The following is a 228,842-nucleotide window of genomic DNA, read 5'->3' as shown; positions in this document are numbered from 1 at the left end:
CGCGCAGCTGGTCGAGCGTGCGGTGCACCTCGGGGGTGTCGCCGCCGGGGTCGGCGAGCTTGTTCAGCTCCGCCCAGGTGTCGGCGGTCAGGTCGTGGAGGCGCTTGGGCAGGCCGAGGTCCTCCAGCGACTGGGTGACGCGGCGCAGGGAGGGGTCCACGAAGCGGTGGCCGTCGCGGATCTGCTCGCTGCGGGCGTGCAGGACGTGCTGGAGGCCGAGGGTCTCCCCGGCATGCATGCAGGTGCGGGTCCAGTCGTCGAGGAGGTCGCCGTACCGGACGAAGACCCGCGCGCTGCCGTCGACGGGGCCGTCGGCCCCGGCCGCGCCGGCCTCGGCGGAGGCGCGGGTCGCGCGCTCGGTGTGGAGCAGCATGTTGAGCCAGGAGGCCGCGAGGTGCGCGGAGCCGAGCCGGTTCTTGTAGTAGGTCTGCTTGCTGCCGACGACCTCGGCCGGCGGGCGGAGCATCGTCGCGAAGACCGGGGTCGCGCCGGTGCGGACGGCGGCGACGCGCCACAGCGAGAGGAACCAGGCCAGGCGCGGGTCCTTGACGACCAGCTCGCTGCTGACCGCGAAGTGCGACTCCAGCCACTCGGCGGTGGTGATCCGCTCCTTCTCGCGGGTGGAGACCCGGCCGGTCTCGAACCACGCGTCGGGCCGGGAGTCGCTGACCTGCACGCCGGCCTCCTTGAGGAGGCGGTCGTGGTGCTCGACGGCCCAGGCCGGCTCGCCGAACCCCTTGGGGTTGGTCTCGTCGGCGGCGACCTCGGGCTGCGGGACGTGCAGTCCGAGGATCTGCATCAACCCGGCCATCGTGCTGGTGCCGCTGCGTCCGGCACCGGCGACGAAGAGGACCTTGCGCGGGTAGTCGGTCGGGTCCACGGCCGAGGGGTCCACGGGCGGCTGCGCTGCGGGGGCACTCACGACCGAGGAGCCTATCGCTCACTACCCTCGGGCCATGCAGCTGCAACCGTGGGCACGCCGCCGCGCCCGCGTCAGCGTGGTCGTCCCGGTCTACGACGTCGAGGCCTACCTCCCCGCCTGCCTGGACAGCGTGCTCGCCCAGGAGGCCAAGGGCCTGGACCTCGAGGTGGTCGTCGTCGACGACGGATCCCCCGACGGCTCGGGGGCGATCGCGGACTCCTACGCCGAGCGCGACCCGCGGGTCCGCGTGGTGCACACCACCAACCGCGGGCTCGGCGCGGCCCGCAACGAGGGCCTGCGCCACGTGACCGGCGACCTGGTGGCCTTCGCCGACTCCGACGACGTCGTGCCGCCCGGGGCGTACGCCGCACTGCTGCGGCAGCTGCGCCGCACCGGCAGCGACTTCGTGACCGGCTCGGTGGCCCGCTGGGAGGGCGACTCCCTCGCCCAGCTGCCGTGGATGCGCCGGCTGCACGCCACCCGCTCGGCGCTGGTGATCGACCACCAGCCGGAGATCCTCGGCGACGTCTTCGCCTGGAACAAGCTGTTCCGCCGCGACTTCTACGAGGGCGCCGGCCTCTCCTGGCCCGAGGGCGTGCGCTACGAGGACCAGCCGACGACGACCGACGCCTACCTGCGCGCCCGGCGGTTCGGCGTGATCCCCGAGGTGGTCTACCACTGGCGGATCCGCCACGACGGCAGCTCGATCACCCAGCAGCGCTCCTCCCTCGCCGACCTCCGCGACCGCTGGGCCACCAAGCAGATGGCGCTGGCCAGCGTCGAGGCGTACGGCTCAGCCAAGGTCACCCGCGTCTTCCGCGACCGCGTCCTGGCCGGCGACCTGCACCGCTACTTCGCCGAGATCCCCGGCTGCTCCGATGAGTGGTGGGAGCTGCTGCGCGCCGGCGTGCTCCAGATGTACGGCGCCCGCTCGCTCACCCACTCCGGGCTGACCCCGGCCTACCGGCTCGTGGGGTGGCTGGTCGAGCAGGGGCGGCGCGAGGACGCCGCGGCCGTCGTGGCCTACGTCCGGTCGTACGGCGGGCCGCTGCCGCGCGTCCCGACGCCCACCGGGCCGCGGATCGACGTGCCGGTCATCGACCTGCGCACCGTCGCACCCGCGGCCCTGGAGCTGCGTCCGCACGAGGCCTGAGCGTCAGAGGAGCCCCTCCTGCTCGAGGAACTCGCGGGCGACGTCCTCGGGCTTCTCCCGGTCCACGGCGATGCGGCCGTTGAGCTCGGTGAGGTTCTCGGTGGTCAGCGCAGCCATCAGCTCGTTGAGCTTCTCCGCGACGTCGGGGTGCTCCTCGAGGAACGCGCTCGAGACGGCGGGCACGAGGTTCTGGGCCGGCTGGATCGCCTTGTCGTCCTCCAGGACCACCAGGCCCTGCGACTCCAAGGTGCCGTCGGTGGTGCTGGTCAGGCCCAGCTGCGACTCGCCGTCGAGCACCGACTGGTAGGTCTGGTCGCTGGCGAAGCCGAGCGGCAGCACCTTGGTGACGTCGATGCCGTACTCGTCGACCAGGCCGCCCTCGCAGTCCAGCCGCCCCTCGCAGTCGGGGGCGGCGGCCAGCACGACCGAGGTGCCCTCGAGGTCGGAGAGCTTGGTGACGCCGTTCTCCTCGGCGTACTCCTGGGTGACGAAGAAGGCGTTGGTGTCGGTGGCCTCGGAGACGTCGAGGAGGGTGATGCCCTGCTCCTCGAGCAGGTCGGAGCCCTGCTCGGCGAGCTCCTTGCCGTCCCCGGCGGTGAACGGCTCGGCCTGGTCGCCCAGCTTGCGGGCGTTGAGCTCGTTGACGATGCCGCCGACGTACTCCGGCACGACGTCGACGTCGCCGGGGAAGGTCTCGATGTAGACGCTGCGGGAGTCGACCAGGCGCACGGTCGGGTCGTAGCCGGCGTCCTCGAGCAGCTGCTCGTACATCGAGGCGACCAGGGTGGCCTCGGGGAAGTTCTGCCCCGAGATGTTGACGGGCCCGCCGGCGCTGGCCGCGGGCGTGGAGTCGTCGTCGTTCGCAGCGTCCTCGGAGAGGTCGTCCCCGGCGCAGCCGGCGAGGAGGAGCGAGCCCGCCGCGAGCGCGGCGGCCAGTGAGCGTCGTACCTGCATGAGGTGGTCCTTCTGTGTCCCGCGGCCCCGCCGCGCGTGTCCGGATGGGCAGGCCTCACCCGGCCGGGCGCAGTCCCTGCGACACGGTACCCAGCGGGTCCCGACGCTCCCGGGCGGCGAACCGCTCGGCGGCGGCCGCGGCCAGCTCCAGCAGCAGCGCGACGGCGGCCACGACCAGCGCGCCGGCGATGCCCTGGCCGTACTGGCTGCGGTAGAAACCGTCGGTGATCACCCGGCCCAGCCCGGGCCCGGCGACCAGCGCCGCGATGGTCGCGGTCGCCCAGACCTGCACGAGCGCGAGGCGTACGCCGGAGAGCACGAGCGGCAGCGCCAGGGGCAGCTCGACCCGCCAGAATCGCTGGGCGCCGGTCATCCCCATGCCGTCGGCGGCCTCCAGGACGTCGGAGGGGACCTCCCGCACCGCGACGTAGCCGTTGGTGATGATCGGGGGCAGCGCGAAGAGGGTCAGCGCCAGCAGGGTCGCCACGCCGGCGCGGCCGTAGGGGCCGAAGGACTCATAGCCCGGCCAGTCGAGGGTGACCAGGACCGCCAGCAGCGCGAAGGTCGGCACCGCCCGGCCGATGTTGGAGATGTTGACCGCGAGGAAGCCACCGCGGCCGAGGTGGCCCAGCCCGAGCGCCACCGGGAGGCCCACGGCCAGCGCCAGCACCAGCGCGGTCACCGTGAGCAGCAGCTGCTGGAGCAGCAGCTCGAGCATGCCGCCGTCGCCGGTCCAGCTCGAGGCGGCCAGCAGGTAGTCCCAGGCGTCGGTGAGGACCCTCATCGACGCGCACCCCCGGCCGCCCGGGTCCACGGGGTCAGCGCGCGCTGGCCCAGCACGAGCAACGCGTCGAGGGCGAAGGCGATGACCACGCAGAGCACCGAGGCGACGAGCAGCTCGGCCCGGAAGTTCGTGGTCACGCCGTCGCGGATGAGGTTGCCGAGCCCGCCGTAGGAGACCAGCGAGCCGACGGTGGTCAGCGCGACGGTGGAGACCGTCGCCACGCGGAGGCCGGCGACCACCACCGGCAGGGCCAGGGGCAGCTCGACGCGCACGAGCAGCCGCCCGGCGCCGTACCCCAGGCCGCGGGCGGCCTCGCGCACGTCCTCGGGGACCGATCGCAGCCCCTCGAGGAACGCGCGGACCAGCACGGTCAGCGCGTAGAGGCCCAGGCCGATGACCACGGTGGTCATCGTCAGCCCGGTGAAGGGCACGAGCAGCGGGAAGAGCGCGATCGAGGGGATCGTGTAGAGGCCGGTGCTCAGCCCCAGCGCCGTCGACTCCAGCCGCGGCAGCCGCCGGGCCAGGAGCGCCAGCGGGACGGCGAGCGCCACCCCCAGCGCGACCGCGAGCACGGTGATCGTCAGGTGCTCGCCCGCGGCGTCGAGGATCTCCTCCCGCCGGTCGGTGACGTAGTCCAGGCAGAACCACTCGTTGCGCAGGCGGCTGTAGCAGCTCGGCTCGGCTGCCGGCGCGGCCGCCGCCAGTACTGTCACGCGCATGGACGCTACCGGCACCGCGGGCGCAACCACGATGATCCGGCTCTCGGGTGTCGGCAAGACGTACGCCGACGGGACGGTCGCCGTGCAGGCGGTCGATCTCGAGGTGGCCGCCGGGGAGCTGCTGTGCCTGGTCGGCCCGTCGGGCTGCGGCAAGTCCACGACGCTGAAGATGATCAACCGGCTGATCGAGCCCACCACGGGCCGCATCGAGATCGACGGGCGCGACGTCACCGGCGAGGACCCGGTCAAGCTGCGCCGGGGCATCGGCTACGTCATCCAGCAGGTGGGGCTCTTCCCGCACCAGAAGATCCTCACCAACGTGATGACGGTGCCGCTGCTCTCCGGCGGGTCACGGGCCGCCGCCCGGGCGCGGGCCCTGGAGCTGCTCGAGCTGGTCGGCCTCGACCCGGCGACGTACGCCGACCGCTACCCCCACCAGCTCTCCGGCGGTCAGCGCCAGCGCGTCGGCGTGGCCCGGGCGCTGGCCGCCGACCCTCCCGTGCTGCTCATGGACGAGCCGTTCGGCGCGGTCGACCCGGTGGTGCGCGTGCGGCTGCAGGACGAGTTCCGCCGGCTCCAGCGCGACCTGGGCAAGACCGTCGTGCTGGTCACCCACGACATCGACGAGGCGGTCCGGATGGGCGACCGGGTCGCGGTGTTCGCCGCGGGCGGCCGGCTCGCCCAGCACGCCACCCCCGCCGAGCTGCTCGCCCGCCCCGCCGACGACTTCGTGGCCGACTTCGTCGGCTCCGAGCGCGGCCTGCGGCGCCTCTCGGTCACCCCGGTGGACCCCGCCCTGCTCGACCCGGTCGACGGCGTGCGGATCGGCGACCTCGGCGCGGCGATCGAGGTCGGCGCGACCCTCGAGCAGGCGCTCGCCGCGATGCTGCGCAGCGACCGCGGGATGGTCGCGGTCCGTCGCGGTCCGGTCATGCTCGGCGTGCTGACCCCCGACGGCGTGCACCGGGCGCTGCGCGCCTCGCTCTCCCCCGCCGAGGACACCGGCAGCACCGCTCCTGACTGAGCCCGCGGAGGATCGGCTCAGTCGACGGGGACGTCGAGGTGCCAGGACTCGGTGACGTACTTCGTCACCCAGCCCATGGACGTGTAGAGCCCGTCGGCGCCGGTGGAGGAGTCGGCGTCCACCTCGAGGCCGACGCGGTCCCGGCCGCGGGCGGCGGCGTCCGCGATGATCGTGCGGAGCAGGCCCTTGGCGACGCCGCGGCCGCGGGCGGCCTCGAGGACGCCGAGGTACTCGACGTACGAGCCGTCCGGCGCGCCGCCGGTGCTCTCGGAGACCGCGCCGACGAGGGTGCCGACGGGGGTGCGGCCGCCGTCCTCGACGAGCTCGGCGAGCCACCAGTGGTCCCAGCGGTGGCCGGGGTCCTCGCGGAGCCGGTGGACGAACTCCTCGAAGGTCTCCTCGTGGTGGTTGAAGTGGTCGACGAAGGCGCCCTCGAGCACCTCGTGGACCTTGCGCAGGTCCTCGGCGTCGGGCATGCCGCCCTCGGACGCGCGGCGGACCCGGCGGAAGACCACGCCCTTGTCCTCGTCCTCCCAGCGCCCCGGGGCGGGCACCAGGTCGGCCTCGTCGGCGGTGACGGGGCGGCTCATCTGCCACCAGGTGCGCACCCGCTCGAAGCCGGCGGCGGCCAGCCAGGCGTGCTGGCGCTCGTCGTCGGCGAAGGCGCCGGTGTCGATCTGCTGGGTCTCCAGCCCGCGGGCCGCGCCGAGGACCTTGGCCTGGCCGACGGCCCACTCGAAGAGCACGTCGGAGCAGGCCCGGGCGACCTGCTCGGGCAGGTCGCGCTCGACGATGTGCACGAAGAGCATCCGGCCGGCGGCGCGGTCGTGGGCGCTGGCCCAGGCGCGGATCTCGCCGTCGGCGTCGCGGACGACGACGTTCTGCCGCATCCGCAGGCCGTGCTCGGAGACCTCGACGAGGACGTCGTCGACGCCGGCGCCGGCCCAGCCGCGGCCGTGCCGCTCGTGGGCCCGCAGCAGGTGGGTGAGCCGGGCGACGTCGAACCGATCACTCGGGTCGGGGCTCGCGACCTCCCATCCGCTCGGGAGTCCGGGCGCCTGCGCCACGAGCTCCTCGGGGTCGTTCTCGAACCGGGAGTCCTCTGGGATCACGAAGGACAAGTGTCCCGGAAGCCCAGGAGGGCAAACCCCCACGGGGTACGCATCACGCCCGCTGGCGGACCGCCTCGGCGCGCTGCCAGGCGGTGGTGACGACCTCGAGCTCGGCGCGCAGGACGTCGACCTCCTGCTCCAGCTCGGCCATCCGCACGATCGCCTCGGCCGCGCGCTCCTCGGCGGCCTCGAGGTCGGCGGCGAGCTCGGTGCGGGCGCGCTCCGAGGCGTCGGCGCGGCGCGCCTCGACCCCGACCTTGCGCATGGCGTCGGCGACGCGCTGCTGGGCGGCGGTCAGCCCCTGCTCGAGGTCGGCGATGCTGGCCTCGCGATCGGCGATGCGCTGCTCGACCGCGGCGACGTACGTCGCGTGCTCGGCGGCCCGCTCCTCGCTCATCCGGCGGTAGGCCTGGGCCTGCTCGGCGCGGTCCCGCGCGGCGTCGCGGCGCGACTGGGCGAGCTCGGCGTGGGTGATCCGGGTGGCGGCCGCCCCGAGGACGACGGCGGCGACGGCGGCGATCGCGGTCAGCGCCCACGACCCCGTGGCCAGCGCACCGGCCACGACGACCGCGGCGAGGACCAGGAGCGTCACGGCGACGGTCAGCCGCGTCGAGCGCTGCCGACGGCGCGAGGCGGAGGTGACCGATGTGGCCGGTGTTGCCGAAGGTGCCGAAGGGGAAGCCATGTCAGCAGGTTAGGGGGCCGGGTCGTCGGACCGGACGCGACACGCGCGCTCCAGCAGCAACGCGGCCCCCGCCACACCGGCGCCGGCGAGTGCCGCGGCGGCCGAGCGCCAGGCCCGCTGCTCGGCGAGCTCGGCGGGGATGCCCAGCCAGGACACGGCGTACCCGAGGTAGCCGCCGGCCACCAGCGCCCCGACGTAGGCGCAGGCCCGGGCCAGTACCAGGCGGTTGACCGCCTGCTGCGGGTCGAGCCGCTCGCGGCGCACGTGGACCTGCCGGTGGGTCACCCAGGCGGTCGCGGCGAGGATCGCCACCACCAGGACCAGCGCGAGCGGCTGGGCCCAGGTCACGATCGGCGCGGTGCCGTACCGGTCGGCGACCGGGTGCACGAGCCAGCCCAGCACCAGGCCGGCGACGACCCAGCCCGCCAGCGCGGCGGGCGAGGTGGGGCGCAGGTTCCCGCCCGGCTCCTCCGGCGATCCGGGAGTGCCGAGCGGGTCGCTCACTCGACCTCGAGCCGCAGGTCCTCGCGGACCGCGATCCCGTCGGTGCCGATGCCGGCCAGCAGCTCGCTGATCGGGCCGTGCCCGGGCAGCTCGGCGTCGGGCTCCAGGTCGAACCACGGCTTGAGGACGAAGGCGCGCTCGTGGGCGCGGGGGTGCGGGAGCCGGAGGCTCGGCTCGTCGCTGCGGCGGTCGCCCACGACGATCAGGTCGACGTCGAGGGTGCGCGGGGAGTTCGGGACCTCGCCGCGCTCGCGCTCGAAGGCGTCCTCGATCGCCAGCGCACGGTCCATCAGGCGCGTGGCGGCCAGCGTGGTGTCGATGAGCACCACGGCGTTGAGGTAGGGCTTGGCTCCCGCCGGGGAGTCGACCGGCTCGGTCTCGTAGACCGGCGAGACGGAGGTGACCCACACGTCGGGGGTGTCGGCGAGCGCGTGGACCGCTCCCTGCAGGGCCGCCATCCGCTCACCGAGGTTGGACCCCAGGGCCAGGACCGCACGACGGATCGGCCGCATCTCCCCGGTGAGGGTGTCCGCGTCGATGATGTGCGGGTTGGGGGTCTCAGTCACGGGGGGCCCTCCGGGTGATGGTGATTGCGACGTCGGCGAACGTCGCGTCGACGGGTGCGTCCGGTTTGTGCACCGTGACCCGCGCCCACTCGACCTTGCCGTCCGCGAGGCAGACGTCCGCGATGCGCTGGGCGAGGGTCTCGATCAGGTCGACCGGATCCTGCTGGACGGCGGTCGTGACCGCCGCGACGAGACTTCCGTAGTCCACGGTGTCGTGCAAGTCGTCACTCGCGGCCGCCGGGGCGGTGTCGACGCCGAGGGTGAGGTCGACGACGAAGGTCTGGCCGTCGCGCCGCTCGAAGTCGAGGACACCGTGGTGGGCGAAGCACTCGATGCCGGTGACGGATATCTCGTCGGTCAACGTTCCTCCTGGGCCGGGCGGGCCAGCGCGTCGACCACGGCGAGGGCGTCGTGCGCGGCCCGGACGTCGTGCACCCGGACCCCCCACACCCCCTGCCGGGCCAGGTGCATGACGACCGCCGTGTGGGCGTGCTCGCGGTCCTCGACCGGTCGCGGGGTGCCTGCCTCGTCGGCGAGCAGGTGGCCGAGGAAGGACTTGCGGCTCGCGCCGACCAGCACGGGCTGGCCCAGCGCGGTGATCGGGTCGAGGTCGCGCAGCAGCTCCCAGTTGTGCTCGCCGCGCTTGGCGAAGCCCAGCCCGGGGTCGAGCACGACGCGGGCGGGGTCGATCCCGGCGGCCAGGACCGCCTCGAGCCGCTCGGCCAGCTCCGCGGCGACCGTGCCGACGACGCCGCCCGGCCCGTCGTACGTCGCGAAGTCGGCCATCCGGGTGCTGTGCGCGCGCCAGTGCATGGCGACGTACACCGCGTCCGCCGCGGCGGTGACGGCGAGGATCCGCGGGTCGGCGAGGCCGCCGGAGACGTCGTTGACGATGGTGGCGCCGGCCTCGAGCGCGGCCTCGGCGACCTCGGCGCGCATCGTGTCGACCGAGACCACCGCGTCGCGCGCGAGCTCGCGGATGACCGGGACGACCCGGTCGAGCTCCTCGGAGACCAGCGGCCGGGTCGCGCCCGGGCGGGTGGACTCCCCGCCGATGTCGAGCACGTCGGCGCCCTCGGCGAGCAGCCGGCGGCCGTGGGCGACGGCGGCGTCGGGCTCGACGTACCGCCCGCCGTCGGAGAAGGAGTCGGGCGTGACGTTGACGATGCCCATCACGCGGGGGCGGCCGAGGGGCACGAAGAGCCCGCCGGCCGCGGACGCCGGGGGGCGCGGGGTCGGGGCGGTCACCGTTGCGCTCAGCGGGTGCCGCCGCGGATCAGCGCCATCGCCTCGGCGCGGGTCGCGGGATCGGTGAGGAAGCTGCCACGGACCGCCGAGGTGATCGTGCGGGCGCCGGCCTTGCGCACGCCGCGCATGGTCATGCACAGGTGCTCGGCCTCGATGACGACGACGACGCCGCGCGCCTCGAGGATCTCGACGAGCGCGTCGGCGACCTGGGTGGTCAGCCGCTCCTGGACCTGCGGGCGACGGGCGTAGACGTCGACGAGGCGGGCCAGCTTGGACAGCCCGGTGATCTTGCCGGTCTCCGCCGGGATGTAGCCGACGTGGGCGACCCCGGTGAACGGCACGAGGTGGTGCTCGCACATCGACCACAGCTCGATGTCGCGGACCAGCACCATCTCCTCGTGGCCGATGTCGAAGGTGGTGGACAAGACGTCCTCGGGCCGCAGCCGCAGCCCGGAGGTGACCTCGGCGTAAGCGCGGGCGACGCGGGCCGGCGTCTCGCGCAGCCCCTCGCGGTCGGGGTCCTCCCCCATCGCGATGAGCAGCTCGCGCACGGCCGCCTCGGCCCGGGTGTGGTCGAACGGTGGGACCTCGGAGGGGTCCCGCTCGACCTCGCTCACCCGGTCGATCATGCCTGCCCGTCCCGGTAGGAGCCCGGGGACGGCGGCATCGGGGGCTCCACCGGTCCGACCGGGCCGCCGCCGGGGCCGCCGTGCACGTCGCCGCCGGGGCCGGGCGGGGTCACGATCGAGCCGCCCTCCTCGGTGGCGCCGACGGTGCCGTTGGCCTTGGCACGGTCGCGGATCTCCTGCGGGATCTCGATCGGGGGGATCGCCGAGGGGTTGCGGGTCGGCGAGCCGGTCCACGCCGGGCGCGGGGCCCGGCGGCGCAGCGGCTCGAAGATCTTGGCCACCTCGGCCTTGTCCAGGGTCTCCTTGTCGAGGAGCGCGAGCACCAGCGCGTCGAGGACGTCGCGGTTCTCCTCGAGGATGTCGAAGGCCTCCTGGTGCGCCTCGGCGAGGAACTTCTTGGTCTCCTCGTCGACGATCGCGGCGACGTCCTCGGAGTAGTTGCGCGAGTGGCCCATGTCGCGGCCCAGGAACGGCTCGCCCTGGGTCTCGCCGAGCTTGATCGCGCCGAGACGCTCGGTCATGCCGTACTGGGTGACCATCGCCCGGGCGAGTCCGGTCGCCTTCTCGATGTCGTTGCCGGCGCCGGTGGTCGGGTCGTGGAAGACCATCTCCTCGGCCGCCCGGCCACCGAGCATGTAGGCGAGCTTGTCGAGCATCTCCGAGCGGGTCTGGGAGTACTTGTCCTCGTCGGGCAGCACCATCGTGTAGCCCAGCGCACGCCCGCGCGGGAGGATCGTGATCTTGTGGACCGGGTCGGTGCCCGGGAGCGCCGCCGCGACGAGGGCGTGGCCGCCCTCGTGGTAGGCGGTGATGAGCTTCTCCTTCTCGCTCATCAGCCGGGTGCGGCGCTGCGGGCCCGCGATGACGCGGTCGATCGCCTCGTCGAGCGCCTGGTCGGTGATCAGCTTCTGGCTGCTCCGGGCGGTCAGCAGAGCCGCCTCGTTGAGGACGTTGGCCAGGTCGGCGCCGGTGAAGCCCGGCGTACGACGCGCGACCGAGAGCAGGTCGATGTCGGGCGACATCGGCTTGCCGCGGCTGTGGACCTGGAGGATCTGGTGCCGGCCGGCGAGGTCGGGGGCGTCGACCTGGATCTGGCGGTCGAAGCGGCCCGGGCGCAGCAGCGCGGGGTCGAGCACGTCGGGGCGGTTGGTCGCGGCGATGAGGATGACGCCGCCGCGGACGTCGAAGCCGTCCATCTCGACCAGCAGCTGGTTCAGCGTCTGCTCGCGCTCGTCGTGACCGCCGCCCATGCCGGCGCCGCGGTGGCGGCCGACGGCGTCGATCTCGTCGATGAAGACGATCGCCGGGGCGTTCTCCTTGGCCTGCTCGAACAGGTCGCGGACGCGGCTGGCGCCCACGCCGACGAACATCTCGACGAAGTCGGAGCCGGAGATGGAGTAGAACGGCACGCCGGCCTCGCCGGCCACCGCGCGGGCGAGCAGCGTCTTGCCGGTGCCCGGGGGGCCGTAGAGCAGGACGCCCTTGGGGATCTTGGCGCCGACGGCCTGGAACTTCGCCGGCTCCTGGAGGAACTCCTTGATCTCGCCGAGCTCCTCGATGGCCTCCTCGGCGCCGGCGACGTCGCTGAACGTCGTCTTCGGCATGTCCTTGGTGATCAGCTTGGCGCGGCTCTTGGCGAACTGCATGACGCCGCGACCACCGCCGCCCTGCACCTGGTTCATCAAGAACAGGAAGAGCAGGATGATCAGCGCGAACGGCAGGAGCGTCGCGAGGATCGAGCCGAGCAGGCTGGGCTGGGGGTTCTCGGAGTTCGACTTCTCGATCGTGCCCTCGGCGAGCTGCTCGTCGACGGCGTCGATGATGTCGACCTGCTGACCCAGCACGTAGTGGGTCATCACCTTGTCGCCGTCGGAGCGGACCCCGTCGTCGAGGGTGGCCTCGATCTTCTGGTCCCCGTCGATGAACGTGATGTCCTTGACATCGCCGTTGGCGATGTACTCCTCCATCTGGGAGGTGTCGATCTCGTCGTACCCGCCGTTGGGCGCGAGGTACTGCAGGGCCAGCAGGACGCCGACCACGGCGACCACGATCCAGATCCAAGGACCCTTGAATATCCGCTTCACAGGCTTCTTCCGACGCTCGACTTGAACCTCTGACGGTACAGGTCCGCGGCAACGGGGAGCAGGGCCGGTCCGCCCTGCTCAGGCACTCTTCAGAAAGAGATCAGGAGTAGACGTGCGGGGCCAGCGTCCCGATGTCGCGGAGGTTGCGGTAGCGCTCCTTGTAGTCGAGGCCGTAGCCGACCACGAACTCGTTGGGGATGTCCCAGCCGACGTACTTGACGTCGACCGGCATCTGGAGGGCCTCCGGCTTGCGCAGCAGGGTGGCGATCTCGACGCTGGCGGGGTTGCGGCTGCTGAGGTTCGAGGTCAGCCAGGACAGCGTCAGCCCGGTGTCGATGATCTCGTCGACGATGACCACGTGGCGGCCGCTGATGTCGGTGTCGAGGTCCTTGAGGATGCGCACCACGCCGCTGGACTTCGTGCCCGAGCCGTAGGAGGAGACCGCCATCCAGTCCATCTCGATGTGGCGGTGGAAGCTGCGGGCCATGTCGGCCATCACCATCACCGCGCCGCGCAGGATGCCGACGATCAGCAGCTCCTTGCCCTCGTAGTCGCGCTCGATGTCGGCGGCCATCTCCTTGATCCGGTCCTGGATCTGGGCCTCGGTGTAGAGCACGTTGAGCAGGTCGTCCGACACGTCAGCAGCGTCCATGGGTGCAGCGTATTCCGCCGGCCCCAGGGGGCTCGGGCGGGGGCGCCCGGGGTGGTGTGCAGGACGTACGAGGGGCGGGGGTGCACGCACCCCCGCCCCTCGATCACGCACCGGCCGTCAGAACATCGACGGCATCGGCCTGCTGCTCCGCTTCTGCTTCACCACCAGCCTCAGCCTCGCCGAGGAGGACGCCCTCGCCGCGGCGTTGCCGAGGTAGCGGACGCGGACGGTGTGCTTGCCCACCGCCAGCTTCGGCAGGCTCAGGGCCGCCCGGCCGCCGGCGCGCCTGGTCAGCGCGATCTCCGAGACCCGCCGGCCGTCGACCCGCACGACCAGCCGGCCCAGCGGCGGCTTGCCGTTGTCGAGCGCCACGCGGACCAGCAGCTTCGCCCGCTTGCCGGCCCGCACGACGTCCTTGGCGAGGGTCGCCGAGGTGGTCGACCCGGCCTGGGTCACCGGCGGCGGCGCGTCGTCGATCGTGACGGCCTCCGTCGTCGCCGACCCGGCGCCGTACCCGGCCTTGGTCGCGGTGACCCGGACCGAGACCTGCGTGCCCGCGTCGCCCGGCCGCACGTCGTACGACGTGCCGGTCGCGCCGCTCACGGGTGCGCCGTCCACCAGCCACTGGTAGGCGAACGCCACGCCCGGCTCGCTCCACGTGCCGCTCGAGACGCGCAGCGTCCCGCCCGGCTCCGCGTCCCCGGTGATCGCCGGCGGCGTCGTCGCCGTCGGCGCGTCGCCCTTCGCGACGGTGACCGCCGCGCTGGTCGCCGTGCCGTCGGTCAGACCGGTCTTGCTGGCCGTCACCGTCACCGTGATCGCCTGGTCGACGTCATCGGCGGTCGCGACGTACTCCGCGCCGGTGGCCCCGGCGATGAGCGTGCCGCCGCGCGACCACGCGTAGGAGTACGTCAGGTCCGTGCCGTTCCACGTGCCCGGGCTCGCCGTCAGCTTCCGGCCGACCTTGGCGGTCCCGGTGATGGTCGGGTCGGCCGTGGCCACGAGGGCGGTGCTGCCGCCACCGCCGCCACCGCCTCCGCCGCCACCCGGCGTGCCCGGCGCAGCCGGCACGTTGGTGTCGATATCGACGGTGAACGGCTCGAAGGTGACGACCTGGCCGGACCCGTTCTCCTGCACCTTGTTCGGACGTCGCGCCGTGACCCGGGCGGTGATCTTCTTGCCCTGGTCCGCCGCAGAAAGCGTGTACTCCTTCGTGGTCACCCCGGTGGGGGTGCCGTCGCGGAGCCACGCGACCGACGCCTGCGCGATGTCGTTCGACCAGGTGCCGTCGGTCAGGGTCAGCTTGCTCCCGACCTTCGTGTCACCCGTGACCTTCGGCCCGGTGAGCGGCGTCGGCGTCGACGCCGCCGCCCCGGTGCTGCAGGTCATCTTGAGCAGCAGGTCGACCCGCTCCGGCGGGACCTGCATCGCCGGGCTGGTCATCGTCGCGCACCCCGTGTTGGCAGCCTCGACCCGGTAGGTGCCGGGCGCCACGTCCCACCGGAAGTACCCGGTCGGGTCCGTCCTCGACGGGTTCTGGTCGTTGACGTCCGGGTCCATGACGGCGGCATCCTCGTCGCGCACGGCGACGAACGCTCCGTTGACGAAGCGCTCGAGGGTGACCGTTGCACCAGCGATCGGCACGCCGTACTGGTTGGTGACGAAGCCGCTCGGGTCGATGTAGATGGAGAACTCGACCTCGTCGGTCTCGCCCGAGCCGCACACGACGTTCGTCGAGAAGGTCGCCTGGCCCGAGGAGGTGAACGGCGGGATCTCCGCCGTGTAGGTCCCCACCGCACCCGCCTTGAGAACTCCGTTCATGGACGGAGAGCCGTTGGCGAACTCCACTGTCCAGCTCGGCACAGTCCCTGCATCGACGGTGCAGTCGGTCAGCACGACCGTTGCCGGCGTGCCGGCGAAACCGGTCGGGGGCTGTCCGGTCGTCTGGGTGAAGCCGGGACCCGGGTCGGCAGCCGGCGGAACCGGCTTGGGCCCGGTGAGGGTCACCAGCAGGGTCGGTCCGTCGGACTCCTCGTCGACGTCGAGACGTCGGTGGGCGGAGAACAGCGAACCGTCCGGCGGGTACGTCCAGACGTCGTACGACGCCTTGCCGGCGGGGATGCGGATCGTGGTCGTGCCGTCGGCCGAGGAGCGACCCTCGTAGCAACGGCCGCCCTGGACATCACACGCGTAGGTCCAGGCGCCCTCCACGGCCTTCTGATCGTTCCCCTGCCCGGTGACCACGGTCACCGCCAGCGGGATCTCCTTGAAGTCCTGGCCACGGATAACGTCGCCGGCCCAGGTGTAGCCGTCCCAGTAACCGTCCTTCTTCGCGACGAGGGCCACCTCGAGGTACTTCCCCTCGTCCCCGGTTGCCGGGGTGAACTCGGCCGTGTGCTCGTCCTGCTGCACACCGTCCAGATACCAGGTGTACTCGACGTCCTCCGGCACGACGGACGTCGGCTCGTCGCCCCCCTGCCCGCCTTGAGCGAACCAGGAGGCCTCCACAGACACCGGCTCCCCGGCCCGGGGCACACCACTCAGCCGGGCGCGCCCGTCGGCATACAACCAAGCCTTCGGAGCGCTCGCGGGCTCGATCGTCACTGCGACCGTTCCTCGGTCGAACCCGCCTCGGCCGTCGGCAACAACGTAGGTGAAGCTGTCCTCGGTCGCCTCGCTCCCATCGTGCTGGTACCAGCAACCCTCAGCGCCGCAGCCGGCCGTGCCGTGCTGAGGCTGGGTCACGGTGCCGAGCCGCAGCACGTCACCGTCCTCATCGGTGTCGTTCAACAGCACGTCAACCCAGCCTCCACCACCGTTGCGAACCGTCAGCGAGTCCGGTGCGGCCTGCGGCTGCGCGTTGGGCAACGGGATCGTGGCTTCACCGCTGACCGCGAAGAAGAAGGTGTCCTTCGTGCTCGCGTCACCGCTGGCCTGGCCGAGGGTCCACGCCCGCGCGCCGAGCAGTCGCAGGTCGTCGATCGCGAGCTCCTCGGTCTTCGCTGCCCCGTAGAGCGCGTAGAACGTCTTGGTCTCGCCGGCCGGCAACCGTCCGAGGTCGAAGTCGAGAAGCGCACCGTGGTCCTTCGGGCCTACGCGGTCGAACCGTCCACGGGCACCTCGATCGGTCTTGCCTGCGAATGGGTTCACCGACGCGAAACCGTCGTTCGATGCAAAGACCAGCTCGGGGGCGCGGACGTTCTCGACCGAGACCAGCTCCTTGAACTGCGTGGGAGCCACGTCCCAGTCGACCACTCGCCGGTACCGCAGGTCAGCAGGAGCGGAACCGATGTTCTTCACCCTGACGGCCACATTGAAGACGTTGGGACGGACCGACGGTGCGTAGGTGTGGGTCACCTCGAACTGACGTCCGACCCGGACGGTCGACGACGCCCCGGTCGCGACACCGGCACCACCACGGACGATCTGCAGGCTCGACCTCGTGATGTTGGTGCTTCCGGACTCACGGTGCGACCCGCCCCACGACTGCGTCTTGGCATCACCGACGCCCCATCCTTCGCACACGCAACCCGGGATCACTGCGTCGTGTCCCGTCTCGTCCAGCCGCAGGCCGACACCGTCCGATCCCAGCGAGCCGTCGCACGTCATGCCGAGACTGATCGCGCCGGTCGTCAGCACAGCGCCGTCGCACGACGGAGCCGACGTCAGGCGGATCACCTCGCCGACGTCGTACCCGTCGGAGCCGGCACGCACCGTGAAGGTGTCGGCGGCGGCCGGCTGGTCGACGCCGCCCAGGCATACCTGCGAACGGCTCGGGTCCTGCACGCACACCGTGAGCGGTTGCCCGGTCTCGAAAGCCGTCAGCTCGTAGTTCCCGGCAACCACCTCAGCGCCGTGGCGGGGGATTGCATAGCTGCTTCCATCAGTGTTCTCGCCGACGGAATAGAGCTGGACCCACCCCAGTTGGGCCGGCTCCCCGTCTAGCGTCACCTCGCCTCGCACAGGCACCCCCGGACCGAGGTCGATGTCCTTGCCCGACATCCGGGAGCCAGCGGCGGCCTCGAACGTCGCCGCTCGAGCCGGGTCTCCCGCGCCTCCGAGGCAGCGAGACATGGGCATCATGGCGCAGACCGTGTAGGTGCCGCCCCCCGCCGTCGTTGCGATGCGGTACGACCCGTCGGGACCGGCCGTGCCGTACCCCGCGTGCTCGTAGCCGCCTCCCGCCAGCTTGAAGAGAATGACCTGCGCATTCGAGAACGGGATGCCACTCGATCCCGCCACTCGGCCCGTCACGACCACCGCGCTCCGCCCGAGCACGAGGTCGGGGGCCTCGTAGCTGGTCTGGTCGACGGGGATGTCGAACGGCACCTCTGAGGCGTTCGCCTGGCCCGCGATGCACGCGTGTGGAGCGTGCCGAACCGCGCACAGCACGTACCTGCCGCGAGGCACGACCCCCTCCCACGCCATGCGGCCGTCGCCGTCGCTGAACGCGTGGTACTGCTGCCCGGGTCCCGCTACGGGGACCAAGCTGATGGTTTCGTTCGCGACCGGCGAGCCGTCCATCTCCACCACCCGCGCCGTCACCTCGACACGAGGGTCACGCACAGTTCCCGGCGCTTCGAAGGACTTGGAGCCAACCGGGATCCGGAAGTAGTCAGCGCTGACGAGATCCCGGCTCCCGAGACATGACCAATCCGATCCCCCTAGCTCGATGCAGACCGTCAGCAGGCGGTCCGTCGGGGCATCGTCGAACGAGTAAGTCCCGTCAGCCGCGGTCGTCGTAGTGTCACGGAAAAGGAAGCTGGTCCCGCTGGGATACCGCTGGAACAGCGTGAGCGGAACACCCCCACGCAACGGCTTCTCATCGGGCCCGATTGCCCGCCCGGAAAGCTCGATGCCCGTGTCCCAGGGCCGGGGGGCGACCATGGTGCCGTTGAGCTCGGTGGTTTGCCCAGCCTTCACCTCGACCACGACGTCCTTGCCTCCGCCGTACCAGACCAGCTCGTCCAGCTCTGACGTCTCGAAAGCGATGCTGTACGTCCCCTCGGGCAGATCGATCGTGTAGACCCCGGTCTCCTCATGGTTCCCGTACTGGGTGTGCCAGTTCGACTGGCCGCGTCCGACCGGGAACCTGCTTTCGTCCGACTCGTACGCCAGTGCGGTGATCCCTGAGACCGGTCGTTCTCCGGCGTCCACCACGAGCCCGCGAACCCGTCCCCAGCTCGACCCTTGGACGTCACGCATCGTCATCGGCTCCAGGACCTTCGTCGCGCCGGCGCCCACCTCCACCGGCTCGCCGCCCCGGTAGAGGGTCTCGGCGTAGGTCCCGTCGGGGTCGCTCGCCGCCACGACATACAGGCCGCCGCCCACGGCGAGCTCGAAACCGCCGTCGGCTCGGCTCTTCGCGGTCGCCGCTGGGGTCGTGGATCTCGGAGGCGCGGCCGTGACGACCATTCCCTCGACGGGTCGACCACCTTCGTCGAGCACGCGACCGGTGAGCATCGCCGAGACGTCAGCGTCTACAGCTGCGACGCCGGGCGAGAAGGCCAGGCCGGACAGGACGAGCGCCAATAAGGCGAGAAGGACGATGGCGGGCCGGCGTACCGGGTTGAAGCTCATGGCAGCCCCATGGGTGAGAAGAGACGAGTGAGCGGAACGTAGGGCCGCTCTTTACTTTCGAGGACGTCTCTCGCGCAGAACCACCCGTTCCGACCACCTGCGGCGGGAACGGAGTTCCGGATGGGCCAACCAGAGCCTGGGGTCGGGAGGCGCGGGAGGCCCGCTGCTGCCGTCAGGCGGGGGTGATGACGATCCGGCCGTCGACGCGGCGGGCGCGGAGGTGGCCGGGGAGGTCGACCCACTTCTGGCCGTGCCAGGAGGTGACGAGGGCGTCGAGGCCGAGCACGTGCTCGTGGAAGAGCTCCGAGGCGGGGGCGCCGGCGGCGAGGGCCGCGAGGCGCAGGACGCGGTGGCGGATCGCGGGGTGGTCGGCGAGGAGCGCGTCGACGGGGAGGGACCCGTCGGGCCCGGCCAGGGCGGCGTGCCGGGCCTCGGCGAGGTCGTCGAGGTGGTCGACGTCGTGGCGGACCTGGTCGGCGGTGCGGGCCAGGGTGGCGGCGACGCCGGGGCCGAGCTGGTCCTCGAGCACCGGCAGGACGGTGCGGCGGACGCGGACCCTTGCGTAGCCGGGGTCGGCGTTGTGCGGGTCGTCCCAGAAGGCGATGCCCTCGACCTGGCAGGCGGTGACGGTGTCGTCGCGGGTGACGTCTAGGAGCGGGCGGACGAACGGCCCGAAGGCGCGGCGCATCCCGGCCAGCGACCGGCCGCCCGACCCGCGCGCCAGCCCGAGGAGGACGGTCTCGGCCTGGTCGTCGCGGGTGTGGCCGAGGAGCACGCGCGCCGGGCCCTCGCCAGCGCCGACGTAGGTGCCGGCCTGGGTGGCGACGTGGGCGGCGACCTGCTCGAGGACGGCGTACCGCGCCCGCCGTGCGGCGGCCTCCATGCCGAGCCCGGCGGGGTCGACCTGGACCCGCGCCGAGAGCGTCTCGTCGGCGCCGAGGGCGGCCATCTGGTCCACGACCCGGGCGGTGTGCGCGGCCGAGTCGTCCTGGAGCCCGTGGTCGACGACCGCGCCGACCACCCGCAGGCCGGCCTTGTGCCCTTCGAAGAGGGTCGCGGCGAGCAGCGCGAGGGAGTCCGCGCCGCCGGAGCACGCCACGACGACGGGTACGCCGGGTGGCAGCGGCGCGAGGGCGGCGCGCACGCCGCGACGCACCGCCGCGACGGCGGGGTGCAGCGCCATCAGCGCGTCACAGGACCCGCGAGACCCACAGGTCGGGCTCGGCGACCTCGGCGGGGGTCGGCAGGTTCTCGGGCCGCTCCCACACCGCGTTGAAGTCGGCCATGCCGACCTTGTCCACGACGCCGCGGACGAAGCGGGCGCCGTCGCGGTACTGCGCCATCTTCGCGTCCAGGCCGAGCAGGCGGCGCAGGATGCGGTCGAGGGAGCCGACGCCCTTGCGGCGCTCATCGAAGCTGGCGCGGATCTTCGCCACGCTGGGGATGACGGCCGGCCCGACGCCGTCCATGACCACGTCGGCGTGCCCCTCGAGCAGGGACATGACCGCGGTGACCCGGTCGAGGATCTCCTTCTGCTCCGGGGAGCCGACCACGTCGAGCAGGCTGCCGGCGCCAGGGCCCTGCTTGATGGCCTCGACCACCCGCTTGAACCCGTCGTCGAGCAGGACGGTGGGCTCCATCGTCGCCGCGAGGGCCTCGACCTGGGCGAAGAGGTGGTCGCGCATCCAGGGCACCGCGGTGAACTGCACGCGGTGGGTCTCCTCGTGCAGGCACACCCACAACCGGAAGTCGGTCGGGTCGGCGGGGAGCTCCCGCTCGACGTGGACGATGTTGGGCGCGACGAGCAGCAGCCGCCCGTGCGGGGCGTGGAAGGGGTCGAACTGGCCGAGCACCTTGCCGGCCAGGAAGCCCAGCAGCCCGCCGACCTCGACGCCGGTGACCTTGGACCCGATGGCCTGCGAGAGCGCGCCGGGGGCCTTCTTGGCCGTCAGCGTCTCGATGACCGGCGCGAGCACGGTGCGGAACCCGTCGGCGTTCGCCTGGACCCAGCCGGCGCGGTCGACGACGAGCACGGGGGCGGTGCGCTCCTCGGCCACCAGGCCGGTGAACTCCCGGACCAGCCCGGTCGAGCGCTCGGCCCCGGCCCGCAGCTCGGCGACCGCGGCGGCCGCCTCGTCGCGGGTGACGGCGGGACCCTCCCCGGCGACTCGGGTGCCGAGGGAGACCGCCAGGTCCCAGTCGACCATGGACTCCACGCGGTCGTGGCCGGGCTCCGGCAGCGGCTCGCTCATGGCCTCGAAACTATCCGCACCGGCAAGCGCCGAGCGCGGCGGCCGCGGCGTCCATCGCGTCCCGGGCCCCGAGGGTGTCCTCGACCGGGACCTTGTCGGCGAACATCGCGAAGACCATCGTCCGGCCCGCGCGGTCGACCGCCAGGCCGGCCAGGGAGGTCACGCCGGTGAGGGTGCCGGTCTTGGCGCGGACCCTCCCCCGACCCTCCGGGGCGCCGGTGTCGAAGCGGTCGGTCAGCGAGCCGGTGAAACCGGCGACGGGCAGGCCGGTCAGCGCCGCGCGCAGTTCCGGGTGCTCCTCCGAGGCCGCCAGGCGCAGGACGTCGAGCAGCGCCGCGGGCTCCATCCGGTTCTGCCGGGACAGCCCGCTGCCGTCCCACAGCCGGGTGCGGCCGAGGTCGACGCCCGCCTCACCGAGCAGCCGTACGACGCCGCGCCGGCCGGCCTCGACCGAGCCCACGCCCTCGGTGGCCAGCCCCACGTGGCGCAGCAGCACCTCGGCGGCCTCGTTGTCGCTGACGGCGAGCACGTGCTCGACGATCTGCGAGAGCGGTGCGCCGGTCACCGACGCCAGCTCGGTCGCCCCGTCGGGGGCGGCCCGCTCGCGGGGGACGCCGACCACCTGGATCCCGCGGCGCGAGAGCTCGCCGGCGAAGACCGTCGCCGCGGTGAGCGCCGGGTCCGCGACCCGGCCGAACCCCTCGGCGGGCCGACCCTCGTCGACCCAGAGCGACGTGGTCGGGGAGACCACCCCGTCGGGCACGTAGTCGGCGCGCCAGCGGGGGTTGTCCGCGGGCCCGGAGAACAGCGAGGTGTCGTACCCGACCCGGACGCGGGTGCGCCCCTCGGCCTTCAGCGCGGCCGCGGTCTCCCGGGCGAGGGTGCGGACGTCGGCCCGGTCGGGCCAGACCGCGCGGTCCTCGTCGCCGCCCGCTCGGGTCGGCTCGCTCGCAAGCAGTGGATCGCCACCGCCGACGAGGACGATGCCCCGCGGGCCGTCCTCGACCACGCTCGTGCTGAACGTGGTGTCGGGGTCCATCGCGAGCAGGGCCGCGACGGCGGTGACCACCTTGGTCGTGGAGGCGGGGACGGGCAGCGGGCCCTTCGGGCCGATCCGCGCGAGCACGCCGGTGCCGTCGAGCTCGCCGACGGCGGCGACGACGTGCGGGCCGAGGTCCTCGTCGCGCAGCGCGGGGGCGATCGCCCGGCGCACGGCCTGCGCCGCGACCGGTCCACCGGCGGGCTCCTCGGCGACCGCGGACGGGTCGACGACCGGCGGGAGGCTCAGCTCCTCGGGCGGGGCGATGGCGGAGGGGTCCGTGGGCGCGGCGGGGTCCAGCCAACGGTCGAGGACGTCGTACCGCCACACCGCCGCGGCGGCCACGACGAGGCAGAGCAGGAGGACCAGCGGGAGCAGGCGCGCACGGCGACGGCCGTGGCGTACATCACGTCGCGCCACGTTTCCTCCCTCCGGATGAGCGTCCGGACCCATTCTGCGCGACACTGTGCCCCTGGCCCGTCCCGGGCCTTCCTGAACGCCCCCGGAGCCAGCGGAGGAAACACGTGCTCGAGTTCGACGTCCTGGTCGAGATCCCCAAGGGTCAGCGCAACAAGTACGAGGTCGACCACGAGTCCGGGCGGATCCGCCTGGACCGGACGCTGTTCACCTCGACTCAGTACCCGGCCGACTACGGCTACATCGAGGAGACCCTGGGCCAGGACGGCGACCCGCTCGACGCGCTCGTCATCCTCCAGGAGCCGACCTTCCCCGGCTGCCTCATCAAGTGCCGCGCGATCGGCATGTTCCGCATGACCGACGAGGCCGGCGGCGACGACAAGGTCCTGTGCGTCCCGTCGACCGACCCGCGCCTGGAGCACCTGCGCGACATCAGCCACGTCTCGAAGTTCGACCGCCTCGAGATCCAGCACTTCTTCGAGGTCTACAAGGACCTCGAGCCCGGCAAGTCGGTCGAGGGTGCGGAGTGGGTCGGCCGCGCCGAGGCCGAGGCCGAGGTGCACGCCTCCTTCGCGCGCCACCAGGAGACCGGCGGCCACTGAGCCCCGCCCGCGGGGCTGACGCCCCAGCCGTACGACGAGCGCCCGGTCCCCCGCGAGGGGGGCCGGGCGCTCGTGTCGTGTGCGGGCCGGTCAGGCCGGCGGCCACTCCAGCAGGTCGGGCGCGCGGAGCATCTCCCGCGGGACCGCGAAGGCGTCGACGAGGTCCTCGGCGATCGGGCGGAGCTTGCGGCACAGGCTGCCGATCTCGCGGCTGATCGCCTTGGAGCGGGCGACCGAGAGCCGCCCGTGCTCCATGAACCAGGCGCGGTCGGCCTCGATGACGCTCAGCGCGTGGAGGTCGCAGAGCAGGTTCAGGGCGACCTTCTGGTCGCCGTCGGGCAGCGCGGCGGTCTTGGCGACGAACGCCTCGAGCACGAGCCGCTCGACGTGCGCGCGACCGGCCGCGATGACGTGGTCCTGGACCCGGGAGAACACCTCGCCCGGGTTCATCCCGCGGTCGATGCCGCGCTTGAGGCGGCGCGCCACGCCGGCGACGATGTGCTCCTCGCGGAAGCGGAGCATCGCGAGCTGGTAGTCGGGGTCGAGCAGGCCGGCGTCCTGGTCCCACTCGTCGCCGCCGGGCAGCACGTCGCGGATCCGCTCGAGCAGCTTGTTGACCGCCGTCCGCTCGATGACGGTCTCGACGGCGAGGCCGGTGACGAACCGGACCATGCCGAGCTGGTCCATGTCGCTGAACTCGCTGGCGTAGTCGGTCAGCAAGCCCTTGGCGACCAGCTGGAGCAGGACGGTGTTGTCGCCCTCGAAGGTCGTGAAGACGTCGGTGTCGGCCTTGAGCGCGGCGAACCGGTTGACCGAGAGGTAGCCGGCGCCGCCGCAGGCCTCGCGGCACTCCTGGATGGTGCGGGTGGCGTGCCAGGTGCCGAGCGCCTTGGTGCCCGCCGCGCGGGCCTCGAGCTCGCGCTGGGTGTGCTCGTCCTGCTCGACCCCGGAGAGGACGTCGTGCAGCTGGGCGGCGAGCTCCTCCTGGGCGAAGTGCAGGGCGTAGGTGCGCGCGAGCAGCGGCAGCAGCCGGCGCTGGTGCATGCCGTAGTCGAGGAGCAGCTCCTCGGTGTCCTCGCTGGTCGCCTCGAACTGCCGGCGCTTGTTGGCGTACTTCACCGCCAGCGTGAGGGCGACCTTGGCGGCGTTGATGCCGGCGCCGCCGACGCAGACCCGGCCCTGGATGAGGGTGCCGAGCATGGTGAAGAAGCGGCGGTTGGGGTTCTCGATCGCGCTCTCGTAGACCCCGGCGGGCGTCACGTCGGCGAACCGGTTGAGCAGGTTCTCCCGCGGGATCCGCACCTGGTCGAACCAGATCCGCCCGTTGTCGACGCCGTTGAGGCCCATCTTGCGGCCGTCGTCCTCGATCCGGACGCCGTCGAGGACGTGGCCGTCCTCGTCGCGCAGCGGCACGACGAACGCGTGGACGCCGTGGGAGTCCCCCGCGACCTCGAGCTGGGCGAAGACGACCCCCAGCCGGGCGTGCTCGGCGGCGTTGCCGATGTAGTCCTTGCGGGCGGCCTCGTGGGTCGTGGTGACGACGAACTCCTGGGTCGCCACGTCGTACGTCGCCACCGTGCCGAGCGCCTGGACGTTGGAGCCGTGCCCGGACTCGGTCATCGCGAAGCAGCCCATCAGCTTCCCGGTGACCAGGTCCTCCAGGTAGGCGTCGTGGTGGTGCTTGCTGCCGAGCTGGAGGATCGCGCCGCCGAACAGGCCGAACTGCACGCCGACCTTGACCAGCACCGACAGGTCGCCGTACGCCAGGGTCTCGAAGGCCGCGATCGAGGCGCCGATGTCGCCGCCGCCGCCGTACTCCTCGGGGAAGCCCATGCCGGTCTGGCCGGTGGCGGCCATCTCCAGCACGACGTCCTTGACCCGCTCGCGGAAGTCCCCGACCGACATCGTCTCGGCGTCCTCGAGGATCGAGGAGTACTCCGCGAGGTTGGTGCGGACCAGGTTGCGGACCTCGGCGTACCTGCCGTCGAGCAGGCGGGTGAGCGCGGGTACGTCGACCTCCGGCCGGCGGTACCCGGAGCGCGACTCGACCTGGGCGTCGGTGTCGGTCTGCGGGGTGCCGCCGGGGACGGAGGGGACGTCCTCGGCTGAGGACGGGGGCACGGTGTCGGTCGCCATGTCCGCCAAGTTACCCGCGGGAAGGGTGGGTCAAGCCGGCTGCGACGAGCCTCACGGACCGGTCTGGAGCGGGCTGGGACCGGTCAGGTCCGGTCGACCGGGACGGCCGCGGTGGTGGTCGTGGGGTGCGACGCGAGCCCGTGCCGGTCGAACTTCTGCCCGGTGGCGATGCCGCCGATGTAGAAGGAGACGAGCGCGATGAGGACGCCGGCGATGTCGTCGGCGACGTAGTGCCAGCCGAAGTAGAGGGTCGCGACGACGGTGAGCCAGAAGTTCACCCAGAACAGGATCCGCAGCGGGCGGCTCTGGACGGTGTACTGCACCATCAGGGCCCACAGCAGCGAGATGCCGGTGTGCAGGCTGGCGAAGCCCGCCACGGTCTGCGCCTGGCCGTCGCTCCACAAGACGTTCTGCCTGGCGTTGACCAGGGAGTTCATCAGGTCCGTGGTGCCGGTATGGGCCAGGTCGTAGAGGTGCGGGTACTCCAGGCCCGGGCCGAGCGTCGGCAGCGCGTAGTAGGAGATGGTGCCGAGCGTCCAGGCCAGGCCCTGGGAGGTGACGAACCACCAGCCGAAGGAGAGGTTCTTCGACCACACCAGCCAGACGGTCACCAGGATCGCGACCATCGGGATGAACAGCAGGTAGAAGGTCGAGAGCACGTGGGCCACGACGGTGCGGCCCAGCACGTCGTGGATGATCCCGGCCGGCTCGTGGCCGAAGAACAGGATCCGGTCGACCAGGTGCAGCTCGCGGTCGTACATCCGGTCGCTGACCAGCGGCAGGAACGACTTGAGGTTCCGGTAGCAGACGTAGATCACGTAGAAGCAGACGATGCCGAGCATCACCAGCAGCACGCGGTCGCGGTTCCAGTGCGTTCGCAGCCGCTCCCGGACGATGCCGGGCATCTCCGTGACCCGCCCCTTGGAGACCCACAGCGCCCGGGGCACCAGGTCGAGCAGCAGCGCGCCGATGCACAGCAGCGGCAGGCGCAGCCAGGACGGCCCGAGGAAGCTGCCCTCGGGGTCGATCAGCGGCCGGTCGATGATGATCGCGGTGACCACGGCCCAGGCGCCGATCGCCAACGCGGTCGCGACGAGAAGGGCGTAGGCGCGGCGGTACACGGGGGTCAGTGTAGGTACGTCGTCACGCCCGCGGGCCAGCGGGCGCCGCGCCCACCACGGCGAGCCGCGAGGCGTCGACGCCGAGCCGCACCTGCGCGCCGAGGGCCGGGCGCCGGTCCAGGGGCGCGACGGCGTCGACCTCCCCGAGGCCCGCGACGTCGACCACGAGCCGCACCTGGGTGGGCGTGGCCCGCGCGGCGACGACGCTCCCGGCGAGCCGGCCGGCCTCGTCGAGGACGAGCGCTGAGCGTCGTACGGCGACCGCCGGGGCGGGCCGGCCGAGGACCAGCTCGGCGGCGGCGCCCTCGAGCACGCGGGCGTAGCCGAGGAACAGCGCGGTCTCCCGGTCGGCCGGCGAGCGCCAGACCTCGTCGATCGCGCCCTGCTGCACGACCCGGCCCCCGCGCATCACCGCGAGCCGGTCGGCGACGGTGAACGCCTCCTCGTGGTCGTGGGTGACCATCAGCGCGGTGGTGCCGGCCTCGCGCAGGATGCGCCGCAGGTCCACGGCCAGCCGCTCGCGCAGGCCGGCGTCGAGGGCGGAGAGCGGCTCGTCGAGCAGCAGCAGCCGCGGCTGGACCGCGAGCGAGCGGGCCAGGGCGACCCGCTGGCGCTCACCGCCGGACAGCGTGGCGGGCAGCCGGTCGGCGTACCCCTCCAGCCCGACGAGGGCGAGCAGCTCCTCGACCCGGGCGGCGGCGCCGGGGGCGCGCCGCAGCCGCAGCGCGTAGCCGACGTTGCGGGCGACGGTCAGGTGGCCGAAGAGCTGGCCGTCCTGGAACATCAGCGCGAAGCCGCGCTTGTGGGTGGGCGTGCGCGCCAGGTCGGTGCCGTCCCAGGCGATCGAGCCGGAGGCCGGCTCGAGGCCGGCGACGGCGCGCAGCAGCGTGGACTTGCCGCAGCCGGACGGGCCGAGGACGGCCAGCACCTGCCCGTCGGGGAGGTCGAGGCTGACGTCGCGGACCGCGGGCACGCCGTCGTAGGAGACCGAGACGTCGGTGAGGGAGAGCATCAGAGGACTCCGAGGGAGGGGACGCGCAGCCGTTCGACCGCGAGCATGACCAGGGCCGTGGTGGCGGCCAGGACGACGGAGGCGGCCAGCGCCATGCCGTAGTTCATCGCGCCGGGGCTGCCGATGAGGCGGAAGATCACGACCGGCACCGTCGCGCGGTCGTCGCGGGCGAGGAAGGCGGTGGCCCCGAACTCCCCCAGCGAGGCCGCGAACGCGAAGCCGGCGGCGGCGAGCAGCGGGCGCCACACCGCGGGCAGGTCGACGGTGGCCAGCGTCCGCAGCGGCCCGGCGCCGAGCGAGGCCGCCGCCTGGCGCTGCCGGTCGTCGATGCCGCCGAGGACGGGGACGATCGTGCGGACCACGAGCGGCAGCGCGACCAGCGCCTGGGCGACCGGCACCAGCAGGCCGGAGTCGCGCAGGTCCAGCGGCGGGCGGTCCAAGGTGATGAGGAAGCCGAAGCCGAGGGTGACCGCGGAGACGCCCAGCGGCAGCATGAAGAAGCCGTCGAGCACCGAGCGGACCCGGCGCTCGGCGGGGGTGCGGGAGCGGCGGGTCACCACGACGGCCACCACCAGGCCGAGCAGCAGCGACATCCAGGTCGCGTCGACGGCCGTGCGCAGCGAGGTGACCAGCGCCTCGGTGACCGGCACGAGCAGCGCGCCGTCGCCGGTCGACCGCAGGGCGCGGTAGTTGTCCAGGCTCCAGGCGTCCCCGACGCGCAGGGACCCCAGCACCAGCGTCGCGATCGGCGCGGCGACGAGCGCGAGCAGCGCGACCGTGGCGAGGACCTGCGGCCAGTCCGAGCGGCGTACGGCGCGGGGCCGGGCGACCCGCCGGGCGACGGTCGGATCGGGCACCGCCCGCAGCCGCGCGGCGAGCGCGAGCAGCGCGGTGATGGCCACGAGCTGGACGACCGAGAGGGCGGCGGCGGCCTGGAGGTCGAGCAGGTTGGTGGTCAGCAGGTAGATCTCGGTCTCGACCGAGGAGTAGCGCAGCCCGCCGAGGGTGAGCACGACGCCAAAGGAGGTCGCGCAGAAGAGGAAGACCACGCTGCCGGCCGAGACGATCGCGGGCCGCAGCGCCGGCAGGGTCACCGTGCGGAGCACCTGGAGCGGGGAGGCGCCGAGCGCCGCCGCCGCCTCGGCCGGGCGCGGGTCGAGCCCCTCCCAGGCGGCGCCGACGCTGCGGATGACCACGGCGACGTTGAAGAAGACCAGGCCGGCGACGATCGCGACCGGCGTGCCGTCGAGGCCGAGCCCGCCCAGCGGCCCGGCCTCGCCGAGCAGCTGCCGGAAGGCGACACCGACCACGACGGTCGGCAGCACGAACGGCACCAGCAGCGCGGCGCGCACCGCCCGCCGCAGCGGCAGGTCGAGCCGGTGCAGCGCGTAGGCCGCGGGCAGCCCCAGCGCCACCGACAGCACGGTCGCGGTGGCCGAGGACCAGACGGTGAACCACACCACCCGGCCGGTCCGCGGCCGGGTGAGGACCTCGAGCACCCCGCCGGGGTCGAAGGAGCCGTCGGGCCAGAACCCGCGGCCGACCATGCCCGCGACGGGGAGCACGAAGAACACCCCGAGCACCAGCACCGGCCCGAGGGCCAGGCCGAGCAGGGCGAGCGTGCGCCTCATCGCCGGGGCGGGGGCCGTCACCGGGTGGTGACGTCGCTCCACTCGCGCAGCCATGTGTCGCGGTTCGCGGCGATCTCGGCCGGGTCGACGGCGTACGCCTCGGTCGGCTGCTCGGCGAAGCGCGCCCAGTCGGCGGGCAGCTCGACGTCGTCGCGGACCGGGAAGACGTACATCGACTCCGGCAGCGCCGCCTGCACCTCGGGGCCGAGCAGGAACTCCAGGAGCGCCTCGCCGCCCTCGGGGTTCTCCGCGCCCTCGAGCAGCCCGGCGTACTCGACCTGGCGGAAGCACGTGTCGAGCAGCGCGCTGGTGGTCGTGCCGCCCTCGCCGTCGAGGGTGAAGGCGGGCGAGGAGTCGTAGGAGACGACGATCGGCCGGTCGCCCTTGCCGCCGCCCTGGGTGAAGTCGACCTGGTAGGCGTCCGACCAGCCGTCGACGAGCTTCGCGCCGTTGCCGACCAGACGCTCCCAGTAGTCGGCCCACTCCTCGCCGTGCTCCGCGATCGTCGCGAGCAGGAACGCCAGGCCGGGTGAGCTGGTGGTGGCGCCGGGGACGACGAGCAGGTCGCGGTAGGCCGGGTCGGCGAGGTCGTCGAGCGTCGTCGGCGGCTCGAGGCCCTCGCGGGCGAACCAGGTGTCGTCGATGTTGACGCACACGTTGCCGGTGTCGACCGGGACGAGGTCGTCGGACCCCTCGCCCGCCTCGAGGTCGTACGTCGCCGCGCCGGCCGGCCGCTCGACGTCGGTGTCGGCGATGACGCCCTCCTCGAGCGCCCGCGACGCGAAGGTGTTGTCGACGCCGAAGACGACGTCGCCGAGCGGGCTGGACTTGGTCAGCACCAGCCGGTTGGTCAGCGACCCGGCGTCGCCGGCGCTGCGGACCTTCAGCCGGTAGCCGCTCTCCTCCTCGAAGGCCGCCAGCACCTCCTCGGGGAGGGTGAAGGACTCGTGGGTGACCAGCACGACCTCGCTCCCGCCGGGGGGTGTGCTGCCGTCGGCGGCCCGCTCGTCGTCGTCACCCCCGCCCACGAGCGAGCAGGCGGTGAGGGCGGTGGCCGTCAGGCCGACCAGGGCGGTGGACGCGAGCGCGCGCACGGATCTCATGGTGACTCCCTTCGCCGGTGTTAACCGGAGCAGGTTCAGAGGGTCTGCAGCTGATCTGCACTCTCAGCACGCCTGCGCGCGCTCCCCTGTCGTGTGAGGCCAACCTAGCGCGCGAGCACCACCGGCCCGTCGGGGTGCCCGAGACGCGCGAGCTTCTCGGGGTTGCGCACGACGTAGATGCCGCTCACCGCGCCGTCCTCGACCAGCAGCGTGGCGACGGTGTCGAGCACCCCGTCGATGACGAAGCGCCACGCCGGGGCGCCGTTGAGGTCGACCGTGTCCATGCGCACGTCGCCCTCGGTCGGCAGCACGCCGAGCAGGAACCGCAGCACCTTGTCCCGGCCGGTGATCGGGCGCAGCGCCGCCGAGCGCAGCCCGCCGCCGTCGCTGGTGAGCACGACGTCCGGGGCGAGCGCCTCGACCAGCGAGGCCAGGTCGCCGGTCGCGGCCGCCGCGAGGAAGCGGTCGACGACCGCCTGCTGCTCCGCGCGGCTGACGCTCACCCGCGGGCGGCGCGCCGCGACGTGGCCGCGCGCCCGGTGCGCGACCTGGCGCACCGCGGCCGGCGACCTGTCCACGGCGGCCGCGATCTCGTCGTACGGCACGTCGAAGACCTCGCGCAGCACGAAGACCGCCCGCTCGGTCGGCGTCAGCGTCTCCAGCACGAGCAGCATCGCGGTCGAGACGCTGTCGGCGAGCTCGACGTCCTCGGCGACGTCGGGCACGGTCAGCAGCGGCTCGGGCAGCCACGGGCCGACGTAGGACTCCTTGCGGCGCGCGAGCGTGCGCAGCCGGTTGAGGGACTGGCGGGTGACGACCCGGACGAGGTAGGCGCGGGGGTCGCGGACCTCGGCGAGGTCGACCTCGGCCCAGCGCAGCCACGTCTCCTGGAGGACGTCCTCGGCGTCGGCGGCCGAGCCGAGGACCTCGTAGGCGACGGTGAAGAGCAGGTTGCGGTACGTCGCGTAGGTCTCGGCGTGCGCCTCGGCGTCGGTCACCTCCGGACCGTAGCCAGGGGCAGCTCGCAGACGTCGGAGAAACCCTGGCTCTCCAGCCCGGCGGCGGCGTTGAACCGCGAGCGCATGTTCTCCAGGGCGACCATCTGGGTCAGCTCGACCACCGCCGGGACGCCGAGCCGGTCGACGAGGCCCGCGACCATCGCGTCGGTGACCCGCAGGGGCGTCTCGCTCATCGCCTCGGCGTAGTCCATGACGTCGCGCTCGAGGTCGCTGAACACCTCCGACTCACGCCACCGCGGCACCTCGCGGACCTTCATCGTGTCGAGGCCCTCGTCGTGGGCGAGGAAGTAGCCGAAGTCCAGGCACCAGCTGCACCCGATCGTGCCGGCGCTCGCGAGCAGGGCGTAGGTGCGCAGGTGCGGGTCGAGCGCGTCGAACTTCGCGACCTTGGCCTCGAACGACAGCACCGCGCGCAGCGCCTTGCGGTGGTGCCACAGGACGTAGGCGTTGTCGGGGACCTGGCCGTAGGTGCGGCGGGCGTAGGCCTCCAGCGCGCGGCCGAGGAGGCCGGTGGGGGTGGCGCGGGGGATGCGGAACGTGCTGGGCATGGAAGCTCCTCGTGATCGGTGTCGCCCTCCAGACACCGGCCGGCCCGCTGGTGTGACATGTGAGAGTGGCCGGGTGCCGTCCCTGACCCACCAGGCCCTCGCCTGGAGCCTCCCCCGGCTGCGCCGCTCCCGCGAGCTCGACTCCCCCGAGACCGAGCGCGCCCGGATCGAGCAGCGGCACCGCGGCAGCGTCGGCCGGCCGCTGCCGACCAACGCGGTGATCCGGTTCGCGCGGCGGTTCTCGGTGGTGCGCGAGGAGGTCCCGGCCCCGGGCGGGTCGTTCCCGTCGTACGTCCTGACCGCGCGGGGGACCTCGCCCACGCGGACCGTGGTCTACCTGCACGGCGGCGGCTACACCGCCGGGATCGACCCCTTCCACGTGCGGTACGCCGCACGGCTGGCCTCGCGGCTCGGCCTGCGGGTCGTCGTCCCCGACTACCCGCTCGCGCCCGAGCACACCTGGCGCGACTCCCACGACGCCCTCGTCGACCTCGCCGCCTCGTGGGGCGAGCGCTCCCCCGGCGGCACCGTGCTCGCCGGCGACTCCGCCGGCGGCGGGCTGGCGCTCGCGCTGGCCCTCTCGCTGCGCGACCGGGGGCTGCCCCAGCCCGACCGGCTGCTGCTGCACTCCCCCTGGGTCGACCTGAGCACGAGCACCCCGGAGACCGAGGCGTACGACGCCGTCGACCCGTGGCTGTTCCTCGGCAAGCTGCGCGCCTACGCGCTGTGGTGGGCCGGCTCCCCCGAGGACCTGACGCGCCCCGAGGTCTCCCCGGCGCTCGGCGACCTGGCCGGGCTGCCGCCGGCCCTGGTGTTCCAGGGGACGCGCGACCTGCTCACGCCGGGCACCCGGCTGCTCGCCCGGCGGGCCCGCGAGGCCGGCTGGCGGCTGACCTACGTGGAGGAGCCGGGGCTGCTCCACGTCTACCCGCTGCTGCCGCTCGTGCCGGAGGCCCGGCGCGCGTGGCGTCGTACCGAGGAGTTCCTGCGATGACCGTCCACACCACCACCGTGCCGTTCTCGGCGCTCTCGCCCGCCGAGGTGTACGCCGTCGCGCGGCTGCGCCAGCAGGTCTTCGTCGTCGAGCAGGAGTGCCCCTACCCCGACCTCGACGGCCGCGACCTCGAGGACGGCACCCGGCACGTGCTGCTCCGCGACTCCTCCGACTCCGGTCCCGCTGCCGGGCTCCTCGGCTATGCCCGCGTGCTCGACGACGGGGAGGTGTGGCGGATCGGGCGGGTGCTGCTCGACCCGCCCGCCCGCGGCCGCGGGCTCGCCGACGTCCTCATGCACGCCGCGCTCGCCGCGTGCCCCGGGCGCGACGTCGTGCTCGACGCCCAGTCACCCCTCGCCCGCTGGTACGCCACCTTCGGCTTCGTCGTCGATGGGCCGGAGTTCGTCGAGGACGGCATCCCGCACGTCCCCATGCGCCTCGTTGTGTGACGGGTGGGGCTCGTGGGGTCGGGTGCGTACCACCTATAGGTGGTACGTATCCGCTTCTGGGCCAGAATATTGACCCGGAAGCGGTCGTATCCCACCAAAAGGTGGTACGCGACCAACCCCCTCACACGGCCGCGAACACAACCCCGTCGGAGGTCTCGGAGCGGGTGGCGAGCCCCCGGGCGACGAGCAGCTCGAGGTGGGCCTTGGTCTCCATGGCGGCCATGCCGCGGCTGAAGACGTCGAGGGTGTCGTAGGCGTGCTCGTGGCGGGTCCAGCCGAGGCGGCCGGCGACCTGGTGGGCGGTGCGCGGGCCGGCGGAGAGGGCGGCGAGCGAGTCGGTCAGGCGGGTCTCGTGGTGGGCGAGCAGCTCGTCGACCCGGACGTGCGAGGAGGGGGCGACCGGGCCGTGGGCGGGCAGGACCCGGAGGTCGGGCAGCGAGCGGACCTTGGTCAGCGAGGCCATGAAGTCGCCGAGCGGCTGGTCGACGGTGGGCATCGTGAAGCCGATGGAGGGGGTGATCGTCGGCAGGACGTGGTCGCCGGCGAAGAGCAGGCCGGCGTCGCGCTCGGCGTACACGTAGTGCCCAGGGGTGTGCCCGGGGGTGTGCACGGCGTCGAGGGTGCGCGGGCCGACCTCGATCCGCTGGTCGCCGTCGAGCCAGGTGTCGGCGAAGGCCCACTGCGCGGGGTCGGGCAGCTTGCCGGCCTCGGGGTCGCCGTCGTCGGGGGCGTTCCACTGCTCGGCGAGGTCGAGGGCGCCGGCGGTGCGCAGCGCACCGGCGAAGGGGTTCTCGGTCATCGAGGCGGCGTCCCGCATCAGCTCCAGCGCCGGCCGGTCGCCCAGGCCGAGGGCGACGTCGACGCCGAGCTCGGTGCCGAGCACCCGCGCGAGCGTGTAGTGGTCGCGGTGGACGTGGGTGACGAGGAAGCGGCGGATGTCGCCGAACCCGGCGCCGACCTGCTTCAGGCACCGCTCGAGCAGCTCGCGCGCCTGCGGGATCGCCCACCCGCCGTCGACCAGCGTCAGCCCGTCGTCGGCCACGACGACGTACACGTTGACCGCCCGCAGACCGTCCATCGGCAGCGGCAGGGGGATGCGGTGGATGCCGTCGGCCACCTCCCAGGCGCCCTCGGCGGTCCAGTGCTCGCCGGAGTCGGGGGAGACAGCGTGGGCGGTGGAGGTGCCGGGGCCGGATGAGGTCGTCACGCCCCGGACCCTACGGAGGCGGTCACCCCGACACGTCCGGCAGCCCCAGGTCGAGGTTGGGCGCCTGGATGCCGCCGTCGACCTCGAGCAGCTTCCCGGTGACGTACTGGCCGGCGCGCGAGCTGAGGTAGACGACCGCCGCCGCGATGTCCTCGGCCTCCCCGACGCGGCCGAGCGGGGTCTTGGTCTCGAGCTGGTCCATCATCTCGGGCACCCCGGCGACGAACTCCAGCGCGCTGGTCATCACCGAGCCGACGTAGATCCCGTTGACCCGGATCCGCGGCGCCAGGTCGGTGGCCGCGAGCCGCGCCCAGTGCGCGAGGGCGGCCTTCGCGGTGCCGTACGCGAGGTAGCCGCGGCCGGCCGAGCGGCCCATCATCGAGCTGATGCAGGTGATCGACTTCTGCCCCTCGGGGCCCTTCAGCATCAGCGGCACCGCGGCGACGCTCAGCGCGTGCGCGGTCGTGACGTTGAAGTGGAACGCCTCCTCCAGGTAGTCCGGCGTCGTGTCGAGGAAGGCGTTCGGGATGGTCCCGCCGACGTTGTTGACGACCGTGTCGAGCCGGCCGAAGGCGTCGTACGCCGCGTGCGCGAGGCCGGCGACCGCGTCGAGGTCGCTGAGGTCGGCCGGTACGACGACGGCCCGGCGCCCCGCGGCGCGGATCCGGTCGGCGACCTCCTCCAGCTGGCCGGCGGTGCGCGCGGAGACGACGACGTCGGAGCCGGACTCGGCCAGCGCGACGGCCGTGGCGGCGCCGATCCCGCGGCCGGCGCCGGTGACGACCGCGACCTGGTCGGTGGTGGTGAACCGGTCGAGGATCGTCATCGGCCGGCCCGCTCGCGGGTGCCGGTGACCAGGCCGCGGCCGGTGACCAGCGGCAGGTCGACCGCGCGGACGATGCCGGGCTCGGCGGCGACGACGGCGGGCAGGGCGTTCACCAGCCGCTGCGCGGTGGTGATCATGCCGCTGACGTTGTGGTCGCCGTGCTCGCCGTGGTGGAGGAAGTCGACCTGCATCATCGGCTCGCCGGTGATCCGGACCCGGTAGCAGCCGTCGGTGCCGGCCGGCGGGCGCTCCCAGTCGTCGTGCTCGCTCGCGTCGGTGCGGGTGACGTGCTCGAGCACCACCCGCGGCACGCCGTCGACCTTGCCGATCACCTGGAACCGCACCGCGCCCATCGTCCCGGCGGCGATGTCCCCGGAGACCGAGGCGGTGTCGCGGGCGGCGGGCCGGCGGTCGACCTCCTCGGTGAGCGGCTCGTCGAGGGTGACGTCGAGGGCGGCGGCGATCTGGCGCACGACGCTGCCCCAGGCCATGGTGAGGATGCCGGGGTACCAGAGCATGCCGAGCTCGTCCATCGGCTTGCCGAAGCCGAACATCTCCCCCATCACCACCGGCTGGTAGTAGGTGGAGTAGTCGCAGACCTCCATCACGCGCACCTCGTCGATGCGCCGGGAGAGGCTGGTCAGCACCAGCGGCAGCACGTCGTTGGCGAAGCCGGGATCGATCCCGTTCACGTGCAGGCTCGCGCCGCCCTTCCGGCAGGCCTCCTCGATCCGGGCGATCATCTCCGGAGGGAGGATCCCCTCGGGCCACTGGAGCAGCACCGGCCCGCTGCTGACCACGTCGATGCCGGCCTCGACGAAGCCGACGAGGTCCTCGATGCACTCGAAGACGCGGTCGTCGGCCATCGCCGTGTGCACGATCGCGTCCGGCGCCAGGGCGAGGAGCGCGTTGCGGTCGGTCGTCGCCGCGATCCCGAGCTCACGGCCGAGCTCGGCGAGCTCGCCGGCGTCCTTGCCGTCCTTGACCGGGTTGGAGACCCAGACGCCGACCAGCTCGAGGTCGGGGTGGGCGTCGATGCCGGCGATCGCGTGCCGGCCGATGGTCCCCGTCGACCAGACGACCACGCGCAGGGGCTTCTCGGGGATGACCTGTGCCATGGGGCACAACCTAGAACACGTTCTAGATTCGCGGAAGGGGCGGGCCGGCCGGGACATGTAACGCATCGTTCGCCGCTCTTCCTGCACGTTGCAGCGTGCAGGAACAGCAGCGAACTGTCCGTTACAAGCCCGGCGAGCGGCCAGGATCAGGCGGAGGCGGGCGACCCGGAGATCTCGAGGGCGACCGGGCAGCGGGTGCCGCCGGCGGCGTAGATGGTCGGCATGCAGCGGTTGCAGTGGATGCACACGCCCTCCACGGCGCGGCCGGCCTGCATCCGGGCGAGCAGGTCGGGCTCGCGGAGCAGGGCCCGGCCCATGGCGACGTACTCGAAGCCGTCGGCCATCGCCTGCTGCATCGTCTCGAGGCGGTTGACGCCGCCGAGGAACATCAGCGGCAGCGAGAGCGCCTCACGGAACTGCAGGGCCTTGTCGCGGAAGTAGCCCTCGTGGAACTCGTAGGTCTTCATGAACGACCTGCCGACGGGGGTGCGCATGCCGAGGCGGACCGGCAGCGGCATGGCGGCGGCGAACTCCGCGACCGGGGCGTCGCCGCGGAAGAGGTACATCGGGTTCATCAGCGAGCTGCCGCCGGAGAGCTGGAGCGCGTCGAGGTTGCCGTCGGCCTCGAGCAGCCGCGCGACCTCGAGGCCGGTCTCGGTGGTGACGCCACCGGGGAACCCGTCGGAGGTGGAGACCTTCGCGGTCACCGCCACCTCGCCGCCGACCTCGTCGCGGACGGCGCGGGCGACCTGCCGGGCGAGCCGGGCACGGTTCTCCAGCGAGCCACCCCAACGGTCCTTCCGGCGGTTGAGGCCGGGGGCGAGGAAGGAGGAGATCAGGTAGCTGTGCGCCATGTGCAGCTCGAGCACGTCGAAGCCGGCGCGCACGAGCAGCCGGGCGGCGGCGACGTACGCCTTGGTGACGCGGGTGAGGTCGGCCTCGGTCGCCGAGCGGATCATCTGCATCGACAGCGGGCTCGGCATGCCGCTGGCGGCGATCGCCTTGACGCCGTTGGAGCGGCCGTTGGCGACCGGGCCGGCATGGCCGACCTGCCCGGCGATCGCGGCGCCCTCGGCGTGGACGGCGTCGGCGAGCCGGGTCAGCCCGGCGAGGGTGTCCTCGCCGACCACGATCACCTCGCGGTGCGTGCGGCCCTCGGGCGCCACGGCGAGGTAGGCCACGGTGGTCAGCCCGACGCCGCCGCGGACCGGGGCGAGGTGGTAGTCGATCAGCTCGTCGGTCACCTGGCCGTGCGGCGTGCGGCCCTCGAACGTCGCGGCCTTGACGGTGCGGTTGCGCAGCCGGACGGGTCCGAGGGTGGCGGGGGCGAAGACGTCGGGAGCGCTCACGCGCGGAACAGTAACGTGTTCCAGTTCCGCGCCCGGGCAGGATCGGACCCGTGAGGGTGGTCGAGCGGCTGCGCGCGGCGGGCTGCGTGTACGCCGAGGAGGAGGCCGCGCTGCTGGTCGGGGCGGCGGCCGACGCGGCCGACCTCGAGCAGATGGTCGCCGCCCGGATCGCCGGCACCCCGGTGGAGCAGGTCGTCGGCTGGGCGGACTTCGGCGGGCTGCGCGTGGTGGTCGAGCCGGGGGTCTTCGTGCCCCGGCGGCGTACGACGCTGCTGGTGCGGCTCGCGGTCGAGCGGCTGGCCGGTCCCGGCCCCGGCGCGGTCGTCGTCGACGTGTGCTGCGGCTCGGGGGCCGTGGCGGCCGCGATCCGCGCCGCGCGCCCCGACATCGAGGTGCACGCCGCCGACCTCGACCCCGCCGCCGTCGCCTGCGCGCGGCGCAACCTGCCCGCCGAGGTCGTGCACGAGGGCGACCTGCTCGCCGCGCTGCCGCGCCACCTGCTCGGTCGCGTGGACGTGGTGGTGGCCAACGCGCCGTACGTCCCGACCGACGAGGTCGCCCTGATGCCGCCCGAGGCCCGCGACCACGAGCACCGGGTCGCGCTCGACGGCGGCGCCGACGGCCTCGACGTGCAGCGGCGGCTGGCGGCGACCGTGGGGCCGTGGCTCGCACCCGGCGCGAGCGTCGTCGTGGAGACCGGCCGGCACCAGGCCGAGCGGTCCGCGGACCTCCTGCGCGGGGCCGGCCTGGCCGCCGTCGTGGTCGAGGACGCGGAGGTCGAGGGCTGTGCCGTCCTCGCGACGGCGGGGGTTACCGTCGCGGCATGACCGGCATCCCTGCGGAGCGACCCCTCGAGGAGGGCGTGCGCACCGACTTCCACGGCGAGATGAGCTACGGCCGCTACCTCGACCTGGACCGGCTGCTGTCGGCCCAGCACCCGCGCAGCACGCCGGAGCACCACGACGAGATGCTCTTCATCGTCCAGCACCAGACCTCCGAGCTGTGGCTCAAGCTGGTCCTCCACGAGCTGCGCGAGGCGCGCGCACTGCTGGACGCCGACCGTCTCGAGCCGGCGCTGAAGTGCCTGGCCCGGGTCAAGGCGATCCAGCGCACGCTCATCCAGCAGTGGTCGGTGCTGGCGACGCTGACCCCGCGGGAGTACGCCGAGTTCCGTGGCGCGCTGGGCAGCAGCTCGGGCTTCCAGTCCCACCAGTACCGCGCCGTCGAGTTCGTCCTCGGCAACAAGTCCGCCGCCATGCTCCAGGTCTTCGAGTCCGAGCCGGAGGCGCACGCGCTGCTCGCGACCCTGCTGGAGGAGCCGACGCTCTACGACGCCTTCCTGCGCCTGCTCGCCCGCCGCGGCCTCGACGTCCCGGCCGACGTCCTCGAGCGCGACGTGCGCGAGCCGTGGTCCTACCGCGAGGACCTGGTGCCGGTCTTCCGCCGGGTCTATGAGGAGCGCGACCTGCCGTGGGGGCTCTACGAGGCCTGCGAGGACCTCGTCGACCTCGAGGACAACCTCCAGGAGTGGCGCTTCCGCCACCTGCGCACCGTGCAGCGCACCATCGGCTTCCAGCGCGGCACCGGCGGCTCCTCCGGCGTGGGCTTCCTGCGCAAGGCGCTCGACCTGACGTTCTTCCCCGAGCTGTACGCCGTGCGCGGCGAGGTGCGCGCGTGAGCGCGGGGGCCGGGCCGGCTGGGGCAGCCGCGGCGGCCCGGCCGACGTCGGCCGAGCTCGACGCGCGCGACCCGCTGGCGGCGTACCGATCCCGATTCGTCGGCGCCGACGACCCCGCCGTCGTGGCCTACCTCGACGGGAACTCCCTGGGCCGGCCGGTGGCGACCGTGCCCGCGCGGCTGGCCGGGTTCGTCGAGGGCGCCTGGGGCGACCGGCTGATCCGCAGCTGGGGTGAGTCGTGGATGGACGAGCCGACGCGGGTCGGCGACCGGCTCGGCCGGGTCGTCCTCGGCGCCGGCCCGGGCCAGGTGGTGGTCGGCGACTCCACCTCGGTGCTGCTCTACAAGCTGCTGCGCGCCGCGGCCGCCGCGCGACCGGGGCGGCGCGAGGTGGTCGTCGACCGGGACAACTTCCCCACCGACCGCTACCTCGTCGAGGGCGTCGCCGCCGAGTGCGGGCTGACCGTGCGCTGGATCGAGGCCGACCCCGACGGTGGGGTCACCGTCGAGGACCTGGCGCCGGCGCTGGGCCCGGACACGGCGTTCGTGCTGCTCAGCCATGTCGCCTTCCGCTCCGCGCACGTCGCGGACGGCGCCGCGCTGACCGCGCTCGTCCACGACGCGGGCGCGCTGGTCGTCTGGGACCTCAGCCACTCCGCCGGCTCGGTCGAGGTCGCGCTCGACGCGTGGGGCGCCGACCTCGCCGTCGGCTGCACCTACAAGTACCTCAACGGCGGGCCCGGCTCCCCCGCCTTCGCCTACGTCCGCGCCGACCTGCTGCCCGACCTGCAGCAGCCGCTGTGGGGGTGGATGGGCCACGCCGACCCGTTCGCGATGGGGCCGGGCTACGAGCCCGCGCCGGGCATCCGCCGGCTGCTCACCGGCACCCCGCCGGTGCTCGCGATGCAGCCGCTGCAGGCGATGCTCGACCTGCTCGAGGAGGCCGGCCTGCCGGCGGTCCGCGCGAAGGGGATGGCGCTGACCGAGCACGCCGTCGCGCTCGCCGACGAGCGGCTGGCGGCGTACGGCGTCCGGCTGGCCAGCCCGCGCGACCCCGCCGCGCGCGGGGCGCACGTGATGCTCGAGCACCCGGCGTTCCGCGAGGTCACCGCCCTGCTGTGGGAGCGGGGCGTCGTGCCCGACTTCCGACCGCCGGCCGGGCTGCGCGTCGGGCTCTCGCCGCTGAGCACGAGCTTCGCCGAGGTCGAGCGCGGTGTCGACGCGATCGCCGCGGCGCTCGCGGACGTCAGCTCGTCCTGACACGCCCTCAGCGCTGGACGTGCACGAGCGGGCCGCGGGTGTCGCCGTCGTCGACGCCGTCGTCGGCCTGGCTGTCCCAGCCCAGGCAGACCACGAGGACCGAGACGATCAGCGCGGTCGCCGAGAGGCCGTGCGCCACCATCGCGATGGTCGGGATGCGGTCCTCGACGGTCGGCTCGGCGTCCTTGCGGCCGCGGAGCGTGCGGGAGATCAGGACGTCCCCGATCCCGGCGCCGGCGATCAGCACGCCGAGGGTGATCCAGGCCAGCGCCTGCTTCCCGGCCGCCAGGTAGGCGATCCAGAACGCGAGCCCCGTCAGCCCGAAGAGCGGGTGCACGAACAGCACCAGCGGCGGCAGCTTGGACGTCAGCTGACCCGGCTCGGCCTCCACCCGTGAGCGCGCCGCCCCGTTCGTGAAGCTGAACATGTACGCGCCGCCGAACGCGGTCACCACCCACAGCCCGAGCACCAGGTGAGCCATCCGTGTCCTCCCGATCGATCGGTCCGCCCTCGTCCCCCTCGCGGTGCCCCGGCCGGCATCCGCACAGACGCTCCCCCGTTCGCGCTGGCCGCTGCGGCTCCGCTGGTCGGCAGGAGTGGTCGGCAGGAGGCGCCCCGGCGCCGACGTGCCGAGGCCCCTGGCGGCCGAGCTTCGGCCAGCCGGGCCCCACTGCTGGTCGAGCAGGAGGCGCTCTGGCGCCGACGTGTCGAGGCCCCTGGCAGCAGACCTCCGGCCTGCGGGCCCCGCTGCTGGTCGAGCAGGAGGCGCCCCGGCGCCGACGTGTCGAGGCCCCTGGCAGCCGACCTTCGGCCTGCGGGCCCGCCCGCTGGTCGAGCAGGAGGCGCCCCGGCGCCGACGTGTCGAGGCCCCTGGCGGCCGACCTTCGGCCTGCGGGCCGTGGGTGGTTGCGGTTCTTGGCAACTACGGGACGAGGTACGCCGTGGGCGCGGTCCGCTGCCGGGTCTCTGGCCGCCGCCATCCGCTGGTCGAGCAGGAGGCGCCCCGGCGCCGACGTGTCGAGGCCCCTGGCAGCCGACCTCCGGGCTGCGGGCCCTGGGTGGTGGCGGCTTTTGGCAGCTACGGGCCAGGTACGTCGTGGGTCGCGGTTCGCTGCCGGGTCGCGGTTCGCTGCCGGGTCGCGGTTCGCTGCCGGGTCTCTGGCCGCCGCCTCGCGCTGGCGCGTCCGACCCCGTTCTGAAGATGTGCGAACAGGCCTCTTTCATTCGAGCATGTGTTCGAGTAGAATGAGGCATGGCCTTGATCGCGACGCTCGAGCACCCGCTGGACACCCCAGCCGACGTGCTGAGCCTCGCTCGCGCCAAGCAGCGCGCGGCGAACGCGGCCGAGGCCGAGCTCCTCGAAGCCGCGGTTCACTGGTGCGTGCTCCACCCGGCCGAGTCGCTCGACGAGGCGGCCACCTGGTCGGTGTTCCGGGGGTTCGGTGACAAGCCGGTCTGCCTGGCGGGTGAGGGTGCGCCGTTCGTGACGGAGTTCGCGGTGGTCGAGTTCGCCGCCGGCCTGGGGAAGTCCGAGGACGCCGGCCGCGCCTATCTCGCCGAGGCGCTCGAGCTGCGCTACCGCCTCCCGAAGCTGTGGGCCAAGGTGACCTCGCTCGATCTGCCCGCGTGGAAGGCCCGGTCGCTCGCGCGGCGGACCCTGCACCTGCCGAAGAAGGGCGCAGCCTTCGTCGACACCCACCTCGCACCCGTGGCTTCGACGATCGGGCCGGCTGCGTTGGAGCGGTTGCTGGAGGAAGCGCTGGTCCGGTTCGACCCCGACGAAGCCCAGCGGGTCGCCACCGAACGGGCCGAGGCTCGCCACGTGACGATCCAGTCGCGGCAGGTGTCCTTCGACGGACACGTCGACGTGTGGGCCACCCTCGACCTGGCCGACGCGCTCGACCTCGACGACGCCCTGACGAAGGGCGCGGCGAGGCTGGAGGCGCTGGGGTGCACCGACACCCTGGATGCCCGCCGGTCCGTGGCGCTGGGTGACATGGCGCGGCGGCAGATGCAGCTGGAGTTCGGCACCGATCCCAAGCCGCTGGTCGTGCACGTGCACCAGCGTCCCGACGGGACTCTGGACGACATCACGCGCGTCGAGAACGTCCGCGGGTTCGTGCTCACCGCCCAGCTCGCAGACTGGTGCACCCGCGCCGCCCGAGGACAGGCCTCGATCATCGTGAAGCGGGTCATCGACCTCAACAGCCGGATCCACGTCGAGGCGTACGAGGTCCCCGACCGCCTCTCGGCCCAGACCCGGCTGAGGGACCTGCACTGCGTGTTCCCCTGGTGCACCCGCCCCGCCCACGCGACCCGCCGGATCGACGACGACCACGTCATCCCGCACGCCAGGGGCGGACCGACAGCCACCGAGAACATCGCCCCACTCTGCAGACGCCACCACCGCGCCAAGACCCACGCCGGCTGGCACCAACAATCACCATCGCCAGGCACTTTCAAGTGGCGAAGCCCCACCGGACTGATGTACCGGGTCGACCACCGCGGCACCCACGACCTCGGCCCCGAACCACCACCGGCGCTCGAGCCGCCCCCGACATAGCCCACCGCCCACGACCCCCGCCGGAGCACCCAGCCGGCGGGGCACAGGCACGTCCAGCCGCTCCGCCCGAGACACCGGCCGGCCGCGCGGGACGCCTGGCCCAGCCCCCGCCCGCACCCAGGGACGACGCGCCTAGCCTCGTGGCGTGACCGACCACGTGCCCCCGCCCGACACCGAGCAGGTCCTCGACCTCGGCAGCGACGACCTGCGCGTGCAGCTGGCGCTGCTCGGCGCCCGCCTGCACCGGCTGCGCACCCGCGACGCCGAGGGGTCGTGGCGCGACGTGGCGCTCGGGATGCCGCGGGTGGCCGACAACCTCGACGACGACGCCTACCTCGGGGCCACGGTGGGCCGGTACGCCAACCGGATCGGGCGCGGGGAGCTCGAGGTCGACGGCACGACGTACGCCTTGCCGACCAACGATCGCGGCCACACCCTGCACGGCGGGCCCGACGGCTTCGACAGGCGCACGTGGACGGTGGTGGAGGCGACCGGGTCGGCCGCCGAGCTGGAGCTGGTGAGCCCCGACGGCGACCAGGGCTTCCCGGGGACGGTGACGGCCCGGGCGAGGTTCGAGGTCGCGGGCCGCACGCTGCGGACGTCGTACGCCGCGACGACGGACGCGCCGACCGTGGTCTCCCTGACCAGCCACGCCTACTACCGCTTGGGCGGGGAGACCGTGGCCGACCACGAGCTCACGCTGCACGCCGACGCCTACCTCCCGGTGGTGGACGGCGTGCCGACGGGCGAGGTCGCGGAGGTGGCGGGCACCCGTTTCGACCTGCGCGCGGGCGGACCGCCGGGCGACCTCGACCACCCGTTCGTGGTGCGCGGGTCCGAGACGGGCTGGGCGCCGGGCGGGCCGCTGCGGGAGGTGGCGCGGCTGCGCGGCCACGGCCTGCGGCTGACGGTCCGCGCGGACCAGCCCGGGGTGCAGGTGTACACCGGCGGCGCGTTCAGCGGCCGCCACCACCCGCCGTTCGCCGGCGTCGCGATCGAGCCGCAGCTGCACCCCGACAGCCCGCACCACGAGGGCGAGCCGGGCTGGCCCTCGGCGGTGCTGCGCCCCGGCGAGACCTACCGGTGGACCCAGGAGGTGAGCGTCGAGATCGATCCCGCCGGACCCCGTTGACTTTAGTTCATGTGTCGTACTTAATAGCGGAGTGACCCTCGTCCTCGGCGTCGACACCTCGACCCAGTCCACCAAGGTGCTGCTGGTCGACGCCACCGACGGCACGGTCGTCGACAGCCGCTCGGCCCCCCACCCGCCCGGCACCGAGGTCGACCCGCGCGCCTGGCCCCGGGCCTACGACGAGGCGCTCGCCGGCCTCGGTCCCGCGGCCGAGGAGGCGCGAGCGGTCGCGATCGGCGGCCAGCAGCACGGCATGGTCGCCCTCGACGAGGGCGGCGAGCCGGTCCGCGACGCGTTGCTGTGGAACGACACCCGCTCCGCCTCGGCCGCGGCCGAGCTGATCGGCGAGCTGGGGGGCCCGCAGGCCTGCGCCGACGCGATCGGCAGCGTCCTGGTCGCGTCCTTCACCTCCACCAAGCTCCGCTGGCTGCGCGACGCCGAGCCGGAGAACGCCGCGCGCGTGGCCAGCGTCCTGCTCCCCCACGACTACCTCTCGCTGCACGTCGCCGCCCCCGGGACCGAGCCGTTCACCGACCGCGGCGACGCCTCCGGCACCGGCTACTTCGCCACCGCCGAGGGTGAGTGGCGCCCCGACCTCGCCGAGGCCGCGCTCGGCCGCCCCTTCGCGCTGCCCCGCATCGTCGAGCCCGGCACGGCAGCCGGCGAGACCGCGACCGGCGCCGTGCTGGCCGGCGGCACCGGCGACAACGCCGCCGCCGCGCTCGGCCTCGGCCTCGAGACCGGTGACGTGCTCATCTCGATCGGCACGTCCGGCGTGGCCTGCGCGGTCAGCCCGGTGCCCGTGGCCGACGGCAGTGGTGCGGTGGCCGGGTTCGCCGACGCCCACGACGGCTTCCTCCCCCTCGTCGCGACCGTCAACGCCGCGCAGATCCTGGACCTCCAGGCCCGATGGCTCGGCGTCGACCACGCCCAGCTCGCCGACCTCGCCCTCGCGGCGCCGGCCGGCGCGAACGGCGTCACGCTGCTGCCCTACTACGGCGGCGAGCGCACCCCCAACCGCCCCCACGCCACTGGCACCTGGGCCGGCCTGACGTCGCGCACCACCCGCGAGGACCTCGCCCGCGCCGCCTTCGAGGCGCTGCTGTGCTCGCTGGCCGACGCCGTCGACCACCTCGTCGCCGCCATGGGCCAGCACCCCCGCCGCATCCTCATGGTCGGCGGCGCCACCCGCTCGCCCGCCGTCCGCGCGCTCGCCCCGGCCGTCCTGGGGCAGCCGGTCGTCCTCCCCCCGCCGGGGGAGTACGTCGCCCTCGGCGCCGCCCGCCAGGCCACCTGGGCCCTCGCCGGCACCGACGCGCCGCCGACCTGGCCGCTGCCGGGCACCCGGCTGCTCGAGGCCGACCCCACCCCCCACGTCCGCGAGGCCTACGCCGCCCTGCGCGACCGCTCCTGACCCACCCACCCCCACCCACCCGCACCCACCCGCCACCCCGAACCGGAGAGCACCCATGAGCATCGAGATCCCCACTCCCACCCCGGAGGACAAGTTCTCCTTCGGCCTCTGGACCGTCGGCTGGCAGGGCGTCGACCCGTTCGGCAGCGCGACCAGGCCGCAGATGGACACCGTGCACGCCCTGGAGAAGCTCGCCGAGCTCGGCGCCTACGGCGTGAACTTCCACGACGACGACGTCATCCCCTTCGGCAGCGACGACGCGACCCGCCAGCAGATCATCGACCGGTTCAAGAAGGGCCTGGCCGACACCGGCCTGGCCGTCACGACCGCGACCACCAACCTGTTCAGCCACCCGGTCTTCAAGGCCGGCGGCTTCACCAACAACGACCGCGACATCCGCCGCTTCGCGATCCGCAAGGTCATGCGCAACGTCGACCTCGCCGCCGAGCTCGGCGCGAAGGTGTACGTCGCGTGGGGCGGCCGCGAGGGCGCGGAGTACGGCGCCTCGCAGGACACCGCCGTCGCGCTGGACCGGATGAAGGAGGCCTTCGACCTGCTCGGGCAGTACGTCGTCGACCAGGGCTACGACCTGCGCTTCGCGATCGAGCCGAAGCCCAACGAGCCGCGCGGCGACATCCTGCTCCCGACGATCGGCCACGCGCTGGCCTTCATCAACGAGCTCGAGCGCCCCGAGCTGGTCGGGGTGAACCCGGAGATCGGCCACGAGGAGATGGCCGGCATGAACGCCGCCGCGGGCTACGCCCAGGCGCTGTGGGCCGGCAAGCTCTTCCACATCGACCTCAACGGCCAGAACGGCCCGAAGTACGACCAGGACCTCCGCTTCGGCGCCGGCAACGTCCGCGGCGCGTTCTGGGTCGTCGACGCCCTGCTGGCCGGCGGCTACGACGGCCCGGTGCACTTCGACTTCAAGCCCTCGCGCATCGAGGACGAGGCCGGCGTGTGGGTCTCGGCCGCGGCCAACATGCGCAACTACCTGATCCTGCGCGAGAAGGTGAAGGCGTTCCGCGCCGACCCCGAGGTCCAGGAGGCGCTCGCGGCCGCCAAGCTGCCCGAGCTCGCCCGGCCCACCCTCGGCGAGGGCGAGGGCTGGCAGGGCCTCCTCGAGTGGGAGCTGCCCGACCCCGAGGTCCTCGCCCAGCAGGGCGCCGCGGTCGAGCACCTCGACCAGCTCGCGCTCGAGCACCTGTACGGCGTCCGCTGAGCGTGACCACCGGCCCCGGCCCCAGCAGCGGCACGGGGCAGCTGCGCCGCGCCAACACCGCGGTCGTGCTGCAGTCGCTGCGCCGGCGAGGGCCCGCCTCGCGGGCCGAGCTGGCGCAGCGCACGGGCCTGGCCAAGGCCACCGTCGGGGCGATCGTGGCCGACCTCGAGGAGGCCGGCGCGGTCGTGGAGGAGGCGCCTGCGCAGCCGGCCCGCGGCCGGCCGAGCCGACCGGTCGCGCTGCGCCCCGGCGCCCATCTCGGGCTCGGGCTGGAGCTCAACGTCGACTACGTCTCCGCGGTCGTGGTCGACCTCGCCGGCGCGGTGCTGGCGAGTGAGTCACGCGCGGCCGGGGAGGACCGGGTCGAGGTGCTGCTCGCGCTGGCCGCGGAGCTCCGCGCCACCCACCCCGGGCCGCTGCTCGGCGCGACGGTCGCCGTCCCGGCGCTTGTCCGCGACGACGACCGCACGGTCGCCTGGGCACCCAACCTGCCGCTGCACGGCGACGGGCTGGTCGCGCACCTGGCCGCGGCGCTGGGCTGCGAGGTGCGCGTGGTCAACGACGCCAACTGCGCGGCGTACGCCGAGGCGCACCACGGCGCCGCTCGCGGCGTCGACCACGCCCTCTACCTCACCGGCACGGTCGGCATCGGGGCCGGCATCGTCGTCGGCGGGCAGCTCGTGCAGGGTGCAGCCGGGTTCGCCGGCGAGGTCGGCCACATGCCGGTCGGCGACCCCACCGCCCCGTGCGGCTGCGGCCGGCGCGGCTGTTGGGAGGCCTCGATCGGCCTGCACGCCGTCCTCGAGGCGGTCGGCATGCCCGAGCTCGACACCCCGGTGACCACCGCCGAGGCGGTCGCCGCCCGCGCGGCCGACGACCCGGCCGCCCGCGCCACCGTCGAGCGGGTCGGCCGCGACCTCGGCCTCGGCCTGGCGATCCTCAGCGGCGTGCTCGACCCCGCGGTGGTCGTGCTCGGCGGCTACTTCGTCCCGCTCGGGGACCTGGTCCTCGAGCCGGCCCGGCGGGTGCTCGACGCGCGGCTCGCCTCCGAGGTGCAGGTGCGCCCCGAGCTGCGCCTGGGCACCCTCGGCCTGCGGGCCGCCGCCCTCGGCGCGGCCGAGCAGTCACTGGCGCGGGTGCTCGCCGGCGAGGCCGACCTGGCCGACCTGGGCGACCTGGGCGACCTGGCCGTCCGGGGGTAGGCGCTCAGCCGAGCCGAGCCGGGCGGCCAGCCAGTCGCCGACGACGCGGTTGAACTCCGCGGCCCGCTCGACCTGCGACCAGTGGCCACAGCTGCCGAACACGTGGGCGTCGGCGCCGGGGATCGTGCGCAACAGGTCCCAGGTGCGCGAGACCGGGATGACGACGTCGTCGGTGCCGTGCACGAGCAGGACCGGCAGGTCGAGCCGGCCGAGGGCGTCGAAGTCGAGCGGGAGCGCCTCGCGGTCGCGGTCACGGGCGGCGACCACCTCGGCGAGCCGGTCGCCCGCGGTGTCGTTGAGCGCCGACTGGTAGCGCAGCGCGACCAGATCGTCGGTGACCAGCGAGGTGTCGACGACGAACATCTCCAGCGTGCGGCGCACCCCCTCCTCGGTGAGGACGGGGTTGGCGTGGGCGGCCAGCGCCTGGGTCAGCTTCGCCCCGCCGGTGCCCATCGAGACGATCCCGTGCACCCGCTCGGGGTGGTCCAGGGCCATCTGGAAGGCGAGCCAGCCGCCGAGGGAGTTGCCGACCAGCCAGGTCTTCTCGATGCCGAGCGCGTCGAGGACGCGGACGGCGTGCTGCACCCAGGCGCGGACGCCGTACTCGGTGCCGGGCGCGACCACGGTCTGGCCGTAGCCGATCGAGTCGATCGCGATGCAGCGCATCCGCTCGGAGAGCTCGGGCAGGTTGAGCCACCAGTTCGCGGCCGCGGTCACGCCGGTGCCCGAGCCGTGCAGGAACAGCACCGGGGCGCCCTCGCCCACGTCGTGGTAGTGGGTCAGCTCGCCCGGAGCGGTCTCCAGCCAGCGGTCCTCGAGGCCGAAGAACGGGTCGGTCGTGTACGACGGCACGGCGCTCATGCGGGCTCGCTCCCGGCGGAGGTGCGGTCGAGGAAGGCGAGCAGCTGGCGCTCGAACTCCGGGCCGCGCTCGTAGGGCACCCACAAGCCGGTGCGCTTGAACAGGTGCAGCTCGGCGTCGGGGATCTGCCGCAGCAGGTAGAGGGCGTTGTCGAAGCCCTGGACCCGGTTCTCGGTGCCCCACAGGATCAGCGTCGGGACGGCGATCTCGCCCAGCTGCTGCCACAGCGGCTCGGCCGGGACCCCGGCCGACTCCGCGCCGGCGCGACGACCCTCGCCGCCGGCGACCGACTCGGCGTACCGCTCCTCGACGAGCTCGTCGGTGACCAGCGCCGGGTCGTGCATCATCAGCCGGAGGTAGTCGCGCATCTTCTCCCGCGACGGCCCGGAGCCGGCGTAGTAGGAACGGATCGCGCGCTGGCCCTCCGAGGGGGTCGGGGAGAACAGCGGCACCCCGCCGGCGCTGGAGACCAGCACCAGCCGGTCGACGACCTCCGGGTGCCGCAGCGCCATCGCCATCGCGACCGCGCCACCGGTGGCCAGGCCGACGACGGTGGCCCGCTCGATGCCGAGCTCGCCGAGCATCCGCGCGAAGACGTCGGCGTACGGCGCGTACTTGCCACCGCGCAGCTCGATCGGGTCCGAGCCGCCGTACCCCGGGAGGTCGACGACGAGGACCCGGGCGTGCTGGGACAACCCGGCGAGGTTGGTGCCGAAGTTGCCCCAGCCCGAGGCCCCGGGTGCGCCGCCGTGGATGCACAGCAGCACGTCCGGGCCGGTGCCCGCCTCGTGGTAGTGGAGGCGGGCGCCGTCGATGGTGAGCGAGCGGGAGGTGGCCTCCCGGGTGGGCGCGCCGGGCTGGCCCGCGATGGCCATCAGACCTTCACCGCCGCGGGCATCTGGCCACCGAAGTGGTCCATGCCGTAGGCCTGGAACAGCGGGCCGGCGTAGTTCTGCACGTGGTGCAGCGCGCTCTGGCAGTCGCGCCACATCCGCTGCATGGGGTTCTTCGCGTGCAGCTGCGACCCGCCGCTGACCTTGAAGATCCGGTCCGCGGCCTCCGCGGCGCGGTGCGAGGCCGCGACCTGGTTGCGGCGGATCTCGGCGCGCTCGGAGAGCGTCAGCAGCCGCCCGGAGGAGACGATGTCGAAGGCGCGGTCCATGTCGTGGAGGACGTGGCCGATGCTGGCGTCGATGTCGGCGGCCGCGGGACCGAGCTCGGAGAGCTGGAACGGGTCGGTGCTGGCCGAGCCGAAGCGGCTGCTGCGCTGCCGCGTCCACGCGACGTACGACGCGAGCGTGCCCTGGGCGAGCGCGATCGTGGCGGTCGTGATCGCGCCGGAGAACACCACGTTCCGGGGCATCCGGTACAGCGGGATGTCCCGCACCTCCGGCAGCTCGGCGCTGCCGTCGGTGACCGGGTTGGTGCGGATCAGCCGGTGCTCGGGGACGAAGGCGTCCTTGACCACGATGTCCTTGGAGCCGGTGCCCCGCAGGCCCATGACGTCCCAGGAGTCGTGGTCGATCGTGTAGTCGCTGCGCGGCAGCACGAAGTGGATCGGCTCCCGGTCGGCGACGTTGCCCTCCTGGTCGGTGATCAGGCCGCCGATCATCACCCACTGGCAGTGGTCGGTGCCGGAGGAGAAGGGCCAGCGGCCGTTGAAGATGTAGCCACCCTCGACCGGCCGCGCCCGCCCGATCGGGGCGTACGGCGAGGCGATCCAGGTGTCGGGGTCCTCGGCCCACAGCTCCTCCTGGAGCTGGCGGGTGCCCTGCGCGAGCTCGTGGGGGTGCACGCCGACGACGCCGGCGATCCAGCCCGCCGCGCCGTGGTGCTGGCCGATCTCGTAGCAGGTGCGCATGAAGTCGGTCGGGTGCGCCTCGTGGCCGCCGAAGTCCTGGGGCTGCAGCATCCGGATGACGCCCGCCTCACGCAGCGCGGCAGCCACGGGGTCGCTGACGCGCCCCAGCTCCTCGGAGACCGGGCCGTCCTGCTCCAGCAGGTCGGCCAGCTCGACGACGCGGTCCAGCACGGGGTTGCTCATGTTCTTCTCTCGTCTCTCGGTACGTCGCTCGGGTGGTTCGCTCGGTGCGGGACGGCTCAGTGGTGGTCGACCGCGTGGTGGCCCCAGAAGTGCGCGGTGTCGTAGCGCGTGGGCGTCCAGGTGGCGTCGTCGATCTTGATCCCGCCGGTGCCGAACTCCAGGCCGACGTCGGAGGGGGTGATCAGGTAGAAGCTGGTCATCCGGTCGTTGCTGTGCCGGCCGAAGGTCTTGAGCAGCCGGTGCGGCTCCTCCTCGATGTGCTCCAGCGCCCGGCCGATGACGTCGAGGTCGGTGACCTCGAGCATGAAGTGGCCGACGCCGAGCGGGCGGCCCGGCACCTGCGGGGTGAAGGCGAAGGAGTGGTGCCGCGGGTTGCAGTGCAGGAACGTCGCCGCCAGCTCCGGGGTCAGGTCGATGTGGTCGGAGAGCACGAAGCCGAGCACGTCGGTGAACAGCGTCCAGTAGCGCTCGGGGTCGGAGACCACCTGGAGGATGTGGCCCAGGCCCTCCTGCCCGGCGACGAACTCCGCGCCGATCGGCGAGGCGAACCGCACCGAGGAGGTGGCCAGGCCGTAGAAGATCTCGTGGTCGTAGCAGTCGTCGGGGTCGCGGAAGCTGATCAAGTCGGTGACGCCGCGCTCCTTGGCCACCTCGGGCCCGGGGCGGGTCACCTCGTAGCCGGCGGCGGTCAGCCGCGCCTCGAGCTCCGCCAGCTCGGCGGCGCCGCGGGTCTCCCAGCCGGCCGCGAGCACCGTGCCCTTCGCCGCACCGGCCGGAGCCGGGACGACCTCGAGGCGGTAGCGCTTCTCATCGGCCCGGAACAGCAGCCGGTCCGCGCTCTCGCGGATGGCCATCAGGCCCAGCACCCGCTGGCCGAAGTCCTCCCACACGTCGAGGTCGGTGGCGGTCAGCCGGAGGTAGCCGAGAGCGGTCACGCGGGCGGTCATGGTTCTCCTTGTGTGGTGCGGGGTGTGGTGCGAGGTGTGGTGCGGGTGCGGTGCGAGGGGGTGCGGTGCGGTGCGCGGCCCGGCTCAGCCGAGGTCGCGGTTCTCCCCGAAGCGGGCGTGGACGAGGTCGGCGACCTCGGCGGCCCGCTCGCGGACCTCCGCGCCCCAGCGGGCGACGGTGGCCGCGTCGGCCCCGGCCGGGGGGAACGTCAGCCGGACGGCCATCCGCGGGGTGCCGCCCAGCGGGACCGCGGCGGTGATCGACCGGACGTCGTACGACGCCCCGGCCTCGAGCTCGGGCTCGTAGTAGTCGAGGTGGTCCAGGTGCATGGCGAGCACCTGGCGCTGGCGGCGCGGGGTGGGGTCGCCGTGGATGTAGCGGGTGACGTCCTGCCACACGTCCTGGGCGGGGCCCTCCCCGACCAGGGAGAGGGAGTAGCCCTGCTCGGCGACGCGACGGGCCAGCTGCGCGCAGCGCTCCCGCGAGGCCTCGTCGGTCCGCGGCAGCCGGGCGAGCCAGGCCTCCATCGCCGCGTCGTCCCCGGGCTCGAGGTGCACCGAGCCGGAGGGCGGGACCGCCGGCAGGCGCAGCCCGATCTCGAGGTAGGACGGCGTGGCCGACCCGCGCTCGGTCGCGATGACGACGTCGTGGTCGCCGACCAGCGCCAGTAGCGAGACGTCGGCCTGCGCGCCGGCCGCGAGAGCGGCGAGGGGCGCGAGCGCGACCTCACTGATCCGGGCGGCGCGGATCAGGTCGTGCTCGGGCGGGGCCAGGAACGACGGCGGGGCGAACCCGCCGAAGCCGCCCTGGAAGAACAGCAGCGGCGAGGTGGGGCGCTGCACCTCGAGGGAGCGGACGTCGCCGAGCACGATGTAGTGGTCGCCGGCCTCGACGAGGTCGTGGTAGCCGCAGTCGATCCAGGTGACGGCCTCGGGCAGCACCGGGTTGCCGGCCGGCGACAGGCTCCACCCCAGGTCGGCGAAGGACTCCGTGCCCCGCCAGCGGCCGACGAGGTCGGCCTGGTCGGCCGCGAGCACGTTGACGCAGAAGGTCTCCGCGCGGCGCAGCCGGGCGAACGTGCGCGACTCACGGTCGGGCAGGAAGGCCACCAGCGGCGGGTCGAGGGAGACCGAGACGAAGCTGCCGACGACCATGCCGACCGGCTCGTCCGCACCCGAGTCCTCCGGCACCATCGCGGTGACCAGGGCGACCCCGGTCGGGTAGTGCCCGAGGGTGTCGCGGAAGCGCGCGGGGTCGATGACCGCCGCGACCGTCGCCTCAGACATGGCGGATCAGGCGGTAGACGCGGCTGCGCAGCTCGGCGAAGCCGGGCAGCGCCTTGGTGGCGACCTGCTCGCGGGGCGAGGGGAGGTCGACGGTGAGCATCTCGCGGATGCCCGCCGGCTTCCCCCCGAGGGCGAGCACGCGGTCGGAGAGGTAGACCGCCTCGTCGATGTCGTGGGTGACGAGCAGGACCGTGATGCCGAGGTGCTCGCGCACCCGCAGCAGCAGGTCCTCGAGGTCGGCCCGGGTCTGGGCGTCGACGGAGGCGAACGGCTCGTCCATGACCACGGCGGAGGGGCGGTACGCCAGCGCGCGGGCGATCGCGACGCGCTGCTGCATGCCGCCGGAGAGCTGCCAGGGGTAGGAGTCGGTCGCGTCGGCGAGGCCGACCTCGGCGAGGGCCTCGCGGCCCGCCTGCTCCCGCTCCTTCTTGCCCAGGCCCGCGGAGCGCAGCGGCAGGGTGACGTTCTCCAGGACGCTCAGCCACGGCATCAGCGAGCGGCCGTAGTCCTGGAAGACGATCGCCAGGCCGCGCGGCGGGCTGTCGATGGGCGCGCCGTCGAAGAGGACCGTGCCCTCGGAGGGGCGGCGCAGGCCGGTCAGGCACTCCAGCAGCGTGGTCTTGCCGACGCCGGAGGGCCCGACGATGCACATCAGCTCGCCGCGGGCGACCTCGAAGTCGAGGCCGGAGAGCACCTGGCGCTCGCCGTAGCGGTGCCCGAGGCCCTGGACCCGGAGGATCGGCACGGCGGCGCCGTCGGCGTCCGTGGCCGCAGGCGTGGGGTGGACGAGGGGCTGGGTCATCGCTGGTCTTCCTTCTGCTGGGTGTAACCGCGGTGCCAGGACAGGACGCCGGCCTCGACGAGGCCGAACGCCTTGTTGGCGGCGTAGCCGATGAGGCCGAGGACGAGCAGGCCGGTCCACATCGCGACGATGTCGAACGTGCGCTGGGAGTCGAGGACGAAGTAGCCGAGGCCGCCGGGGCTGCCCACCATCTCGGTGAGCACCATCGCCACGACCGACATCGACAGCGCGACCCGGGCGCCGGCGAAGACCTGCGGCATCGCCGCGGGCACCACGACGTACCGGATCTTGTGCCAGGTGCTGAGCCGGTAGCTCGCGGCGACGCTGTGCAGCAGGGGCTCGACGCCCCGCACGCCCTCGACGGTGTTGAGCAGGATCGGCCAGGTCGCCACGAAGGCGATGGTCACGACCTTCATGTCGTCCTCGGTGCCGAGGAGCAGGATCATGATCGGCAGCAGCGCCACGCTGGGCAGCGCGCGCATCAGCTCCACGAGCGGACGGGTCGCGTCCTCCAGCGCCGGCACGGAGCCGAGCAGCAGGCCGAGGCCGACCGCGACGACGAAGCCCAGGCCGAAGCCCGAGACCAGCCGCACCAGACTCGGGACGGCGTCCTCGAGCAGGTGGTCGGGCAGCCACAGGTCGCCGAACCGGGCGACGATCTCCGAGAGCGCCGGCCAGTAGAACGACGTGCTGCCGGAGCTGGCCACCCACCACAGGGCGACGAGCAGGCACGGGAGCCACAGCTCCCACCCGACGGCCTTGACGACGTTGACGGTTCGGTTCACGCGGCACCTCCGGTGCGGACCGAGGAGTGCCACCACAGGACGCGGCGCTGCAGGTGCACGAAGACGAGGTTGAGCAGGACGCCGAGGAGGGCGGCGGTGATCGAGTAGACGAACGCCCGGTCGGAGTCGTTGATCTGCATCGCCTGGAGCAGGACGTAGCCGATGCCGTCGGACCCGCCGAGGAACTCCGAGCTGATCGCCATCAGCAGCGAGAGGGTCGCTGCGATGCGCAACCCGGCGAAGACGAAGGGCAGCATCGAGGGCGCCACGACGTACCGCAGCCGGTGCCACCGGGTGAGGTGGTAGGCGCGGGCGACGACCTTCAGCTGCGGGGAGATCTGGCCGACGGCGTAGCTGGTCTGGATGACGACCGGCCACACGGCCGAGACCAGGATGAGCACCACGCCGAGCTGCCGGGTCGCCCCGAAGAGCAGCAGGAACAGCGGCAGCAGCGCGATCGCCGGGACCGTGCGGCCGAAGTCCAGCAGCAGCTGGGTGCTGCGGCGGGCCGCGGGGCTGACGCCGATGAGCAGGCCGATCACCAGGCCGCCGACGATCGCGACGGCCAGGCCGATCAGCGCCGTGGTGACCGAGTGGCCGATGTTGCTCCAGTACTCGCCGGTCGTCACCAGGTCGGCGGCCGAGCGGGCCGTCGCCGCGGGCGACGGGAAGTCCGAGCTCGCGCCCGGGCCGGCGGCGAACAGCTGCCAGACGCCGACCGCGACCAGGATCGCGGCGAGGCGGTAGACGAGCCGTCGGCCGCGCCGGCGGGCCGAGGGGGTGGACGGGGTCACGGGTGCCTCTTCTCAGGGGTGCACGGGACGGGCCGGACGGGCGCCGGTCAGGGAGCGACCAGGTCGGCCGGGTCCGGGGCGCCCTTCTCGAACATCGCGTAGGAGTCGAGGTAGTCGACCGCCTCGCCGATGGCCGCCTCGTCGAGCGGCTCGGTGGCGTACGTCGGGTAGGAAGCCTTCTCCAGCAGCGCCCGGTCGGCGCCCACGACGTCGACCGCGGTGTCGACGAGCAGGTCGCGGTCCTCGTTGAGGGTGCCGCCCGCCTCGTTGATCGCCTCGGCGAAGGCCTCGACCGTGTCGGGGTTGGCCTCGGCGAAGGCGCGCGTGGTCACCCAGAGGTAGGCGACGCCGCCTCCGCCGGAGTTGACCGGGCCGAGGGTGCGCAGCACGCCGGCGGCCTTCTCGACCGAGCCGGCGGGCTCGCTCGTGGTGACCGCGTCGACCTGGCCGGACTTCAGCGCGGCGAGGGTGTCGGGGGTCTCGACGAACTCGATCGTCGAGCTGTCGCCGCCGGCCGCGTCGACCGTGGAGCGCACGTCGACCCACGGGAGGCTCTTGATCTGCGGGATGCCGATGGTCTTGCCGGACAGGTCGCTCATGTCCTCGATGTCGGAGTCCTCGGCGACCCACACGTTGGCGAAGGAGAACTCCTCCTGGCCCTCGGGGATCCCGCCCTCGGTGCCCGCGGCGACGAAGACCAGGTCGACGCCCTGGGCCGCGGCCACCAGCGAGGTCGCCGCGTCGAGGAGCGCGAAGTCGACCTTCCCGCCGACGACCTGCGGGACCATCTCCGAGGCGGTCTTGGCCGTGCTGATCTCGACCTCGAGGTCGTGGTCGCCGAAGATGTCGGTCTCCTGCGCGGCGAAGGTCGGCAGGCCGTTGAACGACGGGAAGACGCTCACCTGGACCGAGCTTTCGGAGGAGTCCTCCCCCTCGGCGGAGGAGCAGGCCGAGGTCGAGACGAGCAGCGCGACGGCGGTCGCGGCGAGGGCGCGGAGGCGCGGCTGTGCCATGGGTGTGACGTCCTTAGGTGTGAGCTGCTGGAGAAGCCCGAGAGCGGGTCGTGCGCGGCCGGATACGGCGGCGACGAGGTGTGACCACCATCGCAAGGACCAGCAGCCCCGTGGCCCGATCCCTCACCAGCCGGAATTTGCCTTTCGCGAGGCCACGGCGGTTGCGGAGAGCCGTCGCGGGTGCTTTAGCGTGCGTCACACGCGTTCCGAAATGATGGAACGCGTTCCACTATGTTGAACGTCCGACGCGATCGGCACGGCGGGAGGGGTGACCTTGAGCGAGGTGAACGGCAAGCGCGGAGTGCTGGCACGAGCCTTCGACATCCTGGGCTGCTTCGTCGGCGACCAGCCGGAGTCCTCCGTCGCGGAGATCTGCACCGCGACCGGTCTCCCGCCCGCCACCGTCCACCGGATGCTCGCCGCCCTCGCCGAGCACGGCGCGATCGAGCGCAGCGCCCGCGGGCGCTACCGCCTGGGCCCGCGGCTGTGGCAGCTCGGGCACGGCGTCCCCGACGTCCGGTTGCTGCGCGACTGCGCGCGGCCCGCGCTCATCGACCTCCACGCGACCACCCGCCTGCCGGTCGCGCTGGCCACCCACGACGGGGAGCGCCTGCGCGTCATCGACAAGATCGCCGGCCGCGGCACCGTCGCCGTCTGGGAGCAGCTGGGCTCGCCCGCCCTGGCCACCCACCCCGGTGGCCTCGCGCTGCTCGCCTGGGGCGGCCCGCTCGAGACCCGGCTCCCCGCCCCCACCGGCCGTCCCGCCCGCCCGGAGGCCGAGTTCGCCTGGCGCCGCGAGCTCGCCCAGGTGCGCCAGCTCGGGTTCGCCCACTCCCCCGCGCCCTCCCCGTCCGCCGCCGTCTCCTCGTCCCCCGCGGCCCCCGCTCCGGGCTCGGGCTCGGCACGGGCGGAGCTCCGCGACCCGTGGGTCTGGGCAGCGGCCCCGGTCTTCGGCGAGGATCAGCAGGTGAACACCTGCGTCCTCATCGGTGGCCGTCGCGGCCAGCACCCGCCCGTGGCCCTCGGGCGACTCGCGCGCACGACCGCCCAGGAGATCTCCGCCGCGCTGCGCGCAGCCGGCGACGCCGAGGACGACGCCGTCGACGCGGTCCTCGAGGCGACCCGTGGCGGGCGCGCCACGAGCCCTCGACCTCCCGCCTGACGTGGCCGTCATCGCCAAGGCGACCCAGGCCCTCGACCTGATCGCCCGCGCGCACGGCCCCGTCCGGCTCGCCGACGTCGCGAGCGCCCTGGCCATCCCCCGCTCCTCGGCCCACCGGCTGCTCGCCGACCTCGTCGAGCTCGACATCCTGCGCCGCGACGACAACGGGCACTTCCTGCTGGGGGCCCGGCTCCTCACCTGGGGGCTGGCCGCCGAGCTCAGCTACGACATCAAGGGCGTGGCCGAGCCGCACATGCGGCGCCTGCGCGACGAGACCGGCAAGAGCGTCAACCTCCACGTCCTCCAGGGCGACCACCGGGTGTGCATCGCCGCCCACCGCGGCCCCACGACCCTGCTGCCGCCCATCCCGGTGGGCCAGGCGCTCCCCCTCGGGATCGGCGCGACCGGCAAGGTCCTGCTCGCCTTCAGCCCCGCCCCGGTGCGCGATCAGGTGCTGCAGCGGCTGGCCGAGGACGGCCGCCCGGTGCCCACCGAGGAGTACCTCTCGCGCGTGCGCGCCGAGCACTGGGCCACCTCGGCCAACGAGCAGGAGGTCGGTCTCGCGGCCGGCGCGACGATCATCACCGGGAACGGCGGTCGCGTCGTCGCCGCGCTCGCGATCGGCGCCGGTGTCGACCAGCTGCCGCCCGAGGAGCTGGAGTCCCTGCGCCCGCGCCTGCTCGACGCGGCCCGCGCGATCAGCGAGCAGACCACCGGCTCGACCTCCTAGTCTCCCCGGCCGGCGGCGAGCGGGCCGCCGGGCGACCCGCCGGGCGACCCGCACCGATCGGCATTCCGCTGGGTGCGAGGGCCCGACCACGAGGCCCGCCGGCTCCCGAGACTGGAGGCGTCCGCGGTGGCCTGCCGCTGCGCCGCACGTCGAGAGGACCGTCCGCCCGTGAGCCCCGCGAGCCCTGTGCACCCCGGCGCCACCGCCGCGCTGGTCGCGTTCGTCACCGACCGCAGCCGCCCGGCCGACCCCGCGACCCGCGCGGCGCTGCGCGACCTCGTCGTCGACACCGTCGGCGTCGCGGTCGCCGGCCGGACGACCGAGCCCGTCCGCCTCCTGGAGGACTGGCTGCGCGAGGAGGAGCCCGCCGAGCGCGGCGCGGTCCGACCCGGCACGGCCGCCGCCTGGGGATCGCCCCGCCGGCTCGGTCCCGCCGACGCCGCCCTGGTCAACGGCACCGCGGCGCACGCCCTGGACTGGGACGACGCCGCCCCCTCGATGGCCATGCACCCCGCCGCCGTCCTGCTGCCGACGCTGTTCGCCCTGGCGGCGCGCCGGCCGGTCTCCGGGCCGGAGCTCGACGCGGCGTACTGCGTGGGCTCGGCGGTCTTCCGCGCGGTCTCCGAGACGCTCCCCCACGCCCTGCACTACGGCCGCGGCTGGCACAACACCTCCACCACCGGCCGGCTGGCCGCGACGGCGGCCGGCGCGCACCTGCTCGGGACGCCGCCGGCGACCACCGCGCACGCGATCGGCATGGCCGCCTCGATGGCCGCCGGCAGCCTGGCCAACTTCGGCTCGATGACCAAGCCGATGCACGCCGGGCTGGCGGCCCGTGACGCCGTCATGGCGCTGGGCCTGGCGAGCCGCGGGTTCACCGCGAACCCCGCGCAGCTCGAGGCGCGCGGCGGGTTCCTCCACCTCTTCGGCGAGTACGACGCCGGGCTGGCCGCGCGGCTCGGTGAGCGGCTGGAGCACTGGGCCACGGCCTGGGTCCACGACTTCGCCATCAAGCCCTACCCCTCCTGCTTCGCCACCCAGCGCGCGATCGACGCCGCCCGCGAGCTGCGCGCCGAGCTGGCCGCGCAGGGCTCCGGCCCGGCCGACGTCGCCCGCGTGGAGGTCTCCCTCGAGCACGGCGGCACCCGCCCGCTGCGCGACGCCCCGCCGCGGACCGGCCTGGAGGCGAAGTTCTCCGTGGAGTACACCGTCGCCCTCGCGCTGGTCGCCGGCGACGTCGTGCTCGACGACTTCACCGACGCGGCGCTCGCCCGCCCCGACGTCGCGGCCCTCGCGCCGCGGGTCCACCTCTCCGAGCGCCCGCCCGCCGAGGGCCCGGGCCACACCGTCGTGCGCGTGCACACCGCCGCCGGCCGCGTGCTCGAGCGGACCGTCCACCACTCCCGCGGCGACGCCCACAACCCGCTGACCGCGCCGGAGCTGGCCGCGAAGTTCCGCCAGTGCGCCGGCCCCGACTCCGACGCGTGGTTCGAGCAGCTGCGCGCCGTGCCCGACGCGGCGAGCACCGCCGACCTCCAGACCGTCCTCGCCGGCCCTCCGCGGGCCTGAGCGAACCACCTGTCCCGACCCACCGAGGAGAGACGTGACCGACACCTTCAGCGAGGAAGCGACCAGCCGCTTCGTGCAGACGCCGAGCGGGCGGGTGCACTACCACGAGCACGGCGAGGGCCACCCGGTCGTGCTGCTGCACGGCTCCGGCCCGGGCGCCACCGGGTGGAGCAACTTCGCCCCCACCATCCGCGAGCTGGGCAAGGAGTTCCGCTGCCTGGCCGTCGACATGCCCGGGTGGGGCAAGTCCGACCCGGTGTCCTACGACGAGCGCGACCACGCCCGGACCGCGCTGGAGTTCCTCGACGCCCTCGGCATCGAGCAGGCCGCCTTCGTCGGCAACTCGATGGGCGGCGCCACCGCGGTGATGTTCGCCGCGACCCACCAGGACCGCACCAGCCACCTGGTGACCATGGGCGCCGGCGTGGGCGGTGCCCACCTGTTCGTCCCCGGCGGCGGGCCCAGCGAGGGCGTGCGCGTGCTGCAGCGGACCTACCAGGACCCGAGCCTGGAGAACTTCCGCGACCTGTGCCGGGTGATGACCTTCGACCCGGTGCACGCCTCGGAGGAGCTGGTCCGCCAGCGCCACCAGGCCGCGGTCGACCACCCCGAGCACATCGCGAACTTCGCCGCCGGCATCGGGCGCCCCCGCCCGCACCTGGCCAGCCACGCCCAGATCGCCGGGATCACCGCGCCCTCGCTGTTCTTCCACGGCCGCGACGACCGCGTCGTCCACTACGAGAGCACGCTGAAGCTGGTCTCGCTGGTGCCCCGCTCCCGCGCCGTCCTGCTCGCCGACTGCGGCCACTGGGTCCAGCTCGAGCACGCCGACGAGTTCAACCGCACCGTCGCCGACTTCCTGCGCCACCACTGACTCGCCACCACTGACTCCGCCACCACTGACTCGCCACCACTGAAGACCTGAGGTAGACCTGATGCACGAGGTACGCGAACGCATCCTCGCCCGCGCCGACGAGATCGCCGCCGAGGCCGAGGCCAACGACGAGCTCGGCCGGCTGACCGACACGACCGCGGAGGTGCTGCGCTCCAGCGGCGTCATCCGCATGCTGCAGCCCGTCGAGCACGGCGGGTACGAGGCCGACCCGGTGGAGTTCTTCCGGACGGTGCGCGACATCGGCGTCCGCTCGGCCTCCGCGGGCTGGGTGGCCGGCGTCGTGGGCGTGCACGCCTTCGAGATCGCCCAGATGGACGCCCTGGTCCAGAAGGAGATCTGGAGCGAGGACCCCGACACCTGGATCGCCTCGCCCTACGCGCCCATCGGCCGCGCCGTCCCCGTCGAGGGCGGCTACCAGTTCTCGGGTCGCTGGCCCTTCTCCTCCGGGACCGACCACTGCCAGTGGATCGTCCTGGGCGGGATGATCGTCGGCGATGACGGCAAGCCGCTGCCCAACGGCGTACGGCACTTCGTGCTGCCCCGCAGCGACTACGAGATCCAGCACGACTCCTGGGACGTCGTCGGCCTGCGCGGCACCGGCAGCAAGGACGTGCTCATCGAGGGCGCCTTCGTGCCGGCCCACCGGGTCCTCGACCCGGTCGCGATGGAGGACGGCGGGCTGGCCGACCAGGTCGGCCGCGGCGACTCCCCGCTGTACCGGATGCCGTTCCACCCGATGTTCACCGCCGGCATCACCACCGCCACCGTGGCGATGGCCCAGGGCGCGCTCGCGGCGTTCGTCGACGCGATGCGCGGCCGGGTGACCGCCCGCGGCGTCAAGACCGCCAACGACCCCCACCAGCTGGCCGTGCTCGGCCGGGCCATCGCCGACATCGAGGCCAGCGAGGTGCAGCTCTTCGCCGACATCGAGCGGATGTGGGAGCAGGCCCAGCGCGGCGAGCGGTTCACGCCCGAGCAGCGCCTGCTCGTGCGGCGCAACCAGGTGCGGATCACCCGCCGGGCCATCGACGCCGTCGACGAGCTCTTCCTGCACGCCGGCGGAGCGGTCCTGCGGCGCGGCAACCCGATGCAGCGCTTCTGGCGCGACATCCGGGCCGCGGCCAACCATGCCAGCAACGTGGCGGACCCGATCTACCAGGCCTACGGGCTCAACATGTTCGACAAGCCCACCCCGCCGTCGGTCCTCTACTGACCCACGGCCCCGGCACCCGGGGGGTAGTCACGGACGTTCCTGTCCGTGACTACCCCGCGAGCCGGCCGCCGACGTCGACCAGGGCCGTGCCCAGGGCGGCGACGGGGTCGGCGAAGAGCGGCTCGAGCGCGATCTCGGCCGCACCGAGGAGCACCGAGTCCGAGCCGAGGCCGGGCAGCGCGAGGGTGACCGACTCCAGCGGGGCCGGCAGCGCACGCTCGGCGAGCGCGTCGTCCACCTCGCGGCGTACCAGCGCGTAGAGCGAGCTGAGGTAGCCGCCGAGCACCACCAGCCGCGGGTTGAACGCGTTGACGATCGCGGCCAGTCCGTGGCCCAGCGCCGTGCCGGTCGCGCGCAGCGCGCTCGGCGGGCCGGCGTAGGCGTCGAGGACGTCGCCGAGGGTGACCACCTCGGACTCCGGGCAGCCGATCGCCTCGGCGATCGCGTGCGCGCCCACCTCGGTCTCCCAGCAGCCGACGTTGCCGCAGTGGCACAGCCGGCCCTCGGGCGCGAACGGCAGGTGGCCGACCTCGCCGGCGTACCCGCCCGCACCCTCGAGACGTACGCCGCCGGTGATCACGCCCGCGCCGACGCCGACGTTGCCGGAGATGTAGATCAGGTCGTCGATCCCGACGCCGGCGCCCCGGCGGTGCTCGGCCAGGGCGCCGAGGTCGGCGTCGTTGGCCAGCTGCACCGGCACGTCGACGCCGAGCGCGGCGAGGACGATCGAGCCGAAGGAGACGTCCTGCCACTCCAGGTTCGGCGCGAGCCGGACCAGGCCGTCGCTGCGGCGCACCAGGCCGGGGACGCTGATCCCGACGCCGAGCAGCGGCGCCGCGGCCGGAGCGCCCTCGACGACCCGCCGGATCAGCCCGGCGACCGTCGAGCCGACCTGCCACGCCTCTCCGCCGCCGCTGGGGATCGGCGCGGTCGCCCGCTCGACCACCTCGCCGCCGAGCGCCACCCGGGCCACGACGGCGCGGTCGACGCCGAGGTCGACCGCGATGACGTACGGCCCGACCTCGGCCAGCCGCACCCCCGCCGACGGTCGGCCCGCCCCGGAGCGGGCCGCCGTGGGGACCGTCTGCTCCACGACGCCGAGCGACACCAGCTCGAGGACGAGGTCGGCGATCGTGCTGCGGTTGAGCCCCATCAGGGCGGTGAGCTGGGCGCGGGAGACCTGGCCCGCGCCGTGGACGTGGCGGAGCATGGTGCCGAGGTTGTGTCGTCGCACGGCCTCCTGGTTGGTGCCGAGGCCGCGCCGCTGCGCTGTCACCTCGCGCTCAGACGCCGGCCGCGGAACGGCGGCGCCGCGAGATGGCGTCGACGCTGGCGGCCAGGAGCAGGACGCCGCCGGTGACGAGGAAGTTGATGTAACTGGCCTGGTTGAGCAGGCCCAGGCCGTTGGGGATGGTGGCGATCACCAGCCCGCCGACGACCGCGTCGATCGCCCGGCCCCGGCCGCCGAAGAGGCTGGTGCCGCCGATGACGGCCGCGCCGACGGCGTAGAGCAGCTCGTTGCCGCCACCGGAGCCCGGCGAGACCTTGCCGGTGTACGACGCGGCGAGCAGGCCGCTGACCGCCGCCATCGAGGAGCAGATCACGAAGGCGGTGATCCGGATCCGGGTCACGTTGATGCCGGCACGGCGGGCCGCCTCGGCGTTGCCGCCCACGGCGTACAGGTGCCGGCCGAAGCGGGTGCGGGTGAGCACGAAGGTCCAGAACAGCAGCAGCGCGATGACGACCGGCGCCACCCACGGGATGCCGCTGATGTTGAACAGGGCCGGGTTCGGCGCGCGGTTGGCGCTGAGCAGCGCGGTCAGCCCGAAGACGATGACGGCGAGCACGACGATCTGGATGACCACGAGCGGCAGCGGCTTGTGCACCAGGCCCCGCGCGGAGCGGGTGCGGTAGCGCCACAGCCAGAGCGCGGCGAAGCCGACGACGATCAGCCCCGCGGCTGTCCACCCGACGGTGACCGGGACGTTCTTGATCGACAGGCCGCGCAGGACCTCGTCGTTGAACCGCAGCGAGCCGCCGGAACCGATCAGCTTCAGCGGCACCGCCTGGAGCGCCAGGAAGAAGGCGAGCGTGACGACGAACGACGGGATGCCGAGCAACGAGACCAACGACCCGATGACCGAGCCGATGACCGCGCCGACCGCGATGCCGACGAGCGTAGCCAGCCACCAGGGCCAGTCGTAGTCGATCATCACCAGCGCGGTGATCGTCGCCGCGGCGCCGCCAGCGACGCCGGCGGACAGGTCGATCTCGCCGAGCAGCAGGACGAAGACCAGGCCCATGGCCAGCACGATGATCGAGCCGGCCTGGACGACCAGGTTCGCCATGTTGTACGTCGTCAGGAACCGGTCGTGCAACGAGGCGAAGATGACGAACAGCACGACCAGCCCGAAGATCGCCGGCAGCGAACCCATGTCGCCGCCGCGGACCCGGTTGAGGTACTCCCGTGCGGAGTCGCCGAGGGTCTCGGCCTGGTGGTTGTCACTGTCGAAGCCCCCGGCCGACTGCGGGCCGGCGGACGCGCCGCCCCGCGTGGGGCCGTTGCTTCCGCCGGCGGTGGGGCCGGAGATGTCCGGCTCGATGCTCATGGGTCTCGTCCTCAGATCGTGGCGGTCGCGACGTTGGTGATGCCGAGGTCACCGGACCGGCCGGCGGTGATGAGCTCGACGACCTGGCTGTGGGTGACGTCCTTGGTGGGGACGTCGGCGGCGACGCGGCCGAGGTAGAGCGCCGTGATCCGGTCGGCCACCTCGAAGACGTCGGTCATGTTGTGGGAGATCAGCACGACGCCGAGGCCGCGGTCGGCCAGGCGGCGTACCAGGTCCAGGACCTGGCGGGTCTGCGCGACGCCGAGGGCCGCGGTGGGCTCGTCGAGCAGGACGATCTTGGAGTTCCACAGCACGGCCTTGGCGATCGCGACCGTCTGCCGCTGGCCGCCGGAGAGGCTGGCCACGCTCTGGCGCACCGACTTCACGGTGCGCACCGAGAGCGAGGCGAGCGTCTCGCGCGCCCGGGCCTCCATGGTGACCTCGTCGAGGCCGATGCCCTTGGTCTCCTCGCGGCCGAGGAACATGTTCTCGACGATGTCGAGGTTGTCGCACAGCGCGAGGTCCTGGTAGACGACCTCCACCCCGAGGGCGGCGACGTCGCGGGGCCCGTGCACGGCGACCGGCTCGCCCTCGAAGACGTACTCGCCGCTGTCGCGGCCGTAGATGCCCGCGATGATCTTGACCAGCGTGGACTTGCCGGCGCCGTTGTCCCCGACGAGCGCGGTGACCTGCCCGGGGTGGACGGCGAAGTCCACGTCGTGCAGCACGTGCACCACCCCGAAGCTCTTGTTGACCCCGCGCAGCTCGAGCAGCGGTTGCGTCATGAAGCGATGCTCCTCATCGGATTTGTTGTTCGGATGGACGAAACGACGCCCGGGCCGCGAGCGGCCCGGGCGCCGTGACCGGATCGGTCAGGAGATGCCGGCGTCGGCGCAGAGCTTCTTGAACTCGCCGGTGCAGACGTCGGCGGCCTTCTGCCCGCCGTCCTCGATCACGTCCATGACGTTGACCTTGGTGATCGACTGCGGCTCGAGCAGGATCGACGGGACGTCGCGCCCACCCTCGCTGTCGGTGGTCGTGCCGGTCGTCTCGGCCTCCTCGCCGTTGACCAGCGCGATCGCGGCCTGGGCGAGCGCCTCGGCCTCCTGCGTGGCGGACTTGTAGACCGTCATGCACTGGGTGCCGGCGAGGACGTTCTGCAGGCCCTCGACGGTGGCGTCCTGGCCGGTGACCGGGACCTTGCCGGCCTGGCCGTTGCCCTCGAGGATGCCGATCGCGGCGCCGGCGAGGCCGTCGTTGGCGGCGAGGACGCCGTCGACCTTGCCATTGGCGGCGGTGTAGAGCTGCTGGAAGATCGTGGCGGCCTCCTCGTTGTCCCAGTCCGGGACGTCCTGCTCGCCGACGACCTCGTAAGGCATCTCGTCGAGCACGCTGTGCGCGCCGTCGGCGAAGAGGGTGGCGTTGTTGTCGGTCGGCGCGCCATTGAGGTAGACGATGTTCGCCTTCTTGTCGCCCAGGCAGTCCGCGAGGCCCTGGCCCTGGAGCTCACCGACGACGGTGTTGTCGAAGGAGACGTAGTACTCCGCCGAACCACCGAGGGTGAGCCGGTCGTAGTCGATGGTGGCGACGCCCTGGGAGGCCGCCTTCTCCTGGATCGCCGCGCCGGACTCGGAGTCGAGGTTGACGATCGCCAGGACGGTGACGCCGTTGCCGATCATGGTGTCGGCGATCTGGGTCATCCGCTCCGCGTCGCCCTCGGCGTTCTGGATGTCGTACTCCACGCCGGCGGCGTCGAAGGCCGCCCCGAGGGCCGGACGGTCGGCGCTCTCCCACCGCACCGAGGACTCCGTGTCGGGGAGGATGACGCCGATCTTGCCGTCGGCGCTGCTGCTCTGGCTGCTGCTGTCGGTGTCGCTGGCGTCATCGCCGCCGTCGTCCGACCCGCAAGCCGTCACGGTCATGGCCAGGCCCATCAGGGCCGCCAGGGCCAGGCTGTGCTTCCGGTTCACGCGATCCGCCTCCTTGGCGTTGGTTCGCGCCCACTCACCGTCCGCCGGCAGGCATCGCGCGTTTGTTGTTCGCCACAACTTATGATGTGACGTGCACCACGTCTAGGAGCTCGTTGGCGGATTCTCCAGCCGTTGCCAAGTTGTGACCTGCGCCACACTCGGGCCGCTCGGGGCCCTCGGGCCCTCGCCGCCCGGCGGCGAGCGGCAGGGGTCGTCGGTGCCGCGACGTACTGTCGACGAGGTGAGCGTCGCCCCGTCTCCCACCGTCCACCTCGACCACCGCTTCGCCGACGAGCTGCCCGAGCTCGCCGTGCCGTGGCAAGCGGCCGAGACCAGCGAGCCCCGGCTGCTCGCCCTCGACGAGGAGCTCGCTGCCGAGGTCGGCCTCGACCCGGCCTGGCTGCGCGGCCCCGAGGGGCTCGGGCTGCTCACCGGCACCCGCGTGCCCGCGGGTGCGCAGCCGGTGGCGCAGGCCTACGCCGGCCACCAGTTCGGCGGGTTCTCCCCGCGGCTCGGCGACGGCCGCGCACTGCTGCTCGGCGAGCTGACCGGCCCCGACGGGGTGGTGCGCGACCTGCACCTCAAGGGCTCGGGGCGTACGCCGTTCGCGCGCGGCGGCGACGGGCTGGCGGCCGTCGGCCCGATGCTGCGCGAGCACGTCGTCTCCACCGCGATGCACGCCCTCGGCATCCCCACCACCCGCTCGCTCGCGGTCCTCGCCACCGGCCGGAAGGTCCAGCGCGAGACCGTGCTCCCCGGCGCCGTGCTGGCGCGGGTGGCCGCGAGCCACCTGCGGGTCGGGTCGGTGCAGTACGCCCGGGCCACCGGCGACCTCGACCTGCTGCGGCGGCTGGCCGACCACACGATCGACCGGCACCACCCGGCGGCGCGCGAGGCCGACGCGCCGTACCTCGCGCTGCTGGAGTCCGTGGTCGCCGTCCAGGCCTCCCTGGTCGCGCGGTGGATGGCCGTGGGGTTCGTGCACGGGGTGATGAACACCGACAACATGACGCTGTCGGGCGAGACCATCGACTACGGGCCGTGCGCCTTCATGGAGGCCTTCGACCCCGCGTCGGTGTTCAGCTCGATCGACGAGGCCGGCCGGTACGCCTACGGCAACCAGCCCGTCGCCGCCGAGTGGAACCTCGCCCGGCTCGCCGAGGCGATGCTGCCGCTGCTCGACGAGTCCGAGGAGCGCGCGATCGAGATCGCGACCGAGGCCCTCGGCGGGTTCCGCGACGCCTACAGCGCGGCGTTCACCGGCCACATGCGGGCCAAGGCCGGGCTGCCCGCCGGGCTGGCCGACGACGTGGCGGTCCCGCTGGTCGACGACCTCTTCCCGATCCTGCGCTCCGGGCACGTCGACTGGACGTCGTTCTTCCGCGCGCTCGCCACCGCCGCCCGCGGCGACGCCGAGCCGGTGCGCGGCATGGTCCTCGACCTGCCCGCCCTCGACGGCTGGCTCGAGCGGTGGCGCGCGCTCGACCCGGACGCCGACGCCATGGACCGGGTCAACCCCCTCTACGTCCCGCGCAACCACCTGGTCGAGGAGGCGCTCGACGCCGCCACCACCGGGGACCTCGAGCCGGTCGAGCGGTTGGTCGACGTGCTGCGCTCGCCGTACGACGAGCGGCCGGGGCTGGCGGCCTACGCCGCCCCCGCCCCGCCCGACTTCGGTTCCTACACGACGTACTGCGGGACCTGAGGGACCGGCGGGACCTGAGGGACCGGCGGGACCTGAGGGACCGGCGGGCGGGCGGGATGTTTCATCGGCCGGCCGACAAAACTGTCGGTGGGCCGATGAAGTTCCATCGGCCCACCGGGAGGTTCAGCGGCCGGCCGATGAACCTTCCGGCCGGCGCAAGCCTCAGCGACCGAGCTTGACGTTGATCTGCTTGGTCTGGGTGAAGCCCTCGATCGCGCCCTCGATGGAGAACTCCCGGCCGATGCCGGAGGCCTTGTAGCCGCCGTAGGACTGGCCGACGACCTGGCCGCCGCCCTGGTTGACCTGGACCCAGCCGGACTCGATGCGGTGGGCCAGGCCGAGGGCCTGGTCGAGGTCGCGGGACCAGACGAACGCGGCGAGGCCGTAGTGGGAGTCGTTGGCCATCGCGACGACCTCGTCCTCGTCCTTCCACGGGATGACGACGAGCACGGGGCCGAAGATCTCCTCCCGGGCGATCCGCCAGTCGTTGGCGACGCCGGCGAGGATCGTGGGGCCCTGGTAGTAGCCCTCGAGCCCCTCGGGCACGTCGCGGGACATGTCCAGCGCGACCCGGACGCCGGGCTGGGACTTGCCGTCCTCGATGTAGTCGAGGACCTGCTCGTACTGCGAGCGGTTGATGATCGCGCCCATGTCGGTCTCCTCGGCGAGCGGGTCGCCGACCTTGAGCTTCGAGACCTTCTCGACCAGCACGCGGAGGAACTCGTCGTGCACGTCCTCGTGGAGGAACAGCCGCGACCCGGCGGTGCAGGACTGGCCCTGGCGGCTGAACCGCATCGCGAGCAGCACGCCCTCGGCGGTCGCCTCGATGACGTCCGGCGCGGCGGCCGAGGGGCACACGATGTTCGGCGACTTTCCGCCGAGCTCGAGCGACTGGTGCGCGAGGCGGCCGCCGGCGGTGGCGCCGACGATCCGGCCGACCTCGGAGGAGCCGGTGAAGGAGACCTTGTGGATGCCCGGGTGCTCGGAGATCGCCTGGCCGACGGTCTCGCCGACGCCGGTGACGACGTTGAGCACGCCCGCCGGCAGGTGCTCGGACATGACCTGCGCGAGCAGCAGGATCGTCAGCGGGGCGTCCTCGGCGGGCTTGACCACGAGGGTGTTGCCGGCGGCGAGCGCGGCGGGCAGCTTCATCGCGGCGATCATCAGCGGGGAGTTCCACGGCAGGATCGCGCCGACGACGCCGAGCGGCTCGAGCCGGGTGTACTGCAGCTGGTCGTCGCCGGCGGGCAGCACGGTGCCCTTGAACTCCCCGGCCACGCCGCCGAAGTAGCGGAACAGCGCCACCAGGGTCGCCGACTCCGGCCGCGCCTGGGTGCGCAGCGCGTTGCCGGTGTCCTGGGCGGTCAGCTGGGCGAAGTCCTCGGCGCGCTGCTCGAGGGCGTCGGCGATGCGCAGCAGGATCGTGCCGCGCTCGCGGAAGTGCAGCGCCCGCCAGGCCGGCAGTGCGGCGGTGGCCGCGTCGACGGCCCGGTCGAGGTCGGCCTTCGTGCCCTCGGGCACCCGCGCGAGGACCTGCTCGGCGCGGGCCGGGGTCACCACGTCGCGCCACGCGCCGCTCTCGGAGGGGACCCACTCCCCGCCGATGAGCATCGGCCAGTCGGGCGTGCCGGCGTCGGGTGCGTCGATGGTGGTCTGCAGCTTCACGATGGGCGGCCTCCTGGCGGCTCGGGTACGACGGGCGCGCGCGGGCGCGGACGAGGTACAGGTTCGCCCACCCGGGGCCGTCGGACAACGCCGACCCCCGCACACCGGCTGTGCAAGGATGCACAGCCGGCGAGGGCTGGACGGGAGGGCCGAGCGATGCGTGCCGACGACCTGGTCGTGCTGCTCGAGGTCGCCCGCACCGGCAACCTCAGCGCCGCGGCGACCGCCCTCGGGCTCACCCACTCCACGGTCTCGCGCCGCCTCGACGCGCTCGAGGCGACGGTCGGGGCGCCGGTCGTCTCGCGCACCACGCGCGGCTGCCACCTCACCGAGCTCGGCCGCTCGCTGCTCCCCGCCGCGGAGTCGGTCGAGCGCGCGGTCACCACCGCCCGCCACGCGCTGAGCGCCGACGGGGACGGCGAGGGCGAGCTGGCCGGCCTCGTGCGGGTCTCCGCACCCGAGGCGTTCGCCGCCGTGTACGCCGCGCCCGCGCTCGCCGCGCTGCGCCGCCGGCACCCCCGAGTCACGGTCGAGCTCACCGCCGCCACCCGGCCGATCGTGCACGGCAGCGGCGCCGACGTGGAGGTCGGCGTCGGGGAGCCGCTGTCCCCGCGGGTGCGGACCATCGACCTGGCGACGTACGAGCTGGGCCTCTTCGCCGCCCCCTCCTACCTCGACCGGGCCGGGCGGCCGCGGTCGCAGGCCGAGCTGGAGGACCACGCGCTCGTCTACTACGTGGAGGGGGCGCTGCGGGTCAGCGACCTCCAGCTGGTCGACCGGCTCTTCGCCGAGCGGGCGGTGCAGCTCGGCGCCACCAGCGTCTTCGCCCAGCTCGAGGCGGCGCGGGCGGGGGCGGGCATCGCGCTGCTGCCGAAGTTCCTCGCCCGCCGGACCACCGGGCTCGAGCCGGTCCTCCCCAGCCGGGTGCGGGTCGAGCTGGGCTTCGTGGCCGCCCTCGCGAGCGCCAGCGTCCGCCGCGCACCGGCCGTCGCGGCGCTCGCGGCGATCCGCAGCGAGGTGCAGGCGCGCGCGGCCGAGCTGCGCTGAGCCGGCCCGTGCACCTGGACCGGCCGCTACGGTCGCGGGCATGAGCGAGGCCGACCGACAGCGGATGATCGAGCGCGTCCCCGAGCCCGACCGCGCGGCGGTCCGGGCCCTGCTGCGGCCGGTGGCCGCGGGCGCCCCCGCGCCGGCGGGCGCGGTTGGAGGTGCGGGTGTGCCGCGCTCCCAGGTCGGCGGTCTGCCGTTCCAGGCGCCGGGCGAGGCGTGGCCCCACGACCACGAGGACAGGCCGATGAACTTCCTGGTGCAGGTCGACTTCTCCGAGCTGCCGCCGCTGCCGGACTTCCCCCGCGCCGGGCTGCTCCAGTGGTTCGTGCGCTCCGACGAGGCCTACGGCGTGGACGTCGAGGAAGGCCCCGAGACCACCGGGCTGGCCGTGCGTTGGTACGACGAGACGGCGCTCGCGGCCCCGGGGGCCGGACCGGCCGCGGACTACCCCGACGGCTACGCCGACCCCCGGTTCGCGAACGCGGTCCTCGACCCGAGGACCGCCCGGCCGCTGGTGTTCGCGGCCGCCACGATGCTGCCGATCGGCTGGGAGCACCTCGCCGAGGACGTGGCGGCCAGCCCGGCGGCGTACGCCGCTCTCGAGCGGGTCGCCGAGGACGACGACGACCTCGCGGAGGCCGCCCAGGACCTGGCCGCGGTGCAGGTCGGCGGCTGGCCTCACCTCGTGCAGGGCCCGCCGGACGTGCCGCCGGGTCGTCCGCACCGCCTGCTGGTGCGGCTGGACTCGGAGGTGGGCGGCCTGTTCGAGTGGGGCGACATGGGGGCGGCCCACCTCTTCGGCGACCCCGCGGCGCTGGCCCGTGGCGACGTGTCCGGCTGCTGGTGGGAGTGGGCCTGCTAGCCGCAGAGGACGGCGGTCTCGGTCTCCTCGCTGCGCCCGCGGAGCACGACGGGGTCGTGCCGGCGCCAGCGCCGGGCCTCCTCGGGCGCGGCCGCCTCGACGCTGTCCCAGGCGGCCAGCACGCAGCCGGGCACCTCCTTGGCCAGGTCGGTGAGCCGGGCCGCGCTGTTCACGGCGTCGCCGATCACGGTGTACTCCAGCCGGCTCGCCGCGCCGACGTTGCCCGCGACCGCCTCGCCGGTGGCGACGCCGATGCCGGCGGTGATCTCGGGGACCTCCTCGACCAGCCGCCGCACGATCGCGCGGGCCGCGGCGAGCGCGGCGGTCGCGTGGTCGGGGTGGTCGACCGGCGCCCCGAAGACCGCGAGGACGGCGTCGCCGATGAACTTGTTGACCAGCCCGTGCTGCCGGTCGACCTCCTCGACGACCACGCCGAAGAACCGGTTGAGGGTCCGCACGACCTCGGCGGGGTCGTGCCGGGTGGCGTACGTCGTGGAGCCGACCAGGTCGACGAAGAGCACCGAGACCTCGCGGGACTCCCCGCCGAGCTCGACCCCGCGGGCGGCCGCGGCGAGGGCGACGTCGCGGCCGACGTGGCGGCCGAACAGGTCGCGCAGCTGCTCGCGCTCGCGCAGGCCCTGGGCCATCGCGTTGAACCCGGCCTGGAGGGAGCCGAGCTCGGTGCCGTCGAAGACGACCACCTCGCGGTCGAGGTCGCCGCGCTCGACGTCGAGCAGCGCCTCGCGCACCGAGGTGACCGGCGCGACGATCGAGCGGGCGTTGAGCACCGTGGTCAGCAGCCCGAAGACCAGCACGACCGCGCTGATCGCCAGCACCGTGAACGGCAGCCGTTCGCGGGCGTTGTCGTCGCCGGCGAGCCCGACGACGGAGGCGACCACCATGCCGCCGACCGGCGCGGCCGTGCCGAGGCACCAGAACAGCACCATCCGGCCGCCGACGCCGGCCCCGCGCGGCCGGTCGGTGACCGCGAGCCCGTCGAGGGCGCGCGCCGAGATCGGCCGCATGACGAAGTCGGCCAGCAGGAAGGCGATCCCGCAGGCCACCAGCCCGGCGATGCCCACGGCGACGCCGGACCCGAGGGCGCGCTCGGGCTGGAGGGTCAGCGCGAGGGTCGTGAAGAGCACCGTCGCGCCGAGCCACAGGGCACCCTGCATGACCGTCAGCCACAGCGGGACGCGCAGGGCGGCCAGCCGCTGCCGCACGTCGGGCTCGCGGCCGAGGGTGGCCCAGCGCAGGGCGCGCAGGCTCAGCCGCGTCCCGACCGCGACCCCGACGGCCACCGCCACGCCGACGTACGTCGGCACCGCGATCGCCAGCGCGAGCACCATCGCGCTCGTGGGCCCGGGCGCGGGCACGACGAAGGAGGCGATGAGGAAGACGACGCCGGCGGCGATGACGTTGGTGCTGACCAGCATCACGGTCAGCAGCAGCTGGACCCGCAGGCGCAGCGCGCGCACCGACTGGTCGGGGCGGCCCAGCACGCGCGCGCCGAAGGGTGCCGAGCGCCTGCTCATCCCCACCTCCGGTCCGCGGCCGCGCGGTCGTCCGCGATCCGTGTGCGCCGACCGTACCGGCCCCCGCGCCCTCCGGGCGGCGGGACGTAGGCTCCGGGCACCGTCATGCGCACCCCACCCGACCGTCCCCGCAAGCTGCTGCTCGCCGTCGACGCCCCGTCGCTGCTGCACCGCAACCACCACGCGCGCGCCCACTCCGACCTGCGCGACCGCGGCGGCCGCCCCGCGTGGGCGCTGCACGGGATGCTGCGGCAGATCCTGGAGGCGGTCGACCAGTTCGCGCCGGACGCGGTGCTCTTCGGGCTCGACGACCGCACCTCCTCCGAGCGCGAGGCGGCCTACCCGGCGTACAAGGCGGGCCGCGCGCCCAAGGACGCGACCCTCGTCGACCAGCTCGAGCGGGCCGGGTCGCTGCTCGACGCGCTGGGCCTGCTCGCGGTCACCCCGCCCGGGCTCGAGGCCGACGACGTCAACGCCACGGCGGCCACCTGGGCCGAGCGGTCGGGGTGGAGCTGCGTGCTGGTGACCTCCGACCGTGACTCCTTCGCCCACATCAGCGAGCACACCTCGGTGCTGCGGCTCATCGACGGCGGCATCAGCGCCTCGCCGCTGCTGACCCCGCAGCGGCTGCACGCGATGTACGGCGTGGCGGCCACGAGCTACCTGGAGTTCGCCGCGCTCCGCGGGGACGCCAGCGACAACCTCCCCGGGGTCTCCGGGATCGGGGAGAAGACCGCCGCGGTGCTGCTCGCCCAGGTCGGCTCCATGCAGGCCGCGTGGGCCGACATCGACCACTGCGCCGGCGCGAACCTGGTCGCGGCCGTCGACTCGTGGTGCGTGGAGACCGGCAGCGCCCGCGTCGGGCGCCGGCTGCTGTCGCGGCTGACCGCTCCGGGGGCGCGCGAGCGCTACGAGTTCAACCTCTCGATCATGCGCGGCCGCGAGGTCGACCTGCGGCTGACCCCCGACGTGCCCGGCTCGCCCGGCCTGCTCCCCCTCGACCCCGGCCGGGTCACCCGGGTCGTCGGCCACCTCGGCGTCGAGTCGACCACCGCCCTCGCCCTGCGCGTGCTCACCGAGCCGCCGGCGTCGGTGGGGTCGGGTAGCTGAGGCGCCCTCAGCCGAGGTGCCGGTCGAGCCACTCCCCGAGGAGGTCGTACGCCGCGGCGCGCGGCGCGGGCAGGGAGAGGAAGACGTCGTGCCGGGCGCCCGCGATCGGGACGACCGTGGTCTCACCGCCCAGGCAGCCCGACCAACGGGCGATCTGCCGGACGTCGAGGACCGTGTCGGCGCGGTCGCTGAGGTCGGTGTGCTTGCGGGAGTAGTGGGTCCGGTCCGAGCGCAGCACCAGCGCCGGCACGCCCACCTCGAGCCCGCGGTGCAGCTGGGCGTGGCCGCGGCGCACGGCGTTGAGCCAGCCGACGGTGACGGGGAACCCCTCGAGCGGCTTGAGCACGAGGTCGTAGTCCCACTCGCCCCGGACGCTGGTGTGCAGCGAGTCGCCGTAGACGGTGCTCGCGGGCAGGTCGAGCGAGCGCAGCGGCGCGACCATCGCTAGCGCCCGCAGCACCTGGGTGCCCGGCCCGCGGAGCAGCGCCGAGCCCTGGAGGTCGAACCACGGGCTGTTGAGCACCAGCCCGGCCACCGGCGCGGTGCGGCCGGCGCGGCGCCGGCGGTCCAGCCACAGCGGCGTGACCAGCCCGCCGGTGGAGTGGGCGACCACGACGACGGGGGTGTCGGGGCCGTGGTCGGCGGCGATCAGCCCCATCGCGCGCTCCAGCTCCGCGTCGTACTGCTCGAGGTCGGAGACGTAGTGCGCGGTCTGCCCGGGCCGGCGGGCGCGGCCGGACTTGCGCAGGTCCAAGCCGTAGAACGCCAGCCCGCGCGCGGCGTGGAAGTCGGCCAGCTCGGTCTGGAAGAAGTAGTCGGAGAAGCCGTGCACGTAGAGCACCGCCCCGCGCACCTCCTCCCCCGGCCGCACGTCGCGGCGCACCAGGACGGCGCAGACCTCGCCCTCGCCGTCGGGGTCGGTCCCGAGCTCGATGACCTGCTGCTCGTAGCCCTCCCCGAGCAGGTCGGGCCCCCAGGTTCGTCGCACCCCGCACCGGTGACCGGCGGCGCCGGAAGGTATGCCGCACGTCGGGCTCGTCCACGGGGCTGTCCCGGCCGCGTGATGTGGGGGACCGACCGGAACAGCCCGACGGGGCACGGAGGCTCCCGCCCTGCTGGTGCCTTGCGGCAGTCATGCTCCCTCCAGCAGCGACCTCATGGTCCCCGAGCCCCTGGCGGGCGAAACCCGGACTAGACCGGCGCTACTGCACCATCCGGAACAGCGGGCTGGTCGGCTCGACGACCTGGACCCGGATGCCGGAGGCGCCCATCCGCTCCAGCAGCGGCGCGTAGTCGGTCGGCCGTTGGAGCTCGATGCCGACCAGCGCGGGGCCGGTCTCGCGGTTGGAGCGCTTGACGTACTCGAAGAGCACGATGTCGTCGTCGGGGCCGAGCACGTCGTCGAGGAACATCCGCAGCGCGCCGGGCTCCTGGGGGAACTCCACGAGGAAGTAGTGCCGCAGGCCCTCGTGGACGAGCGCGCGCTCGACCACCTCGGCGTACCGGCTCACGTCGTTGTTGCCGCCGGAGAGCACGCACACGACGGTCGAGCCGGGGGCGGCGACGGCGTGCTCGCGGATCGCGGCGCTGGCCAGGGCGCCGGCAGGCTCGGCGATGATCCCGTCGGACTGGTAGAGGTCGAGCATCTCCACGCACACCAGGCCCTCGGGCACGGCGAGCAGCGGCGGCCGGTGCGCGGCGACGACGGCGTGGGTCCAGTCGCCGACGCGGCGCACGGCCGCGCCGTCGACGAAGGAGTCGACGGCGCCGAGCTCGACCGGGGCGCCTGCGGCGAGCGCGGCCGCCATCGAGGCGGCGCCGGCCGGCTCGACGCCGACCACGTCGACGTACGGCGCCCGCTCGGAGAGCACCGTCAGCAGCCCCGCGAGCAGGCCGCCGCCACCCACGGGCGCGACGACCGCGGTGGGGGTCCGGCCGAGCGCGGCGAGCTGGTCGAGGACCTCGAGGCCGACCGTGCCCTGGCCGGCGATCGTGCGCGGGTCGTCGAAGGCGGGTACGACGACGGCGCCGGTGGAGCGGGCGAGCTCGCGGCTCTGCTGGTCGGCGTCGTCGTAGGTGTCGCCGTCGACGACCACCTCGACCAGCGGCCCGCCGAGCGCGGCGATCCGGGCGCGCTTCTGCCGCGGCGTCGTCCGCGGCAGGAAGATCGTGGCCCGCACCCCGAGCCGGGAGCAGGCGAACGCGACGCCCTGGGCGTGGTTGCCGGCGCTCGCGCAGGTCACTCCGCGCTCGCGCTCCTCCGGGCTCAGGCCCGCGACCAGGTTGTAGGCGCCGCGCCCCTTGTAGGAGCGGACCTCGTGGAGGTCCTCGCGCTTGAGCCAGACGTCCAGCCCGGTCGCCGCCGAGAGCCGCGGCGAGGGGTGGAGCGGGCTGGTGCCGACCACGTCGCGGAGTGTTCGCGCCGCGTGCTCGACGTCCGAGGCAGTTGGCAGGTCCACGCCCTGGACCCTAGTGCGGGGGCGCCGGGCCACCGCCGGGCAGGTGGGGGCAGATGGCGGGCGCGTCAGCGCCGCCCCTCGCAGAAGCGCGCACCGCCGGCCGGACGGCGCAATCTTGACTTGTTCCAGAAAAGTCGTCATGCTCGGGCCATGACCGAGTCGCACCACCCTCAGGGCGGCGGGCCGGACTTCACCACCGCCCTGCGCGACGCCTCACTGCGGGTGACCAAGCCCCGCCTCGCGGTGCTCAACGCGGTCCACGAGCACCCCCACGCCGACACCGACACCGTCATCGGACACGTCCGCGCCAACCTCGGCGCGGTCTCCCACCAAGCGGTCTACGACGTCCTCCGGGCGCTCACCGACGCCGGCATCGTCCGGCGCATCCAGCCCGCCGGCGCGACCGCTCGCTACGAGGCGCGCGTCGGCGACAACCACCACCACGTGGTCTGCCGCTCGTGCGGCACGATCGCCGACGTCGACTGCGCCGTCGGCCACGCCCCCTGCCTGACCGCCTCGCACGACCACGGCTTCGTGGTCGAGGAGGCGGAGGTCGTCTACTGGGGCACCTGCCCCGACTGCGCGGCCGCCGGCACGGCGAGCACCACCCCTCCCACCACCACCGCTCGACCCTCCATCAGTAAGCAGCCGGAAGGAACCACATGACCCAGGACGACAACGCCCCCGTCAGCCCGCAGGGGATCGATCGCAAGGCCGAGGGCGGCTGCCCGGTCATGCACGACTCCGCCGCCGCCCACGGCAGCGAGAGCGAGAACCCGGCGATCGACACGCCGACGCCGGCGACCAACACGCGTCCCCGCACGAACCAGGACTGGTGGCCCAACAGCCTCGACCTGACCCCGCTGCACGCGCACTCCTCCAAGAGCAACCCGCTCGGCCCGGACTTCGACTACTCCGAGGAGTTCAAGAAGCTCGACCTGCAGGAGCTGCGCCGCGACATCGTCGAGGTGCTCAACACCTCCCAGGACTGGTGGCCCGCGGACTTCGGCCACTACGGCGGCCTGTTCATCCGGATGAGCTGGCACGCAGCCGGCACCTACCGCATCTACGACGGCCGCGGCGGCGCGGGCGAGGGCTCGCAGCGCTTCGCCCCGCTCAACAGCTGGCCCGACAACGCCAACCTCGACAAGGCCCGCCGCCTGCTGTGGCCGGTCAAGCAGAAGCACGGCCAGAAGATCTCCTGGGCCGACCTGCTCGTCTACGCCGGCACCGTCGCGATGGAGGACATGGGCTTCCAGACCTTCGGCTTCGGCTTCGGTCGCGAGGACATCTGGGAGCCCGAGGAGATCATCTGGGGCCCCGAGGACTCCTGGCTCGGTGACGAGCGGTACGCCGAGGAGCGCCAGCTCGACGAGATGCTCGGCGCGGTCCAGATGGGTCTGATCTACGTCAACCCCGAGGGCCCGAACGGCAACCCGGACCCGCTGGCCTCGGCCCACGACATCCGCGACACCTTCGCCCGGATGGCGATGAACGACGAGGAGACCGTCGCGCTCATCGCCGGCGGCCACACCTTCGGCAAGACCCACGGCGCCGGCGACGCCGACCTCGTGGGCCCCGAGCCGGAGGCCGCCCCGCTCGAGGAGCAGGGCCTGGGCTGGAAGAGCTCCTTCGGCTCCGGCAAGGGCAAGGACGCCATCACCTCCGGCCTCGAGGTCACCTGGACCTCCACGCCGACCCGGTGGAGCAACGACTTCTTCAAGTTCCTCTTCCAGTACGAGTGGGAGCTGGAGAAGAGCCCGGCCGGTGCCTGGCAGTGGGTCGCCAAGGACGCCGAGGAGATCATCCCCGGCCCGGCGGCGGACTCGCCGAAGCGCAAGCCCACGATGCTCACCAGCGACCTCGCGCTGCGCTTCGATCCCGAGTACGAGAAGATCTCGCGCCGCTTCCTGGAGAACCCCAACGAGTTCGCGAAGGCCTTCGCCAAGGCCTGGTACAAGCTGCTGCACCGCGACATGGGTCCGGTCGACCGCTACCTCGGCCCCTGGGTCCCCGAGCCGCAGCTGTGGCAGGACCCGGTCCCGCCGGTGGCCGGCGAGCTCATCGGTGACGCCGACGTCGCCGCACTGAAGACCGCCGTGCTCGAGTCCGGCCTGACCACCGCCGAGCTCGTCTCGACCGCGTGGGCCTCGGCCGCGACGTTCCGCTCCACCGACAAGCGCGGTGGCGCCAACGGTGCGCGCATCCGCCTCGAGCCGCAGCGCGGCTGGGCGGCCAACCAGCCCGAGCAGCTCGCCAAGGTCCTCGAGAAGCTCGAGGCCATCCAGGCGGAGTTCAACGCCAAGGGCGGCGCGCAGGTCTCGCTGGCCGACCTCATCGTCCTCGCCGGCTCCGCCGCGGTCGAGAAGGCCGCCCGCGACGCCGGCGTCGAGGTCACCGTGCCGTTCCACCCCGGCCGCACCGACGCGAGCCAGGAGCAGACCGACGTCCACTCCTTCCGCGTCCTCGAGCCGCGGGCCGACGGCTTCCGCAACTACCTGCGGGCCGGCGAGAAGCTCATGCCGGAGAAGCTCCTGGTCGAGCGCGCCTACATGCTCGACCTGACCGCGCCGGAGATGACCGTCCTCGTCGGCGGCCTGCGGGCGCTCGGCAACAACGTCGGCGGCGTCCAGCACGGCGTGCTGACCGACCGGCCGGGCGTGCTGTCCAACGACTTCTTCGCCAACCTGCTGGCCCCCGGCACGCAGTGGAAGGCCTCGGAGTCGGAGGAGAACGTCTACGAGATCCGCGACGCCGCCTCCGGTGAGCTGAAGTGGACCGCGACCGCGGTGGACCTGATCTTCGGGTCCAACTCCCAGCTGCGCGCCCTCTCCGAGGTCTACGCCAGCGCGGACGCCCGCGAGAAGTTCGTCCACGACTTCGTCGCCGCGTGGACCAAGGTCATGGAGCTGGACCGCTTCGACCTGAAGTGACCGCCTCCTAGCGGCCGCTGACGCGAGCCCGGTCGTCCCCGCACAGGGGGGCGGCCGGGCTCGCCGCTTCCCCGGGGCGACTACCGTGCCGCCGTGATCCCCGAGGTCCTGGCGGACGCCGTCGCCGGCGCCTGGACGACCACCTGGCCGGTGCTCGCCTTCCTGCTGGTCATCACCGTGGTCAGCGACCTCTGCGCCGACGTGCGGCTCTTCGAGGTCGCCGCCTCGGCGGTGGCCCGGCTCGCCCGCGGCCGGACGCCGCTGCTCTTCGCGGCGCACTGCCTGCTGGCCACGCTCACGACGGTGCTGCTCGGCATCGACACCACCGCGGTGATGCTCACCCCCGTCTCCCTCGCGCTCGCCACGCAGGTCGGGGTCGCACCCCTCCCCTTCGCCTTCGCGACGCTGTGGCTGGCCAACGGCGCGAGCCTGCTGCTGCCGATCTCGAACCTGACCAACCTGCTCGCCGTCGAGCGCACCGGCCAGTCCGCCGGCGCGTTCGTCGCCGACCTCTGGCTGCCGCAGCTGGTGGTGCTGGCGGTCGTCGTCGCGGTCCTCGCGCTGCGGCACCGCGCCGCGCTCGCCGGGACGTACGTCGTCCCCCGCACCCGACCGTCGTACGACGCCGTGCTGGTCGCCGGCGGGGCGCTCGTCGCGGTGGGGATCGCGGTGGCGACCGTGCTCGGCGCCGCGGCGTGGCTCGCGGCGACCGGCGGGTTGGTCGTCCTGGTGGCCCTCGCGGCCGTCCGCGCGCCGGCCCTCGTCGCGCCGCGGCGGCTGCTGCGCTCGGTGCCGGCGGTGATCCTGCTGGCGACGTTCGCGCTGTTCACCCTCGTCGAGCTCGGGCTCCGCCTCGTCGACGTCGACCGGATCGACTGGTCCGGGCCGGTCGCGGCCGCCGTCGGGGCGGCCGTGCTCTCCAACGCCGTCGACAACCTGCCGGCCTGGCTCGCCCTCGCCCCGCTCACCGACGCCTCCCTCCAGCCCGCGCTGCTCGTCGGCGCGAACACCGGCGGCATGCTGCTGCTGTGGGGCTCGCTGGCGAACCTGCTGTGGCGACGGCGCTGCCGGATGGCCGGCCTGCACGTCGGCTGGGTCCAGTTCCTCCGCGAGGGGCTGCTCGTCGTACCGCTCTGCGTGCTGCTCGGCGCGCTCGTCGCCTGACCTCCCCGCTGGCCCACCGCCCACCCGCCCACCCGCCGAGTCGGCACTTCCGGCGCGCCGAGTGCTCACTTCCGGCGCGCCGAGTCCGCAGTTGTGGCGGGCCGAGTACGCAGATCGTGGTGGTGCCGGCCGGGAAGTGCCGACTCGACCAGTCAGAACTGCCGACTCGCCGCGTCAAAGGTGCCGACTCGGCGGACCACAGGTGCCGACTCGGCGGCTCAGAGGTGCTGACTCGGCGGGGTGGGGGTCGGGGTGTCGGCGGCGAGGCCGGGCCACAGCCGCAGCTGGAGCTGCACGGCGAAGCGCTGGGCGGGGTCGAGCAGGTCGAGGCCGCCGACCTCGCGGACGCGGCGCAGCCGGTAGCGGAAGGTGTTGGGGTGGACGTAGAGGGCCTCGGCGGCGCGGTTGACGTCGCCGAAGGCGTCCAGCCAGGCCTGCAGGGTCGCGACCAGCCGGCCGTCGTGCTCGTGGTCGTAGGCCGCGAGCCGCGCGAGCGGCCCGGCGACGCTCTCGCCCCGCGCCAGGACGCGGTCGCGCAGCTCCAGGAGCAGCGAGTCGGTCTGCACGTCGACCAGCCGCGCGACCGGGCCGGCGGCGGGGTTGTCGCGCAGCACGCGGAGCACCCGGTCGGCGGTCTCCCGCGCGCGGGCGATCTCGGTCAGCGAGGTGGCGACCGGCCCGACGGCCACGACGGCGGGCAGCCGCTCGCCGATCCGCTCGAGGAAGTCGGTGGCGACGCGGGCGGCGCGGGGCTCGCCCTCCTCGGCCGGGCCGGCGTACGCCGCCAGGCCGTAGGCGACCCCGCCGACCAGGGCGGTCGCCGAGCGGGGGTGGACCGCGCCGAGGTGCACCGCGAAGGCGTCGGCCAGCCGCTGCCGCTCGTGGGCGAGGAGCGGGTCGTCGCCGGCCCCGGCGTCGGGGTCGGGCACCGCGAGCGCGAGCACGAGCAGCGGGGTGTCGGCGAGCCCGAGCCGCTCGAGCGCCTCGCGGGCGCCCGGCCCGCCCTCGATGACCGCGCCGAGGAGGTCCGCGCGCACGCGCCGCTCGACGTCGGAGCCGGCCCGCACCCGCAGCAGGTGGAGCGCGACCAGCTTGGCCGCCTCCCGCAGCGCCTCGGTGCGCTCGGGCGAGAGCGGCGCCGGGACGGCCGCCCAGATCGAGCCGAGCACCTCCTCGCCGGCCCGGACGGCGACCGCGACGCGGGGCATCACGAACACGTCGTCGGCCGCGGCACCGGGGTCGACGAAGATCGGCTGGTCGCTGCGGTGCAGCTCGCGGAAGACGCCGAGCTCGCTGAGGATCCGGGAGTACCGCTCGGGCACCTGCCGGCCGAGGATCGTCTCCACCCGCGAGGGGTCGGCCTCCTCCTGGCGCCCGGAGAAGGCCAGCACGCGCGAGCTGCGGTCCTCGATCGTGATCGGCGCGTCGAGCAGCGAGGCGACGGCGTTCGCGACGGCGAACAGGTCGCCCGAGGGCAGCCCGCCGAGCGACTCCGACTCCGACCCGGCGCCGCCCAGGCCGCCCAGACCGCCGGAGGCGCCGTCGACGAGCAGCGAGCGGAGCATCGCGGCCAGGTGGGTCCACGGCGTGCCGCGGCTCAGCCCGAGGACGGGTACGCCGGCGGCGTCCGAGGCCGCCCGCAGCTCGGCCGTGGCGGCCACGGGCGCCCGCAGCACCAGCGCGGCCGCGCCCTGCCGGCCCAGGTCGGCGAGCAGGTCGGCGACCGCGGCGGGGTCCTCCACGCCGATGCCGAGCACGAGCGCGCGGGGCGGCAGCACCGGCGCGTCCAGCGGGTCGTGGATGACGACGCCGCCGATCGCCTCCTCGCGCTGCCGGTCGCCGTGGACGAGCTCGAGCAGGGTGCTGCCGAGGTCGTCCATCACCCGGGCCAGGCTGGCGCGGGCCCGAGGGCCGGGGGCCGGGGAGGACGACACGGGGCGACCCTAGCGACGGTCGGGGCCCACCGCGGCCGACGTTTCATCGGCCGGCCGATGAAACGTCGGCCTCACGCCGGCAGCCACTCGCGGTGCGTGGTGACGGCGGCCAGCCGGTCGGGGTCGGGGGTGACGCCGATGCCGGGCCCCTCGGGCACCGCCAGCGTGCCGTCCTCGAGCACGAACGGGTCGGTCAGGTCGGTCGTGTAGTAGCGCGAGGACGCCGAGGTGTCCCCCGGCAGGGTGAACCCCGGCAGGGCGGCGAGCGCGACGTTGGCGGCCCGGCCGATCCCGGTCTCGAGCATCCCGCCGCACCAGACCGGCACGCCGTGCGCGCGGCACACGTCGTGGATCCGGCGGGCCTCGAGGTAGCCGCCGACCCGGCCGGGCTTGATGTTGACGACCGAGCAGGCGCCGAGCTCGATCGCGGCCGCCGCGGACTGGGCGGAGACGATCGACTCATCGAGGCAGACCGGCGTGCTGATCAGCTTGGCCAGGTGGGCGTGCCCGACGACGTCCTCCTCCTCCAGCGGCTGCTCGATCAGCAGCAGGTCGAAGGGGTCGAGCCGGGCGAGGTGGCGGGCGTCGGCGAGGGTGTACGCCGTGTTGGCATCGACCTGGAGCAGCACCTCGTCGCCGAAGCGCTCGCGGACCGCCCGCACCGGCTCGACGTCCCAGCCGGGCTCGATCTTCAGCTTGATCCGCACGTAGCCCTCGTCCAGGTAGCCGGCCACCGCGTCGAGCAGCTGCGGCAGCCCGTCCATGATCCCGACCGAGACCCCGGCGGGCACCCGGTCGCGCACCGCGCCGAGCTCGCGGGCGAAGGAGCGGCCCTCGGCGCGCAGCTCCGCGTCGAGCACCCCCATCTCCAGGGCGGCCTTGGCCATCCGGTGGCCCTTGAAGACCGCGAGCACCTCCGCGACCCGGGTCGCGTCGAGCGGGCCCGCCGCGGCGAGCTCCGGCACGAGGAAGCGGCGCAGCACGTCGGCCGCGCCGGCGACGTACTCCGAGGAGTAGCGGGGGTCGGCCATGGTCACGCACTCCCCCCACCCCTCGCCGGCGTCGGTGTCGACGCGCAGGAGGAGCAGGTCGCGGGCGACCTGGGTGCCGAACGAGGTGCGGAACGGCGAGACGAGGGGCAGGGACACGTGGAGCAGCTCCACGCCGTTGAGCTTCACAGTTGTCTCCGAACGAGGTACCAGCCGGCAGGGTCGAAAGCGGTGATCCGGGCGCCCTCGGCGAGCAGCACCGAGAGCGCCTCCCGCACGCTGGTGCGCCAGCGTGCGGCGAGCAGGGGGTCGGTCGCGCGGAGCGCGCTGATGTCGCGGGGCACGGCGATCCGCAGGAGGGCCCCGTCGAGCCGGCCGGGCACCGGCGAGCCGTCGGCGGCGACCCCGACGGCGGTGACGACCTCACCGCCAGCATCGCCGTCGGCCGCGACCGCGGCCGGGCGCGGCCGGGCGCCGGAGCACGCGGCGACGACGTCGGGCTCGAGCAGCCGCCAGCGGACCAGCAGCCGGTCGGTCTCGTCGTGGCCGTTGAGGGAGTCGGGCATGACGCCGTAGAAATTGGTGAGGTACTCCACCGGCCGCGCGGCCAGCTTGGCCAGGTTGAAGTAGGCGTTGCGGCTGACCAGCGGGTCGAAGGTCCAGGCGATGTCGGAGACGCCGCGCTGCAGGGCCCAGCTGCGCTGGTGCAGCTTGAGCGCGAAGCCGACGCTGCGGCCGGCCACCTCCGGGGCCACCCCGGCGATGTGGCTGTGCAGCGCGTCGTCGCCCGGGGCGTGGAAGAAGCCCACGCAGGCGCCGACGAGCCGGTCGCCCGCGAACGCGCCGCCGACGTAGTTGCCGGCCTTGGTGAAGGCCCGGAGCAGCTCGAGGGTGACCGGCGGGTTGCCGGCCCGGCCCCAGATGTCGGCGTAGAGCCCGACGACCTGCTCGAGCTCGGCGAGGCCGGTGAGCTCGCGGACGCTCACCCCGGCCGCGAGGGCCGCGGCGTCGGCGGCCCGGACGGCCAGGTCGGCGGGGGCGAGGGCCGGCCCGGCGGCGAGGTGGGTCACGGGTCCGATGCTCCTGCCGCCGGCGTCGGGCGTCATGGTCGAGCCCCACGAGCCGCGGGGGCCGGGTTCGTCGGCGCGGCCAGCAGGTCCGCGACGAGGGCGCGGAGCAGCGCGGCCCGACCGGGCAGCGGGTCGAGCAGGACGTGCTCGTCGTCGGCGTGCGCGCCGCCACCGATCGCCCCGAGCCCGTCGAGGGTGGGAGTGCCGACCCCGGCGGTGAAGTTCCCGTCCGAGGCGCCGCCGACGGCCGCTGCGGTCAGCGGCGGGAGCCCCAGCCGCTCCGCGACCACCTGGGCCCGGGCGAGGAGGTCGGCCGAGGCCGCGGCCTCCAGCGGTGGGCGGTTCGGCCCGCCGTGCACCTCGACGCCCGCCCCGGGCAGCGCCGGCCGCAACGCGCGTACGGCGGCGTCGACCCGCTCCTGCTCGGCCAGCGTCCGGACGCGGACGTCGACCGCGAACGACCCGCTCGCGGGCACGGTGTTGGTGGTGGTCCCGGCGCGGGCGACCGTGGGGGTCACCGTGGTGCCGGCGGCCGGGTCGGCCAGCGCCGCGACGGCCTGCACCTGCGCGGCCAGCTCGAGGGTGGCGTTGACCCCGCGCTCGGGCTCGAGGCCGGCGTGGGCGGCGCGGCCGGCCAGCCGGACGTCGTACAGGGAGACGCCCTTGCGCTCGACCTTGAGCGCGCCGCCGTCGGCCGCGGCCTCGAGCACGAGCACGGCCTCGGCGAGCCAGGCCTCGTCCTCGACCAGGCCGCGGGAGCTGGGCGAGCCGAGCTCCTCGTCGCCCGTGACCAGCACGGTGACGCCGTCGCGGCCGGCCGCGGCGTGGAAGGCCAGCGCGAGGCCGACCTTCATGTCCAGGCTGCCGGGGCCGCGCATGACCCCGCCCTCGACGGTGCAGGGGTGGGTGAGCAGCGAGCCGATCGGCCAGACGGTGTCGTGGTGGCCCAGCAGCAGCACGCGGGACGGGCCGGCGCCCAGCCGCCAGCGCAGGTGGGTGCGGCCGTCGAGCACGATCCGCTCCGGGGCGACGCCGAGGCGGCGCTCCCCCACCCGGGCCACGACGTCAGCGGACCGGGCCACCGCCGCGAGGTCGGTGGACGGCGACTCGCAGGCGACCATCTCCCGCGCGTCGTCGAGGATCGCGGCGACGTCGACGCCGAGGTCCGTGGCGCTGCCGGTGCCGGTGGGCATCAGTCGACCTTCGGGGTCGCGCGGACGCCGTGGTGGAGGTACCGCTCGCCGGTCGGGAGCTCGTAGAACGTCACCGGGAACCAGGTCTCGGCCTCCGGCGGCTTGAGCAGGAACATGCCCGGGGCGTAGGGCACCAGCGCGTGCTCCTCGACCGGGTCGGGGACCATCTCGGCGAGCGGGCCGAGGATCGTGGTGCGCAGGCGCGGCCCCTCGGGGCCGTCGAGCACCACCATCTCGACGCCGGCGCGCGCGTAGGTGCCGACGTACGGCGTGACGTCGACGTCCGAGGGCGGGCTCGGCGGGACCAGCCGCGGCGGCATGGTCACCTCGGCGAGCTCGGCGAACAGCTCGCGGTAGAGGTCCTCGTAGAGGTCGCGGGCGCCGTCGTTGTTGGTCAGCAGGGTCACCGCCAGGCCGGCCTCGGGCAGCACCCGGAGGAACGCCGCCTGGCCGATGGTGTTGCCGTCGTGGCCGTAGACGCGGCGCCCGTCCCAGCCGAACCGGATCCAGCCCAGGCCCCAGGAGTCGCCGAGGGAGTGCACGTCGGGCAGCTCGGCCTGGTGGGCGGCCATCGCCCGCGCGGTCTCCTCGCCCAGCACGCGGGTGCCGTCGGGCGCGAGGCCCTCGGTGAGGTGCAGCCGGGCGAAGGCGAGGACGTCGGCGGCGTCGGCGGTGACCAGGCCGGCCGGCCCGACCGAGCGGGGCAGCTGCCAGACCGGCGCGGTCTGCTTGCGGCCGTCCTCGGTGACGTGGCCGACGGCGGCCGCCTCGAGCAACGCCTCCTCGGGCAGGGTCAGCGCGTGCCGCATGCCGAGCGGGGTGAAGAGCCGCTCGCGCAGCGCCTGGTCCCAGGTGGTGCCGGTGAGCACCTCGATCACCCGGCCGAGGACGGAGAAGCCGGCGTTGCAGTAGGACCAGGTGGCACCGAGCGGGTGGTTCTGGGTCTGCTCGTGGAGCAGCGCGACGTACTTCTCCAGGCAGTCGTCGCCGCGGCCGGTGTCGGTGAAGACGTCGCCGTCGATGCCGCTGGTGTGGGTGAGCAGGTGGCGCAGCGTGACCTGCTTGGTGACGTCGGGGTCGGCGAGCCGCAGCTCGGGCAGCACCTCCACCACCGGCGCGTCGAGGTCGGCGAGCCCCTCGTCGACCAGCTGCATGACCACGGTGGCGGTCCACACCTTGGTGATCGAGCCGATCTGGAAGACCGAGTCGCGGGTGACCGGGGCGCCGGTGTCGAGGCTCAGCACGCCGTGGGTGGCGACGACCTGCTCGTCACCGCCCGCGCCGGGGTCGGACGGGTCGCCGAGGCGGAGGATGCCGAGCTGCGCACCGGGCACGCCGTGCTTCTCGGCCAGGGCGGTGAGCCGGCGCTGCCAGTGGGCGGCGTCGAGCCGCGGTCGGCCGCCGCGCAGCACGTGCCGCTCGACCCACTCCACGACGCGGTGGGCGTAGTCGAGGCGGTGGGAGGGGCGGCCGAGCAGGATGAACGCGTGCGCCGCGCCGGGGTAGAGCACCAGCTCGGTGGGCACGCCGCGGTGGCGCAGCGAGGTGTGCCACTGCTGGGCCTGGCCCACGGGGCAGGTGCGGTCCTCGAGGCCGTGCAGCACGAGCGTGGGGGTGGTGACCCGGTCGACGTGGGTGATCGGCGACATGGCGGCGTACGCCTCGGGCTGCTCCCAGGGGGTGCCGCCGAGCTCGTAGGAGCTCATGCAGGTGCCGTCGTCGCAGGTGCCGTACATGCTGACCATGTCGCTGACCACGCCGCCGGCGACGCCGGCCTTGAACCGGTCGTCGTGGGCGGTGAGCCAGCAGGTGGTGAACCCGCCGTAGCTGTAGCCGGTGATCGCCAGCCGGTCGGCGTCGGCGACCCCCTCGGCGACGAGCGCGTCGACCGGCTCGAGGAAGTCGCGGGCGTCGGCTGTGCCCCAGGCCCCGTTGACGCCGTCGTAGAACTCCTCGCCGTAGCCGTCGCTGCCGCGCGGGTTGACCAGCAGCACCGCCCAGCCCCGGGCGGCGAGCTCCTGGTGGTAGGGGTGCATCTCGTCGGCGGCGGCGTTCCACGCGTTGTGCGGGCCGCCGTGGACGTCGACGAGCAGCGGGCGGGGCCCGGAGCGCGCCGGGTCGCGGACCAGCCAGCCCTCGACCTCGACGCCGTCGGAGATGGTGAAGGTGCGCTGCTCGGGCAGGTACCGCTCGACGTCGGCCAGCGGCGCGCCGTGGTCGGTCAGCACGGTCTCGGCGCCGGTCGCGAGGTCGAGCGCGACCAGCTCGCCGTACGACGTCGGCGTGGCCAGCACGACGACGGCGGTCTCCCCGACGACCGAGAGCCCGGAGACGACCCGGCCGGCGCCGGCGAGCACCGGGGTCGCGGACGGCGCCCTGTCGCTCGCGGGGTCGGTCGCCTCGAGCGCCCACAGGTGGGTGCACCCGCGGTCGCGGACGGCGAGGAGCACGCGGCCGTCGGGGAGCACGTGCGGGCGCGCGCCGGGGTACGCCGGCCCGCCGGCCATCACGTTGCGGTCGAGGTGTCCGGTGAGGTCGCGCGGCGCCCCGCCGTCCAGCGGCACGCGCAGCAGCCGCTGGTGGCCGACCGGGTCGCCGGGGTGGCCGATGACCAGCAGGCTCGCGCCGTCGGGGGCGAAGGTGACCGCCCCGGCCAGGCCGTCGGCGAGCGCGACGACCCGCGGGGTGGCCTTGCGGTCCTCGACCTCGAGCAGGTGGACGGCCGTGCGGAAGGTCAGGTCGCTGTCCTCCCCGACCCGGCGGAGGAACGCGACGGTGCGCCCGTCGGGCGACCAGACCGCGCCGTCGGCGTGGTCGACGCCCTCGGTGACCCGGCGGACCTCGTCGGAGGCGACGTCGACGACGTGGACCTGGCGGCGCACCGCGCCGAGCAGCCCGGCGCCGTCGGACTGGTAGTCCAGCCGCTGCGCCACCACGGGCGCAGCGGGGTCGCCGGGGCACGCCGGGTCGACGGGGGCCGGGTCGACGGGGGCGGAGAGGAGCAGGCGGGTGCCGTCGGGGCTCCACGCGGGCGCGCCGGCGCCGAGCGGGAGGTCGGTGACCGCCCGCGGCTCGCCGCCGGTCGCCGCCACCAGGTGCACCTGGCCGGCGCGGAGGAAGGCGATGGTCGTGCCGTCGGGGGACCACGCGGGCGCGGTGTCCTCGGGGCCGGTGGTCAGCGGCCGGGCGTCTCCCCCGGCGGCTCCCCCCACGGCACCGACGAGCCAGAGCCGGTCGACGGTGCGGTCCTCGGCGAGGTCGAGGGTGCGGACCACGTGGACGACGGTGGCGCCGTCCGGGGAGAGCGCCGGCTGCGAGGGCACCGCCAGCTCGGTGAGGTCGTCGATGCGCGGGGGGCGGGTCATGGGTGGCTCCTTCGGACGGTGCTGCCGGGGACGGCGGCCAGCAGGTCGCGCGTGTAGGGCTCGGCCGGATCGGCGAGCACCTGCGAGGCGGGGCCCTGCTCGACCAGCACGCCGCGGTGCATCACGGCGACGTACGACGCGACGTAGCGGACGACGGCGAGGTTGTGGGAGATGAAGAGCATCGAGAGGCCCAGCTCGCGCTGGAGCTCCCGGACCAGGTTGAGGACGGTGCCCTGGACCGACACGTCGAGGGCGGAGGTGATCTCGTCGGCGACGACGACCGCCGGCCGCGCGGCCAGGGCGCGGGCCAGGGCGACCCGCTGGCGCTGGCCGCCGGAGAGCTCCGCGGGGCGGGAGCGGGCCCGGGCGGGATCGAGGTGGACCAGCCCGAGCAGCCGCGCCACCTCGGCGGAGCGGCCGGAGCGGGCCAGCTCGCGCGGCATCGCCTCGGCGATGCTCTCGCCGATCGTCATCCGGGGGTCGAGGGAGGAGAACGGGTCCTGGAAGACCATCTGCACCGGGCGGTGCCGGCCGCGCACCGGGACCGGCTCCCCGTCGAGCAGGATCGCCCCGCCGTGCAGCGGCGCGAGGCCGACGGCCGCGCGGGCCAGGGTGGACTTGCCGGAGCCGGACTCGCCGACCAGGCCGACGACCTCGCCGGGCGGTACGACGAGGGAGACCCCGTCCACGACGGTGCTGCGCCCGTAGCGGACGCTCACCTCCTCGAAGCGCAGCTCGCTCATGTCGCCTCCACGGCCAGGGGGCGGCCGCCCCGGTCGATGTCGATCGGCTCCCCGGCGTGCCAGCACGCGACCCGGTGGGCCGTGCCGTCGCCGGCCAGCGGCGGGTCCTCGGCCCGGCAGCGGTCGCTCGCGAGCGGGCAGCGGGCGGCGTACGCGCAGCCGACGGGGACGTCGGCGGGGTCCACCGGACGGCCGGGGATCACCGTCAGCGGCCGGTCGAGGTCGGTCTCCATGGTGGGCACCGCGGCGACGAGCGCGCGGGTGTAGGGGTGGCGGGCGGCCGTGGTGAGCTCGGCGGCGGCGAGGTCCTCGACGATCCGGCCGGCGTACATCACGAGCACCCGGTCGCAGACCTCGCCGACGACCGTCACGTCGTGGCTGATCAGGACGAGCGCGACGTCGTCGGCGCGGCGGATCGCCTGGAGCAGGTCGAGGACCTGCTGCTGCACGGTGACGTCGAGGGCCGTGGTCGGCTCGTCGGCGATGACCAGCGAGGGCGAGCCCATCAGCCCCATGCCGATCATCGCCCGCTGGCGCATGCCGCCGGAGAACTCGTGGGGGTGCTGGCGGGCGCGGCGCTCGGCGTCCTCGATGCGCACCGCGTCGAGTCGGTCGACCGCCCGGTCCATCGCCTCGCGGCGCCCCATCCCCTGGTGGTGCCGGGCGACCTCGGCGAGCTGGGCGCCGATCCGGGTCGTGGGGTTGAAGGAGGACATCGGGTCCTGGAAGACCATCGCCAGGGAGGTGCCGAGGTGGTGGCGCCGCTCCTGGCCGCCGGGCACGGTGAGGTCCTCCCCGAGCACGTCGAGGCGCTCGGCGCGTACGTCGGCGAGGTCGTCGAGCAGCTGGGCGACCGCCAGCGCGGTCAGCGACTTGCCCGACCCGGACTCGCCGACGATGCCCACCGCCTCCCCGCGGCGGACCGCGAAGGTCACGCCGCGCACCGGCTCGACGTCGCCGTCGCGGCCGGGGAAGCCGACGTGCAGGTCGCGGACGTCGAGGACCAGGTCCTCGGGCTCTGCCGTGTCCGTGGAGTCCGCGTCGGTGGTGCGCGGGTCCGGCTCGGCCGGGCCCGGCGCGGGCGTCGGGCCCGTGACTGTGGCGGCGGCGGTGGCGGCGCGGCGGCGCCGGGGCGAGAGCGCCAGGTCGCCAGGCGAGGCGAGGCCGACGGCCTTGGCCGCCGACTCCCCGAGCAGGTTGAGCGCGAGGCCGGCGAGCAGCACCGCGGCGCCGGGCGCGAAGGCCGCGACGGGGTTGACGTAGAGCGAGCCGACCCCCTCGAAGAGCAGCCGGCCCCAGTCGTAGGCGGGGGCCTGCACGCCGAGCCCGAGGAAGGACAGTCCGGCGAAGGCGAGCAGCGCGGAGCCGGCGCCGATGGTGGCGTTGACGATGAGCGGCTCGGCGATGTTGGGCAGCACGTGCCGCACCAGGATGCGCAGCTCGCCGACACCGGCGACGCGGGCGGCCGAGACGTAGTCGTGCGCCGCGACGCCGGCGACCAGGGTCTGCACCAGCCGCGCGAAGCTCGGCGCGCCGGCGAACCCGACCGCGAGCACCGCGCCGGTGGCGCCCACCCCGAAGACCACCGCGAAGAACAGCGCCAGCAGGAGGCTGGGGAAGGCGACGGCGATGTTGACCGCGGCGACGACCGTCCGGCCGGCGCGACGACCGAGCAGCAGCGGCGCCGTGCCGAGGACCAGCCCCATCGCGACCGCGATCGCGGTGGCGCCGAGGGCGAGCCCGATGGAGAGCCGGGTGGCCACGAGGGTGCGCAGGGCGATGTCGCGGCCGAGGTTGTCGGTGCCCGCCCAGTGCTCGGCCGAGGGCCCGGCGAGGATGTCGCCGGTGTCGATGGCGCTCGCGGCGTCGGCCCACAGCATCGGCGCCACCACGGCGAGCACCAGCATCGCGACGGTCAGCGCCATGGTCGCCAGCCCGAGGGGCGTGCGGACGACGCCCGCCCAGCGCGACGCGGAGACCCGGTCCGCCACCGTGCTCATCTCAGTCCTCCCGGATCATCGAGCGCGGGTCGAGCAGCGCGAGGACCACGTCGACGAGGGTGTTCACGAGCAGGACGCCGACGCCGTAGACCAGGACGATCCCCTGCACGACCGGGTAGTCCTTGTTGAGGATCGAGGAGACGATCGTGCTGCCCAGGCCGGGCCAGGCGAAGACGTTCTCCACCAGCACCGTGCCGGCGACCATCGCCCCGAGCAGCAGCCCGCACAGCGTCAGCGCGGCGGTGAGCGCGTTGGGCAGGGCGTGCCGCAGGTGGACGGTGTGGGCGGGGAGGCGCTTGGCACGCGCCGTACGGATGAAGTCGGCCTGGAGCACCCGGACCATCTCCACCCGCAGGATCCGCGCCAGGATCGCCGCCGGACCGATCGCCAGCGCGAGGACCGGCAGCACCAGCGAGGAGAGGGTGTCGTTGCCGGCGACGGGGAGCAGGCCGAGGCGGACGCCGAAGACGTAGACCAGCCCGACGCCCACCAGGAAGTCCGGGATGGTGCCGAGCACGACGCTGGTGCCGGTGAAGGCCAGCTCGGTGCGGCGGCCGTGCCCGCGCCGGGTGAGGACGCCGGCGGCCACGCCAACCGGGACCGCGACGGCCACGGCGACCACGAACCCGAGGACCGCCAGCCACAGCGTCGCCGGGAGCCGCTGGCCGATGACGTCGGAGACCGGCACCTGGGAGATCAGCGAGGTGCCGAGGTCACCGGTGAGGACGCCGCGCAGGTGGTCGAGGTACTGCACCGGCAGCGGGTCGTCGAGCCCGAGCGAGGCCCGCTTGGCCGCGACCAGGTCCGCCGGGGCCGTCGGCCCCAGGGCGCCGCGCACCGGATCGCCCGGGATCAGGTGCGTCATGAGGAACGACGCGGTCAGCAGCACCCACAGCGAGACCAGCAGCCGGCCCGTCCGGCGCAGCCCGAACCGCAGCCAGGGCCGGGCCTCGAGGCTGCGCGCCGGCCGGGTCGGCCCCGGGATCGCCGTGGTGGCCACGGGTCACTTCGCCAGCATGCGGATGCTGGTGGGCACCATCTGGCCGGGGTACTCGAACTCCGCGCCCTGCTGCCAGGTCTTGCCGACGGTGTTGGCGAACGGCACCACGTCGGCCTCGGCGACCAGGAACGACTCGGCCTCCAGCCAGGTGTCGCAGCCCTCCTGGCCGACCATCGCCGAGGCCTCCTCGACCCCGGCCACGTAGTCGGGGTTGTCGATCGCGGCGAAGTTGGTGCCGCCCTCGGCGACCCCCGGGCCGGAGAGGAACGGCACGAGCTGGTCGGGGCTGCTGACGTTGAGCGGCAGCCAGGCGATGTCCCAGTCGCCCGTGCCGAAGACGGTCTGCTGGATCGCCGAGCCGCTCTGCGGCTTGGGGGTCACGGTGACGCCGGCGGCCTTCCACTGCTGCACCGCGAGCTCCGCGGCCGCCCCGACGCCGCTGCCGCTGCTCGGGTCGAAGAGGAAGGTCAGCCCCGGCACGTCGGCGTCCGCGAGGGCCGCGGTCGCCGCGTCGACGTCCTGGGCCGGCAGCGCCGCGCTGACCGAGTCACCCGGGCAGGCGACCGGGTCGAGGGCGGCCAGCGTCGTGGCCGGGCTGCCCGCGCCGGAGGTGAGGACGCCCTGGAGCTCCTCGAGGTCGAGCGCCTGGGTGAGCGCGAGGCGCACCTCGGGGTCGCTGGTCGCGCGGCCCTCGGCCTGGTTGTAGAACTGCTCGCCGCTGATCGCGGCGGTGTCGTACGTCGTCAGGCCGGCCGCCTCGAGCCGCTTGGTGTCGGGGCCGTTGACGATCGCGCCGTTGAGCTGCCCGGAGAGCAGCAGGTTCGCGGCGGTCGACTCGTTCTGCACGACCTTGACCACGATGGTGTCCGGCAGCCCCTCGGTGTCGGTGGCGGCGCCACCCGGGCCCCAGGTGTACCCGTCGCGGATCGTGTAGGTGTAGCTGTCCCCGGGCGCGGCCTCGGTCAGCTCGTAGGGGCCGGTGCCGAGGCTCTGCTCGGCGAGCGAGGCGCGGTCCTCCAGCCCGGCGGCGCAGATGATCGGCACGTTGGCGAGGCCCTGGAGCGCGAACGGCGCCGGCTCGGCCAGCTCGACGGTGACGGTGCGCGCGGCGTCGTCGGCCGTCGTCTTCGCCCCCACCGGCAGGAACGTGCCGAGGAAGGGGCTCTTGCTCTTCGGGTCCGCGACGTGGTCGAGGTTGGCCGCGACGTCGGAGGCGGTGAGCTCGGCGCCGTCGGAGCAGGTGATGCCCTCGGCCAGGGTGAGGCTGATCGTCGTCCCGTCGACCGCCCACTCCGAGGCCAGGCCGGAGACGACCTCACCGCTGTCGAAGTCGACGTTGAGCAGCCGGTCGTAGGGCAGCTGGCTGATGCTGAACAGGGCGCTGGAGACCGACGACTGCGGGTCGAGGTTCCCCGGGTCGGCGTTCATCGCCATGGTGAAGGTGCCGCCGTCGACGACGCCGCCGTCGGCGTCGCCCCCGCCGCCGTCACCCGAGCCGCCGCCGGTGGCGCCGCAGCCCACCAGCGCGGCCGCGGCCAGGGACAGTGCGATCGGTGCTGCGGTGCGCTTCATCGAGGGTTCCTCGTCGCTAGGGGTGGCTGGGGCTCGCTGGGATGGACGGTGGGGTGGTCAGGCGCGCTGGAAGGCGCGGCCGAGGTGGAGGTAGCGCGCCCGGCCCGTGCCGTCGTCGCCGAGGAAGTTGTGCGGCATGTGCATGCCGCGGTCCGGCCGGAGCGGGATCAGGCTGTCAGGGCCGAAGCCGACCAGCTCGGTGGGCTCCTCCGGCGGCATGTCGGCGAAGACGCCCTTGTAGATCGTGTCCACCCAGATCCGCTGCTCCTCGTCCTGGCGGACGACGAGGTCGAGGACCTCGGCGGAGTAGGTGCCGACGTACCGGCTGGCGTCCACCGGCTGCGGCTCCGACGGCGGGGTGGGCAGCTCGGGGATGCTCGTGCCGCTGAGCTCGGGGAGCAGGCGGCCCACCACGTCGTGGTAGAGCGCGAAGACGTCGCCGCCGTTGGTGAGCAGCGCGATCGCGAGGCCGGCCTCGGGCACCATCCGCAGGAACGCGGACTGCCCGATCGTGTTGCCGTCGTGGCCGACGACGTCACCGGTCGGCATGTCGAAGCGCTCGAAGCCCAGGCCCCACGAGGAGCCCATGATCCCGGTCGGCGGCAGGTCCACCGCGCGCGCCTGCATCGCGGCCGCCGTGCCCGGCGCGAGCACCTGCTCGCCCGTGGCCGACCGACCGTCCTCCAGGTGCATCCGCGCGAAGGTCACCAGGTCGCGGGGGCGCATCGCGAGCATCGTGCCGGCGGGTGCGTTGGAGCGGGCCATCGCCCACATCGGGGCCGGCTCGTACGCCGCGTCGGGCTCGGGCTGCACGTGGCCGACGGCCGCGCGGAACAGGATCGCCTCGTAGGGGCTGGTCGCGGCGTGGGTCAGTCCGAGCGGTGCGAAGAGGTGCTCGCGCAGGCACGCGTCGTACGTCTTCTCGCGGAGGACCTCCACGAGCCGGCCGAGCAGGCAGTATCCGGCGTTGTTGTAGGAGAACTGCTCGCCCGGCGCGAAGAGCTGCGGCACGTCGGCGAGGACCTCGACGTACTTCTCGATGGCGTCGTCGCCCGGGCCGGTGTCGGTGAAGATGTCGCCCTCGAAGCCGGCGGTGTGCATGAGCAGCTGCCGCGTGGTGATCGCCGCGGCGGCGTCGGCGTCGCGCAGGCGCAGCTTCGGGAGGTAGCGCTGGACCGGGGCGTCGAGGTCGAGCAGCCCCTCGTCGACCAGCTGCATGACCAGCGTGCTGGTCCACAGCTTGGTGATCGAGCCGATCTGGAAGACCGAGTCGGCGGTGGCCTCGACCCCGGTCGCCGTGCTGAGGAGGCCGGTCGCGCCGTCGACGACCTCCCCGTCCTTGAGGACGGCCCAGGCAGCGCCGGGGACGTCGTGCTTGGCCAGGAGCGCGGGCATCTCGTCGTCGAGTCGCCGCTGCACGTCGGTCAGTGAGGTGGTCACCTCCGTGACGCTAGGAGCCGTCCCGGGGGTCGTGTTGGTCGAGCCGCACGACTGTGGCCGCCGCTCCCTGTCGACCTCGACAAGGCCGGCGTCACGCCGGTACGACGCCGGCGGCGAGCACGCCCATCCGGGACTCCAGCGCGCACACCACCGACCGCACCCGCCGGTCGCGGCCGCGCACCAGCGCCTCGAAGCAGAGCCGGCCGCCGTCGTCCTCGGCCAGCGACGCCGCCCGCACGTCGACCGCGCGCCGGGCCATCAGGGAGGACACGAGCAGCAGCGGGGCCTCGCAGGTGGAGTCGAAGACGACGCTGAGCCGCTCCCAGGCGGGCTCGCCGGTGCCGGTCGGCTGGCCGGTCAGGTGGGTGGACATGGGGGCTCCCGCATGGTCGATGTGGAGCGTCCAGCCTGCGACGGTGGCGCACGGTGGTCAAACCAGATCCATACTGGTGCGCATCCTGCACATCTCTACCTCGATGAACGCGACGGACGTGATCACCCTGGCAACCAATCCTCCCCTCGACCGGCTCGACGTCGAGATCCTCGCGCGGCTCACCGACAACGCCCGGGTCGGCGTGGCGGAGCTCGCCTCGGCCCTCGGCGTCAGCCGCACGACGGTGCAGCTGCGGATGCGGCGGCTCGAGGCGGAGGGGATCCTGCTGGGGTTCCAGCCCGTCATCGACCTGACCCGGGTCGGGCTCGGCGTCCGGGCGACGGTGACCCTCGAGATCGACCAGCGGGTGATGGGGGCGATCGTCGACGGCCTGCGCGCGCTCCCCGAGGTGCTCGAGGTGCGCATCCAGGCCGGCCGCGAGGACCTGCTCGCCCAGGTCGCCATCGGCTCGCTCGAGGAGCTCCAGCGGCTGACCGCCTCCATCGTCGCGATCGACGGCGTCCGCAAGACCACCTCCACCTTCACCGTGGCCACGCCGGTCCCCTACCGCGTCCAGCCGCTCCTCGACCAGCTCACCCGCTCCGCCGGCTGGGGCCGCTCCACCCCCACCCCACCCGCCGAGTAGTCACTTCTCGCCCGCCGAGTCCGCACTTCTGGTCCGCCGAGTGCTCACTTCCTGCACGCCGAGTACGCACTTGTTGCACGCCGAGTACGCACATGTTGCGGCGCCAGCCGGAAGTGCCGACTCGGCAGGTCAGAAGTGCCGACTCGGCGGACCACAGGTGCCGACTCGGCGAGTGGGCGGGGTCGGCCCCGACCGTTGGGCTAGATCGGAATGGACGCGCGGGAAAGTAAAAAAGCGCAGGTCAGAGGCGTCTCAGCGCGGGCCTGACGGCGACTGGAACCTCCCGCGAGGAGTAGCGTCGGGCCCCGTGGACGACCCCCCTGCTCGACCCCTGCGCTTCCTCGTGGTCGAGGACACCGAGGACATCCGCTGGGTGACCGCCCGGATGGTCCAGCAGCTCGGCCACCACGCCGACGAGGCGGCCGACGGCGTCGAGGCCGTCGAGGCGCTCCAGGCGGCGTCGTACGACGTGATGCTGCTCGACCTGTCCATGCCCCGCATGACCGGCGAGGAGGTCGTGCGCTGGCTGCGCGACAACCCGGCCCACGGCCAGGGGATGCGGGTCGTCGTGGTCAGTGCCTGGGGCGGCGAGCGCCGGGCCGCGCTCGACGAGCTCGGGGTCGACGAGTTCATCGCCAAGCCGCTGCGCAAGGCACAGCTCGCCGCCCTCGTCGAGCGTCTGGACCAGCCGGGCTGAACCCCTGCGCACGACATGCCCGCCTGGGTATCTTCACGGCGTCGGCTCAGGGGGGCAGCGGCCGGCCGGTGGCCGCGCCTGCAGCCGCTGCACCACAACGGGAGGGACACCCATCATGATGACGAAGTTCCGGCAGCGTCGCGCTGCCAAGCTGGCGGCCCGCGAGCTGGGTCAGATGTACTTCTGGCGCCCGGGCGGCGGCCGCAGCTGAAGTCCAGCCACGTGCTGCGCAGCCCCGCGGCGACCACGGGTCGCCTCGGGGCTGTTCTGCGCGCCACCGGCGCCTCCGAACCGGTCCGACTCGGACCCGCCGGCCCCTGGCTCGCGACCACCCTCGACCAGGCACGGTCCGTGCTCACCGATCCCAGGTGCTTCGACTTCCCCCTGGACGTCAGCCGGCGTCCGACGCGCCGCCTCCGCGCCGTCGACCGCGAGCGCGGCACGCGCTCACCGCGGCCCACCTCGCTGCACACCACGGCTGCGCAGGTGGCTCACGGGCGCGCCGTCTTCAGCGCCTGCCTGGACGAGGAGCTCCGGGCGTTCCCCGACGGGTCGGCCGACCTCGACGGAGCCCTGCTGCTGCGGCGGCCGGTGTCACGCGCGACGACATCAGCCGTGCTCACCCCGCTGATCGACGACCTCGACGAGCCGACCAGGGACGTGGTCGCCGACGGCACCCTGCGTTGGATCGACGCCCTCGCCCCCGTGATCGGCTCCCGGCGGAACCCGTCCCGCTGGAGCAGCGCCCGCCGCGCCGAGGACCGCGCCCGGCGCGAGCTCGAGCGCGAGCTGGCGGCGGCGGGTGTCGACGACCCGGCGGCGGTCGCCACCGTGCTCGCCGCCGGGATCCAGGTCCCGGTGGCCGCCGGCGCCTGGCTCCTCGTGCACCTGGCGGGCGCCCCGGCGGCGGCGTCCTACGAACCGGCACACGTCGCCTGGGAGACGCTCCGCGTCACGCCGCCGACCTGGATGACGGCTAGGGTCGCGCTCGCCGACTCGGTGCTGGCCGGACAGACCATCCGCGCCGGCGAGGTGGTCCTCGTCAGCCCCCTGCTGCTCGGCCAGCTGCCGGACCTCGTCCCCGCGGTCCCGGCCGGCCCGCTCGACACCTTCGACCCGGACCGCTGGCGACGCGACGACGTCCGGCCCGGAGCATGGCTGCCCTTCGGCGCCGGGCCGCACGCCTGCCCCGGTCGGTCCCTGGGGCTCGCGCTCCTGACCGATCTCGCCGCTCGGGCGACGTCGTGGGACCTCGAGCCGGCAGCAGGCACGGTCCTCGACCAGTCGCGGGGGCTCTTCCCCGTGCCGGCCGTCGTCCGCGCACGCCTGACGGGAGCGCCGGCGTGACCCACCCAGCACTGCAGCCCCTGCCCGCGCGCGCAGCCCCGACGCCGGAGGGAGCCGTCGCCGCTCGCCAGATCCTCGATGGGCGCCGCCCCATCCAGGACGCGTTCGAGGTGGCGGGTGAGTACCTGCTCTCCCTCCCCCGGACCGATTCCGTGACGATCTCGCTGACCACCTTCGCGCCGGCCGAGAGCCACCTGTGGACCGCGCTGGGCGGTCGGGCCTGGCTGCGCGAGTGGCGTCGACCGGACGGCAGGGTGCGGTCCACACCGCCGACGGGGTCGGGCCCCGACGCCGCGTTGATGATGCCGTGGATGTCGCAGTACGTCCGACAGGGCGTCGCCGCCCTCGCCGATGTCGCGGACCTGCCCCCGGAGGCCGCGCAGGACGCCCGCGAGCTGGCCAGCGGCCATGTGGAGGCGGTCGTGGGGGCGCCGCTGATCGTCGGCGAGACCATGGTCGGCTCCATGTCCACCATCAGCGGCACCGCCGGCAGGTGGCCCGACGACCACCTCGCGGACTTCCAGCTCCTGCACGGCGCACTCACCGCCCGGATGACCATCGAGCAGGAGCGCCGGTCGCTCCACGAGGCCGTGACCATGGGCGAGCAGGCGCGGGCCAGCCAGCAGGAGTTCTTCGCCGCGCTCGGGCACGAGCTGCGCACGCCGATCGCCGCGATCACGGCGTACGCGGAGGTGCTCGGTGACGAGGCCCGGGCCGTCGCCGGCTCCGCCGACCCCGCCCTCGCCGCCGGCCTGGCCGGGATGGTGATGCGCGACAGCGGCGTCATCCTGCGGGCCAGCGACCAGCTGCTCGCCGTCGTCGAGGACCTGCTGAGCACCGGTCGGCTCGCCGCCGACGCGCGCACCGCCGAGGACGTCGACGTCGCCGACGCGGTCCGCGACGTCCTGCACTGGCACCGCGCCACGGCGGAGCCGACCGGCATCACCGTGACCAACCGCGTCCCCGCGGGCGCGGTCGTGCGGGCCCGGCCCTCGGCCTTCCGGCAGGCGCTGACCAACCTGGTCGGCAACGCGATCGTGCACAACGTCCCGGGCGGCACCGTGGAGGTGACGGTCGAGCCACTGCGGGGCGAGCACGGCGAGGCCCGGCTGCGCACCAGCGTCCGCGACAGCGGGCCCGGGCTCGACCGCGAGCAGCTGACTGCCGCGTTCGAGCCGTTCGTGCGGTACGCCGGCGACCAGACGCCCGGCACAGGGCTCGGCCTGTCGCTGACCCGCACGCTCGTCGAGCGCGACGGCGGCACGCTCGGGGCGACCTCGTCCCCCGGCGCCGGATCGGTCTTCTGGATCGACCTCCCGGCCGCCTGAGCCCGCCGGCTGGCGGACCGGCCAGCCCGGCCCGGCTCAGCGCGAAGCCGGCTCCAGGTCGAGGGAGTAGGCGGTCTGGGCGAGCACCGTGCGGGCGAGCTCGGGGTCGTCGCCGAGGCGACGGCCGTAGCTGGGGATGGCCTTCTCCAGCGCGGGACGCCAGTCCTCCATCCGGTCGGGGAAGCAGCGCGCCATCACGTCGAGCATCGCGGGGACGGCGGTCGACGCGCCCGGCGAGGCGCCGAGCAGGCCGGCGATGCTGCCGTCGCGGGCGGTGATCACCTCGGTGCCGAACTGGAGCACGCCGCCCTTGCCGGGGACGTCCTTGATCACCTGCACGCGCTGGCCGGCGGTGATCTTCTCCCACTTGTCCGCGGTCGCGGCGGGGAAGAACGTCTGGAGCTCGCGCAGCTGCCGGTCGCGGCCGGCGATCAGCTCCTTGACCAGGTAGACCACGAGGCCGAGGTTGCGCAGGCCGGCCTGGAGCATCGGGCGCAGGTTGTGCAGCCGCACCGAGCGGAGCAGGTCGAAGAGCGAGCCGTGCTTGAGGAAGCGCGGGCTGAAGCCGGCGTACGGGCCGAACATCAGGCTGGGGGCGCCGTCGACGACGCGGGTGTCGAGGTGGGGCACCGACATCGGCGGCGCGCCGACGGCGGCCTTGCCGTAGACCTTCGCCTGGTGGCGGGCCACCAGCTCGGGGTCGGTGGTGCGCCAGAACTCGCCACTGACCGGGAAGCCGCCGAAGCCGCGGATCTCCTCGATCTTCGAGCGCTGGAGCAGGGTGAGCGCCTGGCCGCCGGCGCCGACGAAGACGAAGCGCGCGTCTGCCGCGAAGCCGCCCTGACCGGTGACGTGCCAGCCCTCGGGGGTACGGCGCAGGCCGCGCACCTCGATGCCGGTCAACAGCTCGACGGCGCCGCTGTCGGCGAGTCCGGTGATGAGCTGGCGGGTCAGCGAGCCGAAGTCGACGTCGGTGCCGCCGAGTGCTCGGGTCGCCGCGACCGGCTCGGAGCGGTCCCGGCCGTCCATGAGCAGCGGGGCCCACCCGGCGATGACCTCGGGGTCGGTGGTGAACTCCATGCCGGCGAAGAGCGGGTGGGAGATCAGCGCGTCGTAGCGGCGGCGGAGGTACTCGACGTTCTCCGCGCCCCACACGAACGAGAGGTGCGGCGTGGGGCGGACGAAGGTCGAGGGGTCCGGCAGCGCGCCGTTCTCGACGAGGAACGCCCACAGCTGGCGCGACACCTGGAACTGCTCGTTGACGTCGAGAGCCTTGCTGACGTCGACCGTGCCGTCGGGCAGCTGCGGGGAGTAGTTGAGCTCGCACAGCGCGGCGTGGCCGGTCCCGGCGTTGTTCCAGGGGCCGGAGGACTCCTGGGCCAGCTCGTCGAGGCGCTCGACGATGCCGATCCGCCACGTCGGCTCGACGTGGTGGAGGAGGGTGGCGAGCGTGGCGGACATGATCCCGCCGCCGACGAGCAGCGCGTCGTACGCCGCTCCGGCCCGGGGTCCGTCGTGGTCGGGACCGCTCACCGGGGAGCTGCTGTGGACGTCGTTTCCGTCAGGCCGCACGGGTCGTTTCTCCAGATCGTTCAGCGCAGGGCTTCCTTGCCGACGACACACTGTGACGGGGCCATAGCGCACGTCCGTCAGTGCCCCGCCCGGCACGGTCCCGCGCTGAGAGGTGCGCCACAGGCACCCCCAGCGCCACCAGGTGGGCAGTGCCCTGGCGAGCTTGCCGGGGCCCGGAGAGGTACGCAGGGCCTTGGGGTGGTCGTCCGGCTTCCGGGTGGTGGATCTGGCTGGTCGGTCTATGTCCTTCGGTGGAAGGCGACCCGCCCGTCGGGGAGGTGGGTGGTCTCGAAGGCGGGGTCGTGGATGCGCGCGTGGTGCCGGGGGCAGAGGTTGCGGGCGTTGGCCAGGTCGGTCGTGCCGCCGTGGGACCAGGGTTGGTCGTGGTGGGCGTGGCAGAGGTGGGCCGGCCAGTCGCAGCCCTCTGCGGTGCAGGTGGGCTGGGCCAGGTTCAGCCCCCGCCGCTGAGCCCCGGAGAACAGCCGCGTCCTCCGGCCGAGGTCCAGCAGCTCGGACTTCGTGCCCAGGACGGCCGGGATCAGTCCCGCTTCGCAGGCGAGTCGGCGGGCGGTGGCGGCGGAGATGACGCTCCCGTCGTCGAGCACTCCCGGCGCCAGCCCGCCGACGAGTGACTCGAGGTCGAGGGTGACGACGACGGTGGCGTTGAGGCCGCCGAGCTTCGGGAGGTTGTCGGTGGGGAGTCGTTCGAGGAGCTCGCAGAACGCGTCCCCCATCCGTTCCGGTGATGGCCGGCGCTCGATCTCCTCGGCCGCGTCGGGCTCGGGGTCCTTGGTGGCGGCCTGGTGCTTGGGAGCGGCGTACGCGAGGAGGGTCTTGTGAAGGATCGCGGCGTGCAGCTCGGGTATCGAGAACTTCCCGCGCACCGAGCCCTTCCCGTCCGGGCACATGGTCAGCCAGGCGGCGGCGCGTGCCTCACGTTCTTCCCGTTCGAGGGCGGCTGCGTCGCGAGCCTCGCCGATCTCGGGGGCGACCACGGTGAGGACGTGCTTGGCGAGGACCGCGAGCGTCTTCGGGTCGAGGTGTTGCGCCTCGTGCAGGAGGTGCTGCTCGGCCCGAGCGGGGACCGTCGGGTCCTCCAGGTCGTCGGGGAGCCGGTCCACGCACGACGTGATGACCCGGGCGTGGTCGACCGAGATCGCGCCCTCGACCAGCGCGGCCGAGGTGGGCTCGTGCCGGTCCAGCGATTCCGCCAGCCGAGCCCGGCCCTTCGCGACCCGGCGCTCCTGCCGGGTCCGGTGGGCCCACCACGAGGCGGTGTCGGTGGCGCCGGATCGTTCGCCGGCGTGACGACGGTCGGCCTCGGCGACCAGTCGGAGTGCGAGGGCGTCGGCCTGCGCACGGAGCTTCTCAGCCTCGACAAGGGTGGCTTCGACGTCCTCGTCCGACATCGACCACAGCTCCGCGGTCGCCGCCTGAAGCGTCTTGCGGCGGGACTTCGCGACAGCACGGCACACGGTGTGTGCGTGGTGTCGGGAGTCCTTGGCCATGGGTCTACTCAAGCACCGACCGCCGACAGTCAGACCGGCGTTTCCCCAGGTCAGACCGCATATTGAGACGGGATCTCGACCAGTTCGCGCGCCCGTCCCCGGGGCCCCGCACGGGTGGGCGGCGGCGGTTGTTTCATCAAGGGATGCAGCCGAGCCGACACTTCCCCGTGCGAACTCACCCCGGGGAGTGACGGTTCCCCTACATACCTTGATGAACCGACGGCACCGCGGGACAGGGCGTCCGAGCGCGGTGCCCACGCCCGCACCGGCGGGCTCGGGGGCCGGCGAGCATGCGGCACCATGGTCCTCGTGATTGAAAGGTTTCATAGCGCGCGACCCGCACCCTCCGCCCCCGGCCACCTGCTCGACCTGGACGACCCGGTGCTCCGCGAGGTGCTGGCCGCGTTCGAGACCCGCCGGCTCGACCCGAACGAGCGGCTCTTCGAGCAGGGCGAGCCGGGCCGCAGCCTGTGCCTGGTCCAGGAGGGCAGCCTCAAGCTGACCCGCACCACGGCCGCCGGCCGGGCGAACCTGCTCGCGGTGCTCGGCCCCGGCGACACCGTGGGCGAGATGTCGCTGCTCGACGGCAACGAGCGGCACGGCACCGTCACTGCGCTCGCACCCTCGGTGGTGCTCGAGCTGTCCCAGGCCCGCTTCGACCGCTGGCTCCTCGAGCAGCCGGCCGCCGCCCCGCTCCTCCTCCAGCACCTCAGCCGGCGGCTGCGCACCTCCAACGACGTCATCGCTGACCTCGTCTTCGCCGACGTGCCGACCCGGGTGGCCCGCCTGGTCCTGAAGCTGGCCGACCAGCTCGGCGCCCGGGACGAGCGGGACATCGTGGTCGTCGAGCACCAGCTCACCCAGGAGGAGCTCGCCCAGCTCGTCGGCGCCGCCCGCGAGACCGTCAACAAGGCGCTCTCGAACTTCGCCCGCCGCGGCTGGCTCGAGCTCGGCCGCCGCTCGCTCACCGTCCTCGACGTCGACCGCCTGCGGCGCTTCGCCCTCTGAGGGCGGCCCGCCCACGGTGGGGCAACCCACCCCCGCAAGACCCTTGACAACTTTTCTCGTCAAGCGCATCGTGGCGGGATGAGAGACGTCGAGGTCATCGAGGATCCGGAGGCGGCCACCGCCGCGCTGGACCCGGTCCGGGCCCGGTTGCTCGGCGAGCTCGCCGTCCCGGCCTCCGCCGCAGGGCTCGCCGCCCGGGTCGGCATCACGCGCCAGAAGGTCAACTACCACCTCAAGGCGCTCGAGGCGCACGGACTGGTGGAGCCGGCCGGCGAGCGCCGGCACGGCGGCATCACCGAGCGGGTGCTGCAGGCGTCCGCGGCGTCGTACGTCGTCTCGCCGGCGGCCGTCAGCGCGTCCGCGGCCGACCCGGACGCCAACGCCGACCACCTGTCGGCCGGCTACCTCGTCGCGCTGGCCGGTCGGCTGGTGCGCGAGGTCGGCGCCCTGGCCCGCCGGGCCGGCGCGTCCGGCAAGCGCTTGCCGACCCTGACCATCGACACCGAGATCGGCTTCCGATCGGCCGCCGACCGAGCCGCCTTCGCCGATGACCTGACCGCTGCGGTGCTCGACCTGGCCGCCCGCTACCACCACGACGACGGGCGGCCGCACCGGCTCCTCATCGCCGCCCACCCCCTTCCTGATGAGGAGAAGTCATGAGCACCACCCCGAACGTCCCGTACCGCCTGGAGTTCAGCGTCGAGGTCCCCGGCACCCCGGAGCAGGTCTGGCAGGCCATCGCCACCGCCCAGGGCATGAGCGCCTGGTTCACCCCGACCGAGATGGAGGAGCGCGAGGGCGGGTCCCTGCACTTCTCCATGGGCCCCGAGATGGGCTCGGACGGCCAGGTCACCGCCTGGGAGCCGCCCCGCCGCCTGGTCTACGAGGAGGACTGGGCCGCCCTGATGGGCAAGGAGCCGGACGCGCTCAGCCCGCTGACCTCGGAGTTCCTCGTCGAGGCGCAGTCCGGCGGGACCTGCGTCGTCCGCGTCACCAGCAGCGGCTTCGGGACCGGCGCCGCCTGGGAGCCGGAGTTCTGGGACACCATGGCCCCCGGCTGGATGCCGTTCTTCGACAACCTGCGCCTCTACCTCGCCCACTTCCCCGGCCAGGAGGCCACGCACCTGGAGGCCACCGCCTCCCACGACGGCGCGGCGGACGCGCTCTGGTCGGCCCTGCACGACGCGCTCGACCTGGGCGCGAAGGGCGCCACGGTCGAGGTGCGCGGCGCCACCGGCACGGTCGAGCGCGTCGGCGACCGGCAGATGCTGGTCCGGCTGACCGCGCCGGTGCCGGGGATGCTCAGCCTGTACACCTGGGACGACGCCGACGGCCGGGCCACGGCGGGCGTCCGGGCCTACCTGTTCTCCGCGGACGCGGCGGACTACGTACGCCGCGAGGAGCCGGCCTGGCGGGCCTGGCTCGAGGGCCTCTCGGTCCCGGCCTGATCCTCCGCCGGCACCGCCCCGGAAATTGGAAGAACCGCCGGGGTCTCGGGTCCCCGGCGGTTCGAGGACAAAACTACCCGCGATCGGGCCCAGGAGGCTCAACGAACCCGCAACATCTCCTCAAGATTCCCTGACCGGGCCGGAGCTGCCGGCCGGGGCTACCGCACCGACCCGCCGTCCGCTCGGTCCTCCGGGGCGTCGTCCGAGCCGTCCTCCGGGGCGTCCGGGTCCTCCTCCAGGAGGTCCTTGAACCTCACCTCGACGACCTCGAAGCCCTTGTGCCGCTGGGCGCGCGCGTAGCCGGCGTACGCCCGCCGATCGGCGTCGGTGAGGGCGACGGCGTCGGTGAAGGGGGTCAGCAGCGCGCGCGGCCACAGCCGGCGGTGCACCACGACGTTGACCTCCATGCCGAGCACGGCGGACGTCGCGGCGAGGTAGGTGACCGCGAGCAGGCCGAGCACCAGGCCGAAGGTCTGGTTCATCGACGAGGCCTGGTTCGCGGCCTGCTGGGCCACCGAGGCGCTGACCATCTGCAGGGCGTGCCACAGCACGGCGGTCAGCACCGCGCCCGGCACCGCGGTGTGGACCGGCTGGCGTCGGCCGCCGCTGACCCACAGCAGGACGGTGAGGATGGCGGCGACGAGGCCGATCAGCGCCAGCGTGAGTCCCCACTGCACCAGCGCCGAGCCGCCGAGACGGGAGGCGAGGACCTGGTTGAGCGCGGCCAGGACCGTCAGGGCCACCAGCGCCAGACCGCCGGTCGCCAGCAGGACGAGGCTGCGCAGGCGGACGAGGAAGGGGTTCGGGCGGCTGTTGCGCGGCACCGCCCAGGTGATGTTGACGGCGTTCTGCAGCGCCGTGCCCAGACCCAGGGAGCCGTAGACGGCCGCCAGGCCACCGATCACGATCGCGGCCACCGAGCCCTGGAGTCCCTCGGGCCGCCCGAGCTGGTCGCCCACGACGGGGAAGTTCGCGATCGCCGAGTCGAGGATCCGCGCCTGCAGCTCGGCGTCGGCCTGGAGCACGAAGCCCAGCACCGAGGTCGCGAGCAGCAGCAACGGCACCACCGCGACGAAGGCGTAGTAGGTGATGAGGACGGCGAGGTAGACGCCCTGGTCGTCGAAGAACTTGTAGACCACCGCCAGCGGGAACGCGACGACCGGGTGCCGGCGCTGCCAGGCGTCCACCCCGCCGAGGGGCTGGTCCGCCGGGCTCGCCGGATCCGCCGGCCCCGTCTTCGGCCCCGTCTCCTCACGGTCCCCGTCCCGCAGCGGCACCGAGCTCACGCGGGCCCCGCCGGCGTGGCGTGCTCCGCCTCATCGGTGCAGCCCACGGGCCCTCCTCTCCTCGGTCGCCCACGCGGTACGTCCTCCCATGGTGCCTCGCCGTCGGGCGGGGCGTCGGGCACGCGCCGTACGGCTCAGCCGGTGATCTCCTCGCGCAGCACCCGCTTGAGGATCTTGCCGCTGGGGTTCTTCGGCAGCGCCTCGCGCAGCTCGATCCGCTTGGGGCACTTGTACGCCGCCAGCCGGGCGCGGCAGTGCTCGACGAGGTCCGCGGCGGTGGCGGTCGAGCCGTCCTTGAGCACCACCGCGGCCACGACGGCCTCGATCCACTTCGGGTCCGCGATCCCGAAGACCGCGACCTCCGAGACGTCGGGGTGGAGGTAGAGCGCCTCCTCGACCTCGCGGCTCGCGACGTTCTCCCCGCCGCTCTTGATCATGTCCTTCTTGCGGTCCACCACGCTCAGCCGGCCGTGCTCGTCGAGGATGCCGAGGTCGCCGGAGTGGAACCAGCCGCCGCGGAACGCCTCGGCCGTCTTCTCCGGGTTGCGCCAGTAGCCCAGGGTCGCCTGCGGGGTGCGGTGCACGATCTCGCCCACCTCCCCGACCGGCACCGGGCGGCCCTCGTCGTCGACGACGCGGGTCTCCACGTTGAGCACCGGCCGCCCGGCCGAGCCGGCCGCCTCGAGCTGCTCGTGCGGCGGCAGGATCGTGGCGACGGGGGCGATCTCGGTCTGGCCGTAGAAGTTCCACAGGTCGACGCCGGGCAGCCGCTCGAGCAGCTCGCGGAGCACCTCGACAGGCATCGGCGAGGCGCCGTAGTAGCCCTTGCGCAGCGAGGAGGTGTCGGTGCGGTCGAGGTCGGGGCTGCGCAGCAGCGAGATCCACACCGTCGGCGGCGCGAAGTACTTCGTCACGCCGTGCTCGGCGATCGCGGCCAGCACCGCGGCCGGGTCGGGCGCGGGCAGGATGATGCTCGTCGCGCCGAGCATCAGGTCCGGGCCGAGGAAGCAGTCCAGCTGCGCGCAGTGGTAGAGCGGCAGCGTGTGCAGGTCGACGTCGTCGGCGGACATGCCGCCGTCCACGATGCAGCTGGTGTACTCCGCGACCAGCGAGCGGCTGGAGAGCATCGCGCCCTTGGGCCGCGACTCGGTGCCGGAGGTGTACATGATCCGCACCGGCGCGTCGTCGTCGACGTACGGCGCCTCCCACCCGGCCGGCGCATCCTCGAGCCACCGGTCGAAGGAGCGGGCCTCGCCGGCCCCCTCGCCGATGGTCACCAGCGGCGCCGCGTCGGCCAGGCCGGCGGTCTCCAGCGCCTCGCCCATCACGCCCGCGAAGGCGTCCTGGGCGAAGGCGAGCGAGACCTCGGCGTCGCCGAGGAGGAAGGCGACCTCGGGGGCGGTCAGCATGAAGTTGACCGGCACCAGCACGGCTCCGCGGCGGGCGGCGCCCCAGGCCAGCGCCGCGAACTGCCAGCTGTTGCGGCTCAGCAGCGCGACCCGGTCTCCCACCCCGATGCCGTCGCGCTCCAGCGACCAGGCGACCGCGTCGACCATCGCGTCGAGCTCGCGGTAGGTCAGCGTCGTCGCCCCGTCCACGATCGCCGGCTTGCCGGGGTGGCGGGCCGCGCTGCGGCGCAGCACGTCGCCGAGGCCGTTGCCGCGGGCGGTGCGCACGTCGGTCGCGTGGTCGGCGGTGCGGTCGGTAGCGGGGGCGCTGGTGGGGGTCTCGGGCACGGGAGCTCCTCGGGGCGGCGCGGTCGGGCACGGGTGGTGTGGCGCCGCCCACGCTAGGGCCCGGGCCATGGGCTGCCACCGGTCGCGGGCGAGGGTGGCAGGAGTTGCCATTCAGCGCGCCGAGCGCTGGCAGTAGCGTCGCGGCATGCCTGCACCGCTCGACGATGTCCTCGTACTCGACCTGACCCGTGCCCTCGCCGGCCCGCACGCCGCGATGATGCTCGGCGACCTCGGCGCCCGCGTGATCAAGGTCGAGAGCCCGACCGGCGACGACACCCGCGGGTGGGGCCCGCCGTTCGTCGACCCCGCCGAGGAGGGAGCGTCGCGGGAGTCGACGTACTTCCTCTCGACCAACCGCAACAAGGAGTCGATCACCCTCGACCTCAAGGACCCCGCCGACCAGGAGGTCCTGGCCAAGCTGGTCCAGCGCGCCGACGTGCTGATGGAGAACTTCCGCGTCGGCGTCCTGGACCGGCTCGGCTTCCCCGTCTCGCGGCTCCACGAGCTCAACCCGCGCCTGGTCGTCCTGCAGATCACCGGCTTCGGCCACGACGGCCCCGAGGCCAGCCGCTCCGGCTTCGACCAGATCGCCCAGGGCGAGGGCGGCCTGATGTCGCTGACCGGCCTCACCGAGCCGACCAAGGTGGGCGTGCCGATCGCCGACCTGCTGGCCGGGATGAACGGCGCGTACGGCGTCGTCTCGGCGCTCTACGAGCGCGAGCGCACCGGCAAGGGTCGCGTCGTGCACACCTCGCTGCTCGCCGGGATGGTCGGCGTGCACGCCTTCCAGGGCACCAAGTGGACCGTCGCGAAGGAGGTCCCCGGCCTCGCGGGCGGGCACCACCCCTCGATCGCGCCGTACGGCATGTTCCGCTCGGCCACCGCGCCCGTGCAGATCGCGTGCGGCTCGGAGAAGCTGTGGCAGGCGTTCGCCAAGGAGTTTGGCATCGACCCGGCCGGCGAGGGCTTCGCCACCAACGCCGAGCGGGTGGCCAACCGCGACGCGCTCATCGAGACGATCGAGGGGCTGCTCGCCGACGTCGACGCCGAGACCGCCCTGGCCCGGCTCGACGCCGCGGGCGTGCCGGCCGGCAAGGTCCGCTCGCTCGACGACGTCTACTCCTGGGAGCAGACGCTCTCCCAGGGCCTGCTGCTCGACGTCGAGCACTCCACGCTCGGCCCGATCCAGCTGCCCGGCTCGCCGCTGCGCTTCGACGACAACGCCTTCTCCGGCGCCCGCGAGCAGCACGTCGCCCCGCCGACCCTCGGCCAGCACAACGACGCCATCCGCGCCTGGCTCGACGAGGACTGACTCTCCGCCTGCTCCTCCTGCTCCGCCCCGGCCGGGGCCGACCACCACGTACGACGAAGGGCCCGACCGCGATGCGGTCGGGCCCTTCGGGTCAAGCGGGTGGTGCAGGTCAGCCGAGGTCGACGATCGCGGCGACCGGGCCGCCACCGTCGGGGCCCTGGTGGGCGGCGGAGACCGAGACGAACACGGCCGGGTCGCCGGTGACCGCGGCGGTCACGCCGCCGACGCACGACTTGATCTGGCGGTGCCAGTGCACGTCGGAGTCGTCGAGCATCGCGTTGCGGCGGCCACGGACCTGGCCGTCGCCGGAGACCTCGCACTTGAGGAAGACGTTGACCAGGCGGCCGTCGAGGTCGGTGTGGTGCGGGCGCTCGGGCAGGTCGAGGCCGGCGGACTTGATGGCCTCCCAGATGCCGTCCTGGTCCAGCGCGTCCTTCATGACCGAGTGGCCGATGCGGTAGCGGCCGCCGACGCCGGTCGCGTTGCCGACGACGACGATCTGGGCCTGGTCGAGCTCGACGCCCGAGGAGCAGGAGGCGACCGAGGAGAACAGGTCGCGGTTCTTCATGACGTCCTCGTCGGAGGGCATCTCGATCTCGCCGAGGGCGACGGCGATGCCGAGGCCGGTGACGCCGTTGGAGAGGTCCATCGACTCGTGGGTGTGCTCGGTCCACACCTCCTTGCCGCGGCTGTGGGCGTCGCGGATGGTGTGGATCGTCAGCAGCGGGGTCTTGGTCTGGACGTAGTGGACGTCCTTGACGTCGGTGATCCCGGCCCGCTCCATGGCGACCTTCACACCGTCGGCGACCTTCTTGATCATCGCGACGTAGCCGATCTCCTCGGGGAGGATCGGCTCGCTCATCGCGAAGCCCACCGTGAGGCGCTGCTCCTGGCGGCTCGGGTCGTCCTCGGGGACGTCCACGGTCGCGAAGATCGTGGCGTGGGGGCTGATCACGCCGTCGGTGCCACCGGACCACACGATCGGGACCTGCTTGACCTGGTCGGCCGGGGCGCCCTTCTCGATCAGCACCTCGCGGAAGGCGCGGTCGGCGATGATCCGCGTGTAGTCGTTGACACCGCCGTTGCCCTCGGTCTTGCCGATGATCGCGATGACGCGGTCGGCGGCGAAGACGCCCTCGTCGATGAGCTTGGCGAGCTCCGAGGCGTCGGCGACGGAGTGGATCGGGACCTTGCGGACCTCGATGGCTTCAGGCATGGATCAGGCTTCCTTTCGGTCGGGGACGACGATGGTCCCGGCGGTGCGGTTGGCGGCGGCGACGATCGTGCCGAGGTCGGTGATGACGCCGGGGCGTCCGGAGTGCTCGACGAACCGGCAGACGGCGTCGACCTTCGGGCCCATGGAGCCACCGGCGAAGTGCCCGGCGGCGGCGTGCTCACGCATCTGGGTCAGCGTGACCTCACCGACGTCCTCGGCCTCCGGGGTGCCGAAGCCGAGGACGGCGTGCGCCACGTCGGTGGCGATCACGAGCATGTCGACCTCGATGTCGCGGGCGAGGAGCGCCGCGCCGAGGTCCTTGTCGATGACGGCCTCGACGCCGGCCAGCGACCCGTCGTCGCGGCGTACGGTCGGGATGCCGCCGCCGCCGTTGGCGACCACGACGAACCCGGCGTCGACCAGCGCGACGACCGCGGGGGCGTCGAGGACCTCGAGCGGCTCGGGCGAGGCGACCACGCGCCGCCAGCCGCGCTCGCCGCGGTCCTCCCAGGTCTCGCCGTGCTCGATCATCCGGCGGGCCTCGGGCTCGGGGAGGTAGCGACCGATGGGCTTGCTGGGCTTGGCGAAGGCGGGGTCGTCGGCGTCGACGCGGGTGCGGGTGACCAGGGCGGCGGCGGGGCGCTCGATCCCACGGAGGGCGAGCGCGCGGTCGAGGGCGTTGACGAGGATGTTGCCGATCGTGCCCTGCGTCTGCGCGCCGCACCAGTCGAGGGGGACCAGCGGGACGACGCCCGCGGCGATCTCGTTCTTGACCAGCAGGTTGCCCACCTGGGGGCCGTTGCCGTGGGTGACGATCACGTCGATGCCCTCGGCGACGAGGGCCGCGACGGCCTCCATCGCCTTCTCGGCGGCCGCGATCTGGTCCTCCGGACGTGCCTTGCCGTCGGGCGAGGTCATGGCGTTGCCGCCCAACGCGAGGAGGATTCTCATGCGTCGAACCTAGTGAGCGCGCTCACCCGCGTTCATCGTGCGGATCGACCGAACCCGCGCCCGAGCGATGTCAACTTGTGCCAGCGAGCACGCGGGCCAGGACGTCGGCCACCGGGGACGGCGCGCGTCCGACCATCGCGAGGAGCGCCGCGAGCGGCAGCGGACCGGTCGGCAGGCCGTGGTCGTCGTAGTAGGCGAACATCGAGCGCAGCCACGCCCGCTCGCGCTCGTCGAGGCCCTCGCCGCGCCAGGCGTCGGGGTCGGTACGCCGCGCGCGGACCGGCCGCTCCAGCACCTCGGCCGCGGCGCCGGCGACGCCCGCGACCGTGACCAGCGCGGGCCCGCCCAGCTCGTAGGTCGCGCCCTCGTGGCCCGGCGTGGTCAGCACGACGGCCGTCGCGGCGGCGACGTCGTCGAGGTCGACCAGCCCGAACGGGGTGTCCACGGCGTACGGCACGGCGAGCTCGCCGCCCTCGGCGGGCAGGTCGGCGAGGGCGGGGAGGAAGTTCTGCACGTAGGCGCAGGGCTGGAGCACCGTCCAGCGCAGGCCGGAGCGGCGGACCAGGTCCTCGGCGACGGCCTTGCCGAGGTGGTGCGGCATCGACGGCGCGTAGGGGGACGCGACCGAGTGGTAGGTCAGTCGGTCCACGTTCGCCTCGGCCGCGGCCGCGAGCACGGAGGCGACGTACGCCGGCTCGTCGGGGTGGAGGTTGGGCGCGATGACGTGGACGGCGTCCGCGCCGGCGAGCGCGGCGGGCAGGTCCTCGAACGCGGACCGGCCCAGGGGGCGTGCGGACACGCCCACCTGGGCCAGCGCCGCGACCACGGCGCGACCGGTCTTGCCGGTCCCGCCGAGGACGGCGACGTTCATCGGTGGTTCCGTTCCTCGACTCAGAGGTGGTCGACCTCGGCGGAGGCGGCGCCCCCGGCGAGCGTCCCGTAGCCGGGGCCGCGGTCGAAGAACGCGTCCTCGACCGCGGGGGCCGGGCGGCCGGCGCGCTCGGTGGCGGTCGCCTCGGCGTCGTACGACAGCGTGTCGTCGTCGACCGAGCCGGTCAGCACCACGCCGTAGTCGGCGAGCGCGGCCTCCGTGGAGACCTTGCGCCAGCGCACGTCGCGGACGACGAGCTCGGGGTCACGGTCGAGCGGGTTGCCCCAGCCGCCACCACCGGTGGTGCGGATGCGGATGACCTCGCCGGCCTTGACCTCCTCGGCGTCGGCAAGGGCGTCGACCTCGCGCTCGTTCGGGCCGCCCGCGTCGATGACGACCTGGAACGGCGTGCCGGCCTTGCCGCCCTTGACGCCCCAGCACGCGAGGATCGACCGGTCGGCGATCGACATGAAGTGGGCGTCCTTGAGCATCCGGATGTGCTTCTCATAGCCCAGGCCGCCGCGGAACTGGCCCGCGCCGCCGGAGTCCACGGCGAGGCTGAGCGACTCGACGATGAACGGGAAGCGGGACTCGGTGAACTCCGTGGGGAGGTTCCGGCTGTCCGGGACGACGTGGATGGTGTCCTCGCCGTCGGCGTAGTAGCGGCCGCCGGAGCCGCCGCCGAGCACCTCGCGCATGAGGTAGGGGCGGCCCTCGAGGTCCTCGCCGTAGACGCCGGTGTACCGGATGGTCTCCTGGTCGGCCGGCATCTTGCCGTCGACGGCCTTCGCGATCACGCCGGCCAGCACGCCGAGCAGGCGCAGGATGACGAACGTGCGGGCGTTGGTCGGCGCCGGGAAGATCGGCGTGAGCAGCGTGCCCTTCTCGGGGAAGCGCATCTCGATGAGCGGTACGACGCCCTCGTTGACGTCGAGCTCGGCCATCCGCTCGGGGGTGTCGGCGAGGTTGCGCAGGATCGGCGCGAGCCACTTCTTGAGGAAGACACCGTCGGAGTAGTCGCCGCAGTGGTTGATCGGGCCCTTGGCCTGCGGGGACGTGCCGGCGAAGTCGAGCACCAGGCGCTCGCCGTCGGGGTCGTCGGCCGCGGTGCGGGTCAGGGTGATCCGCTGGGTGTGCAGCTGCGGGTCGTCGACGCCGTCGTGCTCGGCGTAGTCCTCCCACGTCCACGTGCCGACCGGGATCTTGGAGAGGATCTCGCGGCGGTAGGTCTCGGTGGAGCGGTCGATGATCGCGTCGAAGCAGGCCTCGACGGTCTCGATGCCGTAGCGGTCGAAGAGCTCCCCGAGCCGGCGCGCGCCCATGAGGCAGGCCGAGCACTCGGCGTCGAGGTCGGCGGCCAGCGACTCGGGCATGCGCGAGTTGCGGGTCATGATCGTGAGCGCCGACCGGTTCGGGACGCCCGCGTCCCACAGCTTGATCGGCGGGACCGCGAGGCCCTCCTCGTAGACGCTGGTGGCGTGCGAGGGCATGGAGCCCGGCACGGCACCGCCGATGTCGTCGTGGTGACCGAAGGCCTGCACGAACGCCACCACGCGGCGCTCGCCCTCGGGTCCGGCGAAGACCGGCACCGTGACGCACAGGTCCGGGAGGTGGCCGATGCCGCCCTCGGACAGGTAGACGTCGTTGTGGAAGAAGACGTCGCCCTCGCGCATCTCCTCGATCGGGAAGTCACGCGCGACGGGGTGGACCAGCGCGGAGTACGACCGGCCGGTCAGCTTGCGCAGCCGGCGGTCGTGGATGCCGGCGCGGAAGTCGTGCGCGTCGCGGATCATCGGGCTGCGGCTGGTGCGCGCGATGGCCGTCTCGACCTCGTGCTCGACCGCGGCCAGGGAGCCCTGGACGATCTCGACGAGGACCGGGTCGGCGCTGCGGCCGGAGTCCTCGGTCAGCGGGCCGAAGGGGAACTGGGTCGGCGCCCGGCGGCTGCCGAGGTCCGGCGCGCCCGCGAAGGTGCTCGTGCCCGAGTGGGTGTCGGTGGTCATGCGTCGCTCCTGGTCACCACGATGTTGGCGTAGTCGTCGACCCGGGCGGTGAAGCCCGGGTGGATGGGCACGGTCGAGCCGAACTCCTCGATGATCACCGGGCCGACCAGCTCCTGCCCGGCGGGCAGGTCGGGGCGCCAGTAGACCGGCGTGTCGACGTACCCGGCCTCGGCGTCGAAGCACACCGGGCGGGTGCTGGTCTGCTGCGGCGTGGCCTGGTCGCTGATGGCCTTCGGGATCTCCGGGCGGCGGATCGGGCCGACGCCGGAGACGCGGAGGTTGACGACCTCGACCTGCTGGGTCGGGTCCTGGGCGAAGTCGTAGCCGTAGAGGGTGTGGTGCTCGGCGTGGAAGCGGTCCGCGACGGTGCGCAGGCTCTCCTCGCTGATCGGGCCGTCCGGCACCGCGACGCGCACCTCGAAGGCCTGGCCGAAGTAGCGGACGTCCGCGGTGCGCACGAAGACGTGCTCCTCGGGGGCGAAGCCCTCGGTGGCCAGCGCCGCGGCGGCGCGCTCGGTGAGGACGTCGTACTCCCGCTGCAGCGCGGCGGGCTCGAGGTCCTCGTGGAGGGCGACGTGGGTCTGCACGTAGTCGTTCTTGACGTCCACGGTGAGCAGGCCGAAGGCCGAGACGTTGCCCGGGTTCGGCGGGACCAGCACGGTCGGTACGCCGAGCACGTCCATGAGGCGGCACAGCAGCAGCGAGCCGGAGCCGCCGAAGGTGGTGAGGGTGAAGTCGCGGACGTCGAGGCCGCGCTTGACGGTGACCTGGCGCAGGGCGTTGGCCTGGTTCCACGCGGAGATCTCCAGGATGCCGGTGGCACACGCCTCCGGGGTGATCTCCAGCTTCGCCGCGAGCTCGCGGATCGCCGCGGACGCCGAGTCGACGTCCAGCGGGATCTCGCCGCCCAGCAGGTGCGGGGGGATCCGGCCGAGGAAGACGTGGGCGTCGGTGATGGTGACCTCGGTGCCGCCCTTGCGGTAGCAGATCGGGCCCGGGTCGGCGCCGGCGCTGTGCGGGCCGACCTTGAGGGTGCCCTCCGGGGAGAGCCAGGCGATCGAGCCGCCGCCCGCGCCGACGGTGACCACGTCGATCATCGGGATCTTGGAGGGGTAGACGCCGACGCTGCCCTCGGTGGTCAGCGTGGGCTCGCCGTCGATGACGACCGAGACGTCGGTCGACGTACCGCCGCCGTCGGAGGTCAGCACCTTGTCGAAGCCCGCGACCTTCGCGATGAGCGCGGCGCCGAGCGCGCCGGCGGCCGGGCCGGAGAGGACGGTGGTGATCGGCTGGTGCACGACCTCGTCGGCCGAGAGCACGCCGCCGTTGGACTTCATCACGTAGAACGGGATGGTCCGGCCGCTCTGGGAGGCCAGGCGGTCCTTGATGTTGGTGACGTAGCGCGAGAGCTTCGGCTTGACCGCGGCGTCGACGAGGGTGGTCATCGACCGCTCGTACTCGCGGTACTCGCGCAGCACCTCACTCGAGATCGAGACGACGGCGTCGGGGTGCTCCTCGAGGAGGATCTCCCGCATCCGCTCCTCGTGCGCCGGGTTGGCGTAGGCGTGCAGGAAGCACACGCCGAGCGTGTCGATGCCCTGGTTCTTGAACCAGCGCGCGACGGTCCGCGCGCCCTGCTCGTCGAAGGGGCGGATCTCGGCGCCGGTGTGGTCGAGGCGGCCGCCGACGCCCTTGACCAGGTCGCGGGGGACGATCCGGTCGGGCTTGACCCAGAAGTAGGAGTTGCCGTAGCCGTCGGGCACCGACTGGCGGGCGATCTCGAGCATCGCCTCGTAGCCCTCGGTGGTGATGAACCCGAGCGCGTCGACCTTGCCCTCGAGGAGCTGGTTGGTCGCGACCGTCGTGCCGTGGCTGACCGCGACGACGTCGTCGAAGCTCGCCCCGGCCAGGTCCAGCACCTTGTCGATCCCCGCCAGGAACCCGTCGGCCGGGTTCCCCGGCGTGCTGGGCGTCTTGGTGGTGACCACCGTGCCGCTGTCCTCGTCGAAGGCCACGACATCGGTGAACGTGCCGCCGGTGTCGATGCCGATCCTCATCCGCCTTGTCATGACCGACATTCAACGGGTTCGGGCCACCTCAGCACGACGGCACCCTCTGCCTACCGATCGGCCATCCTTGGTCAGATCCTGCCAACGCCCGCCCCGCTGGTTGAGCAGGCGAGCGCCAGCGACCTCCGCTGGTTGAGCAGGCGAGCGCCAGCGAGCCGTGTCGAAACCCCCGCACCCGCGCAGGGCCCTGCGCACCTCACCGGGTTTCGACACGCTCAGGCCTGGCGGCCTTCGCTGCTCAACCAACAGCAGACCCACGCCACCACCCGCTGGTTGAGCAGGCGAGCGCCAGCGAGCCGTGTCGAAACCCCGTGACCACGGCAGTGGCCCTGCGCACCTCACCGGGTTTCGACACACTCAGGCCTGGCGGCCTTCGCTGCTCAACCAGCGGAAGACCCGCGCCACCACCCGCTGGTTGAGCAGGCGAGCGCCAGCGAGCCGTGTCGAAACCCCCGCCCCCGCGCAGGGCCTCAACCACCAGCGTCGCGCCACCGCCCCCGCGCAAGCGCAGGGAGGTCGTCGAGCCGCCCGTCGATCAGCGCCTGCCGCTTGGCGCGGCTCCACCCCTGCAGCTGCTTCTCGAAGTAGTACGCGTCGTCGATCCGGTTGAACTCGGCCGACCACACGAGGCGCACCGGCCGTCGACGGCCCGGACGGGTGTACGCCGCGCCCAGGCCGAGGTCGTGCTCGCTCACGCGTCGCTCGAGGTCGGTCGTGCTGCCGACGTAGTACGAGCCGTCGGCGCACTCCAGCAGGTAGGTCCACGCCATGGCGGTACGCCTCCCCCGCCGGGCGTTCGGGTGAACTGACCGGTCCGCGCCCTGTGGAGAACCCCGCCACATCCACCCGCTGGTTGAGCAGGCGAGCGCCAGCGAGCCGTGTCGAAACCCCCGCACCCGCGCAGAGCCCTGCCCACCTCACCGGGTTTCGACACACTCAGGCCTGGCGGCCTTCGCTGCTCAACCAGCGGGGGCGGCCGTCCCCACCGCCCTGCGCACCTCACCGGGTTTCGACACGCTCAGGCCCCGGGGGGCCTTCGCTGCTCAACCAGCGGGGGGCCTTCGCTGCTCAACCAGCGGGGAGGGTCAGGGGGAGACGAGCCCCTCGACGGCGCGGGCGACCTCGAGCAGGCGCAGGTCGGCGCCGTGGGGGGCGACGATCTGGACGCCGACGGGAAGGCCGTCGCGGGTGGTGCCGGCGGGCACGGAGATGGCCGGGCAGCCGGTGACGGTGATGAAGTACGCCGAGCGCATCCAGTCCAGGTAGGTCTCCATCGGCTTGCCGTTGATCGCCGAGGGGAACTCCTGGTCTGCGGGGAACGGCGGCACCTGCGAGACCGGCAGCACCAGCACGTCGTAGGAGCCGAAGAACTCCCGCATCGTCTCCGAGAGCGCCGTGCGCTGGGTGTAGGCGCGGGCGACGTCGGCGCCGGTGAGGGACTCCCCCGCTCGGATGTTGTCGGCCAGCGAGGCCTTGAACGCGTCGGGGTGCTCGGCGAGGAGCGCACCGAACTTGGCCTGGAAGTGCCAGGCGCGCAGCGTGCGGAAGGTGTCCTCGGCCAGGCCGAGGTCGGGGTGGGCGCCGGAGACGGCGGCCCCGGCGGAGGCGAGCGCCCGGCCGGTCGCCTCGACGACGCCGGCCACCTCGTGGTCGACCTCGAAGGCGCCGCCGAGGTCGGTGCTGAGCGCGACGCGCAGCCCGCCGAGGGCGGCCGGCCGCGGGTCGGCGAAGGTCGAGCCCGCGTCGCCCAGCGCTTGCGGCGCCCGCGCGTCGGGGCCGGCCATCACCGAGAGCAGCAGCGCCAGGTCGGCGACGTTGCGGGCCATCGGCCCGCCGACCGAGGTGGTCTCCCACTGGTTGTACAGCGGCCACTCCGGCACCCGCCCGAGGCTGGGCCGCATGCCGACCACGCCGCAGAACGACGCGGGGTTGCGCAGCGAGCCACCCATGTCCGAGCCGTCCGCGAGCGGCACCATCCCGGCCGCCAGCGCGCACGCCGCGCCGCCGGAGGAGCCGCCGGCCGACCGCGAGGCGTCGACCGGGTTCAGCGTGGTCCCGAAGACCTTGTTGAACGTGTGCGACCCGGCCGCGAACTCCGGCACGTTGGTCTTGCCGATCGTCACCGCACCCGCGCCGCGCACCCGCTCGACGAGCAGCTCGTCGCGGTCGGGGACGTGCTCGGCCCGCAGCGTCGAGCCGTACGTCGTCCGCCACCCGCCCACGGCGTGGGTGTCCTTGAAGGCGAACGGCAGGCCGTGCAGCGGGCCGACCTCCTCGCCACGCGCGAGCGCCTCGTCGGCGGCCGCGGCACCCGCACGGGCGCGCTCCTCGTCGAGGGAGACGACCGCGTTGAGCTGCGGGTTCCGCTCGGCGATCCGCGCGAGGTGCAGGTCGAGCAGCTCGCGGGCCGAGACGTCGCGACGGCGGACCGCCGCGGCCATCTCCCGGGCGGTCGAGTCGACCGAGAGACCGGCCGAGCCCGAGCCCCGGGCGGGGACCGCGATCACCGGCGCCGGCCCAGCAGCCCGCCGACCACGACGCCGGCGAGCACCAGCGCACCGCCGACGACGACTCCGGTCAGGAACGACTGGTCACCGCCGACCGAGGCCCGCGGAGCGGCCGCGGCCGCGGCGAAGACGGTCGCGTCGGCGGCCACCGCGGCCGGGGCCGCGGCACCGGCCGGAGCGGCCCCGTCGGAGGAAGCCGGAGCAGCCGGGGCGGCCGCGGCCTCCGCGGGCAGCCCGTTGGCGATGACCTTCTCGACGTTGCCGAAGAACTCCGCGGCCATCCGGCGCGAGACGCTGGTGAGCATCCGCTGGCCGACGCCGCCGATCATCCCGCCGACGACCGCGTCGGCGTCGTAGGACAGCACGGTCTCCTCGCCCTGCGGCTCGAAGCGGACCGCGACGGTGGCGTCGATCGTGCCCGGCGCGCCGGCGCCCTTGAGGCCCATGGTCAGCGACTCGTGCTGCTGGAGGTCCGAGAGGGTGCAGGCGCCGTTGTAGGTGCCCTTGATGGCGGCGACGCCGGCGCTGACGGTCATGGCGTAGGCGTTCTCGCCGGTGGTCTGCAGCTGCTCGCAGCCGGGGATCGTGGCCACGAGCACCCGCGGGTCCAGCAGCGCCTCCCAGACCTTGTCGACGGGGGCGGCGATGGTGTTCTGGCCGGCGATCTTCATCGGTTCTCCTCCGGAGTCGTGGTGGCCACGGCGTGCTGCGCGCGGAGCTCGAAGAGCTCCGACGGCGAGATCGGCATGGCGGTGATGGGCAGCCCCTCGGCGTCCTCGATGGCGGCCGCGATGGCGGCGGAGCCGGGGATGACGCCGGCCTCGCCGGCGCCCTTGATGCCCAGGGGGTTGAGCGGGGACGGGGTCTCGAGGTGGTCGATGTCGATGGAGTCGGGGACCTCGGTGACGTAGGGCATCAGGAAGTCCATGAACGAGGCGTTGAGCAGCTGGCCGGACTCGTCGTAGGCCATCTTCTCGTAGAGCGCCCCGCCGACGCCCTGGGCGACGCCGCCGTGGATCTGGCCCTCGACGATCATCGGGTTGATGACCGTGCCGCAGTCGTGGACGACGGCGTACTTGAGGATCGTGATCTCGGCGGTGTCGGGGTCGGTCTCGACGATCACGGCGTGCATGCCCGAGGCGAACGTCGAGCGGGTGGGCGAGTAGAAGTCCTTGCCCTCCAGGCCCGGCTCGTCGTCCTCGGCGACCGGTGGCTTGGTCGGGTCGCCGACCGAGAACTGCGTGGCCGCCTTGGACGCCTCGTCGAAGGCGTAGCGCAGCGGGTTCGAGAGCACCGCGACCGTCCCGAGCGAGATCGAGGTGCCCGGGGAGCCCTTGACCGAGACGACGCCGTCGACGATCTGCAGGTCCTCGGGGTCGGCCTCGAGCGCGTCGGAGGCCAGCCGCAGCACCTTCTCCTTGGCCCGCTTGGCGGCGAGGTGGATCGCCGAGCCGCTCATCACGGCCGCGCGGGAGGCGAAGGTGCCGACGGCGTACGCCATCCGGCGGGTGTCGCCGGTGGTGATCTCGACGTCCTCGAACGGCACGCCGAGCTCGTCGGCCACGATCTGCGCGAACGCCGTCTGGTGGCCCTGGCCCTGGCTGGTCAGGCCGGTGGCGACCTTGACCTTGCCGGAGCTCTCGATGTTGACGTGCGCGCCCTCGTAGGGGCCCGCGCCGGTGCCTTCGACGTACGCCGCCAGGCCGATGCCGACGCGGCGGCCCTGGGCGGCCATCTCGGCGCGGTAGGCCGGGAAGCCCTCCCAGCCGACCAGCGTCTTGATCTTCTCCAGCATCGCCGGGAAGTCCCCGGAGTCGTAGATCGTCTCGCGACCGTCCTGGAAGACCAGGCCGTGGTCGTAGGGGAACTCGTCGGGCTGGATCAGGTTGACCTCGCGGACGTCGGCGCGGTCCTTGCCGAGGTAGGCGGCGATCGCGTCCATCGTCCGCTCCATCACGAAGCAGCCCTGCGGCCGGCCCGCTCCCCGGTAGGGCGTGACGATCACGGTGTTGGTGTACAGGGAGTCGAAGACGACCCGGTAGGGGCCGGTCTTGTAGGGCCCGACCAGCTGGGTCGAGGCGTTGATCGGGACGATCAGGCCGTACGGCGTGTAGGCGCCGTGGTCGTGCCAGAACCGGACGTCGAGCCCGAGCAGCCGGCCCTCGTCGTCGAACCCGACCTCGACGTGGTGCAGCTGCGCGCGCTCGTGCGCGGAGGAGATGAAGTGCTCGCGGCGGTCCTCGGTGAACTTCACCGGCCGCCCCAGCCGCTGCGCAGCCAGCGAGACCAGCAGCTCCTCGGGCCAGGGGTGGTTGATCTTGACGCCGAACCCGCCGCCCACGTCGGGGGTGATCACGTCGACCTGGAGCAGGTCGAGGCCGAGCTTGGCGGCGACGGCGGCGCGGACGCCGGTGGAGGTCTGCGTGGAGGTCCACACCTGCAGCCGGCCGTTGGCGGTGTCCCAGCGGGCGGTGACGCCGCGTCCCTCCATCGGCATGCAGGCGCTGCGCTCGATGTCGAAGTCCAGCGACAGGGTGTGCGGGGCGGCGGCGATCGCGGCCTCGGCGTCGCCGTTGCTCTGCTCCGAGCGGGCGGCGATGTTGCCGGGCACGTCGTCGTGGACCAGGTGCTCGGCCGCGCGGGCGGCCTCGATGCCGACCACCGCCGGGAGCAGCTCGTAGTCCACGACGATCTGCGCGACGGCGTCCTCGGCGACGTACCTGTCCTCGGCGACGACGATCGCGATCGCCTCGCCGACGTAGTTCACCTCGTCGCGGGCCAGGGCGTACTGCGTGCGGCCGTGGGTCAGCGTCGGGTGCGGGATGAGCAGCGGCAGCGGCTCGGCCATCGCGCCCTCGAGGTCGTCGTAGGTCCACACCGCGTGGACGCCCTCGACGTCGAGCACCGCGTCGACGTCGACGGAGAGGATGCGGGCGTGGGCGTGGGGGCTGCGCAGCACCGCGACGTGCAGCGCGCCGAGGTCGATGTCGTCGACGTACTGCCCGCCGCCGCGGAGCAGCCGGTCGTCCTCGACCCGCTGGACGGCCTCGCCCATCAGCTTGGTGGTCATGCGCCCAGTCCCGTCGTCGATGCGTCGTCGTCGCGGGCGACCTCGGCCTCGCCGCTCGCCGCCTCGAGCCCGCCGTCCGGGCCGTCCGGGGGCGGCGCGGCCGGCGCGTCGCCGCGGGCGATCTCCGCGGCGCGCTCGACGGCCTTGACGATGTTCTGGTACCCGGTGCAGCGGCACAGGTTGCCCGCCACCATCTCCTTGGCCTCCTCGTGCGTCGGGCAGGGGTTCTCCTTGAGGCCCGCGGTGACGGTGGTGAGGAAGCCGGGGGTGCAGAAGCCGCACTGGAGGCCGTGGCACTCCCGGAAGGCCTGCTGCACGGGGTTGAGCGAGCCGTCCGGCTCGGCCAGCCCCTCGACGGTGGTGATCTCGGTGCCGACCGCGGAGACGGCGAACATCAGGCAGCTGCGCACCGGCCGGCCGTCGACCAGCACGGTGCACGCGCCGCAGACGCCGTGCTCGCAGCCGACGTGCGTGCCGGTCAGGCCGCACTCCTGGCGCAGGGCGTCCGACAGCAGCCGGCGGGCGGGGACGGCGACGTCGTGGGTCACGCCGTTCACCTCGAGCCGGACGTCGTGGGTCTTCTCAGCGGTCTTCCCAGCGGGGTTTCCTGCGGGGTTCTCAGCCACGGTCACTCCTCCCGAGCGTGGTCGTGGGCCGCGGTCAGCACGCGCGCGGTCAGCACTGTGACCAGGTGCGCGCGGTACGCCGCGGAGGCATGGATGTCGGTCTCCGGCTCCAGCTGCGCCAGGGCGGCCTCGGCGGCCCGGGCCAGCGCGGGCTCGTCGACGGCGCCGGCGAGGGCCTCGGTGAGGTCGACGACGACCGGCACGTCGGAGACCGACAGGTAGCCGGCGCGGGCCGAGACGACCCGGCCGTCCTCGACGGCGACGACGGCGGCGACGCCGCACATGGCGTAGTCGCCGTGGCGGCGCGAGATCTCCTCGAACGCCACGCCGGAACCGGCGGGCAGCGCGGGGAAGAACGCCTCGACCGCGACCTCGTCGTGGGCCAGGCTCGACTCGAGCGGGCCGACGTAGAGGTCGGCGGCGGCGATGGTGCGGCGGCCGGCGGGGCCGACGACGTCGACCGAGCCGTCGAGCAGCTGGAGCACCATCGGCATCTCCGCGGCGGCGTCGGCGTGGACGATCGAGCCGACGGTGGTGCCGCGGTTGCGGATGGTCGGGTGGGCCACGTTGGCCAGCGCGAGCGAGACCAGGGGCTGCACGCGGCGTACGTCGGGCGAGGCCAGGACGTCGGCGTGGCGGGCGAGGGCACCGATCCGGACGCCGGAGGCGTCGGCGGTGACGTGGTCGAGATCCGGCAGGCCGTTGATGTCGACCAGCAGCGCGGGGGCCGCGAGGCGCATCGACATCAGCGGCACGAGGCTCTGGCCGCCGGCGAGCACCTTGGAGTCGGGGTGGCTGCCCAGGGCCTGGACCGCCTCCTCCAACGTCTCCGGACGGGCGTAGTCGAACGCCGTGGGTTTCACGTGGGGAGCCGGCCTTTCTGAGTTGCTGGGTGGTGCGGTGTCCGAGAGGAGGTGTCGGCCGGACCGGGCGGGCCCGGTCCGGCCGACGCCGGGCTACATGGCCCGGGTGACGTCCTCGGCCCCGGTCTTGTGGTCGCGGGGCCGACCGATGTTCACCAGGTGGTAGAAGGCGATGACCATGATCGTGCCGAGCGCGATGCCGCTGAGCTCGAAGTCGCCCATGACCAGCGTCACGTTGCCGATGCCGGCGATGAGGCCGGCCGCCAGCGGGACCATGTTGATCGGGCTGCCGAAGTCGATCCGGTTGTCCACCCAGATCTTGGCGCCGATGAGGCCGATCATGCCGTAGAGGACGACGGTGATGCCGCCGAGGACGCCACCCGGGATGGCGTTGATGACCACGCCGAACTTCGGGCAGAGACCGAGGATGATCGCCACGGCGGCGGCGACGTAGTAGGCGGCGGTCGAGTAGACCTTGGTGGCCGACATGACGCCGATGTTCTCGGCGTACGTCGTGGTCGGCGAGGCACCGAAGGCGCTGGCCAGGGCGGTCGCGGCGCCGTCGGCGCCGAGCGCGCGGCCCATGTAGGGGTCGAGGTCGTCCCCGGTCATCTCCGCGACGGCGCGGACGTGGCCGGTGTTCTCGGCGATGAGCGCGATGACGGCCGGGATGACCAGCAGCGCGAAGGTCAGGGAGAAGTCCGGCGCGTGGACCTTGCTGACCCCGTCGGCCAGGTCGCCGGTCGGCAGGCCGAACCACGGCGCGTCGCCGAGGCCGGAGAGGTTCACCCGGTCGCGGGTGGTGACGGTGCCGGTGCCGTCAGGCGAGGTGATCTGCCCGAAGACGACGTCGGTCAGGAACGACAGCGCGTAGCCGAAGATGAGCGCGAGGAAGATCGAGATCCGCGACCAGAAGCCGGGGAAGCGCACCGCGGCGACGACGACGAAGGCGGCGGTCGCCAGCGCGATCCACTGGTCCTGGGGCCAGTAGGTGTTCGCGACCACCGGGGCGAGGTTGAAGCCGATCAGCATGACGACGGCGCCGGTGACGGCCGGCGGCAGGATCCGCTTGATCGCGTTGGTGCCGATGTAGTGGACCAGCACGCCGACCAGCAGCAGGATCACACCGGCGATGAGGATCGCGCCGGTGACGTCGGCGGAGTCGCCGCCCTGGGCGCGGATCGCGGCGACACCGGAGACGAACGAGCCGCTCGTGCCGAGGTAGCTGGGCACCTTGTTGTTGACGACCAGCAGGAACAGGATCGTGCAGATACCGGAGAACAGGATCGCCAGGTTGGCGTCCAGCCCCATGATCAGCGGGAAGACGAACGTCGCCCCGAACATCGCCACGACGTGCTGGGCACCCAGACCGATGGTCTTGCCCCAGCTCAGGCGCTCCATCGGCCCGACGGCCTCACCGGGCGCAGGGTCCACCTGCGTCCACTTGAACATCGACATGCGGAAGTTCCCTTCGCCAGCGGTGGTACCGAGAGAGAAGCGAGCCTAGGGAGGCCTAGGTCACGCCCTCATTGGGCAGCATCGCCGAAAGGGTGCCCCGAACGTCGACACAACCTGCCTACGGCGCGCCGCCGGGAACCTGCGGGGTCACCCGCCGACGACCTCGAGCACCTTGAGCGCGACCGCGACGTCGAGGCGCAGGTTGTGGTCGGAGGTGATCGGGCCGAGCAGCCGCTCGAGCTTGGTCACGCGGTAGCGGATGGTGTTGTAGTGGAAGAACTGCAGGCGCGCCGCCTCGGCGACGTTGAAGTTCGTCGACAGCAGCACCTGGAGGGTCTCCCGCAGCGCGGCGGCCTCCTCGGTCTGGCCGGCCAGCTCGCCGAGCACGTCGGTGGCGAAGGCGCGCAGCTCCATGTCGTCGGGGACCATCGCGATCAGCCGGTGCAGGCCCAGCTCGTCGAACCAGGTCGTGGTACCCCCGCCGCGGACCCGCCGGCCGACGGCCACGGCCCGGTAGGCCTGCGCGTAGCTCTCCGGCAGGCTGCGTACGTCGCGTGCCAGCCGCCCCACGCCGACCGAGAACGGCCGGCGGCCGCCGCCCTTGTCGCCGGCGACCGTGCGGACCAGGCGCAGGACCGGGTCCGAGCCGGGCACGCTGCCCTCCGCCGGCAGGACCGTGACCACCTCGGACCCGAAGTCCGCGACCGGGACGGCCCGGGACACCCCGCCGAGCACCTGGCGCCAGGCGTCGGCGAAGCGCTCCTGCCACAGCCGCTGCTCCTCCACCGTCCCGGACGGCTCGCCGGCCGGCGGGGGGTCGAGCTGGGCGACGAGCACGATCGATGGCCCGCCGAGGTCCCAGCCGAAGCCGGCGACGTGCTCGCGGACGAACTCCTCCGAGCCGGCCCGGCCGAGCAGCACGTCGCGCAGGAAGTCGCCGCGGTACTTGTTCTCCACCGCCGAGACCGCCTGCTGCCGGCTGATCGACAGCGCGACCGCGGTGACGGCGCGCCGCAGGGCGACCCGCTCGAGGTCGGTGAGCGCGCGGTCGGCGACGACCACGAGGTGCCCGAGCGGCTGGGCGGGCGTGGCGACCTGGAGGCGGTGCACCCGCGACCCGCCGGCCAGGACGGTGTCCTCGGCGTCGAGCCGCTCCACGCGCAGCCGGCCGGTGGGGTCGACCAGGTCGCCGGCCTCGAGCGCGCCGCGCACGGCATCGCGCAGGCGGGTCACCCGCTCCCGGCCGTCGGTGGTGGTGACCGCGACGTCCACGCGCAGGGAGGCGCCGATGGCGTCGACGATCGCGCCGAGGTCGGCGTTCGCGAGCACCTGCTGGGCGAGGCCCTCGGCCAGCTCGTCGACGTCGAGGGGCTCGACCGACGGCTCGGGCGACGGCGTGGGCGACGACACGGACGCCGACCCATCCGTTATCAACTCTTGTCCCGCGCCGGAGCCGGAGTTGGCAAAGCTCACCATTCGGCGCACCCTAGTTCATCCGTTAGCGTCCGGGAGGTGCCACCTCCGCGCTCGACCCGGACCCGCGTCGCGGGAGCCGGGACCGCCGCCCTCCGGCGACGGTTGCAGGAGGAGCCGGGCACCGGCGAGGTCGTCCACTCCGGGGCCTCCGCGATCTACGTCCTGCTGCGGCACGAGGCCGGCGACCGGGTCGTCGGCGTCGCCGCCCACGGCGCCGTGCACGTGCCGGCCACCATCGCCACCGCCCTGGCCAGCCTGCCCGACGTCCCGGTCGGCACCCCGGCCACGGTCGTCGACGGCGTCCTCCACGTCGGGCACCTCGCCGTCGCGGTCGACCGGCTCGTCCCCACCGACCTCCCCGCCCTCCCGCCGGAGGCCGCCGACCGACTCGCTGCGGCGACCCCCGACCTGACCCCCGTCCGCGACCAGCTCCCCGCGGCGGCGCTCGACGCGCTGGCCGCCGGCGACGGCGACGCCGTCGAGGCCCTCCTCGGCCGCGGCGACGGGCTGACCCCGGTCGGCGACGACGTCGTGGCCGGCTGGCTCGTGGCCGCCCGCGCCGCCGACCGCCCCCGCGGCGCGGTCGCCGCCGGCGTACGTCGCTGGGCGCACCGCACCACCACGCTCTCCGCGACCCTCCTGGTCGACGCGATCGAGGGCGGGTGCATCCCGGAGTTCCGCTCGCTGCTGCTGGCCCTCGCCACCGGCCGCGACGTCGACGGCGCGGTCGCCCGGCTCACCGCCGTCGGCCACACCTCCGGCGCGGGGATGCTCCTCGGCGCCGGCCTCGCGCTCCGCCCCTGACCCACCCGATCCGCACCCGATCCACCGTCCCCGCCACTCCCACCTCACACGGAGGAACCACTCGATGACAGTCGAGCACGTCGAGATCCGCGCCGGCGCGTACGCCGACAGCGTCGCCCTGCTGCAGGTCAGCCGCGACGTCGCCGCCACGCCGGGCGTCGTCGCCGCCCAGGTGGCCATGGCGACCGAGCTCAACCTCGAGGTCCTGGCCGGCATGGGCTTCACGCTGCCGCCGGCCTCCCCCAACGACATGGTCGTTGCGCTGCGCGTCGAGGACGACGGCGTCGTCCCGGCCGCGCTGGCCGCCGTCGACGCCGCCCTGGCCGCGGCCCGCAAGGGCGCCGCGGGCGGGGGCGACACGACCCTCGCCGCCCCGCGCACCACCGGCTCGGCGCTGCGCCGCGCCGGGGGCGGGCTCGCGCTCGTCTCGGTGCCGGGCGCCTCGGCGCTGGTCGAGGCGATGGACGCCCTCGACGCCGGCTCCGACGTGATGGTCTTCAGCGACAACGTGCCGGTCGAGCAGGAGCTCGCCCTGAAGCGGATCGCCCGCGACCGCGGCCTGCTGGTCATGGGCCCCGACTGCGGCACCGCCGTCGTCGGCGGCGTGGGCCTCGGCTTCGCCAACACCACCGCGCCGGGCCGCGTCGGCATCGTCGCCGCCTCCGGCACCGGCTGCCAGCAGGTCCTCGCGCTGCTCGACCACGCCGGCGTCGGCGTCTCCGCCGCGCTCGGCGTCGGCGGCCGCGACCTGTCCGCGGCCATCGGCGGCATCTCCACGATGACCGCCCTGGACCGCCTCGACGCCGACCCGACCATCGAGCAGGTCATCGTCGTCTCCAAGCCGCCGGCCGCCGAGGTCGCCGCCGCGGTGGAGGAGTACGCCGCCGGACTGGGCACGCCGGTCCGCTTCGCGCTGCTCGGCGCCGGCCAGCCCGACATCACCACCCAGGTCGAGAGCCTGCTGGCCGACCTCGGAGTGGCCGTCCCGGAGTGGCCGACCTGGGGCTCGCCCGCGCAGGCCGTCGGCGGCTCCGCGCTGCGCGGCCTCTTCGTCGGCGGCACGCTCTGCGACGAGGCGATGCTCATCGCGGCGGAGTCGCTCGGCGGCATCCGCAGCAACATCCCGCTCTCCCCCGAGCTCGCCCTCGGGCCGGACCTCACCGCGCCGGGCCACCTCATGATCGACTTCGGCGACGACGGCCTCACCCGCGGCCGCGCGCACCCGATGATCGACCCGACGCTGCGCCTCGACCAGCTCACCAAGGTCGCGCAGGACCCCGACACCGCCGTGGTGCTGCTCGACGTCGTCCTCGGCCACGGCGCCCAGGACGACCCGGCCGCCGATCTCGCGCCGGCGATCGCCGCGGCGCGAGCGGTACGCGACGTACCCGTCGTGGTCGCGTGCGTCGGCACCTCGGCCGACCCCCAGGGCCTCCAGCGCCAGGCCGAGGCGCTCGCCGCCGCCGGCGCCGAGGTCCACCTGTCCAACGCCGCCGCCACCCGCCGCGCGCTCGCTCTCGTCCCCGGAGGCACCCTGTGAACCAGCCCGCCCCCAGCCAGCCCCCCGCCGCCGTCGCCGCGGTCGGCGCCGACATGTTCGCCGCCGCCGTCGAGGCCCAGGCCGTCCCGGTCGAGCGCGTCGACTGGAAGCCGCCCATGGACGGCACCGTCGACGACCTCGCCACCGTCGCCGCCGACCCGCTGCGCCGCGACGCCAACGCGCGCGCGGTCAAGCAGATGCTCGACGTCCAGGCGATGCTCGTCGGCGTCGCCCCCGCCTCGGAGCTGCTCGGCCTGGAGAAGGGCCAGTTCCTCCACGCCGGCCCGCCGATCGAGTGGGCCCGCACCGCCGGCCCGCTGCGCGGCGCGCTCATGGGCGCGGCCGCCTTCGAGGGTCTCGTCGAGGACCCCGAGGACGCCGTCGCGCTCTTCGAGGCCGGCACCGAGGTCGCCCTCGAGCCCTGCCACCACCGGGGCGCGGTCGGCCCGATGGCCGGCGTCGTCTCGCCGTCGATGTGGATGTTCGTGCTGGAGGACCCCGCCACCGGGCGCCGCACCTACTGCTCGCTCAACGAGGGCCTCGGCAAGGTGCTCCGCTACGGCGCCTACTCCCCCGAGGTGCTCCAGCGCCTGCGCTGGATGCGCGACTCGCTCGGCCCGCTGCTCGCCGAGGCCGTCACCGCCGCCGGGCCGATCGACGCGACCGCGATCCTCGGCCAGATGCTCCAGATGGGCGACGAGGCGCACAACCGCAACCGCGCCGGCACGCTCATGCTGCTGCGCGACCTCGCCCCGCACCTGGTCCGCTCCTCCCGGCCCGCCGAGGAGGTTGCCGAGGCGCTCGCGTTCGTCGGCGGCAACGACCACTTCTTCCTCAACGTCGCGATGCCGGCCTGCAAGCTCGCCCTCGACGCCGCCCGCGACATCGAGGGCAGCACGATGGTCGTCGCGATGGCCCGCAACGGCACCGACTTCGGCATCCAGGTCTCCGGCACCGGCGACCAGTGGTTCACCGGACCGGCGCAGCTGGCCGACGGCCTGTTCCTCGGCGACTACGGCCCCGAGGACGCCAACCCCGACATCGGCGACTCCGCGATCACCGAGACCGCCGGCATCGGCGGCTTCGCGATGGCCGCCGCCCCGGCGATCGTCCGGTTCGTCGGCGGCACCGTGCCCGACGCGCTGGCCACCAGCCGCCGGATGCGCGAGATCACCATCGGCGAGAACGACCGCTGGCCGATCCCGGTCCTCGACTTCGCCGGCGCCGCCACCGGCATCGATGTCTCCGCGGTCTGCCGCACCGGCATCCTGCCGCAGATCAACACCGGCATGGCCGGCCGGGTCGCCGGCGTCGGCCAGGTCGGCGCCGGGCTGGTCACCCCGCCCGCGTCGATCTTCCCCGCGGCCCTCGCCGCGCTGGCCGAGCGCACCCGGGCCCGCGCCGAGGCCTGACCGGCCCCACGACGTACGGCGCGCGCACCCCGGCGATCCCGGGGGCGCGCGCCGTCCGCATTCCCCCACCCCCGCCCGCCACCTCGCCGAGTCGGCACTTCTGACGGGCCGAGTCCGCACTTCTGACCGGCCGAGTCCGCACTTCTGGCGGGCCCTCCTTCGAGGCCCTCAGGAGGAGCGGTCGAGCCGACGGGCGAGGTACGGCGCGGTGGCGCCCACCCCGGCCGCGGCGACCTCCCGCGGGGTGCCCTCCGCGACGACCCGGCCGCCGGTGTCGCCGCCGCCGGGGCCGAGGTCGACGACCCGGTCGGCGGTGGCGATCGTGTCGAGGTCGTGCTCGACCAGCACCACGGTGTTGCCGGCATCGACGAGCCGGTGCAGCTGGCGCACCAACCGGTCGGTGTCGGAGGGGTGCAGCCCCGCGGTGGGCTCGTCGAGGACGTAGAGCGTGTGCCCGCGCTGGACGCGCTGGAGCTCGGTGGCCAGCTTGATCCGCTGCGCCTCGCCGCCGCTGAGCTCGGTGGCCGGCTGCCCCAGCCGCAGGTAGCCCAGCCCCACCTCCTGCAGCGCCCGCAGCCCCCGGGCCGCCACCGGCACGTCGGCGAGCACCTCGGCGGCCTCGTCGACCGCCATCGCCAGCACGTCGGCGATGCTGCGCCCGCGGTAGGTCACCTCGAGCGTCTCCGCGTCGTACCGCGCGCCGTGGCAGGTCGGGCACGGCGCGTAGGTGCTGGGCAGGAACACCAGCTCCACCGACACGAACCCCTCCCCCTCGCACGTCGGGCAGCGCCCCTCGGCGGTGTTGAAGGAGAACCGGCCGGCGCCGTACCCGCGCTCGCGCGCCTCCGGCGTCGCGGCGAAGACCTTGCGGACGGCGTCGAAGAGCCCCGTGTACGTCGCCAGGTTGGACCGCGGCGTACGCCCGATCGGCCGCTGGTCGACGAGCACCAGCCGGTCGACCTGCTCGAGGCCGCGGACCGCCCGGACGCCGACCTCGCCCGAGCCCGACCGCGAGCCCGCGCCCGGCCCCACCCCGGAGCCGTCCCCCACCACGTCGTCGTCCCCGTCGGGCTCGACCGCGGGCTGGCCCAGGTGGCGCCGGACGGCCTCGGCGAGCACCTGGACGACGAGCGTCGACTTGCCCGACCCGGAGGGGCCGGTGACGGCGGTGAACGCGCCGAGCGGCAGGTCGACGGTGACGTCGGCGAGGTTGTGCCGGGTGACGCCCTCGAGCCGGAGGTGGCCGCTCGGCTCCCGGGGCTGGTGCTCGAAGCGCTCGGCGCGGCCGAAGAGGTGCTCGGCGGTCAGCGAGCCCGCGACGTCGGCCAGGCCCGGGACCGGCCCGGAGTAGAGCACCTGCCCGCCGCCCTCGCCGGCGCCGGGGCCGATGTCGACGACCCAGTCCGCGCGGCGCACGACGTCCATGTCGTGCTCGACGACGAAGAGCGTGTTGCCGGCGGCCTTGAGCCGGTCGAGCACGGCGAGCAGCGGCTCGGCGTCGGCCGGGTGCAGGCCCGCGGACGGCTCGTCGAGCACGTAGACGACGCCGAAGAGCCCCGAGCGCAGCTGCGTGGCGATCCGCAGCCGCTGCGCCTCGCCCGGGGAGAGCGTGGTGGAGCCGCGGCCCAGTGAGAGGTAGCCCAGCCCGAGGTCGAGCAGGACCTCGATCCGCGCGACCAGGTCGGCGCTGATCCGCACCGCCGCGTCGTCAGGGTCGCCCTTGGCCTCGGGGCGCAGCAGCTCGACCAGCTCGGTGAGGGGGGCGGCGTTCGCCTCGGCGATCGAGAGGCCGGCGAAGGTGACCGCGAGCGCCTCGGGCCGCAGGCCGCTGCCGCCGCAGGTGCGGCACGGCGCGGTGCTGACGAAGGCCAGCATCCGGGCGCGCATCTTCTCGCTGGGCGAGGAGGCGAGGGTCTGCTGCACGTGGCGGCGGGCGCTGCGGAAGGTGCCCATGTAGTCGCGTCCGCCGCCGCCGTCCTTGTCCTGGGGGCGGATCAGCACGCGCGGCTGCTCCTCGGTGAACAGCAGCCACTGCCGGTCCTCCGCGGACAGCTCGCGCCAGGGCCGGTCGACGTCGATGCCGAGGTTCTTCACGATGCGGCGCAGGTTGTGGGCCTGCCACGCGCCCGGCCACGCGGCGATCGCGCCCTCGCGGATGCTCAGCGAGGAGTCGGGGACCAGCAGGTCCTCGGTGACGTCGTGGGTGACGCCGGCGCCGTGGCACTCCGGGCAGGCGCCGGCGGCGGTGTTCGGGCTGAACGCCTCCGCCGCGAGGTGCTCGGCGCCCTCGGGGTAGGTGCCGGCGCGGGAGTAGAGGATCCGCAGCAGGTTCGACAGGGTCGTGATCGTCCCGACGGTCGAGCGCGAGCTCGACGACCCGCGGCGCTGCTGGAGCGCCACCGCGGGCGGCAGGCCGGTGATCTCCTCGACGTGCGGCACGCCGACCTGCTGGAGCAACCGGCGGGCGTACGGCGCCACCGACTCGAAGTAGCGGCGCTGCGCCTCGGCGTACAGCGTGCCGAAGGCCAGCGAGGACTTCCCCGACCCCGACACCCCGGTGAAGGCCACCATCGCGTCGCGGGGCAGGTCGACGTCGACGTCCTTGAGGTTGTGCTCGCTGGCGCCGCGGACCCGCACGCAGCCGTCGAGCGCCTCGGGGCTCGTCACCTGGCCGCCGCTCATGCCGCCGCCTCCGCGGCGCGGCAGTGGACGAGGACGCCGACGACCAGCTCGCGGGAGATGAGGTCGCCGATGGTGTCCTGCTGGTCCTGGGCGCGGGCCCAGCGCGGGTCGTCGCGGTGGCGCCGCTCGACGGCGTCGTCGACCGCGTCGGCGGCGCGCTGCCAGTCCTCGGGCGTGCTGGGCAGGTCGGTGAGCGGGACCGTCTCGACGACCCGCAGTCCCGCGGCGGCGACGGCGGCCTCCAGCTCGGCGCGGTCGGGGAAGTGGTTGCCCTCGGGCTGGTCGGGCAGGGAGTCGACCGCACGTTCGTAGACGAGCAGGCCGACGCCGCCCCCGGGCCGCACGGTGCGGCGCAGCTCGGCGAGGTGGGCGGCCTTGTCCTCCACGGTGCACAGCACGCCGAGGGACCAGGCGGCGTCGAAGGTCGCGTCCGCGAACGGCAGGCGCGCACCGTCGGCCACCGTCACCGTGCTGCCGAAGAGCTGCTGGGCGGCCCAGCACGCCCCGGCCATCGGCTCGGCGAGGACCGGTCGCGCGCCCCGCTCGTCGGCGACGTACGCCGCTGGGCCGCCGACCCCCGCGCCGGAGTCGAGCAGGTGGGTGCCGGGGCCGATGCCGATCGCGTCGGCCAGCCAGTCGAGCGCGGCGGGGCTGCCGCTGCCTCGGCACGCGGCCGGCAGCGCGTGGTCGGGGCCGAGCTCGCGCACCGCGGCCACCGTCCACGACGCGACGGTGTCGAACTCGTCGACCATCGGGTCCTGCTCGCTCATCGCTGTCCCTCCCTGATCCGTGCGCCGACCTCGGCCTTGACGGCGGCGCCGTCCAGCGCGCCCGCGCTCGAGGCCAGGCCGGAGAGGTTGACACCCGCCACGCCCTCGACGGCGAGCAGCGCGCGGGCCTCGCGCACCGCCTCCTCGATACCCGCCTCGCGCACGTCCGACGCGCCGAGCACCGCCTCGACCCGCTCGCCGTCGAGGTGCAGGCCGGGGAAGCGCTGCAGCACCCGCGCGGACCGCTCGTCGGTGTAGACCGCCACCCCCGCGACCACGGGCACCCGCAGGCCGAGCTCCCGCGCCGCGGCCACGAACGCCGCCACCTCGGCCGCGGTCCCGACGTGGTTGAGCACCGCCAGGTGCGCCCCGGCCCGCTGCTTCTCCACCAGCCGGGCCGGGCGCAGGTGGCGCGGCGCGGCCCCGGGCGCCTCCGGCACCGCCACCGCGTGACCGGCCTCGGCCGCCATCGCCGCCAGCCGGGTCCCGTCGAGGTCGAAGACCTGGGTGACGCCGGGCCGCACCCCCGGCGCGCGGGCGTCCCCGGTCACGCAGAGCACGCCGTCGGCGCCGGCGAGGGCGAGGCCGGCGAGCTCCTGCTCGAGCACGACCCGGTTCCGGTCGCGGCAGGCCAGCGTCGTCCACGACACCCCGCCGGCCTCGCCGACCAGCGCCGCCATCGCGGTCGGCGGGAGGTCCGGCCGGTCCTGGTGCTCCCCGAGGAGCACCGCGTCGCACGACCCGGCCAGCCGCTCCACGACCCGGCGGACCCCGCCGGCGTCGTACGCCGGCACCGTCAGGTCCGTCAGCACCACCGGCCCCCGCTGCGCCGCCTCGAGCAGCCGGCTCCGCGGCGCCCGGCCGGCGGCCGGCGGCCCGTCCCAGGCCACCACGGCGGCCGGCTCCTGGGCGAACGGGCACGGCCGCGCGTCCACCTCGCACGAGGAGTCGTCGCGGACCCCGCCGCACGGCCCGTACCGCATCCGCTTGGGGCACTCCACGATCGTCTGCATCGACGGGCCGGTACCCACGCCGGCGGGGCGGCCCCGTCGCTCAGCGGGTGCAGGCCGGACCGGGAGGACAGACCTCGAAGCCGACGTCGGCCACGGCCCGGTACGCCGTCCCCCCGACCTCGTAGTCCAGGGCGCTCTGCGGCCACAGCCACTGACCCGTGCGGCGGACCTCGATGAGGTAGATGATCTCCGCGGTGCCGCCCGCCGGCAGCTCCGCCTCCTCGACCGGCACCGCGGAGCGCCACCAGCGGCGCCAGCCCGGGGTGGGCCACGGGGCGGCGCCGAGCAGGTCGCCCGCGCCCGGCGCGGGGCCGAGGTCGACCACCCGGACGTCGATGACCCCGGCGTCGGCGGGGTCGACCGAGCCGAGCATGTCCCCGGCACGCAGCACCGCCGGCTCGTCGCCGGCGTTCGTCACCGTGGCCGCGCCGTGGATGACCCGCTCCCCCGCCGACGCGCGCATGCCCGAGACGACCCTCCCGCCGCCGAGGTCGAACGTCACCGGGCCGACCCTGGCCCGCCCGACGTCGTCGCCCGCCGACCCCGAGCACCCGAGCAGCACCAGCGGGAGGACGAGGGCCGCGCCGATGGCGGCGCGGGTCCGACGGCCGATCGTGCCCATGGATCGCTCCCGCCGCTGCCGGGCCGTGGCTCGTCCCGCCGAGCCGGGTCCCGCTGGCCGCGAACCTACCCGCGGACCAGGACGGCGTCGAGCTCGATGACCCGCAGCGTCGGCGGGTCGAAGGAGACCGGGTAGAGACCGGCCAGCGCCCAGCCCTTCTCGGTGTACGCCGCCAGGTGCTCCTCCATCAGCGGGACCCCCTCGTAGATCGGCACGACGGCCACCTCCGACAGCACGGCGACGACCGGGCCGCCGGCCTCCACCAACGCGCCCGCACCGCGGAACGCCGGTAGGTCGAAACCCTGGGTGTCGAGCTTCAGCAGCGCCCGCTCCGCGCCGCCGGCCACCTCGCACCAGACCGCGTCGAGGCGCCGCACCTGCACCTCCTCCTCGCGGGTGCGGGCCATCACGTCCTTCCACGCCCGCCCGAACGCCGAGGACGGCCGGAGCGACCCGAGCTCGGACTGCTCGTCGACCGCGTGCAGCACCGCGGTCCCCTCCTGCTCGCCGAGCGCCCAGGGGTGCACCCGCCACCGGTCGTCGCCCGCGGCGGCCGCCACCAGCCGCTCCCGCGGGCCGGCCGCGGGCTCGAAGGACGCCAGCGCGCCGGCGTACCCCTGGGTGCGCAGCGACGTCGCGAACTGCCCGCTGTTGGCGCCGACGTCGAGGACCAGGTCGATCGCGAGGTCCTCGATCAGCCAGCGCAGGTGGGCGTCGCGGGCCTGCTCGCTCAGGGCGCGCTGCCGGTCGAGGTGGCTGGTCACCCCACCCACCCAAGCAGAGCCCGCCTACCGGGACCGGGCTCTCAGCTCGGGTCGAGCCGACCCCTGCGCCGCCGCCACCGCGCCGCCGCAGCGACGGCCACCAGCGCGATCCCGATCAGGACGAGAGCCGCACCGAGGTCGGCCGAGCCTCCGCCCCACGACGCGAGGAACAGGCCCGCCAGCAGGAGGAGCGCGCCGAGCGGGATCATCCCCGCGAGGAGGCGCGCCGTGCGCGCCGAGCCCTGCCTGGTCATCGGTCGTCCCTTCGGTCGGAGGTCGGTCACCCGGCAATGACGAAGGCCCCCGACCGCATCACTGCTGGTCAGGGGCCCGATCCGAGCCGCCTGTCGGAATCGAACCGACGACCTTCTCATTACGAGTGAGACGCTCTACCGACTGAGCTAAGGCGGCGCGCTGCCCGGCGCGGTCGGGACCTGCCGGGCAACCCGGGTGAGTATACGGACGCCGCCTGCCGGGCGCGAAACCGGCACCCGCCGGGGTTCCGTCGGTGCGACTCAGGCCGCGAGGACCACCTTCGAGGACGTCGCCGGGGCGAGGGAGTAGAGGGCCGACTGCTCGGCGCCGCACCAGCAGGTGAAGGTCGCGACCGGACCCTGCTCGCTCTCGGCGACCGCCGTGACCTGGGAGGGGAAGATGAGCTGGCGCTTGGCGCAGGCGGTGCAGACGTGGGTGAACACGGCGGGTCCTTTCTCGACTCGGGGCACAGGGGTGATCACCTCATTCTCCGCCAGCGCAACTCATAGGGGTAGCCTGACTTTCCTTCTATTGACATAGGCTCGACCTATGCTTTCCGTGCACCAGCTCACGTGCTTCCTCGCCACCTACGAGCAGGGCTCGCTGACCCGGGCGGCCGAGGAGCTCGGGTACGCCCAGCCCTCGGTCTCCGAGCAGATCCGCGCACTGGAGAAGTCGCTCGACGTGCAGCTGTTCCGGCGCGTGGGGCGCGGCGTGGTGCCCACGACGGTCGCCGACACCCTGCGGCCGTACGCCGAGCGGGTGCTGGCCGCGATCGGCGACGCCGAGCAGGCGGTGCGCAGCGTGCGGTCGCTGGAGACCGGCACCATCCGGTTCGGGATGTTCGGCACCGCCCGCCTCTACGCCGGCGCCGGACTGGTGGCTGACGTGCTCGAGCGCTACCCCGGCGTGCGGGTGGAGCTGATCGGGCAGAACTCCACCGACGTGCAGGAGGAGCTGCGCCGCGGCCGGCTCGAGGCGGCGATGATCGCGGTGGCCGCCGTCTCCAGCGAGGGCATGACCATCACCCCGGTCGCCCGCGACGAGCTCGTCTACATCTCCGCCGACCCCGAGCGGGTCGCCTCGCCGGTGACCGCGGCCCGGCTCTCCCAGGCCTCGCTCGTCATGCCGGAGACGACTTGGCGCGCCAACGACTCCACCCGGATCGTGCTGCGCCAGATGCTGCACGAGACCGGCCGCAACCCGGTGACCCGGATCGAGGTCGAGGACGTCGAGACCGCCGTCGAGCTGGTCGGGCGCGGCCTGGCCGACAGCGTCGTACCCCGCGGCGTGGTCGACGCCCTGCTCCCCCGCCTCGCGCCGAACGCCGGCTGGGCGTCGCTGCGCCCCCGCCAGCACGACGTGCTCGCCATCGTGCACCGAGCCGACGCGGTCCTCTCCCCGGCCGCCCGGCTGATGATCGAGCTCGCGACCCGCCGCATCCAGGAGATCTGCGAGCCGGTGCGGCCCCGCTGACGCCGACCCCTGTTATTGTCGAGTTACTCACTTGACTTATTGCAGGAGGAAGCATGACCAGCACCCTGGACCGGCCCGCCGGCGCGACGTCGCCCACCCTGCCCACCGTCCGCAAGATCGGCGGCCGCATCGGCGCGGTCATCGAGGGCGTCACCCTCGGCCCGGACCTCCACCCCGAGGTCGTCGCCACCGTCCGCGCCGCGCTGCTGGCCCACAAGGTCGTCTTCTTCCGCGGGCAGGACCACCTCGACGACGCCGGCCAGCTCGCGTTCGCCGAGCAGCTCGGCACGCTCACCACCGCGCACCCGACCGTCAACACCGGCAGCGCGCACGTGCTCAGCCTCAACGCGACCAAGGGGATGGCCGCCAACAGCTGGCACACCGACGTCACCTTCGTCGACCGGATCCCCGCGATCAGCATCCTGCGCGGCGTGACCATCCCGCCGTACGGCGGCAACACGATGTGGGCGAGCACGGTGGCGGCGTACGACGCCCTCACCCCGCCGCTGCGCGCCCTCGTGGACCACCTGTGGGCGGTGCACACCAACGAGTACGACTACGTCGCCAGCTCCGAGGACCCCGACGGCGACTCCCCGGACCGCGACGCCCTGGACCGCCGCCAGTTCCGCGCCACCTACTACGAGACCGAGCACCCGGTCGTGCGGGTGCACCCCGAGACCGGCGAGCGCTCGTTGGTGCTCGGCCACTTCGTCAAGCGCTTCGTCGGCCTGAACTCCGCGGAGTCCAGCGCCCTGTTCAAGCTGCTGCAGGACCGGGTCACCAAGCCGGAGAACACCGTGCGCTGGCAGTGGCAGCCCGGCGACGTCGCCATGTGGGACAACCGCGCCACCCAGCACTACGCGGTCGCCGACTTCGACAACCACCCCCGCGAGGTACGTCGCGTGACGCTCGTCGGCGACGTGCCGGTCGCGATCGACGGCCGCACCAGCCGCGTCGTCGCCGGCAGCTCGGACGCCTACACCCGCATCGACGAGCTGATCAGCTGACTGGCTGACCGGGTCAGCAGCGGGTGCCGTCCTCGGGGACGGTGCCGTCGATGAGGTAGTCCTCGACGATCTCGTCGACGCACGCGTTGCCGGCCTGGTAACCGGTGTGCCCGTCGCCGTCGCGGGTGAGCAGCACCGCCGGCTCGAGCTGGTCGGCGAGGGCCTCGGCCCACTCATAGGGGGTGGCGGGGTCGCGGGTCGTGCCGATGACGAGGATCGGCGGGGCGCCCGAGGCATCGACCTCGGGGGTCTCCACGGTCGCCTCCGTGCGCACGCCGATGCAGCCGGCCAGCCCCCAGGCGAAGACCTCGCCGAAGGTCGGCGAGACCTCCTCGAACTCCGCGACCTGGTCGGGGATCTCGTCGGGGTCGACGGCGGTCGGGTCGTCGAGGCAGTTGATCACCGCGATCGCCTCGGAGCTGTTGTCCAGGTACCCGTCCGGGCCGCGGGAGGCGTAGGCATCCGAGAGCTGCAGCAGCGGCGCGCCGTTCCCCTCGAACGCCGCGGCGAGGGCGCGGGTCAGCAGGAACCAGTAGTCGCGGTTGTAGAGCGGCGCGACGATCCCGTAGAAGGCGTTGCCGACCTCCAGCTCCCGGTCGCCCGCGGGGAGCGGCCGGGCGTCGACCTCGTCGAGGAAGTCCTTCAGCCGCTGCAGGCCGGCCTCGACGGAGTCGCCGAGCGGGCAGTCCCCGTTCGCCACGCAGTCCTCCACGTAGGCGCGGATCGCGGTCTCGAAGCCCGCGGCCTGGCCCAGGCTCAGCTCGCGCGAGCTGAGCGAGAGGTCGACCGCGCCGTCGAGCACGAGCCGGCCGGAGCGGTCGGGGAAGAGCTCGGCGTACGTCGCGCCCAGCTTGGTGCCGTACGACGCCCCGAAGTAGGTCAGCCGCGACTCACCCAGGGCCGCGCGCAGCACGTCCATGTCCCGGGCGGCCTCGACGGTGCTGACGTGGTTGGCCAGGTCGCCGGACTCGGCCGCGCAGCCGGCGTTGAAGGCGCGCTGGGCCTGCTCGAGCGCGTCGGCCTCCTCCTGGTCGTCCGGCGCGGGGTCGGCGGCGCGGAAGACGTCGAGCTGCTCGTCGGAGACGCAGTCGACGGGTGTGGAGAACCCGGTGCCGCGGGGGTCGAAGCCGACGATGTCGAAGCGGTCGAGCAGCGGCTGGCCGAAGAGCCCGCCGGCCTGGCTGGCGTACGTCGTGCCGGGCGCGCCCGGCCCGCCGGGGTTGACCACCAGCGAGCCGATCCGCTCCTCGGGCACGCGGGCGGGCACGCGGAGCACGGCGATCTCGATCGTCTCGCCGTCGGGGTCGGCGTAGTCCAGCGGCACGGTGATCCGGGAGCACTCCTGGTCCCCGCAGGCCGCCCACTCCAGCTCCTGGTCGTAGAACGGGGCGAGGGCCGGGCGGGGCGGGTCCTGCGCGCCGGCCTCGGGCGTCGTGGTCGGCGCCGGCACCTCGCGGGCGGCGCCGTCCCCGGAGGAGTCCGAGGACCCGCCGGAGCCCCCGCTGGTCAGGCCGACGATGGCCACGCCGACGCCGCCGAGCACGAGGGCCACGACGACCAGCAGCACGACGATCCGGATGGTTCCCTGCTTCACCGTCGGCTCCCCTGGTCGGGCACGCGCAGCGCCACCATCATCGACTCCAGCGCCAGTGGCACCGGCACGTTGAACTCCAGCATCTGCTCGCGCGCCTCGAAGATCCAGCCGATCCGCCGCAGGTTCAGCTCGGGGCTGGAGGTGCGGACGACCTGCTCGATGTCGGCCCGGATCTCCTCGTTGACCAGCTCGGCCGGGGCGCCGGTGCCGACGGCGACCGCGTCGCGGTAGACCGAGACCAGGTCCATCAGGGCCCGGTCGACCACGTCGAGGTGGCGGCGCTTGGCGCGGCGCTTCTGGTCCTCCTGCAGCGAGCGCAGCGCGGCGGCGTACTCCCGGGCGCGGCGGCCGCGGTCCTCGTAGCCGAAGGCCTGGTCGAGGTCGGCCTTGTCCCGGGCGTCGCGGTCCGCGGTGATCGACTCGGCCTCCTCCTTGGTGACCTCGGCGAGCCTGGTCGCCGCGCTCATGCACCGGCCCAGCGAGGTCAGCGTCGCGGGGATGCCGACGACCTCGCGGCGCCGGCCCCGGGCGCCCTCGTCGGTGGCGATGGCGCGGGCCCGGCCGATGTGGCCCTGGCTGGCGCGGGCGGCGTGGGCCGCCAGCGCGGGGCTGACGCCCTCGGTGCGCTCGAGGAACGCCGCGACGTCCCGGATCGCCGGCGTGGACAGGGTCACCAGCCGGCAGCGGGAGCGGATCGTGGGCAGCACGTCCTCGACGGTCGGCGCGCACAGCAGCCAGACGGTCCGGGCGTTCGGCTCCTCGATCGCCTTGAGCATCGCGTTGCCCGAGGAGTCGTTGAAGCGGTCGGCGTCCTCCACGACGAGGACCTGCCAGCGCTTGCCGACCGGGCTGAGCGCGGCGCGGCGGACGAGCTCGCGCGCCTCGTTCACGCGGAACTGCACCGACTCGGTGCTGACCACGACGACGTCGGCGTGGGACCCGGCGAGGACCGTGCGGCAGGAGTGGCAGGTGCCGCAGCCCGCCTGCTCGCACTGGAGCGCGGCCGCGAAGGCGATGGCGGCGTTGGAGCGGCCCGAGCCCGGCGGGCCGGTGAACAGCCAGGCGTGGCTCATCCCCTGGCCGCGCGCGGCGGTGGCGAGCGCCTCGACCGGCCGGGCCTGCCCGACCAGGGAGTCCCAGACGGTCATCGGCGGGCCTGCCCGAGCAGCGGCTCGACCCGGGCGCGCACGGCCGCGGCGATCTCCTCGACGGGCGCGCGGGCGTCCAGCACCAGGTAGTGGTCGGGGTCGGCGGCAGCCATCGCGACGAACGCCTCGCGGACCCGCCGGTGGAACGCCAGGCCCTCGCCCTCGATCTTGTCCCGCTCGGCGAAGCGGCCCAGCCCCTCCTCCGGCTCGAGGTCGAGCACGACGGTCAGGTGCGGGCGCAGGTCGTCGGTGGCCCAGCGCGAGATCCGCTCGACCATCGCGACGTCGAGGTCGCGGCCGGCGCCCTGGTAGGCCAGCGAGGAGTCGACGTACCGGTCCATCACGACCACCTCGCCGCGGTCCAGCGCGGGCCGCACCAGCCGGGCGACGTGCTCGGCGCGGTCGGCGGCGTAGAGCAGCGCCTCGGTGCGCGGGTCGAGCGCGCCGGTGTCGGGGTCGAGCACGAGGCGGCGCAGCTCGCGGCCGACCTCGGTGTCGCCGGGCTCGAAGGTGAGCACGACGGGGTAGCCCTCCGTCTCCAGCCACGCGCGGAGCCGGCGGGACTGGGTGGACTTGCCCGAGCCCTCGCCACCCTCGAAGCAGACGAGGACGCCGGTCGTTGGGTGCACGGCCCCGAACCTACGTGGGGGCACCGACGCCGGCCAACGCCGGGCGCCTGCCAGACTCCCCCGCCATGACCACCGCGCGCACCGTCCCGGTCACGACCGAGATGGACGGCGACGAGCTCGACGCCGAGGACGCCTGGCACCTCGCGCGGCACCACGGCCTGCGGCGGGTGGCGGTCGACTCCTTCGTGCGCTTCCGGTACGGCGACGGGTTCACCAACAGCCGCGCGCTCGCCCTCCAGGCCTGCCTCGCGGTCGTGCCGTTCCTCCTGGCGCTGACCGGGCTGACCGCCGACCTCGACGAGGAGCGGCTCGCCCAGGTCGTCGCGCTGACCGTCCAGCAGGTCTCCCCCGGCCACGGCGGCGGCGACGCGCTCGCGGGGGCCGTGGCCGGCGGCGACAGCAGCGAGGACGCCGGCGAGGTCGCGCTCGTGCTCGGCCTGCTGGTCTCGCTGGCCTCGATGGCCACCGCGATGGGCCAGGTCGAGCGCGGCACGAACCGCATCTACGGCATCCGCCGCGACCGGCCCGCGCTGGCCAAGTACGGGCGGGCCGCGGTGCTCACCGCGGTGCTCGCGGTGCCGGTGGGGCTCGGGTTCCTGCTGCTGGTCGCCGGCGGGGCGTTCGGGGACGCGATGGTCGAGGTCTACGGCTGGTCCGAGGCCGCCGAGCGGACCTGGGACGTCGCCCGCTGGCCGCTCGGGATCGGACTGCTGGTCGTGACGATCGCGGTCCTGCTCGACCACGCCCCGCGACGCCGCCAGCCGGCGCTGTCCTGGCTCGCCCTCGGCTCGGCCACCGCGGTGGCGGTCAGCCTGCTCGCGGCCGCCGGCCTGGCGGCGTACGTGCGGTTGAGCGGATCCTTCGGCGAGACCTACGGCCCGCTCGCGGGGATCATGGCGCTGCTGCTGTGGTCCTGGCTCAGCGCGACCGGGCTGTTCTACGGCACGGCCGTGTGCGCCCAGCTGGAGGCCTACCGCGCCGGCGAGCCGGAGCCGGCGTACGACGATCCCGGCCGCCCGCACGGGCGGGCGGTCCGGGATCTCTGAGGCTCAGGCCTTCTTGGCGGCGGCCTTCTTCGTGGTCTTCTTGGCTGCCGTCTTCTTCGCGGTGGTCTTCTTGGCCGCGGCCTTCTTGGCGGGCGCCTTCTTCGTGGTCTTCTTCGCGCCCTTCGTGGCCGGGCCGCGCTCGCGCCGCTCGGCGAGCAGCTCCGCCGCGCGCTGGAGGGTGATCGACTCGACCGTGTCCTCCTTGCGGAGGGTGGCGTTGTACTCACCGTCGGTGACGTACTCGCCGAACCGGCCGGACTTCACCACCACCGGCTGCCCGGAGACCGGGTCGTTGCCGAGCTCCTTGAGCGGCGGGGCGGCGGCCGCACGACCGCGCTGCTTGGGCTGGGCGTAGATCCGCAGCGCCTCGTCGAGGGTGATCGTCAGCAGCTGGTCCTCCGAGGCCAGCGACCGGGAGTCGGTGCCCTTCTTCAGGTACGGCCCGTAGCGGCCGTTCTGCGCGGTGATCTCCTCGCCGTCCTCGGCGGTGCCGACCACGCGGGGCAGCGAGAGCAGCTTGACGGCGTCCTCGAGGGAGACCGTGTCCAGCGACATCGACTTGAACAGCGAGCCGGTGCGTGGCTTGGCCGACTTCGGCGCGTCCTCGGGCAGCACCTCGGTGACGTACGGCCCGAACCGGCCGTTCTTCGCCACGACCTCCAGCCCGGTCTCGGGGTGGCGGCCGAGGTGGATCTCCTCGCCGGCGGGGTTGGCGAAGAGCTCCGTGGCCTTCTCCAGGGTCAGCTCGTCCGGCGGCAGGTCGTCGGGCACGTTGGCCCGCTTGCCGGTCGGGTTGCCCTCGTCGTCGGGCCCCTCGAGGTAGGGGCCGTAGCGGCCCACGCGCAGGTGGATGCCGGAGTCCGGCCCGCCGATGGGGAACGTCGCGAGCTCGCGGGCGTCGATGTCGCCGAGGCCGTCGACCAGGCTCTTGAGCCCCTGGACGTCACCGGTGCCGAAGTAGAACTCCGCGAGCTCGGTGGCGCGGTCCTTGCGGCCGGCCGCGATCTCGTCGAGCGCGTCCTCCATCTGAGCGGTGAACTCATAGGAGATCTGCCGCGGGAAGTGCTCCTTCATCAGCCGGATCACCGAGAAGGCCAGCCACGCCGGCACCAACGCGGTGCCCTTCTTGTAGACGTAGCCGCGGTCGATGATCGTCTTGATGATCGAGGCGTACGTCGACGGGCGGCCGATCTCGCGCTCCTCGAGCTCCTTGACCAGCGTGGCCTCGGTGTAGCGCGCGGGCGGCTTGGTCTCGTGGCCGGCGGCGGCGAGCGAGGCCGCCGAGAGCGCGTCGCCCTCGGTGAGCACCGGCAGCCGGGTCTCGACGTCGTCCTTCTGGCCGCCGTCGTCGGTGCCCTCGACGTAGGCCTTGAGGAAGCCGTGGAAGGTGATGGTGCGCCCGCTCGCGGAGAAGACGACGTCCTCGCCGGTCGCGGCGGTGCCGCCGATGCGGACCGAGACCGACTGGCCGGTCGCGTCCTTCATCTGGGAGGCGACGGTGCGCATCCAGATCAGCTCGTAGAGGCGGAACTGCTCGCCGGCCAGGCCGGTCTGGCCGGGGGTGCGGAAGGTGTCGCCCGCGGGGCGGATCGCCTCGTGCGCCTCCTGGGCGTTCTTGACCTTGCCGGCGTAGGTCCGGGGTGCGTCGGGCAGGTACTCCGCGCCGTACAGCTCGCGCACCTGCGAGCGCGCCGCGTCGATCGCGGCCCCCGACAGTGTCGAGGAGTCGGTACGCATGTAGGTGATGAAGCCGTTCTCGTAGAGGCGCTGCGCGACCGACATCGTCACGCTCGCGCTCATGCCGAGCTTGCGGCTGGCCTCCTGCTGCAGCGTCGTGGTCCGGAACGGCGCGTACGGCGAGCGGCGGTATGGCTTGGACTCGACCGAGCGGACCTCGAAGGTGCTCTCCTGCAGCGCCTGCGCGAGCGCCTCGGCGCGGGTGCGGTCGAGATGGACGACCTTCGCGCCGTCCTTGAGGACGCCGTCCTGGGTGAAGTCCGAGCCGCGGGCCACGCGGACCGCGTCGACGGAGTGCAGCTTGGCGGGGAACATCCGCTGGTCGTGCTTGGCGCCGGCGTCGAAGGTCGCGTCGAGGTCCCAGTACGACGCCACGCGGAACCGCATCCGCTCCTGCTCCCGGTCGACGACCAGGCGGGTGGCCACGGACTGCACGCGGCCCGCGGAGAGGCCGGACATGACCTTCTTCCACAGCACCGGGCTGACCTCGTAGCCGTAGAGGCGGTCCAGGATGCGGCGGGCCTCCTGGGCCTCGACGAGGTCCATGTCGAGGTCGCGGGGGTTCTCCGCGGCGGCGAGGATCGCGGGCTCGGTGATCTCGTGGAAGACCATCCGGCGCACCGGGATGCCCTTGGGCTTCAGCTCGTCGAGGAGGTGCCAGGCGATCGCCTCGCCCTCGCGGTCCTCATCGGTGGCGAGGAAGAGCTCGTCGGCGTCCTTGAGCAGCGACTTGAGCTTCTTGACCTGGTCCTTGGAGCGCTTGGGGACCACGTAGTAGGGCTCGAAGCCGTTGTCGACGTCGACGGCCAACCGGCCCCAGGGCTTGTCCTTGATCTTCGCCGGGGTGTCGGCCGCCGACTGAGGAAGGTCACGGATGTGCCCCACGGAGGACTCGACGACGTACCCCTGGCCGAGGTAGCCACCGATCTTCTGGGCCTTCGCCGGGGACTCGACGATCACCAACTTGTGTGCCACGGACCTGTCATTTCCTCACGTTGCTCGTCGTGAGCCGCGCTTCCCGGGGCTCACGGCCGATCACGGTAGCGCGTGTGGTCGACCCCGCCGCTTCCTCGGGGCCGCCGGTGGAAGCAGTCGTGTGCCCTACGACGCGCCCGATCGCGACGTGGGACACACGACCCTCAACGTTTCGGCGCGCCCCGCCGTCAACAGGGAGACAGTGACGTCCAGGACAGACAGCAGGACCGAGAGGGAGACAGACGTGGCAGCAGGCGCAGCGGCCGACGAGCCGGACTTCGCCGACTTCGTGGTCGCGCACCAGGGGGCGCTCCTGCGCCTGGCGCACGCCCTCACCGGCGACCCGCACGACGCGTGGGACCTCGTCCAGGAGACCCTCGCCCGGCTGGGCGAGCGGTGGTCGGACCGGCGGCGGCCCGACGTGCCCGAGGCGTGGGCGCGGACCGTGATGGTCCGGCTCAACATCGACCGGATCCGGCGGCTGCGGCGCGAGCTGCCCGCCCTCGTCGGTGCCGGCGATCGGGGCGAGCGCGCCGACGGGCCCGTGCGCCACGCCGGCGAGGCCGAGGGCTGGCTGGTCGAGGCACTGGCCACGCTGACCCCGCGCCAGCGGACCGCGCTCGCGCTGCGCTACGTCGAGGACCTCGACGTGCGCGGCATCGCCGAGCGGATGGGCTGCTCGGAGGGCACGGTCAAGAGCCAGCTCTCCCGCGGCACCGAGCGGCTGCGCGACCACGCCCGCCACCACCTCCCCACCGTCCCGGGCGCGACCCGACGAGAGGACGCAGTGCGATGAACGAGTCCACCGAGCACGACCCCGCCCGGCACGATCCCACCCTGCACGACGCCTACGACCGGCTCGGCGCCGGCGTGCGCCCGCCCGCCGACGGCCCCGAGCGCGTGCTGCGTCGGATCGCGGTACGCCGCCGGCGACGCCGCGCCGCGGCCGGCGTGGCCGCCCTCGCCCTCGTCGGCGGGGTTGGCGCGGCCGCGGTCACCACCGGCGGCGACCCCGACCGCGTGGTCGACGCCGCGAGCCAGCCGGAGCCGCCGGCCCTGACCACGACGCTCGCCGACGGCACCACCCACACCTTCGAGGGCGTGGAGCTGACCTGCTTCGACGGGCTGCTCACCGCCTATAACGAGCAGGTGGTGACCCGCGACGCCGACGAGGAGTGGAGCGAGCCGGTGCTGTCCGAGCCGTTCCTCTACCTCGAGGTCCGCACCGACGCCGTCGACCTCGGGAAGCCCTACCAGCTCCCGGTCGACGGGCCCGGCGGGTCCGGCACCTACCCGGTGCTGCTGTTCTTCGCGATCGACGACGACGGCGCCGGCCGCCCCAACGAGCTCTCCAGCGCGGAGGGCGAGGCCAGCGGCACCGTCCGCGTCGACGAGGCGACCTGCGGCCCGGAGCCGACCCTCGCCCTCACCGCGGACGTGGTGCTCGGCAGCGAGCTGCAGGGGCGGCCCTCGATGCCCCTCAGGGGCGGGCTGGACCTGCGGTGAGGAAGCCCTCCTCGACCAGCTCGGCCACCACCGGCAGGTAGGTCGAGCGGGTCTCGGCGGGGTCCCGGTCGGTGAGCTGGGCGACGGCGTCGAGGATCTGCCCGACGCTCAGCTCGCCGTCGCAGGCGCCGACGAGGGCGGCCTCCACGGTGTCGGCGCGGCGGGCGCGGCGGAAGCCGCGCTGCTGGCGCAGCACGATCGTCTCGGGGTCCTCGGCGCCCACGGGGCCCACGGTCTCCTGCCGGACGTCCTCGCGGGTGCGGAGCACCGCCTCGGGGCCGACCGGCACCGTGCCCGTCCCGCCCCAGGCCGCGATGGCCGGGCCGATCGGCTGCTCGACGTCGTACGGCCAGTCCAAGAAGGTGCGCCGGCTCGCGCCCGGGCCCACCTTGTGCAGGTTGATCCAGCCGAAGCCGATCGCCTCGATGCCCTGCTCCTCGAACCACGAGAGCCAGGTGTCGTAGCGCACGAGGTAGTCCGGCGCGCCGTGCTGGCCGGCGTCCTTGAGCCACAGCTCGACGTACGCCGCCGGGTCGAGCAGCTCGCGCTGCACGACGAGCGCGTCGCAGTCCTCGGCGAGCCACGGGGCGAGCCGCTCGTCCCAGGGGCAGCCCTCGACGACGGCCCAGTTCGCGAGCACCTGGCACCAACCGCCGTCGGCGAGGTGAGTCGGGGCGGCGCGGACGATGTCCTCCACGACGCGGTCGCCCGGCAGCCCGGAGTCGCGGTAGACCAGCCGCTCGCCGGTGGCCGGGGAGATCACGAACGGCGGGTTGGTGGCGATCAGGTCGAACAGCTCGCCGGCGACCGGCTCGAAGTAGGACCCGTCGCGCACGTCGATGCGGTCCGCGACCCCGTTGAGCGCGGCGTTGAAGCGGGTCGCCCACAGCGCGCGGCGGTTGACGTCGGTGGCCACGACCCGGTCGACGTGGGTGGCGAGGTGGAGCGCCTGGACGCCGCAGCCGGTGCCGAGGTCGAGCGCCCGGCCGACCGGCTCGCGCATGGTCAACTGCGCCAGCGAGGTCGAGGCCGAGCTGATGCCGAGAACGTGGTCGGGGCCGACGAGCTGCGGCCCGCCGTCGAGGCCCGGGGTGAGGTCGCTGACCACCCACAGGTCGCGGCCGTCGGCGGCGTACGGCCGGATGTCGAGGCGCGCGGCCACCTCGCCCACCATCTGGTCGAGCAGCCCCTCGACGGCGAGCCGGTCGACGAGGTCGGGCAGCGCGCGCTCGGCCGCCGACAGCTCGACCGGGGCCTGGAGGAGGAACAGCCGGACCAGCGTCTCCAGCGGCGAACCGCCCTGGGTGCGGCGCAGGCCGGGGGTCGTCTCGTTGCGGCCGAGGGCGGCGTGGGCCTCGGGGCCGAGCAGCTCGGCGACGGCGTCGTAGGTGAACCCCGCGACGGTCAGTGCGCCGCGCAGACGGGCCGGCAGGTCGGACTCGGAGGTGCTCACCGACGGGAGCCTAGGCCCTCGCGAACCACATCCGACCGCCCGGACGGGTCAGTCGATCGGGTGGATCGGACGACGCCCATGGCCCGAACGGGCTAGGCCGATCGGTCCGTCTGGAATCAAAGAGACCACCTACCGGCGCGCCTCGCCCCTAGGTTCCCCGCGAGACCCACGACACCTGCGGCGCGCGGCGCGCCGCGCACCCCCACGTCCGGGCCTTCGCGCCCGGACGTCCGAACGGGAGGAACCCCCCGCATGCCCGCGCACCACCGCGCCCTGAGCGCGCTCGCCACCACCGCCCTGCTGTCCTCCGGCCTCGCCCTGGGCACCGCCGCCTCCGCCGGCGCCGCACCGGCCACGCCGGCCCCCGCCGCCGTGGCGACCTCGAGCGACGGGATCCTCGACCCCCTCGTGGACATCGTCCGGGGACTGCTCGGCGGGCTCGAGATCGTCCCGGGCGTCGGCAACGTGCTCAAGGTGACCAAGCCCGTCCTCGACCCGCTCCTCGGGCTGATCAGCCTCGACATCGAGTGGCTGTGCAACGGTGAGGTCATCCCCGGGACCAAGAACCTGTGGGACTTCGCGCCGGGCGAGGCCCAGGCCGGATGCCTGGTCGCCGCCCGCATCGTCACCACCGTCCTCGGCACGCCGCTCGAGCGGATCACCAGCGCGGTCCAGATCCCCGGGCTTCCCGGGGCGGTGAAGACGCCCGTCGAGACGAAGGCCGTCGCGATCCCCGCGACCGCGAAGGTCGGGGCCGCGCTGACCGCCACGCCGCCGGTGTGGGACGAGAACGCGACCGACGTCGTCACCACCTACCAGTGGCTGCGGGCGGGCACGGCCATCGCCGGCGCCACCGCAGCGACGTACGTCCCGACCGTCGAGGACCTCGGCAAGGCCCTCTCCGTGCGCGCGACCGGCACCCGCGACAAGGCGCCGGAGCCGGCCGTCTCGACGAGCACCGCGGTCACCGTCCAGCAGGGCGACGCCCCCACCGCGAGCGCGCAGCCCGCGATCACCGGCACGCCCCAGGTCGGCCAGACCCTCACCGTCGGCGCGCCGACCTGGTCGGGCACGGGTCCGATCACCACCACCTACCAGTGGCTGCGCGACGGCCAGCCGATCGCCGGCGCCACCGCCGCGACGTACGTCGTGACCGACGCCGACGCCGGCACCGCGCTGTCGGTCAAGGTGACCGGCACCCGCACCGGGTACGCCGCCGGCACGGCCACCACCGCGCCGGTCGCGGTCGGCGCACCCGAGCCGATCAGCGCCGTCGCGCCGCCCGCCATCTCCGGCCAGGCCGTCGTGGGCCGGACCCTGACCGCCACCCCCGGCACGTGGAGCGCCCCCGACGCGACCTTCACCTATGTGTGGCGCCGCGACGGCATCACCATCCCGGGCGCGACCTCGCCGACGTACGTCGCCCAGGTCGCCGACATCGGCCGGACGCTGACCGTCGTGGTGACCGCGACCGCCCCCGGCTTCACCGAGTCCTCGGAGACCTCGCGCGCCGTCACGATCGCCCGGCTCTCCTCGACGACCACCGCCCGGCTGGTCAAGGCGAAGGTCCGCAAGGGCACGAAGGCGAAGCTGCGGATCGCGCTGCGGGCCGCCGGCGCCACCCAGACCGGCCAGGTGCGGATCCACGCCGGCGGGCGCCTGCTCCGCACCATCTCGGTCGCCGGCAACCGCACCGTCAAGCTGCCCAGGCTCGGCGTCGGCAAGCACCGCATCAAGGTCAGCTACGTCGGGTCGCGGACGACCGCCCCGTCGACCTCGACCGTGCTGGTGCTCACGGTGCTCAAGAAGAAGAAGTGACCTCGACCGGTCCAGACCACCAGGGGTGCGCGGCTGATCCGCGTGTCCTGCGTCACTCCCCGCCGTACCGTCACCGGCGGGAAGCATCGATCCGGCGCCCCCTCAGGGGCCGCCGCCATGGGAGGGATACATGCCGTCGTACAAGCGCGCCCTGAGCGCCGTCGCCACCGCATCACTGATCAGCACCGGGCTGGTGGCGGGCTCCGCCATCGCCCCGGCGCACGCCGCGCCTGCGGCACCGTCCGCCGCGAAGCTGCCGATCCCTGGCCTGCCGGAGCTCCCGGGTCTGCCTGGTCTGCCGGGCCTGCCGGAGCTCCCGGGTCTGCCCGGGCTGCCGTCGCCGAGCACGCCGCCGGCGCTCTCGCTGGAGACCATCCCGGGGCTCGGTGAGGTCCTCAAGCTGACCAAGCCGCTCTTCGCGATGCTGCCGATCGACCTGCAGAAGCTGCTGTCCTTCGACGTCTCCTGGCTCTGCGACGGCTCGCTCATCACGCTGCCCGCGGGCGCCGACCCGTGGCAGTTCGTGCCGACCGAGGCCCAGCAGGGCTGCCAGGTCGCGGCGAAGGTCACCACGACCGTCCTCGGGTTCCTGCCGCTGGAGATGATCACCTCGGCGATCCAGCTGCCCGGCGCCGAGGCGTCCGCGCCGAAGGTGAAGACCGCGGCGACCGTCACCGGCGTGGCCAAGGTCGGCCAGGTGCTCACCGGCACCGCCCCGACCTGGGAGGACAGCGGCGTCACGACCACCTACCAGTGGCTGCGCTCCGGCGTCCCGATCCCGGGCGCCACCACCGAGACCTACACCGTCGCTCCCGAGGACGGCCAGAAGGCGCTGACCTTCCGGGCCACCGGCACCAAGGGCGAGCTCTCGACGGTCTCCACCGCCGAGGTCACCCCCGCCCTCGGCGACGCGCCGACCGCGATCGGCGCCCCCACCCTCGGCGGCGCGGCGGTGGTCGGCCGCACCCTGTCGGTCAACCCCGGCACCTGGAGCGGCACCGGCACCGTGCAGTTCGCCTACCAGTGGATGCGCGGCAGCGAGGAGATCTTCGGTGAGACCGGCTCGACGTACGTCGTGCGCGGCGCCGACGCCGGCCAGCAGGTCTGGGCGGCCGTCGCGGCCACCCGGGTCGGCTACGAGCCGGGCCGGGCCAGCACCGACCCGGTGCAGGTCGCCAAGGTCGGCACCACCGTCACCGTCGGACTGGCCAAGAAGAAGGTCGCCAAGGGCGCCAAGGGCGTCCTGAAGATCCGCCTCGGCGCCGACGGCCTCACCCCGGCCGGCACCGTCACCGTGCTGAACCGCGGCAAGGCGATCAAGAAGTACGTCGTCCGCGCCTCCGACAACGGCCGGAAGTCGGTCACCCTGCCCAAGCTGAAGCCGGGCAAGCACAAGCTGCGCGCGGTGTACGCCGGCAGCAGCACCACCGCCGGCTCCCGCTCCGCCGTGGTCGTGCTGACGGTGCTGAAGAAGAAGTAGGACCCAGCACCACACGAGAGCCCCCGACGCGGTCGCGTCGGGGGCTCTCGTGCGTGGTGCCCAGATGTGTCCGGCAAGGTGTGTGCTCGGCCGGTTGTCTCCGACTAGGGCGTCGGCGACTGGTAGGGCCGCGTCGGGTGGTCGTCGAGCACCGGACCACCGGCCGGATCGCCGACCGGGTCGCCGACCGGGCCGACGGCCGGGTCGGTGGCGCCGGTCGGCGGGGCGGGCGGCGCCGGGGGCGGGGCCGGGTTGCCGTCGTCGTCCCCGATGACGACCGAGCGGCGCTTGGAGACGACCACCGCGGCCGCGATGCCCGCCGCCGCGACGAGCGCGATGACGATCGACAGCGGCCGGTTGGCGTCCTCGCCCAGGGTGAGCGAGACGACCGCGCCGACGATGAGCAGCGAGACCAGGTTCATCACCTTGATCAGCGGGTTGATCGCGGGGCCCGCGGTGTCCTTGAACGGGTCGCCGACCGTGTCGCCGATGATCGTCGCCTCGTGGGCCGGGGACCCCTTGCCGCCGTGGTGGCCGTCCTCGACCAGCTTCTTGGCGTTGTCCCACGCCCCGCCGGCGTTCGCGAGGAACACCGCCATCAGCGTGCCCGCGCCGATCGCGCCGGCGAGGAAGCCGGCCAGCGGGCCCACCCCGAGCCCGAACCCGACCGCGATCGGGGCGAGGATCGCCAGGATGCCGGGCGTGGCCAGCTCGCGCAGCGACTCGCGGGTGACGATGTCGACGACCTTGCCGTACTCCGGCCGGCCGGTGCCCTCCATGATCCCGGGGATCTCGCGGAACTGGCGGCGCACCTCGTAGACGACGGCGCCGGCGGCCCGGCCGACCGCGCTGATCGCGAGGCCGGAGAAGAGGAAGACCACCGCGACGCCGATGAGCAGGCCGACGAGCACGTCGGGGCTGAAGACGAAGAAGCTCAGGCTGTCGTCCTCGCTGCCCTCGATCTCGAGCAGCTTGTCGATCGCGGTGCCGATGTAGGAGCCGAACAGCGCGCTCGCCGCCAGCACGGCGGTCGCGATCGCGATGCCCTTGGTGATCGCCTTGGTGGTGTTGCCGACCGCGTCGAGCTCGGTGAGGATCTGCGCGCCCTCCGGGCCCACGTCGCCGGACATCTCCGCGATGCCCTGGGCGTTGTCCGAGACCGGCCCGAAGGTGTCCATCGCGACGATGACGCCGACCGTGGTCAGCAGCCCGCATCCGGCGAGCGCCACCGCGAACAGGGCGATCGAGAGCGACCCGCCGCCGAGGAGGAACGCCCCGAAGACGGCGGCGCCGATGACCAGCGTCGTGTAGACCGCCGACTCGAAGCCGACCGCGAGGCCGGAGAGGATCACGGTGGCCGGCCCGGTGAGGGAGGTGCTGCCGACGTCCTTGACCGGCTTGAACTCGGTGCCGGTGAAGTACCCGGTCAGCGCGAGGATCGCGGCCGCGAGCACCACGCCGATGACGACCGCGAGGGCGGCGATCAGCGCGGGGTTGCCGTCGGCGGCGTCGTACCCGAAGGCGAGGTCGAGCGGGCTGCCGCCCGGCGGGATGCCGGTGAGGTCGTCGAAGCTGGTCGGCAGGTAGACGAAGGACAGCACGATGCAGGCCAGCGCCGCGACGCCGGCGGAGATGTAGAAGGCGCGGTTGATGGTGGTCAGGCCGTTCTCACCCACGCGGGGCTTGCACAGGTAGACACCGGCCACCGCGGTGAGCGCGCCGATCGCCGGGACGAGCAGCGGGAAGACCAGGCCCTTGTCGCCGAAGGCCTGCGAGCCGAGGATCAGCGCGGCGACCAGGGTGACGGCGTAGGACTCGAAGAGGTCGGCGGCCATGCCGGCGCAGTCGCCGACGTTGTCACCGACGTTGTCGGCGATGGTCGCGGCGTTGCGCGGGTCGTCCTCGGGGATGTTGTTCTCCACCTTGCCGACCAGGTCGGCCCCGACGTCCGCGGCCTTGGTGAAGATGCCGCCGCCGACGCGCATGAACATCGCCAGCAGGGCGGCCCCGAAGCCGAAGCCCTCGAGGACGTCGGGGGCCTCGTCCTGGAAGAACAGCACGACGGTGCTCGCGCCGAGCAGGCCGAGGCCGACCGTGGCCATGCCGACGGCCGCGCCGGTGCGGAACCCGATGTTCATCGCCGGCTCGCGGCCGGTGTTCTCCGCCGCGGCGGCGACGCGCAGGTTCGCGCGGACCGCGAGCGACATGCCCAGGTAGCCGATGGCCGCGGAGAAGCCCGCGCCCACCAGGAAGAAGACCGATCGGAAGACCCGGACGAGCGCGTCGTCGGCGGGCAGGACCAGGAGCAGGAAGAACGCCACCACGGCGAAGACCGCCAGCGTGCGGAACTGGCGCTGGAGGTAGGCGTTGGCCCCCTCCTGGACCGCCGTGGCGATCACCTTCATGCTCGGCGAGCCCTCGGGGGCGGCGAGGACCTCCTGGCGGAACATCACCGCCATCGCGAGCGCGCCGAGCGCGATGAGTGCGACGACGAGGACGAGGACGAGGTTCCCCCCTTCCACCGCGACGGCGGGATGGATCCCGGTCATGCGCTACCTCCTGAGGTGAGGGATGCGATCACGCCGGCAGCGGCGTCGACGTGATCCAGGTCACGATCGAGCGGGAGTCTACGCACGCCGCGGCGCCCCGGGGCGCGACGACGGGGCCCGAATCACCCGGCGCGTCGCGGGCCGCGGCACGGCGCGGCCGGGCGGGGACGGGCGGGGACGGGCCGGGACGCACGACGGCCGCGTCCCCGAGGGGCGCGGCCGGGCGGTGGAGCGGGTGAGACGCGTGGTGCTCGTGGTGCGGGTCGGAGACCTCAGCTGCCCGCGAGCGCGGCGTCCGCGGAGTCGTGGATGACGAAGACCTTCGCCAGGCCGGTGATCCGGAAGATCTTCAGCAGGCGGTCCTGGGTGCAGACCAGCTGCAGCGAGCCGTCGTGCGCGCGGACCTTCTTCAGGCCGCCGACGAGCACGCCGAGCCCGGTGGAGTCGAGGAACTCCACGGCCTCCATGTCGATGATGAGGTCGTAGACGCCATCGGCGACCAGCTCGGTGATCTTGTCGCGCAGCTTGGGAGCCGTGTACACGTCGATCTCGCCACCGACGGCAACGATGGTCGTCCCATCGACGTCGCGCGTCGCAAGAGTCAGGTCCACGTTCTCTCCCTGGAGACTGTCCGGTCGTTGGGCGACTGTACGGGGTTCCTATCCCCTCCCCGACACTCGGCCCGCACTATCAAACCACGGCCGACCGGGGCGGTGCACAAAGTCAGTAAAGAAGGCTCCTGTCCCCGGCCCCTGAGACACTGGCGTGGTGACCTCGACCGCTGCGCACCGGCCCGCGATGGCCGACCTGGTCGACCGGCTCGCCTCGGTCCCGGGCCGGGAGGGCCGGCTGACCCACCTCGAGGTCCTGCCCCCGCGCGCGGCCGTGACCGCCGACTGGCCGGCCTGGGCCGACCCCGCGGTCGTCGAGGCGTTCGGGGCCCGCGGCGTGGCGCTGCCCTGGCGCCACCAGGCCGTCGCCGCCGACGCCGCGCACGCCGGGCAGCACGTCGTGCTCGCCACCGGCACGGCCTCGGGCAAGTCGCTGGCCTACCAGCTCCCGGCCCTCACCGACGTCCTCGCCGGTCGCGGCCGGCGCGGGCAGCGCGGCGCGACCGTGCTCTACCTCGCCCCGACCAAGGCCCTGGCGCAGGACCAGCTCGCCGGCGTCACCGAGCTCGGGCTCGGGGTCCGCGCCACGACCCACGACGGCGACAGCGGCCGCGACCAGCGCGACTGGGCGCGCGACCACGCCGAGTACGTCCTGACCAACCCCGACATGCTGCACCGCTCGCTGCTCCCCGGGCACCAGCGCTGGGCGCAGTTCCTCGGCTCGCTGCGCTACGTCGTGGTCGACGAGTGCCACCACTACCGCGGGGTCTTCGGCGCCCACGTCGCCCACGTGCTGCGGCGGCTGCGGCGGGTGTGCGCGTCGTACGGCGCGTCGCCGACGTTCGTGCTCGCCTCGGCCACCGTCGCCGACCCCGAGGTCGCGGCCGGGCGGCTCACGGGGCTCGACGTGCTGGCGGTGACCGGCGACGCCTCGCCCCGCGGCCAGGTCTCCCTGGCGCTGTGGGAGCCGCCGTTCACCTCCTACACCGGCGAGAACGGCGCCCCGGTGCGTCGGGCGGCCTCCTCCGAGACCGCCGACCTGCTCGCCGACCTCGTCGCCGAGGACGTCCGCACGCTGGCCTTCATCCGCTCCCGGCGCGGCGCCGAGCAGGTGGCGATGACCGCCGCCGAGCTGCTCGCCGACGTCGACCCCTCGCTGCCCGGGCGGGTCGCGTCGTACCGCGGCGGCTACCTGCCCGAGGAGCGGCGCGCCCTCGAGCAGGCGCTGCGGCGCGGCGAGATCACCGGGATGGCGGCGACCAACGCGCTCGAGCTCGGCATCGACATCAGCGGCCTCGACGCCGTGCTGATGGCCGGCTTCCCCGGCACCCGCGCCGCGCTGTGGCAACAGGTCGGCCGGGCCGGCCGCGGCGCGCAGGACGCTCTCGGCGTGCTCGTCGCCCGCGACGACCCGCTGGACACCTACCTCGTCCACCACCCCGAGACCCTGCTCGGCCGACCGGTCGAGGCGACCGTCTTCGACCCGGGCAACCCCTACGTCCTCGGCCCGCACCTGTGCGCGGCCGCGCAGGAGATCCCGCTCGCCGCCGACGAGCTGGACCTCTTCGGCCCGACCGCGCCCGCGGTGGTCGACCAGCTGACGGCGGCCGGGCTGCTGCGCAAGCGCCCCCGCGGCTGGTTCTGGACCGACCGGCGCCGGGCCGCCGACCTGGCCGACATCCGCTCCGCCGGCGGGCGCCCGGTGCAGCTGGTCGAGGGCGGGACCGGCCGGGTCGTCGGCACGGTCGATGCCTCCAGCGCCCACGGCACCGCCCACGCCGGCGCCGTCTACGTCCACCGCGGCGAGACCTACCTCGTCTCCGCCCTCGACCTCGACGAGCACGTCGCGGTGATCGACCGCACCGACGTCGACTACTCCACCTCCGCGCGCGAGGTCACCGACATCACCATCGTGGCCGAGCGCGAGGCCCAGCGCTGGGGCGACTGCCGGCTCGCGCTCGGTGACGTGGACGTCTCCCACCAGGTCGTCTCCTACCTCAAGCGGCGCCAGCCCAGCGGCGAGGTGGTCAGCGAGGAGCCGCTCGACCTGCCCGCCCGCTCGCTGCGCACGACCGCCGTGTGGTGGACCGTCCCTGAGCACGCCCTGGTCGAGGCCGGTCTCGACAAGCGCGACCTGCCCGGCGCGGCCCACGCCGCCGAGCACTGCTCGATCGGGCTGCTCCCGCTCTTCGCCACCTGCGACCGCTGGGACATCGGCGGCGTCTCGACCGCCCTGCACGCCGACACCGGCATGCTCACCGTCTTCGTCCACGACGGCCACCCCGGCGGTGCCGGCTTCGCCGAGCGCGGGTTCGCCGCCGCCCGGGAGTGGCTGGGCGCCACCCGCGACGCCATCCGCTCCTGCGCCTGCGACGAGGGCTGCCCCTCCTGCATCCAGTCGCCCAAGTGCGGCAACCAGAACAACCCGCTCGACAAGCACGGCGCCGCCGCCCTGCTCGACGTGCTGCTCGGCGACGGCTGAGCCCGGGGCCGCTCCGGCGCGGCCGGGTGCTCCCCGGGGCGGCTGTCCATCAAGGTATGCAGCCGAACCGACACTCTCCAGCGTGGCCATCCGGGCAGCTCGGACAGGCCCGCCGAGCCGAGCCGAGCCGAGCCGAGCCCGAGCCGAGCCGAACCGGGGACCGGCCGCGGCCCTCAGGCGGGGCCGGCTCGGGCGTCGGCGGCGAGGTCGGCGACCTGGCCGAGCCAGCGCGGGCCGGGGGCCTCGGCGCGCACGCGGACCTCGCGTCCCTCGACGGTGCAGGTGAGCAGTACGGCGCCGTTGCGGCCGGCGATCGCGGCTGCCGCGGCGCACGGGTCGCCCCGTCCGGGAGCGGCGACGGTCGCGGCGCCGGCCAGGGCGGCCAGGTCGGCCGCGGACTGGGCCGTGCGGTGGGCGCCGACCATCGCGGCGACGACACCGAGCGCGGAGCCCACGAGCAGCAGGAGCGCCAGGCAGCCGACCGCGAAGAGGGTGACCGACCCTCGCTCGTCCACCGCCGGCCCCCATCGCGGCCGGGTCACGGCCGGCTCACGGGAGGGCCGCCTCGTCCAGCGCGTGGGCGGTGGCGTGCACCGTGATCGCCGGCATGAAGTCGAACAACCCGCCGGGGCCGTCGACCTCCCCGGTCGCCTCGGCCATGACCTCGCCACCGGAGCGGCGCAGCACGACCCGGCCGCCGGGCGGCGCGACCCGCTCCCCACGGGCGACGGCCGCGGCGGCGTCGTCGCCCCGCGCGGCGGCCCGCGCGGTCTCCCGGGCGGCGTCGACCACCCGCAGCTGGGCCGCACCGACCGCGAGCAGCCAGACCAGCCCGGCGGTCACGGCGACGAGGGCCGGCAGCACGAGCGCGAGCTCGGCGGTCGCCATCCCCCGGTCGTCGCGTCGGCGGGTCCGGGTCCGGGTCCCCAGACCACGCCCGCGGCCGGTGCGGCGGCTCATCCGATGCCCAGCAGGCCCAGGACGTGGTCGAACAGGGTCTTCAGCAGCTCGTTGCCGAAGCCGCCGCTGAGCATCTTGTAGAGCAGGCCGGCGAGGCCGGCGCCGGCAGCCGTGCCGACGGCGTACTCGGCGGTCGTGATGCCGTCCTCACGACGGGTCGGCCGGGCCGGACGAGGCAGCCGGCTTCCAGTGCGGCGGCGGGTGCTCGGGAGGGACATGCGTGCTCCTTCGGGACGGGCCACGGTCGTGGCCGGGTGGGACGAGCGTGCGGCGCGGCACGCCCGCCCGCCGGGCTGTCGGCGGCCGGGTGTGCACCCGGGTGCACGAGCGCCGGCTGTGGACGCGAACGGGCCGGTCACCGGGTCAGCTCACCCAGCAGGCCCGCGACGAGCGGCACGATGCCGACGAGCAGGAAGGCGGGCAGCAGGCACAGCCCCAGCGGGACAGCGGCCCGTACGCCGACCGTCCGCGCGCGGTCCTCGACCTCGGCCCGGGCCCGAGCCGCGAGCTCGTCGGCCAGCCGCTCCACCGCGGCCACGACCGGCGCCCCGGTGGCGTGCGCCCGCGCGAGGGCCCGCCCGAGCGGCGCGAGCTCGGCGTCGCCCCCGAGGCCCGACCACACCGTCGCCGGGTCCACCCCGAGCGCGAGCCGGGCGGCGGCAGGGGCGAGCCGGTCGGCGGCCGGACCCGGTAGCGCGCGGCAGACCAGGTCGACCGCCTCGCCGGGCGCCGAGCCGGCGCGCAGCGCGGTCGCGAGCAGGGTGACCACGTGCGGCAGCTCCCGGCGCACGGCCTCGCGCCGCCGCCGGGCCTGCGGCGGTTCCGCGCGGCCCAGCGCCACCCAGGCGCCGACCGCGGCGGCCACCGCGGCGACGGGAGCGGCCGGCCCGCCCACGAAGAGGTACGCCGACGCACCGGTCAGCAGCGCGAGCGCGGGTCGTTGCCGCCGCATCCAGCCCGCCTCGACCGCGGCCGGCACGGGCGGGCCGGTGGCGGGCAGCCGTTCGCGGGCCGGCGGCAGCAGGGCCGCGGCGAGGCCGGCCGCGAGCGCGGCCAGCACGACCGGGCTCACGTCGCGCCGTCCACGTCGCGGGCGATCGCCTCGATCCAGGCCAGGCCGGCCCACCCGAGCGCGAGACCGGCGGCGAGGCAGGCGAGCCCCACGGGGTGGCCGAGCAGGAAGCCCCACGGGTCGCCGCCCGCCCCCGACCCCATGAGCAGCGCCAGCACCGGCAGGCAGCCGACGAGCCGCGCCGTCGCCCGCGCGGAGGCCAGCTCGCCCCGGACGATGCGGCGGGTCGACCCCGCGGCCCGGAGGTCCGCCCCGACCCGGTCGACGGCGTCGGCGAGGCCCTGCCCGGTGCGCGAGGCGACCTGCCAGGCCGCCGCCACCAGGCGCAGGTCGCCCGCCCCCGGGAGGGCGGCGGTCTCCCGCAGCGCCGACGGCACGTCCGCGCCCATCCGGTGCGCCGCGGCGACCGGCGCCAGCGCCGGCCAGGAGACGGCGGCCCGCTCCAGCGCCGCGCCGGGCGGCTGGCCGGAGGCGAGCTCGGAGGCCAGCTGCTCGCACGCCTCGAGCACCTGCTCGCCGGCGACGACCGCGGCGCGGCGCCGCCGATGGCTGCGGACGAGGGACCGGCCGCCCAGCGCGGCCAGCGCCGCGACCAGGGCGAGGGCCGTCGTCGTGACCCCCGCGCCCAGGAGCAGCAGGCCACCGGCCAGCGGGGCCGCGAGGCCGAGCGGCAACCGCGAGGCGGAGGCGGCGGAGGAGGAGCCCGGGCGGCCCGCCGCGGGCCCGGCCAGCCGGGTCGGGCCGGGCACCAGGAGCAGCACCGCGGCGCCCGCCGCGAGCGCCGCCGCCGGCAGCGCGACCCCCGCCACCGACCCCGGCAGCACGAGACCAGGCAGCGCGGGACCAGGCAGCACGAGACCCGACACCACGACCCCCGGCAGCCCCGCCCCGACCCCGAGGACGCTCACGCCGCGCCCCGGCGGTCGAGCAGCTCCTCGAGCCGGTCGGCGCCCGGCCCCGCGCGGACGGTGCCGTCGGCGGCGGCCTCGACCGCCGGCACGAGCCCGACGGTGCCGTCGGGGCGGCGCTCGGTCACCGCGACCTGCGCCAGGCGGCGGCGCCCGCCGCGGGGCCGGACGAGGTGGAGCACCACGTCGAGGGCGGAGGCGAGCTGGCTGTGGGCGGCCGCCCGGTCCAGGCCGCCGGCCAGCGCGAGGGCCTCGACGCGGGCGGCCACGTCGACCGCGGAGTTGGCGTGCAAGGTCCCGCAGCCGCCGTCGTGGCCGGTGTTGAGCGCGGCGAGCAGGTCCACGACCTCCCCGCCGCGCACCTCGCCGACCACGATCCGGTCCGGGCGCATCCGCAGCGCCTGCCGCACGAGGGTGCGCAGGCCCACCTCGCCGGCGCCCTCGACGTTCGCGGGGCGCGCCTCCAGCCCGACGACGTGGGGGTGGTCGGGCCGCAGCTCGGAGGAGTCCTCGACGACCACGAGCCGCTCGGCGGGGTCGACGAGGGCGAGCAGGGCGCTCAGCAGCGTGGTCTTCCCCGTGCCGGTGCCACCGGTGACGAGGAACGCCAGCCGGGCGTCGACGACCGCGCGGACCAGCCGAGCCGTCTCCGGGGTCAGCGTGCCGGCCGCGACCAGCTCGGCCAGGGTGAAGGAGCGCGCGTGCGGCACGCGCAGGGAGATCGTGGTCCCGGGCCGGGCCACCGGCGCGAGCACGGCGTGGAGGCGGGAGCCGTCGCCGAGCCGGAGGTCGACGTGGGGCACCGCGTCGTCGAGCCGGCGGCCGCCGAGCCCTGCGAGGCGTTGCGCGAGGCGGCGTACGGCCGCGTCGTCGGGGAAGCGGACGTCGGTGCGCTCCAGGCCCTCGCCGCGGTCGAGGTAGACCGCGTCCGGGCCGTTGACCAGCACGTCGGTCACCCCGGGCAGGCGCAGCAGCGGCTCGAGCGGCCCGGCGCCCAGGACGTCGCGGCGCAGCGCGTCGTGGACCGCGAGCACCGCCGCGTCGCCGACGGGCCGGCCCGCGTCGCGCAGGGCCTCGGCGACCCGGTGCGGGGTGAGGTCGCCGGGCGTGCGCGCGAGCCGCTCGCGGACCGCCTCGACCACCTCGGCGGCCACCTCGCCGCCGGCCGGGGACGGGCTCACGCCGCCACGCCCAGCACCGCGATCCGCGCCAGGACGGTCTCCGCCGCCCGGCCGAGGTGGCACCGCGGGGAGCGGACCGGACCGAGACCAAGGTCGATGGACTCGTGCAGCCCGCGCTGGTCCGCGAGGGTCGTGACGACGGGCACCCCGCACACGCCGGCGACCTCGGCCGGCGGCACGCCCCGGCCGCGGACCACCAGGCGCACCCGGTCCCGGTCGGGCAGCCGGGCGCACAGCCGGGCGGCCGAGGACACGCCGGCGACGGTGGGCCGGACCACCACGACCACCTGGTCGCACCGGGCGAGCACCTCGTCGGTGGCCGAGCCCGGCGGGCCGTCGACCGAGCGCGGCAGGTCCACCACGACGGCGTCGTGGCCGCGCCGCGCCGCGGAGAGCACCTCGCGGACCGCGCCGGGTTGCAGCGGCTCGCTCGCGCCGGCGTACCACCCCAGCACGCCGAGCCCGCCGCGTCGCGGCAGCGCCTCGCGCAGCGCCCGGCCGCCGAGCCGACCGGTCGTGCGGCACAGGGCGTCCCACCGGAAGCCCTCGCACCCGTCGAGCCCGAGCACCCGGTCCACCCCCGGGCCCAGGGGGTCGGCGTCGACGACGAGGGCCCGCCCGGTGCGGGCGGCGACCTGGCCCAGCGCGCAGGCGAACGTCGTCGCCCCCGCCCCGCCCGAGCCACCCAGCAGCCCGAGCACGACCCCGGGCGCCGGCCCGGCCTCCCCCACGTCGGACAGCACCTCGGTCACCCGGTGCTCGGCCTGCGGGAGCCCCAGCACGGACTCGGCGCCGACCCCCACCGCGGCGCGGTAGTCCGGCTCCCCCGGCGTCCCCCAGGTCACGACGTGCACGCCGGCCCGGCGGGCCGGCCCGAGGTGGGCGAGCTCCCCGGCGAGGTCGGCGCCCACCAGCACCAGCGGTGGACCGGTCCAGCGGCGCAGCGCGGCGACGGCGTCGGGGGCGGACTCGGCGTCGACGCCGGCGGCCGCGGCGAGCCGCCTCAGGTCGTCGAGGAGCGCGGGATCGGCGGTGGCGAGGAGAGGTGCGTGCATGGCGGGAACCGTTCCCGCTCGCGCCGACGACCCCGGGCCGAGCGACGCCGGGTTGTGGAGGAGGCCGCGCGTCCGCGTGCTGTGGACTCCTCCGGGCCCCGGACCGCGCGGCCTACGATGGCGCCATGTCCCGCCCGGCCGCGGCCTTCTTCGACCTCGACAAGACGATCATCGCCAAGTCGAGCACGCTCGCCTTCAGCAAGCCGTTCCAGGCCGGCGGCCTGATCTCGCGCCGGGCGGTGCTGCGCTCGGCGTACGCGCAGTTCGTCTACCTCGTCGGCGGCGCCGACCACGACCAGATGGAGAAGCTGCGCCAGTTCCTCTCCCAGCTCGTCGGCGGCTGGGACGTCGCGACGGTCCGCGAGATCGTCGCCGACACCCTCCACCACGTCGTCGACCCGCTGGTCTACGACGAGGCCGTCTCCCTCATCGAGGAGCACCGGCTCGCCGGGCGCGACGTCGTCATCGTCTCCACCTCCGGCAGCGAGGTGGTCGGGCCCATCGGCGCGATGCTCGGCGCCGACCACGTCGTCGCCACCCGGCTGGAGATCGTCGACGGGCACTACACCGGCGAGATCGAGTACTACGCCTACGCCGAGGAGAAGGCGAACGCCGTCCGGCAGCTCGCCGAGGAGCGCGGCTACGACCTCGAGGAGTGCTACGCCTACAGCGACTCCATCACCGACGTGCCGATGCTCGAGGCCGTCGGCCACCCGTACGCCGTCAACCCCGACCGCGACCTGCGCAAGGTCGCGACCAGCCGGGGGTGGCCCGTCCTGGTCTTCGTCAAGCCCGTCGCGCTGCGCAGCCGGGTGCCGCTCCCGCCGGCCGGCCCGACGCTCGCGGCCCTGGCCGTCGGCGGCATGGCCGCGGTCGGCGGGGTGTTGTGGGCCAACGCCCGCCGACGCCGCCTCGAGGCCTGAGCGGGCGACACGCCGATCCACTCCACAGCCCCGATGTCAAGGGGTTGATCGGGCTGCCGGACGGGCGTACAACGGGAGCTAGAACTCCACAGACGTACACGGGGACCGAGGTACCCACGCGGCGATCCACCCTTTTTCAGGGCGCCTGCACTCGGAAGACTTCCGCGGCAGCAACTGAGATGCACGCTTGGTAGCCACGGTCAACGTGTCAGGCGGTGGCACTCGAGTGCAGGTTCGATTCGGGTGCCACCTGCATGTCCGGACCGTCGGGTCCGCGGGAGTCCGCCCGGCGCCTCAGTCGCGCAGCGGGCTGGCGTCGGCGCCGGCGGCGTACGCCTCGGGGGCGTAGAGCAGCCAGGAGTGGACGCCGTTGCGGGTGCCGCCGGCGTACCCGCGCAGGTTCGACTCGTACGCCGCCCGGTTGGCGAGGTGGCCGGCCTCCGGCACGACGAGCGACTTCTCGTCGACCCCGCGGGCGACCAGGACGAGCCGCTCGACCGCGCGGGCGACGATCCCGTTGTGGGAGGGGAACGGCGAGGTCGAGACCAGGTCGGCGTGCACGACCGCGGCGAGCAGCAGCGCGGGCGCCTCGGTGGTGCTGGTCAGCAGGGTCGCGATGTCGCGCAGCCGGGCCGCGGACTCCGCGTCGCGCGGGCGGCCGAGCTCGTCGTCGGCCAGCGTGCCGCGGGCGGCCAGCGCGTGCAGCCGGGCGAAGGCCTGGAGCGGGGAGCGGGAGAGCAGCGGGGCGAGGCCGAGCATCTCGGTGGAGACCCGCACGGCGTCCTGGGCGATCGCGTCGCCGGACCCGGCGCGGACCTCCTCCAGCGAGGAGGCCGACCCCTCGAGCACGGCGCTCGCGTGGGCGCCGCGGAGCAGCGACTCCCCGGTCATCTCGGGGCTCGTGCGCCGCAGGCCGCGGTCGCGGAGCATCGCGTCGATGCCGTCGCGGACGGCGGCGTAGGCGGACGGCACGCCCTCGAGGGACACCAGCCAGGCGAGCGGATCGGCGGTCACTCCGAGAAGGGTACGCAGCCGGTAACCTCGGGCCGATGGCAGACCAGCCCCCCGCGACCAGCCCCGCGACCGGACCGGCGACCGGACCGGCGACCGGCCTCGCGCGCTCCTTCGGCGCCGTGGCGGACGCCTACGACCGCGGCCGGCCGTCGTACCCCCGCGAGGCGGCGGCCTGGCTGACCGGCACCGAGGCCTGCACGGTGCTCGAGGTCGGCGCCGGCACCGGCAAGCTGACCAAGGTCCTCGCCGGGCTCGGTCACGACGTGCACGCCACCGAGCCCGACCCGGCGCTGCTGGCGGTGCTCAAGCGGGACCTGCCCGACGTGCCGGTCAGCGAGTCGCCGGCCGAGGACCTCCCGCTGCCCGACGCCTCGGTCGACGTCGTGGTGGCCGCGCAGTGCTTCCACTGGTTCGACCACGAGCGGGCGCTGCCCGAGATCGCCCGGGTGCTGCGACCCGGCGGCAGGCTCGCGCTGGTCTGGAACCTCACCGACCACCGGGTCCCGTGGGTGCGCCGGCTCGGCGCCCTCATCGGCACCCAGGAGCACCGCGACGACCCGGCCGCGGCCGTGGTCACCTCCCCCCACTTCGGCTTCGTCGAGGACGCCTCCTTCAAGCACTGGCAGGTCGTCGACCGGCACTCGATCCGCGACCTCGCGCTCTCCCGGTCCAACGTCGCCACGCTCGACCCCGAGGCGCAGGCGGCGAAGCTCGCCGAGGTGGTGGGGTTCTACGACGAGTACGGCCGCGGGATGGACGGCATGCAGCTGCCCTACCTGGCCCGGTGCTTCCGGGCGACGGTCGTCCGCGAGGACGACGGGAGCGCCGAGGAGCCGGAGGGCGAGCGGGACCCGATGACCGACACCATCTCCGACGGCACCGACACCGACATGCTCCTCATCGACTTCCGCTGATCGCCGGGGCGAGGGGGAGACCGTGGTCCGTGCCTGGCGCCGCACCCACCTCGGCAGCGAGGCCGACCGGGCGACGTTCCGCGCGCTGCACTCCGCCTCCCTCGCCAGCCCCGCCCTGCGCGAGGGGCTGACCCCGGGCTCGGCCGAGCGCAGCATCCGGCACCTGCGGGCGCTGCTCGGCACGCCGGCGCTCGCGCTCACCGACTCCGCCGGGCTGCTGGCCTGGGACGGCACCGGCCAGCACCACGAAGGCCGCTCCCCCGCGCTCGCCGTCGCCACGCTCGAGCGCGGCGCCACCCGCAGCTTCGACCGCGCCGACCTGCCGTGCGCCGAGGCCGGCTGCCCGGTCCGCACCGCGGTGGTCTCCCCGCTGGTCGTCGAGGAGCGGGTGGTCGGGACGCTCCAGGCCTTCGCGCCCTACCCCACCGCCGGGCTCGCCCGAGCCACCGACGAGGTCGCCCAGTGGGTCTCCGGGCAGCTCGAGCTCGCCGAGCTCGACGCCTCGCGCCGCCGGCTGATGGAGGCCGAGGTGCGCGCGCTGCGGGCGCAGATCAGCCCGCACTTCATCTACAACTCCCTCGGCGCGATCGCCAGCTTCGTGCGCACCGACCCCGACCGGGCGCGCGAGCTGCTGCTGGAGTTCGCCGACTTCACCCGCTACTCCTTCCGGCGGCACGGCGACTTCACCACGCTGGCCGAGGAGCTGCGCTCGGTCGAGCGCTACCTGCTGCTCGAGCAGGCGCGGTTCGGCGAGCGGCTCCAGGTGACCCTCGGCATCGCCCCCGAGGTGCTCCCCGTCGCCGTACCCTTCCTCTGCGTCCAGCCGCTCGTCGAGAACGCCGTGCGGCACGGCCTGGAGTCGGCCGAGGGCGTCGGGCACATCCGCATCTCCGCGCACGACCGCGGCCAGGAGTGCGTGATCGAGGTGGAGGACGACGGCGTGGGCGAGGACCCGGAGCGAGTACGGCGCGCGTTGGCCGGCGATGCCTCGCTGGACTCCGTCGGGCTCGGCAACGTCGACGCGCGGCTGCGCAACGCCTTCGGCGACGACTTCGGTCTGGTCGTGGAGACCGCCCCCGGTGCCGGCACGAAGGTCGTCGTGCGGGTGCCGAAGTTCGCCCCCGGGGTGCACCCGTGAGAGCCGCCCCATGAGAGCACTCGTGGTCGACGACGAGCGGCCGGCGCTCGACGAGCTGCGCTTCCTGCTCGGCCAGGACGCCAGGATCCGCGAGGTGCTGGCCAGCGACTCCGCGACCGAGAGCCTGCGGATCCTCCAGGAGACGGACGTCGACGTGGTCTTCCTCGACGTGCAGATGCCCGGCCTCACCGGCCTCGAGCTCGCCGCGGTGCTCGGCCGCTTCCGCACGCCCCCCGCGATCGTCTTCGTCACCGCTCACGAGGAGCACGCGGTCGAGGCCTTCGACGTGCGCGCGGTCGACTACGTCCTCAAGCCGGTCCGCGCCGACCGCCTGGCCGAGGCGGTACGTCGCGTGGTGGAGGCGACCCGCGGGCAGCAGGGGTCCGGGGGCGACCCGGCGCCCGCGCGCGACGACGTCTCGGTGGCGGTCGAGCGGGGCGGGGTGACCCGCTTCGTCGACCGCTCCGCGATCAGCCACGTCGAGGCGCAGGGCGACTACGCCCGGCTGCACGTGCGCGAGGGCGCGACGGGCGGGTCCTACCTGGTGCGCACCCCGCTCTCCCAGCTGGAGGAGGAGTGGGGCCCGGCCGGCTTCGTGCGCATCCACCGCTCGCTGCTGGTCTCCCTCGCCCACGTCGCCGAGCTGCGGATGGACGCCGGGCGCTGCTCGGTCGTCGTGTCGGGCGGCACCGAGCTCGGCGTGAGCCGCCGGCACACCCGCGAGCTGCGCGACCTGCTGCTGCGCCGGTCGGGGGCATGACCAGCCCCCCGCCCGAGCAGGCCCGGCCCGAGCGGGCCAAGGTCGAGCGGGCCAAGGTCGAGCGGGTCCGCGTGGAGCGGGTGCGGGTCGAGCGGGTCCGGGTGACCGGCCCGCCCCGGCGGCGTACCCCCGGAGCGCGGACGCGCGACATCGACGCCGAGACCCGGCTGGGCGAGGTCTACATGGGCTCGCTGCTGCGCGAGCAGCTGTGGCTGGCGGTGCGGGTGCTCGCGGTGCTGGCCGGCACGGTCGGGTCGCTGCCGCTGGCCTTCCACCTGTGGCCCGGGCTGACCGACGTGCGGCTGCTGGGCGCTCCGCTGCCGTGGCTGCTGCTGGGCGTCCTGGTCTACCCGGTGCTGGTGCTGCTCGGCTGGCGCTACGTGCGGCGTGCCGAGCGCAACGAGGCCGACTTCCTGGAGCTGATGAGCGAGGTCGGGGAGTGACCAGCGCCCCGGGCATCGTCGCGGTCGTGCTGGTCGCGGTGGCGACGCTGGCCATCGGCACCTGGGGGCTGCGGGTCTCGCGCACCACCAGCGACTTCCTCGTCGCCTCCCGCTCGGTCGGGCCGCGGCTGAACGCGAGCGCGATCGGCGGGGAGTACCTCTCGGCCGCCTCGTTCCTCGGCGTCGCCGGGCTCGTGCTGACCTTCGGCGCCGACATGCTGTGGTACCCGATCGGCTGGACCGCGGGCTACCTCGTCCTGCTCGTGCTGGTCGCCGCCCCGCTGCGCCGCTCGGGTGCCTACACGCTGCCGGACTTCGCCGAGGCGCGGTTCGGCTCCCGGCAGGTGCGGGCGGTCTGCTCGGTGCTGGTGGTCGCGATCGGGCTGCTCTACCTCTACCCGCAGTTCCAGGGCGCCGGGATCACGCTGAGCTCGGCGGTCGGGGCGCCGACGTGGGTGGGACCGGTGGTCGTCGGCGCGGTCGTGCTGGCCAACGTCAGCTCCGGCGGGATGCGCAGCATCACCTTCGTCCAGGCCTTCCAGTACTGGCTCAAGCTGTGGGCGCTGCTGCTGCCCGCCGCCGTCCTGGTGACCGTCTGGCTCTCCGACGGCCGCCCGGGGGCCTCGCCGGCGCTGCCCGCCGACGACTGGTCGGCGCCGCTGGCCTCCGGCGGCGGGCCGGGGCTCTACGTGACGTACTCCCTCGTCGTCGCGACCTTCCTCGGCACCATGGGCCTGCCGCACGTGGTCGTCCGCTTCTACACCAACCCCGACGGCCGCGCCGCCCGCCGCACCACCCTCGTCGTGCTCGCGCTGCTCGGGCTGTTCTACCTGCTGCCGCCGGTCTACGGCGCGCTCGGCCGGGCGTACGCCGCCGAGCTGGCCGCCGCCGGACGCTCCGACGTGCTGGTGCTCGAGCTGCCGCGGCTGATGGTCCCCGGGCTGCTCGGCGAGGCACTGACCGGGCTGGTCACCGCCGGCGCGTTCGCGGCCTTCCTCTCCACCTCCTCGGGGCTCTCGATCGCGGTCGCGGGCGTGCTGTCCCAGGACGTCACCGGCCGGTCCTGGCGCGGCCGGCGGCTGGCGGGCGTGACCGCCTTCCGGGTCGGCGCCGTCGTCGCGGTGGTCGTCCCGCTGCTGATGGCGCTGGCCGCGCCGCACGTCGGGGTGGCCCGGGCGGTCGGGCTCGCCTTCGCGGTCGCCGCCTCCACGTTCTGCCCGCTGCTGGTGCTCGGCATCTGGTGGCGCGGGCTCACCGCCGCCGGCGCGATCGCCGGGCTGGCCGTCGGCGGGCTCGGCTCGGGCGCCGCGGTCGTGGCGACCCTCGCGGCCGCTGCGCCCGACGGGTGGCCGACGGTGCTGGTCGAGCAGCCGGCCGCGTGGTCGGTGCCGCTCGCCTTCGCCACGATGGTCGGCGTCTCGCTGGCCACCCGGGCGCGGGTCCCCGCGCACACCCGCCGGTTCATGGTGCGGCTGCACACGCCGGAGGCGCTCGACCTCGACCGCGGCTGACGCCGTCCGCCGAGTCGGGACCTGATGCGATCGAGTCGGGACAGAAGTGCCGACTCGGCCGTCAGAAGTGCCGACTCGGCCGTCAGGCGCCGGCCCGGAGGCGCTCGGCGGGCGCGCGGGTGGCGCTCACGCGGTCCCGGCACCCGCTCCCGGACCGACCGTTCGTCGCGCCCGACCGACCGCTCACCGACGACCGCTCGCCATTGGGCGACCCACCCCGGCGCAGGGCTGCCGACGTGACCGCGGCCACTCCTACGGTGACGCCGATCACACCTGCCACGAGAGGGGCCCCGAGGTGACCACACCGCCCGAGGTGCCGGACCAGGCGACCCGCCACGATCCGGTCTACGACCAGCTGTCCGCCGCACCCGAGTTCCACGAGCTGCGCAAGCGCTATCGGGGCTTCGTGCTCCCGGCCACCGCCGCGTTCCTGGCGTGGTACCTGCTCTACATCTTGATGTCGAACTACGCCGAGGGCTTCATGGACACCAAGGTCGTCGGCAACATCAACGTCGCCCTGGTCTTCGGGCTGCTCCAGTTCGTGACCACCTTCGGGCTGGCGTTCCTCTACGCCCGCTTCTCCGAGAGCAAGCTCGACCCGCTGGCCCGCGAGCTCAACGACGAGTACGTCGCCCAGCACGGCACGCACTCCCCGCGCCGGCACCACGAGGGAGAGGACCACTGATGAACGACCAGGTGCTCACCACGATCCTCTTCCTCGCCGTCGTCGCGCTGACGGTCGGCATCACCTTCTGGGCCAGCCGCCAGACCTCCGGCACCAACGACTTCTACGCCGGCGGCCGCTCGTTCTCCCCGGTGCAGAACGGCCTGGCGATCGGCGGCGACTACATGTCGGCGGCGTCGTTCCTCGGCATCTCCGGTGCGATCGCGCTCTCGGGCTACGACGGCTTCCTCTACTCCATCGGCTTCCTCGTCGCCTGGCTCGTCGCGCTGCTGCTCGTGGCGGAGATGCTGCGCAACTCCGGGCGCTACACGATGGCCGACCAGCTGGCCTTCCGGATGCGGCAGCGCCCGGTGCGGATGGCCGCGGCGACCTCGACGGTCGTCGTCTCGATCTTCTACCTGCTCGCGCAGATGGTCGGCGCGGGCGCGCTGGTCGCCCTGCTGCTCGGCGTCGACGACCAGGCGGTCAAGAACATCGTCATCTTCGGCGTCGGCGCGCTGATGATCTTCTACGTCACCGTCGGCGGCATGAAGGGCACCACCTGGGTGCAGATCGTCAAGGCCGTCCTGCTGATGACCGGCTCGGCGCTGATCGTCGTGCTGGTGCTCGCGAAGTTCGACTTCAACCTCTCCGAGCTCCTCGGCGCCGCGGCCAGCAACTCCGGCCAGGGCTCGGCGTTCCTCGAGCCGGGCCTGAAGTACGGCGCCACCGCGACCAGCAAGATCGATTTCATCAGCCTCGGCATCGCCCTGGTCCTCGGCACCGCCGGCCTGCCGCACATCCTCATCCGCTTCTACACCGTGCCGACCTCGCGGGACGCGCGGAAGTCGGTGCTGTGGGCGATCGGGCTGATCGGCGTGTTCTACCTGTTCACGCTGGTGCTCGGCTTCGGTGCCGCCGCGCTGCTCGACATCCCGGGCCTGCGCGAGTCCGGTGAGCTCGACGCCTCGGGCAACCTGGCCGCTCCGCTGCTCGCCGAGTCCGTCGGCGGCGGGGCCGGATCGACCGGAGGGGCCATCCTGCTGGCGCTGATCGCGGCGGTGGCGTTCGCGACGATCCTCGCCGTGGTCGCGGGCCTGACCCTGACCTCGTCGGCCTCGGTCGCCCACGACATCTACAACTCGGTCATCAAGAAGGGCACCGCGACCGAGGACCAGGAGATCAAGGTGACCCGCTACGCGGCCGCCGGCATCGGCCTGGTCTCGATCCTGCTGGCCATCCCGGCGCAGAGCCTGAACATCGCCTTCCTCGTGGCGCTGGCCTTCGCGGTCGCCGCCTCGGCGAACCTGCCGACGATCATCTACAACATGTTCTGGCGCCGGTTCAACACCCGCGGCGCGCTGTGGAGCATCTACGGCGGCCTGATCTCGGCCGTCGGCCTGGTGATCTTCTCGCCGGTCGTCTCGGGCAAGGGCCTGGACCCGACCGGGAAGAACCTCTCGCTCCTGCCGACCAGCATCGACATCTCGTGGTTCCCGCTGGAGAACCCCGGCATCGTGTCGATCCCGCTCGGCTTCTTCTTCGGCTGGCTCGGCACCGTCACCAGCCGCGAGCCGAGCGCGGAGGACCGCTACACCGAGCTCGAGGTCCGCGCCCTGACCGGCGCCGGCGCCGAGCAGGCCGTGCAGCACTAGAGCGACACCTCGGGTCGTGTGCCCCAGCGCGAGACCACCCGCGTGCTGGGGCACACGACCCTTCACTAATGTGGCGGGGGCCACCCGCCCCGCCCCGACGGACGACCAGGAGCTTGACGATGAGCGAACAGACCCTGTCCAACCTCCTCAAGGAGGACCGCCGGTTCGAGCCGCCGACCGACCTCGCCGCAGACGCCAACCTCAAGGAGGAGGCCTACGCCCGCGCCGCCGAGGACCGGGAGGCCTTCTGGGCCGAGCAGGCCGAGCGTCTCGACTGGACGCAGAAGTGGGACCAGGTGCTCGACTGGAGCAACCCCCCGTTCGCCCAGTGGTACGTCGGCGGCAAGCTCAACGCGGCGTACAACTGCGTCGACCGGCACGTCGAGGCCGGCCGCGGCGACAAGGTCGCGATCCACTGGGTCGGTGAGCCGGTGGACGACAAGCGCTCGATCACCTACGCCGAGTTGCAGGCCGAGGTCAGCCAGGCCGCGAACACCCTGACCGAGCTCGGCGTCGGCACCGGGGACCGGGTCGCGATCTACATGCCGATGATCCCCGAGGCCGTGGTCACGATGCTGGCGTGCGCGCGCATCGGCGCCCCGCACACGGTGGTCTTCGGCGGGTTCTCCTCCGACGCGCTGGCCTCCCGGCTCGTCGACTGCGGGGCGAAGGTCGTGGTGACCGCCGACGGCGGCTACCGCCGCGGCGCGCCGTCGGCGCTCAAGCCGGCGGTCGACGAGGCCCGCGCGAAGGCCGCCGAGCGCGACGGCCACACCGTGGAGAAGGTGCTCGTCGTCCAGCGCACCGGCGGAGAGGTCGCGTGGGACGACGACGTCGACGTGTGGTGGCACGAGTCGGTCGCGAAGGCCTCGCCCGAGCACCAGTGGGAGGCCTTCGACGCCGAGCACCCGCTCTACGTCATGTACACCTCGGGCACCACCGGCAAGCCCAAGGGCATCCTGCACACCACCGGCGGTTACCTCACCGGCTGCGCCTACACCCACTGGGCGGTCTTCGACCTCAAGCCGGAGACCGACGTCTACTGGTGCACCGCCGACATCGGCTGGGTCACCGGCCACTCCTACATCGTCTACGGCCCGCTCGCCAACGGCGCGACGCAGGTGCTCTACGAGGGCACGCCCGACGCCCCGGAGAAGGGCCGCTGGTGGCAGATCATCGAGGAGTACGGCGTCACGATCTTCTACACCGCGCCCACCGCGATCCGCTCGTTCATGAAGCAGGGCCGGGAGATCCCGGACGCGCGTGACCTGTCCTCGCTGCGGGTCCTCGGCTCGGTCGGCGAGCCGATCAACCCCGAGGCCTACGTCTGGTACCGCGAGGTCGTCGGCGGCGGCCGTACCCCCGTCGTCGACACCTGGTGGCAGACCGAGACCGGCTCGATCATGATCTCCCCGCTCCCCGGCGTCACCCACGGCAAGCCGGGCTCGGCGATGATCCCGATCCCGGGCGTCTCGGCGGACGTGGTCACCGAGGAGGGCGAGTCGGTCCCGAACGGCTCCGGGGGCTACCTCGTGCTCACCGAGCCGTGGCCCTCGATGCTGCGCACGATCTGGGGCGATGACCAGCGGTACAAGGACACCTACTGGTCGCGCTATGCCCAGCAGGGCTGGTACTTCGCCGGCGACGGCGCCAAGAAGGACGACGACGGGGACCTGTGGGTGCTCGGCCGCGTCGACGACGTCATGAACGTCTCCGGCCACCGGCTCTCCACCACCGAGATCGAGTCCGCGCTGGTCTCCCACCCCAAGGTCGCGGAGGCCGCGGTCGTCGGCGCCCAGGACCCCGACACCGGCCAGGCGGTCTGCGCGTTCGTCATCCTCCGCGACGAGTTCATCGCCGAGGCCGACGACGCCGGTGAGGGCAGCGACATCGTCGAGGAGCTGCGCAACCACGTCCGCAAGGAGATCGGCGCGATCGCCAAGCCGCGCCAGATCATGATCGTCCCCGAGCTGCCGAAGACCCGCTCGGGCAAGATCATGCGCCGGCTGCTGCGCGACGTCGCCGAGCACCGCGAGGTCGGCGACGTCACCACGCTGGCCGACTCCACGGTCATGGACCTCATCTCCGGCCGGCTCACCTCCGGCAAGGGCGCCGACGACTGACGCTCTCGGTCGGTCGGGGTGGCCCGACCCCCCGTTGGGATAGTCCGACACACCAGCGCCCTTCCGGTCCGCCGGAAGGGCGCTGTCGTGCCGGACTACCCCGCCACCCCGCCGCACGGCCGGGCTCACCGCAGCGCGGCGACCACCTTCGGCAGCCCCCACCGCAGCGGGGCGTCGAACCACGGCCAGTTGTGCACGCCGCCCTGCCGCACCCAGGCGGAGTACGGCACGCCGGCGCGGGTCAGCGCGGCGAGGAATGTCCGGTGGCCCGACCACATCAGCTGCTCGGTGTAGCCGGTGTGCAGCGGGTCGGTGGTCTCGCTGACCGTGCTGGGCGACCCGGTGCCGGAGGCGACGAACACCGCGACCCCCTTCAGCCTCGGGGCGAGCGAGACCGGGTTGTGCGCGTCCCACGCGGCGCGGTCGAGGACGGGGTTGCCCCAGACCCGCAGGAGGTTCGGCGGGCTGACGCCGATCGCCTTGGCGATCTCCGGCGGCAGGATGTTGGCGATCATGAGGTTGGTGTCCACGGCGCCGGAGATCGAGAACGCCGCCTGGTAGCGGCCGGGGTGCCGCGCGGGGTAGATCATCGCGCCGAGGCCGCCCATCGACGCCCCGACCACCCCGCGCTTGCCCGTCGTACGGAACGTGCGGTCCACCCACCGGGTGAGGACCTTGGTGTGGAAGGTCTCCCACTGCCAGGAGCCGTCCTTCCAGTCGCTGAACATCCCGGCGTCGTCGCCGAGGCCGCCCTCGGGCATCACGAAGATCGCCGGGAGCGAGCGTGTCGCGGCGGTGAGCTCGGTGCCCACGCTCCACCGGATGTAGGGGCTGCGGGCGCCGTTGAAGAGGTAGACGACCGGGTAGCGCCGGTGGCGGTTCTTCTTGGCCCGGTAGCCGACCGGGAAGAGGACCCGGACCATCGGGCTGGTGACCTTGACGTCCGCGGGCACCGGCACCCGGAAGTCGCGGCACCGCGACGGCGGGCACGCCCGCGGGCCGTCGACGCCGGGCGCCTCGTCGGCGGGCTCGAAGTCGGTCGGCGTCGACGGCACGGTCATCAGGTCGAGGTAGGACCGCCAGGACGACCCGGAGGTGCCGGTGTCGGTCGTGGACTTCTCCACGTGGAGGTCCTCGCCGGTGTCGGCCTGCGCGGCCGGACCCCCGGCGGCACCGACCAGCGCGAGGACGACGGAGCCGACCAGGGCGGCGAGGGCGAGGCGGGGGCGCCGGACGGAAGCGTTCACGCTCAGGGAACGAGCGGCCGGGGCGGGAGGTCACGCGCCCACGGGTAGGGTCATCCCTTGGTGTGCCGGGAAGTCTGGTCGGCGGATGTTCCCACGACCCCTGGAGTCCCATGAGCACCTCGCCCGCGCCGCAGTCCCCGCGCAACCGCCTGTTCCGCCGCCCCTCGCTGCTCGAGAACATCCGCGTCACCGAGGTGCTCCGCGCGGAGACCACCGGCGGCATGCTGCTGATCGTCGGCGCGCTCATCGCGATCATCTGGGCCAACACCCCGTGGGCCGACGTCTATGAGTCCCTCCGCGACTACCGCGTCGGCCCCGAGGCGCTCCACCTCGACCTGTCGCTGGGGACCTGGGCGGCCGACGGCCTGCTGGCGATCTTCTTCTTCGTGGTCGGCCTCGAGCTCAAGCGCGAGTTCGTCGCCGGCGACCTGCGCGACCCCCGGCGCGCGGCGCTGCCCGTGGCCGCCGCCGTCGGCGGCATGGCCCTGCCCGCCGTCGTGTACGTCGCCTGGAACATCGCCTTCGACGGCGAGCTGGCCGGGTGGGCGATCCCGACGGCGACCGACATCGCGTTCGCGGTGGCGATCCTCGCGGTGATCAGCACCCACCTGCCCGCCGGGCTGCGCACGTTCCTGCTCACCCTGGCCGTCGTCGACGACCTGCTGGCCATCACGATCATCGCGCTCTTCTACACCGACGACCTGCAGCTGCCCTACCTCGCGCTGGCGCTCGTGCCGCTCGCGGTGTTCACGTTCCTGGTCCAGAAGCGGATCCGCTCCGGGTGGCTCCTCATCCCGCTCGCGCTCCTCACCTGGGGCCTCGTGCACGAGTCCGGGGTGCACGCCACCGTCGCCGGCGTCCTCCTCGGGTTCGCGGTCCCGGTGCTGCGGCGCGACGGCGGCGACGGCCCCGGCCTGGCCGAGCACCTCGAGCACGTCGTACGGCCGCTCTCCGCGGGGTTCGCGGTCCCCGTCTTCGCCTTCTTCGCCGCCGGCGTGACCGTCGGCGGCCTCGACGGCCTCGCCGATGCCCTCGCCGACCCGGTGGCGCTGGGCGTCGTGCTCGGCCTCGTCGTCGGCAAGACCGTCGGCATCGCCGGATCGACCTGGCTGCTGGCGACCTTCACCCGTGCCGACCTCGACGAGGAGCTGTCGTGGGTCGACGTGATCGGCATGGCGATGCTCGCCGGCATCGGCTTCACGGTCTCCCTGCTCATCGGCGAGCTCGCCTTCGGCCACGGCGAGCAGGCCGACGACGTCAAGGTCGGCGTGCTCGTCGGCTCGCTGGTGGCGACCGTCCTGGCCTCGGTGGTGCTGCGCGCCCGCAACCGCGCCTACCGGCGCATCCGCGAGGTCGAGGAGCGCGACGCGGACGACGACGGGGTACCGGACATCTACCAGCAGGACCGGGCCGAGGACTGAGTCCCCGGCCGGAGGGGTTCTGTAGGGTCAGGCCCACATCTCGACGCAAGGGGAACGAACGCATGTCGCATCCGGTCAGGCCGCCGCAGGAGAGCGACCCCACCATCGGTCGTCTCGTCGCCGATGCGAGCCGTGACATCTCGACGCTGGTCTCCAAGGAGATCCAGCTCGCGAAGTCCGAGCTCAAGGTCAGCGCCAAGGCCGGCGGGATCGGCATCGGCCTCTTCGCCGCCGCGGGCTTCCTCGCCGTGCTGGCGATCATCATGCTCTCGGTCGCGATCGCCTACTTCATCCACTGGGGCGGCGAGGGGCTCGCGCTGCACTGGGCCTTCCTCATCGTCTTCGCCTTCTACGTGCTGCTCGCCGGCCTGCTCGCCTTCGTCGGCGTGAAGAAGGTCAAGCAGGTCCGCGGCCCCGAGAAGGCCATCGAGCAGGGCCGGGAGATCCCCCGCGCGCTCAAGGGCGAGGCCTGAGCCAGGCCTGGGCCAGGCCTGAGCCTCCGGGTCGCCAGGTGTCGGTTTCCCCGGTTCTCCGGGGATCCCGACCACCCCGAGGGCGGCTCAGCCGGCGCAGTCGCCGGTGGAGACCTCGTCGGTGTTGGTGACACCGATGCGGCGCGCCTCGGCGACCTGCTCGGCGGTGAGGGCGTAGCCGGTCTCGTCGTCGGTGACCGAGGCGGCGAAGACCACGCCGACCACGTCGCCGCCGGAGGAGACGATGGGTCCCCCGGAGTTGCCGGGGCGGACCAGCCCGCGCACGGAGAAGACCTCGCGGATCACCGTGCCGTCGCCGTAGATGTTGGGTGAGCGCAGCCGCTGCTCGGACCGGATCCGGCCGGAGGTGACGTTGAAGGGCCCGTCCTGGGGGTAGCCGAGGATGGCCACCCCGTCCTTGGCCCCGGCGCCCTCGTCGAAGGCGAGCAGCCCCCGGTCACCGCTGTCGAGGGCGAGCACGGCGACGTCGAGCTCGGGGTTGTAGTAGACGACCTCGGCCGGGACCGAGCTGTCGTCGATCTCCACCTCCGGGTCGGCCACCCCGGCGACGACGTGGGCGTTGGTCATCAACCGGTCCTGGGCGTAGAGGAAGCCGGTCCCCTCGATGCCGCGGCCGCAGCCGTTGGTGCCGCGGATCTTCAGCACGCTCTCCCGGGCGGCCTCGACGTCCGGGTCGCGCAGCAGTCGCTTCGGGCCGGGCCCCACCTCGACGATCCGCTCGGGGGCGAACGGCTCGAGGTAGCGCGGGAAGAAGGTCGTGCCGACCACGTCGTTGAACGACTCCAGCACGGTGTCGGCCGAGCCCGGCAGCGTGCTGTCCACCTTCGCCAGCACGCTCGAGCCGCGCACCAGCGGCGTCACGCCCGCGATCGCCGAGCCCGAGATCGCCACGCCGAGGGCCCAGGCGACGAGCAGCACGGCCACCGCGCTGAGCGCCGCGCCGCCGACCGCGTCGAGGGCGCGGACCGGTTGCCAGGTGATCCGGTCGCGGATCCGCGCGCCGGCGTACTGCAGCACCGCCTGGCCCAGCGAGGCGGTGAGGATGACGATGAACAGCGCCCCGAGGGAGACCACCAGCGACGGGGCCGCGTCGCCGAGGGCGACCGGCGCCAGCCACACCCCCGCGAGGCCGCCGGCGAGCAGGCCGGTGGTCGCGAAGGCGCCGGTGACGAAACCCTGCCAGTAGCCGGAGAGCGCGTAGGCGAGGACCAGCAGCACCAGGAGCCAGTCGAGCGGGTTCACCGCTCGGGCTCCTCGATGTCCAGCATGCCCGCGCGGGCGTTGCGCTGGACGCGGGCGTCGCCGGCGAGCATGTACGCCGGCAGGTCGCAGACCCGCGAGACGTCCCAGTCCCGGGACCAGCCGAGGTAGTCCAGCAGCCGGGCGATGATCCCGCCGGTGAAGCCCCACAGGATCACGTCCCGCTCGGGGCCGATGAGGAACCCGGGGCTGGTGTAGCCGGTGGGGTGCCGCACGGTGATCCGGTTCTCCGGGTCGACGAGGTCGGCGAACACGGCGTGGTGGATCGCGTGCACCTCGGCCCGGCTGACCACCCCGACGGCGGACGGCTCGCGCCACCAGCCGACGACCGGGGTGACCGCGAAGTTGCTCGGCGGCAGCCACAGCTGCGGCAGGCAGCCGATCACGTCGACCGAGGAGGGCACCAGGCCGATCTCCTCCTCCGCCTCGCGCAGCGCCGCCTCGATGACCGTCTCGCCGGGGTCGATCGAGCCGCCGGGGAAGGAGACCTGGCCCGGGTGGCTGCGCATGTCGTGGGCGCGCTCGGTCAGCAGCACCTCGCCGCCACGCGGCCCCTCCCCGAAGAGCATGAGCACCGCGCCCTCCCGGGCGTCGCCGCCCTCCGGCGGCACGAAGCGGGTCAGGTGGCCGGCCTCGATCGTCGCGACCGCCTCCTCGACGGGGCGCATCCAGTCCGGCAGGCCGGGCACGGGGCTCGCCGCCTCCTCCCCGCTCACGCCGGGCCCTGCGTCTTGACGAGCTTCGCAGCGGTCTCGGGGTCGGTCGGCCCGGCGCCGTACGACGGGCACCAGCGCGCGACCGGGCAGGCGCCGCACGCGGGCTTCTTGGCGTGGCAGACCCGGCGGCCGTGCCAGATCAGGTGGTGGCTGAGCATCGTCCAGTCCCGCTTGGGGAACAGCGCGCCGACGGCGTGCTCGACCTTGACCGGGTCGGTCTCGGCGGTCCACCCGAACCGGCGGACCAGCCGCCCGAAGTGGGTGTCGACGGTGATCCCGGGGATGCCGAAGGCGTTGCCGAGCACGACGTTCGCGGTCTTGCGGCCGACGCCGGGCAGCTTGACCAGGTCGTCGAGCCGGGGCGGCACCTCGCCGCCGTGGTCGGCCACGAGCGCGGCGCTGAGCTTGAGCAGCGACTCGGTCTTGGCGCGGAAGAAGCCCAGCGGCCCGACCAGCTGCTCGAGGTGGGCGCGGTCCGCGGCGGCCATCGCCTTGGCATCGGGGTACGCCGCGAACAGCGCGGGCCGCGCGGCGTTGACCCGCCGGTCGGTGGTCTGCGCGCTCAGCACCGTCACCACGAGGAGCTCGAAGGGGTTGGCGAAGTCGAGCTCGCAGCGGGCGTCGGGATAGGTCTCGGCGAGGACGCGGTCGATCTTGCGGGCGCGCCGCACCAGCGCGGTCGGTGACTCCTCGGCTGGCACGGCGCCAAGGGTACGGACCTGCGCCGACACCGGGCCGTCCGGAGCCCGGCGCGCCGCGCCCGGACGGCGAACGAGCGGCTTGCGGGCGTCTCGAGGACGGTCCTCGGACCCTCCTACCACCGACCCGCCGGTCCCGATGGTGCTTGTGAGCAACTGCACTAGGTAGGATTCGAGAGGACGCGACCCATGCCCGGTGGGCCCGTCGATGAGGAGGACCCGTGGACAACGACGTACTGCGTCAAGCGCCGCTGTTCAGCGCGCTCGACGACGAGGCGGCCACGGCGCTGCGGGCCTCGATGTCGGAGAGCCGACTGCGGCGCGGCGACGTGCTCTTCCACGAGGGTGATTCGGGCGACAAGCTCTACATCGTCCTCGACGGCAAGGTGAAGCTCGGCCGCACCTCCTCCGACGGCCGCGAGAACCTCCTCGCGATCCTCGGCCCCGGTCAGATGTTCGGCGAGCTCTCGCTCTTCGACCCGGGCCCGCGCTCGGCCACGGTCACCGCCGTGACCGACGCCGCGTTCGCCTCGCTCTCCCACGAGGACCTGCTGCGCTGGCTCGAGGGCCGTCCGGTCGTCGCCCGCGGGCTGCTCACCCAGCTCGCCGGCCGGCTGCGCAAGGCCAACGACGTCGTCGCCGACCTGGTCTTCTCCGACGTCCCCGGCCGTGTCGCCAAGGCGCTGCTCGACCTCGCCGACCGCTTCGGCCGCACCGCCGACGACGGCGTGCACGTCCACCACGACCTCACCCAGGAGGAGCTCGCCCAGCTGGTCGGCGCCTCCCGCGAGACCGTGAACAAGGCGCTGGCCGACTTCGCCTCCCGCGGCTGGCTGCGCCTCGAGCCCCGCTCGGTCGTGATCATGGACGTCGAGCGGCTCTCCCGCCGCGCCCGCTGACCCACCCGCCCCGCTGACCCACCCGCCGAGTCGGCACTTCTGGTCCGCCGAGTCGGCACTTCGCGCATGCCGAGTCGGCACTTCTGGTCCGCCGAGTCGGCACGTCCTCACCAGCGGCGGGTCGTGTAGCCCGACCGCAGCTCCTCGCGCAGCTCGGCGAGCCAGCGGTCGAGCGCCGGGCCGGAGAAGTCGCCGACACGGACCACGATGACGATCCACCCCTCCCGCCGCAGCCAGGCCCGGCGCCGCTCGTCGTACCGGCGCTGCTCCTCGCTCGCGTGCGCGTCGTGCCCGTCGTACTCCACACACACCCGGCGCTCGCGGTAGGCGAAGTCGAGCCGGTACGTCGGCACGCCGTCGACCTCGACCCAGACCTGCGGCTCGGGCAGCGGGAGCCCGGCGTCGGCGATCTCGAGCAGCACCCACGCCTCGCGGGGCGACTCCAGTCGCGGGTCGACGATCGGGGCGAGCGACCGCAGCTGCACCACCCCGCGGCGCCCCCGGTAGCGCAGCGACCCGCGGACCAGGTCCGCCGCGGTGAGGCCGTGCCGACGCGCCAGCATGACCATGGCGGCGTACGCCTCACGCCGCCGCAGGCAGCAGCCGAGGTCGAGGGCGGTGCGCAAGGGGGTGGTGACGCGGACGCCGCCCAGCACCATCACGTCCCCCGGCGCGAGGTCGCGGGACCGGCCGTCGGCGGCGGAGAGCCTCGTCGGCTGGCGCCCGCGCAGCGCGCACGACTCGACGCGCGGACCGTCGTCGTGCTCGACCTGCAGGTGGACGTCGACGCCGTGCAGCCACGCGGCCGTCCGGTCGATGACGACGTGGTGCTCGCTGACGACCTTCCCGATCGCGCGTGCACGCAGGTCGATCGTGTCGCCGAGGTGCGCGGCGACGTAGACGCCGCGCGCCGGCGACCGCACGCGTCCGGAGGCGACGCCGCGGCGCAGCCGGGTCGGGGTGATGCCGAGGCCGGGCAACTCGGCGCGGGTGAACGGCCCCTCGGGCCAGTCGTCGGTCATGACGGGACCGTGCCGTCGGTGGGCCAGCGGCGCTCGGCGCGCGACGTACGTCTGTGGACAGCGTCGTCGCGCGGCGTGGCTGTGGACGTCAGCTGGTGGTCCGGTCACCCGAAGTGCCCACTCGACGCGCCACAAGTGCCCACTCGGCGCGCCACAAGTGCCGACTCGACGCGCCACAGGTGCCGACTCGGCGGAGCGGCGGGTCAGCGGAGGTCGAGCGCCAGGTCGGCCCAGCCGAGGTAGACGTCGTGGGTGGCCGAGGGCGAGCGGACGACGTCCCCGCCGAGGTGCTCGCGCGGGCCGAGGAGGGTGCTCGTGGCGGTGGGCTCGGCCCGGTTCTCCCCGAAGAACAGGTAGTCGATCTTGCGGCTCCGCCCGCGTGAGCGGTGGGTCGGCTCGCCCCAGCGGCACACCCGCGGGGCCAGCCGGCACACGACCTGCTCGATCCCGGGGCCGGCGCCGGCGGGGCGGTCGCGGTAGGTCCCGGTCTGGTCGGCCTCGAAGAACAGCCCGCGCCGGTTGGTGAGCCAGCCGCTGCGCGAGAGCCGGTAGAGCTCGCTCATCGTGCCCTTGGTCGGCACCGCGTTGAAGTCCCCGCCGAGCACGACAGCGGCCCGGTCCTCCCGCACCAGCGGCGCCAGCACCTTCCGCGCGGCGATCGCCTGCGCCCGCCGCGCGGGGCCGGCACCGGTGCGGCGGCCCCGGCCGGCGCGCAGCTGGAGGGTGCAGGCGCGGACCGCGTCGTCGGCGAAGCGGAGCAGCGCGCCGCGCACGGCGACGTCCGCGCAGAGCATGCGGAAGCGGTGCGGCGTCCGCGCGCCCGGGTTGGGCAGCCGGTGGGTGCCGACGTCGGAGAGGGGGTGCCGGGAAGCGAGGACCAGCCCGTGCCGCTGGACCGCCCCCGGGCGTCCGCAGCCGTGGTGGCGGCGCAGCTGCTGGAACCGGAAGTGGTCGCGCCAGGTCTCCCCGTCGCCGATCCAGGCGCGGTTGGCCGCGACGAAGCGCCGGAACTGCCCGAAGCAGACCTCCTGGAGCATCACCACGTCCGGGGTCGAGGAGCCGATCACCCGCTGGACGGTGGCGAGCTTGTCGCCGCTGCGCCGGTGCTCGGCGCCGTCCAGGTTCGCGGTGACGACCTGGAGGCGGTACGTCGCCCGCAGCGGCGCGGCCGCGGCAGCAGCCGCCGGCGCTCCCGATGCCCCCGATGCCCCGGTCGCACCGGCAGGGGCGGCCAGGCCCGGCACCACGAGCAGCAGCACGACCAGGGCCGTCAGCGCAGCCGTGCGCACCCGCATCGCGGCGTCCTCCCACCCGTTCGTCCCGGTCCGGCGAGCGTCAGGGTGCCAGAGCGCGCGGGCAGGCGGGGCGGGTTCGAAAGAAGCCGGACCGACCGGTCAGCCGGCGAGCGGGCCGAGCCGGCCCAGGTGGGCCAGCTGGGCGCGCACCGACAGCTCGGCCGCGCCCCAGAGGACCGGGTCGACGTCGGCGTACACGACCTCGACGACGCGGCGCGGGAGGTCCTCGGCCGGCAGCGGGTCGGGGCCGGCGGCCAGGGTGGTGACCGCCTGCTCGACCTGGGCGAGCCGGTCGCGCCGGTGGGCGAGGTAGAAGTCCAGGACGCCGAGGGCGTCGTCGATGACCGGGCCGTGGCCGGGCCAGATGGTGCGGGCCTCGGCGGCCGCGGCGAGCGCGTGCAGCCGGTCGAGGCTGTCGAGGTAGGCGCCGAGCTGCCCGTCGGGGTGGGCCACCACCGTCGTCCCGCGCCCCAGCACGGTGTCGCCGGTGAGCAGCGCCCCCTCGGCCGGGAGCAGGAAGGACAGCGAGTCGGCGGTGTGCCCCGGCGTGGCCACGACGTGGACCTCCAGGCCGTCGACCTCGACGACGTCGCCGTCGCCGAGCCCCTCGGAGCCGAGCCGGTAGGCCGGGTCGAGCGCGCGGACGCCGCAGCCGACCCGCTCGGCGAACTCCCGCGCCGCCTCGGAGTGGTCGAGGTGGTGGTGGGTCAGCAGCACCGCGCCGACCTCGCCGGCGGTCTCGGCGACCGCGTCGAGGTGCTCGAGGATCGAGGGCCCGGGGTCGACGACGACCGAGCGCCGCGCACCCGGTTCGCGCAGCACCCAGGTGTTGGTGCCGTCGAGGGTCATCATCGTCGGGTTCGGCGCGAGGACGCACGAACCGCGCTCGCCGAAGGAGCCGCCGGTCCACGCGCCCGCGGTCACGGGCGGCGCCGCTCGGCCACCAGGGGTCGCAGCCGGTCGGGCATCGAGAGGGTCCAGCCCTCGCCGAGCGGCTCGACCGACGGGGTGAACATCTCCACGGTGCGCCCCTCCGCCGCGGCGAGCACCTCGGCCGTCGAGGCGTGGGTGCCCACCTCCAGGCACGTGAGGTACGTCGGCGGCAGCATCGCCAGGTCGCCACCGTCCGCCTGGTCGGCCGCGACCCTCGCGGGCAGCCACGTGACCGAGGAGGACTCGGTGGAGACGTCGCGCGTGCGCTGTCCGGCGGGTAGCTCGGCGACGAAGAACCAGGTCCGGTAGCGCTTGGGCTCGAAGACCGGCGTGAGCCAGGCGTCCCAGGTGCCGAGCAGGTCGGTGCGCAGCACGAGCCCACGGCGGTTGAGGAACTCCGTCATCGCCAGCTCGCGGGAGACCAGCGCCTCGCGGTCGGCCTCCCAGTCCTCGCCGGTGGTGTCGGCGACGACCGTGTCGCCGGACTCGCCGGCGAGCAGCACGCCGGACTCCTCGAAGGTCTCGCGGACCGCGGCGCAGACCAGCGCGCGGGCGAGGTCGGTGTCGGTGCCGAGCCGCCGGGCCCAGTCGGCCGGGTCGGGCCCGGCCCAGGCGACCGCGGCGTCGAAGTCGCGCTGGTCGACCCCGCCGCCGGGGAAGACGGCCATCCCGCCGGCGAAGTCCATCGAGACCTGGCGGCGCAGCAGGTAGACCTCGGGCCCGGTGGCCGGGTCGGCCCCGTCGCGGAGCACCACGACGGTCGCGGCGTCGCGCGGCTGGGCCGGGGTGCGGGTGCCGTCGTCGTACTCCCGGGCGACGTCGAGCAGGTGCTCGGGCAGCGGCACGGGTGGCAGCGGGATCCTCACGAGCCCGCCCGGACCGCGACGAGCACCTCGACCTCGACCGGCGCGTCGAGCGGGAGCACCGGGACGCCGACGGCGGAGCGGGCGTGGACGCCGGCGTCGCCGAAGACCGCGCCGAACAGCTCCGAGGCGCCGTTGGCCACGCCGGGCTGGCCGGTGAAGTCGGGGGTGGAGGCGATGAACGCGGTCACCTTCACCACGCGCTCGACGGCGCTGAGGTCACCGACCTGCGCCTGGATCGCGGCGATCGCGTTGAGCGCGCACTGCTGGGCGCAGGCGTAGGCCTCCTCGGGGCTGACCTCGCCACCGACCTTGCCGGTGATGAGGAGCTCACCGCGCCGCATCGGCAGCTGGCCGGAGGTCTGGACGAGGTCGCCGTGGCGGACGGCCGGGACGTAGGCCGCCACCGGTGCCGCCACCTCCGGGACCTCCAGGCCGAGCTCGGCGAGCCGCTCCTCGGGCGTGGCGGCCACGGCTCAGCCCTCGACCGGGCGCTTGAAGTAGCCGACCAGGTTCTCGGGGTTCATGCCGGGCGCGACCTGCACCAGCTCCCAGCCGTCGGCCCCGAAGTTGTCGAGGATCTGCTTGGCCGCGTGCGTGAGGATCGGCGCGGTCAGGTACTCCCACTTGGTCATGGGCCGCACCCTACTCGCGGCTCGGTGGGCCGCCGACGCCCGCGGATCATCCCCCGGGTCATCCCCTGGTCGGACGCGCTCGGACCGCCCGCCCGCCTAGGGTCGCCGTCGTGAGCACGCCCCTGCCCGACCAGCGCCCGCCGCGGCGCCTGGGGCCCCGCGGTCGCCGGTGGTTCGACGTGCTGGTGGTGGTCGGCCTGCTGCTGCCGGCGGTGCCGCTCTGGTTCTCGGTCGGCCCGGTCAGCAGCGCCCTGAGCGTGCTCCAGGTCGGCCCGCTGCTGTGGCGGCGCCGCCACCCGGTCGCGGTCTTCTGGGCGGTCACGGCCGCGCACGCGGCCCAGGTGCTGCTCCTGGACGAGCCGACGCTGGGCCAGGTGGCGTGGCCGGTCGCGGTCTACTCCGTCGCGCGGTACGCCGCCCCGGTGCACGGCTGGGCGGCGCTGGCCGTCAGCGCGGTCGCGGCGCTGACCGCCGCGATCGACTGGAGCGTCGGGTCGCCGGACACGGCCCTCACCGTCCTCACCAACGCGATCCTGATCGGCGCCGTCGCCGCGGCGGCCTGGGCGCTCGGCACGCTCGGGCGCACGCGCCAGGCCTACGTCGACGCGCTGGTCGAGCGCAGCGACCGGGTGCAGCGCGAGGCCGCGCAGCAGGTGGCGCTGGCCGCGGCCGACGAGCGGGCGCGGATCGCCCGCGAGATGCACGACGTGGTCGCGCACGGGCTCTCGGTGATCGTGGTGCAGGCCGACGGGGCGCGGTACGCCGCCCGCACCGACCCCGACGTCGCCGCCCGCACCCTGGAGACGGTCGCCGCGACCGGCCGGGAGGCGCTGACCGAGATGCGCCGGATGCTCGGGCTGCTCCGCGCCGAGGACGCGGCCGTCGACGGCGGCCCGGCGCTGCGGCCGCAGCCGGGGCTGGCCGACCTCGACGCGCTGGTCGCCGAGGCGCGCACCGCCGGCGCGCGGGTCGAGGCGCGCCTGCCCGACCCCGCGGCCACGACCGGCATCGCCGACGGCGTCGGCCTGACGGCGTACCGCGTGGTCCAGGAGGCGCTCACCAACGTCCGCAAGCACGCCGGCCCCGAGGTCGCGGTCCGCGTCGAGGTGGCAGTCGCCGGCGCCGGTCGCGACCGCGCGGTGGTGGTGCGCGTCGAGGACGACGGGCGCGGCGCCAGCGCCGAGGACGACGGCCGCGGGCTGGGCCTGCTCGGCATGCGCGAGCGGGTCGGCGTCCACGGCGGCACGCTCGAGGCCGGGCCGCGCGCCGGGGGCGGGTTCACCGTCTCTGCGAGGATCCCGGCGTGAGCGCGGCAGGCACGGAGGGCACGGCAGGCCCGGGGACCGACCGGATCCGGGTCTTCCTCGTCGACGACCAGCAGATGGTCCGCGGCGGCTTCCGGATGCTCGTCGACAGCCAGCCCGACCTCGAGGTCGTCGGCGAGGCCGGCGACGGGGCGGAGGCGCTCGAGCGGCTGTCGGTGACCCGCGCCGACGTGGTGCTGATGGACGTCCGGATGCCGCGGATGGACGGCGTGGAGGCCACCCGGCGGCTGGCCGCGCGGCCAGGCGCGCCCCGCGTCCTGGTGCTGACCACCTTCGACCTCGACGAGTACGCCTTCGCCGCGATCCGCGCCGGCGCCGCGGCGTTCCTGCTCAAGGACGCCGGGCCGGAGGAGCTGCTCGGCGCGATCCGCACCGTCCACGCCGGCGACTCGGTCGTCGCGCCGAGCACGACCCGGCGCCTGCTCGAGCGGTTCGCCGCCGTCCTGCCCGACCCGGACGACACCGACGGCACCCCGGCGGCCCCCACGCACGACCGGCTCGCGCCGCTGACCGAGCGGGAACGCGAGGTGCTCGCGCTGGTGGGCCGCGGGCGCAGCAACACCGAGATCGCCGCGGAGCTCGTCGTCGCCGAGACCACCGTGAAGACCCACGTCGGGCGGCTGCTGGCCAAGACCGGCTCGCGCGACCGGGTGCAGCTGGTCGTCCTGGCGTACGAGACCGGGCTGGCGCGTACGACCTGAGTCGTACGCCGGGTCCCGCCCGCGGGCCGACGACCCGGACGCCGCCGGCGACGAGGCTCGTGCCATGACCACGAGCACCTCCCCCACGAACGGCCCAGCCCCGACCGCAGCCGACCGGGTCACCCTGGCCGCCAGCGCCCGCGGCCTGGCCCGCGTCCACGGCCGCGGCGACGCCGCGGTCCACGCCCTCCGGGGCGTCGACCTCGACCTGCCGGCCGGTCGGTTCACCGCCGTCATGGGGCCCTCGGGCTCCGGCAAGTCCACCCTCATGCACTGCCTGGCCGGGCTGGACGCCCCCACCGCCGGCACCGTCGAGGTGGCCGGGCAGGCCCTGGAGCGGCTCGACGACACCGCGCTCACCCTGTTCCGGCGCGACCACGTCGGCTTCGTCTTCCAGTCCTTCAACCTGCTGCCCATGCTCACCGCGGCGCAGAACATCGCGCTCCCCCTCGAGCTCGCCGGCCGGCGGCTCAGCGGCGCCGTCCGCGAGCGGCACGACCTCGTCGTCGACGTCCTCGGCCTGCGCGACCGGCTCGGCCACCGGCCCGCCGAGCTCTCCGGCGGCCAGCAGCAGCGGGTCGCGATCGCCCGCGCACTGGTCAGCGAGCCCGCGATCGTCTTCGCCGACGAGCCCACCGGCAACCTCGACAGCGCCGCCTCCGCGGAGGTGCTGGGCTTCCTGCGCCGCTCCGTCCGCGAGCTGGGCCAGACCGTCGTCATGGTCACCCACGAGCTCGACGCGGCGGCGTACGCCGACGACGTCGTGGTCATCGCCGACGGCGCGATCCGCGCCCACCTCGTCGAGCCGTCCGCCGACGAGCTGGTCGCGACCCTGCGGGGCGAGCGATGAGGACCGTCCTGCTCGCCTCGCTGCGCACCCACGCCCGGCGCTACGTCGCCGCGGCGGTCGCGATCGTCATCGGCGTCTCGTTCGTCGTGGTCACCAGCGCGCTGTCGGCCGCCACCAAGGACGGTCTCGTCGCGGGCGTCGGGCTGCCCTACCGCGGCGCCGACGCCGTGGTCTCCCAGCTCGGCGCGGAGGACGCCGACCTGGTCGTGCGCCGGGCCGCGGCGGCCGGGGACAGCGCGGTCGTGCTCGGCTCGGTCACCGGGCCGGTGACCTCGGCGGGGCGGGTCGTCGGCCAGCGGGTCGACCTCGCCGCGCTCGCCGAGGACGAGGCGCTGCGCTGGCAGGAGCTGCGCGCGGGCCGGTGGCCCGGCGGCCGGGACGAGGTGGTCGCGGACGTCAACGACGCCAAGGCCGCCGACCTCGCCGTCGGCGACCGGGTCCGGATCGGCGCGGGCGGCCGCGCGGTCGAGGCCGAGGTCGTCGGCCTGGTCGACACCCCCTCGGCGTCGTCCGGGGCGACGCTCTACCTGCCCTGGGCGGACCTGCGCCCGTGGACCTCGAGCATGTGGGTCGAGGCCGTCGCCTACGCCGGCGACGGCGCCCGGGCCGCCGCGCGCGGGACCTCCGCGCAGGTCCAGCCGGCCGACGAGTTCGTCCAGGAGCGGCAGGCCGAGCTGACCCGCGAGGTCGACGTCATCGCGATCGTCCTGCTCGTCTTCGCAGCCATCGCGCTGTTCGTCTCGGTGCTGGTCATCGCCAACACCTTCAGCATCCTCTTCGCCCAGCGCCGCCGCGACCTCGCGCTGCTGCGCTGCGTCGGCGCGACCCGCCGCCAGCTGCTGCGCTCGATCCGGCTCGAGGCGCTGGCCCTCGGCGCGCTCTCCTCCGGCCTCGGGCTGGTGCTCGGCACGGTGCTCGGCCGGGTGCTCGTCGCGGTCGCCCGCGGCCGGCTCGCCGAGGGCACGATGGTCGAGGCCGCCGTCTCCGCGCAGTGGTACGCCGCGGCGTTCGCGGTCGGGCTGCTCGTCACCGTCGTGGCCGCGTGGCTGCCGACCCGCGCGGTCGTCCGGGTCAGCCCGCTGGCCGCGCTGCGGCCCGACGCGGGCGTCGACCTGCGCACCGGGGCCGGCCGGCTGCGCACCGCCGGCGGCGCGCTGGCCGTCCTCGCCGGGGCCGCGCTCCTCGGGGTCGCCATCGCCACCCACTCGGTCGGCGTGATGGTCGCCGGCGGCACCCTGGCCTTCACCGGGGTGATCGTGCTCGGCCCGCTCCTCGTGCCCGCGCTCGTCCGGCTCGCCGGCGCCCCGCTGCGGGGGACCACCGCGCGGCTCGCCGCCGGCAACGCGGTGCGCAACCCGCGGCGCACCGCCGCCACGACCGCCTCGCTGCTCATCGGCGTCACCCTGACCACGGCGGTTCTCACCGGGCTGGCCAGCTCCCGCGACGCCGTCGCCGGGGACATGGACGCCGCCCACCCCCTCGACCTGGCGATCACCGCGGTCGAGGACCCGCTGCCCGACAACGTGCTGGCCGACGTCCGCTCGACCCTGGGTGTCCGCGACGCCGTCGTGCTCCCCGGCGTGGTCGCCCGGATCGAGGGGATCGGCCGGGTGCCGCTCCTCGACGCCGGCGCCGGCGCGGGCGTCCTGCGCGACGAGACCGTCACCCGGCCGCGACCGGGCGTCATCACGCTGCCCCAGCACCTGCTGGCCGCCGGCGACGAGCCCCGCCACGTCGAGGTGACGGTGGACGGCCGGACCGAGCGGCTCCGGGTCAGCTCCGGGGACGGCTGGGGCGAGGCCGGCCTGGTCGCGACGGCGACGCTCGCCTCCCTCGGCGGCGACCCGCTGCCCCGGGCGGTGTGGGCGCGCGCCGAGGACGGGGTCGACGTCGAGGACCTCACCGGCGACCTCGGCGCGATCGCCGTCAACAGCGGCGCCGACCTGGTCGACGGGCTCTCCGAGCGGGCCTGGGTGGAGCTCCAGCTCGACGTCCTCACCGGCGCCGTGGTGGCGCTGCTCGGGGTCGCGGTGGCCATCGCGCTCATCGGCATCGGCAACACCCTGGGGCTCTCGGTGCTGGAGCGCGCCCGGGAGAACGCGCTGCTCCGCGCGCTCGGCCTCACCCGCCGCCAGCTGCGCCGGATGCTCGCCGCCGAGGCGGTGCTCCTCTCGGTGGTGGCGACCGTGCTCGGCACGGTGATCGGCGTGGTCTTCGCCTGGGTGGCCGTGCGGACGCTGGTCGACGTCGCGGTCGACGACGCCGCGGTCGTGCTCCCCTGGGGCCAGCTGCTCGTCGTGGTGCTGGTCGCCGCCGCGGCCGGGCTGCTCGCGGGCGTGCTGCCCTCGCGGCGCGCCGCCCGGGTCGCCCCCGCGGCCGGGCTCGCGCTCGACTAGCGGTCGGGCGGGGCGTCGGGCTGCGCGTCGGTCTGGGGGTCGGCCGGCGGCCGGGCCCGCTGCGGGTAGATCGTCTCGTGGCGGGCCAGCATGGCGACGTACTCCGCGATCTTGCGCTCGCGGGTCTCGGCCCGCTTGACCGCGCCGAGGCGGTGACCCAGCGCGTAGCGGTTGCTGCTGGTCAGCACCTCGAACATCGCCCGGGCCCGCGGGTCTGCCGCGATCGCGGCCATCAGGTCGGCCGGGACCTCGGCCCGCGAGGGCGGGGCGTACGCCGCCGCCCACCGCCCGTCGGCGCGGGCCGCCTCCACCGCGGCCCGCCCGGCGGGCGCCATCCGGCCCTCGGCCTCCAGCCGGGCGACGAGGTCGACGTTGACCTGGGACCACCGGCTGCGCGGGGTGCGCCGGGTCATCCGCTGCAGCGACGTGGCCGCGTCGCGGCTGCGGGCCTGGCCGTCGATCCAGCCGAAGCACAGCGCCTCGTCGAGCGCGTCGGCCCGGGTCAGCGCGGTGACGTCGCCGCCCTTCTTGGTCAGCACCAGCCACACGCCCGGTGAGTCGGCGTGGTGCTCCTCGAGCCACGCCCGCCACGCGGCGGCGTCGGGGACGAGCAGCTCGGGCAGGTCGGCCATGACCGGACTCCAGGGTCGGGACGATCAGTGGGGGGCGATCAGAGGTAGGGCGCCAGCGTCTCGCGGATCTCGTTGACGGCCAGCGCGACGAAGAGCACCGCGCACAGCGCCATGAAGCCGTTGGAGAGCCAGCCGTTGCGCCACTCCTCGGGGACGTCGGAGTGCGGCAGCGCCCCCGGCCGCCGCTTGTTGAGCAGCACCAGCAAGGTGATGGCGAGGAACGGCATGAACAGCGCGCCGAGCGTGCCGTAGGCCAGGATCAGCCCGACCGGCTCGTCGAGCAGCAGGAGCAGCATCGGCGGGAAGGTCAGCCACAGCAGGTAGGCGCGGAAGTACCGCCCGCCGGTGCGGGTGTCGGGGTGCCCGGAGGGCAGGTCGCGCAGGTTGCCGACGTAGTCGGCGAACATCAGGCTCACCCCGCTCCACACGCCGATGAGCGAGGAGAACGACGAGGCGAAGAAGCCGACCAGGAAGACCGTGCCGAAGACCTCGCCGTACCGGTCGTCGAGGACGTCGGAGAGCTGCACGAGCGCCTGGTCGCCGGTCTCGGCCGCGATGCCGGCGGAGTAGTAGAGCTCCGCGCCGACGATCAGCATGGAGACCACGAAGATCCCGGTGACGGCGTACGCGACGCCGTTGTCGATCCGCATCACCCGCATGAACACGGGCGTCGACCAGCCCTTCTCGCGCAGCCAGTAGCCGTAGGCCGCCAGCGTGATCGTGCCGCCGACCCCGCCGGCGATGGCCAGCACGTTGACGACCGAGTCGTCGGGGAAGACCGGCCGCAGGCCGAGCACGATCTCGCCGAGGTTGGGGGTGGCCAGGACCGCCGCGCCGACGACGCAGACGAACATGATCCCGACCAGCGCCGCCATCACCTTCTCGAAGGCCGCGTAGGTGCCGACCCAGACCAGGGCCAGCCCGACCAGGCCGGTCACCACAGCGGTCCAGCGCAGCGAGAGGTCGGGGAAGAGCGCGACGATCGGCAGCGCGGAGGACGACATCGCGGTGGCGCCGTAGACCAGGCCCCAGATCACGATGTACGGCGCGAAGTACCAGGTGGTCCACCGGCCCAGGCTGCGCCAGCCCTCGAAGATCGTGCGGCCGGTCGCCAGGGAGTAGCGCCCGGCCCCCTCGACCAGCACCACCTTGATCACGGCGCCGAGCACGGCCACCCACAGCAGCGTGTAGCCGAACTTGGCCCCGGCGACGAGGGTCGCCACCAGGTCGGCGGCGCCGACGCCCGTGGCCGCGACGACCAGCCCGGGGCCGATCACCCGCCACCGGGGTGCGGCGCCGGTCGTGAGCGGCTGGGCGGGGGCGTCTCCCGGGGAGCTCATCGCCGCATCATCGCCCAGGCTGGCCGTCGCTGGCTACGCTCGCCCCCATGACCGACTGGCCGCGCGTGCAGCTGCACGTGGTGACCGGGAAGGGCGGCACCGGCAAGTCCACCGTGGCCGCCGCCCTCGCCCTCGCGCTGGCGACCTCGGGGCGCAACGTGCTGTTGTGCGAGGTCGAGGGGCGCCAGGGCATCGCCCGGATGTTCGACGTCGACCCGTTGCCGTACGCCGAGCGGCGCATCGCCACCGGCCTGCCCGTCCCCGGGGAGTCCGGCCCGCCGGGCGTCGTGCACGCGCTGCACATCGACCCCGAGGCCGCGCTGCTGGAGTACCTCTCGATGTACTACAAGCTCGGGCGCGCCGGCCGCGCGCTCGACAAGTTCGGCGTCGTGGAGTTCGCCACGACCATCGCCCCCGGCGTCCGCGACGTGCTGCTGACCGGCAAGGTCTTCGAGGCGGTGCAGCGCAACAGCCGCAACAAGGGCGCCCAGCAGTACGACGCCGTCGTGCTCGACGCGCCGCCGACCGGCCGGATCGTGCAGTTCCTCAACGTCAGCGACGAGCTCGCGGGGCTGGCGAAGGTCGGGCCGATCAAGAACCAGTCCGACACGATGATGACCCTCTTCCGCTCGCCGCGGACCGCCGTGCACCTGGTCACCGTGCTCGAGGAGATGCCGGTGCAGGAGACCGCGGACGGCATCACCGAGCTCGAGGCGGCGCGGCTCCCGGTCGGGGGGATCGTGGTGAACCTGGTCCGGCCGCGCGACCTCGACGAGGAGGACCTCGCCGCCGCCCGCGCCGACAGCCTCGACCCGGGCCGGCTGGCCGACGAGCTCACGGCCGCGGGGCTGGGCGCCGAGGAGGACCTGGTGGAGGGGCTGCTCGCCGAGGCGCGCGACCACGCCGAGCGGCGCGCCCTCGAGGACAGCCAGCGCGAGGTGGTCGCCGGGCTGGACCGACCGACGTACGAGCTGCCGCGCCTGCCGGGCGGCGTGGACCTCGGCGGTCTCTACGAGCTGGCCGGCGAGCTGCGGGCCCAGGGGCTGGCATGAGGGCCGACATGAGGAGGGACGCGTGAGCGGGAACCGGACGCGGGTCGGGCCGCAGAGCAGCCGGCGGGCCAGCGGCCCGCTGGACGTCGACGCGCTGCTCGACGACCCCGGCACCGGGATCATCGTGTGCTGCGGCTCCGGCGGGGTCGGCAAGACCACCACCGCGGCCGCGCTGGCCCTCCGCGCCGCCGAGCGCGGCCGCAAGGTCGTCGTGCTGACGATCGACCCGGCCCGGCGGCTCGCGCAGTCGATGGGCATCGCGATGCTCGACAACACCCCCCGGCCCGTGGTCGGCGTCGACGACGCCGCCGGCGGGCGGCTCGACGCGATGATGCTCGACATGAAGCGGACCTTCGACGAGGTCGTGCTCAGCCAGGCCAGCCCGGAGAAGGCCGAGCAGATCCTGGCCAACCCCTTCTACGTCGCGCTGTCGAGCTCGTTCGCGGGCACCCAGGAGTACATGGCGATGGAGAAGCTCGGCCAGATCCACGCCGACGCCCAGCGCTCGGGCACCTACGACCTGATCGTCGTCGACACCCCGCCCTCGCGCTCGGCCCTGGACTTCCTCGACGCCCCCGAGCGGCTCTCCAGCTTCCTCGACGGCCGGTTCATCCGGCTGATGCTCGCGCCCGCCCGCGGCCCGGCGAAGCTGATGACCGCGGGGTTCAGCATCATCACCAACGCGCTGACCAAGATCCTCGGCGGCCAGGTGCTGCGCGACCTGCAGACCTTCGTGGCCGCGCTGGACACCGTCTTCGGCGGATTCCGCGCGCGGGCCCAGAAGACCTACGCGCTGCTCCAGGCCGACGAGACGGCCTTCATCGTGGTGGCGGCGCCCGAGCCGGACGCGCTGCGCGAGGCGGCGTACTTCGTCGAGCGGCTCGGCGAGGACCAGATGCCCCTGGCCGGGCTGGTCGTCAACCGCGCGAGCCCCGAGCCGCGCAGCGACCTGTCCGGCGACGAGGCGATGGCCGCGGCCGCGCGACTGCGCGCCGAGGACCCTGCCTCGCTCACCGCCGGGCTGCTGCGGCTGCACGCCGACCGACAGCGGATGGTCGAGCGCGAGGCGATGCTGCGCGCCCGCTTCGCGGCCGCCCACCCCGACGTGCCGACCGGGGTCGTGCCCGCCCTCGCGGGCGACGTGCACGACCTCGACGGGCTGCGCCGGGTCGGCGAGCTGCTCGCCGGCGGCTGAACCGGGTGCTGGGCCGGGGTGTCGGAGTCCCCGGTTAACCGGTGACTCCTGCACTTCTCAGGGGAGATCTCCCCTGAGAAGTGCAGGGGTCCCCTGAGAAGTCCCCACGGATCAGGCCGAGCGGGCCCGATCGATCAGGCCGAGCCCAGAGCCCAGCCCAGGGCCGAGCCGGACGAGCCGGTCAGACGGCGGCGGCGCGACCGGCCGGCACCCCGGCCGACTGCTCGCGAGCCGTCTCCAGGACGGTGCGCCACGAGGCGGTGGGCCGGCGGCGCAGGAGCGCCCGGCGCTCGCGCTCGGTCATGCCGCCCCAGACCCCCCACTCGATCTGGTTGTCGAGCGCCTCTGCGAGGCACTCGGTGCGCACCGGGCAACCGGCGCACAGCTGCTTGGCCTTGTTCTGCTCGGCTCCACGCACGAACAGCTGGTCCGGCTGCGCCGACTTGCAGGCAGCGTTCGGCGTCCAGTCTTCAACCCACATGATGTCCCCACATCTGCTCCGAGATAGGTGCGCGTCCCCATGACGCCTACCCGGGAAGTCCCCTCGGCCTCCAAGGTAAAGCGATTTCGCTCACCGGTACAGACACGTTCAGCCCAAGCGGCATAGTCCGATATGACTAGTGCGTCCGTGTCAGGCTTTCCTGGGGCTTCGCGCGCTCGCGTAGCCTGATCGGCATGACCGCGCAGCGCCCTGAGCAGCTCACCCCCCGCAAGGTCGCCTCCCACCTCGGGGTCATGGTCGCCGTCGCCGCCGTCCTCGGCGTGGTCGTCGCCGGGCTGGCGATCCCGTTCGCCGGCGTCGTGGGGATCGGTGCGAAGAACGTCGCCGACACCATGGACCAGCTGCCCGCCGAGCTCGAGACCGAGGCGCTCGCCCAGCGCACCCAGGTGCTCGACGAGAACGGCGAGACGATCGCCACGCTCTACGACCAGAACCGGGTCAACGTCAAGCTCACCGACGTCTCGCGGGTGATGACCAAGGCGATCGTCGCGATCGAGGACTACCGCTTCTACCAGCACGGCGCGCTGGACCTGAAGGGCACGCTGCGCGCGTTCATCACCAACCAGGCCAACTCCGGGGTGGTGCAGGGCGGCTCCTCGATCACCCAGCAGCTGGTCAAGCTGACCCTGGTCGACCAGGCGAAGACGAAGAAGGAGCGCCGCGAGGCCACCGACGACAGCTACGCGCGCAAGCTGCGCGAGCTGCGGTACGCCGTGGCGCTGGAGCAGCGCCACACCAAGGACTGGATCCTCGAGCGCTACCTCAACACCGCCTACTTCGGCGACGGCGCCTGGGGCATCCAGTCGGCCGCCCGCCACTACTTCAACGTCAACGCCAGCGACCTGAAGCTGCCGCAGGCGGCGCTGCTGGCCGGCCTGGTGAAGAACCCCTACGGCTATGACCCCACCAAGTTCGAGGACCGCGCGATCGCGCGCCGCAACGTCGTCCTGGAGCGGATGGCCGAGCTCGGGATCGTCAAGCAGAAGCGGGTCGACCGGCTCAAGAAGCGCGGCCTGGGCCTCGACGTGCAGACCACCCCGAACGGCTGCCTGAACTCGCGGGCGCCGTTCTTCTGCGACTACCTGCTCAACTACCTGCTCAAGGACCGCTCGCTGGGCCGCACCGCCGCCGAGCGCCGCGACCTGATCTTCTCCGGCGGCCTGACCATCCGCACGACCATCGACCTGCAGGCGCAGGCGGCGGCCGACGAGGCGGTCACCAGCGCCGTCTACCCCGAGTCCGAGGCGATCGGCGGCCTGGCGATGGTCGAGCCCGGCACCGGCAAGGTGCGCGCGATCGCGCAGTCGCGGCCCATGGGCAGCGACCGCTCCCGCGGCCAGACCTACCTCAACTACGTCGTGAACCAGAAGTACGGCGACTCCGCCGGCTTCCAGCCCGGTTCGACGTTCAAGGTCTTCGTGCTCGCCGCGGCCCTCGAGCAGGGCCTGCCGACGAGCACCGGGTTCAACTCCCCGCCGCGGATCTCGATCCCCGAGTACGAGTACGAGGACTGCGACGGCGAGCCCTACGGCTACGGCACCTGGGACCTCGGCAACTCGACCACCTCGGGCTACATGGACATGTACCGCGGCACCCGGGAGTCGGTGAACACCTACTTCGCCCAGCTGGAGACGCTGACCGGCATCTGCGAGCCCTACGAGCTGGCCAAGTCGATGGGCGTGGACCTGACCAACCCCGAGGGCGAGGGCCCGGGCCTGCCCGAGCGCGTCCCGACCTTCGTGCTCGGCATCCCCGACGCCAGCCCGCTGGAGCTGGCCGAGGCGTACGCCACCTTCGCCGCCCGCGGCCTGCACTGCGACTCCCGCCCGGTGGTCGCCATCGAGGACTCCCGCGGCACCGTGCTCAAGGAGTACGACCAGCAGTGCGAGCAGGTCCTGCAGGAGACCACCGCCGACGCGATCAACGACATCCTGCGCGGGGTGATCGAGGGCGGCTTCGCCTCCGCCCAGGCGCTCGGCCGCGACGCCGCCGGCAAGACCGGCACGTCCCAGAGCGGCCAGGCGATCTGGTTCGTCGGCTACACCCCGAACATGGCCGCCGCCTCGATGATCGCCGGCGCCAACGAGTCCGGCACGCCGAAGAGCCTCGAGGGCGTCAACATCGGGCCGACGACCATCTACGGCGCGTCCGGCTCGGGCTACGCCGCGCCGGTCTGGGGCAGCGCGATGCGCGGCATCCTCGACAAGCTCCCGGTGGAGTCGTTCACCCCGCCGTCGTCGGTCACCCGCGGCACCCCCAGCACGCCGACCGACGACGACTTCGGGGACGACGACGAGTGACCCGTGAGTGACCCGCGAGTGACCGCAGTCGTACGCCGTCAGCCGAGCTGGCGGCGTACCTCCGCGGCCACGGCGGCGCCGTCGGCGCGGCCCTTGACCTGCGGCTGCACCGCGCCCATCACCTTGCCCATGGCCTTCATGCCCTCACCGGCCGCGCCGGTGCGCTCGACGGCCTCGGTGACGATCCGGGAGATCTCCTCGACGGAGAGCTGCTCGGGCAGGTAGTCGGCCAGCACGGCGGACTCGGCCCGCTCCTTGGCGGCCATCTCGCTGCGGCCGCCGTCGTCGAACGCGATCGCGGCCTCGCGACGCTTCTTGGCCTCGCTGGCGAGGACGTCGACGACCTCCTCGTCGCTCAGCTCGCGCTGGACCTTGCCGGCCACCTCCGCGTTGGTGATCGCGGTCAGCGCCATCCGCAGCGTCGAGGAGCGCACCTCGTCCCGACCCTTGATCGCGGTGGTGAGGTCGGCGCGCAGGCGGTCCTTGAGCTGGCTCATGGGGCCATTGTGGCAGCCTGGCGGGGTGAGACCGCTCCCCGTCGCCGCCCGCTCGCTGGCCGCCCTCGCCGGGACCGGAGCGGCTCTCGGGCTCGGCCTGGCGGCGTACGCCGCGCGGGAGGCCCGCGCCTACACCCTGCGCCGCGTCGAGGTGCCGCTGCTGCCGCCGGGGCACCGCCCGCTGCGCGTGCTCCACCTCAGCGACCTGCACGTCACCCCCGGCCAGCGCCGCAAGCTGGCCTGGATCGCCGGGCTGCGCGACCTGCGCCCCGACCTGGTCGTCGACACCGGCGACAACCTCGCCCACCGCGACGCCGTCGGCCCGCTCCTCGAGGCGCTCGGGCCGCTGCTGAACGTCCCGGGCGTGTTCGTCCACGGGTCCAACGACTACTTCGAGCCCTCGATGCGCAACCCGGTGCGCTACCTGCTGCCCGACGACGGCACCCGGCACACCGACACCGGGCAGCTGCCCTGGCGCGACCTCACCGCCGCGTTCACCCGCGCCGGGTGGCTCGACCTCACCAACCGCACCGGCACGGTGAGCATCGGGGGCACCACCCTGGGGTTCGCCGGCGTCGACGACCCGCACCTCGGCTACGACCGGCTCGGCGACGTGACCGGTGTCGCCGGCGCCGACCGGCACGCCGACGTCCGCATCGGCGTCGCCCACGCGCCGTACCTCCGCGTGCTCGACGCCTTCGCCGAGGACGACTGCGACGCCGTGCTCGCCGGGCACACCCACGGCGGCCAGGTGTGCCTGCCCGGGGGGCGCGCGCTCACCACCAACTGCGACCTGGAACCCGCGCGCGCCCGCGGCCTGCACCGCCACCCGGCCGACTCCCGGCCCGGCGAGCCCGGCTCGGCCTGGCTGCACGTGAGCGCCGGCCTCGGCACCAGCCCCTACGTCCGCCTGCGCCTCGCCTGCCGCCCCGAGGCCACGCTGCTCACCCTGCTCCCCCGCCCCGCCTGACCCGACCACCCTGGGGGTCGGCCCGATTGGGGCGGTACGGCGGTGCTCCGGTATGCTCCGGTGCTCGTGAGCCCGGTGATCCCGGACTCGCAGATCGGGCTGTGGCGCAGCTTGGTAGCGCGCCTCGTTCGGGACGAGGAGGCCGCAGGTTCAAATCCTGTCAGCCCGACAGCAGAGGACCCGGACCCCAGGAACACCTGGGATCCGGGTCCTTCGCCGTTCCTGGCTGCCTGCTCCGTGCCAGACTGGCGCCCATGAGTGGGAAGGATCGCGACCAGGACGCACCCAGCCTCGAGCCGCCCACGCTGTTCGGCCGGAAGCGCCGCAAGAAGGACGCCCCGCCCGCGCCGGCCCCGGCGCCCGTGGAGCACGACGAGACGACCCGGGTCGACACCCCCGCCGTGCAGGCCGACGAGACGCCCACGACGGTCGTCCCGCCCGTGGCAGCCACCCCGGAGCCCTCAGCGCCCCCGGCAACCTCTGCACCCCCGGCGCCCGTCCGCGAGCCCCGTCAGCAGCCCGTACGGACGCACCAGACCCGGACCCAGCCCCCGCTCGAGCCGGAGCCGGCGGCCCCGCCGCTCTTCGCCGACGAGGCACCGGTGCTGACCGAGCAGGAGCCGCCGCTGTGGGCCGCCACGCCGGCCGAGCCCGCCGCGACCGCCGACGACGATCGCCCGGAGCCCACCGAGCCGCGGGAGCCCCGCGAGCCCTGGCAGCCCTTCGTGACCGGCATGGCCGCGGCCTGCCTCACCGGCGCCGTCGTCGGCCTGGCGACGGTCGCCTCCACCTGGCTGGGCCTGCGCGCCTGCGAGGTCGCCCGGGGCACCAGCTCCTGCGGCAACCCCGGGTTCCTGCTGCTGATCGCCATCCTGGTGGCGATGGTGCTGACCGGCTCGGCACTGCTGCGGCTCTTCCGCGTGCAGGACCCGGGCTCGACCAGCTTCCTCGCGGTCGGCCTGCTGACCGTGCTGGTGCTCCTCTTCCTCATCGAGGCGCTCTTCAGCTGGACGATGGTGATCGTCATCCCGGCCCTGGCGATCGGCTGCTTCGCCCTCGCGCACTGGGTCACCACGACCTTCGTCGAGGTCGAGGACTGACGCGCCCCCGGCGATACCGAGCGACGGCCCGCACAGGCCCGCACGGCGCCCCCACAAGGCCCTCCAAGGCCCCCACAACGACGAACGCCCCCGGCTGAGGGCCGGGGGCGTTCGTGCGTCTGGGAGGGGCTCAGCGCGCGGCGACGATCAGCTCCGCGATCTGCACGGTGTTGAGGGCCGCACCCTTGCGCAGGTTGTCGTTGGAGATGAACAGCGCCAGGCCGCGGTCGCCGTCGACGCCCGGGTCCTGCCGGACCCGACCGACGTATGACGGGTCCTTGCCGGCCGCCTGGAGCGGCGTCGGGATGTCGGTGAGCTCGACGCCCGGCGCGCCGCGGAGCAGCTCGTGGGCCCGCTCGACGGTCAGCGGCCGCTCGAACTCCACGTTGAGCGCCAGCGAGTGGCCGGTGAAGACCGGCACCCGCACGCAGATCCCGGAGACCCGCAGGTCGGGGATGCCGAGGATCTTGCGGGACTCGTTGCGGAGCTTCTGCTCCTCGTCGGTCTCCAGCGACCCGTCGTCGACCAGCGCGCCGGCCAGCGGCACCACGTTGTGGGCGATGGTGCGGGCGTACTTCTGCGGCTCGGGGAAGACGATCGCCTCGCCGTCGTAGGCCAGCTCGCGCGCCTTCTCACCGCCCGCGAGGACCTGGGTGGCCAGCTCCTCCACGCCGGCGACACCGGAGCCGGAGACGGCCTGGTAGGTCGAGGCGATCATCCGGACCAGCCCGGCCTCGTCGTGCAGCGGCTTGAGGACCGGCATCGCGGCCATCGTCGTGCAGTTGGGGTTGGCGATGATCCCGCGGCCGGCCTCGATCACCGACGCCATGGCCTGCGGGTTGACCTCCGCGACCACCAGCGGGATGTCGGGGTCCCTGCGGAACGCCGAGGAGTTGTCCACGACGATCACACCGGCGTCGACGAACCGCTGGGCCTGCGCACGCGAGGTGGTGGCCCCGGCGGAGAACAGCGCGATGTCGAGGCCCGAGGGGTCCGCGGTCGACGCGTCCTCGACGGTCACCTCGCCGCCCGCGAAGGGCAGCACGGTGCCGGCGGAGCGGGCGGAGGCGAAGAAGCGGACCTCGTCGGCGGGGAAGCCCCGCTCCTCGAGGATCTGGCGCATCGCGACGCCGACCTGGCCGGTCGCGCCGACGATCCCGATCGCGGTCATCGGCCGGTACCGCCGTACACGACGGCCTCGACCTCGTCGGCGTCCAGGTCGAACGCCGTGTGCGTGGCGCGCACGGCGTCGTCGACCTGGGCCTCGTCGACGATCACCGAGATGCGGATCTCGGAGGTCGAGATCATCTCGATGTTGACGCCGGCTGAGGCGAGCGAGGCGAAGAACTTCGCGGTGATGCCCGGGTGCGAGCGCATGCCGGCACCGATGAGCGAGACCTTGCCGATCTGGTCGTCGTAGAGCAGCTTGTCGTAGCCGACCTCGTCCTGGATGCGCGCGAGCGCGCCCATCGCGGCCTGGCCGTCGCTGCGCGGCAGCGTGAAGGAGATGTCGGTAAGGCCGGTCGCGGCCGCCGAGACGTTCTGGACGACCATGTCGATGTTGACCTCGGACGCGGCGAGCGTCTCGAAGATCCGCGCCGCCTCGCCCACCTTGTCGGGCACGCCGACGACGGTGATCTTGGCCTCGCTGCGGTCGTGCGCGACGCCGGAGATGATCGCCTGCTCCATGGGCTCTTCTCCCTCTCGGGGCTCGGGGATGATCCAGGTCCCCTCCTTCTGGGAGAAGGAGGACCGGACGTGGACCGGCATGTTGTAGCGGCGGGCGTACTCGACGCACCGCAGGTGGAGGATCTTGGCGCCGGACGCCGCCATCTCCAGCATCTCCTCGGTGGAGACGCGGTCGAGCTTGCGGGCGGCCGGCACGATCCGCGGGTCGGCGGTGAAGACGCCGTCCACGTCGCTGTAGATCTCGCAGACCTCGGCGCCCAGCGCGGCGGCCAGGGCGACCGCGGTGGTGTCGGAGGCGCCGCGGCCCAGCGTGGTGACGTCCTTGGTGTCCTGCGAGACACCCTGGAAGCCGGCGACGATCGCGATCGCGCCGTCGCGGATCGCGGCCTCGATCCGGCCGGGCGTGATGTCGATGATCTTCGCCTTGCCGTGGGCGGAGTCGGTGATCACGCCGGCCTGGGAGCCGGTGAACGACTGCGCCTTGTGCCCCAGCTGGGCGATGGCCATCGCGACCAGCGCCATCGAGATCCGCTCGCCGGCGGTCAGCAGCATGTCGAGCTCACGCGGCGGCGGCAGCGGGGTGACCTGCTCGGCGAGGTCGCGCAGCTCGTCGGTCGTGTCCCCCATCGCCGAGACCACGACGACCACGTCGTGGCCGGCCTTGCGGGTGTTGACGATGCGCTGGGCGACCCGCTTGATGCCGGCGGCGTCGGCGACCGACGATCCGCCGTACTTCTGCACGACAATGCCCACAGGGAAGTCCTCGGGTCTCGGGGGAAAGGCCGCGCCCGAGTCTAGCGAGGAGACGCAGCTCCTTCGCCCAGCATCTCATCGGCCGCGGCCAGGACGTCGTCCTCGCCCGGGACCTCACGGTCCAGCCGGTCGTGGGAGACCACCGAGAGCAGCGCGTTGAGCGCGGCGCCGGCGAGGTTGCCCCACGAGGAGACGTAGGAGAACTGCCACCACCACAGCGCCTCCTCGCTGTTGCCCTGCCGGAAGTGGCGCAGGCCGGTCTCGAGGTCGGCGGCGATGCTGGTGAGGTCGTCGGAGAGCTGGCTCTCCACGAGCTCGGGCACGTAGGGGTCGAAGACCAGGCTGTAGGTGTCGACCGGCTCGAGGATCGCCGCCAGCCGCATCCGCATCGGGTCGAGGTCGGTCTCCGGGCCGATGTCGGGCTGGTACGCCGCGCGCGGGGTGAAGTCGCGCTGCGCCCCGAGCCGAGCGCCGGCGAGCAGCACCTGGCTGATCTCCAGCAGCAGCAGGCTGATCGCGCGGCCCCGGCCCTCGGTGTCGCGAGAGATCTCCCGCAGCGCCAGCAGGAAGCTCGCCGCCGAGTCGGCGATCTGCTGGGCGAGGTCCTGGGTCACGGCGTCCACCCGCGCCACGGCGTCGGCGGCGCCGGGCAGCGGGCGCGCCAGCTCGGCCAGCGCCTTGTCGACGTCGATCGGGTGCTCGTCCATCGGCGGCAGCGCGCCCGCGAGCACCGCCTGCTCCAGCAGGGTCGTCGGGTCGATCTCGCCGGTCGTGGGCCGGCCGGTGGGGTGGCCAGTGGGGTGGTCAGTGGGGTGGTCAGTCATCTGCGCTCCGCCTTCCTGCGAATGCCCGCCCGAGGGTGACCTCGTCGGCGTACTCCAGATCCCCACCCACTGGCAGTCCACTCGCCAAGCGCGTCACGCGCAACCCGATCGGCTTGAGCATCCGGGTCAGGTACGTCGCGGTCGCCTCGCCCTCGAGGTTGGGATCGGTGGCGAGGATCGTCTCGGTGATCGTGCCGTCGGCGAGGCGCTGCATCAGCTCGCGGATCCGCAGCTGGTCCGGTCCGATCCCGTCGATCGGCGAGATCGCCCCGCCGAGCACGTGGTAGCGGCCGCGGAACTCGCGGGTCCGCTCGATCGCCACGACGTCCTTGTACTCCTCGACGACGCACAGCACCGTCGGGTCGCGCCGCGGGTCGCGGCAGATCCGGCACTGCTCGTCCTCGGAGACGTTGAAGCACACCGAGCAGAACTTGACCTTCGCCTTGACCTCGATCAGCACGTCCGCGAGGCGGCGTACATCGACCGGGTCGGCCTGAAGCAGGTGGAACGCGATCCGCTGCGCGCTCTTGGGACCCACCCCCGGCAGCCGGCCGAGCTCGTCGATCAGGTCCTGGACGACACCTTCGTACAAGTCGGGTCGTCTCCTAGAAGCCGAGCTGGCCCAGCGGGCCGCCCTCGGCCGGGCCGCCGCCGCCGGCCAGCGGGCCGAGCGCCTCGCCGGCGATGGCGTCGGCCTGCGCCTTGGCGTCGCGGTAGGCCGCGACGACCAGGTCACCGAGGTCGGCGAGGCTGTCGGCGTCGTCGCCGTCGACCGTGCCGGGCGCGATGGTCACGCCGGTCAGGTCACCGACGCCGTTGACGTCGACGGTCACCGCGCCGCCCGCGACCGAGCCCTGGACGGTGGTCTCGGCGAGCCGCTGCTGGGCCGCCTGGAGCTGCTCCTGCATCTGCTGGGCCTGCTGGAGCAGGGCGTTCATGTCGAGGCCGCCGCCACCGAGGGCGTCGAAGGGGTTCTGGGTCATGGGGAAGGTCCTCTGCTGGGTCTGGCTGCTGGGTCTGCTTCGAGTCTGCTTCGAGTCTGCTGGACGGGTGGGCCCGCGCGGGAGCGGGGTGCCCGACCCGGCGCTACTGGTGCGGGATCTCCTCGATGATCCGGGCGCCGAGCTCGCGCTCGAGCAGGTCGGTCCCGCCCAGCCCACCGGACTCCGCGTCGAGGTCGTCGGGGTGGGCGTCGGCGTCGGGGTTGCGCTGGTCGGCGGCCTCGCCGCCCGCGCCTTCCCCGGCCGCGCCGGGGGTGCGGGTCTGCTGGATGCGCGCCCGCGCGGCCGCGATCGCCTGCGGGTCCGCGCTCGTGCGCTGCTGGGGGGCGGGCGCATCGGGGCGCTCCTCGGCGCGGGGACCGGTGTCCTCCGGCACGTCGGCCCACGCGGGAGGACCGTCCTGGCCCGGCGGCGGGCCCTCGTGGAAGGCGGGCTCGGGCTGCGCCCCCGGCTGCACCGCGGGCGCGGTGGACTGACCGGGCTGGGCCCACGGCGCCGGGTCGGCGGGCGGCGCGGGCGACCCGGCCGGCGGGGGCGGGGCGGCGTCGGCCCGGGCACCCGGGTCCACGATCGTCTCGATCCGCCAGTCGGCACCGACCACGTCGATGGCCGCCTGCCGGACGATCTCCGCGCTGCCGCCGTTGTCGAAGGAGTCGCGCGCGCCGGCGTTGGTGAAGCCGAGCGTGAGCGTGCGGGCGTCGACGGCGACCACCTGGGCGTTGGTGGTCAGGTGGATCCAGGTGACGCGCCGGCGCAGCTTGGTGGCCTCGACGATGTCGGGCCACAGGCGGCGTACCTCCACCAGGCTCAGCGCGCCCGCCGCCGGTGCGGCGGCCTCCGGCTGGGCAGCGACGGCCTGAGCGGGAGCGGGCTGGGCCGACGCGGCCGGAGCGGCGGGTGCGGACGGCGTCGCAGCGGGCGGCGCGGCGGCAGGAGCGGGCGGGGCGGCCGCGGGCCGCTGGGTCTCCGGCCACGCCGCGGCGGGCTGCTCGCGCTGCTCGACCGGCGGAGCCGGCACCTCGGCCGGCGCGGGCGGAGCCGGGGCGGGCTCGGGGGGCAGCGAGACGGTGGTGGCGGGCGCGACGTGCGGCACGGGCCGGGCGGGCGTCACGGGGTCGGGCTCGTGGGCGAGGGGGGCGGGCCGGTCCTGCGCGGGGACGGCGGGGGCCGACGGCGCCGCGACGGAGGCGCTCGGCACGCCGGTGATGGAGATGCGCTTCTCCAGGCGGTCCAGGCGCGCGGCGAGCCCCTCGACGCCGTGGTCGGCGCCGGGCAGCAGCACGCGGGCGCAGATCAGCTCCAGCAGCAGCCGTGGGGCGGTCGCGCCGCGCATCTCGGTCAGCCCGGTCGCGACGATGTCCGCCGCGCGGCTGAGGTCGTGGGCGCCGAACCGGGCGGCCTGGGCGACGAGCCGCTCGCCCTGGTCCTCCGAGACGTCGATCAGGCCGGTGGCCGGTGCGTCCGGCACGGCCGCGACGATCACCAGGTCGCGCAGCCGGCGCAGCAGGTCCTCGGTGAAGCGGCGCGGGTCCTGACCGGTCTCGATGACCTTGTCGACCACGCCGAAGACCGCCGCGCCGTCGCCGGCCGCGAACGCGTCGACGACCTCGTCGAGCAGCGTGTCGGGCGTGTAGCCGAGCAGGCCGGTCGCCAGCTGGTGGGTCACGCCCTCCGGCCCGGCGCCGCCGAGCAGCTGGTCGAGCACCGAGAGCGTGTCGCGCGCGGACCCGGCGCCCGCGCGGACGACGAGCGGCAGCGCGGCCGGCTCGATGGCGACGCCCTCCTTCTCGCACAGCTCGGAGAGGTAGGACGACAGCAGGCGCGGCGGGATCAGCCGGAAGGGGTAGTGGTGCGTGCGCGACCGGATCGTCGGCAGCACCTTGTCGGGCTCGGTGGTGGCGAAGATGAAGCGCAGGTGGGGCGGCGGCTCCTCGACCAGCTTGAGCAGGGCGTTGAAGCCCTGCGTGGTCACCATGTGCGCCTCGTCGATGATGTAGACCTTGTAGCGGCTGCGCACCGGCGCGAAGAACGCCTTCTCGCGCAGGTCGCGGGCGTCGTCGACACCACCGTGGGACGCGGCGTCGATCTCGATGACGTCGATCGAGCCGGGCCCGCCGCGGGCGAGGTCCCGGCAGCTGTCGCACTCCCCGCAGGGGTCCGCGATCGGGGCGGCCTCGCAGTTCAGCGCCCGCGCCAGGATCCGCGCCGAGGTGGTCTTCCCGCAGCCGCGCGGCCCGGAGAACAGGTAGGCGTGGTTCACGCGGTTGTTGGCGAGCGCAGCGCGCAGCGGCTCGGTGACGTGGTCCTGGCCGATGACCTCACGGAACGTCTCCGGCCGGTAGCGGCGGTACAGCGCGAGGGGTGACTCCACGCCAGAACACTAACCACCGGCACCGACAACCGGACAAGGCCGGGAGGAACGTGCCCACCGAGCAGGCCCAGGAAGCCGTAGGGGAACGAAAAGGCCCCCCGTGCACCCGGCAGAGCCCACTTGCCCTTGCTGCCTTCCGGCCCTGGGGGATTGGGTGAGATACCGCCGCACGGGGGGTTGCCCCGGAGTCTAGGCGACCCCGGTCGCGGCACCAACCCGAGGCTCCACCGCGCCGCCCCCGCGCCGCCGCGACGGGCCGGCGGAGGCGATTTCTCCGCCGCCGGGGGGACCGGTACGCTCCTGCGCGGAGGATTCGCCTAGTGGCCTATGGCGCTCGCTTGGAAAGCGGGTTGGGTTAATAGCCCTCAGGGGTTCGAATCCCCTATCCTCCGCCATCCGGACGGCGTCGCACCCCAGGTGCGGCGCCGTCCGTCGTTCCCGGGCCGGTCAGGAGCGCCGGCGGGCGAGCACGGGCCGCAGGATGAGCGCCAGCAGCAGCGCGCCGCCGCCGGCCAGCCCCCACCAGACCGCCTGGTCCCGGGCCTCGGCCAGCAGGTCGAGCTCCTCCGGCGGCGCGGTCGCGCGCTCGACGGCGCGGCCGTCGGAGGCGGCCAGCTCCAGCGAGCCGTCGGCCTTCCGCGGGCGCAGCGGCCGCGCGAGCGCCTCGAGCGGCTGCACGACCCCCGCGCCGGTGTGCACGTTGGGCAGCTCGGTGCTCGCGCTGGCGGTGCCGAGCAGCCGCGCGACGACCTGCCGGCCGTTCTCGTCGGGGTAGTGGCTGCGCAGCAGCGCGACGACGCCGCTGACCACCGCCGCCGCCCAGGAGGTGGCGTACCCCGGCGCCCCGCACGTGCCGCCGTCCAGGCCGTAGGAGATCGTGCCGAAGGTCGGCACGGCCACGTCGATGTCGCTGCTGAGCAGGACCGCACCGCTGGCGTCGCCGAGCCCGGTCCCGTCGGCGGTCGAGCTCGCCGCCACCACCGAGGGGTACGCCGCCGGCCAGACCAGCCCGCCGGCGTCCTCGCCCAGGCGGGCACCGGTGGTCGCCCCGCCCTCCCCGTCGGGCTCGGGGCCGAACTCCTCGTGGAGGAAGTCGGTCTCCTCCTGCGGCCGGTTGCCGCTCGCGGCGACGACCACGACGTCGGCAGCCTCGAGCCGGCGCAGCACCCGCTCGAGCGGGGGGTACTCCGGCATCGCCAGGGAGACGTTGACGACGCCGATCCCGAGCCGCTTCGCGTTCTGCGCGACCCAGGAGAGCCCCGCGACGACGTTCGGCGGCTCGACCGGGTCCTCGCCCTCGGCCGGCTCGCCGCTGTCATAGACGCGGACGTCGACGATCTCGGCGGCCGGGGCGATCCCGACCGGGAGCTCGCGCCCGTCGCGGCCGGTGCGCGGCGCGCCCGCGATGATCCCGGCCACGATCGTGCCGTGCGCGTCGACGACCTCCCCGCCGCCGAAGGAGTCGCGGGCCAGGGGGATCCCGGAGCCGGCTGCGCGCGGGGCGATGCCGGAGTCGACGACGGCGACGCGCACGCCCTCGCCGGGCCCGCGGGTCCCGTGGGCGGCCAGCCAGGAGTGCGCCGCGTCGATGCCGAGCGCGTCGAAGGGCAGGCTCGGGTCGGTCGTCGAGGACGGCGCCGGGGTGTCGGCGGTGGTGCCGGTGCAGTCGACCGCGTCGGCCCGCGCCGGGGCGCCGGGCACCAGCACGAGCCCGGCGACGAGCGCGCCGGCGACCGCGCCGCGGGTCACTCGCACGTGGAGCTCCGGCCGGGCCGGTCCGGCGGGCACAGGGCGGCGTTGACCGAGAGCGGCACGCCCTCCTCGAACAGCTCGATCCACGGGTCGGGCACGATCGGCGCGTCCACGTCGCCGTACCCGAGACGCTCGGCGGCCTGGTCGCCGACCAGGGCGTAGGCCACGCCCTTGGCGTCGACGAAGTACGGCGTGCCCACGCGCCGGTCGTCCCACCCGGCGCTCAGGGCGTAGGCGCCCCGGCCGGCGTCGACGGTGCGGTCGACGGTCCCGCGGTCGGTGTCGGCCTCGAGGACCGAGGCGTCCCCGACGGGCGCGGTCGCGAGCTTCACGATCGGCGCGCCGCCGGCGGGGTCGGGCAGCAGCACCGCGCAGTGCTCGCCGGTGACCTTGTCGAGGCCGGCCTCGGGCCAGCGTGCCTCCTCATAGGCCGGCACCTCCTGGCGCAGCTGCGGGTCGCCCTCGGGCGTGAGCGTGCGCGGCTCGTAGCCCGCCGGCTTCTCCGCGCTGGCGTAGACCGCGGCCGCGAACGGGGTCAGCGCGACCGGCGCGGTGCGGGTGACCAGCAGCTCGATGCCGGCCGACTCGTACCGGTCGCCGACCCGCGCCCCGGAGGGCAGGCCGTCCTGGCCCGCGATCTCCGAGGGCTCTCCGTAGCCCGCCAGCCCGAAGCTGCCGAAGCTCAGCGCCCCGCCGGCGGGGAAGAGCGTCAGCCACTGCTCGGGGACCTCCACGGCCTCCGAGCGGATCGGCATGCCGAGCTGCTGGAGCATCAGGTCGACCGCGCCGCGGTCGGGCACGAGGTAGCTGTAGGCGCGGGTCCCGCCACCGGGCTCGGGCTCGGCGGACTCCGCGATCAGGTAGATCCGGCCCCGCGCGCGGACCAGCATCCCGGCGCCGTCCAGCGGCTCGACCAGCTGCTCCTCGGACACGTCGACCTTGATCCCGCTGCCGTCGGCGGTGCACGCCGTCCAGCCCGACTCCAGCAGCAGGTCGTCGTCGGGGACGGTGGCCGGGGCGTTGAGGATGCCGATGTCCTCACCGATCGTGTACTTGTCGATCTCCGACTGCTTCACGACGCTCGGCTCGGGGTCGGCGCCGAGGATCAGCTGCGCCGAGGTCACGTTGATGACCGGGCGCAGCACCGGGTCGTCGCCGCCGTCGAGGATGACGTACGCCGCCCCGCGCTCCTTGGAGACCACCAGGCCGCCGTCGGTCCAGTCGCTGGGGGCCTTCGGGCTGAGGATCGAGGCGATCGCGGCGCCGGCGACGAGCAGGATCGCCAGCGCGATCCCGCCGATCACGGTCCGGCCGGGGCGGGTCGGCTCGACCTCCCGGCCGCCGGGCGCGCCGGAGACGAACGCCGTGACGAGCCGGCGGCGGCTGAAGGCGTGGGCCTCGACGAGGTCCTTCTTGGTGGCCATCGGTCCTAGCCCCGGATGGCGGAGAAGACGCCGGTCGCGACGACCGTCAGCGGGAGCAGGGTCAGCAGGCAGATCGACTCGGCGAGGTCACCGAGCCGGCCGCGCCGCAGCGAGGGGGTGCCGGGCAACAGCGTCACCGCGAGCAGGACCGCGCCGGTAGCGGCGAGCGCGACCGCGGCGCCCGGCCGCCAGTCGGGGTGCAGCCACAAGATCGCCACGCCCACCGAGACCAGGCCGGTGATCCCGGAGACCAGGCCGACCAGCACCTCCGAGCCGGTGCGGTACTGCCGGGTCCGCAGCATCACCACGAGGCAGGCGACGACCGCGAGCAGCGCGCCGGAGAGCCCGAGCGCGACGGCGAGCGGGGCGATGATCACGAGCAGGAGGCCGACGGTGGAGGAGATGCCGAGGAGGATCTCGTGGGCGACCCGGGCGTCGGCCTGGACCCGCTCGGGGTCGATCTCGTCGGGGTCGGCGGTGATGTCGGCGACGGTGTAGAGCTGGTCGACCCGCGTCGCGGTCGCGCCGAGCGCGAGCCAGGGGAAGATCGAGCCCACCAGGACGACGAGCACCAGGGTGGTCGTCAGCACGACCCGGTGGTCGACGTCGACGCCGTTCATCACCAGGCCGGTCGCGAGCAGGATCGCGCCGACGACGACCGGCGGGGTGACCAGCGTCCGGCCCTCGCCGAGCCCGACGAGCGCGACGAGACCGGCCAGAAGCGCGCCGCCGCCCGCGGCCGCCATCGGCAGGCCGAAGAGGTAGTCGTCGGTGACGAGCATCAGCCCGGCGACCGCGGCGTACGCGGCGGCCATCCAGGCCACCGCCACCGCCGCCTCGGGCTCGCGCTGGGCGCGGGAGAGCACGATCGCGCCGGCGACCAGCGCGGTGGCGACGACGGCCGCGGCGACCCCGGCGAGCAGCGAGCCGCGCTGGATGAGCAGCGCGACGGCGCCGAGGGCCATGAGCAGCCCCGCCGCGGCGAGGGCGGTACGCCGCCCGGAGGCCGGCTCCCACGGCTTGAGGTCGCGCTCGACGACGTCGGTCATCGCCTCGACCACGTCGTCGTAGACGCGGGGCGGCTCGTCGTCGACGCCGGCGGAGACGGTCAGCAGGCCGCCGTCCTCGATGCCCTGGATGGTCAGGCCCGCATCGCTCGCGAGCTCGCGGCCCTCGGCGGTGACGACGCGGTAGCCGCCGTACACGGTGGCCGGGTCGAGCAGGCCGACGCTGCGCGCCAGCTCGGGCAGCAGCTCGGCGACGGGGACCGCCCCGGGGAGCACCAGGTCGACCCGACGCGTGCCGGAGGCCACCGTGACCCGGACCAGTCCGGACGTGCTGGTCGGCGCCTGGGTCATCGGGTCTCCTCGCAGGTGTCTCGCCGGTCGGCGGGCCGCAGCCTAGCCCCGGGCGGTCGGTCGACGTGATGCGAACGTGCCGGTCGGCCCGAGCCGCGTAGGGCCCGGGCCGACCGGGTGGAACAGGTGGTGCGGGGTGCGGTGTCGCTCAGCCGCCGAAGCTGGCCGCGCCGCGCTTGTCGGCGGCGGCGTAGTCGGTGTTGGACTGGCTGACCGCCTGGCTGGTCTGGGTGAGGATGTTGCGCATCTCGGTGATCGCGCCGTCCCACTTCTGCTTGGCCACGTGGTAGGCCTGCTGGGCCTGGCCGTCCCAGTCGCTGCGGAGCGGGGCGAGCTCGCTCTCGAGGCGGTTGAGGCGGTCGTCGATGTTCTTCACGGCCTGCATGAGGTCCGCGGCCGCGGTGTCGAGGCCGGCGTGGTTGACGCGGATGCCGTCGAGGTTCATGTCTGTGTCTCCTGTCTGGATTCGGGTCAGCCGAGCCGGCTGGTCAGGTTCGCCATGCCGCCGCCGCTCTCCTGGTCGGTGGTGACGTTGAGCTTCTCGGTCGAGTTCAGCGAGGCCTCGAAGTCGTTGAGCGCGTTGACGATCGTGCGCTGCTTCTCGCTCCAGGTCTGGTGGAGGGTGAAGAACGCCCGGCCACCCTCGCCGACCCACTTGCCCTGGAGGGCGCTGAGCTGGTCGGTGAGCCGGCTGGCCAGCGTGGTGAAGTCGTTGTGCGCGTCCGAGACCATGCCCGCCGCGCGGCTGAGTGTTGCTTCGCCCTGTCCGAAGTTGCCCTGCGACATGTCGCTACTCCTCTGGTGGTCAGCGGCAGTCGCCGCCGGTCGGTTGTTCCTGAGCCCCGGGACCGCCGTCCCGGCGGGCCCCCTTCAGGTCCTGTGGTCCGCCCGGTCGAGCCGGTCGGACAGGCAACGGTCTACCCGGCGCTTTACCCGCTAAACCTCAGAACGTCCTTTCCCACAGGACGCGGAACAGACCGATCGCGACGACCACCGAGGCGACCGCGAACGAGCCGCAGATGCCCTCGAGGACCTCCGCGCGCCGCGACCACCACGCCGAGCGCCAGCCCCGCCCGGTCGCCACGGCGACCACGACGAGGAGCAGCGCGCAGCCGACCGCGGCCACGGCGATCGTGGTGCCCCACCGGCCGTCGAGGTGGTCGAGCAGGTGGACCAGGAGGGCGACCTCGCAGGCGAGGCCGGCGGCGCGCAGCAGGCTGCGGGCCGCGACGTGGCGGTAGCTGCGGGCGGCCAGCAGCAGGGCCGCGCCGGCGGTCCCGACGAGGACCCGGGCCCCGATCCGGTCCAGCGGCACGGTCGCGGTGGCGAGCAGGAGCGGCGCGGCGACCGCGGCGACGGCCAGGACCGCGACGGAGGCGGAGGTGATGATCCGCGCGCCCCGGGCGGCGACCTCGGCGACGGCCGCGGGGCGGACGACGGTCCGGCCGCGGCGGCCGCGGGGCTGCTGCTCGCGGGCCGACCACGCGGTGACGGCGAGCCGCTCGATGTCGACGAGCAGCTGGTCGGGGACGTCGACGGCCCAGCCGGGCACCAGGCGGGCGGCGAGCACGGCGGCGATGAGCAGCACCGCCCACACGACCTGCGCGGGGAGGTCGGCCAGCGCGGCCACGACCGTCACGAGGAAGACCGCTCCCCCGACGACCATCCAGGTCCGCAGCGCCTCCTCCGAGCGTCGGTCGAGCGCGCGGGCGACCGCGGCGGCCACGGCGGCGACCAGCGCGGAGGTGCCGACGACGGTCGGGAGCCGCTCGGGCGCGGGGTCCCAGAGCACCGCGAACGCGGCCGCGCCGGCGAAGGCGGGGGCCGCGACTGCGCGGTGGCCGGCGAACCGGCCGATCGGCAGCACCGCGACCAGCGCCGCGGCGCCGAGCAGCGCGACGGCGGCGTCGCGCAGGTCGCCGGGCCCGGCCTGGGCCGCGAACCACCCGGCGAGGCCGGCGAGGGCGGAGGAGACGCAGAACCACAGGACCGAGAGCCGCCCCGGCCCGGCCTGCTGCCGGGTGGCCGGCGCGGACCGGCCCCGGTCGCCGGGGCCGCCCGGCGCGGCCGCGACCTCACCGGGCAGCAGGGCGACCAGCACGGTGCCTGCGTCGACGCCGGCGTCGCTCAGCGCGACCTCGGGCGGCAGCGGCGCGCCGGTGGACCGGGCGAGCGAGGGGACCGCGGCCAGGCCGGCCTGGGCGGCGTACGCCTCGGCGACGTCGCGGGCCGACGCCTCGGCCGGCACGACGAGGTCCACCACCCCGACGGAGCCGTGGATGCTCAACGCGAGCACGTCGATGGTGCCCCCCGCCATGGGTCCTCCGTGGTCGACGCGGTCTGCGGCTCAAGCGCCCGGTGGCCTGGAGGGTAGCCGGGCGGGTTCCCGCTGTCTTTACCCGTGCCTATCATCAACCCCACTGCGAGCAGGGTTGGGCGACTCCGGGATGGGCACGATGGGCCGGGGCCGCACCTCGCCGGCTCGACCGCGCGGACACGGCCTTCGAGGAGCCTGGGTGTGAGTACGACGCTTCGTGGGGCACGCGCCGACGAGCCGGAGATGCCCTCGGGCCAGCTCGTGCTCCAGCCGCCGCCGCAGATCGAGCAGCACGAGGGCGCGGCCGGCGTGCTGATGAACGCCATCCCGATGCTCGGCAGCCTCGGGTCGATCGTCCTGGTCGCCACGATGGGCAGCCAGAGCGGCAACTCCACCCGCAGCTTCATCGCGGCGGGCATGTTCCTCTTCGCGACGATCGGCTTCATCGTCGTCCAGATCGACCGGCAGCGGAAGCAGCGCACCCAGCAGGTCACCGGGTCGCGCACCGAGTACCTGCGCTACCTCGCCACCGTGCGCAAGCTGGCGCGCGAGTCCGCCGACCAGCAGCGCCGGGCGCTGACCTGGCACCACCCCGCGCCCGCGGCGCTGCCGGCGATCGCCGAGGAGCGCTCCCGGGTCTGGGAGCGCGGCGCGACCGACCCGCGCTTCCTCCAGGTGCGGTACGGCACCTGCGCCCAGCCGCTCGCCGTCGACCTGGTGCCGCCGGAGAGCGCGCCGATCGACCAGGTCGACCCGGCCGCGGCCTCGGCGCTGCACCGGCTGCTCGTCGTCCACCGGCTCCAGCCCGACCTGCCCGCGTCGGTGGACCTGCGCGCCTTCGACCGGGTCGAGGTCTGCGGCCCCGAGGAGCCCTCGCGCTCGCTGGCCCGCTCGATGATCTGCGAGGCCGCGACCTTCCACTCCCCCGAGCAGCTGCTGGTCGCCGTGCTTGCCTCCGAGCAGAACCTCGCCCACTGGGACTGGGTCAAGTGGCTCCCGCACGCCCAGAGCGCCCGCCAGTCCGACGCGGTCGGGCCGATGCGGATGGTCACCACCAACCTCGCCGACCTCGCCGCGCTGCTGCCGCCGGACCTCAGCGACCGGCCCCGGTTCGGCGCCGACGAGCGCCCGGCGACCCCGCACATCCTGCTCGTGGTCGACGGCGGCGAGCTGCCGCCGGGCAACCACGTCGTCCCGCCCGACGGGCTGCACGGCATGACGATCCTCGACCTGCCCGCGCGGTGGGACGAGCTCGAGGACGCCAGCCGCCTGCGCATCCAGGTCGAGGGCCGCCCCGACCGCCAGGGCCGCCAGCCCGTGCTCGCCCTGCGGCTGCGCGAGGAGCCGATCCCGGCCCGCGCCGACCAGTGCGACCTCGCGACCGCCGAGGCCTGCGCCCGGCGGCTGACCCCGCTGCACACCGTCGCCGCCGGCGTGGTGGAGCCGGCGGCCGGCAGCGAGATCAGCGGGCCGACCGACTTCATGGACCTGCTCGGGCTCGGCGACGTACGCCGCTTCGAGCCGCCGGCCGCCTGGCGCCCGCGGCCCGCGCGCGACCGGCTGCGGGTCCCGATCGGTCTCGGCGAGGGCGGCTCGATGGTCCACCTCGACATCAAGGAGTCCGCCCAGCAGGGCATGGGCCCGCACGGCCTGGTCATCGGCGCGACCGGCTCGGGCAAGTCGGAGTTCCTCCGCACGCTCGTCCTCGGCCTGGCGATGACCCACAGCCCCGAGCAGCTGAACATGGTGCTGGTCGACTTCAAGGGCGGCGCGACCTTCGCCGGGATGAGCGAGATGCCGCACGTCTCGGCGGTCATCACCAACCTGGAGAACGAGCTCACCCTCGTCGACCGCATGCAGGACGCCCTGTCCGGGGAGATGGTCCGTCGCCAGGAGCTGCTGCGCGACGCCGGCAACTACGCCTCGGTCCGCGACTACGAGAAGGCCCGCAGCGCCGGTGAGGACCTCGAGCCGCTGCCGTCGCTGTTCATCGTGGTCGATGAGTTCTCCGAGATGCTCTCGGCCAAGCCGGAGTTCATCGACCTCTTCGTCGCCATCGGCCGCCTCGGCCGCTCGCTGGGGCTGCACCTGCTGCTGGCCTCCCAGCGGCTGGAGGAGGGCCGGCTGCGCGGGCTGGAGTCCCACCTGTCCTACCGCGTCGGTCTGCGCACCTTCAGCGCGCAGGAGTCGCGCGGCGTGCTCGGCGTTCCCGACGCCTACGAGCTGCCGCCGGTCCCCGGCCTGGGCTACCTCAAGCCCGACCCGACCACGCTGGTGCGGTTCAAGGCGGCGTACGTCTCCGGGCCGCCGTCGGGCCGGCAGCGGGTGCGCCGCGACGAGGGCGGGCACGTGCGCGGCATCCTGCCCTTCACCGTCGCGGAGGTGCTGGCCCTCGAGGTCCCCGAGAGCGACGAGCCGGAGCCCACGCCCGTCGTGGAGCACGAGAGCCAGGAGTCGCTGCTCGACATCGCGGTCGGCCACATGATCGGCCACGGCCCCGCCGCCCACCAGGTGTGGCTGCCGCCGCTCGACGTCCCCGACACCCTCGACGAGCTGATGACCGACCTCGTGGAGGACCCCGAGGTCGGCCTGGTCTCCCCCGCGTGGCGCGAGCTGGGCGGCCTGGTCGTCCCCCTCGGCACCGTCGACCGCCCGCGCGAGCAGCGGCGCGACACCCTGACCGTCGATCTCAGCGGCGCGGGCGGCCACGTCGCGGTCGTCGGCGGGCCCCGCTCGGGCAAAAGCACCCTGCTGCGGACCGTGGTGACCAGCATGGCGCTCACCACGACCCCGCTGGAGTCGCAGTTCTTCGTCCTCGACTTCGGCGGCGGCACCTTCTCGCCGATGACCGCGCTGCCGCACGTGGCCGGCGTCGGCAGCCGCTCCGAGCCCGACGTGGTGCGCCGGATCCTCGCCGAGGTGCGCGGCATCATCGACCGCCGCGAGGCGTACTTCCGCGCCAACGGCATCGACTCGATCGAGACCTACCGCTCGCGCCGCGCGGCCGGCCGCGTCGACGACGGGTACGGCGACGTGTTCCTCGTCGTCGACGGCTGGAGCACGATCCGCGCCGACTTCGACGACCTCGAGCTGGAGATCCAGCAGCTGGCCACCCGCGGCCTGACCTTCGGCTTCCACGTGGTCGCCGGCGCGACCCGCTGGGCGGACTTCCGGGCCGCGATGCGCGACATGTTCGGCACCCGGCTCGAGCTGCGGCTCGGCGATGCGATGGACTCCGAGATCGACCGCAAGATCGCCCAGCTGGTGCCCACCGGCCGCCCCGGCCGCGGCCTCGTGCCGGGCAAGCTGCACTTCCTCAGCGCGCTGCCGCGCATCGACGGCACCCCCGACTCCGAGAGCCTCGGCGACGGCGTCGACGACCTGGTCAAGCGGGTCTCCGCGGCCTGGCCGGGCCCCGACGGACCCAAGCTGCGGCTGCTGCCCGAGCGGATCGACCTGGCCAAGGTGCGCCGCCTGGCCGGCGCCGACGAGAGCGTGCCTCCCGAGGAGGTCACCGACCGGCGGATCCTGCTCGGCATCAACGAGAAGGAGCTGGCCCCCGTCGGGCTCGACCCCGACACCGAGCCGCACCTGCTGGTCTTCGGCGACGGCCAGTCCGGGAAGAGCTCGGTGCTGCGCGCCTACCTCCAGGAGGTCATGCGCACCCGCAGCCCCCAGCAGGCGCAGATCGTGGTCGTCGACTACCGCCGCTCGCTGCTCGGGGAGGTGCCGGAGGACTACCTGCTCAACTACCTCACCTCCGCCACCCAGGCCCAGCCCGCGCTGCGCGACCTGGCGACGTACCTGGAGAACCGGATCCCGGGCCCCGACGTCACCCCCGACCAGCTGCGCAGCCGCAGCTGGTGGACCGGTGCGGAGGTCTACGTCGTCGTCGACGACTACGACCTCGTGGCGACCCAGCAGTCCTCGCCGGTCGCGGTGCTGCAGCCGCTGATGGCCCAGGCCCGCGACGTGGGTCTGCACGTCGTGGTCGCCCGGCGCTCGGGTGGCGCCTCGCGCGCGCTCTACGAGCCGGTCATCCAGTCGATGCGCGACCTCGCGATGCCCGGCCTGCTGCTCTCGGGCAACCCGGACGAGGGGCCGCTGCTCGGCAACCTTCGCCCGGTGCCGGCGGTCCCCGGTCGCGGCCGCCTGCTCACCCGCGACCGCGGGCTCGACGTGGTGCAGACGGCGTGGACCGAGATGACGCTCTGAGGGCTGCCCCGACCGCGGAGACCGCCGCGACCCTCGGGACCGGCGGGGCCGGGTGGCCGCTCAGGCGTGGGTGTGGCTGCCGGGCCCGTTGATCTTGAGGCTGGGCACGTCGTCCATGCTCCAGGTCATCTCGTAGGTGCGGCGGTAACCGGTGTGGGCGACCCGCCAGCCCGCGGGGGTGCGGACGTAGCGGTCGGTGTAGATCGCGGCGCCCTCGAGCACGAAGCGGAACGCCTCCACGATCACCTTGTCCTGGAGGTACCAGTGCCCGGTCGCGGCGTCCCCCTCGACGGTGATCTCGGGGTGGTGGGCCTGGTGGAGGGTGATCATCCCCTCGACGATGTTCTCGCGCATGTAGGCCACCAGGGCGGCGCGGTCGGCGAAGACCAGGCCGTTGTAGTCGCCGGTCGCCTCGGGCACGAAGCACTGCTCGAAGTCCTCCCAGCACTTGGTGTCGAGCGTGCGCAGGTAGCGGTACTTCAGCCGGCAGATCTCGTCCACGTCGGAGCTGGTCACGGCTGCAACGTAGATCACACCGTGCCCGCCTGTCGTGGAACCTGGATGTAACCGCGCGTCAACCCGGTGGCGACGTACGCACCGCACGCTGGTGCCACCCCCCACCACCAGCCGCAGAGGAGGCCGTCATGGAGAACCCCATCGCGATCGACCGAGCCACCACCATCGACCAGAGGCTCGAGCAGATCCGCGCCCAGCGTGCGGCGCTCCGCCTGCGCCACTCCCAGGCGCTGGCGCGCCTGATGGAGGAGCGCGAGGACCTGCGGGGCGTGCACGCGCTGGCCGACTTCGTCGATGACTCCCTGCGCTGGTCCGCCTGAGCCTCCTCCCCCGTCGGCCCGGGCCTGGGCCCTGGTCCGCCCGCGCGCCGTCCCGCGGGCGAGGGCGCCCGTGCCGCCCGGCTCGGTAGGCTCCGCACCGTGATCTTCAAGCGCGTCGGGGACGGACGCCCGTACCCCGAGCACGGGCTGGACGCCCGCGGATGGGCGGCGTTGCCCCCGCGGCAGGTCCGCCTCGACCAGCTGGTCACGGTCAAGGACACCCTCCAGCTCGCGGCGCTGCTCGACGAGGACTCGACGTTCTTCGGCGACCTCTTCGCGCACGTCGTGCTGTGGCGCGGTGAGTACTACCTCGAGGACGGGCTGCACCGCGCCCTGCGGGCCGCGCTCCACCAGCGCAACGTCCTGCACGCCCGCGTGCACGACATGGACGGGAGCGCCTAGTGGTCGACGGGTTCATCGAGGGTCTCGACCGGCGGGTCCGCACGCTGGTGACCCTCGGCGTGCTGGCGCTGCTGCTGGTCCTCGGCGCGGCGTGGGGATGGTCGGCGGCCACCAAGCCCTTCCCCGGCGCGGTCGAGACCGCGACCTGCGTCGACACCGACATCAGCGAGGGCAGCCGGCTCTTCGCCGACCAGGTGGTCGTCAACGTGCTCAACGCCGGGGGCCGCGAAGGCCTCGCCGGCCAGACGATGCAGCTCTTCGCCGACGCCGGGTTCGTCGAGGGCGAGACCGGCAACGCCCCGCGGGGGACCGAGGTGGACCTCGCCCAGGTCTGGGCCCCCACGAAGGTCGACCCGGCCGTGCGGCTGGTGCTCACCCGGCTCGGCCCGGGCGCGGAGTTCGTGCGCCAAGACGTCGACGAGCCCGGCGTGACCGTGGTGGTGGGCGACGGCTTCGAGGAGCTCGCCGAGGGCAAGGAGTCGGTCCGCGTCGGTCGCGACACCGTCGTCTGCAGCCCGCCGGAGTGACGCCGGAGTGACGCCGGCTTGACCCAGCGGCTTGACCCAGCGGCCCGGCCTCAGTCGCGCTCGTCCGGCGGGTCGTCCAGCCACTGGGCGAGCCGGCCACCCAGCGAGACCGACCGCAGCCGCTGCTCGGTCCGCTCGCGGACCCGGCGCGGGGTGACGACGAGGAGGTCGTCGCCGCGGCGGAGCACGGTGCGGTGCTCGGGGACGAGGGTCTCCCCGTCACGGATCACCATCGAGACCGAGGCGCCCTTGGGCAGCCGCAGCTCGCCGACCTCCACCCCGTGCATGAGCGAGCGGGGGCTGATCGTCACCTGGAGCAGGTCGGCCGCGATCCGCTCGAGCGGGGCCGCCTCGAGGTCGAGGTCCCGCGGCTCGGAGCGGCGCGCGACCCGCAGCAGCCGGGCGACCAGCGGCAGGGTCGGTCCGGTCACCAGCGTGTAGATCACCACCAGCACGAAGACGATGTCGAAGAGCCGGTCGGCACCGTCGACCCCCTCGGCCAGCGGGATCGTGGTGAACACGATCGGGACCGCGCCCCGCAGGCCGGCCCAGGAGATGAACGCCAGCTCGCGCACCGGCATCGGCTGCACCAGGCCGCACAGCGCCACCGAGAGCGGCCGGGCCACGAAGGTGAGGACCAGGCCCGAGGCGAACGCGATGCCGACGACGTCCCAGCCGATCCGGCCCGGGGAGAGCAGCAGCCCGAGCATCACGAACAGGCCGATCTGCGCGATCCAGGCGACCCCCTCGGAGAACGAGCGGGTGGCCGCCCGGTGGGGCAGCTCGGCGTTGCCGAGCACCAGCGCGGCGACGTACACCGCGGCGAAGCCGGAGGCGTGGACGGCGGCGCCGGTGGCGTAGGCGAGGACCGTGAGGCAGACGACCGCGATCGGGTAGAGCCCGGAGGACGGCAGGGCCGCGCGGCGCATCACCCAGGCGCCGCCGAACCCGACGGCCAGGCCGATCGCGACGCCGGCGAGGAGCTCGAAGACGATCAGCGCGAGCATCGCCAGCGGCCCGTCCTCGGCGGCCGCGCCGGTGGAGACGAGCACGACGAGCACCACGACGGGCGCGTCGTTGAGGCCCGACTCCGCCTCGAGCGCGCCGGTCAGGCGGCTCGGGAGGGGAACGGCGCGCAGCACCGAGAACACCGCGGCGGCGTCGGTCGCCGAGGTGGCGGCGCCGAGGAGCACCGCGAGCTGCCAGTCCAGGCCGAGCAGGTAGTGCGCGGCGCAGGCGACGACGCCCACCGAGACCGCGACCCCGAGGGTGGAGAGGGCGACGCCGAGGCGCATGGCCGGGCGGATCTCGCGCCAGTTCGTGGTCAGGCCGCCCTCGGCGAGGATCACGACGAGGGCGGCGAAGCCGAGCGCGTGGGCGGCCTCGGCGTCCTCGAAGTCGATGCCGAGGCCGGCCTCCCCGAGCAGCACGCCCATGAGCAGGTAGATCAGCAGGCTGGGCAGCCCGGCGCGGCTGGAGGCGCGCACGGCGAGGATCGCGAGGAGGGCCACGGCCGAGCCGACCAGCAGGAAGACGTCGAGCTGATGGGCGTCGAACGTCATGTCACCTCTGCTGGTCCGGGCGGCGGAAGCAAAGTCTAGGGCCGCGGACCCACCCGGTCAGGTGGTTGGCGGGTAACCCGGACGCCCCGAGGCGTCCCACATCTCCCAGAACGAGGTGAACTCCGCTCCGAGGAACGGGTCTCCGCCGGTCATCGCGATCCCACCGCGGCGCACGGTCCAGTCCCACGGCGCGAGCTCCTGGGCGGCGGCGAGGTGGGCCCGGGCGGCGTCGGTGCGCCCGGTCCGCTGGAGGTGGGCCGCCACCCGCCGCTCGGCGAGGGCGAGCTGCTCGGCGTCGGTGCGCACCGGCAGCGTGGCCCCGGCGCTCGCGGGCAGCTCGCCGTCGCGGGCCCACCGCCGCAGCAGCGCGTGGTGCTGCTCGGCCTCGATCCGGGTGAACTCCACGAACTGGTCGTCGCCGGGGGCGATCGTCGGCGGCTTGACGATCCGGTCCTCCTCGTCGACCCACACCACCGAGGGCACGTTGGTGATGCCGTACCGCTCGGCGGTGACGTGCGCGGTGTCGACGACGACCGGGTACGTCGGCGCGCCGGCCTCGATCCAGGGCCGGGCGTCCTCGGGGTCGGCGTCGAGGGCGACCGAGAAGACCTTCAGGCCGGTCTCGGCGAGCTCGTCCTGGAGCCTCTGCCAGCCGGCGAGCTCGTGGCGGCACCCGCACCAGGACGCCCAGGTGACCAGGACCCGCTTGTGGCCCGAGAGGTCGCCGAAGGAGACCGGGTTCCCGTCGACGTCGGGCAGGGTCAGGCTCGGCGCGCGCCCGTCGCCGACCTCGCGGGCCCGGGCCGCCGCGCTGGGTGCGAGGGCCACGACGCCCGCCTCCTCGTCGGCGGCCACGAGCAGCCCGAGCGCGTCGGCCCACGCCCGCAGGTCGACCGCGGCCGGGTCGTCCGGGTCCACCACGTCGCGACCGAGGAGCGGCACGCAGGTCTCCCCGCGGCACAGCCCGACCGGCTTGAGCGCCCACCCGGTCGCCTCCGCGAGCGCCGCGCCGTCGACGCGGAGCGGGTCGGCGCCGCGCAGCGGCAGGGCGTGCTCGGCGCCGTCCACGTCGACGAGCACGAGGGTCGCGGACGAGGCGGTGGACGGGGCCATGGACCGAGGATCGCACGCAACTGGAACTTGTTCTAGATTCAGCGCATGACTGCGACGACCCCCGACACCGCCACCAAGGGCACCGAGGTCCCCGCGACGGTCCCCGCCTCCTCGCTGCCGGCCGACACCCCGACGTACGACGTCGTGGTCGTGGGCTTCGGCATCGCCGGCGGGTGCGCGGCGCTCGAGGCGGCCCGGGCCGGCGCGCGGGTGCTCGTGCTCGAGCGGGCCGCGGTCCACGGCGGCACCTCCAGCCTCTCCGGCGGCCACTTCTACCTCGGCGGCGGGACCGCGGTGCAGCAGGCCACCGGCCACGAGGACTCGGTCGAGGAGATGTACCGCTACCTCGTCGCGGTCTCCAAGGAGCCCGAGCACGACAAGATCCGCGCCTACTGCGAGGGCTCGGTCGAGCACTTCGACTGGCTCGAGGGCCTCGGGTTCGAGTTCGAGCGCTCCTACTACCCCGAGAAGGCCGTCATCCAGCCCGGCACCCAGGGGCTGATGTACACCGGCAGCGAGAAGGTCTGGCCCTACCGCGAGCAGGCGCGGCCCGCCCCGCGCGGGCACAAGGTGCCCGTCGCCGGCGACACCGAGGGCACCAAGATGGTGATGGACCTGCTGCGCGACCGGCTCGAGGAGGCCGGCGCCGAGGTCCGCTACGAGACCGGGGCGACCCACCTCGTCGTCGACGACGCCGGCACGGTCGTCGGCGTCGCCTGGCGCTCCTTCGAGACCACCGGCCACGTGCTCGCCGGCGGGGTGGTCCTCGCCGCGGGCGGCTTCGTGATGAACCCCGACATGGTCGCCGAGCACACCCCGCAGCTGGCCGAGAAGCCGTTCGTGCTCGGCTCGACCTACGACGACGGGCTCGGCATCCGGCTCGGCAACTCGGTCGGCGCCGAGCTCAAGCACATGGCCGAGCCGTTCGTGACCGCCCCGTTCTACCCGCCCTCGGTGCTGCTCACCGGCGTGATCGTCAACCGCGAGGGCAAGCGCTTCGTGGCCGAGGACTCCTACCACTCGCGCACCTCGCAGTTCGTCGTCGAGCAGCCCGGCTCGGCGGCGTACCTCGTCGTGGACAGCGAGCACGTCGAGTACGCGAAGTACCCCCTCGTCCCGCTCATCGACGGCTACGAGACCCTCGCCGAGCTCGAAGCGGCGCTCGACCTGCCCGCCGGGTCGGTCCAGGAGACCCTGGAGCGCTACAACGACGCCGCGGACCGCGGCGAGGACCCCGACTTCCACAAGCACCCCGACTGGCTCGCCTCCCAGCGGGTCGGGCCGTGGGCCGTCTTCGACCTGACGCTGGGCAAGGCGATCTACGCCGGGTTCACCCTCGGCGGCATGCGCACCACCGTCGACGGGGAGGTGCAGCGCGCTGACGGCTCCGTCGTCGCCGGGCTGTACGCCGCCGGCGCGTGCGCCTCGAACATCGCCCAGGACGGCAAGGGCTACTGCTCGGGCACCCAGCTCGGCGAGGGCTCCTTCTTCGGCCGCCGCGCCGGTCTCGCCGCCGCCCGCTCCCGCGTCGCCTCCGCCTGACCCCCGCTGGTTGAGCAGCGAGCCCTGGCGAGCGTCGTCGAGACCCGGTGACCGTCCCCCGGGCCCTGCGCCCGTCACCGGGCCTCGACACGTCGGGCCTGGCGGCCCTCCTGCTCGACCAGCGGTCGGTCGGGCCTGGCGGCCCTCCTGCTCGACCAGCGGTCGGTCGGGCCTGGCGGCCCTCCTGCTCGACCAGCGGGGGCGCCGGGCCCGGCGGACCGTAGGGTCGGCGGCGTGACCACCGACCGCCTCGCCGTCGCCAGCCGCGCCAACGTCCCCCCGTTCCACGTGATGGATCTGCTCGCGGCGTCGGCGGCCCGGCAGCGCACCCACGGCGACATGCTCAACCTGCTGGCCGGGCAGCCGAGCACGGGCGCGCCGGCGCCGGTGGCGGCCGAGGCGGTGCGGCTGCTCCAGTCCGGCGACCCGCTCGGCTACACCCCGGCCGCGGGCATCCAGGAGCTGCGCGAGGCGATCGCGGGCCACCACCACCGCGCGCACGGGATCGAGGTCGCGCCCGAGGACGTCGTGGTGACGACGGGGAGCAGCGGGGGCTTCCTGCTGGCGTTCCTCGCGGCGTTCGAGGTCGGCGACAAGGTCGCGATGGCCCGCCCCGGCTACCCCTGCTACCGCAACGTCCTGGCCGCGCTCGGCTGCGAGGTGGTCGAGATCCCGACCGGGCCGGCGACGCGGTTCCAGCCGACCGTCGAGCAGGTCGCGACCCTGCACGCCGAGGTCGGCCTGCGCGGCCTGGTCGTCGCGAGCCCGGCGAACCCGACGGGGACGATGCTGCTGCCTGAGGAGCTGGCCGCGCTGGCCGCGTGGTGCGAGGCCAACGGGGTGCAGCTGATCTCCGACGAGATCTACCACGGCATCGAGTACGCACCGCTCGACGGCACCCCCGCCCTCGCCCGCAGCGCGTGGGAGACCTCGCGCGAGGCGGTGGTGTTCTCCTCCTTCTCCAAGTACTTCTCGATGACCGGCTGGCGGATCGGCTGGATGCTCGTGCCGCAGCGGCTGCGGCGGGCCGTGGACGTGCTGACCGGCAACTTCACGATCTGCCCGCCGGTCATCGCCCAGCGGGCGTGCCTGGCGGCCTTCGACGACGCCTCGTACGCCGAGCTCGACGGGCACGTCGCGCGCTACGCCGCCAACCGCCGCGTGCTGCTCGACGGGCTCGCCTCGCTCGGCATCACCCGCCTCGCGCCGGCCGACGGGGCCTTCTACGTCTACGCCGACGTCGGGCACCTCACCGAGGACTCGATGGCCTTCGCCCACGACCTGCTGGGCCGGGTCGGCGTCGCGGTGGCACCGGGGGTCGACTTCGACACCGTCGAGGGCGGGCGGTTCGTGCGGATGTCCTTCGCGGGCCAGCAGTCGGAGATCGAGGCCGCGCTGGAGCGGCTGTCCACAGCGCTGCGACCGGTGGGTTAGCCCGCCGGAGGGCTCGGGCAGACCCGCTCCATGGACGGAGCGGGTGGGAGCAGGTACGGCGACGTGGCGGTCATCCGTGCGCTCGCGACGAGGTTGCGGGAGCAGGCCGCGGAGGTGGCCGCCGAGGCCGAGCGGCTGGTCCGCCTGGCCGAGGCGACGGGGTGGACCGGGCGGGCCGCCGACGCGATGCGCGAGCGCGCCCACGACGGCGCGCGCGGGCTGCGGCGTACCGCCGGGCTGCACGAGGACGCCGCCGAGGCCCTCGACCGGCACGCCGCCGAGGTGGAGCGTCGCCTGGAGCTCGTGGCGGGCGCCGAGCGGACCTTCGCCGCCCTGCTCGACGGGGCCCGCGACCGGCTCGGCGGCCTGGTCGACCGGCTGCTCGACCAGGTCGCGCTGCCGCCGCCGGGGCACCGCGACTGGCTGACCTTCGACCTGCCGCGGTTCCTGCGGTGAGCGGCTCCGAGGTCCCGGAGGTGACCGAGGTGACCGGCGGGTCGCACGGCCTCGCCGCGGCGTACGCCGCCGTGCGGGCGCTCGCCGACGACTACGACCGCGCCGGCGACCGGTTGCGCGGGTGGGCCGAGGTCGGCCGGCGCACCGCGCTGGACGACGACCTGCTCGAGTCGGCCGCGCTGGCTCCGGTCACCTTCGCCGAGGCCGAGGCGGCCGTGCTCGGGGCCGCGACCGGGCCGGACGGCGCGCTCGTGGCGAGCCTGGGCTGGGAGGCCGACGCCGTGGCGGTCCGCGCCGGCGTGGTCGCGCTGCAGGGCGCCGACGACCTGGCCCGCGCGGCGTTCGACGTGCTCGACCACGCGCTGGGCCGCGCCATCGGCACGCTGCTGCCCGCGACCCTCCCGGCGCTGCTGCCGCTCCTGCCGACGGCTCCGCTGCTCGCGACCGTGCTGGGGCCCGAGGCCGACGCCCTGCTCGCCGAGGCGGTCGCCGAGCACCCCGACCTCGTGCAGCACCTGGTCAACGGGTCCGGCGGGCTGCTCGACGGCCTGCTCCTGGCCGGCGTGCTGCGGGCGCCGTGGCGGCTGCGCGACACCGAGGCCGCGGCGGCGGCGCTCGCCGCGGCGTACGGCGACCCGGGCCGGGGACGCGCGCGGCGCCTCGGGACGCCCCGGACCACGCGGCAGCCCGGCGGGCTCGCCGACCTGCTGGCCGACCTCGACGAGGTGCACCGCGCCGGCGGCGACGGCACGATCGAGGTGCGCACCGCGACCGCGCCGGACGGGTCGGTGCGCCACGTCGTGCACCTGCCCGGCACCGACGACCTGGCGACCCTGCCGTGGACGCAGGACGACGACGCGCGCGACCTGGCCGCCAACCTGCTGCTGGTCGCCGGGCTGGACAACCCCCACCAGCAGGGCGTCCTCGACGCGATGGCCCAGGCGGGCATCGGGCCCGAGGACCCCGTGCTGCTCGTGGGCCACTCCCAGGGCGGGATGGTCGCGGCGGCGGTGCTGGCGGCGGGCGGCCCGTTCCACGTCACCGACGTGGTGACCGCCGGGGCGCCGACGGCCCACCTCGACGGGTTCCCGCCGGGCTCCCACGTGCTGTCGCTGGAGCACCGCGGGGACCTCGTCCCGCTGCTGGACGGCGAGGACAACCGCGACACCCTCGAGCAGACGACGGTGCGGTTCGCCGGCGCGGAGGGCGGCGGGGGCGGGTCGGGCGTGGCCGCCGCCCACGGGATCGGCCACTACGTCGCCGCGGCCGCCGTGCTCGAGGCCGCGGCCGCCGACGGGACGGCCCACCCCTCGGTCCTCGACGCGCTGCGCCGCCTCGAGGAGCAGGGGTACGTCGCCGGGCCGGCCGGGACGGTGGTCACCAGCCAGGCCTTCCAGGTCGTCCGCGAGCCGTGAGGCCGCGGCGTACCGGGCCCGGGGCGGACCCCGGAGGGTCAGGGCAGCGGCAGCCCGTCGAGCA

Annotated in this window: 199 protein-coding genes, 3 tRNA genes, 1 other RNA gene and 1 riboswitch (2 of these 204 cut by a window edge); of the genes, 75 read left to right on the top strand and 128 right to left on the bottom strand. The window is 74.2% G+C overall.

Annotated features, from left to right (window positions below; genetic code table 11):
• On the bottom strand, nucleotides 1-922 hold the 5' portion of the coding sequence (locus tag HPC71_RS01815) for a sulfotransferase family protein (protein WP_195849475.1). Its footprint begins 242 nt before the window's first position; the window shows 922 of its 1,164 coding nt (coding positions 1-922); it begins with the start codon at nucleotides 920-922; its stop codon lies off the left edge, out of view.
• A 34-nt stretch (nucleotides 923-956) separates the two neighbouring features.
• Here HPC71_RS01815 and HPC71_RS01810 point away from each other — a divergent pair, with 34 nt between their 5' ends.
• Nucleotides 957-2,075: a glycosyltransferase family 2 protein gene (locus tag HPC71_RS01810; RefSeq protein WP_154613480.1), complete on the top strand. Its 1,119-nt coding sequence runs from the start codon at nucleotides 957-959 to the stop codon at nucleotides 2,073-2,075.
• Nucleotides 2,076-2,078: 3 nt separating this feature from the next.
• Here the strand turns inward: HPC71_RS01810 and HPC71_RS01805 are convergent, their stop codons facing one another.
• From HPC71_RS01805 to HPC71_RS01795, 3 genes are read right to left on the bottom strand one after another with little or no spacing between them, the layout of a single operon-like run.
• Nucleotides 2,079-3,029: an ABC transporter substrate-binding protein gene (locus HPC71_RS01805; RefSeq protein ID WP_154613478.1), complete on the bottom strand. Its 951-nt coding sequence runs from the start codon at nucleotides 3,027-3,029 to the stop codon at nucleotides 2,079-2,081.
• A gap of 55 nt (nucleotides 3,030-3,084) precedes the next feature.
• Nucleotides 3,085-3,813, bottom strand: a complete 729-nt coding sequence (locus tag HPC71_RS01800) for an ABC transporter permease (RefSeq protein ID WP_154613476.1) — start codon at nucleotides 3,811-3,813, stop codon at nucleotides 3,085-3,087.
• Nucleotides 3,810-4,526 (bottom strand): ABC transporter permease, encoded by a 717-nt coding sequence (locus HPC71_RS01795; RefSeq protein ID WP_216656510.1) that lies wholly within the window; start codon nucleotides 4,524-4,526, stop codon nucleotides 3,810-3,812. The genes HPC71_RS01800 and HPC71_RS01795 overlap by 4 nt, the downstream gene beginning before the upstream one ends.
• Before the next feature lie 4 nt (nucleotides 4,527-4,530).
• Here HPC71_RS01795 and HPC71_RS01790 point away from each other — a divergent pair, with 4 nt between their 5' ends.
• On the top strand, nucleotides 4,531-5,556 hold the full coding sequence (locus tag HPC71_RS01790) for an ABC transporter ATP-binding protein (RefSeq protein WP_284438250.1): 1,026 nt from the start codon (nucleotides 4,531-4,533) through the stop codon (nucleotides 5,554-5,556).
• Between the two features lie 17 nt (nucleotides 5,557-5,573).
• Here HPC71_RS01790 and HPC71_RS01785 read toward each other — a convergent pair whose 3' ends face one another.
• From HPC71_RS01785 to dacB, 13 genes are all read right to left on the bottom strand, one after another.
• Nucleotides 5,574-6,668, bottom strand: coding sequence for a GNAT family N-acetyltransferase (locus tag HPC71_RS01785; RefSeq protein ID WP_216656509.1), 1,095 nt, complete (start codon nucleotides 6,666-6,668; stop codon nucleotides 5,574-5,576).
• Nucleotides 6,669-6,720: 52 nt separating this feature from the next.
• Entirely contained in the window at nucleotides 6,721-7,260 is a 540-nt protein-coding gene (locus HPC71_RS01780; RefSeq protein WP_253943864.1) for a hypothetical protein, read from the bottom strand.
• 102 nt (nucleotides 7,261-7,362) lie between these two features.
• Complete coding sequence (locus HPC71_RS01775; RefSeq protein WP_171895997.1) at nucleotides 7,363-7,857, bottom strand: DUF3180 domain-containing protein; 495 nt, start codon at nucleotides 7,855-7,857, stop codon at nucleotides 7,363-7,365.
• Complete coding sequence (gene folK, locus HPC71_RS01770; RefSeq protein WP_171895996.1) at nucleotides 7,854-8,423, bottom strand: 2-amino-4-hydroxy-6-hydroxymethyldihydropteridine diphosphokinase; 570 nt, start codon at nucleotides 8,421-8,423, stop codon at nucleotides 7,854-7,856. The genes HPC71_RS01775 and folK overlap by 4 nt, the downstream gene beginning before the upstream one ends.
• Complete coding sequence (gene folB, locus HPC71_RS01765) at nucleotides 8,416-8,784, bottom strand: dihydroneopterin aldolase (protein WP_154613473.1); 369 nt, start codon at nucleotides 8,782-8,784, stop codon at nucleotides 8,416-8,418. Before folB ends, folK begins: the two co-directional genes overlap by 8 nt.
• Nucleotides 8,781-9,671 (bottom strand): dihydropteroate synthase, encoded by an 891-nt coding sequence (gene folP, locus HPC71_RS01760; protein WP_459426290.1) that lies wholly within the window; start codon nucleotides 9,669-9,671, stop codon nucleotides 8,781-8,783. Before folP ends, folB begins: the two co-directional genes overlap by 4 nt.
• Nucleotides 9,672-9,679: 8 nt before the next feature.
• Entirely contained in the window at nucleotides 9,680-10,300 is a 621-nt protein-coding gene (gene folE / locus HPC71_RS01755; protein ID WP_154612879.1) for a GTP cyclohydrolase I FolE, read from the bottom strand.
• Nucleotides 10,297-12,384, bottom strand: coding sequence for an ATP-dependent zinc metalloprotease FtsH (gene ftsH / locus HPC71_RS01750; RefSeq protein ID WP_171895995.1), 2,088 nt, complete (start codon nucleotides 12,382-12,384; stop codon nucleotides 10,297-10,299). Before ftsH ends, folE begins: the two co-directional genes overlap by 4 nt.
• 100 nt (nucleotides 12,385-12,484) lie before the next feature.
• Nucleotides 12,485-13,036, bottom strand: a complete 552-nt coding sequence (gene hpt, locus HPC71_RS01745; protein WP_154613471.1) for a hypoxanthine phosphoribosyltransferase — start codon at nucleotides 13,034-13,036, stop codon at nucleotides 12,485-12,487.
• Between the two features lie 117 nt (nucleotides 13,037-13,153).
• Nucleotides 13,154-18,616, bottom strand: coding sequence for a carboxypeptidase regulatory-like domain-containing protein (locus HPC71_RS01740; RefSeq protein WP_154613470.1), 5,463 nt, complete (start codon nucleotides 18,614-18,616; stop codon nucleotides 13,154-13,156).
• A 172-nt stretch (nucleotides 18,617-18,788) separates the two neighbouring features.
• Nucleotides 18,789-19,799: a tRNA lysidine(34) synthetase TilS gene (gene tilS / locus HPC71_RS01735; protein WP_154613468.1), complete on the bottom strand. Its 1,011-nt coding sequence runs from the start codon at nucleotides 19,797-19,799 to the stop codon at nucleotides 18,789-18,791.
• Nucleotides 19,800-19,806: 7 nt separating this feature from the next.
• Nucleotides 19,807-20,868 (bottom strand): zinc-dependent metalloprotease, encoded by a 1,062-nt coding sequence (locus HPC71_RS01730; RefSeq protein WP_230083905.1) that lies wholly within the window; start codon nucleotides 20,866-20,868, stop codon nucleotides 19,807-19,809.
• Between the two features lie 10 nt (nucleotides 20,869-20,878).
• Nucleotides 20,879-22,327, bottom strand: a complete 1,449-nt coding sequence (gene dacB, locus HPC71_RS01725) for a D-alanyl-D-alanine carboxypeptidase/D-alanyl-D-alanine endopeptidase (protein ID WP_171895994.1) — start codon at nucleotides 22,325-22,327, stop codon at nucleotides 20,879-20,881.
• A 104-nt stretch (nucleotides 22,328-22,431) separates the two neighbouring features.
• On the opposite strand from dacB, the gene HPC71_RS01720 reads away from it, so the two are divergent.
• Entirely contained in the window at nucleotides 22,432-22,926 is a 495-nt protein-coding gene (locus tag HPC71_RS01720; protein WP_171895993.1) for an inorganic diphosphatase, read from the top strand.
• Between the two features lie 90 nt (nucleotides 22,927-23,016).
• On the opposite strand, the gene HPC71_RS01715 is transcribed toward HPC71_RS01720, so the two are convergent.
• From HPC71_RS01715 to HPC71_RS01685, 7 genes are all read right to left on the bottom strand, one after another.
• Nucleotides 23,017-25,062, bottom strand: a complete 2,046-nt coding sequence (locus HPC71_RS01715) for an acyl-CoA dehydrogenase family protein (RefSeq protein ID WP_154613465.1) — start codon at nucleotides 25,060-25,062, stop codon at nucleotides 23,017-23,019.
• Nucleotides 25,063-25,145: 83 nt separating this feature from the next.
• The gene (locus HPC71_RS01710) at nucleotides 25,146-26,183 is read right to left on the bottom strand and encodes a phosphatase PAP2 family protein (protein ID WP_253943863.1); all 1,038 of its coding nucleotides are present in this window, start codon (nucleotides 26,181-26,183) and stop codon (nucleotides 25,146-25,148) included.
• 22 nt (nucleotides 26,184-26,205) lie between these two features.
• Complete coding sequence (locus tag HPC71_RS01705) at nucleotides 26,206-27,195, bottom strand: ABC transporter ATP-binding protein (protein ID WP_154613461.1); 990 nt, start codon at nucleotides 27,193-27,195, stop codon at nucleotides 26,206-26,208.
• Nucleotides 27,195-28,826 carry an ABC transporter permease gene (locus tag HPC71_RS01700; RefSeq protein WP_154613460.1) on the bottom strand — a complete coding sequence of 544 codons (1,632 nt, stop codon included), beginning with the start codon at nucleotides 28,824-28,826 and terminating at the stop codon, nucleotides 27,195-27,197. The genes HPC71_RS01705 and HPC71_RS01700 overlap by 1 nt, the downstream gene beginning before the upstream one ends.
• Nucleotides 28,827-28,843: 17 nt before the next feature.
• Nucleotides 28,844-29,929, bottom strand: coding sequence for a thiamine ABC transporter substrate-binding protein (locus HPC71_RS01695; RefSeq protein ID WP_154613459.1), 1,086 nt, complete (start codon nucleotides 29,927-29,929; stop codon nucleotides 28,844-28,846).
• Nucleotides 29,919-30,027, bottom strand: a riboswitch (TPP riboswitch). Its footprint overlaps the gene before it by 11 nt.
• 6 nt (nucleotides 30,028-30,033) lie before the next feature.
• Complete coding sequence (locus HPC71_RS01690) at nucleotides 30,034-30,927, bottom strand: RNA polymerase sigma-70 factor (protein WP_216656508.1); 894 nt, start codon at nucleotides 30,925-30,927, stop codon at nucleotides 30,034-30,036.
• Nucleotides 30,924-31,496 (bottom strand): carboxymuconolactone decarboxylase family protein, encoded by a 573-nt coding sequence (locus tag HPC71_RS01685; RefSeq protein ID WP_154613457.1) that lies wholly within the window; start codon nucleotides 31,494-31,496, stop codon nucleotides 30,924-30,926. The genes HPC71_RS01690 and HPC71_RS01685 overlap by 4 nt, the downstream gene beginning before the upstream one ends.
• 73 nt (nucleotides 31,497-31,569) lie before the next feature.
• Between HPC71_RS01685 and HPC71_RS01680 the strand changes: the two genes are divergently transcribed.
• Together HPC71_RS01680 and HPC71_RS01675 are read left to right on the top strand one after the other, a co-directional pair.
• The gene (locus HPC71_RS01680; protein WP_154613456.1) at nucleotides 31,570-32,490 is read left to right on the top strand and encodes an alpha/beta hydrolase; all 921 of its coding nucleotides are present in this window, start codon (nucleotides 31,570-31,572) and stop codon (nucleotides 32,488-32,490) included.
• A complete protein-coding gene (locus HPC71_RS01675; protein ID WP_154613455.1) occupies nucleotides 32,487-32,939 on the top strand; it encodes a GNAT family N-acetyltransferase in 453 nt (150 codons plus the stop codon). Before HPC71_RS01680 ends, HPC71_RS01675 begins: the two co-directional genes overlap by 4 nt.
• A gap of 121 nt (nucleotides 32,940-33,060) precedes the next feature.
• Here HPC71_RS01675 and HPC71_RS01670 read toward each other — a convergent pair whose 3' ends face one another.
• The 4 genes from HPC71_RS01670 to HPC71_RS01655 form a co-directional block, all read right to left on the bottom strand.
• Nucleotides 33,061-34,146 carry an MBL fold metallo-hydrolase gene (locus HPC71_RS01670; RefSeq protein WP_171895992.1) on the bottom strand — a complete coding sequence of 362 codons (1,086 nt, stop codon included), beginning with the start codon at nucleotides 34,144-34,146 and terminating at the stop codon, nucleotides 33,061-33,063.
• A 22-nt stretch (nucleotides 34,147-34,168) separates the two neighbouring features.
• The gene (locus HPC71_RS01665) at nucleotides 34,169-34,972 is read right to left on the bottom strand and encodes an SDR family oxidoreductase (RefSeq protein ID WP_154613453.1); all 804 of its coding nucleotides are present in this window, start codon (nucleotides 34,970-34,972) and stop codon (nucleotides 34,169-34,171) included.
• Nucleotides 34,969-36,090 carry an NAD(P)H-dependent amine dehydrogenase family protein gene (locus HPC71_RS01660; RefSeq protein ID WP_154613451.1) on the bottom strand — a complete coding sequence of 374 codons (1,122 nt, stop codon included), beginning with the start codon at nucleotides 36,088-36,090 and terminating at the stop codon, nucleotides 34,969-34,971. The genes HPC71_RS01665 and HPC71_RS01660 overlap by 4 nt, the downstream gene beginning before the upstream one ends.
• 146 nt (nucleotides 36,091-36,236) lie before the next feature.
• Nucleotides 36,237-37,439: an NADH:flavin oxidoreductase gene (locus HPC71_RS01655; RefSeq protein ID WP_171895991.1), complete on the bottom strand. Its 1,203-nt coding sequence runs from the start codon at nucleotides 37,437-37,439 to the stop codon at nucleotides 36,237-36,239.
• A gap of 50 nt (nucleotides 37,440-37,489) precedes the next feature.
• Between HPC71_RS01655 and HPC71_RS01650 the strand changes: the two genes are divergently transcribed.
• From HPC71_RS01650 to HPC71_RS01640, 3 genes are read left to right on the top strand one after another with little or no spacing between them, the layout of a single operon-like run.
• Nucleotides 37,490-38,266, top strand: a complete 777-nt coding sequence (locus tag HPC71_RS01650; protein WP_253943862.1) for a putative protein N(5)-glutamine methyltransferase — start codon at nucleotides 37,490-37,492, stop codon at nucleotides 38,264-38,266.
• Nucleotides 38,263-39,117, top strand: a complete 855-nt coding sequence (gene kynA / locus HPC71_RS01645; RefSeq protein WP_154612860.1) for a tryptophan 2,3-dioxygenase — start codon at nucleotides 38,263-38,265, stop codon at nucleotides 39,115-39,117. The genes HPC71_RS01650 and kynA overlap by 4 nt, the downstream gene beginning before the upstream one ends.
• The gene (locus HPC71_RS01640; protein WP_171895990.1) at nucleotides 39,114-40,376 is read left to right on the top strand and encodes a kynureninase; all 1,263 of its coding nucleotides are present in this window, start codon (nucleotides 39,114-39,116) and stop codon (nucleotides 40,374-40,376) included. The genes kynA and HPC71_RS01640 overlap by 4 nt, the downstream gene beginning before the upstream one ends.
• 7 nt (nucleotides 40,377-40,383) lie before the next feature.
• Here the strand turns inward: HPC71_RS01640 and HPC71_RS01635 are convergent, their stop codons facing one another.
• The gene (locus tag HPC71_RS01635) at nucleotides 40,384-40,857 is read right to left on the bottom strand and encodes a hypothetical protein (RefSeq protein WP_154613449.1); all 474 of its coding nucleotides are present in this window, start codon (nucleotides 40,855-40,857) and stop codon (nucleotides 40,384-40,386) included.
• Between the two features lie 771 nt (nucleotides 40,858-41,628).
• Here HPC71_RS01635 and HPC71_RS21020 point away from each other — a divergent pair.
• From HPC71_RS21020 to HPC71_RS01610, 5 genes are all read left to right on the top strand, one after another.
• The gene (locus tag HPC71_RS21020; RefSeq protein WP_154613448.1) at nucleotides 41,629-42,939 is read left to right on the top strand and encodes an HNH endonuclease signature motif containing protein; all 1,311 of its coding nucleotides are present in this window, start codon (nucleotides 41,629-41,631) and stop codon (nucleotides 42,937-42,939) included.
• Nucleotides 42,940-43,084: 145 nt separating this feature from the next.
• Complete coding sequence (locus tag HPC71_RS01625; RefSeq protein WP_154613446.1) at nucleotides 43,085-44,071, top strand: aldose epimerase family protein; 987 nt, start codon at nucleotides 43,085-43,087, stop codon at nucleotides 44,069-44,071.
• Nucleotides 44,072-44,102: 31 nt separating this feature from the next.
• Nucleotides 44,103-45,485, top strand: a complete 1,383-nt coding sequence (xylB, locus tag HPC71_RS01620) for a xylulokinase (RefSeq protein ID WP_171895989.1) — start codon at nucleotides 44,103-44,105, stop codon at nucleotides 45,483-45,485.
• 55 nt (nucleotides 45,486-45,540) lie between these two features.
• Nucleotides 45,541-46,707 carry a xylose isomerase gene (gene xylA / locus HPC71_RS01615; protein ID WP_154613445.1) on the top strand — a complete coding sequence of 389 codons (1,167 nt, stop codon included), beginning with the start codon at nucleotides 45,541-45,543 and terminating at the stop codon, nucleotides 46,705-46,707.
• A 2-nt stretch (nucleotides 46,708-46,709) separates the two neighbouring features.
• Complete coding sequence (locus HPC71_RS01610) at nucleotides 46,710-47,909, top strand: ROK family transcriptional regulator (protein ID WP_171895988.1); 1,200 nt, start codon at nucleotides 46,710-46,712, stop codon at nucleotides 47,907-47,909.
• Here HPC71_RS01610 and HPC71_RS01605 read toward each other — a convergent pair.
• The 9 genes from HPC71_RS01605 to HPC71_RS01565 form a co-directional block, all read right to left on the bottom strand.
• On the bottom strand, nucleotides 47,832-48,770 hold the full coding sequence (locus tag HPC71_RS01605; RefSeq protein ID WP_154613441.1) for an alpha/beta fold hydrolase: 939 nt from the start codon (nucleotides 48,768-48,770) through the stop codon (nucleotides 47,832-47,834). The two genes, HPC71_RS01610 and HPC71_RS01605, sit on opposite strands and share 78 nt — an antisense overlap.
• Nucleotides 48,767-49,645 carry an alpha/beta fold hydrolase gene (locus tag HPC71_RS01600; protein ID WP_154613439.1) on the bottom strand — a complete coding sequence of 293 codons (879 nt, stop codon included), beginning with the start codon at nucleotides 49,643-49,645 and terminating at the stop codon, nucleotides 48,767-48,769. The genes HPC71_RS01605 and HPC71_RS01600 overlap by 4 nt, the downstream gene beginning before the upstream one ends.
• Nucleotides 49,645-50,814, bottom strand: a complete 1,170-nt coding sequence (locus tag HPC71_RS01595) for an acyl-CoA dehydrogenase family protein (protein ID WP_154612849.1) — start codon at nucleotides 50,812-50,814, stop codon at nucleotides 49,645-49,647. The genes HPC71_RS01600 and HPC71_RS01595 overlap by 1 nt, the downstream gene beginning before the upstream one ends.
• Nucleotides 50,815-50,870: 56 nt before the next feature.
• Nucleotides 50,871-51,761, bottom strand: coding sequence for a VOC family protein (locus HPC71_RS01590; RefSeq protein ID WP_154612848.1), 891 nt, complete (start codon nucleotides 51,759-51,761; stop codon nucleotides 50,871-50,873).
• An 84-nt stretch (nucleotides 51,762-51,845) separates the two neighbouring features.
• Entirely contained in the window at nucleotides 51,846-53,048 is a 1,203-nt protein-coding gene (locus HPC71_RS01585) for a flavin reductase family protein (RefSeq protein ID WP_154613438.1), read from the bottom strand.
• Nucleotides 53,041-53,850, bottom strand: coding sequence for an ABC transporter ATP-binding protein (locus tag HPC71_RS01580; RefSeq protein ID WP_154612845.1), 810 nt, complete (start codon nucleotides 53,848-53,850; stop codon nucleotides 53,041-53,043). The genes HPC71_RS01585 and HPC71_RS01580 overlap by 8 nt, the downstream gene beginning before the upstream one ends.
• On the bottom strand, nucleotides 53,847-54,635 hold the full coding sequence (locus HPC71_RS01575) for an ABC transporter permease (protein WP_171895987.1): 789 nt from the start codon (nucleotides 54,633-54,635) through the stop codon (nucleotides 53,847-53,849). The genes HPC71_RS01580 and HPC71_RS01575 overlap by 4 nt, the downstream gene beginning before the upstream one ends.
• Nucleotides 54,632-55,429, bottom strand: a complete 798-nt coding sequence (locus tag HPC71_RS01570; RefSeq protein ID WP_171895986.1) for an ABC transporter permease — start codon at nucleotides 55,427-55,429, stop codon at nucleotides 54,632-54,634. Before HPC71_RS01570 ends, HPC71_RS01575 begins: the two co-directional genes overlap by 4 nt.
• A 47-nt stretch (nucleotides 55,430-55,476) precedes the next feature.
• Entirely contained in the window at nucleotides 55,477-56,442 is a 966-nt protein-coding gene (locus HPC71_RS01565) for an ABC transporter substrate-binding protein (RefSeq protein ID WP_154613436.1), read from the bottom strand.
• Between the two features lie 283 nt (nucleotides 56,443-56,725).
• Between HPC71_RS01565 and HPC71_RS01560 the strand changes: the two genes are divergently transcribed.
• The 5 genes from HPC71_RS01560 (at nucleotide 56,726) to HPC71_RS01540 (ending at nucleotide 62,011) form a co-directional block, all read left to right on the top strand.
• Nucleotides 56,726-57,604: a helix-turn-helix domain-containing protein gene (locus HPC71_RS01560; RefSeq protein ID WP_253943990.1), complete on the top strand. Its 879-nt coding sequence runs from the start codon at nucleotides 56,726-56,728 to the stop codon at nucleotides 57,602-57,604.
• Between the two features lies 1 nt (nucleotide 57,605).
• The gene (locus HPC71_RS21145; protein ID WP_154612841.1) at nucleotides 57,606-58,334 is read left to right on the top strand and encodes an IclR family transcriptional regulator; all 729 of its coding nucleotides are present in this window, start codon (nucleotides 57,606-57,608) and stop codon (nucleotides 58,332-58,334) included.
• A 168-nt stretch (nucleotides 58,335-58,502) separates the two neighbouring features.
• Nucleotides 58,503-59,903: an MmgE/PrpD family protein gene (locus HPC71_RS01550; RefSeq protein ID WP_171895985.1), complete on the top strand. Its 1,401-nt coding sequence runs from the start codon at nucleotides 58,503-58,505 to the stop codon at nucleotides 59,901-59,903.
• Between the two features lie 34 nt (nucleotides 59,904-59,937).
• Complete coding sequence (locus HPC71_RS01545) at nucleotides 59,938-60,777, top strand: alpha/beta fold hydrolase (protein ID WP_171895984.1); 840 nt, start codon at nucleotides 59,938-59,940, stop codon at nucleotides 60,775-60,777.
• Nucleotides 60,778-60,838: 61 nt separating this feature from the next.
• A complete protein-coding gene (locus HPC71_RS01540; protein ID WP_154613432.1) occupies nucleotides 60,839-62,011 on the top strand; it encodes an acyl-CoA dehydrogenase family protein in 1,173 nt (390 codons plus the stop codon).
• Between the two features lie 49 nt (nucleotides 62,012-62,060).
• Here HPC71_RS01540 and HPC71_RS01535 read toward each other — a convergent pair whose 3' ends face one another.
• The 4 genes from HPC71_RS01535 to HPC71_RS01520 form a co-directional block, all read right to left on the bottom strand.
• Complete coding sequence (locus HPC71_RS01535; protein ID WP_154613430.1) at nucleotides 62,061-63,287, bottom strand: ROK family protein; 1,227 nt, start codon at nucleotides 63,285-63,287, stop codon at nucleotides 62,061-62,063.
• A gap of 7 nt (nucleotides 63,288-63,294) precedes the next feature.
• On the bottom strand, nucleotides 63,295-64,620 hold the full coding sequence (locus HPC71_RS01530) for a sugar ABC transporter permease (protein WP_154613428.1): 1,326 nt from the start codon (nucleotides 64,618-64,620) through the stop codon (nucleotides 63,295-63,297).
• A gap of 11 nt (nucleotides 64,621-64,631) precedes the next feature.
• A complete protein-coding gene (locus tag HPC71_RS01525; protein WP_154613426.1) occupies nucleotides 64,632-65,405 on the bottom strand; it encodes an ATP-binding cassette domain-containing protein in 774 nt (257 codons plus the stop codon).
• A gap of 87 nt (nucleotides 65,406-65,492) precedes the next feature.
• Nucleotides 65,493-66,590 carry a sugar ABC transporter substrate-binding protein gene (locus tag HPC71_RS01520; protein ID WP_171895983.1) on the bottom strand — a complete coding sequence of 366 codons (1,098 nt, stop codon included), beginning with the start codon at nucleotides 66,588-66,590 and terminating at the stop codon, nucleotides 65,493-65,495.
• A gap of 241 nt (nucleotides 66,591-66,831) precedes the next feature.
• Here HPC71_RS01520 and HPC71_RS01515 point away from each other — a divergent pair, with 241 nt between their 5' ends.
• On the top strand, nucleotides 66,832-68,295 hold the full coding sequence (locus HPC71_RS01515) for a protein adenylyltransferase SelO (protein WP_171895982.1): 1,464 nt from the start codon (nucleotides 66,832-66,834) through the stop codon (nucleotides 68,293-68,295).
• A 162-nt stretch (nucleotides 68,296-68,457) separates the two neighbouring features.
• Here HPC71_RS01515 and HPC71_RS01510 read toward each other — a convergent pair whose 3' ends face one another.
• The gene (locus HPC71_RS01510; RefSeq protein WP_253943861.1) at nucleotides 68,458-69,960 is read right to left on the bottom strand and encodes an aldehyde dehydrogenase family protein; all 1,503 of its coding nucleotides are present in this window, start codon (nucleotides 69,958-69,960) and stop codon (nucleotides 68,458-68,460) included.
• Between the two features lie 156 nt (nucleotides 69,961-70,116).
• On the opposite strand from HPC71_RS01510, the gene HPC71_RS01505 reads away from it, so the two are divergent.
• Together HPC71_RS01505 and HPC71_RS01500 are read left to right on the top strand one after the other, a co-directional pair.
• Nucleotides 70,117-71,007 carry a LysR family transcriptional regulator gene (locus HPC71_RS01505; RefSeq protein ID WP_154612835.1) on the top strand — a complete coding sequence of 297 codons (891 nt, stop codon included), beginning with the start codon at nucleotides 70,117-70,119 and terminating at the stop codon, nucleotides 71,005-71,007.
• A 40-nt stretch (nucleotides 71,008-71,047) separates the two neighbouring features.
• Entirely contained in the window at nucleotides 71,048-71,872 is an 825-nt protein-coding gene (locus HPC71_RS01500; RefSeq protein WP_154613424.1) for a DUF1963 domain-containing protein, read from the top strand.
• Here the strand turns inward: HPC71_RS01500 and HPC71_RS01495 are convergent.
• Complete coding sequence (locus tag HPC71_RS01495) at nucleotides 71,869-73,407, bottom strand: adenylate/guanylate cyclase domain-containing protein (RefSeq protein WP_154612833.1); 1,539 nt, start codon at nucleotides 73,405-73,407, stop codon at nucleotides 71,869-71,871. The two genes, HPC71_RS01500 and HPC71_RS01495, sit on opposite strands and share 4 nt — an antisense overlap.
• Before the next feature lie 105 nt (nucleotides 73,408-73,512).
• Between HPC71_RS01495 and HPC71_RS01490 the strand changes: the two genes are divergently transcribed.
• Nucleotides 73,513-74,517 carry a 5'-3' exonuclease gene (locus tag HPC71_RS01490; protein ID WP_154613423.1) on the top strand — a complete coding sequence of 335 codons (1,005 nt, stop codon included), beginning with the start codon at nucleotides 73,513-73,515 and terminating at the stop codon, nucleotides 74,515-74,517.
• A gap of 7 nt (nucleotides 74,518-74,524) precedes the next feature.
• On the opposite strand, the gene HPC71_RS01485 is transcribed toward HPC71_RS01490, so the two are convergent.
• The gene (locus HPC71_RS01485) at nucleotides 74,525-75,505 is read right to left on the bottom strand and encodes an alpha/beta hydrolase (protein WP_171895981.1); all 981 of its coding nucleotides are present in this window, start codon (nucleotides 75,503-75,505) and stop codon (nucleotides 74,525-74,527) included.
• Nucleotides 75,506-75,719: 214 nt separating this feature from the next.
• The gene (gene ilvA, locus HPC71_RS01480) at nucleotides 75,720-76,976 is read right to left on the bottom strand and encodes a threonine ammonia-lyase IlvA (protein WP_253943860.1); all 1,257 of its coding nucleotides are present in this window, start codon (nucleotides 76,974-76,976) and stop codon (nucleotides 75,720-75,722) included.
• A 150-nt stretch (nucleotides 76,977-77,126) separates the two neighbouring features.
• Between ilvA and HPC71_RS01475 the strand changes: the two genes are divergently transcribed.
• From HPC71_RS01475 to HPC71_RS01465, 3 genes are all read left to right on the top strand, one after another.
• The gene (locus HPC71_RS01475; RefSeq protein ID WP_154612829.1) at nucleotides 77,127-77,642 is read left to right on the top strand and encodes a Fur family transcriptional regulator; all 516 of its coding nucleotides are present in this window, start codon (nucleotides 77,127-77,129) and stop codon (nucleotides 77,640-77,642) included.
• A complete protein-coding gene (katG, locus tag HPC71_RS01470) occupies nucleotides 77,639-79,909 on the top strand; it encodes a catalase/peroxidase HPI (RefSeq protein ID WP_154612828.1) in 2,271 nt (756 codons plus the stop codon). The genes HPC71_RS01475 and katG overlap by 4 nt, the downstream gene beginning before the upstream one ends.
• Nucleotides 79,910-80,002: 93 nt before the next feature.
• Nucleotides 80,003-81,073, top strand: coding sequence for an SLC13 family permease (locus tag HPC71_RS01465; RefSeq protein WP_154613417.1), 1,071 nt, complete (start codon nucleotides 80,003-80,005; stop codon nucleotides 81,071-81,073).
• A gap of 218 nt (nucleotides 81,074-81,291) precedes the next feature.
• Here HPC71_RS01465 and HPC71_RS01460 read toward each other — a convergent pair whose 3' ends face one another.
• From HPC71_RS01460 to HPC71_RS01410, 11 genes are all read right to left on the bottom strand, one after another.
• A complete protein-coding gene (locus HPC71_RS01460; RefSeq protein ID WP_253943859.1) occupies nucleotides 81,292-83,007 on the bottom strand; it encodes a PucR family transcriptional regulator in 1,716 nt (571 codons plus the stop codon).
• Nucleotides 83,008-83,078: 71 nt separating this feature from the next.
• Nucleotides 83,079-84,185, bottom strand: coding sequence for an o-succinylbenzoate synthase (menC, locus tag HPC71_RS01455; RefSeq protein WP_171895980.1), 1,107 nt, complete (start codon nucleotides 84,183-84,185; stop codon nucleotides 83,079-83,081).
• A complete protein-coding gene (locus tag HPC71_RS01450; protein ID WP_171895979.1) occupies nucleotides 84,182-85,066 on the bottom strand; it encodes a GNAT family N-acetyltransferase in 885 nt (294 codons plus the stop codon). Before HPC71_RS01450 ends, menC begins: the two co-directional genes overlap by 4 nt.
• Before the next feature lie 32 nt (nucleotides 85,067-85,098).
• Nucleotides 85,099-86,259 (bottom strand): M20/M25/M40 family metallo-hydrolase, encoded by a 1,161-nt coding sequence (locus HPC71_RS01445; protein ID WP_154613416.1) that lies wholly within the window; start codon nucleotides 86,257-86,259, stop codon nucleotides 85,099-85,101.
• The gene (locus HPC71_RS01440) at nucleotides 86,259-89,624 is read right to left on the bottom strand and encodes a serine hydrolase (RefSeq protein WP_154613415.1); all 3,366 of its coding nucleotides are present in this window, start codon (nucleotides 89,622-89,624) and stop codon (nucleotides 86,259-86,261) included. Before HPC71_RS01440 ends, HPC71_RS01445 begins: the two co-directional genes overlap by 1 nt.
• A complete protein-coding gene (locus HPC71_RS01435; RefSeq protein ID WP_154613414.1) occupies nucleotides 89,621-90,367 on the bottom strand; it encodes an ABC transporter ATP-binding protein in 747 nt (248 codons plus the stop codon). Before HPC71_RS01435 ends, HPC71_RS01440 begins: the two co-directional genes overlap by 4 nt.
• The gene (locus HPC71_RS01430; protein ID WP_154613413.1) at nucleotides 90,364-92,367 is read right to left on the bottom strand and encodes a dipeptide/oligopeptide/nickel ABC transporter permease/ATP-binding protein; all 2,004 of its coding nucleotides are present in this window, start codon (nucleotides 92,365-92,367) and stop codon (nucleotides 90,364-90,366) included. The genes HPC71_RS01435 and HPC71_RS01430 overlap by 4 nt, the downstream gene beginning before the upstream one ends.
• Before the next feature lies 1 nt (nucleotide 92,368).
• On the bottom strand, nucleotides 92,369-93,367 hold the full coding sequence (locus HPC71_RS01425) for an ABC transporter permease (protein WP_253943858.1): 999 nt from the start codon (nucleotides 93,365-93,367) through the stop codon (nucleotides 92,369-92,371).
• A 3-nt stretch (nucleotides 93,368-93,370) separates the two neighbouring features.
• Nucleotides 93,371-94,939 carry an ABC transporter substrate-binding protein gene (locus HPC71_RS01420; protein ID WP_154613412.1) on the bottom strand — a complete coding sequence of 523 codons (1,569 nt, stop codon included), beginning with the start codon at nucleotides 94,937-94,939 and terminating at the stop codon, nucleotides 93,371-93,373.
• A gap of 57 nt (nucleotides 94,940-94,996) precedes the next feature.
• Nucleotides 94,997-96,379 carry a serine hydrolase domain-containing protein gene (locus tag HPC71_RS01415; protein ID WP_253943857.1) on the bottom strand — a complete coding sequence of 461 codons (1,383 nt, stop codon included), beginning with the start codon at nucleotides 96,377-96,379 and terminating at the stop codon, nucleotides 94,997-94,999.
• Between the two features lie 91 nt (nucleotides 96,380-96,470).
• Nucleotides 96,471-96,752, bottom strand: a complete 282-nt coding sequence (locus tag HPC71_RS01410) for a hypothetical protein (RefSeq protein WP_154612820.1) — start codon at nucleotides 96,750-96,752, stop codon at nucleotides 96,471-96,473.
• Nucleotides 96,753-96,870: 118 nt separating this feature from the next.
• On the opposite strand from HPC71_RS01410, the gene HPC71_RS01405 reads away from it, so the two are divergent.
• From HPC71_RS01405 to HPC71_RS01390, 4 genes are all read left to right on the top strand, one after another.
• Entirely contained in the window at nucleotides 96,871-97,398 is a 528-nt protein-coding gene (locus HPC71_RS01405) for an Lrp/AsnC family transcriptional regulator (protein WP_216656507.1), read from the top strand.
• Nucleotides 97,399-97,705: 307 nt separating this feature from the next.
• A complete protein-coding gene (locus HPC71_RS01400; RefSeq protein ID WP_154612818.1) occupies nucleotides 97,706-98,095 on the top strand; it encodes a response regulator in 390 nt (129 codons plus the stop codon).
• A gap of 351 nt (nucleotides 98,096-98,446) precedes the next feature.
• Complete coding sequence (locus HPC71_RS01395; RefSeq protein WP_154613411.1) at nucleotides 98,447-99,442, top strand: cytochrome P450; 996 nt, start codon at nucleotides 98,447-98,449, stop codon at nucleotides 99,440-99,442.
• On the top strand, nucleotides 99,439-100,770 hold the full coding sequence (locus HPC71_RS01390; RefSeq protein ID WP_154613410.1) for a sensor histidine kinase: 1,332 nt from the start codon (nucleotides 99,439-99,441) through the stop codon (nucleotides 100,768-100,770). The genes HPC71_RS01395 and HPC71_RS01390 overlap by 4 nt, the downstream gene beginning before the upstream one ends.
• Before the next feature lie 36 nt (nucleotides 100,771-100,806).
• Here the strand turns inward: HPC71_RS01390 and mqo are convergent, their stop codons facing one another.
• Nucleotides 100,807-102,303: a malate dehydrogenase (quinone) gene (gene mqo / locus HPC71_RS01385; RefSeq protein ID WP_253943856.1), complete on the bottom strand. Its 1,497-nt coding sequence runs from the start codon at nucleotides 102,301-102,303 to the stop codon at nucleotides 100,807-100,809.
• Between the two features lie 278 nt (nucleotides 102,304-102,581).
• Nucleotides 102,582-103,850, bottom strand: a complete 1,269-nt coding sequence (locus tag HPC71_RS01380; protein ID WP_154613409.1) for an HNH endonuclease signature motif containing protein — start codon at nucleotides 103,848-103,850, stop codon at nucleotides 102,582-102,584.
• Between the two features lie 300 nt (nucleotides 103,851-104,150).
• On the opposite strand from HPC71_RS01380, the gene HPC71_RS01375 reads away from it, so the two are divergent.
• The 3 genes from HPC71_RS01375 (at nucleotide 104,151) to HPC71_RS01365 (ending at nucleotide 106,306) form a co-directional block, all read left to right on the top strand.
• Nucleotides 104,151-104,858, top strand: coding sequence for a Crp/Fnr family transcriptional regulator (locus HPC71_RS01375; protein WP_154613408.1), 708 nt, complete (start codon nucleotides 104,151-104,153; stop codon nucleotides 104,856-104,858).
• A gap of 78 nt (nucleotides 104,859-104,936) precedes the next feature.
• Nucleotides 104,937-105,518 carry an ArsR/SmtB family transcription factor gene (locus HPC71_RS01370; RefSeq protein ID WP_154612813.1) on the top strand — a complete coding sequence of 194 codons (582 nt, stop codon included), beginning with the start codon at nucleotides 104,937-104,939 and terminating at the stop codon, nucleotides 105,516-105,518.
• Nucleotides 105,515-106,306, top strand: coding sequence for an SRPBCC family protein (locus HPC71_RS01365; RefSeq protein WP_154613407.1), 792 nt, complete (start codon nucleotides 105,515-105,517; stop codon nucleotides 106,304-106,306). Before HPC71_RS01370 ends, HPC71_RS01365 begins: the two co-directional genes overlap by 4 nt.
• Nucleotides 106,307-106,464: 158 nt before the next feature.
• On the opposite strand, the gene HPC71_RS01360 is transcribed toward HPC71_RS01365, so the two are convergent.
• On the bottom strand, nucleotides 106,465-107,493 hold the full coding sequence (locus HPC71_RS01360; protein WP_253943855.1) for a YihY/virulence factor BrkB family protein: 1,029 nt from the start codon (nucleotides 107,491-107,493) through the stop codon (nucleotides 106,465-106,467).
• A gap of 233 nt (nucleotides 107,494-107,726) precedes the next feature.
• The gene (locus HPC71_RS01355) at nucleotides 107,727-109,328 is read right to left on the bottom strand and encodes a fatty acyl-CoA synthetase (protein ID WP_216656506.1); all 1,602 of its coding nucleotides are present in this window, start codon (nucleotides 109,326-109,328) and stop codon (nucleotides 107,727-107,729) included.
• A gap of 145 nt (nucleotides 109,329-109,473) precedes the next feature.
• On the opposite strand from HPC71_RS01355, the gene HPC71_RS01350 reads away from it, so the two are divergent.
• Nucleotides 109,474-110,640 carry a CaiB/BaiF CoA transferase family protein gene (locus HPC71_RS01350; protein ID WP_154612811.1) on the top strand — a complete coding sequence of 389 codons (1,167 nt, stop codon included), beginning with the start codon at nucleotides 109,474-109,476 and terminating at the stop codon, nucleotides 110,638-110,640.
• A gap of 109 nt (nucleotides 110,641-110,749) precedes the next feature.
• Here the strand turns inward: HPC71_RS01350 and bar are convergent, their stop codons facing one another.
• The 13 genes from bar to HPC71_RS01285 form a co-directional block, all read right to left on the bottom strand.
• Nucleotides 110,750-111,856: a barbiturase gene (gene bar / locus HPC71_RS01345; RefSeq protein WP_154612810.1), complete on the bottom strand. Its 1,107-nt coding sequence runs from the start codon at nucleotides 111,854-111,856 to the stop codon at nucleotides 110,750-110,752.
• Nucleotides 111,857-111,859: 3 nt separating this feature from the next.
• The gene (locus HPC71_RS01340) at nucleotides 111,860-112,807 is read right to left on the bottom strand and encodes a carbamate kinase (protein WP_154613406.1); all 948 of its coding nucleotides are present in this window, start codon (nucleotides 112,805-112,807) and stop codon (nucleotides 111,860-111,862) included.
• A 70-nt stretch (nucleotides 112,808-112,877) separates the two neighbouring features.
• Entirely contained in the window at nucleotides 112,878-113,678 is an 801-nt protein-coding gene (locus HPC71_RS01335) for an SDR family oxidoreductase (RefSeq protein WP_154612808.1), read from the bottom strand.
• A 20-nt stretch (nucleotides 113,679-113,698) separates the two neighbouring features.
• Nucleotides 113,699-115,681 (bottom strand): hydantoinase B/oxoprolinase family protein, encoded by a 1,983-nt coding sequence (locus tag HPC71_RS01330; RefSeq protein WP_154613405.1) that lies wholly within the window; start codon nucleotides 115,679-115,681, stop codon nucleotides 113,699-113,701.
• Nucleotides 115,678-117,738: a hydantoinase/oxoprolinase family protein gene (locus tag HPC71_RS01325; protein ID WP_230083904.1), complete on the bottom strand. Its 2,061-nt coding sequence runs from the start codon at nucleotides 117,736-117,738 to the stop codon at nucleotides 115,678-115,680. Before HPC71_RS01325 ends, HPC71_RS01330 begins: the two co-directional genes overlap by 4 nt.
• A 482-nt stretch (nucleotides 117,739-118,220) precedes the next feature.
• Nucleotides 118,221-118,520, bottom strand: coding sequence for a GIY-YIG nuclease family protein (locus HPC71_RS01320; protein ID WP_154613403.1), 300 nt, complete (start codon nucleotides 118,518-118,520; stop codon nucleotides 118,221-118,223).
• A gap of 315 nt (nucleotides 118,521-118,835) precedes the next feature.
• On the bottom strand, nucleotides 118,836-120,257 hold the full coding sequence (locus tag HPC71_RS01315) for an amidase (protein WP_253943854.1): 1,422 nt from the start codon (nucleotides 120,255-120,257) through the stop codon (nucleotides 118,836-118,838).
• On the bottom strand, nucleotides 120,254-120,928 hold the full coding sequence (locus tag HPC71_RS01310) for an SRPBCC family protein (RefSeq protein WP_154613402.1): 675 nt from the start codon (nucleotides 120,926-120,928) through the stop codon (nucleotides 120,254-120,256). Before HPC71_RS01310 ends, HPC71_RS01315 begins: the two co-directional genes overlap by 4 nt.
• On the bottom strand, nucleotides 120,925-123,327 hold the full coding sequence (gene cutA, locus HPC71_RS01305) for an aerobic carbon-monoxide dehydrogenase large subunit (RefSeq protein WP_154613401.1): 2,403 nt from the start codon (nucleotides 123,325-123,327) through the stop codon (nucleotides 120,925-120,927). Before cutA ends, HPC71_RS01310 begins: the two co-directional genes overlap by 4 nt.
• The gene (locus HPC71_RS01300; protein ID WP_216656505.1) at nucleotides 123,324-123,953 is read right to left on the bottom strand and encodes a (2Fe-2S)-binding protein; all 630 of its coding nucleotides are present in this window, start codon (nucleotides 123,951-123,953) and stop codon (nucleotides 123,324-123,326) included. The genes cutA and HPC71_RS01300 overlap by 4 nt, the downstream gene beginning before the upstream one ends.
• 2 nt (nucleotides 123,954-123,955) lie before the next feature.
• Nucleotides 123,956-124,816 (bottom strand): FAD binding domain-containing protein, encoded by an 861-nt coding sequence (locus tag HPC71_RS01295; protein WP_171895977.1) that lies wholly within the window; start codon nucleotides 124,814-124,816, stop codon nucleotides 123,956-123,958.
• A 93-nt stretch (nucleotides 124,817-124,909) separates the two neighbouring features.
• Nucleotides 124,910-126,274 (bottom strand): uracil-xanthine permease family protein, encoded by a 1,365-nt coding sequence (locus HPC71_RS01290; RefSeq protein WP_154612802.1) that lies wholly within the window; start codon nucleotides 126,272-126,274, stop codon nucleotides 124,910-124,912.
• A 147-nt stretch (nucleotides 126,275-126,421) separates the two neighbouring features.
• Nucleotides 126,422-127,684, bottom strand: a complete 1,263-nt coding sequence (locus HPC71_RS01285; protein ID WP_171895976.1) for a PucR family transcriptional regulator — start codon at nucleotides 127,682-127,684, stop codon at nucleotides 126,422-126,424.
• A 102-nt stretch (nucleotides 127,685-127,786) separates the two neighbouring features.
• On the opposite strand from HPC71_RS01285, the gene HPC71_RS01280 reads away from it, so the two are divergent.
• The 3 genes from HPC71_RS01280 to HPC71_RS01270 all read left to right on the top strand — a co-directional run bounded on the left by HPC71_RS01280 (nucleotide 127,787) and on the right by HPC71_RS01270 (nucleotide 131,506).
• Nucleotides 127,787-128,554, top strand: a complete 768-nt coding sequence (locus HPC71_RS01280) for an oxamate carbamoyltransferase subunit AllH family protein (RefSeq protein ID WP_171895975.1) — start codon at nucleotides 127,787-127,789, stop codon at nucleotides 128,552-128,554.
• 64 nt (nucleotides 128,555-128,618) lie between these two features.
• Nucleotides 128,619-130,094: an AllF/FdrA family protein gene (locus tag HPC71_RS01275; RefSeq protein ID WP_154613387.1), complete on the top strand. Its 1,476-nt coding sequence runs from the start codon at nucleotides 128,619-128,621 to the stop codon at nucleotides 130,092-130,094.
• The gene (locus HPC71_RS01270) at nucleotides 130,091-131,506 is read left to right on the top strand and encodes a YlbE family protein (RefSeq protein ID WP_253943853.1); all 1,416 of its coding nucleotides are present in this window, start codon (nucleotides 130,091-130,093) and stop codon (nucleotides 131,504-131,506) included. The genes HPC71_RS01275 and HPC71_RS01270 overlap by 4 nt, the downstream gene beginning before the upstream one ends.
• A gap of 168 nt (nucleotides 131,507-131,674) precedes the next feature.
• Here the strand turns inward: HPC71_RS01270 and HPC71_RS01265 are convergent, their stop codons facing one another.
• From HPC71_RS01265 to HPC71_RS01230, 8 genes are all read right to left on the bottom strand, one after another.
• A complete protein-coding gene (locus HPC71_RS01265) occupies nucleotides 131,675-134,188 on the bottom strand; it encodes an excinuclease ABC subunit UvrA (protein WP_154613386.1) in 2,514 nt (837 codons plus the stop codon).
• Nucleotides 134,185-134,958, bottom strand: a complete 774-nt coding sequence (locus HPC71_RS01260; RefSeq protein WP_216656504.1) for a methyltransferase domain-containing protein — start codon at nucleotides 134,956-134,958, stop codon at nucleotides 134,185-134,187. The genes HPC71_RS01265 and HPC71_RS01260 overlap by 4 nt, the downstream gene beginning before the upstream one ends.
• Nucleotides 134,955-135,971 carry a methylenetetrahydrofolate reductase C-terminal domain-containing protein gene (locus HPC71_RS01255; protein ID WP_154613385.1) on the bottom strand — a complete coding sequence of 339 codons (1,017 nt, stop codon included), beginning with the start codon at nucleotides 135,969-135,971 and terminating at the stop codon, nucleotides 134,955-134,957. The genes HPC71_RS01260 and HPC71_RS01255 overlap by 4 nt, the downstream gene beginning before the upstream one ends.
• A gap of 40 nt (nucleotides 135,972-136,011) precedes the next feature.
• Nucleotides 136,012-136,593 (bottom strand): hypothetical protein, encoded by a 582-nt coding sequence (locus HPC71_RS01250; RefSeq protein ID WP_154613384.1) that lies wholly within the window; start codon nucleotides 136,591-136,593, stop codon nucleotides 136,012-136,014.
• 65 nt (nucleotides 136,594-136,658) lie between these two features.
• Nucleotides 136,659-137,357 (bottom strand): FkbM family methyltransferase, encoded by a 699-nt coding sequence (locus HPC71_RS01245; RefSeq protein ID WP_154613383.1) that lies wholly within the window; start codon nucleotides 137,355-137,357, stop codon nucleotides 136,659-136,661.
• Between the two features lie 41 nt (nucleotides 137,358-137,398).
• Nucleotides 137,399-137,611, bottom strand: a complete 213-nt coding sequence (locus HPC71_RS01240; protein WP_154613382.1) for a hypothetical protein — start codon at nucleotides 137,609-137,611, stop codon at nucleotides 137,399-137,401.
• 84 nt (nucleotides 137,612-137,695) lie between these two features.
• Nucleotides 137,696-137,768, bottom strand: a tRNA-Thr gene (locus HPC71_RS01235).
• A 104-nt stretch (nucleotides 137,769-137,872) separates the two neighbouring features.
• Nucleotides 137,873-138,055, bottom strand: coding sequence for a hypothetical protein (locus tag HPC71_RS01230; protein ID WP_154612776.1), 183 nt, complete (start codon nucleotides 138,053-138,055; stop codon nucleotides 137,873-137,875).
• A gap of 106 nt (nucleotides 138,056-138,161) precedes the next feature.
• Here HPC71_RS01230 and HPC71_RS01225 point away from each other — a divergent pair, with 106 nt between their 5' ends.
• A complete protein-coding gene (locus HPC71_RS01225; RefSeq protein WP_154612775.1) occupies nucleotides 138,162-139,088 on the top strand; it encodes a LysR family transcriptional regulator in 927 nt (308 codons plus the stop codon).
• Nucleotides 139,089-139,141: 53 nt separating this feature from the next.
• Nucleotides 139,142-140,095 (top strand): TauD/TfdA dioxygenase family protein, encoded by a 954-nt coding sequence (locus tag HPC71_RS01220; protein ID WP_154613381.1) that lies wholly within the window; start codon nucleotides 139,142-139,144, stop codon nucleotides 140,093-140,095.
• Between the two features lie 13 nt (nucleotides 140,096-140,108).
• Here HPC71_RS01220 and HPC71_RS01215 read toward each other — a convergent pair whose 3' ends face one another.
• Genes HPC71_RS01215 through tmk form a run of 3 tightly spaced genes read right to left on the bottom strand, consistent with a single transcriptional unit; the run spans nucleotide 140,109 to nucleotide 143,466 of the window.
• On the bottom strand, nucleotides 140,109-141,689 hold the full coding sequence (locus HPC71_RS01215) for an alpha/beta hydrolase (protein WP_253943852.1): 1,581 nt from the start codon (nucleotides 141,687-141,689) through the stop codon (nucleotides 140,109-140,111).
• Complete coding sequence (locus tag HPC71_RS01210) at nucleotides 141,686-142,837, bottom strand: DNA polymerase III subunit delta' (RefSeq protein WP_154612773.1); 1,152 nt, start codon at nucleotides 142,835-142,837, stop codon at nucleotides 141,686-141,688. The genes HPC71_RS01215 and HPC71_RS01210 overlap by 4 nt, the downstream gene beginning before the upstream one ends.
• Nucleotides 142,834-143,466, bottom strand: a complete 633-nt coding sequence (tmk, locus tag HPC71_RS01205; protein WP_253943851.1) for a dTMP kinase — start codon at nucleotides 143,464-143,466, stop codon at nucleotides 142,834-142,836. The genes HPC71_RS01210 and tmk overlap by 4 nt, the downstream gene beginning before the upstream one ends.
• A 65-nt stretch (nucleotides 143,467-143,531) precedes the next feature.
• On the opposite strand from tmk, the gene HPC71_RS01200 reads away from it, so the two are divergent.
• Nucleotides 143,532-144,512, top strand: coding sequence for a YihY/virulence factor BrkB family protein (locus tag HPC71_RS01200; RefSeq protein ID WP_154612768.1), 981 nt, complete (start codon nucleotides 143,532-143,534; stop codon nucleotides 144,510-144,512).
• Nucleotides 144,513-144,515: 3 nt separating this feature from the next.
• Here HPC71_RS01200 and topA read toward each other — a convergent pair whose 3' ends face one another.
• Nucleotides 144,516-147,224: a type I DNA topoisomerase gene (gene topA, locus HPC71_RS01195; protein ID WP_171895973.1), complete on the bottom strand. Its 2,709-nt coding sequence runs from the start codon at nucleotides 147,222-147,224 to the stop codon at nucleotides 144,516-144,518.
• 244 nt (nucleotides 147,225-147,468) lie between these two features.
• Between topA and HPC71_RS01190 the strand changes: the two genes are divergently transcribed.
• Both HPC71_RS01190 and HPC71_RS01185 read left to right on the top strand, forming a co-directional pair.
• Nucleotides 147,469-148,020: an RNA polymerase sigma factor gene (locus HPC71_RS01190; RefSeq protein ID WP_171895972.1), complete on the top strand. Its 552-nt coding sequence runs from the start codon at nucleotides 147,469-147,471 to the stop codon at nucleotides 148,018-148,020.
• Nucleotides 148,017-148,730: a hypothetical protein gene (locus tag HPC71_RS01185; RefSeq protein WP_154613380.1), complete on the top strand. Its 714-nt coding sequence runs from the start codon at nucleotides 148,017-148,019 to the stop codon at nucleotides 148,728-148,730. Before HPC71_RS01190 ends, HPC71_RS01185 begins: the two co-directional genes overlap by 4 nt.
• On the opposite strand, the gene HPC71_RS01180 is transcribed toward HPC71_RS01185, so the two are convergent.
• Nucleotides 148,705-150,183 carry a N5-glutamine methyltransferase family protein gene (locus HPC71_RS01180; RefSeq protein WP_171895971.1) on the bottom strand — a complete coding sequence of 493 codons (1,479 nt, stop codon included), beginning with the start codon at nucleotides 150,181-150,183 and terminating at the stop codon, nucleotides 148,705-148,707. The genes HPC71_RS01185 and HPC71_RS01180 overlap by 26 nt on opposite strands.
• Before the next feature lie 252 nt (nucleotides 150,184-150,435).
• On the opposite strand from HPC71_RS01180, the gene HPC71_RS01175 reads away from it, so the two are divergent.
• Complete coding sequence (locus HPC71_RS01175; RefSeq protein WP_154613379.1) at nucleotides 150,436-152,001, top strand: Ig-like domain repeat protein; 1,566 nt, start codon at nucleotides 150,436-150,438, stop codon at nucleotides 151,999-152,001.
• A gap of 130 nt (nucleotides 152,002-152,131) precedes the next feature.
• Complete coding sequence (locus tag HPC71_RS01170) at nucleotides 152,132-153,481, top strand: Ig-like domain repeat protein (RefSeq protein ID WP_154613378.1); 1,350 nt, start codon at nucleotides 152,132-152,134, stop codon at nucleotides 153,479-153,481.
• A 104-nt stretch (nucleotides 153,482-153,585) separates the two neighbouring features.
• Here HPC71_RS01170 and HPC71_RS01165 read toward each other — a convergent pair whose 3' ends face one another.
• Both HPC71_RS01165 and HPC71_RS01160 read right to left on the bottom strand, forming a co-directional pair.
• Nucleotides 153,586-156,030, bottom strand: coding sequence for a sodium-translocating pyrophosphatase (locus tag HPC71_RS01165; RefSeq protein ID WP_154612761.1), 2,445 nt, complete (start codon nucleotides 156,028-156,030; stop codon nucleotides 153,586-153,588).
• Between the two features lie 272 nt (nucleotides 156,031-156,302).
• Nucleotides 156,303-156,641, bottom strand: coding sequence for an anti-sigma factor antagonist (locus tag HPC71_RS01160; RefSeq protein ID WP_171895970.1), 339 nt, complete (start codon nucleotides 156,639-156,641; stop codon nucleotides 156,303-156,305).
• A gap of 187 nt (nucleotides 156,642-156,828) precedes the next feature.
• Between HPC71_RS01160 and HPC71_RS01155 the strand changes: the two genes are divergently transcribed.
• Entirely contained in the window at nucleotides 156,829-159,123 is a 2,295-nt protein-coding gene (locus HPC71_RS01155; RefSeq protein WP_154613395.1) for a DEAD/DEAH box helicase, read from the top strand.
• A 173-nt stretch (nucleotides 159,124-159,296) separates the two neighbouring features.
• Here the strand turns inward: HPC71_RS01155 and HPC71_RS01150 are convergent, their stop codons facing one another.
• From HPC71_RS01150 to ssd, 7 genes are all read right to left on the bottom strand, one after another.
• Nucleotides 159,297-159,638: an Rv3654c family TadE-like protein gene (locus HPC71_RS01150; RefSeq protein ID WP_187811057.1), complete on the bottom strand. Its 342-nt coding sequence runs from the start codon at nucleotides 159,636-159,638 to the stop codon at nucleotides 159,297-159,299.
• Between the two features lie 34 nt (nucleotides 159,639-159,672).
• Nucleotides 159,673-160,011, bottom strand: a complete 339-nt coding sequence (locus HPC71_RS01145; protein WP_171895968.1) for a TadE family type IV pilus minor pilin — start codon at nucleotides 160,009-160,011, stop codon at nucleotides 159,673-159,675.
• A 68-nt stretch (nucleotides 160,012-160,079) separates the two neighbouring features.
• Entirely contained in the window at nucleotides 160,080-160,301 is a 222-nt protein-coding gene (locus HPC71_RS01140; protein ID WP_154613376.1) for a DUF4244 domain-containing protein, read from the bottom strand.
• 137 nt (nucleotides 160,302-160,438) lie between these two features.
• Nucleotides 160,439-161,155 (bottom strand): type II secretion system F family protein, encoded by a 717-nt coding sequence (locus HPC71_RS01135; protein ID WP_171895967.1) that lies wholly within the window; start codon nucleotides 161,153-161,155, stop codon nucleotides 160,439-160,441.
• Nucleotides 161,152-162,063, bottom strand: coding sequence for a type II secretion system F family protein (locus HPC71_RS01130; protein ID WP_154613375.1), 912 nt, complete (start codon nucleotides 162,061-162,063; stop codon nucleotides 161,152-161,154). Before HPC71_RS01130 ends, HPC71_RS01135 begins: the two co-directional genes overlap by 4 nt.
• Nucleotides 162,060-163,244: a TadA family conjugal transfer-associated ATPase gene (locus HPC71_RS01125; RefSeq protein WP_171895966.1), complete on the bottom strand. Its 1,185-nt coding sequence runs from the start codon at nucleotides 163,242-163,244 to the stop codon at nucleotides 162,060-162,062. The genes HPC71_RS01130 and HPC71_RS01125 overlap by 4 nt, the downstream gene beginning before the upstream one ends.
• Nucleotides 163,241-164,299, bottom strand: coding sequence for a septum site-determining protein Ssd (gene ssd, locus HPC71_RS01120; RefSeq protein WP_171895965.1), 1,059 nt, complete (start codon nucleotides 164,297-164,299; stop codon nucleotides 163,241-163,243). Before ssd ends, HPC71_RS01125 begins: the two co-directional genes overlap by 4 nt.
• Nucleotides 164,300-164,424: 125 nt before the next feature.
• Between ssd and HPC71_RS01115 the strand changes: the two genes are divergently transcribed.
• Nucleotides 164,425-165,222: an HAD family hydrolase gene (locus HPC71_RS01115; protein WP_154613373.1), complete on the top strand. Its 798-nt coding sequence runs from the start codon at nucleotides 164,425-164,427 to the stop codon at nucleotides 165,220-165,222.
• A 294-nt stretch (nucleotides 165,223-165,516) separates the two neighbouring features.
• Here HPC71_RS01115 and HPC71_RS01110 read toward each other — a convergent pair whose 3' ends face one another.
• Entirely contained in the window at nucleotides 165,517-166,236 is a 720-nt protein-coding gene (locus HPC71_RS01110) for a Fic family protein (RefSeq protein WP_171895964.1), read from the bottom strand.
• 35 nt (nucleotides 166,237-166,271) lie between these two features.
• Here HPC71_RS01110 and HPC71_RS01105 point away from each other — a divergent pair, with 35 nt between their 5' ends.
• The 8 genes from HPC71_RS01105 to acs all read left to right on the top strand — a co-directional run bounded on the left by HPC71_RS01105 (nucleotide 166,272) and on the right by acs (nucleotide 175,444).
• A complete protein-coding gene (locus tag HPC71_RS01105; RefSeq protein WP_154613371.1) occupies nucleotides 166,272-167,150 on the top strand; it encodes a class I SAM-dependent methyltransferase in 879 nt (292 codons plus the stop codon).
• Nucleotides 167,151-167,172: 22 nt separating this feature from the next.
• On the top strand, nucleotides 167,173-168,288 hold the full coding sequence (locus HPC71_RS01100) for a sensor histidine kinase (RefSeq protein ID WP_171895963.1): 1,116 nt from the start codon (nucleotides 167,173-167,175) through the stop codon (nucleotides 168,286-168,288).
• 10 nt (nucleotides 168,289-168,298) lie between these two features.
• Nucleotides 168,299-169,048: a LytR/AlgR family response regulator transcription factor gene (locus HPC71_RS01095; protein WP_171895962.1), complete on the top strand. Its 750-nt coding sequence runs from the start codon at nucleotides 168,299-168,301 to the stop codon at nucleotides 169,046-169,048.
• Nucleotides 169,045-169,491, top strand: coding sequence for a hypothetical protein (locus HPC71_RS01090; RefSeq protein ID WP_195849501.1), 447 nt, complete (start codon nucleotides 169,045-169,047; stop codon nucleotides 169,489-169,491). The genes HPC71_RS01095 and HPC71_RS01090 overlap by 4 nt, the downstream gene beginning before the upstream one ends.
• Entirely contained in the window at nucleotides 169,488-171,002 is a 1,515-nt protein-coding gene (locus tag HPC71_RS01085; protein ID WP_171895961.1) for a sodium/solute symporter, read from the top strand. Before HPC71_RS01090 ends, HPC71_RS01085 begins: the two co-directional genes overlap by 4 nt.
• Nucleotides 171,003-171,297: 295 nt before the next feature.
• Nucleotides 171,298-171,687: a DUF485 domain-containing protein gene (locus HPC71_RS01080; RefSeq protein WP_253943850.1), complete on the top strand. Its 390-nt coding sequence runs from the start codon at nucleotides 171,298-171,300 to the stop codon at nucleotides 171,685-171,687.
• Nucleotides 171,687-173,321, top strand: a complete 1,635-nt coding sequence (locus HPC71_RS01075; RefSeq protein WP_154613370.1) for a solute symporter family protein — start codon at nucleotides 171,687-171,689, stop codon at nucleotides 173,319-173,321. The genes HPC71_RS01080 and HPC71_RS01075 overlap by 1 nt, the downstream gene beginning before the upstream one ends.
• A gap of 119 nt (nucleotides 173,322-173,440) precedes the next feature.
• Nucleotides 173,441-175,444 (top strand): acetate--CoA ligase, encoded by a 2,004-nt coding sequence (gene acs / locus HPC71_RS01070; protein WP_154615787.1) that lies wholly within the window; start codon nucleotides 173,441-173,443, stop codon nucleotides 175,442-175,444.
• Nucleotides 175,445-175,569: 125 nt separating this feature from the next.
• On the opposite strand, the gene HPC71_RS01065 is transcribed toward acs, so the two are convergent.
• On the bottom strand, nucleotides 175,570-176,691 hold the full coding sequence (locus HPC71_RS01065) for an alpha/beta hydrolase (protein ID WP_154615789.1): 1,122 nt from the start codon (nucleotides 176,689-176,691) through the stop codon (nucleotides 175,570-175,572).
• 110 nt (nucleotides 176,692-176,801) lie between these two features.
• On the opposite strand from HPC71_RS01065, the gene nhaA reads away from it, so the two are divergent.
• Nucleotides 176,802-178,112: a Na+/H+ antiporter NhaA gene (gene nhaA, locus HPC71_RS01060; RefSeq protein ID WP_154615791.1), complete on the top strand. Its 1,311-nt coding sequence runs from the start codon at nucleotides 176,802-176,804 to the stop codon at nucleotides 178,110-178,112.
• A gap of 62 nt (nucleotides 178,113-178,174) precedes the next feature.
• Nucleotides 178,175-178,585, top strand: a complete 411-nt coding sequence (locus tag HPC71_RS01055; RefSeq protein ID WP_154615793.1) for a phage holin family protein — start codon at nucleotides 178,175-178,177, stop codon at nucleotides 178,583-178,585.
• 87 nt (nucleotides 178,586-178,672) lie between these two features.
• On the opposite strand, the gene HPC71_RS01050 is transcribed toward HPC71_RS01055, so the two are convergent.
• From HPC71_RS01050 to nth, 3 genes are read right to left on the bottom strand one after another with little or no spacing between them, the layout of a single operon-like run.
• Nucleotides 178,673-179,848: a MarP family serine protease gene (locus tag HPC71_RS01050; RefSeq protein WP_171895960.1), complete on the bottom strand. Its 1,176-nt coding sequence runs from the start codon at nucleotides 179,846-179,848 to the stop codon at nucleotides 178,673-178,675.
• The gene (locus tag HPC71_RS01045; protein WP_253943849.1) at nucleotides 179,845-180,582 is read right to left on the bottom strand and encodes an NUDIX hydrolase; all 738 of its coding nucleotides are present in this window, start codon (nucleotides 180,580-180,582) and stop codon (nucleotides 179,845-179,847) included. The genes HPC71_RS01050 and HPC71_RS01045 overlap by 4 nt, the downstream gene beginning before the upstream one ends.
• Entirely contained in the window at nucleotides 180,579-181,283 is a 705-nt protein-coding gene (nth, locus tag HPC71_RS01040) for an endonuclease III (RefSeq protein WP_253943848.1), read from the bottom strand. Before nth ends, HPC71_RS01045 begins: the two co-directional genes overlap by 4 nt.
• A 218-nt stretch (nucleotides 181,284-181,501) precedes the next feature.
• Here nth and HPC71_RS01035 point away from each other — a divergent pair, with 218 nt between their 5' ends.
• Nucleotides 181,502-182,179 carry a Crp/Fnr family transcriptional regulator gene (locus HPC71_RS01035; RefSeq protein WP_171895959.1) on the top strand — a complete coding sequence of 226 codons (678 nt, stop codon included), beginning with the start codon at nucleotides 181,502-181,504 and terminating at the stop codon, nucleotides 182,177-182,179.
• Between the two features lie 107 nt (nucleotides 182,180-182,286).
• On the opposite strand, the gene HPC71_RS01030 is transcribed toward HPC71_RS01035, so the two are convergent.
• From HPC71_RS01030 to sp36, 6 genes are all read right to left on the bottom strand, one after another.
• The gene (locus HPC71_RS01030) at nucleotides 182,287-183,201 is read right to left on the bottom strand and encodes a type IV toxin-antitoxin system AbiEi family antitoxin domain-containing protein (protein ID WP_154615795.1); all 915 of its coding nucleotides are present in this window, start codon (nucleotides 183,199-183,201) and stop codon (nucleotides 182,287-182,289) included.
• A 203-nt stretch (nucleotides 183,202-183,404) separates the two neighbouring features.
• Entirely contained in the window at nucleotides 183,405-184,496 is a 1,092-nt protein-coding gene (locus HPC71_RS01025) for an endonuclease/exonuclease/phosphatase family protein (protein WP_154615797.1), read from the bottom strand.
• A gap of 99 nt (nucleotides 184,497-184,595) precedes the next feature.
• The gene (locus tag HPC71_RS01020; RefSeq protein WP_154616141.1) at nucleotides 184,596-185,348 is read right to left on the bottom strand and encodes an MBL fold metallo-hydrolase; all 753 of its coding nucleotides are present in this window, start codon (nucleotides 185,346-185,348) and stop codon (nucleotides 184,596-184,598) included.
• 68 nt (nucleotides 185,349-185,416) lie between these two features.
• Nucleotides 185,417-186,295 carry an NUDIX hydrolase gene (locus HPC71_RS01015; protein ID WP_171895958.1) on the bottom strand — a complete coding sequence of 293 codons (879 nt, stop codon included), beginning with the start codon at nucleotides 186,293-186,295 and terminating at the stop codon, nucleotides 185,417-185,419.
• Complete coding sequence (locus HPC71_RS01010) at nucleotides 186,292-186,765, bottom strand: RidA family protein (RefSeq protein WP_171895957.1); 474 nt, start codon at nucleotides 186,763-186,765, stop codon at nucleotides 186,292-186,294. The genes HPC71_RS01015 and HPC71_RS01010 overlap by 4 nt, the downstream gene beginning before the upstream one ends.
• Before the next feature lie 3 nt (nucleotides 186,766-186,768).
• Entirely contained in the window at nucleotides 186,769-186,927 is a 159-nt protein-coding gene (gene sp36, locus HPC71_RS01005; protein WP_091025199.1) for a Sp36 family protein, read from the bottom strand.
• Nucleotides 186,928-187,037: 110 nt separating this feature from the next.
• Between sp36 and HPC71_RS01000 the strand changes: the two genes are divergently transcribed.
• From HPC71_RS01000 to HPC71_RS00985, 4 genes are all read left to right on the top strand, one after another.
• Entirely contained in the window at nucleotides 187,038-188,234 is a 1,197-nt protein-coding gene (locus HPC71_RS01000; RefSeq protein WP_154615799.1) for a sensor histidine kinase, read from the top strand.
• Nucleotides 188,231-188,953: a response regulator transcription factor gene (locus tag HPC71_RS00995; protein ID WP_284438249.1), complete on the top strand. Its 723-nt coding sequence runs from the start codon at nucleotides 188,231-188,233 to the stop codon at nucleotides 188,951-188,953. The genes HPC71_RS01000 and HPC71_RS00995 overlap by 4 nt, the downstream gene beginning before the upstream one ends.
• A gap of 64 nt (nucleotides 188,954-189,017) precedes the next feature.
• Nucleotides 189,018-189,803 carry an ABC transporter ATP-binding protein gene (locus HPC71_RS00990; RefSeq protein ID WP_154615801.1) on the top strand — a complete coding sequence of 262 codons (786 nt, stop codon included), beginning with the start codon at nucleotides 189,018-189,020 and terminating at the stop codon, nucleotides 189,801-189,803.
• Nucleotides 189,800-192,199 (top strand): ABC transporter permease, encoded by a 2,400-nt coding sequence (locus HPC71_RS00985; RefSeq protein WP_154615803.1) that lies wholly within the window; start codon nucleotides 189,800-189,802, stop codon nucleotides 192,197-192,199. Before HPC71_RS00990 ends, HPC71_RS00985 begins: the two co-directional genes overlap by 4 nt.
• Here HPC71_RS00985 and HPC71_RS00980 read toward each other — a convergent pair.
• Both HPC71_RS00980 and HPC71_RS00975 read right to left on the bottom strand, forming a co-directional pair.
• On the bottom strand, nucleotides 192,196-192,831 hold the full coding sequence (locus HPC71_RS00980) for a YdeI/OmpD-associated family protein (protein ID WP_154615805.1): 636 nt from the start codon (nucleotides 192,829-192,831) through the stop codon (nucleotides 192,196-192,198). The two genes, HPC71_RS00985 and HPC71_RS00980, sit on opposite strands and share 4 nt — an antisense overlap.
• A gap of 38 nt (nucleotides 192,832-192,869) precedes the next feature.
• The gene (locus tag HPC71_RS00975; RefSeq protein ID WP_154615807.1) at nucleotides 192,870-194,171 is read right to left on the bottom strand and encodes an Nramp family divalent metal transporter; all 1,302 of its coding nucleotides are present in this window, start codon (nucleotides 194,169-194,171) and stop codon (nucleotides 192,870-192,872) included.
• Between the two features lie 47 nt (nucleotides 194,172-194,218).
• Between HPC71_RS00975 and bagA the strand changes: the two genes are divergently transcribed.
• Together bagA and bagB are read left to right on the top strand one after the other, a co-directional pair.
• On the top strand, nucleotides 194,219-195,223 hold the full coding sequence (gene bagA, locus HPC71_RS00970; protein WP_154615809.1) for an ATPase BagA: 1,005 nt from the start codon (nucleotides 194,219-194,221) through the stop codon (nucleotides 195,221-195,223).
• A gap of 22 nt (nucleotides 195,224-195,245) precedes the next feature.
• Nucleotides 195,246-196,418 (top strand): ArsA family ATPase, encoded by a 1,173-nt coding sequence (bagB, locus tag HPC71_RS00965; RefSeq protein WP_171895956.1) that lies wholly within the window; start codon nucleotides 195,246-195,248, stop codon nucleotides 196,416-196,418.
• 181 nt (nucleotides 196,419-196,599) lie between these two features.
• Here bagB and HPC71_RS00960 read toward each other — a convergent pair whose 3' ends face one another.
• Nucleotides 196,600-196,899 (bottom strand): WhiB family transcriptional regulator, encoded by a 300-nt coding sequence (locus tag HPC71_RS00960; RefSeq protein WP_154615811.1) that lies wholly within the window; start codon nucleotides 196,897-196,899, stop codon nucleotides 196,600-196,602.
• Nucleotides 196,900-197,093: 194 nt separating this feature from the next.
• On the opposite strand from HPC71_RS00960, the gene HPC71_RS00955 reads away from it, so the two are divergent.
• The gene (locus HPC71_RS00955; protein WP_154615813.1) at nucleotides 197,094-199,220 is read left to right on the top strand and encodes a transglycosylase domain-containing protein; all 2,127 of its coding nucleotides are present in this window, start codon (nucleotides 197,094-197,096) and stop codon (nucleotides 199,218-199,220) included.
• Between the two features lie 38 nt (nucleotides 199,221-199,258).
• Here the strand turns inward: HPC71_RS00955 and HPC71_RS00950 are convergent, their stop codons facing one another.
• The gene (locus HPC71_RS00950) at nucleotides 199,259-199,717 is read right to left on the bottom strand and encodes a GatB/YqeY domain-containing protein (protein WP_154615815.1); all 459 of its coding nucleotides are present in this window, start codon (nucleotides 199,715-199,717) and stop codon (nucleotides 199,259-199,261) included.
• A gap of 25 nt (nucleotides 199,718-199,742) precedes the next feature.
• On the opposite strand from HPC71_RS00950, the gene HPC71_RS00945 reads away from it, so the two are divergent.
• The 3 genes from HPC71_RS00945 (at nucleotide 199,743) to HPC71_RS00935 (ending at nucleotide 201,787) form a co-directional block, all read left to right on the top strand.
• Nucleotides 199,743-200,687 carry a metallophosphoesterase gene (locus tag HPC71_RS00945; RefSeq protein ID WP_253943847.1) on the top strand — a complete coding sequence of 315 codons (945 nt, stop codon included), beginning with the start codon at nucleotides 199,743-199,745 and terminating at the stop codon, nucleotides 200,685-200,687.
• Between the two features lie 95 nt (nucleotides 200,688-200,782).
• Nucleotides 200,783-200,856 (top strand) — tRNA-Pro (locus tag HPC71_RS00940).
• Between the two features lie 85 nt (nucleotides 200,857-200,941).
• On the top strand, nucleotides 200,942-201,787 hold the full coding sequence (locus HPC71_RS00935; protein ID WP_154615819.1) for a hypothetical protein: 846 nt from the start codon (nucleotides 200,942-200,944) through the stop codon (nucleotides 201,785-201,787).
• A 130-nt stretch (nucleotides 201,788-201,917) separates the two neighbouring features.
• Here HPC71_RS00935 and HPC71_RS00930 read toward each other — a convergent pair whose 3' ends face one another.
• The 7 genes from HPC71_RS00930 to ffs form a co-directional block, all read right to left on the bottom strand.
• Nucleotides 201,918-202,958 carry an aspartate-semialdehyde dehydrogenase gene (locus HPC71_RS00930; protein WP_154615821.1) on the bottom strand — a complete coding sequence of 347 codons (1,041 nt, stop codon included), beginning with the start codon at nucleotides 202,956-202,958 and terminating at the stop codon, nucleotides 201,918-201,920.
• Nucleotides 202,955-204,229 (bottom strand): aspartate kinase, encoded by a 1,275-nt coding sequence (locus HPC71_RS00925; protein ID WP_171895955.1) that lies wholly within the window; start codon nucleotides 204,227-204,229, stop codon nucleotides 202,955-202,957. The genes HPC71_RS00930 and HPC71_RS00925 overlap by 4 nt, the downstream gene beginning before the upstream one ends.
• 41 nt (nucleotides 204,230-204,270) lie before the next feature.
• The gene (locus HPC71_RS00920; protein WP_230084425.1) at nucleotides 204,271-205,053 is read right to left on the bottom strand and encodes a DUF5063 domain-containing protein; all 783 of its coding nucleotides are present in this window, start codon (nucleotides 205,051-205,053) and stop codon (nucleotides 204,271-204,273) included.
• Complete coding sequence (gene recR / locus HPC71_RS00915; protein ID WP_154615823.1) at nucleotides 205,046-205,645, bottom strand: recombination mediator RecR; 600 nt, start codon at nucleotides 205,643-205,645, stop codon at nucleotides 205,046-205,048. The genes HPC71_RS00920 and recR overlap by 8 nt, the downstream gene beginning before the upstream one ends.
• 13 nt (nucleotides 205,646-205,658) lie before the next feature.
• Nucleotides 205,659-206,036 (bottom strand): YbaB/EbfC family nucleoid-associated protein, encoded by a 378-nt coding sequence (locus tag HPC71_RS00910; RefSeq protein ID WP_154615825.1) that lies wholly within the window; start codon nucleotides 206,034-206,036, stop codon nucleotides 205,659-205,661.
• A gap of 103 nt (nucleotides 206,037-206,139) precedes the next feature.
• Nucleotides 206,140-208,425 carry a DNA polymerase III subunit gamma and tau gene (locus tag HPC71_RS00905; protein ID WP_171895954.1) on the bottom strand — a complete coding sequence of 762 codons (2,286 nt, stop codon included), beginning with the start codon at nucleotides 208,423-208,425 and terminating at the stop codon, nucleotides 206,140-206,142.
• An 89-nt stretch (nucleotides 208,426-208,514) separates the two neighbouring features.
• Nucleotides 208,515-208,604: signal recognition particle sRNA small type (gene ffs / locus HPC71_RS00900), an RNA gene on the bottom strand.
• A 127-nt stretch (nucleotides 208,605-208,731) separates the two neighbouring features.
• Here ffs and HPC71_RS00895 point away from each other — a divergent pair.
• Nucleotides 208,732-208,820: transfer RNA gene (locus HPC71_RS00895), tRNA-Ser, on the top strand.
• Between the two features lie 52 nt (nucleotides 208,821-208,872).
• On the opposite strand, the gene HPC71_RS00890 is transcribed toward HPC71_RS00895, so the two are convergent.
• From HPC71_RS00890 to HPC71_RS00865, 6 genes are all read right to left on the bottom strand, one after another.
• Entirely contained in the window at nucleotides 208,873-210,180 is a 1,308-nt protein-coding gene (locus HPC71_RS00890) for a S8 family serine peptidase (protein ID WP_154615827.1), read from the bottom strand.
• Complete coding sequence (gene eccB / locus HPC71_RS00885; protein WP_154615829.1) at nucleotides 210,171-211,601, bottom strand: type VII secretion protein EccB; 1,431 nt, start codon at nucleotides 211,599-211,601, stop codon at nucleotides 210,171-210,173. The genes HPC71_RS00890 and eccB overlap by 10 nt, the downstream gene beginning before the upstream one ends.
• A 5-nt stretch (nucleotides 211,602-211,606) precedes the next feature.
• Entirely contained in the window at nucleotides 211,607-212,959 is a 1,353-nt protein-coding gene (gene eccD, locus HPC71_RS00880) for a type VII secretion integral membrane protein EccD (protein ID WP_154615831.1), read from the bottom strand.
• 148 nt (nucleotides 212,960-213,107) lie between these two features.
• Nucleotides 213,108-213,404, bottom strand: coding sequence for a WXG100 family type VII secretion target (locus tag HPC71_RS00875; protein WP_154615833.1), 297 nt, complete (start codon nucleotides 213,402-213,404; stop codon nucleotides 213,108-213,110).
• A gap of 26 nt (nucleotides 213,405-213,430) precedes the next feature.
• Nucleotides 213,431-213,745, bottom strand: a complete 315-nt coding sequence (locus tag HPC71_RS00870) for a WXG100 family type VII secretion target (protein WP_154615835.1) — start codon at nucleotides 213,743-213,745, stop codon at nucleotides 213,431-213,433.
• Between the two features lie 157 nt (nucleotides 213,746-213,902).
• Entirely contained in the window at nucleotides 213,903-215,276 is a 1,374-nt protein-coding gene (locus tag HPC71_RS00865; RefSeq protein ID WP_154615837.1) for a hypothetical protein, read from the bottom strand.
• A gap of 201 nt (nucleotides 215,277-215,477) precedes the next feature.
• On the opposite strand from HPC71_RS00865, the gene eccCa reads away from it, so the two are divergent.
• Nucleotides 215,478-219,491: a type VII secretion protein EccCa gene (gene eccCa / locus HPC71_RS00860; RefSeq protein ID WP_253943846.1), complete on the top strand. Its 4,014-nt coding sequence runs from the start codon at nucleotides 215,478-215,480 to the stop codon at nucleotides 219,489-219,491.
• Nucleotides 219,492-219,551: 60 nt separating this feature from the next.
• Here eccCa and HPC71_RS00855 read toward each other — a convergent pair whose 3' ends face one another.
• Nucleotides 219,552-220,007, bottom strand: coding sequence for a nuclear transport factor 2 family protein (locus tag HPC71_RS00855; protein ID WP_171895953.1), 456 nt, complete (start codon nucleotides 220,005-220,007; stop codon nucleotides 219,552-219,554).
• A gap of 128 nt (nucleotides 220,008-220,135) precedes the next feature.
• On the opposite strand from HPC71_RS00855, the gene HPC71_RS00850 reads away from it, so the two are divergent.
• The 3 genes from HPC71_RS00850 to HPC71_RS00840 all read left to right on the top strand — a co-directional run bounded on the left by HPC71_RS00850 (nucleotide 220,136) and on the right by HPC71_RS00840 (nucleotide 221,256).
• Entirely contained in the window at nucleotides 220,136-220,327 is a 192-nt protein-coding gene (locus HPC71_RS00850; RefSeq protein WP_154615841.1) for a hypothetical protein, read from the top strand.
• A gap of 99 nt (nucleotides 220,328-220,426) precedes the next feature.
• Nucleotides 220,427-220,729 (top strand): type II toxin-antitoxin system VapB family antitoxin, encoded by a 303-nt coding sequence (locus HPC71_RS00845; RefSeq protein ID WP_171895952.1) that lies wholly within the window; start codon nucleotides 220,427-220,429, stop codon nucleotides 220,727-220,729.
• A complete protein-coding gene (locus tag HPC71_RS00840; RefSeq protein WP_154615843.1) occupies nucleotides 220,729-221,256 on the top strand; it encodes a LytR C-terminal domain-containing protein in 528 nt (175 codons plus the stop codon). Before HPC71_RS00845 ends, HPC71_RS00840 begins: the two co-directional genes overlap by 1 nt.
• Before the next feature lie 50 nt (nucleotides 221,257-221,306).
• Here HPC71_RS00840 and HPC71_RS00835 read toward each other — a convergent pair whose 3' ends face one another.
• On the bottom strand, nucleotides 221,307-222,818 hold the full coding sequence (locus HPC71_RS00835) for a potassium/proton antiporter (protein WP_154615845.1): 1,512 nt from the start codon (nucleotides 222,816-222,818) through the stop codon (nucleotides 221,307-221,309).
• Nucleotides 222,819-222,875: 57 nt separating this feature from the next.
• Entirely contained in the window at nucleotides 222,876-223,931 is a 1,056-nt protein-coding gene (locus tag HPC71_RS00830; RefSeq protein WP_171895951.1) for a TlpA disulfide reductase family protein, read from the bottom strand.
• Nucleotides 223,932-223,976: 45 nt separating this feature from the next.
• Between HPC71_RS00830 and HPC71_RS00825 the strand changes: the two genes are divergently transcribed.
• The 4 genes from HPC71_RS00825 (at nucleotide 223,977) to HPC71_RS00810 (ending at nucleotide 228,778) form a co-directional block, all read left to right on the top strand.
• Entirely contained in the window at nucleotides 223,977-225,473 is a 1,497-nt protein-coding gene (locus HPC71_RS00825) for an FAD-binding protein (RefSeq protein WP_154615849.1), read from the top strand.
• Between the two features lie 234 nt (nucleotides 225,474-225,707).
• Nucleotides 225,708-226,907, top strand: a complete 1,200-nt coding sequence (locus HPC71_RS00820; RefSeq protein ID WP_253943845.1) for a pyridoxal phosphate-dependent aminotransferase — start codon at nucleotides 225,708-225,710, stop codon at nucleotides 226,905-226,907.
• Between the two features lie 30 nt (nucleotides 226,908-226,937).
• On the top strand, nucleotides 226,938-227,363 hold the full coding sequence (locus HPC71_RS00815; RefSeq protein WP_154615851.1) for a hypothetical protein: 426 nt from the start codon (nucleotides 226,938-226,940) through the stop codon (nucleotides 227,361-227,363).
• Nucleotides 227,360-228,778: a hypothetical protein gene (locus HPC71_RS00810; RefSeq protein ID WP_154615852.1), complete on the top strand. Its 1,419-nt coding sequence runs from the start codon at nucleotides 227,360-227,362 to the stop codon at nucleotides 228,776-228,778. Before HPC71_RS00815 ends, HPC71_RS00810 begins: the two co-directional genes overlap by 4 nt.
• 38 nt (nucleotides 228,779-228,816) lie before the next feature.
• On the opposite strand, the gene HPC71_RS00805 is transcribed toward HPC71_RS00810, so the two are convergent.
• Nucleotides 228,817-228,842 carry the 3' end of a YncE family protein gene (locus HPC71_RS00805; RefSeq protein ID WP_216656502.1) on the bottom strand. The gene runs 1,351 nt beyond the window's last position, so the window shows 26 of its 1,377 coding nt (coding positions 1,352-1,377); the start codon falls outside the window, past its right edge; it ends in the stop codon at nucleotides 228,817-228,819.

It is taken from the genome of Nocardioides marmotae, assembly GCF_013177455.1.
Taxonomy (GTDB): Bacteria; Actinomycetota; Actinomycetes; order Propionibacteriales; family Nocardioidaceae; genus Nocardioides; species Nocardioides marmotae.
This window is presented reverse-complemented; position numbering and strand designations above follow the sequence as displayed.

Excerpts from the sequence above, each read along its gene's own strand:
- HPC71_RS01810 (WP_154613480.1), top strand. The coding sequence starts at position 957 with ATGCAGCTGCAACCGTGGGCACGCCGCCGCGCCCGCGTCAGCGTGGTC.
- HPC71_RS01805 (WP_154613478.1), bottom strand. The coding sequence starts at position 3,029 with ATGCAGGTACGACGCTCACTGGCCGCCGCGCTCGCGGCGGGCTCGCTC.
- HPC71_RS01800 (WP_154613476.1), bottom strand. The coding sequence starts at position 3,813 with ATGAGGGTCCTCACCGACGCCTGGGACTACCTGCTGGCCGCCTCGAGC.
- HPC71_RS01790 (WP_284438250.1), top strand. The coding sequence starts at position 4,531 with ATGGACGCTACCGGCACCGCGGGCGCAACCACGATGATCCGGCTCTCG.
- folE (WP_154612879.1), bottom strand. The coding sequence starts at position 10,300 with ATGATCGACCGGGTGAGCGAGGTCGAGCGGGACCCCTCCGAGGTCCCA.
- hpt (WP_154613471.1), bottom strand. The coding sequence starts at position 13,036 with ATGGACGCTGCTGACGTGTCGGACGACCTGCTCAACGTGCTCTACACC.
- HPC71_RS01740 (WP_154613470.1), bottom strand. The coding sequence starts at position 18,616 with ATGAGCTTCAACCCGGTACGCCGGCCCGCCATCGTCCTTCTCGCCTTA.
- tilS (WP_154613468.1), bottom strand. The coding sequence starts at position 19,799 with ATGGCGCTGCACCCCGCCGTCGCGGCGGTGCGTCGCGGCGTGCGCGCC.
- HPC71_RS01730 (WP_230083905.1), bottom strand. The coding sequence starts at position 20,868 with ATGAGCGAGCCGCTGCCGGAGCCCGGCCACGACCGCGTGGAGTCCATG.
- HPC71_RS01715 (WP_154613465.1), bottom strand. The coding sequence starts at position 25,062 with ATGGCGACCGACACCGTGCCCCCGTCCTCAGCCGAGGACGTCCCCTCC.
- HPC71_RS01705 (WP_154613461.1), bottom strand. The coding sequence starts at position 27,195 with ATGCTCTCCCTCACCGACGTCTCGGTCTCCTACGACGGCGTGCCCGCG.
- HPC71_RS01700 (WP_154613460.1), bottom strand. The coding sequence starts at position 28,826 with ATGAGGCGCACGCTCGCCCTGCTCGGCCTGGCCCTCGGGCCGGTGCTG.
- HPC71_RS01695 (WP_154613459.1), bottom strand. The coding sequence starts at position 29,929 with ATGAGATCCGTGCGCGCGCTCGCGTCCACCGCCCTGGTCGGCCTGACG.
- HPC71_RS01685 (WP_154613457.1), bottom strand. The coding sequence starts at position 31,496 with ATGCCCAGCACGTTCCGCATCCCCCGCGCCACCCCCACCGGCCTCCTC.
- HPC71_RS01675 (WP_154613455.1), top strand. The coding sequence starts at position 32,487 with ATGACCGTCCACACCACCACCGTGCCGTTCTCGGCGCTCTCGCCCGCC.
- HPC71_RS01665 (WP_154613453.1), bottom strand. The coding sequence starts at position 34,972 with ATGACGATCCTCGACCGGTTCACCACCACCGACCAGGTCGCGGTCGTC.
- HPC71_RS01660 (WP_154613451.1), bottom strand. The coding sequence starts at position 36,090 with ATGGCACAGGTCATCCCCGAGAAGCCCCTGCGCGTGGTCGTCTGGTCG.
- kynA (WP_154612860.1), top strand. The coding sequence starts at position 38,263 with ATGACCGGCATCCCTGCGGAGCGACCCCTCGAGGAGGGCGTGCGCACC.
- HPC71_RS01635 (WP_154613449.1), bottom strand. The coding sequence starts at position 40,857 with ATGGCTCACCTGGTGCTCGGGCTGTGGGTGGTGACCGCGTTCGGCGGC.
- HPC71_RS21020 (WP_154613448.1), top strand. The coding sequence starts at position 41,629 with ATGGCCTTGATCGCGACGCTCGAGCACCCGCTGGACACCCCAGCCGAC.
- xylA (WP_154613445.1), top strand. The coding sequence starts at position 45,541 with ATGAGCATCGAGATCCCCACTCCCACCCCGGAGGACAAGTTCTCCTTC.
- HPC71_RS01605 (WP_154613441.1), bottom strand. The coding sequence starts at position 48,770 with ATGAGCGCCGTGCCGTCGTACACGACCGACCCGTTCTTCGGCCTCGAG.
- HPC71_RS01600 (WP_154613439.1), bottom strand. The coding sequence starts at position 49,645 with ATGGCCATCGCGGGCCAGCCCGGCGCGCCCACCCGGGAGGCCACCTCC.
- HPC71_RS01595 (WP_154612849.1), bottom strand. The coding sequence starts at position 50,814 with ATGAGCAACCCCGTGCTGGACCGCGTCGTCGAGCTGGCCGACCTGCTG.
- HPC71_RS01590 (WP_154612848.1), bottom strand. The coding sequence starts at position 51,761 with ATGACCGCCCGCGTGACCGCTCTCGGCTACCTCCGGCTGACCGCCACC.
- HPC71_RS01585 (WP_154613438.1), bottom strand. The coding sequence starts at position 53,048 with ATGTCTGAGGCGACGGTCGCGGCGGTCATCGACCCCGCGCGCTTCCGC.
- HPC71_RS01580 (WP_154612845.1), bottom strand. The coding sequence starts at position 53,850 with ATGACCCAGCCCCTCGTCCACCCCACGCCTGCGGCCACGGACGCCGAC.
- HPC71_RS01565 (WP_154613436.1), bottom strand. The coding sequence starts at position 56,442 with ATGGCACAGCCGCGCCTCCGCGCCCTCGCCGCGACCGCCGTCGCGCTG.
- HPC71_RS01540 (WP_154613432.1), top strand. The coding sequence starts at position 60,839 with ATGCACGAGGTACGCGAACGCATCCTCGCCCGCGCCGACGAGATCGCC.
- HPC71_RS01530 (WP_154613428.1), bottom strand. The coding sequence starts at position 64,620 with ATGAGCATCGAGCCGGACATCTCCGGCCCCACCGCCGGCGGAAGCAAC.
- HPC71_RS01525 (WP_154613426.1), bottom strand. The coding sequence starts at position 65,405 with ATGACGCAACCGCTGCTCGAGCTGCGCGGGGTCAACAAGAGCTTCGGG.
- HPC71_RS01505 (WP_154612835.1), top strand. The coding sequence starts at position 70,117 with ATGCGTGCCGACGACCTGGTCGTGCTGCTCGAGGTCGCCCGCACCGGC.
- HPC71_RS01500 (WP_154613424.1), top strand. The coding sequence starts at position 71,048 with ATGAGCGAGGCCGACCGACAGCGGATGATCGAGCGCGTCCCCGAGCCC.
- HPC71_RS01495 (WP_154612833.1), bottom strand. The coding sequence starts at position 73,407 with ATGAGCAGGCGCTCGGCACCCTTCGGCGCGCGCGTGCTGGGCCGCCCC.
- HPC71_RS01490 (WP_154613423.1), top strand. The coding sequence starts at position 73,513 with ATGCGCACCCCACCCGACCGTCCCCGCAAGCTGCTGCTCGCCGTCGAC.
- HPC71_RS01475 (WP_154612829.1), top strand. The coding sequence starts at position 77,127 with ATGACCGAGTCGCACCACCCTCAGGGCGGCGGGCCGGACTTCACCACC.
- katG (WP_154612828.1), top strand. The coding sequence starts at position 77,639 with ATGACCCAGGACGACAACGCCCCCGTCAGCCCGCAGGGGATCGATCGC.
- HPC71_RS01445 (WP_154613416.1), bottom strand. The coding sequence starts at position 86,259 with ATGCCCACCGGCACCGGCAGCGCCACGGACCTCGGCGTCGACGTCGCC.
- HPC71_RS01440 (WP_154613415.1), bottom strand. The coding sequence starts at position 89,624 with ATGACCCGCCCCCCGCGCATCGACGACCTCACCGAGCTGGCGGTGCCC.
- HPC71_RS01435 (WP_154613414.1), bottom strand. The coding sequence starts at position 90,367 with ATGAGCGAGCTGCGCTTCGAGGAGGTGAGCGTCCGCTACGGGCGCAGC.
- HPC71_RS01430 (WP_154613413.1), bottom strand. The coding sequence starts at position 92,367 with ATGAGCACGGTGGCGGACCGGGTCTCCGCGTCGCGCTGGGCGGGCGTC.
- HPC71_RS01420 (WP_154613412.1), bottom strand. The coding sequence starts at position 94,939 with ATGAAGCGCACCGCAGCACCGATCGCACTGTCCCTGGCCGCGGCCGCG.
- HPC71_RS01410 (WP_154612820.1), bottom strand. The coding sequence starts at position 96,752 with ATGTCCACCCACCTGACCGGCCAGCCGACCGGCACCGGCGAGCCCGCC.
- HPC71_RS01380 (WP_154613409.1), bottom strand. The coding sequence starts at position 103,850 with ATGGCCAAGGACTCCCGACACCACGCACACACCGTGTGCCGTGCTGTC.
- HPC71_RS01375 (WP_154613408.1), top strand. The coding sequence starts at position 104,151 with ATGGTCCTCGTGATTGAAAGGTTTCATAGCGCGCGACCCGCACCCTCC.
- HPC71_RS01370 (WP_154612813.1), top strand. The coding sequence starts at position 104,937 with ATGAGAGACGTCGAGGTCATCGAGGATCCGGAGGCGGCCACCGCCGCG.
- HPC71_RS01365 (WP_154613407.1), top strand. The coding sequence starts at position 105,515 with ATGAGCACCACCCCGAACGTCCCGTACCGCCTGGAGTTCAGCGTCGAG.
- HPC71_RS01350 (WP_154612811.1), top strand. The coding sequence starts at position 109,474 with ATGCCTGCACCGCTCGACGATGTCCTCGTACTCGACCTGACCCGTGCC.
- bar (WP_154612810.1), bottom strand. The coding sequence starts at position 111,856 with ATGCCTGAAGCCATCGAGGTCCGCAAGGTCCCGATCCACTCCGTCGCC.
- HPC71_RS01340 (WP_154613406.1), bottom strand. The coding sequence starts at position 112,807 with ATGAGAATCCTCCTCGCGTTGGGCGGCAACGCCATGACCTCGCCCGAC.
- HPC71_RS01335 (WP_154612808.1), bottom strand. The coding sequence starts at position 113,678 with ATGAACGTCGCCGTCCTCGGCGGGACCGGCAAGACCGGTCGCGCCGTG.
- HPC71_RS01330 (WP_154613405.1), bottom strand. The coding sequence starts at position 115,681 with ATGACCACCGACACCCACTCGGGCACGAGCACCTTCGCGGGCGCGCCG.
- HPC71_RS01325 (WP_230083904.1), bottom strand. The coding sequence starts at position 117,738 with ATGAGGATCGGCATCGACACCGGCGGCACGTTCACCGATGTCGTGGCC.
- HPC71_RS01320 (WP_154613403.1), bottom strand. The coding sequence starts at position 118,520 with ATGGCGTGGACCTACCTGCTGGAGTGCGCCGACGGCTCGTACTACGTC.
- HPC71_RS01310 (WP_154613402.1), bottom strand. The coding sequence starts at position 120,928 with ATGAAGATCGCCGGCCAGAACACCATCGCCGCCCCCGTCGACAAGGTC.
- cutA (WP_154613401.1), bottom strand. The coding sequence starts at position 123,327 with ATGACCACCAAGCTGATGGGCGAGGCCGTCCAGCGGGTCGAGGACGAC.
- HPC71_RS01290 (WP_154612802.1), bottom strand. The coding sequence starts at position 126,274 with ATGTCGATGTTCAAGTGGACGCAGGTGGACCCTGCGCCCGGTGAGGCC.
- HPC71_RS01275 (WP_154613387.1), top strand. The coding sequence starts at position 128,619 with ATGACAGTCGAGCACGTCGAGATCCGCGCCGGCGCGTACGCCGACAGC.
- HPC71_RS01265 (WP_154613386.1), bottom strand. The coding sequence starts at position 134,188 with ATGAGCGGCGGCCAGGTGACGAGCCCCGAGGCGCTCGACGGCTGCGTG.
- HPC71_RS01260 (WP_216656504.1), bottom strand. The coding sequence starts at position 134,958 with ATGAGCGAGCAGGACCCGATGGTCGACGAGTTCGACACCGTCGCGTCG.
- HPC71_RS01255 (WP_154613385.1), bottom strand. The coding sequence starts at position 135,971 with ATGCAGACGATCGTGGAGTGCCCCAAGCGGATGCGGTACGGGCCGTGC.
- HPC71_RS01250 (WP_154613384.1), bottom strand. The coding sequence starts at position 136,593 with ATGGGCACGATCGGCCGTCGGACCCGCGCCGCCATCGGCGCGGCCCTC.
- HPC71_RS01240 (WP_154613382.1), bottom strand. The coding sequence starts at position 137,611 with ATGACCAGGCAGGGCTCGGCGCGCACGGCGCGCCTCCTCGCGGGGATG.
- HPC71_RS01225 (WP_154612775.1), top strand. The coding sequence starts at position 138,162 with ATGCTTTCCGTGCACCAGCTCACGTGCTTCCTCGCCACCTACGAGCAG.
- HPC71_RS01220 (WP_154613381.1), top strand. The coding sequence starts at position 139,142 with ATGACCAGCACCCTGGACCGGCCCGCCGGCGCGACGTCGCCCACCCTG.
- HPC71_RS01210 (WP_154612773.1), bottom strand. The coding sequence starts at position 142,837 with ATGACCGTCTGGGACTCCCTGGTCGGGCAGGCCCGGCCGGTCGAGGCG.
- HPC71_RS01200 (WP_154612768.1), top strand. The coding sequence starts at position 143,532 with ATGACCACCGCGCGCACCGTCCCGGTCACGACCGAGATGGACGGCGAC.
- HPC71_RS01185 (WP_154613380.1), top strand. The coding sequence starts at position 148,017 with ATGAACGAGTCCACCGAGCACGACCCCGCCCGGCACGATCCCACCCTG.
- HPC71_RS01175 (WP_154613379.1), top strand. The coding sequence starts at position 150,436 with ATGCCCGCGCACCACCGCGCCCTGAGCGCGCTCGCCACCACCGCCCTG.
- HPC71_RS01170 (WP_154613378.1), top strand. The coding sequence starts at position 152,132 with ATGCCGTCGTACAAGCGCGCCCTGAGCGCCGTCGCCACCGCATCACTG.
- HPC71_RS01165 (WP_154612761.1), bottom strand. The coding sequence starts at position 156,030 with ATGACCGGGATCCATCCCGCCGTCGCGGTGGAAGGGGGGAACCTCGTC.
- HPC71_RS01155 (WP_154613395.1), top strand. The coding sequence starts at position 156,829 with ATGGCCGACCTGGTCGACCGGCTCGCCTCGGTCCCGGGCCGGGAGGGC.
- HPC71_RS01145 (WP_171895968.1), bottom strand. The coding sequence starts at position 160,011 with ATGGCGACCGCCGAGCTCGCGCTCGTGCTGCCGGCCCTCGTCGCCGTG.
- HPC71_RS01140 (WP_154613376.1), bottom strand. The coding sequence starts at position 160,301 with ATGTCCCTCCCGAGCACCCGCCGCCGCACTGGAAGCCGGCTGCCTCGT.
- ssd (WP_171895965.1), bottom strand. The coding sequence starts at position 164,299 with ATGCACGCACCTCTCCTCGCCACCGCCGATCCCGCGCTCCTCGACGAC.
- HPC71_RS01115 (WP_154613373.1), top strand. The coding sequence starts at position 164,425 with ATGTCCCGCCCGGCCGCGGCCTTCTTCGACCTCGACAAGACGATCATC.
- HPC71_RS01105 (WP_154613371.1), top strand. The coding sequence starts at position 166,272 with ATGGCAGACCAGCCCCCCGCGACCAGCCCCGCGACCGGACCGGCGACC.
- HPC71_RS01095 (WP_171895962.1), top strand. The coding sequence starts at position 168,299 with ATGAGAGCACTCGTGGTCGACGACGAGCGGCCGGCGCTCGACGAGCTG.
- HPC71_RS01090 (WP_195849501.1), top strand. The coding sequence starts at position 169,045 with ATGACCAGCCCCCCGCCCGAGCAGGCCCGGCCCGAGCGGGCCAAGGTC.
- HPC71_RS01075 (WP_154613370.1), top strand. The coding sequence starts at position 171,687 with ATGAACGACCAGGTGCTCACCACGATCCTCTTCCTCGCCGTCGTCGCG.
- acs (WP_154615787.1), top strand. The coding sequence starts at position 173,441 with ATGAGCGAACAGACCCTGTCCAACCTCCTCAAGGAGGACCGCCGGTTC.
- nhaA (WP_154615791.1), top strand. The coding sequence starts at position 176,802 with ATGAGCACCTCGCCCGCGCCGCAGTCCCCGCGCAACCGCCTGTTCCGC.
- HPC71_RS01055 (WP_154615793.1), top strand. The coding sequence starts at position 178,175 with ATGTCGCATCCGGTCAGGCCGCCGCAGGAGAGCGACCCCACCATCGGT.
- HPC71_RS01030 (WP_154615795.1), bottom strand. The coding sequence starts at position 183,201 with ATGACCGACGACTGGCCCGAGGGGCCGTTCACCCGCGCCGAGTTGCCC.
- HPC71_RS01025 (WP_154615797.1), bottom strand. The coding sequence starts at position 184,496 with ATGCGGGTGCGCACGGCTGCGCTGACGGCCCTGGTCGTGCTGCTGCTC.
- HPC71_RS01020 (WP_154616141.1), bottom strand. The coding sequence starts at position 185,348 with ATGATGACCCTCGACGGCACCAACACCTGGGTGCTGCGCGAACCGGGT.
- sp36 (WP_091025199.1), bottom strand. The coding sequence starts at position 186,927 with ATGACCAAGTGGGAGTACCTGACCGCGCCGATCCTCACGCACGCGGCC.
- HPC71_RS00990 (WP_154615801.1), top strand. The coding sequence starts at position 189,018 with ATGACCACGAGCACCTCCCCCACGAACGGCCCAGCCCCGACCGCAGCC.
- HPC71_RS00985 (WP_154615803.1), top strand. The coding sequence starts at position 189,800 with ATGAGGACCGTCCTGCTCGCCTCGCTGCGCACCCACGCCCGGCGCTAC.
- HPC71_RS00980 (WP_154615805.1), bottom strand. The coding sequence starts at position 192,831 with ATGGCCGACCTGCCCGAGCTGCTCGTCCCCGACGCCGCCGCGTGGCGG.
- HPC71_RS00975 (WP_154615807.1), bottom strand. The coding sequence starts at position 194,171 with ATGAGCTCCCCGGGAGACGCCCCCGCCCAGCCGCTCACGACCGGCGCC.
- bagA (WP_154615809.1), top strand. The coding sequence starts at position 194,219 with ATGACCGACTGGCCGCGCGTGCAGCTGCACGTGGTGACCGGGAAGGGC.
- HPC71_RS00960 (WP_154615811.1), bottom strand. The coding sequence starts at position 196,899 with ATGTGGGTTGAAGACTGGACGCCGAACGCTGCCTGCAAGTCGGCGCAG.
- HPC71_RS00955 (WP_154615813.1), top strand. The coding sequence starts at position 197,094 with ATGACCGCGCAGCGCCCTGAGCAGCTCACCCCCCGCAAGGTCGCCTCC.
- HPC71_RS00950 (WP_154615815.1), bottom strand. The coding sequence starts at position 199,717 with ATGAGCCAGCTCAAGGACCGCCTGCGCGCCGACCTCACCACCGCGATC.
- HPC71_RS00935 (WP_154615819.1), top strand. The coding sequence starts at position 200,942 with ATGAGTGGGAAGGATCGCGACCAGGACGCACCCAGCCTCGAGCCGCCC.
- HPC71_RS00930 (WP_154615821.1), bottom strand. The coding sequence starts at position 202,958 with ATGACCGCGATCGGGATCGTCGGCGCGACCGGCCAGGTCGGCGTCGCG.
- HPC71_RS00920 (WP_230084425.1), bottom strand. The coding sequence starts at position 205,053 with ATGACTGACCACCCCACTGACCACCCCACTGGCCACCCCACCGGCCGG.
- HPC71_RS00910 (WP_154615825.1), bottom strand. The coding sequence starts at position 206,036 with ATGACCCAGAACCCCTTCGACGCCCTCGGTGGCGGCGGCCTCGACATG.
- eccB (WP_154615829.1), bottom strand. The coding sequence starts at position 211,601 with ATGGCCACCAAGAAGGACCTCGTCGAGGCCCACGCCTTCAGCCGCCGC.
- eccD (WP_154615831.1), bottom strand. The coding sequence starts at position 212,959 with ATGACCCAGGCGCCGACCAGCACGTCCGGACTGGTCCGGGTCACGGTG.
- HPC71_RS00875 (WP_154615833.1), bottom strand. The coding sequence starts at position 213,404 with ATGAACCTCGACGGCATCCGCGTCAACCACGCCGGCCTCGACACCGCG.
- HPC71_RS00870 (WP_154615835.1), bottom strand. The coding sequence starts at position 213,745 with ATGTCGCAGGGCAACTTCGGACAGGGCGAAGCAACACTCAGCCGCGCG.
- HPC71_RS00865 (WP_154615837.1), bottom strand. The coding sequence starts at position 215,276 with ATGGCGGGGGGCACCATCGACGTGCTCGCGTTGAGCATCCACGGCTCC.
- HPC71_RS00850 (WP_154615841.1), top strand. The coding sequence starts at position 220,136 with ATGGAGAACCCCATCGCGATCGACCGAGCCACCACCATCGACCAGAGG.
- HPC71_RS00835 (WP_154615845.1), bottom strand. The coding sequence starts at position 222,818 with ATGACGTTCGACGCCCATCAGCTCGACGTCTTCCTGCTGGTCGGCTCG.
- HPC71_RS00830 (WP_171895951.1), bottom strand. The coding sequence starts at position 223,931 with ATGGCCCCGTCCACCGCCTCGTCCGCGACCCTCGTGCTCGTCGACGTG.
- HPC71_RS00825 (WP_154615849.1), top strand. The coding sequence starts at position 223,977 with ATGACTGCGACGACCCCCGACACCGCCACCAAGGGCACCGAGGTCCCC.
- HPC71_RS00815 (WP_154615851.1), top strand. The coding sequence starts at position 226,938 with ATGGACGGAGCGGGTGGGAGCAGGTACGGCGACGTGGCGGTCATCCGT.